We start from the raw sequence: 227,050 nt of genomic DNA on the forward strand, positions 1-227,050 counted from the left end.
CGGCAGGAACTCAAGGCCGTGGTCCGGGAACTCGCCAGCCAGTTCGGCACAGTGCCCAGCAACGCCGCGGCGCTTGTGGAGAATTCACCCTAGGCAGGTCCTGGCGCCGTCTGTTCCGGACCAGCGGGGCGTGGCTGCAGTTTCACTACGAAACTGCAGCCACGCCTTTTTTGTTGGCGTCGACCGTTCCGGTGACGATGGATGCGGCGTTGGTACTGCGCATCGTAGCGGAAAAACAAAACAGCCCCCGGCCCGCGTTTCCGCAAGCCAGAGGCTGTTTTCCCAGTGGTGCACCCCCCGGGACTTGAACCCGGAACCCATTGATTAAGAGTCAATTGCTCTGCCAATTGAGCTAGAGGTGCATCTTGTTTGTTTCAGTCATCCGGGCTTTTTCTTTCCCGTTGACCTCCGCAACGACATGAAACTCTACACGAACTTTTGATGCATGTGAAATCGGGCCCCGCTTCGAGGGGCGGGTCACACCTGGGGCAGGCAAACCCCCGGAAAATCAAGGTTTTCCGGGGGTTTGCCTGCCCCAATGCCTGTCCGGAAAGACGTCCTGATCCGCCTTGCCCGGCTGACGCCCTGCTGTGAGTTGGAGCACAGGCTGCATCGGCGGCTGCTAAAGGCGTTTCCGCCGGGGTGCCCGGAAGCCCGCAGCCTCCGCATGTGCCGCCGACTCGAACCAGACGTCAGCCCTGGTTTCCCCGAAGTCCGGGTGCCCTTCCTCGTAGTAGACCATCGCGCCGGCGTCGCCCTTGACCTCGAACCCGGCAGGTCCGCTGCCGTCCGGGCCCGCTGCGGCCGAGCCTGCACCATAGGGTTCGGCTGCGGCGAGGTGCCCTGCGGCTTCCGGCTGGTATCCCGTCCCGGTTTCTTCCCCGGGACGGCGGTCCTGCACGTCGTGGTCCGCCCCGGTTTCAACCAGGGCCGAGGACTGTGTCCTGTCCAGCGTCTCGGCTTCGGCGGCACCAGGCGGAACGGCCGGGCCGGTGGCCCTGGCGGTTGCACCTGGCCCCGCCGCCATCCCCTGGGTGGCAGGGGAGGTGGTTCCGGTGGCGCCTGTCCGGGCCGTTGCCGGCGTGCCGGCGTCGTCCGCTTCTTCCACCGCAGCGGTTTCGGCGCCCGGGAGGGTGGGCGCATGCGGTTCCGTGTACTCGGGGTGGTGGACGGGGCGGGCTGCATCCGTGGCGGACTGTTCCGCGGCGCCTTCAGGTACTGGCGGGGTTGCTGTTTCGGGGGAGGCGTGCGATGCCCGAGCGGAGCTGGCAGTGGCGGAGGAGGACCCGCCCGCTTCAGACCACTGGGTTTCCCATTCGGCCTGGTCCTGGTGACGCCGCTCAGCGCCGGACGTCTTACTCGCGGTGTCATGGGCCGCATCCGCTGTGGTGGCCGGCGTTGCCGCGCTGGAACCTGCTGCTGACCGTTCCTGCCGCGGCGCTTCACCTGCCGGTTCCGCAGCCGGTTCATCGGCGGTGGTGGGTGCTGCGGGCTCGGCAGGACGGCCGAACCCGGCGGCAGTGGCGATCCCTGTGGTGCCTGCCGCCTCCGCGGAAGGAGCGGCCCCGCCTGAGGACAGTGCGCCGTCGCTGCGCGGAGCATTCGTCACTGTCGGCTCCTGCCGCGACTTCGTCGTGTTGCTGCGGTTCAGCAACCACCACACAACGCCGACGGCCACCACAATCAGAATGACCCAGAAAAATGTATCCATGGCTAACCCTTCAGTCAGGAGGCAAGGTGTCCTGCCCCCGACGCTACGTCGGGCGCCTAACGCTGTCTAGGTTTTCGCAGGTGGGAAGCGGGGCGCGGCACAGGCGGACGTGAGGCGGACCACACCGCATGAGCACGGGCTGGACTCCCCGTCTCAGAATGCGAGATGCAAGTCCAGTATCTGGCAGAAATAATCGCTGTTTTGGGCTTTGACCGCCCCGTAGGGTCCTTTCGGCCTCCATCAGAGCCATAGACTTTCCCCTATGAGTGACACCACCATCGCATCCGATAACAAGCCCGACATCAAACCCCGGAGCCGGGTCGTAACCGACGGAATCCACGCTGCACCGGCACGTGGCATGTTCCGGGCGGTCGGCATGGGGGACGACGACTTCGCGAAGCCCCAGGTTGGTGTCGCGAGCTCGTGGAACGAAATCACTCCTTGCAACCTCTCCCTTAACCGCCTTGCCCAGGGCGCCAAGGAAGGCGTTCACGCCGGCGGCGGCTTCCCCATGCAGTTCGGCACCATCTCCGTCTCGGACGGCATCTCGATGGGCCATGAGGGCATGCACTTCTCCCTGGTGTCCCGCGAAGTCATCGCAGATTCCGTGGAAACCGTCATGCAGGCCGAGCGCATCGACGGATCCGTGCTGCTCGCAGGCTGCGACAAGTCGCTTCCCGGCATGCTCATGGCAGCTGCCCGCCTGGACCTGTCCAGCGTGTTCCTCTACGCCGGCTCCATCATGCCCGGCTGGGTCAAGCTCGAGGACGGCTCCGAAAAGGAAGTCACCCTCATCGATGCCTTCGAGGCTGTCGGCGCCTGCGCCGCCGGCAAGATGAGCATGGAGGACCTGACCCGGATCGAAAAGGCCATCTGCCCCGGCGAAGGTGCCTGCGGCGGCATGTACACCGCCAACACCATGGCCTGCATCGGCGAAGCCCTGGGCATGTCCCTGCCCGGCTCCGCAGCCCCGCCCTCGGCAGACCGCCGTCGCGACGAATTCGCCCGCAAGTCCGGCGAAGCCGTGGTCAACCTGCTGCGCCAGGGCATCACCGCCCGCGACATCATGACCAAGAAGGCGTTCGAGAACGCCATCGCCGTGACCATGGCGTTCGGCGGCTCCACCAACGCCGTCCTGCACCTGCTGGCGATCGCCCGCGAGGCGGAGGTCGAGCTGACCCTGGACGACTTCAACCGCATCGGCGACAAGATCCCGCACCTTGGCGACCTCAAGCCCTTCGGCCGCTACGTGATGACGGACGTCGACAAGATCGGCGGCGTGCCGGTCATCATGAAGGCACTGCTGGACGCCGGCCTGCTGCACGGGGACTGCCTCACCGTGACCGGCAAGACCGTCGCGGAGAACCTCGAAGCCATCAACCCGCCGGATGTTGACGGCAAGATCCTGCGGGCGCTGGACAACCCCATCCACAAGACCGGCGGCATCACCATCCTGCACGGCTCGCTGGCCCCGGAAGGAGCCGTCGTCAAAAGCGCCGGCTTCGACGCCGATGTCTTCGAAGGCACCGCCCGCGTGTTCGAGCGTGAGCAGGGTGCCCTGGATGCGCTGGACAACGGCCAGATCCAGAAGGGCGACGTGGTGGTCATCCGCTACGAAGGCCCCAAGGGCGGCCCGGGAATGCGCGAGATGCTCGCCATCACCGGTGCCATCAAGGGTGCGGGCCTGGGCAAGGACGTCCTGCTCCTGACCGACGGCCGGTTCTCCGGCGGCACCACCGGCCTGTGCATCGGCCACGTTGCCCCCGAAGCGGTCGACGGCGGCCCCATCGCCTTCGTCAAGGACGGTGACCGGATCCGCGTGGACATCGCCGCCCGCAGCTTCGACCTGCTGGTTGACGAAGCCGAGCTCGAAGCCCGCAAGGCGGGCTGGGAGCCACTGCCGGCCCGTTACACCAAGGGTGTCCTGGCCAAGTACGCAAAGCTGGTGCACAGCGCATCAACGGGTGCATACTGCGGGTGACGCCTTCCCCGTGCATGCGGCGCTGAGCGCCGCACGCACGGGGCCCCTCGGCGCCACCCTTATTAAGCCGTTCCCGGCTTGGGTGGGCCGCTGAAAGTTTCGGTCCTTTCACTGATCGGATCGTTTCGTGGACAATGCTGTCCACATGGTGAGATAGGGTGGCGCCTCGTTGACACCCATCCCACCAGAGGGAAAACTGAACGCATGACTTTCGTTACCGCCGGCACCGTCGTCGTCCTTACCAAGCGCGTGGCACTATAGCCTCCTCTGGTAACGAACCGTCACGCGCAAACCCCTCGAAGAGCCGCCAGGCTGAGGGGTTTTTTTATTTCCTGCAGTTTCCATGAACCACAGATGATCCACAAGGAAGAGTCCGATGAGCAAAGGATCGCCGATCAGCCCCTCGCTGTTGGCTACCAAGTCCACTGGAGCCACCAAGGCTCCGGAACGCGCCGACCGGACGGCTGACAATGCCGCCGTCGCCGCCGACCTTGCTGCCGCCTCTCCTGTCCTTGGGCCGAACAACGTTGTACCCCCAACGGTGATGACCGGCTCGCAAGCTATTGTCCGCTCGCTCGAAGAACTCGGCGTCGACGATATTTTCGGTTTGCCTGGTGGCGCGATCCTGCCCACCTACGACCCCTTGATGGCCTCCACCATGAATCACGTGCTGGTCCGTCACGAACAGGGAGCCGGCCACGCCGCGCAAGGCTACGCCATGGTCACCGGGCGGGTTGGCGTCTGCATCGCCACCTCGGGCCCGGGCGCCACAAACCTCGTTACCGCCATCATGGATGCCCACATGGACTCCGTGCCGCTGGTGGCCATCACCGGCCAGGTGTCCAGTGGTGTGATCGGCACCGATGCTTTCCAGGAAGCGGACATCGTGGGCATCACCATGCCCATCACCAAGCACTCCTTCCTGGTCACCGACCCCAATGACATCCCGCACGTCATGGCGGAGGCGTTCCACCTCGCCTCCACCGGCCGTCCCGGCCCGGTGCTGGTGGACGTTGCCAAGGACGCCCAGGTGGGCCAGATGACCTTCTCCTGGCCGCCGAAGATCGACCTGCCCGGGTACCGTCCCGTCACCCGGGGCCACAACAAGCAGGTGCGCGAAGCGGCGAAACTCATCGCGGCTTCCACCAAACCCGTCCTGTACGTGGGCGGCGGTGTGGTCAAGGCACACGCCAGCGCCGAACTGCTGGCCCTCGCCGAGGCCACGGGCGCCCCGGTGGTTACCACGCTGATGGCCAAGGGCGTGTTCCCCGACTCGCACCCCCAGCATGTTGGCATGCCCGGCATGCACGGCAGTGTTTCCGCGGTCACGGCGCTGCAGCAGGCCGACCTCCTGATCACCCTGGGCGCACGCTTCGACGACCGCGTCACCGGCGTCCTCAAGACGTTCGCGCCGATGGCCAAGGTCATCCACGCCGATATCGACCCCGCGGAAATCTCCAAGAACCGCACCGCCGATGTCCCCATCGTTGGTTCGGTCAAGGAGATCATTCCTGAACTGACGGACGCCGTGCGTGCGCAGTTCGGCACCACCGGAACTCCGGACCTCACAACCTGGTGGGCTTTCCTGAACAACCTCAAGGAAACCTACCCGCTGGGCTGGACCGAACCGGAAGACGGCCTCACCGCTCCGCAGAAGGTCATCGAACGCATCGGCGCCCTCACCGGCCCCGAGGGCGTTTACGTGGCAGGCGTGGGCCAGCACCAGATGTGGGCGGCGCAGTTCATCAAGTACGAGCGCCCGCACGCCTGGCTGAACTCCGGTGGTGCCGGAACCATGGGCTACGCCGTACCGGCTGCCATGGGCGCCAAGGTGGGGGAGCCGGACCGGGTGGTCTGGGCCATCGACGGCGACGGCTGCTTCCAGATGACCAACCAGGAATTGGCCACCTGCGCCATCAACAACATTCCCATCAAGGTTGCCGTCATCAACAACTCTTCGCTGGGCATGGTGCGCCAGTGGCAGACCCTCTTCTACGAAGGCCGCTACTCCAACACCGACCTCAACACCGGCCACGACACCGTCCGCATCCCGGACTTCGTCAAGCTGGGCGAGGCCTACGGCTGCGCGTCCTTCCGCTGCGAACGCGACGAGGACATCGACGCCACCATCCAGAAGGCCCTCGAGATCAATGACCGGCCAGTGGTCATCGACTTCGTGGTCAGCCCCAACTCGATGGTGTGGCCGATGGTGCCAGCCGGCGTGAGTAACGACCAGATCCAGGTTGCCCGCAACATGACCCCGGAATGGGAAGAAGAGGACTGAGCATGAGCCGCCACACCCTGTCCGTCCTTGTCGAAGACAAGCCGGGCGTCCTGACCCGCGTCGCGAGCCTCTTCGCCCGCCGCGCCTTCAACATCAACTCCCTGGCCGTCGGCCCCACCGAAGTACCGGGCATCTCCCGCATGACGGTGGTTGTCGACGCCGACGGCGACCTGATCGAACAGGTCACCAAGCAGCTCAACAAGCTGATCAACGTCATCAAGATCGTTGAGCTGACCTCCGAATCTTCCGTACAGCGCGACCACATCCTGGTCAAGGTACGTGCGGATGCCGCAACACGCCTGCAGGTAACCCAGGCTGCAGACCTGTTCCGTGCCTCCGTCGTCGACGTGTCCACAGACTCGTTGGTGATCGAGGCAACCGGTACCCCGGAGAAGCTTGCAGCGCTGCTTTCAGTGCTGGAGCCCTTCGGCATCCGCGAAATCGTGCAGTCCGGCACCCTGGCCGTTGGACGGGGATCCCGCTCCATGAGTGACCGGGCGCTGCGTTCCGCCTAGGCCTGCCCAGGCGGAACTCCGCCCGGAACCGCAAGCACCACACCACCTATCTACCAAAACACTCAAGAGGAGTTACGCAAGTGACTGAAATGTTCTACGACGACGACGCCGACCTGTCGATCATCCAGGGCCGCAAGGTTGCCATCGTTGGCTACGGCTCACAGGGCCACGCCCACGCGCTCAACCTGCGCGATTCCGGCGTCGACGTCGTCATCGCCCTTCAGGAAGGCTCCAGGTCCAAGGCCAAGGCCGAGGACGCAGGCTTCACGGTCAAGAACGTCGCCGACGCCGCCGAATGGGCCGACGTCATCATGATCCTGGCGCCGGACCAGCACCAGCGCTCGATCTACAACGAGTCCATCAAGGACAAGCTGGCCCCCGGCAAGGCCCTGGCCTTCGCCCACGGCTTCAACATCCGCTTCGGCTACATCCAGGCTCCGGAAGGCGTTGACGTCATCCTGGTCGCCCCGAAGGCACCCGGCCACACCGTGCGCCGCGAATTCGAAGCCGGCCGCGGCATCCCGGACATCATCGCCGTGGAGCAGGACGCCTCCGGTTCCGCCTGGGACCTGGCCAAGTCCTACGCCAAGGCCATCGGCGGCACCCGCGCCGGCGTCATCAAGACCACCTTCACCGAAGAGACCGAAACGGACCTCTTCGGCGAGCAGGCCGTCCTGTGCGGCGGTGTCTCCCAGCTGATCCAGTACGGCTTCGAGACCCTGACCGAAGCCGGCTACCAGCCGCAGATCGCCTACTTCGAGGTGCTTCACGAGCTCAAGCTCATCGTTGACCTCATGTGGGAAGGCGGCATCGCCAAGCAGCGCTGGAGCGTCTCCGACACCGCCGAGTACGGCGACTACGTCTCCGGCCCGCGCGTCATCACCCCCGAGGTGAAGGAAAACATGAAGGCCGTCCTGGCCGACATCCAGTCCGGTGCCTTCGCCAAGCGCTTCATCGAGGACCAGGACAACGGCGGCATCGAGTTCAAGGAGCTGCGCGCCAAGGCAGAGCAGCACCCCATCGAGGCCGTTGGCCGCGAGCTGCGCTCCCTGTTCTCCTGGCAGCAGCAGGACGTGGACTACGTGGAAGGCTCCGCAGCCCGCTAAGGCTGACGGAAACTTACCCTTCACCAGGGGCCACGGTGAGGCCGGGTTCACACTTAACAATGTGAGCCCGGCCTTTCCGTCGGCCTAGACTTGTTCCATCCCCAGGACTGCAACGCAGAGGATCAGCCGTGTCAAAACCCGTAGTACTGCTCGCCGAAGAACTTTCCCCCGCCACCGTCGAGGCCCTCGGCCCGGACTTCGAAATCCGCCAGACCGACGGCGCCGACCGTTCCCAGCTGCTCTCGGCCATCAGCGACGTTGACGCCATCCTGGTCCGCTCCGCGACCCAGGTGGATGCGGAAGCCATTGCCGCGGCAAAGAACCTGAAGGTCATCGCCCGCGCCGGCGTGGGACTGGACAACGTTGACATCAAGGCCGCCACCCAGGCCGGCGTCATGGTGGTCAACGCCCCCACGTCCAACATCGTCTCCGCGGCGGAACTCACTGTGGGCCACATCCTCAGCCTGGCCCGGCACATCCCGCAGGCCAGCGCCGCCCTCAAGGACGGCGAGTGGAAGCGTTCCAAGTACACGGGCATCGAACTGTTCGAGAAGAAGATCGGCATCATCGGCCTCGGCCGGATCGGCGCGCTCGTGGCCGCCCGGCTCAAAGGCTTCGATACCAAGATCCTTGCGTACGACCCCTACATCACTTCCGCCCGTGCAGCGCAGCTCGGCGTCCAGCTGGTCACCCTTGACGAGCTCCTGGCCCAGTCCGACTTCATCACCATCCACATGCCCAAGACCCCTGAAACCGTGGGCATGCTCGGCGCCGACGCCTTCAAGAAGATGAAGAACACGGCCTACGTGGTCAACGTGGCCCGCGGCGGCCTGGTGGACGAGGAAGCACTCTTCACCGCACTGCAGGACGGCGAAATCGCCGGCGCCGGCGTCGACGTGTTCGCCAAGGAGCCCAGCACGGACCTGCCGTTCTTCAAGCTGGACAACGTGGTGGTCACCCCGCACCTGGGCGCGTCCACTGACGAAGCCCAGGAAAAGGCTGGCGTCTCCGTGGCAAAGTCCGTCCGTCTCGCCCTCGCCGGTGAGCTGGTCCCGGATGCCGTCAACGTCGCCGGCGGCGTCATCGCCCCCGATGTCCGCCCCGGCATCCCGCTGATCGAAAAGCTCGGCCGGATCTTCACCGCCCTGACCCACGATTCCCTGACCCAGTTCGACGTCGAGGTTGCCGGCGAAATCTCCTCGCTCGACGTCAAGGTCCTGGAACTGGCGGCCCTGAAGGGCATTTTCGCGGACGTCGTGACCGAGCAGGTCTCCTACGTTAACGCCCCGGTCATCGCGGAACAGCGCGGCATCAACGTCCGCCTGATCACCACTCCGGAAACGGAGTCCTACCGCAACGTCCTGACCCTGCGCGGCGCGCTGAGCGACGGCAGCCAGATCTCCGTGGCTGGAACCTTGACCGGACCCAAGCAGATCCAGAAGCTCGTGGGCATCAACGGCTTCGAGGTGGAAATCCCCATCAGCGAGCACGTGGTGGTGGTGGGCTACACCGACCGCCCCGGCGTCATCGGCACCATCGGCCACATCCTGGGCATGAACAACATCAACATCGCCGGCATGCAGGTGGCCCGCCACGACCAGGGCGGCCAGGTCCTTGCGCTGCTCACCGTGGACAGCTCCGTGCCGCAGCAGGTGCTGGACGCCATCAAGGCCGGCATCGGCGCCGACATGGTCCGGGAAGTGGACCTGGAAGACTAAATACCCCGGGAGTGACCGGGAAACGCCGTACCAACGGCCGCCGCCGGGCGTGTCCCGGCGGGGCCACATATGATTGGCCGGTCTGCTTACAATGGCTTGGTCCTGGTTCAGGACCAAGCCGGCAGGCCGGCCATCACCTTTTGCACATCCGTCCGTAGTCGTCCATGTCCGCCGGGGGGCACGGTGTGCGCACGCAATCCAGGTTTCAGGGAGTTCCATGAACGCCGTCCAGAGGTTCATCAGAAGCAAAGTGCTGCTGTTGACCGCTGCCATCTTGATCGCAGCCATGTGCTTGTCGGTCCTCGTCCAAAGCCAGTCCCAGGCCGCACTCAACCGGACCGTGGATGAAAATTCCCGCGGCCTCTACGACGTCCTCGTCCACGCCAAAGCGCCCGCCGGTGCCCTGCTGCAGCCGGAAATCGCCAACGGTACCGGCGGCATCAGCTTCGAGCAGCTGGAGTCCATCAAGAAGCTGTCCGGCACGTCCGTGGCCGCACCCATCAGCCTGGTCTCCCGCGTGACCCAGAACCTCGAAGCGCCGCGCCTGGATGCCATGGATTACCTCGGCTACAACGCCGGGCTCGCCGGCACTGCGACGGCGGACCAGGCCGCCGGTGCCACTGCGCCGGACAAGTGGCCCGCCGCGGAGTCCGTCCTGAGTGACGAGACCAAAAAGTACCGGCTCACCGCCAGCGCGGTAAGTTCCGACGGCGTCTCCGAGCAGACCCTTTTCAAGTCCACGGCCGAGGGCACCCTGGGCAAGGCCAAACTCGTCGAGGAAAAGGCCGCCGGCGGCAGCAGCATCCGCATCGCGGCCCCCGAGGGCGAAACCGGCATCAAGTTCCCCGCCCCCGCCGGTGGATCCGAGCACAACCTGTTCAACCTGTCCGTGTCCCTGCCCCTGGCGCCCGAAGTCACGGAATCCGTGGTGGCAGTCGACCCCGCGGCCGAGCGCGCCCTGCTGGGCCCGGCCGGGGACTTCCTGGCACCGCTCGAAAAAGCCCCGCCCGCCGACGCCCGCAACGCCGGAGCCATCGGCCGCTATTTCGAAGGCCTGTTTACCAACGGAATCGGCCTGGACCAGCTGGAAGAAGGCCCCGACTTCCTGGGCGTCAAGCTCAAGTACTGGGCGCCGCTGATGACCCAGTACCAGCAGGCAAAGCGCAACGGCCAGCTCACCGCCGATTCCCAGGCGATCCCGCTGATCGTGCGCTCCGGCACTTCGCTGGACCTTAAGTACAACGTCAAGATCGAAGAGATCGACGACGCCGGCAAGGTGGTCAAGGACGTCGGAACCGTCTCCCGGTCGCTGGACAAGGACTACCTGCCGTTCGTCTCCAAGGACCCGTTCGTCCTGTCCTGGCCGGGCTCCACCGACCACTCGTCCCTGCTGGGCGCCACCGGCAACTTCAACCAGGGCCTTTACACACCAGCCACCTGGAGCACGGACTTTGCCGCCGCGCCGAAGTACACCGACGGCGAGGAGGCCGCCAACGGCGCCGTGGACAAGACCGCCGTCCCCGGCGAATGGGTGACCATCAACCGCCTGCCGGAAAAGAGCGCCAACGGCACGCCCGTGGACCAGACCCAGCGCGAACCGGTTGACGAGCGGTCCTACCGCGAGAACCTGGCAACGGGTGAGAAGCCGGCAGCCTCGCTGGCCATGGTCTACGGCACCTTCGACCCCGCCGCTGTGGCCGAGGCCGCCGGCGACGTCAACAAGCTTCCCCTGGGCGGCTACGACCCCACCCCCTTCACCCTGGTCAAGGATGCCGAGGGCAAGGACGTTCCTGCCACGGAGCTTGGGCCCTCGCTGAGCGCCACCGGACTCGCCAGCCAGTCGGCAGGCGCGATCACCGACTACTACGGGCTCGCCGCTGCCCGCGGCTACACGGACAACGCCGACGTGATCGACGCTGTCCGCGTCCGTGCCAAGGCGCCGGGGAGCTGGAAGGAAGCTCAGCCGGAGGTGGAGAAGCTCGCCGCCGAAATCCGGGACATGGGCCTGGAAGCCACCATCGTGGCCGGCTCCGCCCGCGAGGACGCCAGCATCTTCGTGCCCGGCTATTCCAAGGACGACGCCGGCAAGGAGTCCGCGCTGGGCACTGTCCAGCAGTCGTGGGTGCGGCAGAACGCGGCTGAAGCCGTGACCGGATCGCTCTCCGGAACCAACGTGACCCTGCTCTTCCTGACCTTGTGCGGTGCTGCCCTGCTGACCGGGGCGTCAACCGTGAGCTATATCCGCAAGCGGCGCAGCGAAGCCGGAACCCTCCGGGCCATGGGCTGGACCCAGCGGCGGATCCGCAGCTGGGTGCTGGAAGAGTTCGGCGTGGGTGCAGTGCTGCTGGCCGTGGCCGGCCTTGTCCTAAGCCTTGCCAGCTGGAGCCTTGCCACTGCCCTGGTGTGCGTTGCCGTCCTGCTGCTGTACATCGGTGCCGCGTTCTTTGCCGCACAGCAGCTCCGCCACCGCGACGTCATCGACCAGGAGCCGCAGCACGACGAGCGGCTTATTCCGGTGGATTCGCCGCTGACGTTCGCCAACCGCCAACTGGGCACCAACAAGTTCAACACACTGGCCCTGGCCGTGGCCGTCGGTGTTTTCGGTGCTGCCGTAGGCGGCCTCATCGCCCTGCTGATCGACATCCCCCGGGCGGCCGGAGCGAGCGCCCTGAGCGGGTTGGCTGCCGCCAGCGTGGCTTTGCCAAGCATCCTCCTGGCGCTGGCCGGCGTGGTGGTCGGCCTGGTGCTGACCCTGGTGACCGGAAGGTTCGAGCTGAACGCCAAGCGGCAGTACCTGGGCATCCTTGAGGCCATGGGCTGGAACCCGGACATGCTCCGCCAGGTCCGCCTGTTCGAAAACGCGCTGGTGGGAACCGTGGCCCTGCCCCTGGGCGTGCTGGGCGCCCTGGGCATCGGCCTCCTGCTGGCCCCCTATGCCGCACTGTGGGCAGGCGTCGCCGGCCTCGTGGCTGTACTTTGCTGGATACCGATTGCAACGAAAGTGGTCCAATGACAAACCCGACCAATGTCCAGCGGAGCCGCAGGAGCGGCTCCGGCGAGGTTCCCCTGCAGACCCGCGCCAACACCATCGTCAAGGCGCCGGACCACGCCACCCCGCTGGAACTGAGCGACATCACCATCCGCTACGGCGGCGGCAAGGGCGGTGCCGAGCCCGTCAGCGTGGTGGAGGGCTTCGACCTGACCCTGCACGCCGGTGAGATGCACTGCGTCGCCGGCCGAAGCGGCTCCGGCAAGACAAGCATCCTGACCGTCGGCGCGGGACTCACGCTGCCGACGTCGGGCCGCGTCTTTTGGGAAGGCGATTCCCTGGAGAGCATGGGCGACGACGAAATCGCCGACCGCCGTCGTGCCCTCATCGGCTACGTCGACCAGGGCGGCGCCCTGATCGATGGCATGAGCGCCCTGGAGAACGTCCTCCTGCCCGCCGTTCCCGACGGTGAAGTGGACCAGCGGCGGGACATGGCCAAGGACCTCCTGGACCTGGTGGGCCTTGGCCGGCGCATGCGCCACCGTCCGGCGCAGCTGTCCGGCGGTGAGCGCCAGCGCGTCGCGATCGCCCGTGCACTGATCCTGGGTACCCGGGTCCTGGTGGTGGACGAGCCCACCGCCAGCCTGGACCGTGCCTCGGCCAACCGCATCATCAGCATCCTGAAGGACACCACTAACGACGGCATTGCCGTGCTGGTTGCGTCACACGACCACGAACTGGTCCGGCTCAGCGATACCCTGACTGAACTGATCTAGCCTGTCCCTCCGCACCGAAGGTAACCGTCCGCACGTGACTGCTTCAGAGAAGACGCCGTTCTACATCACCACGGCCATCACCTACCCCAACGGCGTGCCGCACATCGGCCATGCCTACGAGTACATCGCCACCGACGCCATGGCCCGGTTCAAGCGGCTGGACGGCTATGACGTGATGTTCCTGACCGGCACGGACGAGCACGGCATGAAGATCGCCCAGACCGCCGAAAAGGAAGGCATCACGCCCAAGGAACTGGTGGACCGGAACGCCGAGGTGTACAAGGCGGCACACGCCGCCCTCGGCATCACCTACGACCGCTTCATCCGGACTACGGATGCCGACCACTACGCAGCCTCGCAGGCCATCTGGAAAAAGATGGAAGCCAAGGGCGACATCTACCTGTCCAAGTACGAGGGCTGGTACTCGGTGCGGGACGAGGCCTTCTACGGCGAAGATGACACCGTGGTCAAGGACGACGGCGTGCGCTACTCGAAGGAAACGGACACCGAGGTGACCTGGACGGCGGAGGAGAGCTACTTCTTCCGGCTGTCCGCCTACCAGGACAAACTGCTGGCACTTTACGAGTCCCACCCGGAGTTCGGTGCGCCGCAATACCGGTTCAACGAGGTCATCAGCTTCGTCAGGCGCGGGCTGGAGGACCTGTCGATCAGCCGCACCACCTTCGACTGGGGCGTACCGGTCCCCGGTAACGACAAGCATGTCATGTACGTCTGGGTGGATGCGCTGACGAACTACCTGACGGGCGTGGGCTATCCCGACGTCGAGTCGGAGAAGTTCCGCAAGTTCTGGCCTGCGGACGTCCATATCATCGGCAAGGACATCTCCCGTTTCCACGCCATCTACTGGCCTGCGTTCCTGATGAGCGCGGGCCTGGAGTTGCCCAAGCGGGTGATGATCCACGGCTTCCTGCACAACAACGGCGTGAAGATGTCCAAATCGCTGGGCAACGTAGTGGCCCCGGCCGACTTCGTGGCACAGTACGGCCTGGACCAGGTGCGGTTCTTCTTCCTCCGCGAGGTCCCCTTCGGCGCGGACGGAAGCTACAACCACGAAGCCATCGTGGGCAGGATGAACTCGGACCTCGCCAACAACTTCGGCAACCTGGCGCAGCGGTCGCTGTCCATGGTGGCCAAGAACTGTGGCGGCGCCGTTCCTGTGCCTGGGGAGTTCACTGCGGCGGACACCGCCATCCTCGAGCAGGCCGGGGGGCTTCTGGAGACTGCCCGGTCCGCGTTCGAAAAGCAGGAATTCAGCCGGGCCCTGGAGGCCATCTGGGCGGTCCTGGGTGACACCAACGCGTACTTCGCCGACCAGGCGCCGTGGGTCCTGCGGAAGACCGACGTCGAACGCATGAACACCGTGCTTTACGTGACGCTTGAGGTGCTCCGGATCGTGGCCGTCCTGGCCCAGCCGGTGATGCCCGCCGCCACGGGGAAGCTGCTGGAAAGCCTGGGCCAGCCTGACGGCGAAGCCCGGCAGTTCTCCGCCATCGCCACTCCGATCGCCGCCGGGACTGCCCTCCCGGCACCGTCCCCGGTATTTCCGAAGTACGAGGAACCTGCCGGGGCCTGACAGCTGCCCCGGGCCGGCCTGGCCGGCCCGGGGCAGCCCGCCACCAAGCAAGTAACCTACGAAAAATTCAGCCTGAAGGACGGCCCCGTTTGGGCCCTCTCGCCCAAGACTGTGGCGCTGATTTCCTGTTATACGGATGATCTGTGGGGGACGAACGTTTTGTCGTTGCAACGCCCGCATAATGAGACGGCTTGACCACCATATGGATCGCTTGGCTACCCTGAAACTATGAGCGCATCCTCCATCGATCTGGCAGTTATCCCCGGCGACGGCATTGGCCCCGAGGTCATTGCCGAGGCAGTCAAAGTCCTGGAAAAAGCTGTTGCTGCAGAAGGGGTGGAGCTCAAGCAGACGCACTACAAGCTCGGCGCTGAACACTGGCTGGCAACCGGGGAGACCCTCCCGGACGAGGTCCTCGCCGACCTGCGGACCAGGGACGCCATCCTCTTCGGCGCAGTAGGTGCGGCCCCCGGCGATACCCGCATCCCGTCAGGCATCATCGAGCGCGAGATGCTGCTGAAGCTCCGCTTCAGCCTGGACCACTACGTCAACCTGAGACCGTCGCGGCTGTACGGAACCGTGGGCAGCCCGCTGGCCAACCCGGGCGCCATCGACTTCATTGTTGTCCGTGAAGGAACCGAGGGCCCCTATGTGGGCAACGGCGGCAGCCTCCGGGCCGGCACCCCGCACGAGGTTGCCACCGAAGTGTCCCTGAACACCGCCCACGGCGTGGAGCGCGTGGTGCGGGACGCCTTCCGCCGCGCCAGTGCACGGGAGCGCAAGCACGTCACCCTGGTCCACAAGCACAATGTCCTGGTCTACGCAGGCCACCTCTGGAAGCGGACCGTGGAGACAGTCGCGGCGGAGTTCCCGGAGGTCACGCACGACTACCTGCACGTGGATGCAGCCACCATTTTCATGGTCACGGACCCGTCCCGCTTTGACGTGATCGTCACGGACAACCTCTTCGGCGACATCCTGACCGACCTTGCTGCCGCCGTCACCGGGGGCATCGGGCTGGCGGCATCCGGCAACATCAACATGGACCGTACCGCCCCGTCCATGTTCGAACCGGTCCACGGCTCCGCTCCGGACATCGCCGGCCAGGGCAAGGCAGACCCCACCGCCGCCATCCTGTCCGCCGCCCTCCTCCTGGACCACCTCGGCTACACCACGGCGGCCCGCAGGATCGAAGCGGCAGTGGTTGCCGACGTCGAAAAGCGCGACGGCGGCGCCCGCAGCACCAGTGCGATCGGCGACGCGATCGCGGCCGGGCTCTGACCCCGCGCCGAGGCCTCCGGCATCGGGCGTAAGCTTGTCTCGAATCACCAAATGCCGCCCCTCCGTTCAGCGCTGAACCCGGGCGGCCGATCGTGGAGGAACCATGACCCAGACTGCCCACGGCGTCGAATTCAGCCAGCAGCTTTCGGCCAACCCGAAGTCTGCTGAAGAGCGTGCAGCCATCCTGGCGAACCCGGGATTCGGCAACCACTTCACCGACCACACCGCCATCGTTGACTACAGCGTCGATGAGAACGGTAAAGGCGGCTGGCACAACCCCCGGGTGGAGGCCTACGGGCCGATTTCCCTGGACCCGTCCGCTGCCGTGCTGCATTACGGGCAGGAAATTTTCGAGGGGCTCAAGGCCTACCGCCACGCGGACGGCTCGGTGTGGACTTTCCGTCCGGAAGCCAACGCCGCCCGCCTCAACAAGTCGGCCCGGAGGCTTGCACTGCCCGAACTGCCTGCCGAATACTTCCTCGGCGCCATCCGCGAACTGGTGGCCGTGGACAAGGAATGGGTTCCTGACGGCGACGGGGAGTCCCTGTACCTGCGGCCGTTCATGATCGCAACCGAGGCATTCCTTGGCGTCCGGGCCGCGCGCGAAGTCTCCTTCCGTGTCATCGCCTCACCGGCAGGCAACTACTTCGGCGGCGAGCTCAAGCCGGTGTCCATCTGGATTTCCCGGGAGTACGCGCGGGCCGGCCGCGGCGGCACCGGCGCGGCCAAGTGCGGCGGCAACTACGCTGCTTCGCTCATCGCGCAGCAGGAAGCCGAAGCCAATGGCTGCAAGCAGGTCCTGTTCCTCGACCAGTTCAATGACAACGCGGTGGAAGAGCTGGGCGGCATGAACGTGTTCTTCGTCATGAAGGACGGCTCGCTGGCCACCCCGGCACTCACCGGCACCATCCTGGAAGGCGTCACCCGGATGTCCGTCATCCAGGTGGCCAAGGACATGGGCCGGGAAGTCGCCGAGCGCAAGATCACCCTGGATGAGTGGCGCGACGGCGTCGCCTCCGGTGACATCACAGAGGTCTTTGCCTGCGGCACTGCCGCCGTCATCACCCCCATCGGAGTCCTCAAGGACGCCACGGAATTCATCGGATCCGAGGACGCCAAGGCGGGGGAGTCCACCATGGCCATCCGTGAGCGGCTGCTCGGCATCCAGACCGGGACGTCCCCGGACACCCACGGCTGGCTGACCCGCCTGGCCTGAGCCGGGCCAGGTCGCGCCATTTGAAGGGTCCAGAGAACCACGACGGCGCCCGCGGGGCTTCTGCCCGGCAGGCGCCGTCGTCGCAGGGCCCCTCGAGCTGTGAGCCTGACGTGAGGTCCTCCCCGAAAGCATTCGACTTCCTTGCGCCAATCGGCGGTCTCACGGAACTTCCGCCACGTGGGAAACCAGACAATGCTGCCCGTTGCGTGGTTGTGGATGTGCAGGAGCCCGCTGTTCTTCTCTGTTGCGGCATGGTCGTGATCAACCCGCACCCGGCCGTTCTATTCCGGGTGTGCGGCGGCGATGGTCCGGCGGCGGATGCAAAGATGGGACGGTGACGTCCGCTTCCCGGCCCATCCTGCAGCGCAGCTCCGCCCTGACCCAGTACATCCTGGCTCCCAACCCCGGGCCGATGAGCCTCGAGGGGACCAACTCCTACGTGGTGCGTGCCACCGGCCATTCCCGTGCAGTCGTGGTGGACCCGGGCCCGCTCGACGAGGGCCATCTGCGCGCGCTGGCTGCCGGCCCGGTGGAACTCATCCTCGTTACCCACCGCCATGCGGACCATACGGCAGGATCTGCCCGCCTGCATGACCTGACGGGTGCCCCCGTCCGGGCCGCGGATCCGGTGCATTGCCACGGCGGCGGAGAACCCCTGCACGGAGGGGTGATCCACGCTGGCGGGCTGGAGATTCACGTGCTGCCCACGCCCGGCCATACGTCCGATTCTCTGTGTTTCCATCTTCCGGAGGACGGCCCCCATGGTTCCGTGCTGACCGGCGACACCATCCTGGGCAGGGGTACCACCATGCTGGACTTCCCGGACGGCACGCTGGGGGACTACCTCAGCACTTTGGACAGGCTTGAGGCGTTGGGGCCGGCCACGGTCCTCCCGGCACACGGGCCCATACTGCCTTCCGTGGAGTCGATTGCCCGGGATTACCGCCTGCACCGGCAGGAGCGGCTCGGCCAGATCCGTGCGGCGCTGGAACAACTCGGCCGGGATGCCACGGCAGGAGAAGTGGCTGACGTGGTTTATGCCGACGTCGTCCCCTCCATCCGGAAGGCTGCCGAAATGTCGGTCGCCGCCCAGTTGCACTACCTGCGCGGTGAAGGAAGCGGCCAGGCCCGAACGGTAGGGTAGGACCCATGCGTATTGCCAGGTTTGTTGTCGATTCTGATCCCCTTTACGGTGTTGTTGAAGGTGAACCAGGCAGTGAGGAAATCACTGTCATCCACGGTGACCCCTTCTTCAACGGTGTTGAGCGCACATCCGTCCGCCACAAGCTGGAGGACGTCCGGCTGCTGGCCCCCATCATCCCCCGCAGCAAGGTCATCGGCGTGGGGCGCAACTACGTGGAGCACGCGCGCGAACTCGGCAATGAAGTGCCTGCACAGCCGCTCCTTTTCCTCAAGCCCAACACGGCCGTTGTGGGGCCCAACGATCCCGTCGTGCTGCCGGAATTTTCGGAGGAAGTGTCCTTCGAGGCGGAACTCTGCGTGGTGGTCGGCCGGATCTGCAAGGACGTCCCGGAGGACCGCGTGGACGACGTCATCTTCGGCTACACCTGCGGGAACGACCTCACCGCCCGCGACGTCCAGAAGACCGACCTGCAATGGACCCGGGCCAAAGGATTTGACACCTCGGCGCCGCTGGGCCCGTGGATCGAGACTGACCTCGATACCGAGGACCTGCAGATCCAGGGGCGGCTGAACGGCGAGGTGCGCCAGGACGGCAGCACCAGCCAGATGATCCGGGGCGTGCAGGAACTGGTCTCCGTGGTCTCACAGGCCTTCACCCTCCTGCCCGGAGACGTCATCATGACCGGAACACCTGCCGGTGTGGGCCTGGTGAATCCTGGCGACCGCTTTGAGGTGGAGATTGAGGGAATCGGACGCCTGTCCAATCCGATCGTCCGCCGCTGACACCAGCGGACAGCCGCCGCCGGCATCTGCCGCCGCCCGCGCCGGGCGGCGGCAGCAGACGGTAAAGTTGGAGCCACTATGACTACTCCTTCTGCGTCCCCTGCTGCCTCCCTGCCATCCGTTTCAGCCGATACACCCGTGCGCGTCCGGTTTTGCCCCTCGCCCACCGGTACCCCGCACGTCGGCCTGATCCGGACTGCGCTCTTCAACTGGGCCCATGCCAAGCACACCAAGGGAACGTTCGTCTTCCGCATCGAGGACACCGATGCCGCACGCGACTCGGAGGAAAGCTACCAGCAGCTGCTGGAAGCGCTGAAGTGGCTGGGCATCACCTGGGAAGAAGGCGTGGAAGTCGGCGGCCCGCACGAACCGTACCGGCAGTCGCAGCGCCTTGACCTCTACAAGGACGTCGTAGCCAAGCTGATCGCGGGCGGCTACGCCTACGAGTGCTACTCGTCCCCCGAGGAAGTGGAGGCACGCCACCGGGCCGCGGGACGCGATCCCAAGCTCGGCTACGACAACTTTGACCGCGAGCTCACCGAGGAGCAGGTGGCAGCGTTCAAGGCGGAAGGCCGCCAGCCCGTGCTGCGGGTGCGGATGCCCGACGAGGACGTCACCTTCACCGACCTGGTGCGCGGCGAAATCACGTTCAAAGCCGGCAGCATCCCGGACTACGTCATCGTCCGCGCCGACGGTTCGCCCCTGTACACCCTGGTGAATCCGGTCGACGATGCACTCATGGGCATCACCCACGTGCTGCGCGGGGAGGACCTGCTCTCGTCCACCCCCCGGCAGGTAGTCCTCATCCGGGCCCTGATGGACATCGGCGTGGCCAGCTACATGCCGGAGTTCGGCCACCTGCCATACGTCATGGGTGAAGGCAACAAGAAGCTGTCCAAGCGGGACCCGCAGTCAAACCTTTTCCTCCTGCGCGACCGGGGCTTCATTCCCGAAGGCCTCCTCAACTACCTCTCGCTGCTGGGCTGGAGCCTGTCCGCAGACGAGGACATTTTCACGGTGGACCAGCTCATCGAGCACTTCGACGTGCACGACGTCCTTGCCAACCCGGCACGCTTCGACATCAAGAAGGCCGAAGCCATCAACGGCACCCATATCCGGATGCTGGCCCCTGAAGACTTCCGGGACCGGCTGGTGCCCTACCTGAGGAACGCAGGATACCTGGGGGAGCAGCTCACGGAGCGGCAGGAGGAAATCCTCACCGAAGCGGCGCCCCTGATCCAGGAACGCATTGCCCTGCTGGGCGAGGCGCCGGATATGCTCGGGTTCCTGTTCAAGGATGATGAGGCCATTGATATTGCGGATGACGCCCGCAAGGGACTGCCGCAGAACCTCGGGGAAGTACTGGACGCAGCCATCGCCGCGCTCGAGCCGGTGGAAGACTGGACGCCGGACCATATCCAGGCCGCGCTCAAGCAGGCGCTCGTGGAGGACCTCGGCATCAAGCCGCGCCTGGCCTTCGGCCCGGTCCGCACGGCCGTGTCCGGCCGCAGGATCTCGCCCCCATTGTTCGAATCCATGGTGATCCTGGGCAAGGAATCATCCCTGCGCCGGCTCCGGACCTTCCGCGGCTGATGACTGCTCCCGGCAAGGCGCGCAGCGGCGTCCTGAAGACACCCTTCGGGGCGGTCCGCGGTGTTCTCTTCGACATCGACGACACCCTGGTGGACCTTGAATACTCGATGACCACTGCCTTGCGGGAGGTCAGCGAACATCTCCTGCCCGGCCTGGACCAGGCCGGGTGGGAGCGGTTCGGGCGCATCTTCACGCACGAGACCACGCACTACTACGACCAGTACCTCGCCGGGGAAGTGACGTTCAACGAACAGCGCCTGCTCCGTGGCCGCGCGGCCCTGGGGCACTTCGGGGTTGAACTGGCCGACGGCGAGGAATCGCACCGGTGGCTCAACGCCTACATGGAGCGCCAGCCTGCCTACGTCAAGCCTTTCCCGGACGTCCTGCCGTTGCTGGAAGTCCTGGACGGCGCAGGCATCCCTTACGGCGCCGTCAGCAACAACGTCCACGACTACCAGCGGGCCAAGCTGGACAGCGCGGGACTGGAACGTGTTTCACGCCTGGTGGGTACGGACACGCTCGGCGTCGCCAAACCCAATCCGGCGATCTACCTCGAGGGCGTACGGCTGCTGGGCACTGCCGCCTCCGAAACGCTCTACGTGGGCGACAACCGGCTGCTGGATGCGGAAGGCTCGACGGCCGCCGGGCTGCTGGGCGTGTGGCTGAACCGGACGGGCGAGCCGGTGACAGGGTTCGACGGCCACATGGTTGCCTCCCTGGACGGGCTGGTAAGGCACGTCACACCCGGCCGATTTGTGCGAGCTGAAAGTCTCGGGTAGAGTATTTTCTCGTGCTGAGGCGCACGGAGCAGGGCAAAAGCCCTGAAGACCGGCCCGAAAGTGCCATTGGGATATGGTGTAATTGGCAACACTACGGTTTCTGGTACCGTCATTCTAGGTTCGAGTCCTGGTATCCCAGCTCTGGTTTGAGCGCCGGTTTTCCGGCCTCGGGACAGAACAGTTTCAAACGGTTCGCCGATTTGGAACGCGAGCGAAGTGTGTGAAACAATCACTGAGCTTGACCAGCGGAAACGCTGGCAGGAAGTACACGGCCCCATCGTATAGCGGCCTAGTACGCCGCCCTCTCACGGCGGTAACGCGGGTTCGAATCCCGCTGGGGTCACCATCGAAATGGTCCCGGGCAGAAGCCCGGGACCATTTTTCTTTGTCCGGCTTCGTCCCCGCCGGCCGGACAATTCCCCGGGCGATGCCAGGTGGACATGACCATCCACAGGGGAGTCCCGCCGTCGGGTCGCCGCCTATTGAACCGCGTGAGCTGGCATGATGTTGCTGTGACCTCCCGGAACGAGCACGATGATGCAGGCCAGCCGGCGCAGACCGCCGAGGCGGTGGCGCTGCTGGAAAATGTGCGGAGCGCGCTTGTGGAGGTCAGCCTGCCGCTGGCGCTTCCCGGTGCTGATCTGGCCCGGCGTGAGGCGGCCGGTGCCGCCAGCCAGTTGGATGACTACATCCTTCCCCGGTACCGCAGCCTGGATGCTCCGCTGCTGGCCGTCGTCGGCGGCTCCACGGGCGCCGGGAAGTCGACGCTGGTGAATGCGCTCGTGGGCCATCCGGTAACCCGTGCAGGCGCCATCCGGCCCACTACCCGCCAGCCCATCCTGCTGCACAACCCGGCGGAGGCGGACTGGTTCGAAGGTCAGCGTGTCCTTCCTGGCCTCAGCCGGATCCGCGGCGCCCTCGCCGGGCAGGTTCCCGCCGGCCAGGCAACGCAAAGCCCCGGGACCGCGCCGTCGTCGTCGCTCGTCCTGCTGGCGGATCCCGCCGTTCCTGCCGGGATCGCACTGCTGGACGCCCCGGACGTCGATTCCATCGCGGATGAGAACAGGAGGCTGGCAGGGCAGCTGCTGGCGGCGGCAGACCTCTGGATCTTCGTCACCACCGCCAACCGCTACGCCGACGCCGTTCCCTGGAAGCTGCTGCTGGACGCGGCCGCCAGGGACATCATGGTGGCCGTGGTGCTGGACAGGGTTCCGCCGGGGGCGGAGGCTGAAGTCAGCGGGGACCTCCGGTTGCTCCTGGACAGGGAGGGCCTGGGTGGTGCGCAGCTGTTCATCATTCCGGAGACCACACTGGATTCAAGAGGCATGCTGCCGGCAGCAGCTGTCCGTCCGTTAGCCATATGGCTGCAGAACCTCGCGGCGGATGCTGCCGGCCGCTCGGACGTCGCCCGGCGGACCCTCAACGGGGCGGTCCGGGCACTGGCCGGCAAGGTTTCCGCGATTGCCCTGGCGGCGGCAGAGCAGCGGCGCGCAGCCGGCTGCCTGGAGTCGGACGCCGTGTCGGCCTACCGGGACGCGGCGGAGCGAATTATGGACGCCACCCGGGACGGCGCGCTCCTGCGCGGTGAAGTACTCGCCCGGTGGCAGGACTTCGTTGGTACGGGCGAGTTCTTCCGGGCCCTGGAGCAGAACGTCGGACGCTTCCGGGACCGGCTCGGTGCCTTCTTCCGGGGCGAACCGCCCCCCGCCGTCCGGGTGGAGGCCGCCATCGAGACAGGACTGCAGGCCGTCATCCTGGACGAGGCAGCCAACGCCGCCGAGGAGACCGACCAGCGCTGGCGGTCCGATCCGGCCGGGCGCCAACTGCTGGGGACTGACGATCTGTCCGGTACTGCTCCGGGCTTCGCCGACCGGGCCGCTGCCGAAATCCGTGCGTGGCAGGAGGCGCTCATGGAGCTCATCCAGACAGAGGGCCAGGGCAAGCGGACCCAGGCACGCTGGTTGTCCTTCGGCATCAACGGCCTCGGCGCCGCGCTGATGATCGTGGTTTTCTCGATGACCGCTGGACTGACAGGCCTGGAAGTCGGTGTTGCCGGCGGGACTGCCGTGGTGGGCCAGCGGCTGCTGGAAGCGGTGTTCGGCGAGGATGCAGTCCGCCGGATGGCCGAAAAGGCGCGGGAGGACCTCGCCGTCCGGTGCCGGCGGCTGCTCGATGAAGAGCAGCAGAAATTCCTTGTCCGGCTGCCGGAAAGCGTTGAAGGCACTGAAGGCGTCCTTGCGGCACAGTCCAATGCCCTGGTCCGGCTGGCAGGCAGCGCGTGAGCCGCCACAGTGCGGCCAGGGAGGCTTCCCGGCTGGACGGCCGGCTCCAGGCGCTCGACGACGCCCGCGGCCTCGGCGAAGGTGTCCTTCCCGATCAGGCGCTGCAGGAAGTGGTGGCTGTCCTGGACAGGGCCAGTTCCCGCCGGTCACTGTCCGCAGACCACACCGTGGTGGGCTTCTTTGGTGCCACGGGCAGCGGCAAATCCTCCTTGTTCAACGCGGTCAGCGGCGCAGAAATTGCGACGGCGGCGGCCCGCCGACCCACAACATCGGAACCTTTGGCCGGGGTCTGGGGAGCGGACGGCAGCGGGCCGCTCCTTGACTGGCTCGAAGTCCGCAACCGGCACCACGCGGCCGCCGTGGACGGCTTCGCGGATGAGGAGACCGGGCTGATCCTTCTGGATCTGCCCGATTTCGACTCCACCCGGGAAGCCAACCGTGAGGTGGTACAGCGGATGGTAGGCCTGGTTGACGTCCTGGTGTGGGTCCTGGACCCGCAAAAGTATGCCGATGCGGCAGTCCATCACGGCTTCCTCGCGCCGCTCGCCTCCCACGGGGCGGTGACCCTCGTGGTGCTGAACCAGGTTGACCGGCTGCCAGTGCCGGACGTGGAACCGGTGCTCGAATCCCTCCGCGCCATCCTGGCACGCGAGGGCCTCGGCCAGGTGAAGGTGCTGTCCACGTCCGCGGTGACGGGTGCCGGCATCGATACCTTGCGGGCGGCCATCCGGTCCGTTGCCGTCCAGCGCAGGGCCCAGTCGCAGCGGTTGGCTGCAGATGTGTCCAAGGCAGGCCGGGAACTCAGGGCAACCTCAGGGGACGGGGAAGCCGCCGGGGTTGCCCCTGGGGCAAAAGCCAGGCTTGCCGATGAACTGGCAGTGGCCGCGAATGTGCCTGTTGTAGTAAGCGCCGTTTCCCGGTCCTACCGGCTGGAAGCGGCGCGGCGGACCGGCTGGCCCGTCACCCGGTGGCTTTCCAGGTTCCGTCCGGACCCCCTGCGCCGGCTCAATCTCCGCAGCAGCACGCCGGCCCAGCTGAACCGGACGTCACTGCCGTCCGCCGGTGCCCCGGAGCGCGCCCGGACGGACGCCGCCGTGCGGGCGTTCGCCGACGCCGCCAGTGCCGGCGCGCCCGGACCCTGGCGCGCCGCCATCAGGAGCGCAGCCCGGGAAGGCCGTGAAAGGCTGCCGGATGCCCTGGACCAGGCGATCGCCGGGACGGACATCGGCGCCAACCGCAAAGCATGGTGGTGGGGCCTCTTCAACGTGATGCAGTGGCTGGCGCTTCTGACGGTGCTGGGCGGGCTTGGCTGGCTCGGCGTGCTCGCCGGCCTGGGCTACTTCCAGATGCCCGTGCCGGAAGTGCCGCGCGTGGAAGGCTGGCCCATACCCACCCTGATGGCCACGTCCGGCGTGGTGCTGGGGGTCTTCCTTGCCGTCACCGGACGGATCGTTGCCGCCGGTGCCGCAAGCTCCCGGGCCAAAAGGGCGCGGAAGCGGCTGAACAAAGCCGTAGCAGCCGTGGCCCAAAAGCTGATCGTGGAGCCGGTGGAGGTGGAGGTGGCCAGGCTCGCCGCCTTCAACGCCGCCTTGAGGCGTGCCGGGGAAAGCTAGGAACGAGCCCGCAGACCGGCTCCTACCGCTGCCCGCCGGCCCCCTCCAGCGCGGCTGCGGCGTCACGGACCTTGATGAGCGTCCGCAGGTTGCGCGTTGTGGTGGCTGACTTGAACTTTGCCTTTGCCGAGAGCTTGCTGAAGGGGCTGTCCAGCGTTCCGCCGGCCGGTGCCAGCCAGGCCAGGGCTTCCGGGCCGAGCCGCTGCTGTTGGTTGCCCTCGAGGGCGGCACCGGCGGCGTCAAGGTCGTCCAGCACCCTGGGGTCCGACGACAGCGTGATGTAGGTATGGGTGGACTTGTCGTCCGCCGGCCAGGGGCAGGCTTCCACCAGCGCAGCCACCCGGGCTGCGTCCAGGACCACCACCCAGGCCTCGTAGCCGAAGGCGGTGCGGAGGCACTCTTCGCATTCGCGCTTGACGGCACCGGCATCACGGCTGCTGGTGAGCACCACGTTTCCGCTGGCCAGGAGGGTCTTTGCGTCGGCAAAGCCGCAGCCGTTCAGGGCCTCGCGCAGATCCGCCATCCTGATATTAATCCCGCCCACATTGATGCCGCGAAGGAACACCGCATAGCTGCCCATGGGCACAGCCTAACGCGCGGGCCTGGCGCCGGGCGGGACCTGTCAGTCGCTGTTCTTGCGCAGGGCCTCGGTGAGGATGCGCCCGGCGTTGCACACCACTTCCGCGTGCAGCCGGCCGGGCTGGCGGGTGAGCCGCTCGATGGGACCGGAGATGGACACGGCGGCGATCACGCGGCCGGACGGGCCGCGCACCGGTGCAGAGACGGAGGCGACCCCCGGCTCACGTTCGCCGAGGCTCTGGCCCCAGCCCCGGCGTCGTACGCCCGCCAGCACGGTGGGCGTGAAACGGGCGGACTGCAGGCCCTCCAGCAGGCGGTCGTGGTCCTCCCACGCAAGGAGCACCTGCGCAGCTGATCCTGCCTTCATGGACAGCTGGGTGCCGACCGGAATGGTGTCGCGCAGGCCGATGGGGCGTTCCGCCGAGGCCACGCATACGCGCCAGTCGCCCTGGCGGCGGAAGATCTGCGCGCTCTCGCCGGTGGCGTCCCGGAGCTGCATCAGGACAGGTCCAGCGGAGGCGATCAGGCGGTCCTCGCCCGCGGCGGACGCCAGCTCAACGAGCCTGCTGCCCAGGACGAAGCGTCCCTGGATGTCCCGGCTGACCAGGCGGTGGTGGACCAGCGCGAGGGCAAGGCGGTGGACAGTGGGCCGCGCCAGGCCGGTGGCAGCCACCAGCTGTGCGAGCGTGGTGGGGCCGGCCTCGAGTGCATCAAGCACCTGGGCAGCTTTATCAATGACACCGACTCCACTAGAATTGTCCATGTAATGATATTGCCGTCTCAATATCTGAGATGCAAATCTTTCGGCTGGCGCACGGTGAAGCCGTCCTGATTCAGTTGGAACAATCAATCACAACAGCAGTGAAGGGAGCTGGCCATGGCAAAGACATTGGCCGAGAAAGTCTGGGACGCGCACGTGGTGCGCAAAGGTGACGGCGACGGAGCCAACGCCCAGCCCGACCTTCTCTTCATCGACCTTCACCTGGTCCACGAGGTCACGTCGCCGCAGGCCTTCGAAGGCCTGCGCCTGGCCGGACGCAAGCTGCGACGTCCGGACCTGACCATCGCCACGGAGGACCACAACACTCCGACGCTGGACATCGACAAGCCTATCGCCGACCTCACCAGCCGCACCCAGATCCAGACCCTGCGCAACAACTGTGCCGAGTTCGGCGTCCGGCTGCACAGCCTGGGCGACGCCGAACAGGGCATCGTGCATGTGGTGGGCCCGCAGTTGGGGCTGACCCAGCCCGGCATGACCGTGGTCTGCGGCGACTCCCACACCTCCACCCATGGTGCCTTCGGTGCGCTGGCGATGGGCATCGGGACGTCCGAGGTGGAGCATGTGATGGCCACCCAGACACTCTCCCTGAAGCCGTTCAAGACCATGGCAATCAACGTTGAGGGCACCCTCCGTCCCGGCGTTACCGCCAAGGACATCATCCTCGCCGTGATCGCTAAGATCGGCACCGGCGGTGGCCAGGGCTACGTTCTGGAATACCGCGGATCAGCCATCCGCGCCCTGTCCATGGACGCCCGGATGACCATCTGCAACATGTCCATCGAGGCGGGCGCCCGCGCCGGTATGGTGGCACCGGATGAAACCACCTACGAATACATGAAGGGCCGCCCGCACGCGCCGGAGGGCGCCGACTGGGACGCCGCCGTCGAATACTGGAACACGCTGAAGACCGACGACGACGCCGTCTTCGACGCGCAGGTGGACCTGGACGCCAACACCCTGGAGCCCTTCGTTACCTGGGGCACCAACCCGGGCCAGGGCGTTTCGCTGTCCGAATCCGTGCCGTCGCCGGAGGACTTCGGCGACGAGAACGCCAAGGCGGCAGCGGAGCGCGCCCTGCAGTACATGGGGCTTGAGGCCGGCACGCGCATGAAGGACATCCGCGTCGACACCGTCTTCCTGGGTTCCTGCACCAACTCCCGGATCGAGGACCTCCGTGCAGCGGCTGACATCATCCGGGGCCGGGAAAAGGACCCGCAGGTCCGCATGCTGGTGGTTCCCGGGTCCGCGCGGGTCCGCCTGGAGGCCGAGGCCGAGGGCCTGGACCGCGTGTTCAAGGACTTCGGTGCCGAATGGCGCTTCGCCGGCTGTTCCATGTGCCTGGGCATGAACCCGGACCAGCTGGAGCCGGGGGAGCGCTGTGCCTCCACCTCCAACCGCAACTTCGAAGGACGCCAGGGCAAGGGCGGCCGCACCCACCTGGTGTCCCCGGTGGTGGCCGCGGCAACCGCCGTCCGCGGCACGCTCAGCTCGCCGTCGGACCTCGGCCCGGCTCCTCAACCGGCGGCCAAGCCCGCCGGATCCATCCGCACCGACGCAGCCTAGGAGCCAGCCATGGAAAAGTTCACCAAGCACACCGGCGTCGGCGTCCCGCTGCGCCAGAGCAACGTCGATACCGACCAGATCATCCCCGCGGTCTACCTCAAGAGGATCACCCGCACCGGCTTCGAGGACGCCCTGTTCTCCGCCTGGCGCAAGGATCCTTCGTTCATCCTGAACCAGGAGCCGTTCAAGGCCGGTTCTGTCCTGGTGGCCGGCCCGGACTTCGGCACCGGGTCCTCGCGTGAGCATGCGGTGTGGGCCCTGAAGGACTACGGCTTCAAGGCGGTCCTTTCATCGCGGTTCGCGGATATCTTCCGCGGCAATTCTGGCAAGCAGGGACTGCTCGCCGCGCAGGTGGCCCAGGATGATATCGAGCTGATCTGGAAAGAGCTGGAGAATGCTCCGGGCACCGAAGTTACAGTGGACCTGGAGTCCAAGACAGTGGTGTGCGGCAACATCGTGGCGCCGTTCGAGATCGACGACTATACCCGCTGGCGCCTGCTGGAAGGCCTGGACGATATTGGGCTGACCCTGCAGCACGAGGCAGACATCACGGCGTACGAGGCCACCCGCCCCGCCTTCAAGCCGAAAACCCTGCCGGCCAGGCTTTCCTGACCGCTCCAGAGCTTCCGTCCGCAGTACCCGGCCCCGCCACACCACGTCGGCGGGGCCCGCGTATTTCGGTTCGGTAACACGACCTCCTATGCTTGGGTGGAGCCTTTGCAAGGATTTGGGGGCGAGTAATCGTGAGGAAACCGGTATATGAGTAGTGTTCTGACAATCCGCGGCGGAGTCCCGCTTACAGGCCGCGTCAGCGTCCGGGGGGCAAAGAATCTGGTTCCCAAAGCCATGGTGGCCGCGCTGCTGGGCAATGAACCGTCGGTGTTGCGGAACGTCCCGGAAATCAAGGACGTGGAGGTGGTCACCTCCCTGCTGCAGCTGCACGGCGTCACGGTGGTCAAAGACCCTGTCAACGGAGATCTCACCCTTGATCCCAAGGATGCGAAGACGGCGCCGAGCACGGCGATCGACGCCCACGCCGGCGATTCCAGGATTCCCATCCTGCTCTGCGGACCCCTGATCCATGCGATCGGCGAAGCTTTCATCCCGGACCTGGGTGGCTGCAAAATCGGCGACCGCCCCATCGACTACCACCTGGATGTCCTGCGCCAGTTCGGTGCCGTGGTGGAGAAGCGTCCCGGCGGTATCCACATCTCCGCCCCCAAGGGACTCCACGGCGCCAAGATTTCCCTGCCGTACCCGTCGGTGGGCGCCACGGAGCAGGTGCTCTTGAGCGCCACCCGTGCCGAAGGCATCACCGAGTTGTCCGGTGCAGCAACCGAGCCCGAGATCATTGACCTCATCGCCGTGCTGCAAAAGATGGGCGCCATCATCAGCGTCCAGACCGACCGGACCATCCGCATCGAGGGTGTCCGCGACCTGGGCGGCTACAACCACCGTGCCCTGTCCGACCGCAACGAGTCCGCATCCTGGGCCTCCGCCGCCCTGGTCACCCGCGGCGACATCTTCGTTGAGGGTGCATCGCAGCGCGACATGATGACTTTCCTGAACACCTACCGCAAGGTGGGCGGCGGAATGGACATCGGCGAGGACGGGATCCGTTTCTACCACCCGGGTGGAAAGCTGAACCCGCTGGTCCTGGAAACCGACGTCCACCCCGGCTTCATGACCGACTGGCAGCAGCCGCTGGTGGTGGCCCTTACGCAGGCTGAGGGCGTGTCCATCGTCCACGAGACGGTCTACGAGAACCGGTTCGGCTTTACAGACGCCCTCATCAGGATGGGTGCCAGCATCCAAGTGCACCGCGAATGCCTGGGCAGCGTCCCCTGCCGGTTCGGGCAGCGGAACTTCCTGCACTCGGCAGTGATTTCCGGCCCCACCCAGCTCAAGGGAACAGACATCGACGTGCCGGACCTCCGCGGCGGCTTCAGCCACCTGATCGCCGCGCTGGCAGCTACCGGAACCTCACGGGTCACCGGCATCGACATCATCAACCGGGGCTACGAGCGCTTCACCGAAAAGCTCGCCGGACTCGGTGCCGATTTCGACATCACCACCAAGAAGTAGCGGGGGACGGTGAAGGAATCGGCCAAGAGCCGCGCGACCTTCGTGGCGGTCGCGGCGATAGTACGTCCCCTGTTCAACCTCATGATGGACAAGAAGTGGGAGGGCACCGAAAAGCTGCCCGCGGGAGGCTTCATTGCCGCGCCAAACCACTGCACCGAGATCGACCCCCTGATCATCGGCCACCTCCTCTACAACCACAAGCGCGCGCCGCACTTCCTTGCGAAGTCCGGACTGTTCAAGGTTCCGGTCCTGGGCTGGGTACTGCGGGCCACCAAGCAGATCCCGGTCGAACGTTCGACGGCGGGGGCGAACCGATCCCTGCAGGTCGCCCAGGAAGTGGTCGCCGAGGGCGGTGCCATCATCATCTACCCCGAGGGCACCCTCACCCGCGATCCCGACCTGTGGCCGATGAAGGGCCACACCGGTGCGGCACGTCTGGCCCTTGAGGGCGGCATCCCCGTGGTGCCGATTGCCCACTGGGGCGCGCACGAGGTCTTTCCGCGCTATGGCAAACGGTTCCATGTCTTCCCGCGGAAAAAGTCGCGGGTTGTTGTTGGCGAGCCGGTAGACCTCAGCGCGTTCTCCGGAAAGCCCCTGGACAAAGCCACCCTCACGGCGGCCACCGACGTCATCATGGACGCCATCACCGGCCTCCTGGCTGACCTGCGGGGTGAGCAGCCGCCGGCCGAGCGCTGGGATCCGGCGCGGAAGCAGCAGGCAAAGCACGGGAGGTTCGTTGAACGCGGACAGCAGCAGTCCGCCAACGGGACGGATGCCCAGTGACGCTTAACGCGGACCTGACCGGTTCTGCGCAGTCCGTGGCCGTGCTCGGCGCCGGATCATGGGGGACCACATTTGCGAAGATCCTGGCCGATGCCGCCATTGCCGCGGACTCGCCGCGGGCCATCAGGGTCTGGGGCCGGCGCGCCGAAGTGGTTGAACAGATCAACGGCAGCCATCGCAATGAGCAGTACTTGAAGGACATCGCCCTTCCCGCCAGCATCACAGCCTCCACCGACGTCCGTAAGGTGCTCCACGGGGCCGACCTCGTGGTCCTGGCGGTCCCGGCCCAGTCACTGCGGCCGCAACTGCGGGAATGGAAGGCCCTGATCTCGCCGGGGGCCATCGTTGTTTCCCTCATGAAAGGCCTTGAGCTCGGCACCGACGCACGCATGAGCCAGGTCATCCAGGAGGAGCTGGACCTGCCCAACGACCGGATCGCCGTCGTCTCCGGCCCCAACCTGGCCATGGAAATTGCCCGCGAGGAACCCACCGCCTCCGTGGTGGCCTGCACGGAACCGGCAGTCGCCGGATGGCTGGCAAGAAGCTGCACCGCGCCGTACTTCCGGCCCTACACCACCTCGGACGTGGTGGGTGTCGAGATCGGCGGCATCGTCAAGAACGTCATCGCTCTGGCCGTGGGCATCTGCGAGGGCAAGCAGATGGGGGACAACACCAAGGCCTCGGTCATCACCCGCGGACTTGCAGAAACCTCACGGCTGGCGCTGGCCCTGGGCGGTGATGCGAAAACCATGGCCGGGCTCGCCGGCCTGGGCGACCTGGTGGCCACCTGTTCCTCGCCGCTGTCCCGGAACCATACCGCCGGGCGGCTTCTCGGCCAGGGCCTCACCCTCGAGGAAGTGGGCCAGAAGATGACCCAAACTGCCGAGGGCATCAAGTCGGGCCAGGCCGTGCACGAACTGGCGGGCAAGCTTGGCGTGGACATGCCCATCACGGCCGCCGTCGTGGCAGTGCTTGCCGGCAAGCTGTCCGTTAACAAACTGGGGACTGTCCTGCTGTCCCGGGAACTGAAACCTGAAGGCGATTACTGACCATGTCCCATGACAACCTGACCGCAGGCAAACCGGCCAAACCCCGGGTCGCGGTACTTTTCGGCGGCCGCTCCAGTGAGCATGCCGTCAGCTGCGTCACCGCTGCCGGAGTTCTCGGCGCCATTAACAAGGACAAGTACGAGGTGATTCCGATCGGAATTGCCAAGTCCGGGCAGTGGGTGCTGGCCTCCGCCGACACCGCCCAATGGTCCCTTTCCTCATCGGCGCTGCCGGAGGTTGCGCCGTCGGCGGAGACTGTCACGCTCGCCGAGATCGGCGGCGAGCACCAGCTGATCGTGACGGCACCCAACGAAGTCCCGAAGGAGCTGGGGACCGTTGACGTGGTCTTCCCGCTGCTGCACGGCCCGTTCGGCGAGGACGGCACTATCCAGGGACTGCTGGAGCTTTCAGACACCCGCTACGTCGGCGCCGGGGTCCTGGCCTCCGCGGTGGGCATGGACAAGCACTTCATGAAGGTGGTCTTCGAGGCTGCCGGGCTGCAGGTGGGCCCATACATTGCTGTCACGGACCGGCAGTGGCGCAAGGATCCGGAAGCCGTCCGCAAGCAGGTGGATCGGCTCGGTTTCCCCGTTTTCGTCAAGCCGGCCCGCGCCGGTTCGTCCATGGGAATCTCCAAGGTGGACTCCCTGGAGCACCTGGACGCCGCCATCGAGGCGGCACGCCGGCACGATCTCAAGCTCGTCATTGAGGCAGGAATTACTGGGCGCGAGATCGAGTGCGCTGTACTGGAAGGCAGGGGCACCGACGCCCCGCGGACCTCGATGCCCGGCGAGATTTCCGTGGCCAGCGGCAGCCACGAGTTCTATGACTTCGAGGCAAAGTATGTGGAGGACAATGCCGCGGCACTGAGCTGTCCCGCCGACATGCCGGAGGAAGCCATCGCCCGGGTCCGTGACCTTGCCGCGGCAGCGTTCGACGCCGTCGGCGCCGAGGGGCTGAGCCGGGTGGATTTCTTCTACACGCCCGAAGGCGAACTGGTGATCAACGAGATCAACACTATGCCGGGCTTCACGCCCAAGAGCATGTACCCGCAGATGTGGGCCGCGTCGGGGCTGAGCTATTCCGACCTGATCGACGAGCTCATCCACCTGGCGCTGAACCGGAAGACGGGCCTGCGCTGACGTGCCCTGGAGGGCACCTCCGGAGCATTCCGGAGGTGTCTCCCTATTGGCTCTGCGGCAGGTCCTGCAGCTCTTCCTGGCCAACGCAGTTCCGGGTGGCAGGGATCTTTCCGGCCGATGTGGCAAGGTCAGCGAGGACCGTGGCCGAACTGATCTTGTCAGGATCCATGAGGATCTCGGTGGCCGGTTCACGGCCATAGGTTGTCAGTGTCCACACCGGGTCGCCCTCCTTGATGACCCAGTCAATGCCGTTCACGGTCACGCACCGGTCTGTCGTCGGCCCTGGCACATTGACACCGCAGCGCAGGATGACCAGGGACGGGTCGCCCCATGCCGCGGTTCCCTGGCTGTTGGTCTTCCGCAACTGCGCTTCTCCAATCGCATCCGGCAGTGACACCATCATGGGGGCGCAGGCCGGATTGGCAGCATCCTTGGCGGCTGTGACGTCCACGGCAGGGGAACACCCGGCCAGGGAGAAAGCGGCAAGTGCTCCAACCAGTGCAATCCTGGCGGCACGGACGGGCAGGGAAGGCGTGGGGCGGTGCATCTGTCCAGCCTATCGCCGCCGTTGCTTCGGCCAGACCGAGCTTTGCAGGCAGGCCAAGGATGTGGCTCGTTCAGCCATGGAGCGTTCCCCTTATATGCTGTTCCCATCATGAAAAAAAATTCGGATGCCGTGCTGTCACCGGTGCGGTACCGCGGTAAGCGGTCTTCAAGTCCCCTGCAGTCACGAATCCTTAAGTCCTGCGTATATGTGATGGCAATTGGCCTCATCACATTCGTCGCCTGGTTCCGGCTTCCCGAGATTTCGCGAGGGACTTTGTGGGCGGAGGACGCCTCGGTGTTCTTGCGGGAAACAATATCAATGGGTCCGTGGTTGAGTATAGGCGAGCCCTATGCCGGATATCTCCACACCATCCCCCGAATTGTCTCCGCAATTGCCTACTCTGTGGCTCCTATTGAATCCTATGCATGGCTGATGTCATTTATCAGTTGTGCCGTGGTGGCATCCATATCAGTTGCATGCTATGTGCTTTCTGGAGAGATGTTCCACCAACGCAGTTACCGTCTGATGGTCGCGCTGGTTCCCGTGCTTGTTCCCATCGGTCCCCTTGAAGTTCTCGGGAATGCCGCAAACCTTCACTGGTACGTGCTGTGGCTTTGCCCCTGGATTCTCATATTCGAGCCTCGGGGTTGGTTCGGCCGCTCAAGCCTGTTCCTGGCGGCGTTGTTTGCAGCCACCACTGAAATTATCTCCGGCATCTTCCTCCCGGTGGCAATCTGGGCAATTGTCCGGCGAAGAAACTATTGGGCTCCGGCAGGTTTTATAGTCGGGCTTGGATTTCAGTTCCTGGCCACTGTCCTTAACCCGCGTTACTCCGAGGCGCCCCGGCTTGATGCAATTGAGCCGCTGTCGGTAGTTTACGGTTTTCTGCTACAGGCTGTTGGATCACTGTGGGAGACGGATTCTGCGGCTATGGGAAAGAACGTAGTCAGTTATGGAGGGTTTGCTGTGGCAATCCCCACGCTCATTGTTTTTGCACTCCTCTCATTTGTGCTGGTTTTCGGAGATAAAAGATGGCGGGTAATCGCGCTGTATTCCTTTGGTGCGGCGGCGGCCTGCTGGACTTCCGCCGTATTGCTTAATCCAACACCTGAAGCGGATTTTGCAAATTTCACCGAAGAGAATTGGCTTACCACATTCACGTTCTTCCGGTACGCCGCTGCTCCCTCAATGTTTTTGCTCGCCCTTCTGCCTATTGCCTGTGCGGTGGCGGAGGGCCGGGGGCTGATAGCCGCGAATAGGACGAGGTACTGGGCACCTGTAGCCATGGCGCTGTTCATATCGACCAGCTACTTGCAGGCCTCCTCACACCGGCAGTCAGGTCCGGAATGGGCGCCAGGTGTACGAATCGCGAAGGAACACTGTCTGGGAGATCCCTCGATGCCTCAGACGGTCATACCGGTAGCTCCAGGGCCCTGGCAGGTTGCTGTTCCCTGCGCAGTGCTTGGGAGCAGGTGATTGATGGCTGCACCAGCGGTAATGTCAGGGCACAGTTGTAGCGTTGGCTTGTGTCCAAAACTCCCATGATGCGTCCAGATACTCCCGGCTCCGGCGGAACCCCACACAACCAAGTCTCGGTCGTGGCCGGACTGTCCGAGGCCGAACTGCTGGCCAGGATCTTTCCCAGGCTTGCCATGGACAATCGGCACACCGAGGCCACACTCCTTGGCCCGGGGGATGACGCCGCGGTGCTTGCCGTACCCGATGGACGAACCGTCATCAGCATCGATACCCAGGTCGAGGACCAGGATTTCCGCCTTGCCTGGGCCAACGGCTACCGCACCACCGGCTACGACGTCGGCTGGAAGGCAGCAGCGCAGAACCTCAGCGACATCAATGCCATGGGGGCAACCGCAACATCCATGGTGGTAAGCCTTACGCTGCCGCCGGACACCCCGGTCAGCTGGGTTGAGGACCTGGCGGACGGGCTCACCGCGGGGATCCGGGAACTCGGTGCAGGCCGCTGCTCGGTTGCCGGAGGCGACCTGGGCCGGGGGCGGGAAATCTCCGTTACGGTGGCCGTCCTGGGAACGCTCGACGGCGGCGCCGCGGTTCTGCGTTCCGGTGCGCGGCCCGGCGATGTCCTGGCGCTGGCAGGCACGGCAGGCCACGCTGCTGCGGGCCTGGCGCTGCTCGAATCGGAGGTACCCGTGGACCGTATCAGCCCGGAACAGCGGGTGTTCCTCGATTTGCAGTGCCGGCCGCGGCCTCCACTGTCGGCCGGTCCTGCCGCCAGGACTGCCGGGGCCAGCGCCATGCTGGACGTTTCGGACGGGCTGGTCCGCGATGGCAGCCGGCTGGCGGTTGCCAGCCATGTGGCCGTTGACCTCGACCCGGAGCAACTGGTGCGGCTGGCATCCGTCCTGCAGCCGGCCGCAGAGCTGCTCGGAGTCGATGCCAGGGAATGGATCCTCAGCGGCGGGGAGGACCACGGGCTGCTTGCCACATTCCCGTCCGGCATTCAGCTGCCTCCCGGATTCACTGCGATAGGCTCGGTACAAGCACTGGGAATCAACGAGGTTCCGGGCGTCAGGATTGCGGGCCGGTCCGCGGACACCGGGGGATGGGATCACTTTGCACACTAAGGTTGCCGCCAACGCGCAAGCGATGAAGAGGTGGCTGGGTAAGGCTGAAACTGCCCTGGGCAACCACAGCGACCGCCTGAACGCCATCAATATCTTCCCCGTGGCAGACGGGGACACCGGCACCAACCTGTACCTGACCGTCCGGGCAGCGGCGCACTCCCTCGCTGCCGGTGCGGACCAGCCGGCGCAGATGGACGTTGGTGCCGTCCTGTCCACCGCAGGGCAGGCTGCCCTTGAAGAGGCAAGGGGCAATTCCGGGACGCTGTTCTCCGTATTCCTTTGCGCCGCGGCAGAGCCGCTGGAGGGCCACACCCGGCTGACCTCCACCCTTCTGGCTGCGGCCCTGAACCGGGCCCAGATCCGCGCGTGGTCCGCCTTGAGCGACCCCGTGCCGGGCACCATGCTCTCTGTCATGGAAGCCGCAGCGCGCGCAGCAGCCGCAGTAGACGCCGGGCAGAACGGAGATGACAGCAACCATGCCCTGGGCCTGGCGCTGGATGCCGCCGTTGAGGGGGCGCTCACAGCGGTCATCCAGACGGAGGACCAGCTTGATGCCCTGACCACCGCGCACGTTGTGGATGCCGGGGGCGTCGGCATGCTCCTGATCCTTGACTGCCTCCGTTCCGCGGTCATGGGAGTGGAGCTGCAGAGCGAACTTCTGGACGGCCTTCACGGCTACGACGTCGCGGACCCCCACATCCATGCCGACATGCCGGACGACGACGGCGTGGAGGTCATGTGCACCATCAGCCTGTCCCCGCTGAACGCTGCCACCCTCCGGCAGCGCCTGGACGAAATCGGCGAATCCGTCATCATGAGCCAGGTGGGCAGCGGCGCCGACGCGGGCGGAAACTACCGGTGGCGCGTCCACGTCCACGTGCCGGATCCGGATCCTGCCGTCGCCATCATCCGGTCCCTCGGCGAACCCTCGCAGATCAGCATCAGTGAACTCGCGCTGCCGAGGGACCCCGACGCCAACGCAGTCAACACCGCCGGGCATGAACGCTGAGCTGGACCTGGCCCTGGAACGGCGCATCGGCAAACGTTCCGCCGCCGTCATCGAAAAGCACCTGGGCATCACCACGGTCGAGGAGCTGCTGAACTACTTTCCACGCCGCTACCTGACGCGCGGCGAACTGACGCCCATCAGCGACATTCCGCTTGATGAGGACGTCACCCTGATCGCACGGGTGCTCTCCAGCAGTACCCGGACCATGCGCGCCCGGAAGGGAACCATCACCGACGTCGTCATTTCCGACGACGACGGCCAGTCCGGGCTGCGCGTTGTGGGCGGCACCGACTACCGGGGGAAAGTCCCGGGTACGCTCAAGATCAGCTTTTTCAACGGTTACCGGGCCAAGGCTGAACTGCTGCCCGGCAGGCGGGCCCTGTTCTCGGGCAAGGTCACCAGCTTCAAGGGATCCCTGGGCCTGACTAACCCCGATTACCACGTCTTGGACGAGGAGCCGTTTTCCACCGGCGGGCAGGACGCCGGCAAGCTGGCCGCCATGCCCATCCCCGTCTATCCCGCAACGGCAAAGCTTCCGAGCTGGAAGATCCAGAAGGTGGTCGCCGCCTTGCTGGAGACAGCGAACCTCGCCTCACTGCCGGACCCCGTCCCACCGGCCGTGGCTGAAAGGGAGGGCTTCCTGCCCCTCCACCAGGCGTACCGGCTGATCCATGCACCCGAATCGGCCGCGGACTGGAAGCAGGCGCGGGAGCGGCTCCGGTACCAGGAAGCGCTGGTCCTGCAGGCGGCGCTGGCCCGGCGCAGGGCCCAGCTGGCGTCCGAGGAGGCCACCGCGCGGCGGCCCCGTCCGGACGGCGTACGGGCAGCGTTCGACCGCAGCCTCCCCTTCACCCTGACCGACGGCCAGGCCGCTGTGGGCAAGACGCTGGCCGGCGAGCTCGCCAGCGATGTCCCCATGAACCGGTTGCTTCAGGGTGAGGTGGGATCCGGCAAGACGGTGGTGGCGCTGCGTGCCATGCTGCAGGTGGTCGACGCCGGGGGACAGGCGGCCCTCCTGGCCCCCACCGAAGTGCTTGCCGCGCAGCATTATGATTCCATCCGCCGCACCCTTGGCCCGCTGTCCAGGGATGGCCTGCTGGGCGGCCTGGGCGGCGGGGACGACGCATCCGTACAGGTCACCCTGCTCACGGGGTCCATGCCGACGGCCGCCCGCAGGCAGGCAATGCTGGACGCCGCGTCCGGAACGGCCGGGATCGTCATCGGCACCCACGCCCTGCTCAGCGATAATGTGTCCTTCTACGACCTCGGCCTGATCGTGGTGGACGAGCAGCACCGGTTCGGCGTCGAGCAGCGCGACGCACTCCGCGCCAAAGCCCGGAAGCCGCCGCACCTGCTGGTCATGACTGCCACTCCGATTCCCCGCACGGTGGCCATGACGGTCTTCGGGGACCTCGAAACGTCCACCCTTGACGAACTGCCCAAGGGCCGGGCGCCCATCACCACGCACCTGGTGGGCCTCGCGGAAAACCCTGCGTGGGCCGGCCGGATCTGGGCCCGCGCGCGCGAGGAGGTCGACGCCGGCCACCAGGTCTACGTCGTCTGTCCCAAGATCGGCACCGACGACGACGGCGACTTCAGCCCCGGAGAGGCGGAGCCACCTGGCCTCGACACCGAGGAAAGCCAGCGGGAACTCGCCTCGGTGACAGCCGTCGTCGAACACCTGCAGGGTGAACCCTCCCTGTCAGGGGTGCCGTTGGCTCCGCTGCACGGCCGCCAGGACCCTGAGCTGAAATCGGGAACGATGGCCGGGTTCGTGGACAACACCATCAAACTGCTGGTCTCAACCACCGTGATTGAGGTGGGCGTGGACGTCCACAATGCAACGCTGATGGTCATCCTCGATGCCGACCGGTTCGGCATCTCCCAGCTGCACCAGCTCCGCGGCCGGGTGGGCCGCGGAGGCCTGCCCGGCACCTGCCTGCTGGTCACGGCACTCGAACCCGGCCATCCCAGCCGGCGGAGGCTGGAAGCGGTGGCCGCGACAACCGACGGCTTCGTCCTGTCGCAGGAGGACCTGAAGCTCCGCCGTGAAGGTGACATCCTGGGAGCTTCCCAGTCCGGCGGGCGTTCCACCCTGAAGCTGCTGCGTGTCCTGGAGCACGAGGACGTCATCGCCCGCGCCCGGGAGGACGCGCAGGACATTGTGGCCGCGGACCCCTTCCTGTCCCGCCACCCTGAACTGGCGGATGCCATCGAGAAGTACCTCAACCCGGAGAAGGAGGCGTTCCTTGAACGCGGATAACAGGGGAGCCGGATACGCCGGTGGAGCAAGGAGGCCAGAATGAGCCGGATCATAGCCGGTGCCGCCGGCGGCACCCCGCTGTCAGCGGTTCCCGGCTCCTTGACCCGCCCCACCACCGACCGCGTCAAGGAAGCACTGTTTTCCCGCCTTGACGCTTTCGACGTCATATCCGGCTCCCGGGTGCTGGACCTTTACGCAGGCTCCGGTTCGCTGGGAATCGAAAGCGGCAGCCGGGGCGCCCAGGCCGTGGACCTGGTGGAATCCGAGGCCAAGGCAAGCGCCGTCTGCCAGCGGAATGCGGACCTCCTCAACGGGGTCCTGGGGCGCAAAGCGGTAACGGTGCACCGGTCCAAGGTTGAGCCGTTCCTGGACCGTGCCGCGCCGTCCGCAAGCTGGGACCTGGTTTTCCTGGACCCGCCGTATCCCCTTGAGGAGGTGGCATTGTCCGCTGTGCTGGAGAAACTGGCCCCGCATCTCGCGCCGGCGGCGGTGGTGGTGGTGGAACGCTCATCCCGTTCCCCGGAGCCTGGATGGCCCGGCAGCCTGGCGCGGTTCGCGGAAAAGAAATACGGCGAAACCAGGCTGTGGTTTGCCGAGCCGTATGTGCCGGACGCGATTGCAGGCGAGGACATTCCGGAGGCGGCAGAGTCGGAGGGGCAAACCCAATAGGCGTTAGCCCGCCAGGGGGTCGAGGCCCACTCCGGCCAACACCCTGGCGGGGTGGGGGCCACGGGCCACAAGTTCCAAGGACCATTCCCTTGGCCATGGCATCTGCGTGCCTGCCAGGATGATGTTGCCCGGGTACCTGCCCTCGAACATGCCCGCTTCGGCGAAGGCAGCGACGTCGGCCATCGCCTGCCGCATTGCGGTTACCTGGCTGCGCACCAGCGTCAGTCCCGGCTCGTCACCGACGTTGACCACCAGCACACCCTCCGGGCCCAGCTTCTCCCGCGCTTCACGGTAAAAGCCCGCGCAGGCAAGATGGGCGGGGGCTTCGGGCCCGGAAAAAATGTCGAGGATGATGACGTCGAAAGTAAGCCCAGGGTCCAGTTCACCCAGTGCGTCCCTGGCATCCCCTGTGATGGTGTGAAGGTCCGTTCCGTCCGGAAGCGGAAGCTGACGCAGGACAAAATCGAGCAGTTCCCGCTCCAGTTCCACCGCATATTGCACTGACCCGGGCCGGGTGGCCTGGATGTAGCGGGCCAGCGTCAGCGCACCGGCGCCCAGGTGCAACGCCCGGATCGGCTCTCCCGGAGGGGCTGAAAGGTCCACCAGGTGCCCGATCCTGCGAAGGTACTCGTAGAAAATCTCTTCCGGGTGGCCAAGGTTGACGTGGGACTGCTCGGCGCCGCCAATGCTCAACACATAGCTGCCCTTTGTGAAACTGTCCGGATGAATGGCGGCGTGCTGGCCCGTGCTGCGCAGGAACCTGGTGGCATGGCCGGTGTTCTCGGCGGACATCAGAGCTTTTCGCCCAGGGTGGCCAGCCTTCCGGCTGCTTCCTCAAGCACGGTGGTCTTCTTGCAGAAGGCAAACCGGAGCAGGCCGCGCGTCCGTTCCGCTCCTTCCGGGTGGCAGAACACCGGGACCGGTATGGCCGCCACGCCCACCAGGGCAGGCAGCCGCCTGGCAAGGTCCACCGAGTCCGTGATGCCCAGCGGGGCTGTGTCCACGTTGACGAAGTAGGTGCCCTGCGGGGAGAAGACCTCGAAGCCGGCGGCGCGCAGCCCTGCACTAAGGATGTCCCGCTTGTGCTCCAGCTCAGCGGCGATGCCCGTGTAAAAGGCATCCGGCAGGGCCAGGCCGGCGGCAATGGCCGCCTGGAAGGGCGTCCCGGAACTGTACGTAAGGAACTGCTTCACGGTCCGCGCTGCCGCCACCAGATCTGCCGGCCCGGAAAGCCAGCCCACTTTCCAGCCGGTGAGCGAAAAGGTCTTTCCGGCCGAGGAGATGGTGATGGTCCGCTCTGCTGCGCCCGGAAGGCCGGCGACCGGGATGTGGCTGACGCCGAACGTCAGGTGCTCATAAACCTCGTCCGTGATGATGATGCTGTCGTACTTCCGGGCCAGCTCCACAATCCGCTGCAGGACGCTGCGTGGGAAGACGGCCCCGGTGGGATTGTGGGGATTGTTGAGCAGCACAACCCGGGTCCGTTCACTGAACGCTGCTTCGAGGGCGGCCATGTCCGGGAGGAAGTCCGGCGCCACGAGCGGTGCGGTCACATGGGTTGCACCCGCGAGGCCAATCACCGCGCCGTAAGAATCGTAAAAGGGTTCGAGGGTGAGCACTTCGTCACCGGGGCCGGCGAAGGCCAGGAGGGACGCCGCGATGCCTTCGGTGGCTCCGGTGGTGACAACCACTTCTGTTTCGGGGTCCGGCGCCAGGCCATAGAAGCGCTCCTGGTGGGCTGCCACAGCTTCCCGCAACAGCGGGATTCCCTTGCCCGGGGCGTACTGGTTTGCTCCCGAACTGATGGCGGCGCGTGCCGCCTCGCGGATTTCCAGCGGCCCGTCCTCGTCCGGAAAGCCCTGACCCAGGTTAATTGCGCCCGTCCGGACCGCCAAGCCGGTCATTTCCTCGAAGATCGTTACGCCCAGGCCGCCGTCGGGCGCCAGGAGATTGGCGCCGAGGGCCGTGCGCTGCCACGGGGCAGGAGCTGGGGAATGTTCCCGTCGAGGATGCATCCAGTCATGTTATCCCGGGCTTTTAATGGGGTAGGTTCGGAGCATGAGACGAGCTGTCTGCCCAGGATCCTTCGACCCCATCCACAACGGCCATCTTGAGGTTATTGCGCGGGCGGCCGGGCTCTTTGACGAAGTCATCGTGGCCATCTCCACGAATTACGCCAAGAAGTACAGGTTCACCCTGGACGAGAGGCTGGAGATGGCCCGGGAAACCCTGGCCTCGCTCAAAGGAATCGTTGTTGAGCCCGTGGGGGAGGGCCTGCTGGCCGAGTACTGCCGCCAGCGTGGTGTTTCCGCGATCGTGAAGGGGCTAAGGTCTTCCTCCGATTTCGACTACGAGCTGCCCATGGCCACCATGAACCGCCAGCTCAGCGGTGTGGAGACCGTGTTCCTGCCCGCCGAGGCCCACTATGTCCACCTGTCATCCACCCTTATCAAGGAAGTGGCGGGCCTGGGCGGCAACGTGTCCGATTATGTGCCCAGATCGGTGCAGCGGCGGATGCTTGCTGGCGAGCCTGCGCAGGATCAACAGCCCAGGCGGTAGGCTAGTCCGGTACTTCCAGCCCGCCGGCACCCCGGTTTGAGTCCCCGGGATTCTTCAGGCTAAAATGGTACGTCGGTCATATGTTCAACAGGAGTTCTCATTAAAAGAGATGCTGGTTCGCCCTTGGTGTTCGATGTCAAGGATCTCGGTCGCAGCCCGGGAAGCATGCGGACGCTGAAGGAACATGTACCCGCACCAAGTGATCTTGGTGTGCCGCTCATTGGTGTTCAGGAAGGCTCGGATGTCGAGCTGGATCTGAGGCTTGAGGCCGTACACGAAGGAATTCTGGTATCAGGAACCGCCCTCACCGAAGTAACCGGTGAATGCGGCCGATGCCTGGATCCCCTTGCGTATGACCTGGAGGTCAATGTGCAAGAACTATTCTTCTACGAAGGCGCTGAGCTTTCGGACGAAGAAGATGATGAAGAGCAACGTCGAGTCGAGCACGATCTAATCGATCTTGAACCGGTGTTGCGGGACGCGGTTGTTACCATGCTGCCGTTCCAGCCGGTGTGCCGGGAAGACTGCCAGGGCCTTTGCTCCGAATGCGGAGTTCGCCTGGAAGACGAGCCGGGGCACCACCACGAGGTCATTGATCCTCGCTGGGCTGCCCTAGCTGATATGGCTAAGCCTGACCGGCAAAATTGATTTGTACGTGTTTGTCTAGAGAGAAATGAGTTAGCCGTGGCTGTTCCCAAGCGGAAAATGTCTCGCTCGAATACCCGCGCCCGCCGCTCGCAGTGGAAGGCGACCGCCCCCCACCTGGTGAAGACCGTTGAGAACGGCCAGGTTACTTACAGCCTGCCGCACCAGGCGAAGGTCGTTACCGACTCTGCTGGCACTGCGCTGTTCCTTGAGTACAAGGGCCGCAAGGTCGCTGACGTCTAATCGGCCACTCAGGCTGACCAGATGTCTTCAACTGAAGAGCTTCTGAAGCGTCTCGGTGTCACTATTGACGCCGGGACGCTTCGTCTTGCGCTGACACACCGTTCCTACGCCTACGAGAACGGCGGCATTCCCACAAACGAACGGCTCGAATTCCTGGGTGACTCCATCCTGGGATTCTCGGTGACGGATGCCCTTTACCGGGACAACCCGGACCTTCCTGAAGGGGACCTGGCAAAGCGGCGGTCCGCAGTGGTGAGTACCCGCGCCCTGGCAAATATCGGGCGCAGCCTCGGCATTGGCGACTACATCTACCTTGGACAGGGCGAGAAGCTCACCGAAGGCAAGAACAAGGCGTCAATCCTGGCCGACACTATGGAAGCGCTGATCGGTGCCACGTACGTGTCCAACGACATCGAGACCGCCCGCCAGCTGGTCATGCGGCTGATCGGTCCGCTGCTGAAGGACGCTGCGGTACTGGGCGCCGGTACCGACTGGAAGACCAGCATCCAGGAGCTTGCGGCAAGCCGGCAGCTGGGCACTATCCACTACGCTGTGGACGGTGCCGGCCCGGACCATGCGCGCACCTTCACCGCTGTCCTGAACATTGGCGGGACGGCCTACGGCAAGGGCTCCGGCCACTCCAAGAAGGAAGCGGAGCAGGAAGCCGCCGCCGATGCCTGGCGTGTCCTCTCCGGAGCCAAATCCACCGACGCGTCCGGCACGTCAGCTGGTTCCGTAGCAGCGAAGTAGCGCATGCCCGAACTGCCCGAGGTGGAAGTGGTGCGCCGCGGCCTGGTGAGCTGGGTCCGCGGCCGCACCATCGAAGCCGTCGACGTCCTGGACCCGCGTTCCATCCGCCGCCATGCCCTGGGAACCGAAGATTTCATCGGCAATCTTGAGGGTGCCCTGGTGGCGGACGTCGTGCGCCGGGGCAAGTTCCTGTGGATGCCGCTGCTGGACAGCTCGCGTCTCAAAGGCGAGCAAACGCCTGGAAGTGGTGACGTCCCGGCGGTGGCGCTGATGGCGCATCTTGGCATGAGCGGCCAGCTCCTGATGCAGGACCGGGACGTGCCGGACGAAAAACACCTCAAGGTCCGCTTCCGGCTCAGCCGCAGTGACGGCATGCCGTCACAGCTGCGGTTCGTGGACCAGCGGATTTTCGGCGGACTGTTCGTCACGGCGATGGTCCCCACGGACGACGGCGGTCCAGGCGGCCTTGCCGAGTCCCCCCTTGCACTGATTGCGGAAGAGGCAGCGCACATTGCCAGGGATCCGCTGGACCCGGCCTTCTCCTTCGATCTTTTCTACCGCCGCCTGCGCAAGCGCAAAACCGGGCTCAAGCGGGCGCTGCTGGACCAGGGCCTGGTCTCCGGTATCGGCAATATCTACGCTGACGAAGCCCTGTGGGCTGCGCGGCTGCACTATGCCCGGCCCACGGACACCCTGCGGAGGGCCGAGGCCGAAAGAGTCGTGGAAAGTGCCCGCACGGTCATGCTCGAAGCCCTCGCTGCCGGCGGAACCAGCTTCGACTCCCTCTACGTCAACGTCAACGGTGCGTCCGGCTACTTCGACCGGTCATTGAACGCCTACGGCCGCGAAGGGGAGCCGTGCAAGCGGTGCGCCGCGGCAGGAATCCATGCCACCATCCGCCGGGAGCAGTTCATGAACCGCTCATCCCACACCTGCCCGGTCTGCCAGCCCCGCCCGCGCAACGGACGCTGGTAACTGAATGCACCCGGGACTGACTGCGGTATCCACAAGACAACCGCGGGAATCCGGGACTTTGGCCCCGAACCCAGTAAATTTGGGTGTGCCAAGCAGCAGCTGCAGCCACCGAGGAGATCCGAAACGCCTTGCACCTCAAAAGCCTCACCGTCCGGGGGTTCAAGTCCTTTGCGTCCGCAACCACCTTCGACTTCGAGCCGGGGGTCACTGCGGTAGTCGGCCCCAACGGTTCCGGCAAGTCCAACGTGGTGGACGCCCTGGCCTGGGTCATGGGGGAGCAGGGCGCCAAGACCCTTCGCGGCGGCAAGATGGAGGACGTCATCTTTGCCGGCACGGCAGGCCGGCCTCCCCTGGGCCGGGCGCACGTGTCCCTCACTATCGACAATTCCGACGGCGCCCTGCCCATCGAATACAGCGAAGTCACCATTTCCCGCACCCTCTTTAGGACCGGCGGGTCTGAGTACGCCATCAACGGGGCATCGTGCCGCCTGCTGGATATCCAGGAGTTGCTCTCCGATTCGGGGCTCGGCCGGGAAATGCATGTGATTGTGGGCCAGGGGCAGCTGGACCGGGTCCTGCACGCCACACCGGAGGACCGGCGTGGTTTCATCGAGGAGGCCGCCGGCATCCTCAAGCACCGGCGCCGCAAGGAGCGGACCGTCCGCAAGCTCGAAGCGATGCAGGCGAACCTCCAGCGCCTCACGGACCTGACCGCCGAACTCCGGCGCCAGCTCACACCGCTCGGCAAGCAGGCCGAGGTGGCCCGGCGCGCCCAGCGCGTCCAGTTCGACGTCCGCGACGCCCGGGCCCGCCTTCTGGCCGACGACCTGGTCCAACTGCAGCTCGCCCTGGAACAGGACGTCGCGGACGAAGCCGCCCTCAAGGCACGGCGGGGCGTCGTTGAACAGGAGCTGGAGGCCGGCCGGCGGCAGCAGGCAGCACTGGAGCAGCTGGCAGCAGAAGCCACGCCCAGGCTCAACGCAGCCAGGGACACCTGGTACCAGTTGTCCGCGGCCCGGGAGCGGCTCCGCTCGCTCGGGTCACTGGCCCGCGAACGCAGCCGCCTGCTCGGCTCAGCTGATGCCGCGCCCGCCTCCGGCCGGGACCCGGAACAGCTGGAACGGCAGGCTGCCCGGGTGCGGGAGGAACTGGCCGAACTCGAGCGGACGATTGTGGACCGGGGGAGTGCGCTGGAAGCGGCCACGTCGGCAAAAGCCGGGGCCGAGCAGGCCGCCGCCGCGGAAGACCAGCGGCTCACGGCCCAGCTGCGTGCCGCAGCTGACCGGCGGGAGGGCCTGGCCCGGCTGGCCGGGCAGGTGGCGGCAGCCAGGTCGCGGGTGGAATCCGCACAGGCCGAACTCGGCAGGTTGCGGGAATCGCTCGCGGCCGGGGTGGAACGCCGTGCCCGCGCCCAGGAAGAGTTCACCGCGCTGGAAAACCAGGTGGCGGGAGTTGAAGAGGGCGAGGAATCGCTCGACGCCGACTATGAGGACGCCAGTGCCGCGCTGGAGGCTGTCCTTGAAAACATTGCCCGCCTCAAGTCCGAGGTCAATGAGGGCATCCGCAAGCGTGATGCCCTTACGGCGCGCAGGGATGCGCTCAAGCTGGGCCTGGACCGCAAGGATGGTGCACGGCACATCCTGCAGTCCGGCGTCGCCGGCGTCGAAGGCAGTGTCGCCGGGGAACTGGCGGTGGAGCCGGGATACGAGACCGCCATCGCGGCGGCTCTCGGGGAGGCCTCCGATGCTGTGCTGGTGCGGGACGCCGAAACCGCGGCCACCGTCCTGCAGCTGCTCAAGGACGACGACGCCGGCCGCGCCTCCCTGCTGCTCCAGTCCGCTGCCGAAGCCGGGGAGGGCAGGAGCGCGGACAGCCTGCCTGCCGGAGCCCAGTGGGCCGGCGACCTGATTGACGGCAGTGGCCCCAGCCTAAGCGTGGCCAGGCATTTGCTGTCCGGGACCGCGATTGTCCAAGATGTCCCAGCGGCAATTGCACTGGCATCCCGCCGGCCGCAGATCACTGCCGTGACCCGGGCCGGTGACATCCTCACCTCCGTCTCTGCCACGGGAGGCTCAGCCAAGGCGCCGTCGCTGCTGGAGGTCCAGGCCGCCGTCGACGACGCCGCACAGCAGCTTTCGGCCGTGACGGCGGCCATCGAGCAGAACAGGTTCGCCCTGGCCCGCGCCGAAGCGCGGCGCGCCGAAGCACAGGAACGGGCCGACGCCGCCCTCGACCGGCTGCACGAGTCGGATGCCCGGCTTGCCGCCGTGGCGGAACGGCTGGGCCACCTCAACTCCGTCCTCCGCAGCGCCGCCGGCGAAAGTGACCGGCTTGCCGCGTCGCTCGCCAGGGCCGAAGCCAACGTTGCGGCGGAACAGGAAGCACTCACGGCCGTCGCCGCCCGCCTTGCCGCGGCCCAGGAGGCACCGGCGGAGCAGGAACCGTCCACCGAACACCGTGACGCCCTCGCCCGCGAGGCATCCGCCGCCCGGGCCGCCGAGGTGGAGGCGAGGCTGGCGTTGCGCAGCGCCGAAGAGCAACTGTCCGCCACCCGGAACCGCGTCGCATCGCTGGAACGCGCGGCTGCCACTGAGCGCCGGGCCCGGGAGGAAGCAGCCGAACGCGCCAGGCGCAGGCGTGTCCAGGCCCGGCGGGCAGCGGCAGTCGTGGCCGCAGTCGAGGCCGGGCTCCGCCACGTGGATGTTTCCGTCGCGATTGCCGCAACTGAACGGGACCGCGCCGAAGAGAACCGTGAGCTGCGCGAGCAGGGCCTGAAGGACGTCAGGAGTACCAATGATGCGCTGGCCCGGGAACTCGCCGAGCTTACTGACAACGTGCACCGCGACGAGCTGGCCCGCGCCCGGCAGCGTGCACAGATCGAGGCGCTGGAAACCCGCTCGGTGGATGAACTCGGCATCACTCCGGACGCCCTGGTCAGCGACTACGGGCCGCACGTGCCGGTGCCGGTTCCCGCAGAGGAGAGCGGGGACAAATGGGCTTCCCTGCGCGCCCCCGTGGACGCCGGTGGGGAAGAAATCCGGGAAGGAAAACCTTTCGACCGGCCAGAGCAGGAAAAGCGGCTCCGGAAAGCCGAACGCGACCTCGCCAGCCTGGGCAAGGTAAACCCGCTGGCACTCGAGGAGTTCGCGGCCCTGGAGGAACGCCACCAGTTCCTCAGCACCCAGCTTGAGGACCTGAAGGCAAGTCGCAAGGACCTGCTGGACATCATCAAGGAAGTGGACCTTCGCGTCCAGCGCGTCTTCACCGAGGCGTTCGAGGACACCTCGGCGCAGTTCGTCAGGGTCTTCGAACGGCTCTTTCCCGGCGGCGAGGGACGGCTGGTCCTCACCGACCCTTCGGACATGCTCACCACCGGCATCGACGTCGAGGCGCGCCCGGCAGGCAAGAAGATCAAGCGGCTGTCACTGCTCTCCGGCGGAGAACGGTCCCTCACCGCCGTTGCCCTGCTGGTGGCGATCTTCAAGGCCCGCCCCTCACCCTTCTACGTGATGGACGAAGTGGAGGCCGCCCTTGACGACACCAACCTGGGCAGGCTCATCACCATCTTCGAGGAACTCCGGGAGTCCAGCCAGCTCATTGTCATCACCCACCAGAAGCGCACCATGGAGGTCGCTGATGCCCTGTACGGCGTCACTATGCGGGGCGACGGCGTCTCCACCGTCATCAGCCAGCGGCTGGGGGCCGACGCGTAGCGCGGTCCGGGCCTCGTCGCAGCAGGCCAGTCGCCGCGGAGCCGCCAAGGGCGCCCGCTTCCTTGTGAGAAGCTAGGGGAGTGAATGACATCCTTCCCATTATTCTGTCCATTGTTGCTGCCCTGGCGGTTATCGGCGGGCTGATTCCTGTCCTGCTGAAGACTCGGAAGAACATCACCCAGTACCCGGGCACCCGTGATGCAAACGACCCCGAAGTGCAGTCCGGCGGCAGCACCCTCGTCGATGAACGCCCGGCGCCGGCGGTGGACCGGAAGGCGCCGGCCGGGGTCGAAGTCGAGGACCTGGACACCACCCCGGTTCCCGATGATGCGGCCGGGCTGGAAGTCATCCCGGTGGAAACCCCGCTGCCCGTCGCCGGCCGCCTGGTCCGCCTGCGGGAGCGGCTTGTCCGCTCCAACAACATCATGGGCAAAGGCCTGCTGGCCCTGCTCTCCAGCGACAAGATCGACGAGAACGTCTGGGACGAGGTCGAGGAAACGCTGCTGCTGGCAGACCTTGGCACCGAACCCACCATGCAACTGGTGGACGCCCTGCGCGAGCGGGTCAAGGTGCTGGGCACCCGGACACCTGAGCAGGTCAAGGCGCTGCTGCGGGAAGAACTCATCAAACTCGTGGATCCCACGATGGACCGCAGCCTCAACGTCCAGCGGCACGCCGACAAGCCGGCCGTCATGATGGTGGTGGGCGTCAACGGCGTGGGCAAGACCACCACGGTGGGCAAGCTCGCCCGCGTGCTGGTCGCCGAAGACAAGGACGTCCTGCTGGGAGCCGCGGACACCTTCCGCGCCGCTGCCGCCGAGCAGCTGGCAACCTGGGGCCAGCGGGTGGGGGTTCCCACGGTGAAGTCGGACATCGACGGCGCCGACCCGGCCTCCGTTGCCTACGAGGCTGTCAAGGCCGGCATCGACCAGGAAGTCGACGTGGTCATGATCGATACCGCGGGCCGCCTCCAGAACAAGGTGGGCCTCATGGACGAGCTCGGCAAGGTCAAGCGCGTGGTGGAAAAGCTTGCCGAGGTGGACGAGGTCCTGCTGGTCCTGGATGCAACCACCGGCCAGAACGGCCTGAACCAGGCGCGGGTCTTCTCGGAGGTGGTCAACATCACCGGCATCGTCCTGACCAAGCTGGACGGAACGGCCAAGGGCGGCATCGTCGTCGCCATCCAGAAGAGCCTTGGCGTTCCCGTGAAGTTGATCGGCCTGGGTGAAGGGGCGGACGACCTCGCCCCGTTCGAAGCCGAAGGCTTCGTTGACGCGCTTCTGAACTAGGGCATCCGGAGCCGGCACCCGGTCCTTTACCAGGCCGGGTGCCGGCTCCCGGCTTTTAAGGCTTCGCCTGCCGCAGCGTTTCGCGGGTTGCCAGCCAAGTGCAGGCCGCCACCAGCATGATGCCGCCGGTGGCGCCGAAAGCCCAGCCGAAGCCCAGCCGGTCAGCCAGCACTCCGGCCAGGACCGGCCCCACGATCGCACCGACGTCGGATGCCATCTGGTAGACCGCAAGCACCTTGCCGCCGGAGCGCCCGTTGCCGATCACGTCCGCAACGGCAGCCTGCTGTGCGGGGCCGAACAGACCCGACCCGATCCCGGCCAGCGCCGAGGCGGCCAGGAACCACCACAGGTCCTGGGTGAAGCCGATGCCCGCGGTGGCCAGGCCCGCCACGAGCAAGCCCCAGATCATCATCGGCTTGCGCCCTAGCGTGTCGGCCAGGCGCCCCGAGAAGGTCAGGGCCAGCGCATTTCCACCGGCGAAGACAGCCAGGGCCAGGCCCGCAGCTTCCGGTCCGGAACCAAAGGCAGCAGCCGCAAACAGCGGAACCGTGGCCATCCGCACCCCAAACGTCGCCCACCCGTTGGCAAAGCTGGAAAACAGCGCCGACCGGTAGGCCCCAGTAGCCAGGGCTTCGCCGAACTGCATGTCCGGGGCCTTCGTCCGCCCATCCGTTGACCCGCGGCGCTGGTGGCTCAGCTGGGTTTGGACCACGACGGCGGCCACCACCAGGGCGGCGGCATAGGCCAGGAACGGGATGCGGAGGCCGAACCCGGCCAGCAGGCCGCCCACGATGGGCCCGCAGACGTTGCCGACCAGGAACGCGGATGCGTAAGCCCCTGATACCCGGCCGCGGCTCTCCGGCGGGGCCAGGCGCACCACCAGCGCCATGGAGGCGACGGTGAACATGACCGATCCGGCACCGCCCAGGCCGCGGAAGAGCAGCAACTGCCAATAGTTCCCGGCGAAGGCGCATGCTGCCGTGGAGGCCGCCACGATCAGCAGCCCCGCCACGTAGACCGGCCGTTCACCCAGCCGGCCGATCAGCGTGCCCCCCGCCGGCGCAAAGACCAGCCGCATGAAGGCGAAGATGGCCACGATCACCGCAGCCTCGGTGTTTCCCACCCCGAAGGTTGTGGCGAACTGCGGCAATACGGGCGCAACAAGCCCGAATCCAAGCGCGATCAGGAACGCCGCAACCAGCATCACCTTGATATCGCGCGGGAGCTTGTCCCTCCCTGGCCGAAGCCGGGCCAAGATCCTTGATGTGGCACCGCTGACGCGGGGTGCTGCAGTCATGAAGCGAAGTTCCTTGCACAGTGGGTGGCCGGGATGCGGCTGGGGTGGTGAAACACAACCGTAACAACCCGGATATGCACCATTTACTTCCTAGAGGTTCTTGTAACAGACCGGCAATCTAAATCCTCTCCGGGCGAAACACGCCGCCGACACACTTTTTACAGGACGCAAACGGCGTTGGCAGGCGGAGAACTCCGCAACATTCGGATGAGAGAGGACGTGCACCATGGAACTTACCGCAGGTCACGTATGGCTCATGGTGGCGGCAGCGCTCGTGCTGCTCATGACACCGGGTCTGGCATTTTTCTACGGCGGCATGACCCGCGCCAAGGCAGCACTGAACATGATGATGATGAGCTTCATCTCCATCGGCATCGTGAGCGTTGTGTGGGTCCTGTGGGGCTACTCCATGACGGGCGGTGACGGCTTCCTCCAGATCGTCGGGAACCCGTTCGCGAACTTCGGCCTCGAGGGAGTCAACACGGCGGATTCGCCCGAAGGCCTCATCCTTGTCGGCTACGGGGCAACCTTCGCCATCATCACCGTGGCCCTGATCAGCGGCGCGATCGCCGACCGCGCCAAGTTCGGCGCCTGGAGCGTCTTCGTGCCGGTCTGGGTCACGCTGGTGTACTGCCCCCTTGCCTACATGGTGTGGGGTGGCGGCCTCTTCGGTGAGGAAGGCGCCATCGGCCAGGCGCTCGGCCCGGCCATCGACTTCGCAGGCGGAACCGTGGTCCACATCAACGCCGGCGTGGCGGCCCTGATCCTGGTCCTCATCATCGGCAACCGCAAGGGCTTCGGCAAGGACCCCAACCACCGCCCGCACAACATCCCGTTCGTCATGCTCGGCGCTGCCATCCTGTGGTTCGGCTGGTTCGGGTTCAACGGCGGCCTCGCCTCTTCCGCAGAACAGGGCGGCCTGATCTGGGTCAACACCCTCGCCGCTCCCGCCGCCGCAATGCTGGGCTGGCTCGTCACCGAACGCATCCGTGACGGACACCCCACTTCACTCGGTGCCGCCTCCGGCGTGGTTGCCGGCCTGGTTGCCATTACCCCGGCCTGCGCCAACGTCAGCCCCGTGGGTGCCCTCGGCCTCGGCGTCGTGGCCGGTGTGGCCTCCGCCCTCGCGGTCGGCCTGAAGTTCCGCTGGGGCTTCGATGACTCGCTCGACGTCGTCGGCGTGCACCTCGTGTCCGGCATCATCGGCACTGTGGCCCTGGGCTTCATCGCACTTCCCACCGACGGGGTGGGCGGCGGCCTCTTCTACGGCGGCGGCATGACCCAGATGTGGGCCCAGCTCGCAGCCGCCGGCATCGCCATCGCCTACTCGGCAATCCTGACGCTCATCATCGCCCTTGCCATCCACAAGACCATGGGCTTCCGGGTCTCGCAGGAACAGGAAACCGTGGGCGTGGACCTCAGCCTGCACGCCGAAACGGCTTACGAGTTCGGTGTGGGCGGCCACGGCGGATCCTTCCAGCCGCTGCATGACATGATCACGGGCAAGGGCCAGCAGGACTCCGCGGCCCAGCCGGCAAAGGCTGCACAGCAGAACGAATCAGCAACAGGTAAGGAAAGCGTGGGGGCATGAAACTGATCACTGCAATCGTCAGGCCGGAAAAGCTCGAAGCAATCCGGGAAGGACTGGAAGCCTACGGCGTACAGGGCCTGACGGTCAGCGCAGCCAGCGGTTACGGCCGGCAGCGCGGCTACACGGAGGTCTACCGCGGAGCGGAGTACAACGTGGACCTCCTGCCCAAGATCCGGGTGGAGGTGCTGGCCACGGACGAGCAGGCGGACGACATCCTGGACGTGATCATCGCCAGCTCCAACACCGGCCGCGCCGGGGACGGCAAGGTCTGGACAGTGGACGTCTTCGAAGCAGTCCGGGTCCGGACGGGCGAACGCGGAGTAGCCGCAATCTAGGGCAGGGCGGTCAGTAAGCAGCAGGCGGGCGGCATACCGGAAGGCATCCCGCCCGCCTTTGCTGTGCCGGGAAGCTGCTGTGCCGGGAAGCTGCTGTGCCGGGAGGCACGCAGGGGCAGGTCCCGGACGGCCTGCGGCCTACCCGCGGCGTCCGGTGGTGGGCCAGGCGGTTGGGCCGGCCGAACCGGCGTCGTACTCCTCCAGCAGCAACGCGTCCTGCTGCCACGCCGTGAGCACCGGTTCAACAATCCGCCAGCATTCCTCTGCCGTGTCGCCCCGGACCGAGAGCAGCGGATCACCGGCCAGGACCCCTTCGAGGACTTCCCCGTAGGGGAGCAGGTCCGAGGCGCTGAGTTCGGTTTCGAGGGTCGCCCGGCTGAGGCTGAAAATATCGCCCGGGCCGTTCACGTCCACGTCGAACTGCAGGGTGTCGGGGCCGAACCCAATCCGCAGCTGGTTGGGGGAGTCGACACCCGTGAAGCCCGCGGGAAGGTGCGGTACCGGCCGGAACGTGACAATTGCCTCCTTCCGTTTGGCACCCAGGGCCTTGCCCGAACGGAGGATGAAGGGAACATCCTTCCACCGCCAGTTGTCGATCCCGACCTCGATCTCGGCGAGCGTTTCGGTCCCGCGCTTCGGGTCCACGCCCTCTTCCCTGGCATAGTCGGGGACGTTCTTCCCCGCCACAGTTCCGGCCGTGTAGCGTGCCCGCCGGGTGCAGGCGGCCAAAGGGGTGTTGACGCTGCTGGCACGCAGGACCGCGGAGATGGCGTCCCGCAGGTCGCGCTCGCGGATGGTGGCGGGAGGTTCGATGGCCATCAGTGCCATGATCTGCAGGAGGTGGCTCTGGATCATGTCCCGGAGGGCGCCGGCGCCGTCGTAGTAGCGGGCGCGCCCCTCCAGGGCGAGGTCCTCATCGAAGATGATTTCCACCTTTTCGACGTGGTGCCGGTTCCAGACCGGCTCCAGGAAGTTGTTCGCGAAGCGCAGCCCCAGGATGTTCAGCACGGTGGCCTTGCCGAGGAAATGGTCCACGCGGTGGATATGGTCCTCGGGGACGAGCCGCACCAGGGTTTGGTTGAGGGAGCGTGCGGACTCCTCGCTTGAACCGAACGGCTTCTCCATCACCAGCCGGGTCCCGGTCGGAACGTCCTCCGGCCGCAGGGATTCGCAGGCAAGCTGGCTGATCTTCGGAGGGAGTGCGAAGTACACTGCCACCGGTCCCTCGAGGCTGTTCAGTAACGCCGCAAGGGCACCACCGGCGGTGACATCCAGCTGGTGGTAGACGGTCTCCTTTTCCAGCGACTTCAGAGCATCCCGGCCGTCGGCCCCGGCAGCCTCGGCCGCCGCAGTGGAGGATGACTGCACGCGTTCCCGCCACTGCTCCGGCGTCCAGGGGTCCGACCCTGCCCCGACAAGCCGGAGCCCGGCCCCGCGTCCCCTTGCCACCAGGCGCGCCAGGCCGGGAAGGAGCAGCCGGCCGGTCAGATCCCCCGAGGCGCCGAGGATGAGCAGGGTTTTTACAGTTGTTTGGCTCGTCATTTTGCCAGCATGCCATCTGCCGGGCCCGACTTGGTACCCTAGATAGTCGAGTCCCGATCATCTCCTGAAAGAAGTGCGCGGCGCGTGTTCAATTCTCTGTCTGACCGGTTGACAGCAACCTTCAAGAATCTCCGCGGCAAGGGCCGCCTCACTGAGGCGGACGTCGATGCCACAGTCCGTGAGATCCGCCGTGCCCTCCTGGACGCGGACGTTGCCGTTCCCGTGGTGCGTGAATTCACCGGCCGGGTCCGCGAACGCGCCCTCGGCGCCGAGGTGTCGGCAGCGCTGAACCCGAGCCAGCAGATCGTCAAGATCGTCAACGAGGAACTGCAGGAGATCCTGGGCGGCGAGACCCGGCGCATCCGCCTCGCCAAGAGCGGCCCCACCATCATCATGCTGGCCGGCCTCCAGGGCGCCGGTAAGACCACCCTCGCCGGCAAGCTCTCCAAGTGGCTCAAGGCCCAGGGCCACAGCCCCATCCTGGTGGCCTGCGACCTCCAGCGCCCCAACGCCGTCACCCAGTTGCAGGTGGTGGGCGAGCGGGCCAAGGTACCCGTCTTCGCTCCGCACCCGGGTGCCACCTCCACCGAACTCGACCGGCCCGCGGGCGATCCCGTGGAAGTGGCCCGCGCCGGCGTCGAGGAAGCCCGCCAGAAGCTGCACGACGTCGTCATCGTCGACACCGCCGGCCGGCTCGGCGTCGACGCCGACATGATGGAGCAGGCGCGCCAGATCCGCCGCGCCATCGTGCCGAACGAAGTGCTGTTCGTCATCGACTCCATGATCGGCCAGGACGCGGTGAACACGGCGCTCGCCTTCGACGAGGGCGTGAACTTCACCGGCATCGTCCTGTCCAAGCTCGACGGCGACGCCCGCGGCGGTGCCGCGCTTTCCGTCGCGTCGGTCACCGGCAAGCCGGTCATGTTCGCCTCCACGGGTGAAGGACTGGACGACTTCGAGCTGTTCCATCCGGACCGGATGGCCTCGCGCATCCTGGACATGGGCGATGTCCTCACGCTCATCGAGCAGGCCGAGAAGTCCTGGGACAAGGAAGAAGCTGCCCGGATGGCGAAGAAATTCGCCGACCAGGAAGACTTCACCCTGGAGGACTTCCTCGCCCAGATGCAGCAGATCCGCAACATGGGATCGATGAAGAAAATGCTCATGATGATGCCGGGTGCCCAGAACATCCGCCAGCAGCTGGAGCAGTTCGACGAGCGCGAGATCGACCGCGTGGAAGCGATCGTCCGCTCCATGACACCGCACGAGCGCCTGGCCCCCAAGATCATCAACGGCTCGCGCCGCGCCCGTATCGCCCGCGGTTCCGGTGTCCACGTTTCCGAGGTCAACGGCCTGCTGGAGCGCTTTGCCCAGGCCCAGAAGATGATGAAGAAGATGGCCCAGGGTGGCATGCCGGGGATGCCGGGCATGCCTGGTCTTCCCGGCGCCGGCGGCGGGGCGCGGAAGAACGCCAAGAGCGCGCCGAAGAAGAAGGCAAAGTCCGGCAATCCGGCCAAGGCCGCCCAGGAGCGGAAGGAAGCCGAGGCACGCCGGGCTAACGCCGCCAAGGCGCTCCCGACCGGCGCTGCCTTCGGCCAGCAGTCCGGCGACTTCGACCCGTCCCAGTTGAACCTGCCCAAGGGCTTCGACAAGTTCCTCGGCAAGTAGGGGCTTCCGCCGGGCTGACCAGCAGGGGATACTCCCGCAACGCCCTGCCGGGCGCCGAATGCTGGTCGCTGGGGCGGTTCCCGGGGAAGTCTGTGCCGTGGAATAGGGTTGGGACATGTTCAAGCAGAGGGTAGTGTTCGTGCACGGCGCCGGAAGTTACGGTGCCGCAGCATGGCCGCGCCAGCATGGCATGGCACTGTCCTACGACGCTCTGTTCCTGCGCCGCCACGGTTTCGATCCGGTCGCCGAACCGGTGGAGTCCTCGTTCGCCGCGGATACCGCCATCGTGTTGCGGTCGCTCGCTGATGATGGGCGCGGCGCCGCCGGCGGCCACGTCGTGGCCCACGCCCAGGGTGCCATCGCGGCCATGATGGCTGCCGTGGAACGGCCCGATCTCGTCTATTCGCTGACCCTCGTGGAACCGGCATGCCTGTCGCTGACGGCGGAACTGCCGGCCACGGCGGCCCACATCGGCCTCATGCAGCCCTTGTTCGAGGTCCGGCACCAGCTCAGCGACGAAGACTTCCAGCGCGAGTTCGTGCGGCGGGTCTATGCCACCGACCTGCAGGAACCGGCCACCGCGGAGGAGAAGCGGTCCGCCCGGCGACTGCGGCTGCAGGCGCCCTCCTGGGAGGCGCCGCTGCACATTGTTCCCGGGGTCCCCACCCTGGTCCTGACCGGCGGATGGGAACCCCTGTATGAGGAAATTGCCGGCTACCTCCGCGAAACCGGAGCCGTGCACCGCACCGCTGCCGGCGGGCACCGGCCGCATGATTCCCCCGACGGCGACCGGGCCGTCCGGTCCTTTATCAGCGACATCAGCAGGGCCCGGTCCGCCCGCGCGTCCTGACGGACCGCCCGGGCTTCCCCTCCGTCCGGCCGGCCCCCAATTGCCAGCCGGACGAAGGGGAAGGCTTCTACGTGGAAACCGTCTCGGGCAGCCGCGGTTCCGGCAGGTAGACCTTGCCGCCCGATGCCAGGAATTCCTGGCTCTTCTCCCGCATCCCCGTGGCCCGGTCGGCAAGGGCCGCCTGTGCTTCCGCGGTTCCGTATTCGTCCCGGATATCCTGGCTGATCCGCATGGAGCAGAACTTGGGCCCGCACATGGAGCAGAAATGGGCCGTCTTGGCCGGCTCCGCTGGCAGCGTCTCGTCATGGAAGGCCTCGGCGGTCACCGGATCCAGTGACAGGGCGAACTGGTCGCGCCAGCGGAATTCAAAGCGTGCCTTGGACAGGGCGTCATCGCGTTCGTGCGCGCCGGGGTGGCCCTTGGCCAGGTCCGCAGCGTGCGCTGCGATTTTGTAGGTGATGACCCCCGTCTTGACGTCGTCCTTGTTGGGCAGGCCGAGGTGTTCCTTCGGTGTCACGTAGCAGAGCATCGCCGTGCCGTAGCGGGCGATTTCCGTAGCGCCGATGGCTGAGGTGATGTGGTCGTAGCCGGGTGCCACGTCGGTAACCAGGGGACCCAGGGTGTAGAAGGGCGCACCCTTGCACAGCTCCTGCTGGCGCTCCACGTTTTCACGGACCAGGTGGAAGGGGATGTGCCCGGGACCTTCCACCATCACCTGGACGTCGTATTCCCAGGCCCGCAGGGTGAGTTCCGCGAGCGTGTCCAGCTCCGCGAACTGGGCGGCGTCGTTCGCGTCCGCCGTGGCGCCCGGCCGCAGCCCGTCCCCAAGGGAAAACGCGACGTCGTATTTGGCGAAGATTTCACACAGCTCGTCGAAGTGCGTGTAGAGGAAATTCTCCTGGTGGTGGGCCAGGCACCAGCCGGCCATGATGGAGCCGCCGCGCGACACGATGCCCGTGACCCGGTTTGCTGTCAGCGGCACGTAGCGCAGGAGGACGCCGGCGTGCACCGTCATGTAGTCCACGCCCTGCTCGCACTGCTCAATGACGGTGTCGCGGAAGATCTCCCAGGTCAGCTTGTGGGCTTCGCCATTGACCTTCTCCAGCGCCTGGTAGATGGGCACGGTACCGATCGGCACGGGGGAGTTCCGGATGATCCATTCCCGCGTGGTGTGGATGTCATCGCCGGTGGAGAGGTCCATCACGGTGTCCGCGCCCCACTGCGTGGCCCACTGCAGCTTGTCCACCTCTTCCGCGATGGAACTGGTGACAGCGGAGTTGCCGATGTTGGCGTTAATCTTCACCAGGAATGCCTTGCCGATGATCATCGGCTCCGACTCGGGGTGGTTGATGTTGCTGGGGATGATGGCGCGGCCCGCCGCCAGCTCGCTGCGGACCAGCTCCACGTCGCAGTTTTCGCGCAGGGCCACGAAGCGCATCTCAGGGGTGATGATGCCCTGCCTGGCATAGTGCATCTGGGTCACGGTCCGTCCCACGACGGCGCGGCGGGGCACCGGCTGCGCGCCCTTCCACTCGGCTGACGCGGCGCCGCGGCGGACAGCCGAGCGGCCGTCGTCGAGCAGGTTCCTGCCCCTGCCGCTGTACGCCTCGGTGTCTCCCCTCTCCGCGATCCATGCTGCCCGGAAAGGCGGCAGCCCCATTACCGGATCACTGCCCGGTCCGGCGGTCCGGTAGGTGCGGAAGGGCGGGTTCGCCTCTCCATTGGGGGACGGTTCCAGGGAGATTTCCGTCACCGGGACCCGGATGCCGGATTCGCCATCTTCGATGAAGGCCAGCGCATGCGATGCCAGTGACCGGGTGGCAGGTGCCCCTGGCTTTCCGTCCGGCAGTGCGCTCCCGGACTGGTTTTGGGCAGGGCTCCGCTGTTCATTTGGTGTACTCAAGGAATACTCACTTCCTTCGCCGGCATTACCCGGACAGGTTCGACGGTCGCAGGCTGCCTCAGCCCGATCTCAGCCCCTGCAGGGGCCCCCGTGTGGTCAGGAACGAAGCTACCACAGCCGCTTCGCAGATCCTTGCCACGACTGCCGGTGCTAGCATGACTGGCGGCGAAAAGGGAGTCCGATGCCGGAAATCATAGAATTCAGCGGCCCTGTGCTGACCGGGCCGGCCAGCGAACACCGGGGCCTGTGGTCCGTGGACGGGGTGCTGACGTTTATCCGCCCGCAGCAGGCTCCGGACCGGGTGCTGGACGGGTGGGTGCTGCCCGGCCTGGTGGATGCCCACTGCCATATCGGGCTGGGGCCGGAGGGTCCGGTGGATTCCGACGCCGCGGCGGGCCAGGCCCGGGCGGACCTGGCTGCCGGAACGCTGCTGGTGCGTGATGCCGGCTCACCGGCCGACACCCGGTGGATGCAGGGCGGCCGGGACTTCCCGGTGCTGATCCGGGCCGGACGCCATGTGGCCCGCACACGCCGGTACCTCCGCGGCTTCGCGGACGAGGTGGAACCGGAGGACCTGGTGGAGGCCGTGCGCAAACAGGCCCGCGACGGCGACGGCTGGGTCAAGCTCGTCGGGGACTGGATCGACCGCGGAGCCGGCGACCTGGCACCCTCGTTTCCGGCCGGCGTCGTCCGTGACGCCGTCCGGGCCGCCCATGACGAGGGCGCCCGCGTTACTGCGCACTGCTTCGCCGAAGACACCCTTGACCAGATGCTGGATGCGGGCATTGACTGCATCGAGCACGCCACCGGGCTCCTGCCGCGGCACCTTCCCCGTTTTGCGGAACAGGGCGTGCCCATCGTCCCTACCCTGGTCAACATCGCCACGTTCCCCGACATTGCTGCGCAGGCACAGCACAAATTCCCGCGCTACGCGGCGCACATGATGGCCCTGTGGGAGCGGCGCCTGGAGCGGGTGGGTGAGGCTTACGACGCCGGCGTGAGGATTTACGCAGGTACCGACGCCGGCAGCGTCATCAGGCACGGCAGGATCGCCGACGAGATCCTTGCCCTGCACCAGGCAGGCCTGCCCATGGCGGCTGCGCTGGACGCTGCCTGCTGGGCGGCGCGGGAGTGGCTCGGAGCCGACGGCGTGGCTGAGGGGGCGCGTGCCGACGTCGTTCTCTGCCGGGAGGATCCGCGCACCCGGCCGGAAGCTGTCCGGGATCTTTCCCACGTGGTGCTGGGAGGCCGCATCATCACCCGCGGACCATAGAAAAGTACTTGGAATAAATTGAAGGTTCAAGTAATTTTAACTGTGACAGGCCGTTCCCTCAGTTCGGCCCCAGCACAGGGAGCACTCAATGACCGCAGAAGCCACCAGCCAGGATCTTCTTCCCGCCGACCTCACCATGGGCACCGTGATGCTCAAGGTCGGTGACATGAAGGTCATGACCGACTACTACCAGCGCGCCCTCGGCCTCGACGTCGTCGCCGAGCAGGACGGCGGCCTCTACCTCGGCCGCCGCCAGAAGCCGCTTGTCCACCTGGCACCCGCTCCCGGACTGAACCTTCCGGGCAGGGGGGAGGCCGGCCTCTTCCATACCGCGCTGTTGTTCGAGGACCAGGCCTCCCTTGCTGCAACCATCGCCACCGCCGCCCGCTTCGACCCGCATTCGTTCACCGGCAGCGCCGACCACCTCGTCAGCGAGGCCTTCTATTTCAATGACCCGGAAGGCAACGGCATTGAGCTGTACTGGGACCGGCCGCGCAGCAACTGGTCCTGGAACGGGACGGACGTGGTGATGGACAGCCTGGCACTGCCGCCGCAGCGTTACCTCGAGCAGCACCTCACGGAGGAATCCCTGGAAGCGCAGCACTCCACCGCGGCCGGCGTCGGCCACGTCCACCTCCAGGTGGGCGACGTGCAGTCCGCCCGCAACTTCTACGTTGGCATCCTCGGCTTCGAGAAGACCGCGGGGTGGCACGGGCAGGCCCTCTTTGTCTCTGCAGGCCGGTACCACCACCACATGGCCATGAACGTCTGGAACAGCCGGGGCGCCGGGCCCCGGAAGGACACGCTGGGCCTGGGTGAGGTGCTCATCGAAGTGCCCAACGGTGACGACGTCGGCGCGCTGGCTGACCGCCTGAAAGTCGCCGGGGTTCCGTCCCGCCACACCGGGGCCGAGCTGCGGTTCGAGGACCCGTGGCGCAACAACATCCGGGTGGCAGTACGCTGACGCCGGTGCCCCCGTACTAGGCTGAAACCGAAAGGCCGGTGCGGGTGACCGCCCCGTCCGCCGCATTTTCGACGGAAGGTTACCCCAATGGGCTTCACCGAGATCTTTGTCGCCACCCATGATGCAGCGCTCAAGCGCGCCGGTCTTTTGGACGAAGGCGGGGGAGCCCCCGCCGGCCAGGGGGTCCGCATCCCGGACATCACCGACTACGAGGTGGAACAGCTCGGGGACCTGGCCGGTACGGCCGTACACGCCGGGGGAGCAGACTACGAGCTGACCATGGTCGATGTCACCAGCGATTCCCTTCTTGCCGTGCCCCCGGCCATGGTCCGGGCGCTGGCCGACCTGCTGACCTACGAAACCGAAGGCGAAGGCAACGTCCTGGACGACGTCGCCGAGCAGTGGGCGGCACAGGAGGACATGCCGTTCGGCGCTGACCAGGCCCGTGCGTATGTCCAGCAGCTGGCCGAACTTGCCGGCGGCGTCGACGATTCAGAACGGACGGGACTGTACGTCTGGTCCGCATAACCGTTGGCGCGGCCCGTCCTGGGGCGTCCTTCCTGCAACCCCCTTCCGCGGCCCGCGCCGCGCCAAGTCGAAATCGCGGCGCTCATCTGGCACAATAAACAGGTACTCGATCTGCGTGGCCCCTCTCTCCGCGTCCGGATCCTGTCCTTCGAACCCGCAAGTACGGCCCGCCCCACGGGTGCAGAAAACCGGGCTCACCCCCTTTTTCTGAAACAGGAGTGACCACAAAAGTGGCCGTAAAGATTCGCCTTAAGCGCCTCGGCAAGATGCGCGCCCCGTACTACCGCATCGTCGTCGCGGACTCACGCACCAAGCGTGACGGCCGCGCCATCGAGGAAATCGGCAAGTACCACCCCACCGAAGAGCCCTCGTACATCGAGGTCAACTCCGAGCGTGCCCAGTACTGGCTGTCCGTCGGCGCCCAGCCGTCCGAGCAGGTTGCCGCGATCCTGAAGATCACCGGTGACTGGCAGAAGTTCAAGGGCCTGCCGGGCCAGGAAGGCACCCTCAAGACCAAGTCTGAGAAGGAAGCCTTCGTTGCCCCGGAAAAGGGTTCCGTGATCATCCCGGAAGCCATCACCAAGAAGGCATCCAAGTCGGACGCCGCCGAGGCCCCGGCCGAAGCCGAAGCAGAGACCACCGAGGCTGAGTAAATTGCTGGCAGACGCGCTGGAGCACCTGGTCCGCGGGATCGTTGATTCCCCGGACGACGTCAAGGTCAGCTCGAAGAGCAACCGCCGCGGGGACACCCTCGAGGTGCGTGTTCATCAGGATGACCTCGGACGGGTGATCGGCCGCCAGGGCCGCACGGCACGCGCACTGCGCACCGTCGTCGCAGCACTGGCCGGCGGCGAACAGGTAAGGGTCGACGTCGTCGACACCGACCGCCGCCGCTGAGCGCACGGCAACACCAGTTTTTGCTCCGGCCCCTCCACCTGCAGGTGGAGGGGCCGGAGTCTTTTCCAGAACACCCGCTTTACCGACCCGAACAGAGGAAGACATGCAGCTTCAGGTGGCCCGCATCGGCAAACCCCACGGCATCCGCGGGGAAGTCACGGTCCAGGTCCTGACAGACGCTCCTGAGGACCGCTTTGTCCCCGGCACCGAATTCGTGGTTGAGCCGGCTTCCTCCGGCCCGCTGACGGTGACCAGCGCACGCTGGAACAAGGACATTCTCCTCCTGGCATTCGAAGAGGTGGCCGACCGTAACCACGCAGAGACGCTGCGCGGTGCCAAGCTCTTCATAGAAACCGCGGACCTGGACGAGGACGACGACGAAGGCTGGTACGAGCATGAACTCGTGGGCCTCGAAGCCCGCGTAGGAGACCAGGTGGTGGGCAAAGTCGCCGCCCTGAACACCGCTCCCGCCCAGGACCTGCTGATGGTCACCACCCCGGAAGGCGGGGAAATCCTGGTTCCGTTCGTGGAACAGATCGTCCCGGAAGTGAACATTGCGGAGGGATACATCCTCCTCACCCCGCCGGACGGCCTCTTCGAACTGAATTCCGAAGATGCCGCCGCCTCACCCGGTGAGGAAGGCAAGGCGTAGATGCGGATCGACGTCGTCACCATTTTCCCGGAGTACCTGGCACCGCTGGAACTCTCGCTGATCGGAAAGGCCCGGCAGGACGGCCTGCTGGATCTTCGGGTCCATGACCTGCGAACTTTCACCACCGACAGGCACCGGACGGTGGATGACACTCCCTACGGCGGCGGCGCCGGCATGGTGATGAAGCCCGAGCCTTGGGCACAGGCCCTTGCGTCCATCGCCGGAGACCGTCCGGAAGGGGCCGGCAAGCCGGTCCTGATCGTCCCGTCGCCGGCGGGGGAGCGTTTCACACAGGCGCTTGCCTACGAACTGGCCGAAGAAGATCACCTGGCCTTCGCGTGCGGGCGGTACGAGGGCATCGACGAACGCGTCATTGACTGGTCCCGTGAGCACTTCGATGTCCGGCCCGTCAGCCTTGGAGACTATGTCCTGAACGGCGGGGAGGTGGCTGTCCTGGCGATGGTCGAGGCCATCGGCCGGCTGCTTCCCGGCGTCGTGGGCAACCCCGAATCGCTGGTGGAGGAGTCCCATTCGGACGGTCTGCTGGAGTACCCCGTCTACACAAAGCCCTCCGTCTGGCGGGAGCGTGAAGTGCCTCCGGTGCTGCTGAGCGGCAACCACGGCAGGATTGCCCAGTGGCGGCGGCACGAACAGTTTCGCCGGACGGCCCAGCGCCGCCCGGACCTCCTCGAAGGGTTCGACGCCGGCAAGCTGCCGCGTGCCGACCGCACCGAACTGCAGGACCTGGGGTACGACGTCGTCGACGGGAAGCTTGTCCGCCGCGCAGGGGCGGCGGACGAAGCACGCGACTGACGGTGCCGTACCGTCTGTCGGGCGAGGATGCGGATTGGCTGTAACGGCGCTGCTGTGGCAAAATTAGTCCTTGTGTCTGCTGGGCCAGCGCCTGCCACAGGGGGAGCGAAGCCAACAGCCTGACAACCGGCCCCGTCAACAATTGGGGTGGCCGGACTACTTAGCTTTCGACAGCATTTCCGGCGCTATCTGCGCCAGGCTCTGCTGCCGTGACCCAAAGTGAATGACCTGTGGCGTTCACCAGGAGTGCAATCATGCATATTCTCGATTCCGTAGATGCAGCTTCGCTGCGCACCGATGTTCCCGAATTCCGCGCGGGTGACACCCTCAAGGTTCACGTGAACATCATCGAAGGCAAGAACTCCCGCGTCCAGGTATTCCAGGGCTTCGTCCTGGGCCGCCAGGGTGACGGCGTCCGCGAGACCTTCACGGTCCGCAAGGTCTCCTTCGGTGTCGGCGTTGAGCGTACCTTCCCGGTACACTCCCCGATCATCGAAAAGATCGAGGTTGTCACCAAGGGCGACGTCCGCCGCGCCAAGCTTTACTACATGCGTGCACTGCGCGGTAAGGCTGCAAAGATCAAGGAAAAGCGCGACTTCAGCGCCGCCAAGTAAGTCCTTTTCGGACATACGCAGGCTGGGCCGCAGCCGTATCCGGCCAGCGCCGGAGCCAATCAGCACCAGCGCCAGGATACGGACCATGGACCAGACAAAACGCCAGCCCACAAAAATGGGCTGGCGTTTTGTGTTCCTGGCACTGCTCCTTGCCGTCGCCGTCAGCGGCGTGGTGCGGTCACTCTGGATCGACGTCTACTTCATCCCGTCCGAATCCATGGAGCCGCTGCTGGAAGGCGGCGACCGGATCCTGGTGTCCCGGACTGACTTCGAGGCAGAACCCATCCGCCGGGGCGACGTCGTGGTGTTCGACGGCAGGGGTACGTTCGCGCCGCTCAGCAGCGGCAGGGGCCCAATCATGGATGCCGCAGCCGGCGTCACCCAGTGGCTTGGCCTCGCCGGCAGCGACACCACCTACGTCAAACGCGTCATCGGGCTCCCCGGCGACACCGTGGTCTGCTGCGACGCGGCAGGAAAAATCACGGTGAACGGCGAGGCGCTGGAAGAACCCTACGTTTTCAGCGGCGACGCCCCCAGCACGCAGAAGTTCACCGCGGTGATCCCCGAGGGGCGGCTGTGGCTGATGGGAGACCACCGCTCGCTGTCCGCCGATTCCCGGAGCCTGCTGGGTGCTCCCGGTGGCGGCATGGTGCCGATGGAACGCGTTATCGGGCGCCCGGTCCAGATCATCTGGCCCCTTGATAGATTTGCTCCAGTACCCCGCCCGTACGCGGCGGAACCAATAACAGAGAACGGACAGTAGATGCCCGAGAACCACGCGCGGACACCGGAACCGCGCCCCGACGGCGCCTCTGATACTTCGGCCGGCCAGGCCGCCGCCGGGGCCGTCCCCGGTGGGGAGACGCCGGCTCCGGCAACGGCGGAAAGCCGGTCCGCTGCAAAGGCAGCCGCAAAACCTGTGGGCAGCCCGGTCTTCGCATGGCTGAAGGAGGTCGCCACGGTGGTGGTGATCGCCGTCGTGCTGTCCTTCCTCATCAAGACCTTCCTTTTCCGGGCTTTTTTCATCCCGTCCGAGTCCATGGTGAACACCCTGGATATCGACGACCGCATCTTCGTCAACCTCCTGGTGCCGGAGCCTTTCTCGCTCAGCCGCGGAGACATTGTGGTCTTCCGCGACACCAAGGGCTGGCTCCCTCCGGTTGAGGAGAAGGAACAAGGGCCGTTCACCTGGGTGCAGGACGGGCTGACGTTCGTAGGGCTGCTGCCGGACGGTTCCGAGCAGCACCTCGTCAAAAGGGTCATAGGCCTGCCCGGCGACCACGTGGCCTGCTGCGACGCCGGCGGTAAACTGACCATTAACGGCACTGCCGTGGACGAGCCCTACGTCAACCCTGCCGAGGTCCCGCAGGTCCAGAACTTCGACGTGGTGGTTCCCGAAGGAAAGGTGTGGGTGATGGGTGACAACCGGAACCATTCCGCCGATTCGAGGGCGCATATGGATTCCGACGGCGGATTCATCGACCTTGACGATCTCGAGGGCAAGGCGGCCGTCATCGCGTGGCCGCTGAACCGGATAACCAGCCTTCACAACTATCCGGACGTGTTCCGGAACGTACCGGCCGCTCCCTGATATGTCCCCGGCAGTCAAAGCTGACCCGGCAAAGGCCGCTCCAGCCCGCAGCCGTTCCGGCTCCACGAAAGTGTCCGCCGGCCGTGCCAAGGCACCCACGCTACGGCACGAGCGGACCTTCAAGGCCCAGGGGGTTCGTTTCCTTGCGGGAATGGACGAGGTGGGCCGCGGGGCGCTGGCCGGGCCGGTCAGCGTTGGCATCGCCGTCGTCGACCTGGAACGCCAACGCAGCCTTGCAGGGGTGCGGGACAGCAAGCTCCTGCCGCCGGCGGAACGGGAACGCCTCGATCCCCTGGTCCGCCGCTGGAGCGTCGCCTCGGCGGTGGGCCATGCCAGCGCCCGGGAAATTGATGAGTTCGGCATCATGGCCGCGCTGCGCCTGGCGGGAACCCGGGCCTGGAATGCCGTCCTCGCGGCGGGGATCACACCCGACCTCGTGCTTTTGGACGGCAACCACAACTGGCTTTCCCCGGCGGAGCAGCCGTCCTTCTTTGAGCCTGTTGCCCTTGAAGCTGGCTGCCAGGCCCCGGTGCACACCAAAATCAAGGCCGACATGCAATGCCTGAGTGTCGCGGCGGCGAGTGTTATCGCCAAGGTGGAACGGGACAGGGCCATGCGGGAACTGCACGCCGAGTACCCGGACTTTGGCTGGGACATCAACAAGGGTTACGCCACGGCGCTGCACCGTGACAAGCTGCGCGCTGCCGGCCCAAGCCCCTACCACCGTGTGAGCTGGAACCTGCTCGGCGGGGAGCTCCGGGACGGGGAAGCCGCGGACGGTGATGTGACTGACGAGGAATGTGCCGTCGATGAACTCTCCGTCGATGAACTGTCCGGCCCGCAGGGATCCGCCGCGGGCTGATCCCTGCTCCGCCCGGGCGCCGCAACGGCGGACATGGTGCAAGATGGAAGCATGAGTGCTGAGGATCTTGAAAACTACGAAACCGACATGGAGCTCCAGCTCTACCGTGAATACCGCGACGTCGTCGGACTGTTCAGCTATGTAGTCGAGACCGAACGGCGCTTCTACCTGGCCAACCACGTGGATCTGCAGGCCCGCAGCGCAGACGGTGAGGTCTACTTCGACCTGACACTGCAGGACGCCTGGGTGTGGGACGTGTACCGCTCCGCCCGGTTCGTCAAGAGCGTCCGGGTCCTCACCTTCAAGGACGTCAACGTGGAAGAACTTCCGCGCAATGAAGAGCTGGCCATGCCGAAGGACGTGGACCTGGGCAACTAGTTCTCGGGCCGCCGCGCCACTTTCCCTTCACAGCCCGCCGTATGCACATACGGCGGGCTGTGCTGTCCGTCACTGCTTCCGCAGCCCCAGGCTGGTTAACGGAGGTAGAAACATGAGATCGAAAGACCTGCTGGGCCGGCGCGGCGAGGAACTCGCGGCCGGTTACCTGGAGTCGCTGGGCATGCTGGTGGTGGAACGCAACTGGCGCTGCCCCGAGGGTGAAATCGACATCGTTGCCCTGGACGGCGACGCCCTGGTGATCGCCGAAGTCAAAACACGGCGTTCCCTTGACTACGGCCATCCGTTCGAAGCGGTGGGGCCGGAAAAGCTTGCCCGGCTGCACCGCCTCGGCTCGGCATGGTGCCGCGACCGGGAATTGCGGATGCCGCTGCGGCGGGTCGACGTGATTGCCGTCGTTGATGACGGCGGAGGACAGCCCACGGTGGAGCACCTCAAGGGGGTGGGGTGATGGCACTGGGCCGTACATATTCCATCGCACTGCTGGGCCTGAATGGGTACATGGTTGAGGTCGAGGCCGACATTGGACAGACCCTGCCGGCCTTCATCATCCTTGGGCTGCCCGATGCTTCACTTAACGAAGCACGGGAGCGGATCAGGTCCGCGGCCAGGAACTCCGGAATCCCGCTCAGCCGCAGGAAGATCACTGCCAACCTGATTCCGGCGTCGCTGCCCAAGCGCGGTTCCGGCTTCGACCTGGCCGTGACCATGGCCGTGCTCCGCGCCGCCAACGACATCCGGCCCACTGGCCGGACGGTCTTTATTGCAGAGCTGGGACTTGACGGCCGGCTCCGGCCGGTCCGCGGAATCCTTCCTGCGGTCATGGCCTCGGTAAAGGCAGGATTCCCTGACATCGTGGTGGCGCAGGCGAACCTCGCCGAGGCCGCCCTGGTTCCGGGGGCACATGTGCGGGGCTACCGCACCCTTGCCCGGCTGGCACTGGACTTCGGGGCAGATCCCCAGGAACTCGCCCTCCACTTCGAACCCGAGGACCAGGACAGTGGCAATGACCCCTCCGCCACGGCCGGGCCCTGCCCTGACATGGCTGACGTGTCCGGACAGGGCGACGCCCGCCGTGCCCTGGAGGTAGCAGCAGCCGGTGCCCACCACCTGCTGCTGACCGGGCCGCCCGGCGCCGGTAAGACGATGCTGGCCGAACGGCTGCCCGGCCTGCTGCCGGACCTTGGCGACCATGAGTCCATGGAGGTCACCGCCATCCACTCCCTCTGTGGACTTCCCTCATCCACGGTCCAGCTGCTTCGGCGGCCGCCCTTCGAAAGCCCCCACCATTCAGCAACGGCTGCCGCCATCATCGGCGGAGGTTCCGGGCTGCCGCGGCCCGGGGCAGCCTCGCGGGCCCACCGCGGAGTGCTCTTCCTGGACGAGGCACCCGAATACGAGCGGCGGGTCCTGGACGCGCTGCGGCAGCCGCTGGAAAGCGGTGAACTGGTCATCCACAGATCGGCTGGGACCGCGGCTTATCCTGCGCGCTTCCAGCTGGTACTCGCAGCCAATCCCTGCCCCTGCGGCAAGGCCTCCGGGAAGGGGCTCGAGTGCACCTGCACACCCATGATGCGCCGCCGGTACCTGGCCAGGATGTCCGGGCCGCTGCTCGACCGGGTGGACATCCAGCTGCAGGTCGAACGCGTATCACTTGCCGAGTTCGGGCAGTCCGGGGCCGAGGAGGACTCGGCAGCCGTAGCCGGACGCGTGCGGGATGCCCGCTTCCGCCAGTCGGAGCGGCTGCAGCCCTTCGGGCTGGAGACCAACTCCCAGGTGCCGGGCCGCATCCTGCGCGGTGAACTGCGGCTTGCCCCGGCGGCAACCCGGATTTTGGACCATTCCCTGGAGCGGGGCATCCTGACCGCGCGTGGTTATGACCGCGTGTTGCGCCTGGCCTGGACGCTTGCGGATCTGGGCCACCGGGACAAGCCGGACACCGACGACGTCGGACAGGCGCTCGGTCTGCGGCAGGCCGCGGCGGTGGCGGCATGATGGAAGCAGCGCTGGATAAGGACCGCCTGGCCCGCGCCGCACTGTCACGGCTGATGGAGCCACAGGACGCCGCGGGGCTTGCGCTCGTCCAGGTGGCGGGAGCCGTGGATGCCCTTGGCATCGCTACCGGCGAGTTAAAGGCAGGGCCGGAACTGGAACGCGAAATTACGGCGCTCCTTGCGGACAGCGGAGCCGCCAGCAGCTGGGCCGGCATGGCGGCTGCGCTCAAGCGGTGGCAGCCGAGGATCCCGGACCTGGCTCCGGAGCGGGACCTCGCAACCATGGCCCGCCTGGGCGGACGGCTCATCATCCCGTCCGACGAGCTATGGCCGGGCCAGTTGGCAGACCTCGGGATTCAGGAGCCGCTCTGCCTCTGGTGGCGCGGCCAGGAGCAGCCCCTGCCAGCGGTGGACACCAGCGTCGCACTGGTAGGGTCCCGGGACAGCACCAGCTACGGGGCCTCGGTGACGGGGGACTTCGCCTACTCGCTGGCCCAGCGCGGATTTACCGTGGTGTCCGGCGGTGCCTACGGGATCGACGCCCATGCACACCGGGCAGCGCTCGCCGGTGGAGCCGGTGCTGTTCCCACCATCGCGGTCATGGCAGGAGGCGTGGACAGGTTCTATCCGTCCGGCAATGAGGACCTTCTGAGGGCTGTCTGCAACCAGGGTGCTGTCCTCGCGGAGGTGCCGCCGGGGTCAGCTCCCACGCGCTACCGGTTCCTGCAGCGCAACCGGCTGATTGCGGCACTGTCCGCCGTCACCGTCGTGGTTGAGGCGCGCTGGCGCTCCGGAGCGCTGAACACCGCGCATCACGCCGAAACCCTCGGCCGTGCGGTCGGCGCTGTACCCGGATCGGTGCACAGCGCGAATTCCGCAGGTTGCCACCGCCTGCTGCGGGATGGGGGAGCAGTTTGCGTTACCGACGCCGCAGAAGTTGCCGAACTGGCATCCCCGAGCGGCAGCGCGCTGCCCGAACAGCGGCAGGGCAGTGCCCAGGTCCAGGACGGGCTGACCCTTGAGGACCTGATCCTGCTCGATGCGCTGCCGCTGCGCTCCACCACCTCGGTCGAAAAGCTCTCGGCCGTGGCGGGGCTGGGGCAGGAGTCGGTGCGCGCGGGCCTGGGCCGGCTCGGACTGCTCGGCCTGGCCGTCTCTGAACGGGGCGGCTGGAAGAGAGGCAAGGCTTCCGTCTGATGCGCGGCCCTGATGGAGACAAAGTGGTGCCGGTTACCGTGTCAGCCTGCAGTACGGCACCAGGAACTGAGACAGTAAGGGAGTGGAAAATGAGGAACTGCCACCGGGACTCAGCGACGCCCTGGACGCGTTCGCCGGCTACCTGTCCGGAGAGCGTGCGGTGTCGGCCCACACGCGGCGCGCCTACCTGGGCGACGTCCGCAGTCTCCTGGCGCATGCCGCATCCGAAGGTGCCTCCGTGCTTCCGGATCTCGAACTGGGCATGCTCCGCCGCTGGCTGGGTGTCCAGAGCCAGTCCGGCGCCGCCCGCGCAACCCTGGCCCGGCGGTCGGCCACGGTAAGGTCTTTCACCGCGTGGGCTTTGCGAGAAGAACGGATCGCCGCGGATCCTGCCCTGCGGCTGAAGGCACCCAAGCGGGAACGGTCCCTGCCCGGTGTCCTGCAGAGTTCGCAGCTGACCCGGCTACTGGGTCAGCTGGAGCAAAGTGCGGCTGACGGCGCGCCCTTGGCCGTCCGCAACCGCGCCATTGTGGAACTCCTCTACGCCACCGGCGTGCGGGTGGGGGAACTTGCCGGGCTGGACATCGATGACCTGGACCCGGACCGGCGCACACTGCGGGTGCTGGGCAAAGGCAACAAGGAGCGGACCGTTCCCTACGGCGTTCCCGCCGCGATGGCGGTGGATGACTGGCTGCGCCGTGGACGGCCCCTGCTTGCCCGGGAGAACAGCGGCCCCGCCCTGTTCCTGGGCGCCCGCGGCGGCAGGGTGGACCAGCGGCAGGTGCGGGAGCTGGTCAACCGGCTCCTGGAGGCGCTGGGGGATACCTCGGCTTCGGGACCCCACGCCCTGCGCCACTCCGCCGCAACCCACCTGCTGGACGGCGGCGCCGACCTGCGGGCGGTGCAGGAGATCCTGGGCCACAGCAGCCTGGCCACGACGCAGATCTACACACATGTTTCGGTGGACCGGCTGCGCAAAAGCTACCAGCAGGCCCACCCGCGGGCCTGAGTTTCGGAAAGCTAATCGCACTGGCGTAATTCTGCAGGGTACGGCACAATAAGAGTCACGTCCGGCAACTTTCAAGTACCGCTTGAAGCCCTTGGGCTGAAGGCGGTGCGGCAAGTCCGGGCGCAGCATTCATATCTGAATAACCAGGCAGGAAGTCCCGCAGGCAGGGCACAGCGGTTCCATCCAGGCAGAGGTCGTTGGGGAAGACGTACCTAGAGCTATGGAGGATGGAATGTCTGTTGCAATGACCCGCGGTGTGCTTTTCGTTCACTCGGCCCCTACGGCCCTGTGCCCTCATGTTGAGTGGGCTATCGGTTCCGTCGTTGACAAGCGCACGGACCTTGAGTGGACCCCTCAGCCTGCCGCGCCCGGAATGTTCCGTGCCGAGCTGTCCTGGACCGGGACGCCCGGCACCGGGGCTAAATTGGCGTCCTCACTGCGCGGCTGGGCGCACCTCCGTTTCGAAGTGACGGAGGAGCCGAGCCAGGGAGTGGACGGCGGGCGGTGGTCGCATACGCCTGAGCTGGGGATTTTCCACGCCGTGACGGACGTGCACGGCAACATCATGGTGTCCGAGGACCGCATCCGCTACGCCTACGAGTCCGGAGCCGGGGACCCCGCTGCCGTCTACCATGAACTCTCCCTTGCCCTCGGTGAAGCCTGGGACGAGGAGCTCGAACCCTTCCGGCACGCCGCGGAAGGCGCTCCCGTGCGCTGGCTCCACCAGGTGGGCTGACCGCCGTCGTACCCCATTCCGGTTCCCCGGACCGGAATACCACTCCATAGCAAAAGAGGAGGCCCCGCCAACCGGCGGGGCCTCCTCTTGTTCCGGGCAAGACCGGGGTGGTGTCAGACGCTGCGGACGGCAACGACGGCGTTGTGGCCGCCGAAACCGAAGGAGTTGCTGAGCGCCACGATGTTCCCGGCAGGCAGCTCACGCGCGGAGGTCACAACGTCGAGCGGGATCTCCGGGTCCTGGTTCTCGAGGTTGATGGTCACCGGCGCCTTGCGATCGTAAACCGCCAGGACGGTGAGGACGGCTTCAACGGCACCGGAAGCGCCCAGCAGGTGGCCCATCTGCGACTTCGTGGCGGAGACCGCCACGTTGTCCACGTGGTTGCCCAGGGCGGCGCGCAGGGCGGTGTACTCGGGCTTGTCGCCAACTGGGGTGGAGGTGGCGTGGGCGTTGACGTGGACCACGTCCTCCGGCTGGATCCGGCCGTCGAACATCGCGGCCTTGAGTGCGCGGGTGGCGCCCAGGCCCTCGGGGTCCGGGGCGGTGATGTGGTAGGCATCGGCGGTGACGGACGTGCCGGCGAGCTCGCCGTAGATCCGTGCGCCGCGGGCCAGGGCGTGCTCCTCGGCTTCAAGGACCAGGGCGCCTGCGCCCTCGCCCATGACGAAGCCGTCACGGGCGGTGTCGTAGGGCCGTGACGCGCGCTCGGGCTCGTCGTTGCGCCGGGACAGCGCCTGCATGGAGGCGAACGCGGCCAGGGGCATCGGGTGGATGGCTGCCTCGGCGCCGCCGCACATCACCACGTCAGCCTTGCCGGAGCGGATCAGGTCCAGGCCCAGGTGCATGGCTTCGGTGCCGGAGGCGCAGGCGGACACCGGTGTGTGGGCGCCGGCCCGGGCACCGAGGTCCAGGCTGACGGCCGCGGCAACCCCGTTGGGCATCAACATGGGGACGGTCATGGGAAGGACCCGGCGGGGGCCTTTTTCCTTCAGGGTGTCCCAGGCGTCCAGCAGCGTCCATACGCCGCCGATGCCGGTAGCGAAGGCGACAGCCAGGCGGTCCTTGTCGAACTCGGTGATGCCGGAGTCTGCCCACGCCTCGCGGGCGGCGATGACGCCGAACTGGGTGGAGGGGTCCATCCGCTTGGCTTCGACGCGGCTGAGCACGTCAACGGCCGGGGTGCTGCAGCGTGCAGCAAAATGGACGGGAAGCTCATACTTGGCAACCCAGTCATCCTCCAGGGTGCGGGCACCGGAGACCCCCTTGAGCGCGTTGCTCCACATGGTGGGAACGTCGCCGCCGATGGGCGTGGTGGCGCCCAGACCGGTAATGACTACTTTGCGTGTCATGGGATCACTCTTTCCTCGGTGGGAATCCGTCTCCGTCTCCCGGAGGGTCCCGCGTGTTGATGGCCGGCACAGGCCGGGTGGAGAAAATGCAGCAGGGCTGCCGGTCCGGTCATCCGGACCGGCAGCCCTGCCAAGCCAGACGGCGAAGCCCTGGACTAGGCCTGGGCTCCGGCGATGAAGCTGACAGCGTCGCCAACGGTCTTGAGGTTCTTGACCTCTTCGTCCGGGATGCGCACGCCGAACTTCTCTTCGGCGTTCACCACGATGGTCATCATGGAGATGGAGTCGATGTCCAGGTCCTCGGTGAAGGACTTGTCCAGCTCCACAGCCTCAGTGGCCAGGCCGGTTTCCTCGTTGACGATTTCAGCCAGGCCGGCCAGGATCTCTTCGTTGCTAGCCATTGATGGCTCCTTTTCTTGTATTGCCGGCAGGGGCTGCCGGAAATGGTTCAGGCCGCGGGTGCGGCCCCTTGGGACGTTCCTAGGGAAGGACAACTACCTGTGCGCCGAAGACCAGCCCGGCGCCGAAGCCGATCTGCAGGGCCAGCCCGCCGCTGAGCTCCGGGTTTTCCTGCAGCAGCCGGTGCGTTGCCAGCGGGATGGATGCAGCGGACGTGTTGCCGGCATCGGCAATGTCCCGTGCCACTGTAACCGTCTCCGGCAGCTTCAGCTTCTTCACCATCTCATCGATGATGCGCATGTTGGCCTGGTGCGGGATGAAGGCCACCAGGTCTTCGGCTTCGACGCCTGCGGCTTCAAGGGCCTGCTGCGCCACCTTGGCCATTTCCCAGACGGCCCAGCGGAAGACGGTCTGGCCGTCCTGGCGCAGCGTGGGGTACAGTTCCTGGGCTTCCTCAAGGAGGGCCAGGTCACCGGTGGAATCTGACTGGCGGGCTGCCATGCCCAGGTCCCGGACATCCAGCATGGAGCGCGTCATACCGATCGCGTCCCACTTGCTGCCGTCCGAGCCCCAGACCGAGGGCGCGATGCCCGGCGTTTCGGAGGGGCCGATGACGACGGCGCCTGCTCCGTCGCCGAGCAGGAAGGAGATGGTGCGTTCACGGTTGTCGATGACGTCGGAAAGCTTCTCCGCGCCGACCACCAGGACGTACTTGGCCGTTCCGGACCGGACCAGGGCGTCACCCTGGGCAATGCCGTAGCAGTAGCCGGCGCATGCCGCGGAAATATCGAAGGCCGGTGCCGGCGTGGCTCCCAGGCGGTCAGCCAGGCTGGCTGCGGCGGAAGGAGTGGCGTAGGGGTGGGTCACCGTTGAAACGATGACGGCGCCGAGGTCCGAAGCCTGGATCCCGGCCTTCTCCATCGCCTCACGGGCAGCGCCCTCGGCCATGTCAATGACGCTCACATCCGCCTTGGCGCGGTGGCGCGTGACGATTCCCGTCCGCTGGCGGATCCACTCGTCAGATGAGTCAATCCACTGGCACACGTCCTCATTGGTCACGATGACGTCCGGCCGGTAGGCGCCCAGGCCGAGGATGCGGGTGTGTTCCTGGATGGGAGCCTGCTTCAGCGTGGGAGCGCTCATGCGTTGCCCTCCAGTTCTGCAAAGAGCGCCAGGGCGGCAGAGAGGTCGTCTGGGGTCTTCACCGCAACGGTCTTGACGCCGGGCATGCCGCGCTTAGCCAGGCCTGCAAGGGTGCCGGCGGGAGCCAGTTCGATAACTCCGGTCACGCCGCGCTGGACGAGGGCCTCCATGCACAGGTCCCAGCGCACCGGGCGTGAAACCTGCGCAATCAGGCTTTCGACGGCGGCGCGGCCGTCGGTAACTTCACCGCCGTCGTAGTTGGACAGCAGGGGAACGGCCGGCGCCTGCGGCTTCAGCTGCGGCTCAAGGGCCTTCAGGGTGCTGACCGCAGGGGACATGTGGCTGGTGTGGAAGGCGCCCGCAACCTTGAGCGGAATGACCCGGGCCTTGGCGGGCGGGTTGTCCACGAGGGCTTTCAGCTGCTCGAAGGTTCCTGCCGCCACGGTCTGGCCCGCGCCGTTGACGTTGGCGGGAGTGGCGCCGGACGCCTCGATGGCGGCCAGGACCTCTGCAGGGTCACCGCCCACCACGGCGCTCATGCCGGTGGGGGTGGCGGAGGCTGCGGCCGCCATGCTGTTGGCCCGTTCGCGGACGAACGTCATGGCTTCCTGTTCGGTCAGGACGCCGGCCAGGGCGGAGGCAGTGATTTCACCGACCGAGTGCCCGGCCAGGATGACGGGCAGCGAGTTGAGTTCGACGTCGAAGAGGGAGGCCGCAGCCACGAGGCCGGCGGCAACGATCAGGGGCTGCGCCACGGCAGTGTCCTTGATGGTTTCCTCGTCGGAGGTGGTTCCGTGAGCGATCAGGTCGATACCGGCGATGTCGCTCAGGGAGGCCAGTTGGCCTGCCACCGGGGGCAGTTCCAGCCAGGGGGCCAGAAAACCCGGGGTTTGTGAGCCCTGTCCAGGGCAGACTATTGCAAGCACGTAACCAGCTTTCCAAATTACTTCGTGATCCAGCGGTGTTTGTCCGCACCAAGCTCACGGGGTCAGGTTGTAGGAAGTCTACAACGGTTCAGGACTGGCTCCGTGACGGCTGACGTTCCGTGGCGGCCTTGGGAGGGGCCGAAAGGCGGCCCACCACCAGGGCTGCCTGCAGGACAAAAGCTTCCCGCGGAAGGAGCGGATCCCAGCCCGTGACGTCACAAACGCGCTTGAGCCTGTACCTGACCGTGTTGGCATGGACAAAGAGTTCCCGGGCCGTGGCTTCCAGCGAATGGCCCAGTTCCAGGTAGGTGCCAAGGGTTTCCACCAGGCCGTTGGATGCCGCCAGCAGGGGCCGGTAAATGTTCTTGACCAGGGAGCGGCGTGCGGCGTCGTCACCGGAGATGACGCGCTCGGGAAGCAGATCGTCTGCGGCCACGGGCCGCGGGGCGGAAGGCCATGCCTTCGCGGCGGTCAGGCCGGCAAAAGCGGACTGCGCTGAGCCGCTGGCCTCAAGCAGCGATCCCGCCTCGGGACCGTACACAACCGGGCCGGGGGCGAACATGTCGCTGAGTTTGACGTAGGCGGTTTCCCGGTCCTGGACGCCCCCCAGGATCAGGATCAGCCGGTCGCCCTGGATGCCCACCAGCGCATCCTCGGCATACCGGCCGGCCATGCGCCGCAGCTCGCTGACGTAGCTGGCGCTCGGCTCCGAGGGGGAATTGCCCACCATTACCGTGAAGCGTTCCTGCGCTTTCCAGCCCAGCGCAGCGATCCTCGACCGCAGCGCGTCGGTGTTCTCGCCCCGCAGGATGGCATCCACAATCAGGGCTTCAAGCCGGGTGTCCCACGAGCCGCGGGACTCGGCGGCGCGGGCGTAGACGTCCGCGGCGGCAAACGCCACCTCCCGCGAATAGCGCAGCACGGCTTCGCGAAGGGACGGCTGGTCAGCCTCCGGCGCGATGACGGGAACCTGGTCCTCCACCACCTCAACCACGATCCTGATCAGCTGCAGCGCTTTCTGCAGGCTGATGGAGCGCGTCAGCTCAGTGGGAGCGGTGCCGAAAACGTCGGTGAGGATCCACGACGGCGAGCTCGGCCGCTCGTACCAGGTGACGAATGCCGCAATGCCGTTTTGGGCCACCATCCCCAGCGCCGACCGTTCGTCCGAGCTCAGCCGGCTGTACCAGGGCAGCGACTTTTCCAGCTCGCGCATGGTGGTGGTGGACAGCTGCCCCACATTGGCGCGCAGCTTCTTGAGGGTTTCCGACTTCTCCGGAGTGACCGCCGGCTGGGCCGGTTTGCGCTTCGCGGACGGGGTGGCAGGTGCTGGCATGCTTTGAGCATACGGGCAGCCGGGGGCAACCTCCATTTGTGAGAAGGCTACAATCCGGTTTGTCATGTATCACACGTTCGGCGGCCCCCGCGCAACGGACGACGGCGGCCCCCGCCTTTCGGTGGGAGCCGCCGTCGCTGCTGCTGGCCGGGGGGAGGGGTTACGCCTCGCCTCCGGCGTTGCCGGTGGTTCCGGCATTCACGTTGTGCAGGCGGTACTTCTCGATGGCCTTGACCGGAGCCTGGGCATCCACTTCGCCGCGGCGCGCCAGCATCTCAAGGGCACGCACCACGATGGAGTGGGTGTCGTTCTTGAAGAAGCGGCGGGCTGCGGCGCGGGTGTCCGAGAAGCCGAAGCCGTCGGCGCCCAGGGTGGCGTACTCATTCGGAACGAACTGCCGGATCTGGTCCGGGACGGCCTTCATGTAGTCCGAGACTGCGACGACAGGGCCAGTGGCACCCTCAAGCTGCCGGGTGACGAACGGGACCCGGGCGGGCTGTTCGGGGTTGAGGAAGGCTTCCTCTTCGGCGGCGAGGCCGTCGCGGCGGAGTTCGTTCCAGGAGGTGACGGACCAGACGTCGGCGGAGACGGACCAGTCCTCGGCGAGGATCCGCTGGGCTTCGAGGGCCCAGGGGACGGAGACGCCGGAGGCCAGGAGCTGGGTCCGGGGGCCGTCGATCTTGGCGGGGGCGAGCAGGTAGATGCCCTTGATGACGCCCTCGACGTCCAGTTCCTCGGGTTCGGCGGGCTGGACGATGGGCTCGTTGTACACGGTGAGGTAGTACATGAGGTTCTTGTCCGTGCTGTCCGGGCCGTACATCCGTTCGAGGCCGTCGCGGATGATGTGGCCCATTTCGTAGCCGTAGGCGGGGTCGTAGGTGACTACTGCCGGGTTGGTGGAGGCGAGCAGGGGGGAGTGGCCGTCGGCGTGCTGGAGGCCTTCGCCGGTGAGGGTGGTCCGTCCTGCGGTCGCGCCGATGATGAAGCCGCGGGTCATCTGGTCCGCGGCTGCCCAGAAGGCGTCGCCGGTGCGCTGGAAGCCGAACATGGAGTAGAAGACGTAGACCGGGACCAGGGGCACGCCGTGGGTGGCGTAGGCGGTGCCTGCGGCGGTGAAGGCTGCCACGGCGCCGGCTTCGTTGATGCCGGGGTGGATCAGCTGGCCTGCGGGGGATTCCTTGTAGGCCAGGACCAGGTCACGGTCCACGGACAGGTAGTTCTGGCCCTTGGGGTTATAGATCTTCGCCGTCGGGAAGAACGCATCCATGCCGAAGGTACGTGCCTCGTCCGGGATGATCGGGGCGATGTGCTTGCCGAAGTTCTTGTCCCGCATCAGGTCCTTGAGCAGGCGGACGAATGCCATGGTGGTGGCTGCCTGCTGCTTGCCCGAGCCGCGCTTGGCCACCTCGTAGGACTTGGCCTCCGGCAACGTGATCTCGGCGTGCTTGGAGCGGCGCTCCGGCACGGACCCGCCCAGGGCGGCCCGGCGCTCCATCATGTACTGGATTTCCGGCGCATCGGTGCCCGGGTGGTAGTACGGCGGCCGGTACGGATCCTTCTCCAGCTGCTCGTCGGAGACCGGGATCCGCAGGTGGTCGCGGAACTTCTTCAGGTCATCCAGCGTGAGTTTTTTCATCTGGTGGGTGGCGTTGCGGCCTTCGAAGTGGGGTCCGAGTCCGTAGCCCTTGACGGTCTTGGCGAGGATGACGGTGGGTTTGCCCTTGAATTCGGTGGCTGCCTTGTACGCGGCGTAGACCTTGCGGTAGTCGTGGCCGCCGCGCTTGAGGTTCCAGATCTGGTCATCGGTGAGGTCCGCGACGAGGTCCTTGGTGCGGGGGTCCTTGCCGAAGAAGTGTTCGCGGACGAACCCGCCGGACTCGGCCTTGTAGGTCTGGTAGTCCCCGTCGGGGGTTTCGTTCATGATCTTCACCAGCGACCCGTCGGTGTCGCGGGTGAGCAGGTCATCCCATTCCCGGCCCCAGACGACCTTGATCACGTTCCAGCCCGCGCCGCGGAAGAACGCTTCGAGTTCCTGCATGATCTTGCCGTTGCCGCGCACCGGCCCGTCCAGGCGCTGGAGGTTGCAGTTGATCACGAAGTTCAGGTTGTCCAGGTTCTCGTTCGCGGCGAGCTGGAGCAGGCCGCGGGATTCGGGCTCGTCCATTTCGCCGTCGCCCAGGAACGCCCAGACCTGCTGGTCAGAGGTGTCTTTCAGGCCCCGGTTGTGCAGGTACCGGTTGGACTGGGCCTGGTAGATCGCGTTCATCGGCCCGATGCCCATGGAAACGGTGGGGAATTCCCAGAACTGCGGCATCAGCCGCGGGTGCGGGTAGGAGGACAGGGCATGGCCCTCGCGGGACTTTTCCTGCCGGAACCCGTCCAGGTCCTCCTCCGAGAGGCGGCCTTCCATGAACGCGCGGGCGTACATGCCCGGGGACGCGTGGCCCTGGAAGAACACCTGGTCCCCGCCGCCGGGGGCATCCTTGCCGCGGAAGAAATGGTTGAACCCGACCTCGTACAGGGTGGCCGCGCCGGCGTAGGTGGAAATGTGCCCGCCGACGGCGATGTCCGGCCGCTGCGCCCGGTGCACCATCACCGCGGCGTTCCAGCGCATGTATGCCCGGTAGCGGCGTTCGTATTCCTCGTTGCCCGGGAACGGTGCTTCCTGGTCCACGGGGATCGTGTTCACGTAATCGGTGGTGGTCACCATCGGCACCCCGACGCTCTGCGCGCCCGCGCGCTGCAGCAGGCTCCGCATGATGAATTGGGCACGCTCGGTACCCTGTTCCCTGATCAGCGCGTCCAGGGACTCAACCCACTCGGCAGTCTCTTCCGGATCACGATCAGGCAGCTGGTTAGTCAACCCGCTGAGGATATGGGAGGTATCTTCTCCTGCAGCCACGTCCAACCTCTCTTTGCGCGCATGAATCGGCGCACTCAGGCCAGGCAGGGTGACTGCCCGGCGTATATACGCCGTGTGCGACGTATCGGTTACAACAGCCCGGTCATGTGTGCCGGGCAGGGTCCTAGAGCTCCTATGTCTGCACGGAGTTACAAGGTTGTTGTCCCGCAGGCATAGTTGTCACCAGCCACTCTAGCCCTCACCGCAAGGCGATGCGTAGCCGCAGGGTGGGCACTTCAGTTGTATTTCGCCGTCATACTGGTTCTGTGACGAAAAGCCGCTGCAAAGCGGGCGGCCGCACCCATGTGACGCAGAATATGCCGCACGGCGGGGGCGGCAGCTTGAAGCGCAGGCACAAAGGGTGTTGGCTTGGGGAGTAATGGAAATCACTATGCGCACTGCATATCTAAGGCATTGGAGGAACACGTGAGCGAGGCCGACGCCGCCACTTCGGTAAATGTGGCGGAAAAATTGGGTTTCAAGAACGGGGATCTGATTCAGGAGTTCGGTTACGACGACGATGTCGATTTCGACTTGCGTGACGATATAGAGGACCTCACTGGTTCGGAGTTGCTGGACGAGGATGACCACGAGGTTGCGGACGCCGTCATCTTCTGGTGGCGCGATGGCGACGGCGACCTGGTGGACAGCCTCATGGATTCGCTGACGACGCTGAGCGAGAACGGCGTCGTCTGGCTGCTGACCCCCAAGTCCGGCCGCAACGGCTACGTCTCACCGGCGGACATCCAGGAAGCCGCGCCCACCGCCGGCCTGCACGTCACCACGTCCGCCGGTGTATCCAAGGACTGGAGCGCCAGCCGCCTGGTGAGCAGGAAGAACAAGTGACGGCAGCGCTTGCCGCTGCCTCTGTTGCTGTCCCTGCGGTCGGCGGGACAGCCCCTGACTTTGAGCTTTCGAACCAGTATGGCGAGCCGGTCCGGCTTTCGTCGTTCCGGGGCCAGAACGTGGTCCTGGTTTTCTATCCCTTCGCCTTTTCGGGCATTTGCACCGGTGAGCTGTGCGAGATCCGGGACAACCTGGCTGTGTTCGAGGACGCGGACGCCACGGTCCTGGCAGTATCGGTGGACAGCAAGTTCAGCCTCCGGGCCTACGCTGAGCAGGAAGGATACGGATTCGACCTGCTGGCGGACTTCTGGCCCCACGGCGGCGTCGCGTCCTCCTACGGTGTTTTCGACGAGGAGACCGGAATGGCCAGGCGCGGCACGTTCATCATCGATGCGGCAGGAACAATCCGGTATACCGTGGTGAACTCGAGGGGCCAGGCCAGGGACTTCGAGGAGTACCGCGCGGCACTTGCCGGCCTGGCGGAGGCCTGAGCTGCCATGGAAGGGCAGCGGCACGGGGTAGGCCTGACGGGCTTTGCCAGCATGCCGCCTGCACCCCATGCCAGCCCCTCCAGCGAAGACCTTGAGGTCCTGGGCAGGATCCGTGACCTCCTGGGCGGAATGCGCTTCGCGCTGCTGACGGGCGCCGGGCTCAGCACTGATTCGGGCATCCCCGACTACCGGGGCCCGGGCTCGCCGCCCCGGACCCCCATGACGTATCAGGAGTTCATTCGCGATGCAGCGGACCGGCAGCGGTACTGGGCGCGGAACCACATCGGCTGGTCGCATCTCCGGCATGCGGATCCGAACCCGGGGCACTTTGCGGCCGCCCACCTCGAACGGCGGGGTTACCTCACGGGCCTGATTACGCAGAACGTGGACCGCCTGCATGAGGATGCCGGCAGTGCGAATGTCATCGACCTTCACGGCAGGTTCGACCAAGTGGTCTGCCTTGACTGCGCCCGCACCTATTCGCGGAAGCTCCTGGCCGGAATGCTGGGGGAACTCAATCCGGACTTCCTGGAGCGCGCGGCGGCCACTGGGCTTGTGGAAATGGCGCCTGATGCCGACGCCACCGTCGAGGACAGGGCGTTGATCAGCAGTTTCGTGGTCGCTGCCTGCCCGGCATGCGGCGGAACCCTGAAGCCGGATTTCGTCTATTTTGGCGAGAACGTTCCGAAGGAGCGGGTGGAGAAGGCCTACGCGATGGTGGACGAGGCTGCCGCGCTGGTGGTTGCGGGTTCCTCGCTGACCGTGATGAGCGGTTTGCGGTTCGTGCGGCACGCGGCCAAGGACGGCAAACCTGTGGTGATCATCAACCGGGGCGAAACCCGCGGGGACGACAAAGCCACCATTAAGCTGGAAGCGGGCGTTTCGGAGTCGCTCACTTGGCTTGCCGGAAACCTGCCGCCGCTCTGACATGCGGGCTCGTGCTTGCGGCCCCTGTGCCGATTCGCGTTTGGGGCTCCGCGTCAGGTAGAGTCTATGTTCGTTGGTTGCGGCGGAAACGCCGGATTCAGCACCTTGGGTCTTTAGCTCAGCTGGTAGAGCGCCACGTTTACACCGTGGATGTCATCGGTTCGATCCCGGTAGGACCCACCAGAAAAACCCCGCGTCTCCGGCCCTTCCAGGCCTATGGAGATGCGGGGTTTTGTCGTCGGCGGCACAGCCGGAATGTCAGACCCCCACCATAGCTTTTCAGTCATGGAACACGTGATAGTCCGCAGGGGCGGGGATGGAATGCCGACGGCGGTGGTCTGCCGGGGGCGGGAATGGTCCGTGGGTGCCGAGCCGGTGAGATGGTTCGAGCGGATCAATTGGTGGGAAACCCATCGGAGGATGCCAAGGGGTAGAAGCCGGGTGGATGTGGAGGTCCTGCAGGTCCAGGTGCGCTTGGGAAGCAATAGGAACTCCGCCCTGACCACCATGGTGCTGGAACGTGACGGACTCGGGGGCGGCTGGCGCCTGCGGGAGTCCCTGGCCGGCGCGGCCTAGCACCGGTCCTAAGGGAAGGGCCTGCCTGCGGGGAATGGAAAACCCTCCACCGCGACTATTGGGGGATGCCGCGGTGGAGGGTCTGAAATGAATATACCGTGAACTCCAGGAAACAAAAAGTTACTACTGAATGTGTCTGGAGCGTTACCTAGGGCCGATTACCTGGCGTTCGGGGGCAGGGCCGTCAGCGGCGGACCGGGATGAAGACGCGCGGCTGCTCGGTCCAGGTGTCCGCCATTCGGGCCATGGTCCGGCGAAGGATCCGGTCGGATCCCTCCCTCGCGGCTGCGGCGTCGCCCCTTGCGATCGCTTCCGCCACGTCCACATGCCACTGCAGGGCAGCCTCGTTGGGGTGGTCGGGCATGAGGCCATGTACCGTTCGGCCGGTAAGCGTCTCCGCCACCTGGCCCATGAGGTTGGCGAACATCTCGTTGCCGGAGCCGGAGAGCAGCAGGGAATGGAACTGGATGTCCAGGTCCAGGAAGCGCGGCACTTCGCCGCTGTGACCGGCATCGCGCATGGCATAGGCCACGTCCACCAGCTCGAGCCTTAGCGGGGCGGGCGCGTTCTGGGCGGCGAGCTCCGCCGCGGCAGGTTCAACGGCCGCCCGCAGTTCGGCAAGGGAGCGAAGCTGCGCGCCGCGGGCATCACTGGCCAGCCGCCACCGGATGACCTGCGGGTCGAAGGGGTTCCAGCGGCTGGGCGGCAGGACCCTGATGCCCACCCGCTTTGTGGTTTCCACCAGCCCCAGTGATTGCAGCACGCGGACTGCTTCGCGGATGACGGACCGGGAAACCTTGAGTTCGTCTTCGAGCTGCTCGGCGAGCATGACATGGCCAGCAGGCAGCTCGCCTGCAATGATGCGGGTGCCGAGATTTTCGATGGCACGGTGGTGCAGGCTGCTGGTCATGCCGTTAAGCCTAGTGGGAACGGGCCGGGGGCCAGGCTCGAGGCGGCGGGCGGCGACACAAAGCGTTCCATTATCCGGTTGCCCCTTTCCTGATACCTCCGGAATATATATGCTTTATTCCGACCCTGGTCATGGCGGCCGGTTTCGACGAGGCTGCCGCCATTCGTCCTGAAGCAATGAATTGGAGTTTTGATGTCTGCACACATCGGTGTCACCGGCCTTGCGGTGATGGGTGCCAACCTGGCCCGTAACCTCGCGCGGAACGGCTTCACCGTCGCCCTGCACAACAGGTCCTTGGAAAAAACCGACGCCCTGCTGGAGCGGTACGGATCCGAAGGTGACTTCATCCGCACCGAAACCCTCCAGGAACTGGTCGACTCGCTGGAGAAGCCCCGGCGCGTGCTGATCATGGTCAAGGCCGGCAAGCCGGTGGACTCGGTCATCGAACAGCTCGAGCCGCTGCTGGAAGCGGGCGACATCATCATCGACGCCGGCAACTCCCACTATGAAGACACCCGCCGGCGGGAAGCAGCCCTCGCCAAGAAGGACCTTCACTTCGTGGGCGTGGGTGTCTCCGGCGGCGAGGAGGGCGCGCTCAACGGCCCGTCGATCATGCCCGGCGGCTCCAAGGAGTCCTACAAGGCCCTCGGCCCGCTGCTCGAAAAGATTTCCGCCAAGGTTGACGGCGAACCCTGCTGCGCATGGGTGGGCACCGACGGCGCCGGCCACTTCGTTAAGATGGTCCACAACGGCATCGAATACGCGGACATGCAGGTCATCGGCGAGGCGTTCGACCTGTTGCGCTCCGGAGCCGGGATCGAGCCCGCCGAGCAGGCGAAGATCTTCTCGGAATGGAACAAGGGCGAGCTCTCCTCCTTCCTGATCGAGATCTCCGCCGAAGTCCTGGGCCACGTTGACGCCAAGACCGGCAAGCCGTTCGTCGACGTCGTGGTGGACGCTGCGGGACAGAAGGGCACCGGCCGCTGGACCGTCATCTCCGCCCTCGAGCTCGGTTCCCCGGTGTCCGGCATCGCCGAGTCCGTCTTTGCCCGTGCACTCTCCTCGCAGGCCGGCCAGCGCAAGCTGGGCCAGGAACTGCTGGAAGGTGGGGAATCCGCCGTCGAGATCCCGGAAACCTTCGTCGAGGACGTCCGCCAGGCGCTCTACGCCTCCAAGCTGGTCTCCTACGCCCAGGGCTTGGACATGCTGACTTCGGCAGCCAAGGAATACGGCTGGGACTTGAAGCTGGACGAGATCGCGTCCCTGTGGCGTGCAGGCTGCATCATCCGTGCGGAACTGCTCAAGGACATCACCAAGGCCTACGCCGCGGACGAGAAGCCGGCCAACCTGCTGTTCGCCCCGGCCTTCACCAAGGCCATCGCCGATGCCCTGCCGGCGTGGCGGCGCGTGGTTGCCACCGCAGTCCAGCTCGGAATTCCCGTCCCGGTGTTCTCCTCCTCGCTGGCCTACTACGACGGTCTCCGCCGCAAGCGCGTTGCCGCCGCCCTGATCCAGGGACAGCGCGACCTGTTTGGTGCGCACACCTACGGCCGCGTTGACGCCGAAGGCACGTTCCACACCCTGTGGGGCGAGGACAAGTCTGAAATCGAAGCGGTGGACACCCACTAATCCCCGCCCGCTCCGGCCACGGCCGGTGGTTCGCAGATAATCTGGGAACCACCGGCCGTTGCCGTTTCCGGAGCGTGCCACCGCCCAGCACGGGGGAGTCCAGATGTCCCAGCCAATCGCGATCGTGACCGGAGCGTCCGCAGGGATCGGCTTCGAGGCCGCCCGGAAACTGGCCGGAAAAGGCTTTACCGTCTATGCGGGCGCCCGAAGGGTGGACATCATGGCGCCGTTGCGGGACGCTGGCGTCGGGGTGGTTGAACTGGACGTCACGGATGATCGGTCGATGCGTGCCGCCGTCGGGCGCGTGCTTGCGGAGCGGTGACGGGGCCGCATCATCAACGTCTCATCCATCGGCGGAAAGTTCTACGAGCCGCTGGGCGCCTGGTACCACGCAACAAAGTTCGCTGTGGAGGGCATGAGCGATTCGCTGCGCCTGGAACTGAAACCCCACGGCATCACTGTGTCCATTATCGAGCCCGCCAGCACCCGGACCGAATGGGGAGGCGTGGCCGCGGAGGGACTGAAGGCCAGCAGCGGTGCAGGGCCCTACGATGCGCAGGCGCGGGACATGGCGGCGGCACTGGCGTCCACCGACCGCCCGGCGATGTCCACTCCGCCGGCGGTCATTGCGGAAGCCATCCTGCACGCCGCCACGTCCGCGCATCCGAAAACCCGTTATCCGGTGGGCAGGGGAGCTGGCACCATTACCGCCTTGCGGCGGGTTCTGCCGGACCGCCTCTATGACGTGGTTGTCCTGGCGGTGCTGAAGAGGGTGGGCGGATAGTCAGATCCGGTATTCGATGTCGTACTCGGCCGGGTCCACCGCCGGCTTGGTTTCCCGCTGCGCGTCGCGGTGCCGCCATTTGGCGGGAACGCCCGTGACGATTGACTCAGGCGGCGCATCCTTGACCACGACGGCGTTGGCGCCCACGGCGCTGTCCCGTCCGATGGTGATGGGTCCAAGGATCTTCGCTCCGGCGCCGATGGTGACGCGGTCGCCAATAGTGGGATGCCGCTTGATCCGCGCCAGGGAGCGGCCGCCCAGGGTCACGCCGTGGTACATCATGACGTCCTCGCCAATTTCCGCGGTCTCACCAATGACCACGCCCATGCCGTGGTCTATGAAGAACCTGCGGCCGATGGTGGCGCCGGGGTGGATCTCGATGCCGGTCGCGAACCTGCCCAGCTGGGAGATCAGCCGGGCCGGGAACCGGAGGGCCGGATTCTGCCACAGCCGGTGCGTCAGCCGGTGGATCCAAATGGCATGCAGGCCGGAGTAAGCGAAAAAGTTCTCAAAAGAACCTCGAGCCGCCGGGTCATGGGACCGGGCGGCGTCGAGGTCTTCCTTCAGTCTTGCGAAAAAGCCCACAAAGTTCTTTCTACAGGAAACGGGCGGAAAGCGGCCTGATCAGCCCCGGATGTCGTCATAGAGCACGGTGGAGATGTAACGCTCGCCGAAGTCGCAGACGACGGCGACGATCAGCTTGCCCTTGTTCTCGGGCCGCTTGGCCAGCTCCAGCGCGCCCCAGACAATGGCGCCGGAGGAGATGCCGCCCAGGATGCCTTCCTTGACGCCAAGTTCACGGGCAACACGCACGGAGTCCTCAAGCGTGGCATCCAGGACCTCGTCGTAGACGTTGGTGTCGAGGATCTCGGGGACAAAGTTGGCGCCGATGCCCTGGATCTTGTGCGGGCCGGGCGCGCCGCCATTGAGGATGGCCGAGTCCTTGGGTTCGATGGCCACGATCTGGACGTCGGGCTTGCGCTCCTTCAGGACCTGTCCGACGCCGGTGACCGTTCCGCCGGTGCCGACGCCAGCAACGAAGATGTCCACCTTTCCGTCGGTGTCGGCCCAGATCTCTTCGGCGGTGGTGTTGCGGTGGATCTCCGGGTTGGCTTCGTTCGCGAACTGGCGTGCCCAGATGGCGTTCTCCGTGTTGGCCACGATCTCCTGTGCCTTCTCCACGGCGCCGCGCATGCCCTCGGAACCGGGGGTCAGGACGATCTCGGCACCGAAGGCGCGCAGCATGACCCGGCGCTCGGTGGACATGGTCTCGGGCATGGTGAGGACCACCTTGTAGCCGCGCGCAGCACCCACCATGGCCAGGGCGATGCCCGTGTTGCCGGAAGTACCTTCCACGATGGTGCCGCCCGGCTTCAGGGCCCCGGACTTCTCGGCGGCGTCGACGATGGCCACGCCGATGCGGTCCTTGACGCTGTTGGCAGGGTTGTAGAACTCCAGCTTCACGGCGACGGTGGCTTCCAGCCCCTCGCTGAGCCGGTTGAGCTTGACCAGCGGAGTGCCGCCAACCAGCTGCGTTACATCGTCATAGATCCGTGCCATGTACATACGCCTATCTCTGAAGGGTGGATACTGAGGCCAGCCTAACGAGGCACCCTAACCCTGGCTAAGCGTTAAGCCACGCAGAGTAATATTTCCTGGCCTTGGCCAGCTTGGGGTTGATGATCACCTGGCAGTACCCCTGCTCGGGATGCTTGGCGTAATAGTTCTGGTGGAACTCCTCTGCCACGTAAAAGCGCGGAAGCCGGCTGACCTCGGTGACGATCGGGTCCCGCCACAGCTCCTGGTTCCGTTCGATCGCCTCCTCGAACAGGATTTTTTCTTCCGTGGTCTCGTAGAACATCGACGAACGGTACTGCGTGCCGACGTCGTACCCCTGCCGGTTCAGCGTGGTGGGGTCATGGAGGGCGAAGAACATGTCAAGGATGACCTCGGCCGGAATGATGTCCTCGTCGAAGGTCACGGCCACGACCTCGGCATGGCCGGTTGTTCCGCTGCAGACGGAGTAATAGTCGGGGTGGGGGTCGTGCCCGCCGGTGTAGCCGGACACCACCGAGGTGACGCCCCTGGTCTTCTGGTAGACAGCGTCAAGGCACCAAAAGCAGCCTCCGCCCAGAACAAAAGTTTTCATGACCTCTTCAATGGTTGGCGCGCCCGGATGATTCCCCGGCCGGGCGCGGCACCCGTCACGGTACGGGGGTGGCCACGGCGGATGGGGTAAAACTAAGACTATGGAACCTGTGGACACCGACGTTACCGGCCCCGAAGACCACAACGACCGGAATCACGACGGCGACGCCCCCTCGGACACGCCGGCGGCGGCCGGTACGGAGGCTCCAAGCCTGGGCGACCTGCTGCTGGCGGTGGAGGAGCTCTGGCCCGAGTCCCTGGCCGAGGACTGGGACGAGGTGGGACTGGTGGCGGGCCACCCGTCCACTCCGGTCACCAAGGTGATGTTCGCGGTGGACCCCACGCTGGAGGTCATCGAGGAAGCCGTGGAGTGGGGCGCCGAACTCCTCATCGCGCACCATCCGCTCCTCCTCAAGGGTGTTACATCGGTTGCCGCCACGACCGCCAAGGGAAGGGCAGTCCACCGGCTCATCGAGTCGGGCACGGCACTCCTGACGGTGCACACCAACGGTGATTCCGCCGTCGGAGGCGTCTCGGACGTGCTCGCAGACGCCCTCGGCCTCCAGGACGTGGCACCCCTCACGGTTGCCGCCAACGGACTGCCGGAAGAGGGGATTGGCCGGGTGGGCGAACTGGCGGATGCCATGACCCTGGGTGAGTTTGCCGCCCGGGTCTTTGAGATCCTGCCGTCCGTGGCCGGCGGCGTTCGCGTGTCCGGCGATAAGGATGGCCTGGTGCGGCGCATTGCCGTCTGCGGCGGCGCCGGTGACTCGCTGTTCAACGAGGTCCGGGCCAGCAACGCCGATGTCTACGTCACGGCCGACCTCCGCCACCACCCGGCATCCGAAGCCCGGGAGTCGGCGCTGAACGGGCGCCCGTACCTCGTGGACGTCTCGCACTTCGCCAGCGAATGGCTTTGGCTGCCGGCGGCTGCGGCCGCCCTGGGCAATGTCCTCGCGGACCAGGGCCACGACGTCGAAATCCAGGTCAGTACCACCAACAGCGATCCCTGGGACTTTATACTCACTCCGGGCTAAGCCAGGGGAGCAGGCCACGCGCTAGAGTCGAGGAAGCGCCGGCAAGGTGCCCGGCTCCGGCCGGCAGGGAACAAGCGGAGGTAATAGTGGCGAAGGCAGCACCGGCGGAACAGTTGAAGTTGCTCGAACTGCAGGGGCTGGATGCCAGGCTTAAATCGCTCGCCAACCGTCGCCGCGAACTTGAAAACGATCCACGGATCAAGGACCTCGAAGCCGCCCTTTCGGTTGCCAACGGGGAACTTGGTGCAGCCAAGGTGGCCGTCCACGACGCAGAATCCGAATTGAAGCGTGCCGAGGCGGACGTGGAACAGGTGGCCACCCGCATCGAACGGGACGAGGCAAGGCTCAACAGCGGCACCGGCCTGTCCAAGGACCTTGTGGCCCTCCAGAAGGATATTGCCTCGCTGAACAAGCGCCGCTCCGACCTGGAGGATGTGGAACTGGAAGTCCTGGAAAGGCTGGATACCCTTAGGGCCCGCCAGGCAGCCCAGCAGGTCATCGTGGACGATATCCAGGGTTCTTTCGGCAGCATCCGGGCAGAACTGGACGAGGCCATCGCCGGAGTCGACGCGGAAGCCGCCGAGGTCCGGGCCAAGCGCGATAAATTCGCACAGGGACTCGACGCCCCTCTGCTTGCCGTCTACGAGAAGACGCTGGCGAAGCGGGGCGTGGGTGCGGCCCGGCTGTTCCACGGTATGTCGGAAGCCTCGGGCATGAAGCTCAGCCCCGGCGACCTCGCCGAGGTCAAGGCAGCTTCCGCCGACGACATCGTCTTCTGCCCCGATTCCGGCGCCATCCTGGTGCGTTCGGAGGAGTGGGCCTGACCTGCCGGGCTTTCAGCCCTGGAGGATGATGTTCAGCGCGTGCGGTTTCCGGGCAGAGCCAGTGACCAGCTCCGCATCCCACTTCTCCCGCGCGGCGCCAAGGAGCTGCTCGGGGGTCGCGGGGGTCTTTCCGCGGCGCACCAGCAGGTGGCGGGCAAGCTCACCGCGTGTGTGCTTGGCAAAGTGGCTGACCACCTTGCGCACGCCGCCGGTTTCCGTGAAGACATTGACCGTGACCGTCCGGGCGGGCGGCGGAGTCCACGCGGCGGCGTAGGTGCTTGACCTGCAGTCCACCAGGAGGTGGCCCTCCACCGCCGCGGCCAGTGCGTCCGCCAGGAGTGGTTTCCAGAATGGGGCAAGCCGGCCGACGTCGGGCAGTGCCGTCCCCATCGAGAGCCGGTAGGCGGGCACGCTGTCGCCGAAACGCAGCGCTCCCCAAAGCGCTGAGATGACCAGCACCGATTCGTCGGCCTTGCGGCGCTGGGCCGGGGTGAGGCTCCGGTAGCCGAGGGCGTCGTACAGGACCCCGGAATAGATGGTGTGTGCTGGTGCCGCCGGCTCCGCGCGGAGCCGGGTGTTGCGGCGGACGTCGTCGCTCAGCGACGGCCCCACGCCCAGCAGCGCAAGGGCGTCCTCGTGTGCGCTGACGGTCCCCAGCGCCTCGAGGACTTTGGCGCGGTAGGGGTTGAGGGCGGGAAAGCCCAGGGACTGCCAGTCGACGGCGGCACCGCGGACAGCCGGCGTCTTGCCTTCGGAAGGGGGAAGCAGAATAAGCACCGTCCGATACTACCGGCGGCGGAAAGGACGCCCCGCGCCGGTAGACTGGTTGAGGATGGGACAGCCAGACGGCCGCGCGCCACGCAAGTGGCTCGAGGAACGTCCGGGCTCCACAGGGCAGGGTGGTGGGTAACGCCCACTCGGGGTAACCCGCAGGCAAGTGCCACAGAGAACAGACCGCCCGCATCCCTTGTCCCTGGACGGGGGAGAGCGGGTAAGGGTGAAACGGTGGTGTAAGAGACCACCAGCTTCCCGGGTGACCGGGAAGGCTAGGTAAACCCCACCCGGAGCAAGGCCAGACAGGACACGTTCGAGGGCTGCCCGCCCGAGTGTCCGGGTAGGCCGCTGGAGGGTACCGGCAACGGTACTCGTAGATGGATGGCCGTCGCTCCGCTTTCGGCAACGGAAGCGGGGAACAGAACCCGGCGTATCGGCTGTCCCGTCCATCAAACCGGTTTGACCTTGGAAGTTTTGTTGGTGATCCTGAACCGTGCCCGCAAATACTGATCGCCACCCGGCCAGCCAACCGGCCCGGGGCGCCGCTCCCGGCCGCGCCAGGCAGGCGCTTGCCCTGATGGGCTTCCTTGCCCTTTCCCTGGCCGCGTGGGCGCTGGCCTCGATTCCCATCATCCTTCATTCGGCCGGCTGGTTCGCGGAGTCAGTCAAGGCGCCGTGGATGCCGCCTGGATGGATGTTCCGCTCCATGTGGATTTCGCTCTACATCGGCGTCGCCGTTGCCGCCTGGCTGGTCTGGCGCAAAGGTGCCCTGACCAGGGGGACGCTGGCCGGCTATATCGTCCAGCTGGTGCTTAACGCAGGGTGGCCGCTGACGTTCTTCGGACTGTATCCCGTCCTGGGGACCGCTGCCCTGTGGGTGGCGTTCGCCGTCATCGCCGGCCTGGCGGTGTCCCTGGTGTTCCTGATCCTGCGTTTCGGCCCGGTGAGCGCAGGTGCCGGCTTGCTGGTGCTGCCCTACTTCTCATGGGTGGTCTTTTCCGCCAGCCTCAACCTCTACTCGGCGCTGCACAACTAGCTGCCCCGTCGTGTGAGTGATTTCACGCGCCTGCAGCCTGTTGCGCACCGCGGGCCAACTTAGAATAGATACCGGACGTAGGGGTTCTTCCGCCGGGAGCTGCGTTCGCAGCCGGCGGTTTTTCTTTGCACACGATCCATGCGCCTGGGGGCCGAACCCTGCAGGCGTGGGTGCCCCTGGACATCATCCGGTGGCCGACATCCGCGTACGAGGACGTATGCGGCTGAACCGAGGAAGGTATTTCTGTGAGCCAGACGTCAGATTCTTGTCTTGATACATGGATGGGCCGGGAGGCCCTCGCCGAGGCCATGATTCCGGTGATCGGCCGGCTGTACCGCGAAAACAACGTGGTGACCAGCATCCATGGCCGGAGCCTGATCAACAAGTCCACCATGAACATCCTCAAGGCGCACCGCTTCGCGCGCCGGATGAGCAAGGACGAATTGCTCCTTGAAGAGACTGCCCCGCTGCTGAACACCCTGGCCGGGCTTGAGCTGGGCGCGGCCGCGATCGACATTGCCCGCCTGAACCAGAAGTTCAAGGAAGAGGGCGACGGCGCCACCCTGGAGGAGTTCCTCCGCGCCGAGCTCGCCGAGATCGTGGGCAAGCGCGGCGCTGACGAGCGCACCAGCACCGACGTTGTGCTGTACGGCTTTGGCCGCATCGGCCGGCTCCTGGCCCGCCTCCTGATCGAAAAGGCCGGTGGCGGCCACGGCCTGCGCCTACGCGCCATTGTGGTCCGCCGCGGTTCCGACAACGACCTGGCCAAGCGCGCCAGCCTGCTGCGCCGCGACTCCGTGCACGGCTCCTTCGAAGGCACCATCCGCGTCGACGAGGAAGCCAACACGATCACGGCCAACGGCGTCCGGATCCAGGTCATCTACTCCAATGATCCGGCCACCATCGACTACACCGCCTACGGCATCAGCAACGCCCTGGTAGTGGACAACACCGGCCGCTGGCGCGATGCCGAAGGCCTGTCCCAGCACCTGCAGAGCAAGGGTGTCGCCCGGGTGCTGCTGACCGCGCCGGGCAAGGGCGAGCTGAAGAACATCGTCCACGGCATCAACCACGGCACCATCGAAGACACGGACGCCATCGTCTCCGCGGCATCCTGCACCACCAACGCCATCACCCCGGTCCTGAAGGCCCTCAACGACAAGTTCGGCGTGGTCCACGGCCACGTGGAAACCGTGCACTCCTTCACCAACGACCAGAACCTGATCGACAACTTCCACAAGGGCGACCGGCGCGGCCGCTCCGCAGCGCTGAACATGGTGATCACCGAGACCGGTGCCGCCAAGGCCGTTGCCAAGGCACTGCCGGAACTGCTGGGCAAGCTCACCGGCAGCTCCATCCGCGTTCCCACCCCCGACGTATCGCTGGCCATCCTGAACCTCACCCTGGAGAACGGGACCACCAAGGATGAGGTGAACAACTACCTCCGCGAAATGTCGCTGCACTCGGACCTGCGCAAGCAGATCGACTACATCGATTCCCCCGAGGTGGTCTCCACCGACTTCGTCGGTTCCCGCCGCGCCGGGATCGTGGACGGCCTGGCCACCGTCTCCACCGACAAGAACCTCGTGGTCTACGTCTGGTACGACAACGAATTCGGCTACAGCTGCCAGGTGGTCCGCGTGATGGAGGAGATGGCCGGCGTCAACCCGCCGTCCTACCCCGCCAAGGAAAGCGCCAAGGCGCTGGCGGCCATCGCCGTCTAGCCATTTGCCGGTCACGCTAATTCCCGGCTGGTTCTCTGGAATCAGCCGGGAATCGGGACCACACTAATGGCATGGAAAAAGATTCGACACTCCAGCACGACACCACCCTGGAACACGCCCTTGATGTCGCCAAGGCCAACCACAAGGAAGCCCTCCGTCTCCTTGAGGGGGCACGCGCGGCATACAAGGCAGGCGATGTCGGCGAGGACAGGGTACGCCAACTCGAGGGCCTCCTGGCCATTGCCGAAGAGGATCTCCGGCGGGTGATGCGGGAGCAGTAACCGCCCCCGAATGATCCGTCACCCGCCCTCCACACTGTGGAAATCGGCGAGCGGGAGCAGACGTTGTCCTAGGTTGGTGGGATGGATGACGTCAGCTCCCGGCAGGGAAAGCCGTGACCTTGAGCTGGTCCGCCTACCGGCGGGCACGCCGCCGCTCCCGGCAGGCCTGGACCATATTGGCCTTGGCCGCTGTTTCCGTTGTTGCGGCCCTTGCCTGGTTCTTTGCCGCGGGTCAGTTCGCCCTCGCGGAACCGCCGCTGGCAGGCCCTTCCGAAGCGCCCGTCTTCGATCCCGCCTGGATGAAGCCGGTGGTACCCGTCAACCCGGTCCCCGGGGGACGCGCCCTTGATGCCCTGGAGGTGCTGCCCGTCAAGGGCCGGGCAGCCAAGGAGGGCTACAACCGGGAAGCCTTCGGCCAGGCCTGGTCTGATGTCGACCGGAACGGATGCGATACCCGCAACGACATCCTCCGCCGCGACCTGGCGGACGTTGTCTTCGCCGAAGGCTCAAGTTGCCGGGTGTCGGCCGGCCGCTTCCACGAACCCTACACCGCGCAGCACATCGATTTCCGCCGGGGCCAGGACAGCAGCCGGGCAGTCCAGATCGACCACGTCGTGGCCCTCGCGGACGCCTGGCAAAAGGGCGCCCAGCGGTTGACTCCGGGCCAGCGCCAAAGCCTTGCCAATGATCCCTTGAACCTCATCGCCGCGGACGGGCCGGCCAACCAGCAGAAAAGCGCCGGCGACGCCGCCACCTGGCTTCCCGCAAACAAGTCCATCAGGTGCCACTACGTAGCTCGCCAGATCTCCGTCAAGGCCGCGTACAGCCTCTGGGTGACCGACGCGGAGAAGGACGCGATGGAGCGCATCCTCGGCTCCTGCCCGGACCAGCAGACGGTGCGGGCCCGCTGACACGCGCCACCTCCCGGTACCCGCGGCCGGCTAGTGTCCGAACGGGTCCGGATCCACCCCCGGCATCCAGGTCAGGCCTGGCACACCCCAGCCGTTCTTCTTGGCCTGTTTCATAGCCTTGCGGGAGTAGCGGTCCATAAGCCGGTTGACGTAGAGCTTTCCGTCCAGGTGGTCGTATTCGTGCTGGATGACCCTGGCGAACCAGCCGGTGGCCTCGAACTTCACTGGATGCCCGAATTCGTCAAAACCCTCCACCCGGGCCCATTCGGCACGCTTGAGGGGATACACCTCCCCGGGGAAGGACAGGCAGCCCTCTTCTTCCTCGTCCGGGTCCGGAGCGGCACCGGAGATTTTGGACAGCGTCAGGACGGGGTTGACCAGCACGCCGGTAGGTGGAGCACCGTCGTCGTTTGCGTACTTGTAGACAAAAATCCGCTTAGCGACGCCGATCTGGGGGGCCGCGAGGCCCACGCCGTTAGCGGCATCGTTCGTTTCGAACATGTCGGCAATCAAGGCCCGCAGGTCGTCGTCGAACACCTCAACCTCGGAGGCCCGGCGGTGCAGCACGGGTTCTCCCCAGATGGTGATTGGCAAAACGGTCATGTCAGTGGTCCTTCGGCTTGCGGCCCTGGCCGAGGACCGGGGCGATGCTGCAATAACAAAGGAGGCCGTACCGGATATCCGGTACGGCCTCCTTCTCGGACGGCCACCTGCCGTCCCGTGAGGGTGAGCGACGGGGGTTGAACCCGCGACCTCCTGGACCACAACCAGGCGCTCTGCCAACTGAGCTACGCCCACCATGTTTCCTGCAAAATGGCCGGTTTCCCGGCCCCCTGGAAAGGCAACTCAAATAGCTTACCTGCTCTTCCGGGGTGCTTTGTCCACTTTTGGCCTTTTCGGGAAAAATTCCTGGAAACGTGGCGCAGATTACGCTTCCGGCAGCCCGGCCGTTTCCCCCGCCGTGATGCGGCGGGCAATCTGCTGTGCCGTTGCGCTGTCCGGTCCGGGGGCGGGGACGAACACCGCCTCGCGGTAGTAGCGGAGCTCATCGATGGAATCCTTGATGTCCCCCAGTGCCCGGTGGCCGCCCTTTTTCGCGGGGGACTGGAAGTAGGCACGCGCGTACCAGCGGCGGGAGAGTTCCTTGATGGTGCTGACGTCGATGACCCGGTAGTGCAGGTGTTCCACCACAGCGGGCATGTCCCGGGAAAGGAACACCCGGTCAGTACCCACCGAGTTCCCGCCCAGCGGAGCCTTCCGCGGGTCCGGCACCCATTCCGCGATGTACTCCATGACTGCGGCCTCTGCCTCGGCCATGGTCTTGCCGGACGGAAGCTCCTTAAGGAGGCCGGACTTGGTGTGCATATCCCGGACGAAGTCGTTCATCTGTGCAACAGCGGCATCATCGGGCTTAATGACCACGTCCACGCCGTCGCCAAGGATGTTCAGTTCGGAGTCGGTGACCAGGGCCGCCACCTCGATCAGGGCATCGTTCTTGATGTCCAGTCCGGTCATTTCACAGTCGATCCAGACGATTCGTTCGTTAGAGATAGGCACCGGACCAGCCTACCGTTACACCTCCCGCCAGCCGGCCGGTGCTAGGATTTCGGGTACGCGGCGGGTCGCCCTGCTGTCGGACGAAAAGCGCCCCGGACGGCTGTGCTGCCTGCCGGACACGAGCCGCGCACACGCAAAAAGATTGGACGATCCTGACATGACGGCGCCTTTGCCCGCGGCGGGGGAGCTGGCGGCCGGCGCCACTGCCGAAGCGGGCACTGCCGGCATGGACAATCCCCGCTCCCCGCTCCTTGCCGGCTTCATTGGCTCCATGTTCCTGCTGGTCGGCTCGCTCGGCGTGGGCTGGCTGGCCCCCGTCTCGGAACTGCGCCGGATGCTGCTGTTCATCTGGATGCGTGCCGAGGCAGCGGGAGTGGCCCTGTCCATCGTGCTGCTGGCCGTGGGTGCCATGCTGCTGGTGCGGGCCTGGCTGCGGCTTGGGCAGATAGTCCACGTCTGGGGAGCCGAGGCGCGCAGCGCCACCCTGAAGGCGGTGGCGGCCTGGGGGCTGCCCATGATGTTCTGCGTGCCGCTGTTCAGCCGTGACGTCTATGCGTACATCGGCCAGGGCCGGCTCATGGTGGAAGGCTTCAACCCGTACGAGAACGGCATCTCCGCCCTGTCCAACTACTTCCAGCTGGGCGCGGACAAGATGTGGACGGAAGCTCCCGTTCCCTATGGCCAGCTGTTCCTATGGATTGAGCAGCTGGTGGTGTGGTCCACGAACGTCCAGCCGGAAGCCAGTGTGATGCTGTTCCGGCTGGTGGCGCTGGCCGGTGTAATCCTCTGCGTCATCTACGTGCCCAAACTTGCCGAACTGCATGGGATCAACCCGCACCGTGCCCTGTGGCTCACTGCCGCAAACCCGCTCTTCCTGACCAACTTCATCGCAAGCGTCCACAATGATGCGCTGATGATTGGCCTGGCGCTGGCCGGCCTCTACTACTCAGCCACCCGGCGGGTGCTCCGGGGCGTCGTGCTGGTTACCCTGTCCATCGCGGTCAAGCCCATCACCATCGTGTTCCTCCCGTTCATCGGTTTGCTCTGGGCCGGCCGGGAGGCGGGCTGGGCGCGGAAGTTTGTGTTCTGGGCTCTGACTGGCGGGCTGAGCCTGGCCCTGCTGACCCTGATGGCCTTGGTCAACGGCTTCGGTTTCGGCTGGATCAACGGGCTCTCTGCCCCCGGCAGTATCTCCATCTGGTACGCGCCTGTCGGGCTCATTGGCATGGTAGTGGCGTCCCTGGCCAACTCCTTCGGCCTCGACGGGTCCGTGCCGGCAGGCTGGGTGTTCAACGCCGGAAAACTGCTGGCTGTGGCGATCGTCGGCTGGCAAATTTTCCGGGGCGACTATGACCGCCTGGTGCGGCGGCTGACACTGGCGCTCGCGGCCGTGGTCCTGCTGGCCCCCATCATCCAGGCCTGGTACGTGGTGTGGCTCATCCCGCTGTTTGCCGTCACCGGCATCCGGAACGACTGGCAGGTCAAGGCACTCTACTTTGTGGTGTCCTTCTTCATGATCTACGCCATCTCCGACCAGCTGGAGGTCTTCCCCTACCTGCAGACCGAGGACCTGGGCTTCGCGCTCGCCCTGGCACGGGTTGCCGCGGCCGTCACCGGGCTGCTGTTCGGGCTCTACCTGATCTTCTGGGATCCGCAAACCAGGCGGCTTTTCCGCAAAGCTGGCGGGCCCATCGTCGAGCGGCCCGTTATCTAGCGGAGCTGTCCTGGCCGATCCGCCGCAGGGCCTCCCTGCGTGACAGGGGACTCATCCGGGAGGAATGCTCCGCAACGAAGGCCGCTACCCACTCCGGCGCCGTCTTTGCATACTCCCGCAGCGCCCAGCCGATCGCCTTGCGGATGAAGAATTCGGGGTCCGAAAGGTTCGGTTCAATGACCTGCGTGAGCAAAGCAGCGTCGGTGGCTTCCTTTGCCTTGAGCTGGGCGGTAATGGAAGCCCGCCTGATCCAAAAATCGGTGTCCCTGCTCCAGCTTTGGAGCACGGCTGTCATCTCCGGCCGGTGCGCCTGCAGCAGGCCGCAGAGCCGACCGGACACCCCGTCCGCAAAATCCCACCACGCCCCGCTGCGGATGATTTCCTCGTACACCGGCAGCATCTGCAGGTCTCCGGCAACCAACCGGCCGGCGGTAAGGTCAATGGCTGCGTACCGTTCCTCACGGACGCCCGCGGTGCGCCACAGCTCCAGTACGGTGCCACGGAGCTGCTTCGCGGAGGCGAAGGGAGCGGCGGCAACAGCTGACGCCACCACCCGCCGGACTTCCGGCACCTGCACGCCCAGCGAGGGCTGGCTGGACTTCATGTACGCCTGCATGCCGGCTCCCCGGACAGGATCTGCCCGCTCCCGAAGGGCGTCCCGGATCAGGCGGAGGACAGCTCCGTTGATCCGTTCCGCGACGCCCATGCGGCCACTCTAGCCTGCAGGTCGCCGGGCCGGTGTGCTGTAGGCTGGTGAGCGCTAACAAACCACGTCCGGAGCTCACTATGGCCGCCACTGAATTCACCATCTCCTCGGGCCCCTACACAGCCCTGATCACCGCACGCGGCGGAGCCCTCCGCAGCCTCCGGCACGGCGGGCGGGACCTTGTGGTGGGCTTTGGCGCCGACGGCCCCATTCCGGACTACCGCGGCGTCATCTGCGCGCCCTGGCCCAACCGCCTCGCAGACGGCAGATACACCTACGCCGGGCAGGACTATATGGCGCCAGTCAATGAGCCGGTAAGGGGGTCGGCGCTCCATGGCCTCGCCACGGACCGGGTGTGGGAAGTCCTGGAGGCCACCGGACGTGCAGTGACCCTGGGTTTCCGTGTGGAACCTGGGCCGGCATTCCCTTCGCAACTGGACTTGACGGCTGTGTATGCCCTCTCGGCGGACGGGCTGCGCTGCAGCGTAGAGGCCGTCAACACGGGCAAGGTCGCCGCACCCTACGGTGTGTGCCCCCACCCCTACCTGGTGGCCGGGCCTTCACCCCTGGACGACTGGTCAATCGAAATTCCCGCGGCGGAGTTCCTTGAGGTGACACCGGACCGGTTGCTGCCCGTGGGGATGCGGAGTGTTGACCAGCATGAGTTCGACTTCCGGACGCTGCGCCGCGTGGGGCCGCTGAAAATAGACCACGCCTTCACCGGCATCGCCCGGGACAACGATGGGCTGGCGCGCGTGCGGGTGACGGACCTGGGAGGAACGGGAGTTGAACTGGCCTGGGGCCCCGAGTGGCCGTGGGTCCAGGTCCATACGGCGGATAAGCCCACAGGTCCGGACCGGCTGGGCCTCGCCGTGGAGCCGATGACCTGCCCGCCGGACGCCTTCAACTCAGGCCGGGACGTGGTGCACCTGGTGCCGGGCGGTTCCCACTCGGCATCGTGGACTATCCGTGCCACGGGTTGACCGCAGCTGCCCGGCGGGCGTAACCCGCTAGTCGTTCCCGACGGTGGCTGCTGCCAGTGGCGCCGCTCCGGCCGGCGCTGCCCAGCCTGCCCGTGCCAGCCAGTCCGCGCAGAGGGAGGGCCACTGGGCCGTCCCCGGTTCTCCGCCCGCCAGGCCCAGGCCATGGCGGCCCTGCGGGAAGACATGCAGTTCCGCCGGGACGCCGGCTGCCATCAGCGCGCCCGCATAGCGGAGGCTGTGGCTGACCGGCACCGCCGAGTCATCGGCCGTGTGCCATAGGAACGCCGGCGGCGTAACGCTGCTGACCTGCACGTCCGGGGACAGGGCCGCGAGGACGTCCGACGGCGGTGCACCGCCAAGGAGGTTGTCCACCGAGCCCTGGTGCACTTCGTGCGTCAGGGACACGACGGGGTAGCAGAGCACGCTCAGTTCCGGGACGGCGGCGGGGACGTCCAGCCGGGGGCTGCCGGTGGCAGTGGCCGTGGACAGGGTGGCGGCCAGGTGCCCGCCGGCAGAAAACCCGAGCACGCCCACCCGCTCCGGATCCACAGGCAGGCCGTGAGCGCCGCTGCGGATGTACAGCATGGCCTCCTTGGCGTCTTCAAGGGGTGCCGGGTGCCGGTCCGGGGCCACCCGGTACCGCAGCACGAAGGCGTGGATGTCCAGCGAAGCCAGCCACTCCGCCACAGGCTCCGCCTCATGGTCCGCCTGCCTGGCGTATCCGCCGCCCGGAAGTACCAGGAATGCCGGCCGGGCGCCGCCCCCGCTTCCTGCGGCAGGTACTTCCGTCAGATCGATCGCCATGCTCATGCCACCTCGGTGCTGCGGCGCAGCGTGACCTCGCCGGTGATGGGCTGCGGCAGCTCGTCGTCATCGCCTGCCAGGGGCGCCGTCGCCTGGGTGGCGAGCCGGCCGATCTCCTCCAGCGGCAGGCGCACGGTGGAGAGGGCCGGACGGAAATCCCGAAGGGTCTCGATATCGTCAAAGCCGGCGATGGTTGCGTCGCGGGGGATCCGCAGTCCCTCCGCACGCAGCGCCGCCGCCGCCCCAATGGCCATCACGTCGTTCACGGCGAAGATGCACATCTTCGGGCCGGCCGGTTCCCCCGTTCCGGTGCTGCCGCCCTTGATCCGCGCTGCCAGCTTCAGGCCCGCCTCGTAGCCGCCGGCCCGGTTGAATGAACTGCGCAGGATTTCCGCCGGTGCCTGTCCTGCCTTGGCCAGTCCCTCCTGGAAGCCGTGGATCCGGTCGTCAGAGGTCAACAGCCCCTCCGGTCCGCCGATGATGACGAAGTCCCCGCCCCAGTGGGCGGCGAGTTCGGCGGCCAGCGCGCCGGCGAGTTCCTGGTTTGGTACCGCCACCACGTGGTAGCCCTCCTGTGCCGACGCACCCACCACCGGATGCCCGACGACGGCCACGCGCCCGCCGTTGCGGCAGTACCTGTCCAGCTCCGCCGCCAGCTCCGCGTTGTCCTCCTGGTCCTCGGTCCGTGACGACCGTGAGCCGGCGATCACGATGGAGTCGGCGCGGCGGGCGGCAAAGGCCGCCACGGCTTCCTTCTCCTCGGCGGGTGCACCGCCGGTGGTGGCCAGCAGGACCATTTTGCGCTGCTCCCGGGCCGCCTCCTGGACCCCGCGGGCGATGGCGGCGAAGTAGGGGTCGGCAATGTCGTGGACGATCAGGCCGATGAGGCCGGAGCTGGACTTTGCCAGGCCCTGGGCCTGGGCGTTGGGGATGTAGCCGAGCGAATCGGCCGCCTGGCGGACGCGGTCCGCGATGTCCTTGCCGGGCTTGCGTGCCGAGCCGTTGAGGACGCGCGATGCGGTGGCGGGGGATACCCCGGCCAGCCGGGCCACCTCGGTGAGGGTACTTGCAGCCACAGCATCTCCTGGGTGTCGTGGACCAATAAAGCATTTACCACATTATGGCGCAGAAAGTTCCATGCGGAAAGCGCTTGCCAATGCGCGCATTGGCGTGCATCATTGAGGAAGTGGGAATGCGCTTTCCCGACAGGACTTGAGTAAAACGCTCACTCACCGTGGAGGACACATGGGCTTCGAAACGAAAACGATCCGCATCGCCATGAACGGCATCACCGGCCGGATGGGCTACCGCCAGCACCTGCTGCGGTCCATCCTTCCCATCCGTGACGCCGGCGGCTTCACACTGGAGGACGGTACCCGGGTCCAGGTGGAGCCCATCCTGGTGGGACGCAACGAGGCCAAGGTCCGCGAGCTTGCCGAGAAGCACAAGGTTGCCGAGTGGAGCACCGACCTCGACGCCGTCATCAACGACCCCACCGTGGATGTTGTCTTCGACGCGTCCATGACCAGCCTCCGCGCCGCCACCCTGAAGAAGGCAATGCAGGCGGGCAAGCACATCTTCACCGAAAAGCCCACCGCGGAAACCCTCGAGGAAGCCATCGAACTGGCCCGCATCGGCAAGGAAGCAGGCGTCACCGCCGGCGTCGTCCACGACAAGCTGTACCTGCCCGGCCTCGTCAAGCTCCGCCGCCTCGTGGACGAAGGCTTCTTCGGCCGTATCCTCTCCATCCGTGGCGAATTCGGCTACTGGGTCTTTGAAGGAGACATCCAGGCCGCCCAGCGCCCGTCCTGGAACTACCGCAAGGAAGACGGCGGCGGAATGACCACGGACATGTTCTGCCACTGGAACTACGTCCTGGAAGGCATCATCGGCAAGGTCAAGAGCGTCAACGCCAAGACCGCCACCCACATCCCTGCCCGCTGGGACGAGGCCGGCAAGGAATACAAGGCCACGGCGGACGACGCCTCCTACGGCATCTTCGAGCTGGAAACCCCGGGCGGCGACGAGGTCATCGGCCAGATCAACTCCTCCTGGGCCGTCCGGGTCTACCGTGACGAACTGGTGGAGTTCCAGGTGGACGGCACGCACGGTTCCGCCGTCGCCGGCCTGAACAAGTGCGTCGCCCAGCAGCGCGCCCACACCCCCAAGCCCGTCTGGAACCCGGACCTGCCCGTCACCGAATCCTTCCGTGACCAGTGGCAGGAAGTCCCGGCCAACGCCGAACTGGACAACGGCTTCAAGCTGCAGTGGGAAGAATTCCTCCGCGACGTCGTCGCCGGCCGCGAACACCGCTTCGGCCTGCTCTCCGCCGCCCGCGGCGTCCAGCTCGCCGAGCTCGGCCTGCAGTCCAATGAGGAACGCCGCACCCTCGACATCCCGGAGATCACCCTCTAATGACCTCGCTCATCCTTCCCTCCTCCGACGGCGGCACCCGCGAGTACCGCCTCCAGGCTGCCACCACGTGGGCCCGCCCCACCGCTCCGCTGACGGCCCGGCGCGCCTACGCCGCAGCGCACGTCATTCCCGAAGTCCTTGCCGACAACACCCCCGGGGCCCCGGCCCGGCTCGACTGGGATGCCACCATGGCCTACCGGCACGAGCTGTGGTCCTACGGCCTCGGCGTTGCCGATGCCATGGACACCGCCCAGCGCGGCATGGGCCTGGACTGGGCAGCCACCCAGCAGCTCATCAAGCGCACCGGCGTGGAAGCCGCCTCGGTGGTCTCGGCAGGCAACGCAGCAACCACCGGCAAGTCCGTGCGCGATCTCGTGGCGTGCGGCGCCGGCACGGACCAGCTGGACATTGACTCCCTGCCGGCCGGGGAGGCGGGCATCAAGGCTGTCCTCGATGCCTACCGCGAGCAGATAGCGGTGATCAGCGAAGCCGGACCCAAGGTCATCCTCATGGCATCGCGGGCGCTGGCCAAGGTGGCCGCCGGCCCCGAGGACTACGTGAACGTGTACTCCACCCTGCTGCAGGAAGTGGACCAGCCCGTCATCCTGCACTGGCTGGGCACCATGTTCGATCCGGCGCTGGCCGGCTACTGGGGCTCGAACGATGTGCCTGCCGCAACCGAAACGTTCCTGAACCTCATCAAGGACAACGCGGACAAGGTCGATGGCGTGAAGGTCTCGCTGCTGGACGCCAGCCACGAGGTGGCCCTGCGTGCGGCCCTGCCCGAAAGTGTCCGCCTCTACACGGGTGACGACTTCAACTACCCGGAGCTCATCGACGGCGACGGCAGCCACCACTCGGACGCGCTGCTGGGCATCTTCGCGGCCATCTATCCGGCGGCCTCGGTGGCCCTGCAGAACTACGACGCCGGAAACGCCGCCAGGGCGCGCCAAATCCTGGACTCCACCCGCGAGCTGGGCAAGCACATCTTCAGCGCCCCGACGTTCTACTACAAGACCGGCATCGCGTTCATGTCGTGGCTCAACGGCAAGCAGCCCGGCTTCCAGATGGTGGGCGGCCTGCACTCCGGACGGTCGGTCTGCCACCTGGCCAAGACCTTTGAACTGGCAGACCAGGCGGGCCTGCTGAAAGACCCCGCCTTGGCCGCCTTCCGGATGTCTGATTACCTGCGCATCAACGGGGTGGGAGTATGAGCGATTTCTCGCGCCTGTCCATCAACAGCGCCACCACCAAGAAGTGGACCCTCGCCCAGGTCGTTGAGGGCTGCGTCAACGCCGGCATTCCCGCCATCGGCCCCTGGCGGGACCGCGTGGAGGAGGCCGGCCTGGACAAGGCCGCACGCCTGATCAAGGACGCGGGCCTGCGGGTTTCCTCCCTGTGCCGGGGTGGCTTCCTCACCGCTGCCGACGCCGAAGGCCAGGCTGCCGCCCTCGCGGACAACCGGGCCGCCATCCTGGAAGCCGTTGCCCTGGACACTAGGGAACTGTTCCTCGTGGTGGGCGGGCTGGCACCGGGGGAGAAGGACGTGGTGGCCGCACGCCAGCGCGTGGCAGACCGCCTTGCCGACCTCGTCCCGTTCGCTGAGGAGAACGGTGTCCGCCTGGTGCTGGAGCCGCTGCACCCGATGTACGCCGCGGACCGTGCGCTGATCTCCACCCTCGGCCAGGCCCTGGACCTCGCCGTTCCCTTCGACTCCTCCACGGTGGGCGTCGCCGTCGACACCTTCCATGTCTGGTGGGATCCGGAACTGAAGGCGCAGATCGAACGCGCCGGCCGCGAGAACCGGATCGCCTCCTACCAGGTGTGCGATTTCAACATGCCCATCGCCGCCGATCCGCTGCTCTCCCGCGGATACATGGGCGACGGCGTGGTGGACTTCGCCACCATCGGCACCTGGGTGCGCGATGCCGGCTACACCGGAGACATCGAAGTGGAAATTTTCAACCAGGAAATCTGGGACACGGACGGCAACATCGTCCTGTCCACGGTGAAGGAGCGCTACGCGGAGCTTGTCCTTCCGTACGCCTGACACAGTCCGGATGCCTGGATAGACCGCGGGCTCCTGCTACGTCACGGCAGGAGCCTGCGCCCCACAGAAAAGACCCGGACCGCGCATACGGCGCGGTCCGGGTCTTCTTTTGGGTGGAGGTCAGGCGTACAGTGCCGCGCAACTGCGGTAACGGGCCAGCACACCGCCGTCGTCCTTGCCCGCGGGAAGGACGACGGCGTCTGCCGCCCATTCCGGGTAGCGTCCCGCCAGTGCCGCCGCGGCCTGGCGTGCGGCGCCGTCGGCAACATATTCGCCCGGCTGCGGCAGCACAACATCAAGTCCCAGCAGCTGCGGTGCAACCTCCTGCACCGCGCCAGACTGGGCGCCGCCGCCCACCAGCAGGACCCGCCGGGCCGAGACCCCCTGGCCCTGCAGTGCAGCAAGCCCGTCGGCCAGTGAGCAGACAACGCCCTCGACGGCGGCGCGTGCCATGTTCGCCGGCGTGTAGTTCGCGCGGGTGATGCCATGCAGCGATCCTGTTGCGTCCGGCAGGTTGGGTGTGCGCTCACCGTCGAAGTAGGGAACCAGGGTCAGGCCGCCCGCTCCGGGTGCCGCGGACAGTGCCAGCCGGTTGAACTCCGGCAGGTCCACTCCCAGCAGCGCAGCTGTGGCGTCGAAAACGCGCGTTGCGTTCAGGGTGCAGACCAGCGGCAGGTAGTGCCCTGCGGCGTCGGCGAAGCCGGCAACCAGCCCGGAGGGGTCCGATGCCGGTGTTTCCGAGACGGCAAAGACCGTGCCGGAGGTGCCCAGCGACATCACGGCGTCACCCAGCCGTGCCCCGGTGCCGAGGGCAGCCGCAGCGTTGTCCCCGGCGCCGGCTGCGACGAGGGCACCCTGTGGAGTCCGGCCTGCCGCTTCGAGCGGGCCGAGGACCCTGGGCAGCACCGGCACGCGGCCGAGCGAGGCTGCCAGGACCTCCGGCAGGTAGCGGCCCTCCGCCGTCGAGTAGTACCCCGTTCCCGAGGCGTCCGAACGGTCGGTGGCCAGGGCCTTCAGCCCTTCATCGCCGCTGCCGGGGCCGTAGCCCATCAGCCGCCAGGACAGCCAGTCGTGCGGAAGGCAGACGGCGGCCACCCTGGTGGCGTTTTCCGGTTCGTTCTCCGCCAGCCAGTGCAGCTTGGTCAGGGTCAGCGAGGCTACCGGCACCGTACCGGTGGTTTCTGCCCAGTAGCGGGCGCCGGCGGCAGTGTCGCCGTCGCCCGCCGTCTTGATCAGGTCAGCGGCGGCTCCGGCGCTGCGGGTGTCGTTCCAGAGCAGGGCGGGGCGGACCACCTCGCCACCGCTGTCCAGGCAGACCATGCCGTGCTGCTGGCCTCCCACGGAGACCGCGGCAACATCGTTAAGCCCGCCCGCCCGGGCGATGGCTTCCTCGAGTGCTGTCCACCAGTGCTCCGGGTGGACTTCGGAGCCGTCCGGATGGGCGGCACGTCCCTGCCGTACCAGCGCTCCGGTGTCCGCGTCGCGGATCACCACCTTGCAGGACTGGGTGGAGCTGTCGATGCCTGCTACGAGGGCCATGGCCTAGCGGGAGCCCAGGACGTGTTCGATGGCGAGCTGGTTCAGCCGGACGAAGGCGAAGGAACGCTCGGCGGCCTTGTCGGCGTCGAAATCCTCGAACGCGGCGGCGTCCTTGAGGAGGTCCGCGGCGGTTTCGCCCTGGGCAAGTGTGGCTTCGCCGAGTTCGAAGACACCGGAGGCCGCGAGGGCTTCCTGGACCTCGGAGTCTGCGCGGAAGGCGGTGGCACGTTCCTTGAGGAGCAGGTACGTGGCCATGTTGGCCTTGGCTGACTCCCAGACGCCGTCGTAGCCGTCAGTGCGGGACGGCTTGTAGTCGAAGTGGCGCGGGCCGTCGTACTTGGGTCCGCCGTTGGGGAAGCCGTTCTCGAGCAGGTCCACGGTGAAGAAGGCGCTGGTGAGGTCGCCATGGCCGAAGACAAGGTCCTGGTCGTACTTGATGCCGCGCTGGCCGTTGAGGTCGATGTGGAAGAGCTTGCCGGCCCAGAGGGCCTGCGCGATGCCGTGGGTGAAGTTCAGCCCGGCCATCTGTTCGTGCCCGGTCTCGGGGTTCAGGCCCACGATGTCGCCGTGCTCGAGCTGGGCGATGAACGCCAGTCCGTGCCCGACGGTGGGCAGGAAGATGTCGCCGCGGGGCTCGTTGGGCTTGGGCTCAAGCGCGATGCGCAGGTTGTAGCCCTTGTCCTTGATGTAGGCGGCGGCGGTGTCCACGCTTTCCTTCATGCGGTCCAGGGCGGCGGAAAGGTCCTTGGAGCCGTCATATTCGCTGCCCTCGCGGCCGCCCCACATGACGAACGTTTCGGCGCCGAATTCGGCGGCGAGGTCGATGTTGCGCAGGACTTTGGACAGGGCGAAGCGGCGGATGGAACGGTCGTTGGAGGTGAAGCCGCCGTCCTTGAAAACCGGGTGGCTGAACAGGTTGGTGGTGACCATGGGCACCTTCAGGCCGGTTTCTGCCAGTGCTGCCCGGAAGTTCTTCAGGATCAGGTCCCGCTCTGAAGCGGTGGCTTCGAAGGGAATCAGGTCATTGTCATGGAAGGTGATGCCGTAGGCGCCGAGCTCACTGAGGCGGTGGACGGCTTCCACCGGGTCAAGGGCGGCGCGGGTGGCGACGCCGAACGGGTCCGCACCGGTCCAGCCAACGGTCCAGAGGCCAAAGGTGAACTTGTCGGCGGGGGTGGGGGAGAGGGGCATTGATCCGTCCTTGCACTCGTGCCGCAGTAGCGCGGCAATTAGTTCATTGCCTAAACTATATGCAGCGCCGTAGGCTGGGGTCAAGAGGTCCGGCCCCCTGCCGGAGAAAAATTTTCGAGGAGGTTCCGTGGCAACGGCATCCGCTTTGCCTGCAACCGGGGCTGGCGCGCCCGGCAGCATGGGAGACGTGCGCCGGAGCAATACGGCGCTGGTGCTGGGGGCTATTGCCAAGGCGCCGGCCGGTGTCCGGCCCAGCCGGGCCCAGCTCGCCACTGCCACTGGGTTGACCAAGGCGTCGGTGTCAAGCCTCGTCCTGGACCTGTTGGACGCGGGGCTCCTCCACGAAGCAGGGCAAAGCCAGCAAGGACGTGGACGCCCCGGCGTCGGCCTTGAACTCAATCCCGCCCGCGCTGTCCTGGGCATGGAGATCAACGTCGACTACATTGCGGCGGGGCTGGTTGACCTGAGTGGAAACCTCCTGGTCCATGAAGTGCGGGAGCAGGACAACCGGTCCGCGGGTACAGGGCCTGTGCTGGCGGCGCTGGCGGACCTGGCCGGAACGGTTCGGGCGGCGGCGAAGCGCGGGGTCGAGGTTCTGGGTGGAGGGCTCGCGGTGCCCGGTCTCGTGGACCCCGCTGCGGCACACATCCTGACCGCACCAAACCTTGGGTGGACGAACGTGTCCCTGGACCCCGGCGTGGTGCTGCCGGACGCGCCCCTGGGCGTGGCGCTTTTCAACGAAGCCAACGCAGCAGCCCTGGCCGAGGTAAGGCACCGGCCAAAGGACGGCTCCGACTTCCTGTTTGTTTCCGGCGAAGTTGGTGTCGGTGGCGGGCTGGTCATCGGTTCCGAGCTGTTCACGGGCCCGGAGGGACATGCCGGGGAAGTGGGGCACGTGGTGGTGGAACCCGACGGTACCCGCTGCTCCTGCGGGGGAACCGGGTGCCTGGAAACGGTGGCCGGCCAGGACGCGATCCTTGCCGCCGCGGGTATCGCAGCCGATACCCGGACGCGGTCTGCGTCGATGGCCCTGCTGGTGCAGGCGCTGGAGGCGGACGAACCCGCGGCATCTACGGCCGTGGACCGTGCAGGCCTGTATCTCGGTGTGGCACTGGCTTCGACCACCCGGGTAGTGAACATTGGCTCCGTGGTGCTCGGCGGCCACTTCGCCTTGCTCGATCCGTGGCTGCGGGCACCGCTGCTGGCAAGCCTCGGCACGTACGCCCCCGGCAGGTTCTCCCCTGAGCAGGTGACCCTTTCGGTCGTTGGGGAGTCAGGGGCGCTCCTCGGCGCTGCCGGCAGCGTTGTCCGCTCACTGATCGAGGCGCCGCACCTGCTGCAATCCTGATTTGCTGCTTAACGCACGACGCCCCCGGTTCCGGGAACCGAAGGCGTCATCTGGCGTGCCCCAGGAGGGAATCGAACCCCCGACCGGCGGATTAGAAGGCCGCTGCTCTATCCCCTGAGCTACTGAGGCGGGTGCGTCCGGAGCTGAACTCTGGCGCCTCGAAAAGTTTACATTGCCGGGACTGCCCGTGGCGCCGGTCGGTCCCGGCGTGGCCGACTTCCCCTCTACAGGCTGTGCGAAGGCAGGGTTGTCCACATAGGAGCTGCCTGCCCTCGTCCTGTCCTCGCGCCGGCGGCAAGCTGGTCTTGCCTGCTAGGGCACCACCATTGACGACAGGACGAAGAGATGAGCGACACCATCACGATCCGGGGCTTTGTTGCCACCGAGATCACAAGCGGCACCACGCCGGGGGGAACAGCCACTGCTTCCTTCCGCATAGCTTCCACCACCCGTCGGCGTGACAGGGAAACCGGCGTCTGGTCTGACAGCCACACGAACTGGTTCCTGGTCCAGGGCTACCGGCACCTTGCGGGCAGCATCGGCTGCAGCATCAGGAAGGGCCAGCCCGTCATCGTGGTAGGAAAGCTCAAGATCCGCAGCTGGGAAAGGGACGGCAGGGTCTACTATTCACACACCATCGATGCCGATGCCGTGGGCCATGACCTGATGTGGGGCACGGCCAACTTCACCCGTTCTTCCACGAAGCCGGCGCTCTCGCTTGTAGAGCACGGGAACCCTCCCGGGCCGGCGCACAGCATTGACCCGGATGGCCCGCTCGACGAACCCGATGATGGGGACGAAGGCGTGGATGGCGGTGATCCTGCCGCCACCTACGTGGAGGACGGCGACGGCAACCTTGTACCACTCAATCTGGAAACGGGGGAGCTCGCCGAATCAGGAGTCTAGCTATCCCCATCAACGCGCCCACCAGGTTCCTGGGCGGGCAGGGTACCGGCACCCCCCGGCCGCGCCCTGTCCGCCCAGGCTGCAAACCCGGCCAGGCAGCCCGTGGCAGAATGACAGCATGCGGCTTATCCCTGACCACCGGCAGATCAACTGGGCCGGCGGCTCACCAGCTGCTCCCTCAGCCTCCTTCCGCTTCAGCTCGCTGCCGCTTCGCATCGTTGCAGGCGCGGCGGTCCTGGTCCTGATGTCTGCCTGCACGCCGGGCTCCGCCACTGAATCTGCCCGGCCCGCCACCGGCAATGAAGAGTCAACTGTGCAAACTGCTCCCGCCGGAGACAGCGGAGCAGGCGGCCAGGCGCTTGCGGACACCTCGGCAACGCCCTCAGCCAACCCCGAAGTTGTGGCCACCGAAACAGTCAAGCAGACCGTCACCACCGTACTGACCCAGCTCGCGGCGGCGGCGCCCAAGCCGGCCACCGCCCAGGTGACCGACGCCCTGACCGGCGCCGGCATCGCACCCGCGGTCCTTCAGGTCTCCCAGAGCCGTACCCCCACCGGCCTGGAGGCGGATGCCATCGAAGCGGCGGTGCTGCAAGGCAAGGACTGTGTCATCGGCCAGGTCAGGGAAGGGACAGTGACGGTCACCGTCCTGCCCGTGCTGGCGAACGGCAAGTGCTTCGTCGGCTCCTGAGTCTGCCGCAAATATGAGTTAAGCCCGCCAACCCACTAGATTTGGAACCATGGCGGAATTTATCTACACAATGACCAAGGCCCGAAAAGCCGTTGGCGAAAAGCTCATTCTTGACGACGTAAGCATGTCGTTCTTCCCTGGCGCCAAGATAGGCGTTGTAGGCCCGAACGGTGCCGGTAAGTCCACCATCCTCAAGATCATGGCCGGACTGGACACCCCCTCGAACGGCGAGGCCCGGCTCAGCCCCGGCTACACTGTGGGCATCCTGCTGCAGGAACCCCCGCTGAACGAAGAGAAGACCGTCCTGGGCAACGTCCAGGAAGGCGTGGGCGAGATCTACGGCAAGATCCAGCGCTTCAACGAGATCTCCGAGGAAATGGCCAGCCCGGACGCTGACTATGACACCCTCCTCGAGGAGATGGGCAAGCTCCAGGAAGCCATCGATGCCGCCGACGCCTGGGACCTGGATTCCCAGCTCGAACAGGCCATGGACGCCCTCCGCTGCCCGCCCGCCGACGCTGACGTCACCAACCTCTCCGGTGGTGAACGCCGCCGCGTCGCCCTGTGCAAGCTTCTCCTCCAGAAGCCGGACCTGCTGCTCCTCGACGAGCCCACCAACCACCTGGACGCCGAAAGCGTGCTGTGGCTCGAACAGCACCTTTCCAGCTACCCGGGCGCCGTCCTGGCCGTGACCCACGACCGTTACTTCCTCGACCACGTGGCGGAATGGATCGCCGAGGTGGACCGCGGCCACTTGTACCCCTACGAGGGCAACTACTCCACGTACCTGGAGAAGAAGCGCGCCCGCCTGGAAATCCAGGGCAAGAAGGACGCCAAGCAGGCCAAGCGCCTGGCCGAGGAACTCGAGTGGGTCCGCTCCAACGCGAAGGGCCGGCAGACCAAGTCGAAGGCCCGCCTCGCCCGCTACGAGGAAATGGCTGCCGAGGCCGACCGTACCCGCAAGCTTGACTTCGAAGAGATCCAGATTCCGCCGGGACCCCGCCTGGGCGGCCTGGTGCTGGAGGCCAAGAACCTCCAGAAGGGCTTCGAGGACCGGGTGCTCATCGACGGACTGTCGTTCAGCCTGCCGCGCAACGGCATTGTCGGCGTCATTGGACCCAACGGCGTGGGCAAGACCACCCTGTTCAAGACCATCGTGGGCCTGGAGCCGCTCGACGGCGGCGACCTCAAGATCGGTGACTCCGTCAAGATCTCCTACGCGGACCAGAGCCGCGGCGGCATCGACCCCAACAAGACGCTGTGGGAGGTGGTGTCCGATGGCCTCGACTTCATCCAGGTGGGCCAGGTGGAAATGCCGTCCCGCGCCTACGTGGCCGCCTTCGGCTTCAAGGGCCCGGACCAGCAGAAGAAGGCCGGCGTGCTCTCCGGCGGTGAGCGCAACCGCCTGAACCTCGCGCTGACCCTCAAGCAGGGCGGTAATTTGCTGCTCCTCGACGAGCCCACAAACGACCTCGACGTCGAAACCCTCAGTAGCCTTGAGAACGCGCTGCTCGAGTTCCCGGGCTGCGCCGTCGTCGTGTCCCACGACCGCTGGTTCCTGGACCGGGTGGCCACGCACATCCTGGCCTACGAAGGCGACGACGAAAACCCCTCCAAGTGGTACTGGTTCGAGGGCAACTTCGAATCCTACGAGGAGAACAAAGTGGAACGCCTGGGCCCCGATGCTGCCAAGCCGCACCGAGTGACCCACCGCCGCCTGACCCGCGACTAAGAGTCAAGCGCCAAGGAGGCCGGCACCCGTTGGGTGCTGGCCTCCTGCGTGTCGTCGTGCCTGCTAGTCCCGGCCGGCTTTGCGGATCTGGTGCTCCAGGACCTTGGACTGGAAAGCCCCCACCACCTTGCTCTTCACATCCGTGGGAACCCGGACCATGCCCTCCTGCGCCACCGAGGCCACGTGCTGCCCGGCCTGGTTGAAGATCTTGCCGGTGGCCAGCCCGCGGGCGCCCTGTGCACTGGGCGACTCCTGGACGTAGAGCAGCCATTCGTCAACGGGGGCGGGCCGGTGCCACCACATCGCGTGGTCGAGGCTGGCAACGTTCATTCCCGGCGTCATCCAGCTCAGGCCGTGCCGGCGCAGGATGGACTCCAGGAGCGTGTAGTCGCTGGCGTAGGCGAGGGCCGCGCGGTGCAGGTTTGCGTTGTCCGGCATGGGCCCGAACGTCTTCATCCATACGGCGTTGCGGGCTTCCCGGTTGCCTTTGGCCGAGATGTACAGCGGCGGATCCACGTGCCGGATATCGAAAGGCCGTTCGTAGGCGTAGTGCCGCGCCACAGGGTTGTCGAACTTGCCCAGCAGGTCCGCGGTGGAGGGCAGGGACTCGGGGTCCGGGATCCCGGCGGGCATAACCGACTCGTGCTCGACGCCCTCGTCATGGCCCTGGAAGGACGCGATCATCGACAGGATGGGTACGCCGTCCTGGTATGCGTGGACCCGGCGGGCGGAGAAGGAACGGCCGTCCCGGAGGCGCTGCACCCCGAAGGTGATGGGCTTGTTGGCATCGCCGGGCCGCAGGAAGTACCCGTGCATGGAATGGACGAACCGTTCCGGGTCTACGGTGCGGATGGATGCGATCAGTGACTGTGCCAGGACCTGGCCCCCGAACACCCGGTGGTGGGGCTGCTGCTGTGATGGCCCAAGGAAGATGTCCTCGTCCGTCCGGGCTCCCTCCAGCTGTCCAAGGTCAAGCAGTTTGATCAGCGACAACGTGGGGTCACCGTTCGGCGGCGCCAGGAGTCCGGCTTCGGCTTCAGTCATGGTTTGACTCTAGACGGCGCCCCGGCACTGCTCAACCGCGGCCCAGCCGGTAGTGTTCTTGGTGTGTCTGATCTCCTCACCTCGTCCTTCCGCTTCGCTGATCCCCGCGATCTTGCCGACCTGAAGACCTACGCCACGCGCGCCAAAGCGATCGACGACGGCGCCATCCGGCTGCAGGCCGCGGGCACCGTCCTAGCTGCGTACGTGTGCGTGCTGCGGCCCCGCCTGCTGGGTGAATCCACCCCCACCATCCTGGGGCTGCGCACCATGGCGCTGGCAGCGCCGTCGGAAACGGACGTCACAGTGACGTTGTCGGCTGTGCTGGACCGCCTGGCCAGGGCCGGGGAGGACGACGTCGAGCTGCCGGTTCCGCCCACCACCGTCACCGAGTCCTGGACGGGCGTGGGCGCGCCCCGCGGCGGCTGGGAGTTGCTGGGCTCGCTGAGCGATGCATCCCTGCGGGAAGCAGCCGAGGCGGGGATCACCGAGGTGGCCGGGATCGTGCCGGACAAGCCGGGCGCGATGATCGTGAACAACGCGAGGGCCGCCGTCTGGGGCCGGGAGCTGGACGAGTCCGGGCTGCCGGCGGGGGCCGCCTTCGCAGCCCTCGCCCTGGGTTTCCTCGCGGACGGCGACCAGAAGCTGTACCGCGCCGGCCGGTGGTTCCGGCTCTCCGGCAGCCGCGGACATGTCCTTGCCCGGACCGGAAGCGGACTGCTGTAGCGGCAGGTGCGGCAGGAACCGCCTACTGGCCGGACGGGCTGTTGATCATGGACAGCGCTGCCCGCTCCATGTAGTCCCAGAGGGTGCCCTCATAGAGGGGCGGCAGGTCCAGGGCGTCCACGGCCTTGCGCATGTGGAACAGCCAGCGGTCCTTGGCTTCAGGGGTCACCTGGAAGGGCATGTGGCGCATCCGGAGGCGGGGGTGGCCGCGCTCCTCCCCGTAGGTGGTGGGACCTCCCCAGTACTGCTCCAGGAACATCAGGAACCGGCGCTTTGCCGGCCCCAGGTCCTCTTCCGGGTACATCGGGCGCAGCAGCGGATCGGTCGCCACGCCGTCGTAGAAGACGTCGATGAGCTTGACGAACGTGTCGTGTCCGCCCACGGCGTCATAGAAGTTGTCCGTGTAGCCGGGCTGGCTGAAGGGATCGTTCTGCATCAGCTGGCGCGGCCGCTGGGGCTCCACAGGAATCGTCATGGCTATTCTCCGGCTTTCTGGTTGGTCTTCGTGTTCTCGGCTCCGTGGTCCGAACCCTGGTCGGTGGTGCCGTCCGGCCCCTCGTGCAGCGGAACGTAATTCCCCTGGGACCGGTTGCCCACCCGCAGGATCTCACCGTTGCGCAGGTACCAGATGGCGCCGTCGTCGGAGCGGACACGCGTGATGCGCAGGCCCATCGACTCAACCACGCCCACTACCTCGCTGGTCTCGATGACGTCGCCGATCCCGTACTGGTCCTCGATGGTGATGAAGATGCCCGCCAGGAAGTCGCGGATCAGCTGCTGGGCGCCGAAGCCGATGGCCACACCCAGGATGCCCACGCTGGTGAGCAGCGGGGCGATGTTGATGTCCAGGTTCTGCAGTACGTACATGCCGGTGATGACCACCACCAGCACGCCCACCACGCTGTTGAGCAGGGAACCGATGGTCTCGGCGCGCTGCACGCGCCGTTCATGGTCCAGCGCACGAAGGGCGGGGGCCACCCACTTGAACGTGCGGTTCTTGAAGAAGTTGCTTCCGGACGCCACCCGCCCGGTGATGCGGGAAATAATGAACGTCGCCACCAGCCAGACGGCAACGCCCACGCCGAGGCTGATCACGATCCCCGTGATACTGATGCCGCCCGGATCGGACGCAGCGGACGGCAGGACTGACAACATACTGACCATAGGTGGAAAAAACTCCTTGAAGCGTGGCTCTGTTCTCCTTTAACCCTAGCCCCGTAGCGTGGAGCAATGTGCATCCTTGTCCTCGGCGGAACCGCCTTCCTGTCAGCAGAAATCGTCCGCCAGGCTGTCGCCGCAGGCCACCGGGTTGCCTGCCTGGCGCGCGGAGCGGCGGGTGCGCCGCCGCGGGGTGCCGAATGGATCAGGGCGGACCGTTCACTGGGCGCGAAAGCCTACGACGGCGTGTCGGGGGATTGGGACGCCGTCATCGACGTCGCACGGAACCCGGCCTTCGCCCGGGACGCGCTGGCGTGCCTCGCGGACCGGGCGGCCCACTTGACCTTTGTCTCCAGCTGCTCCGCCTATGCGGACCACTCGGTGCCCGGGGCAACGGAGGATGCGGCACTCCTGCCGGCGCTGGATCCCGGGGTGGAGCCGACTGCTGAAAACTACGGCGAATCGAAGGTGGCCATCGAGGACGCCACCCTTGCCGCCGCCGTCGGCAGGGTCCACCTCTGCCGTGCCGGCCTGATCGGCGGCCCGGGCGACGGCTCGGACCGCTAAGGCTACTGGCCGGCCAGCCTGGCCAGGGACAACACGCCGGTCCTCGTCCCGGACATCGGCGGGCACCCCACGCAGGTCATCGACGTCCGCGATCTTGCCGGCTGGATTCTGCTGGCCGCAGAACAGGGCATCACCGGTGCATTAAACGCCGTGGGGGACACGGTGCCGTTCGACGGGTACCTCGAGGCAGCGCGGGAAGCTGCCGGCCACCGTGGGCACGTTGCCAGGGCCGGCGGAGAGTGGCTGGCGCAGCAGGGCGTGGAGTACTGGTCCGGCCCGGACTCGCTGCCGCTCTGGCTCCCGCCCGGCCATGACGGCTTCATGGCCCGCAGCAACCAGGCCGCCAAGGCCGCAGGACTGCTCCTGCGGCCTTGGCGGGAAACCCTTGAGGACACGCTGCTCGATGAACGCAGCCGGAGCCTGGACCGGCCACGCAAAGCCGGACTTGCACCGGCTACCGAGGCCCGCCTGCTGGGCAGCCTCGCAGGCTAGCCGGCCAGCGTGACCGGTTCGTGCTCCACGGGGAAGTTCACGCTCCGGGCAATGAAGCACACCTGGTTGGCCTCATGGTGGAGTCGGGCAGCCAGCTCCGCCTGGCCGCCGTCGGGAAGCGTGACCCGGGGACGCAGTGTCACCCGTTCGAACTGGCCGCTGCCGTCCCGGTTCAGCCGCAGCATTCCCGTAGCCTCGTCGCGGTAGTCCGTCACCACCACGCCGTGCTTGACGGCCACATGCAGGTAGGAAAGCATGTGGCACTGCGCCAGCGCGGCAAGGAGCAGCTGTTCGGGGTTGTACCGTTCCCGGTCACCGTGGAACGTCGGGTCGGCGGAACCCTTGAGGACAGGCAGCCCGGGGATGATGATGTCGTGGTCCCGCGAATATCCGCGGTAGGACGTTGTCCCGTCACCCAGGTTGCCGGTCCATTGCACCGCCAGTTCGTAGTGGTGTTCGGAAAGGCCCATCATTCACCTCCGGCCGGTGTGCTGCTATACATCCGCGGCCCTCGCTCGAAGGGCGCGCGCGACGCCGTCGCGGTTTTCCAGCATCATCCGCCGCAGCGCCGCGCTTCCGGGCGGCAGGGCTGCGAGGAAGCCGTCCGTGCGGTCGATGGTGGCCTGCCTGGTCAGCAGCGCCGGGTAGAGTCCGACGACGATCTGCTGGGCCAGTGCGTGCGTCCGGCTCTCGACGATGCCCGGCACTGCCTCGAAGTACTTCTCGGCGTACGGTTCCAGAAGCGCCCGGTCATGGACGCGCATGAAGCCGGTCACCGCAGACCCCTGCAGCGCGTTGGAAAGCTCGCCCTTGACCACGATCGACTCCCACGCCGCCGCCTTCGCTTCGGGGGTGGGGATGGCCGCCTTGGCCAGGGCTGCGGCGTTCTGCCCGCTGGATGTGTTGTCGCGCTGCAGTTCGGCGTCGATCCCGTCCTGCCCCATCCGGCCGCCGGCCACCAGTGAAGCCACCAGCTCCCAGCGCAGGTCCTGGTCCACGGCCAGTCCCTCCAGTACCACCGAGCCGTCCAGCAGCCCGGCCACCTTGTCCAGCTGCCCTTCGCTGCTGGCGAGCAGTGCAAAGGACTTCACGAACTGCAGCTGCGCGTCGGAACCGCCGGGGACCTCGGACGCCAGCCCCCACAGCCGGTCGGCCGCTGCCACGGTTGCTGCTGCCCGGTGTTCTTCCGCAACGTAGAAGTTCAGCGTGGTGGCCAGCTGGCGGAGCTGCACCAGGATCACCGAGGAATCGGACTCGGCCGCCACGTTGGCCAGGATCAGCTCGACGTACTTGCGCGCCGGGGTTTCGCCGTCGCGGGCTGCGTCCCACGCGGAATTCCAGACCAGGGTCCGCGGCAGGCTCGAGGCGAAGTCCTTCAGATGCGCTGTCGCCGTGGCGAGGGACTTCGGGTCCAGCCGCACCTTGGCGTAGGCGAGGTCGTCGTCGTTGACCAGGATCAGGTCCGGCTGGGCCAGGCCCACCAGGCCGGGGACTTCCGTGCGTTCGCCGTCGACGTCAAGCTCCTCGCGGTGCACCCGCTCAAGCTTTCCGGCGCCGTTCAGGTTGTAGAGGCCTACGGCGAGCCGGTGGGGACGGATGGTGGGCCATTCCTCCACTGCGGACTGCACGATCGCGAAGGACCGCAGGGTGCCATCGCGGTCCGTTTCCAGTTCCGGCCGGAGGGTGTTCACGCCTGCGGTTTCCAGCCATTGCCGCCCCCAGTCGTCCAGGTCGCGGCCGCTGGCCTTCTCCAGTTCCACCATCAGGTCGCTCAGTTCGGTGTTCTGCCAGGAATGCTTGGCGAAGTACTCCCGCACGCCCGCCATGAACTGCTCCGGCCCCACCCAGGCCACCAGCTGGCGGAGGACGGACGCGCCCTTGGCATAGGTGATGCCGTCGAAGTTCACCTCGACGTCCTGCAGGTCGTTGATCTCGGCAAAGATCGGGTGGGTGGTGGGTAGCTGGTCCTGCCGGTACGCCCAGGATTTCTCGACTGAGGCGAACGTGGTCCAGGCGCTCGTGAAGGACGTTGCTTCCACTGCGGCGAGGTGCGACATGTACTCCGCGAAGGATTCGTTGAGCCACAGGTCGTTCCACCAGCGCATGGTCACCAGGTCGCCGAACCACATGTGGGCCAGCTCGTGCAGGACGGTAATGGCGCGGCGCTCAACCTGTGCCTCCGTGACCTTGCTGCGGAAGACGTAGCCCTCCAGGATGGTCACGGCACCGGCGTTCTCCATGGCACCGGCGTTGAATTCAGGCACGAACAGCTGGTCGTACTTTTCGAAGGGGTAGGGGCAGCCGAATTGTTCTTCGAAGAAAGCGAACCCCTGCCGGGTCAGCTCGAAGATGTTGTCCGCATCCAGGTACTGCATGAGCGACTTCCGGGCACAGACGCCCAGCGGGATGACCCGGCCGTCGGAACTGGATACTTCGCCGCGGACCGACTGGTAGGGGCCGGCGATCAAGGCTGTGACATAGGAGGACAGCCGGGGCGTGGGGGCGAACGCCCAGACCGAGCGGGCCCCGCCGTCGTCGCCGGGCGCTGCGGGGGACGGCTGGGGAGTGGGGGAGTTGGAGATGACGTCCCAGTCCGACGGCGCGGTGACGGTGAACGCAAAAGTTGCCTTGAGGTCCGGCTGCTCAAAGACGGCGAACATCCTGCGGGAATCGGGAACCTCGAACTGGGTGTACAGGTAGACCTCGTTGTCCACGGGATCCACGAACCGGTGCAGGCCCTCGCCGGTGTTCATGTAGGGCGCATCCGCCACGACCGTGAGCTCGTTGTGCTCCTGGAGGTCCGGCAACTGGATGCGCACCCCGTCGGCCACGGCGGCAGGGTCGAGGGCGTGCCCGTTCAGGGTGACACTGTGCACAGTGCGGGTCACGGCGTCGATGAAGGTGGATGATCCCGGCCTTGCGGAGAACTTAACGGTGGTGGTGCTGCCGAAGACCTCCCCGCCCTTGGTCAGGTCCAGGTGGATGTCGTAGGAGTCGACCGTGATCAGATCAGCGCGCTCACGGGCTTCGGCGCGGGTCAGGTTCATGCCTGGCAAGTGGACCTCCAGAGAAGTTGCGGCTGCGGAGGTGGGGGTACCCAGCTCCGGCACTGATCATTCTTGCATTGCCCGGCCCGGTAGGTTGCCCGGGTCACACCCGCGTGCTGCGCAGGCACGGCGGCGGCCGGTGCGGAGTAGCGTTAAGGCATGGGAAAGTTCCTGGATTCGGTGGATGCCAAGGCCCTTCGCTTTGCCGTCGGGTTTCCGGTTGTCCTGGCCGGTGCGTTCATTCTCTGCGCGTTGCTGCTGCGGCGAGACCTTCCCGAGCCGCTCGCCATCCGCTGGACGGACGCCGGCGGCGCGGCCTTCGCCCCGTTCGGCGCCTACGTTGGTGCGGGCGCCCTGATGATCGTGGTGTTCGGCTGGCTCGTCCTCTGCCAGGCCGTGCCGCTGGGGCGCCCGGTGGTGATGCGGCGGATCATGATGGGCGCCGGGCTTTTCCTCACGCTGTTCATCACCAGTGCCCTCGCTGCCGGCCTGGTTGGCCAGGCCGGCCTGGCGGACGCCCGCGAATCGCGGGTGGACCTGACCGTCCTTGCCCTCGGCAGCGGCGCCGCGGTGTCCCTCGGCGTGATCATGGGTTTCGTCTACAAGGCGGACCAGCAATGGTCCCCGGACGACGACCGGGCGCTCCAGGCCGCCATCGCCACGGAGCTCGACCCGGACCTGACCCGGGACAGCATGCGCCTGTGGGTCCATGCCAGGAGCTCCGTCTTCGTCATGATCGGCATCGCCTCGCTGTTCCCGGCGGCGCTGATCGCCATCGCCGTGCCGTGGCTTGGGGTCCTGCTCGTGGTCCTGGCCTTCTTCGGGGCAGCGTTCCTGTTTGCCCGGGTCAAGGCGGACCGCGGCGGCCTGAAAGTTTTGCTGGCCGGCGTGGTGCCGGTGATGGACATCCCGGCAGGCTCCATAACTGCCGCCAGCGCGGCGGATGTCCGGGCGGCTGACTATGGCGGCTGGGGCTACCGGAAGCACGGCGAAACCGCCGCGATGCTGGTCAGCAGCGGACCCGCCGTCGTCGTGCGCAAGGCGGACGGCCAGCGCCTCGCCGTCAGCAGCGGCAGCCAGGCTTCCGCGGCCCGGCTCGCAGAGGTCCTGACCCGGGTGGCCGCCAGGGCGCGCAGGGGCGGCGGGCCCCAGCAGCCCGGCCCTGCGGAGTCCTAGTATCCTTGTCCGTGTCATTCCACCGGCCGGTGCCTCCCGGCCCGGCCGCCAGCGCCGCCAACTGAACGGATTCTGCTCGTGACCTCTACCCCTGCCTTCCCGCGGGTCCACATCGCCACCGACCACGCGGGCATGGAGCTCAGTGCCCACCTGGTTTCCCACCTGACCGCCAAGGGCTATGAAGTGGTGGACCACGGGCCCAAGGTCTACGACGCACAGGACGACTACCCGTCCTTCTGCATCAACGCGGCCCTCGCGGTGGTGGCGGACCAGCAGGCAGGTGTCCACGCCCTCGGCATCGTGCTGGGCGGATCCGGCAACGGCGAGCAGATCGCAGCCAACAAGGTCAAGGGCGTCCGCGCAGCCCTGGCCTGGAACCACTCCACGGCCACCCTGGCCCGCGAGCACAACGACGCCAACGTGGTAGCCGTGGGCGGCCGCCAGCACACGGTGGAGGAAGCCACGGAGCTCATCGAGGCCTTCCTGTCCGAGCCTTTCAGCAACGACGAACGGCACGTCCGCAGGATCGGCAAGATCGCTGCCTACGAGGCCACCGGCGAGGTCATCGAGTAGTGCCGGAGGGGCATTCCGTACGGCGCCTGGCCCGCCAGTTCGGCGACGTTTTCGCGGGCCGGCGGCTTGCCGTGTCCAGCCCGCAGGGCAGGTTCAGCGGGGGAGCGGCGCTCCTGGACGGGCATACGCTGCACACCGCCGAAGCCCACGGGAAGCACCTGTTCCTGCACTTCGACAACTCCCTGGTGCTGCACGTCCACCTTGGCCTGTACGGCGCCTGGAGCTTCGGCGGCGACCGCACCTTCACCGGGGCCTCCAGCATTGGGGCGCCCCGCAGGGTGGGGGAGCAGGAAACCTTTCCGGACCGGGATGACGACGCCGATGCCGCCTATGCCGGCCCACCCGCCCCGGTGGGTGCGGTCCGGGTCCGGCTCGCCAGCAGCCACGGCTGGGCGGACCTGCGCGGCGCAACAACCTGTGAAACCATCACCGCTGCGGAAGCAGACGCGGTGCTGGCCAGGCTGGGGCCGGACCCACTCCGCAACCGCCGCGGCGACGCCGGACGGTTTGCCGCCAACCTGCAGCGCAGCAAGACACCCGTGGCTGCGCTGCTGATGGACCAGAAAATCATTGCCGGCATCGGCAATGTCTACCGGGCCGAGGTTCTGTTCCGCCTGCGCCTGCACCCGTGGCTGCCAGGCTCCGCCGTAACGGACACCGCCGCGCGCAAGCTGTGGCGCGACGTCGTCGCCCTCATGAACGACGGCGTGGCCGACGGCCGCATCATCACCACGCCGCCAAAGTACTGGACCCTCGATGGAACGACGGCCGCCAAAGCGGCCGCGGCCGGTTTGCCGGTCCCGCCCAGGAGCAGCAGTTTCCCCTCCCGCGAGGACGCCCATTTCGTGTACAAGAGGCACGGCCTGCCCTGCCGGGTATGCCGCACCATCGTGCTGATGGCCGAACTGGCCGGACGCAACCTCTACTGGTGCCCCAACTGCCAGCAGGAGTAGCAAGGGCCTGCTGGCGCCCTTCCGGGGCACTTCGACACGGACACTCCGGCCACCGCCGGGAATTTATGCCACCCTGCCGCCGAAGTGCCCCAGGACGGCGCGGGGGTTATGGCTTAACACAAAAGGACCCCCGGTTGGGGGTCCTTTTGATGTGGAGGGGACGACGGGAATCGAACCCGCGTAATCAGTTTGGAAGACTGAGGCTTTACCATTAAGCTACGTCCCCGAAGGAAGATCCATCTGCAACATTAGCAGTTGGAAACTCCGGGCTGGCTGTCCAAGCCGGATATAACTAAACCTAATCCATGGGCTACGTGTCAAATGTGCAAACACGGCGCGTATCACCGTAGACTTGCCTGTGCACTAACGGGGTGTAGCTCAGCTTGGCTAGAGCGCCTGCTTTGGGAGCAGGAAGTCGCAGGTTCAAATCCTGTCACCCCGACTCTGCGGCCCGGACCACACGGCCTGGACAAGAACATTGCGTTTGCAGAAACCCATCCCACAAACCCAGGAGTACTTAGACCGTGAAGAGCGCTGTCGAGAACCTCACCCCCACGCGGGTCAAGCTCAACGTTGAGGTTCCCTTTGAGGAACTGAAGCCCAGCATCGACTCGGCTTACAAGACTGTTGCTTCGCAGATCCAGGTCCCTGGCTTCCGTAAGGGCAAGGTTCCCGCCAAGCTCATCGACCAGCGCGTCGGACGCGGCTACGTCCTCGAGACCGCCATCAATGAAGGCCTCAACGGCTGGTACCAGGCTGCCGTGCAGGAATCCGGCATCCGCCCGCTGAGCCGTCCCGAGGTTGAAATCACCGAGGTTCCGGACCCCTCCGCCACCGACGGCGGCCTGAAGTTCGCTGCCGAGGTCGATGTCCGTCCTGAGATCGAGCTCCCGGACTACGCCGGCATCAAGGTTGAGGTTGCCGCTGCCGAGTCCTCCGAAGAAGACGTGGACAAGGCCCTGGACGAACTGCGCGGCCGCTTCGGCACGCTGAAGTCCGTTGACCGCCCGGCTGCCGACGGTGACTTCCTCACCATCGACATCACCGCCACCATCGACGGCGAAGAGGTTGACTCCGCGTCCGGCCTGTCCTACCAGGTTGGCTCCGGCACCATGCTCGAAGGCCTGGACGAGGCCGTCACCGGCCTCAGCGCCGACGAGGACGCCATCTTCAACACCACCCTGGTTGGCGGCGACCACGCCGGCGAAGAGTCCCAGGTCAAGGTTGTGGTCAAGGCCGTCAAGGAGCGCGAGCTGCCTGAGGCCAACGACGACTTCGCCCAGCTGGCCTCCGAGTTCGACACCCTGGCCGAACTCCGCGAGGACCTGGCCAAGCAGGCCGCCGACTCCAAGATCGTGGAGCAGGGCGTCGAAGCCCGCGACAAGGTCCTGGACAAGCTCGTCGAACTCGTCGAGGTGCCGGTTCCGGACTCCGTCGTCGAAGAGCAGCTCGAAGCCCACTTCAAGGAGGGCAACGGCCACGGTGAAGGCGAGCACGACACCGAGGAGCACCGCGAGGAGGTCCGCGCCAACACCGCGCGCGCCTTCCAGAACGAGATCATCCTCGACGCCATCGCCGAGAAGGAAGAAGTCAACGTCAGCCAGAACGAGCTGATCGACTACATCGTCTCCACCGCCAGCCAGTACGGCATGGACCCCAACCAGTTCGCCCAGATCATCGATCAGAGCGGCCAGGTCCCCATGATGGTTTCCGAGGTCCGCCGCCGCAAGGCGCTGGCCGTGGTCCTGGGCCAGGCCGAGGTGACCGATACCGACGGCAAGGCCGTTGACCTCAGCGACTTCGTCCGCCCGGGCGGCGAAGAGGCTCCCGCGGCCGAGGCCGCAGACGCCGAGGCTGTGGAGGCGGAGTCCGCCGAGACCGCCTCCGAGGACGACAAGGCCGAGGCAAAGGCCTAGTCTCTCACGACGCAATAACGGCCCCTGGATCGCTCGATCCGGGGGCCGTTCGCGTCCCGCCCGGGTCCGGGCGCATCCCGTTCGCCCAGCGTGCGCCGTCAGCGAACAGCCGTCGGGGCGCGAACAAATTGTCGGTGAAACCGGTTAGTGTCCAAGTAGTGATTTTCAGTGATGTCACCGTCACCAGCGAGAGGTAAGTAAACATGTCACAGCACCCAGAGGCCCCCCGGATGGCGACCGTCGATCCCGCGGCCCAGGACAACTACATTTACAACCGCCTGCTGAAGGAGCGGATCATCTGGCTTGGCTCGGAGGTGCGCGATGACAACGCCAACGCAATCTGCTCCCAGCTGCTCCTCCTGTCCGCCGAAAACCCGGACAAGGACATCTACCTGTACATCAACTCCCCGGGCGGCTCGGTGACGGCCGGCATGGCCATCTACGACACCATGCAGTTCATCCCCAACGACGTCGTCACCGTCGCCACCGGCCTGGCCGCCTCCATGGGACAGTTCCTGCTGTCCTCGGGCACCAAGGGCAAGCGCTACGCCACCCCCAACGCCCGCGTCCTGATGCATCAGCCTTCCGGCGGCATCGGCGGCACCGCGTCGGACATCAAGATCCAGGCCGAACTGATCCTCCACATGAAGAAGGTCATGGCGGAACTGACCGCCGAGCAGACCGGCCAGACCGTGGAAACCATCCTCAAGGACAACGACCGCGACAAGTGGTTCACGGCCACGGAAGCCCTCGAGTACGGCTTCTTCGACAAGATCGCCGCCCACGCCGGCTCTGTGTCCGGGGGCGGCGGAACGTCGAACGGCTCGGGCAGCCATTCAGCATCCGAGAACTAAACCGGCACCACGAACACTCAGATCAGGAGCAACAGAAAATGAACTACAACTTCGGGTGGTCCGCCGGTAATCTTCCGTCCAGCCGCTACGTCCTGCCCCAGTTCGAGGAGCGCACCCCTTACGGCTTCAAGCGCCAGGACCCTTACACCAAGCTCTTCGAGGACCGCATCATCTTCCTCGGCGTGCAGGTGGACGACGCATCGGCGGACGACGTCATGGCCCAGCTGCTGGTCCTCGAGTCCACCGACCCGGACCGCGATATCACCCTCTACATCAACTCGCCCGGCGGTTCCTTCACCGCCATGACGGCCATCTACGACACCATGCAGTACATCCGCCCGGAGATCCAGACTGTCTGCCTGGGGCAGGCTGCCAGTGCCGCAGCGGTCCTCCTCGCGGCCGGAACGCCGGGCAAGCGCCTGGCCCTTCCCAACGCCCGCGTACTGATCCACCAGCCCGCCCTTTCCGGCGGCCAGGGCGGACAGGCCTCGGACCTTGAGATCCAGGCCGCGGAAGTCATGCGCATGCGGTCCTGGCTCGAGGACACCCTGGCCCGCCACTCGGGCCGGACGTCCGAGCAGGTCAACAACGATATTGAGCGTGACAAGATCCTCACCGCGGACGAGGCCCAGGCCTACGGCCTGATCGACCAGGTCCTGGACTCACGCAAGATCAAGCCTCAGGCAATTACGAGGTAGCAGTACGTAAAGCGCCGGTGCGGGCCAGTTCATTTGGCCCCACCGGCCTTTTCCTTCCACCCTTGGGAGCCAATGTGACCTAGAGTGGATGTTGTCACAAACCGGTCCTCGCAGGCTGGTGATGATTCCAGCGACCGTGCAAGGCTGCTCGGCAGCAAGATACTAAGGGGTTCACATATGGCTCGGATTGGCGAGAGCACGGATCTGCTGAAGTGCTCTTTCTGCGGAAAGAGCCAGAAGCAGGTGCGCAAGCTCATTGCCGGGCCCGGGGTGTACATCTGCGATGAGTGCATTGAATTGTGCAACGAAATCATCGAAGAGGAACTCGCGGAGGTCGCCGACCTCGGCAGCTTCGAACTGCCCAAGCCCCGCGAAATCTTCGACTTCCTACAGGAATATGTGATTGGCCAGGAGCCTGCCAAGCGTTCCCTGGCCGTCGCCGTGTACAACCATTACAAGCGCATCCAGGCCGGGCACGCACCCAAGTCCGGAAGCCTGGCTGACGGCGGACACCACGACGACGTCGAAATCGCCAAGTCCAACATCCTCCTTATCGGCCCCACCGGCTGCGGCAAGACCTACCTCGCCCAGACCCTCGCCCGGCGGCTGAACGTGCCGTTCGCGGTTGCCGACGCCACCGCCCTGACGGAGGCCGGCTACGTGGGCGAGGACGTGGAGAACATCCTCCTGAAGCTCATCCAGGCCGCGGACTACGACGTCAAGAAGGCCGAACAGGGCATCATCTACATCGACGAGATCGACAAAATCTCCCGCAAGAGCGAAAACCCGTCCATCACCCGCGACGTCTCGGGTGAGGGCGTGCAGCAGGCGCTCCTGAAGATCCTGGAGGGCACCGTCGCCTCGGTACCGCCGCAGGGCGGCCGGAAGCATCCGCACCAGGAATTCATCCAGATCGACACCACCAACGTGCTGTTCATTGTGGCCGGCGCGTTTGCCGGCCTGGAGGAGATCATCGGCTCCCGGTCCGGACGCAAGGGGATCGGGTTCGGTGCACCGCTCAACGAAGCCAGCAAGAAGGTGGACTCCTACGGCGAGGTCATGCCCGAGGACCTGCTCAAGTTCGGCCTCATTCCTGAATTCATCGGCCGCCTCCCCGTGATCACCACGGTGTCCAACCTGGACCGCGAGGCGCTGATCCAGATCCTCTCCACGCCGAAGAACGCCCTGGTCAAGCAGTACCAGAAGATGTTCCAGATCGATGGCGTGGAACTCGTCTTTGACGACGCCGCCCTGGACGCCATCGCGGACCAGGCGCTGGAACGCGGCACCGGCGCCCGCGGCCTGCGGGCCATCCTGGAGGAAGTCCTGCTGCCGGTCATGTTCGACCTCCCCAGCCGGGAGGACGTGGCCAGCGTGGTCATCACCGCGGACGTTGTGCTGAAGGGCGCGGAACCCACCATGATTCCGCATGCGGCCAAGCGGCGTAAGTCCGCCTGACGCCACGCATAATTCCTAACACCCCTGCCAGCCGTGGTTGCCCCGCGGGCAGCGGCCAACACCTGAAGGATCCGCTATGTCTGAAACCGTAAAGAACAGGGCCGACTTCTGGTTCGATCCTCTGTGCCCCTTCGCCTGGATCACTTCCCGGTGGATCGGGGAAGTCGAGGGCGTCCGCGACATCGAAACGGTGTGGCACGTCATGAGCCTCGCCGTGCTCAATGAGGGGCGGGACCTGGAGCCCTCCTACCGGGAATCCATGGACAACGCCTGGGGCATGGTCCGCGTCATCATCGCCGCCCAGCAGGAGCACGGGCAGGAGACCGTCAAGGCCCTGTACGACGCCATGGGCACCCTGATCCACGACGGCGGCGAAAAGGACCGCAGCCTCGTCATCACCAAGGCGCTGGCGGAATGCGGGCTGCCCGCCTCCCTGGCGGAAGCCGCCACCACCGACGCTTACGACACCCAGCTCCGTGCAAGCCACGAGGAAGGCATTTCACTGGTGGGCCAGGACGTGGGCACCCCCGTCGTGTCCTTCAACGGCACGGCATTCTTTGGCCCTGTCCTTACCCGCATTCCGCGCGGCGAGGAGGCCGGCAGCCTCTGGGACGCCACCACCGTCCTGGCCGGCTACCCGCACTTCTTCGAGCTCAAGCGCAGCCGGACGGAGCGCCCGGAATTCGACTGAACCGCCCCCTGCGGCAGCGGAAAGGGCCCCGGGAAAACTACTCGTTTGTAGTTCTCCCGGGGCCCTTGCGCATGCCCCCGGCCGGGACAACAATGGTTCTTACCCACTTCGAAAGAAGTGGGACGCAGGAACCAAAGATTCAGTGACATGTATCTGACGCAGCCTTTGGCAAAGCCAGATACAAGCTACCAGTGACGAGGTAGGAAGACCTGAAAGTCCAAGGATCCTGCCAGACCATCAAGTCGTCACCAGATGGCCGAAAAGTCGAAGCCCCACCAACGGCAAAACGCTGATGGGGCTTCCCCTTTGCCCGAAATCCGGTGCTAGGCCTTGGCGGGCTCGTCGGTGACGGCGAGGTCCACGTCGCTGACCGTCAGCTCGCCGTCGGCCGCCACCAGGGTGATCTCCCGGGCATTGGACGCCGCTTTCAGGTCGGACAGGCCGGCCTGCAGCTGCGCGGTCAATGCCTCAGGCGCCGTGATGGTCGCGGACAGCACCTCCGTGCGCTGCTTGACCTTCGCCTCGGACTTGGCCTTGCGGACACCGCTCAGTGCGAGTCCCACGGTGGCCAGCATGGTGGTGTCCCCGCCGGGAACCTCCAGCCCCGTGGGCCACTCGGCGCGGTGGACTGAACCATTGCGCCACCAGCTCCACACCTCTTCGGTGGCGAAAGGCAGGAACGGCGCGAACAGCCGCAGCAGGGTGTCCAGGGTGGTGGCCAGGGCCGCCAGCACCGAAGCCTGCTCGGCCTCGCCGGCCGCGCCGTATGCACGGTCCTTGATAAGTTCAACGTAATCGTCCGTGAACTGCCAGAAGAAGCTCTCGGTGATCTGAAGCGCCCGGGCGTAGTCGTAGTTGTCGAACGCCTTGGTGGACTCCCGCACAACGTCGCCGAGCTGGGCCAGCAGCGCCCGGTCCAGGGGATTGGTGAGCACGGACAGGTCCGCACGAACCACCGAGTTTTCCGTGGCCCCCAGGTTGAGGACGAATTTGGAGGCGTTGAGCAGCTTGATGGCCAGGCGGCGGCCGATCTTCATCTGGGCGATCTCGTACGCAGTGTCGGCGCCGAGGCGGGCGGAGGCTGCCCAGTACCGGACGGCGTCGGAACCATACTCGTCCAGGACGTCGGTGGGAACCACCACGTTGCCCTTGGACTTGGACATCTTCTTGCGGTCCGGGTCCAGGATCCAGCCGGAGATAGCAGCGTGCTTCCACGGCGCGTTCTTCTGCAGTGCATCGGCACGCACCACAGAGGAGAAGAGCCAGGTCCGGATGATGTCATGGCCCTGCGGGCGCAGGTCGAACGGGTAGACCTTGGCGAAGAGGTCCTCGTCGCGGCTCCAGCCGCCCACAATCTGGGGAGTCAGCGAGGACGTGGCCCAGGTGTCGAAGATGTCGGCGTCGCCGGTGAAGCCGCCCGGCACATCGCGCTGGGATTCCTCGTAGCCCGGTGCGGCGTCGGCCATCGGGTCCACGGGAAGCTGCGCGTCCGAGGGAACGATGGGTGCGTCGTAGTCCGGGTTGCCGTCATTGTCCAGCGGGTACCAGACGGGGATGGGCACGCCGAAGAAGCGCTGCCGGGAGACCAGCCAGTCGCCGTTGAGCCCCGAAATCCAGTTCTCGTAGCGTGAGCGCATAAAGGAGGGGTGGAAGTCGATCTCGTGGCCGCGCCCAATCAGCCGCTCGCGGCGGTCCTCGTCGCGGCCGCCGTTGCGGATGTACCACTGCCGGGAGGTAACAACCTCGAGCGGTTTGTCGCCCTTCTCGTAGAAGTTCACCGGGTGCATGATCTTCTTCGGCTCACCCTCCAGGAGGTCCGCGGCGGCCAGGAGTTCCACCACGCCTTCCTTGGCGCTGAAGACCGTCTTGCCGGCGATCTTCGCGAAGGCCTCACGGCCGGCGTCGGTGGTGATCCACTCCGGGGTTTCCCCGACTATCCGGCCGTCGCGGCCCACGATCGCGCGGGTGGGCAGCTGGAGTTCGCGCCACCAGGTAACGTCCGTCAGGTCGCCGAAGGTGCACACCATGGCGATGCCGGAGCCCTTGTCCGCCTTCGCGAGCGGGTGGGCCTTGACCTCGACCTCGACGCCGAATAGGGGGGAAGTGACCTTCTTGCCGAACAGCGGCTGGTACCGTTCGTCGTCAGGGTTGGCCACGAGCGCCGCGCAGGCGGCCAGGAGCTCGGGGCGGGTGGTCTCGATGTAGATTCTTTCCCCGTCCTCGGTGAAGAAGGGGTAGCGGTAGTAGGCGCCTGGCACTTCGCGGTCTTCGAGTTCGGCCTGCGCCACGGCGGTGCGGAAGGTGATGTCCCACAGGGTGGGGGCCTCGGCCATGTAGGCGTCGCCGGCAGCGAGGTTGGCCAGGAAGGCACGCTGGGAGGCAGCGCGCGAATTGTCGTCGATGGTCCGGTACGTCAGTTTCCAGTCGACAGACAGGCCCAGTGTCTGGAACAGGTTCTCAAAGACCTTCTCGTCCTCGACTGCCAGTTCTTCACACAGTTCAATGAAGTTCCGGCGGGAGACCACGTCGAAGTCCCGCTGGTTCTTGGCCGGCTGGGCCGGCGGGCGGTAGTCCGGGTTGTAGGGGATGGCAGGGTCGCAGCGGACGCCGTAGTAGTTCTGCACCCGGCGTTCGGTGGGCAGGCCGTTGTCGTCCCAGCCCATGGGGTAGAAGACGTTCTTGCCGGTCATGCGCTGGTAGCGGGCCAGCACGTCGGTCTGGGTGTAGGAGAACATGTGCCCCACATGCAGCGACCCCGAAGCGGTGGGCGGGGGAGTGTCGATCGAGTAGACCTGCTCCCGGGTGGTGTCGGGGTTGAACCTGTAGGTTCCCTCTGCCAGCCAGCGCTGCGTCAGAGCAGCTTCGAGGCCCTCGAGGGCCGGCTTGTCCGGAACGTTGATGGGGGCGGTGGTGGGCGTGTCTGTACCCTGCGTGTCTTCAGCCATTGGGCAATTCTTTCATGCTCCGTTGCATCGCACAGAACCGCGGCGGACCAGCATGCCGCCCGTGGGTGCCAAAGGAGCCGGCTTCGTAGAAAAACGGATCTACGATCCGCCGGCGGACGACGACGGCTGCCGGGTCCTGACGGACAGGCTTCGGGGCAGCGGGCGGCTAGGGTGGTGCCATGACTGACGATGTGCACAAGAAAGCAGCTTTGGTGACCGGCGCGAGCAGCGGGATCGGGGAAGCCGCCGTGCGCGCCCTGGCATCCGGCGGATGGACAGTCTTTGCCGTCGCCCGCCGGGCGGACCGCCTTGAGGCACTGGCGGCCGAAACCGGAGCAATCGCTATTCCTGCTGATATTTCCGCGGACGACGACGTGTCCCGGCTGCTCAGCCGGGTCACCGAAGCAGGCGGCATCGACACCCTCATCAATATCGCCGGTGGCGCCAGGGGCGCAGACAGGATCGCGGAGGCCAGCACGGAGGACTGGGACTGGATGTACCGGGTGAATGTCCTGGGCACCATGAAGCTGACCCGCGCCTTCCTGCCCATGCTGCGTGCAAACGGGGAGGGAACGGTGCTGAACCTCACCTCCACCGCCGGCCTTGCAGCGTACGAAGGCGGCGGGGGCTACAACGCCGCAAAATACGCCCAGCGTGCCATGACCGAGGCGCTGCGGCTCGAAGAAGCCGAACACAACGTCCGCGTCATCGAAGTTGCGCCGGGACTGGTCCACACCGAGGAATTCGCCCTCAACCGGCTCGGAAACCGGCAGGCTGCGGACAAGGTCTATCAGGGAGTGGAGAAACCCCTGACGGCCGGGGACGTGGCGGACGTGGTCCGGTACGCCGTCAGCGCCCCGCACCACGTCAACCTGGACCAGATCGTCATCCGGCCGGTGGCCCAGGCCTCCAACTACAAGCTCATCCGAAAGGGCTAGCCCGGGCGGGCAGGACCGGCCTACTTCACCCGGACCGCCAACGTGGCCAGGACGGCGGCGTGGTCCGTGCCCGCCACCCGGCGGACAGAGTAGTCCGAACCCGTGATGTCCGGGCTCGTGACCAGATGGTCCAGCGTCACTCCGGGAAGGTAGAAGCCGCGCATCGGCCAGGTGGGGACCAGGCGGCTGCCCGCGGCTGCGGAGACGTCCACCAGTGGCCTTGTCCCGCCGCCCCCTGCCAGCAGTTCCCGGAACTCCCGGTGGTCGAGGGTGGCGTTGAAATCGCCCGCCAGCAGGAGCGGTCCCGCCCCGGCGTCGATCCGGTCCAGTGCCGCCAGGTCGCTGCGCCATTGGGCCAGGCCGTCATCCACCGGTGCGAGGGTATGGACGGCCACCACCCGCAGGGCCTCTTCCTGCCCGGCAGCCGACAGGTCGACGCTGACCACGGGCATCGTGAACGGGCTGTCGGGCACAACCCCCACCTCCCGGAGCGGAAACGAGGAAAAGACGGCAGCGCCGCCGGCCCTGCGCCCGGGATGCTCTACCTGGTAGGGGAGCAGGCCTGGCAAGCCTGCCGCGGACAGCCTGTCCGCCAGTTCCCGGGTGAATTCCGCGACCACCAGCAGGTCCACCTGGTGTTCCTCCACCAGGCCCACGATGCCGGCCGCGTCCGCCCTGCCCAACTCCGCATTGATGGCCATGGCCTTCACCTCCACCACCGGCTGGCCGGCGTGGGCAGTTTCAGGCACAGCCGCCGCCGGGGGAAACAGCCACAGCACCTGGACACCGAGAAGCGCCGCGGTCACCAGTTGCAGCGGCCTGCTGCGCGCAGGAAATGACAGCAGGAAGGCCACGGCGGCCGGCACCGTGAACCAGGGAACAAAGGCCAGCAACTGCACGGCCAGCACAGGCCAGTCAGCGGGAATGGCGCGCAGCAAGCCAATCAGGGCAACGGGAGCGGCGGCGGCTGCCGAGGCCCAGCGGAATGCCCGGGCGCCACGAAGCCGGGCGGGCGGGACCGGGGCCGCGTCAGTCATGCCTCCGATTGTAGGGACTGCCGGCGGGAAGCGGGCGGGGCTGAATGGAAACCTTCGCCTGATGGATAGTAGAATCGAAACCGGCTATGACCCGGCAATCACCGGTGAGCTTCCGGAAGAACACGCGGACGGGCTTGTCGAACCTGACATCCCCGGTACGCGCCAGTAGAACCGGACGGGTAAGCCCGTCACAGCAGTAATGAGTGGCCGTCGTAGCGTACGTTCCTTCCGGAACGCGCAACGCGGTAAGTGAGGTGGTACCGCGGTGAGCGTGGAGTCCGGCGGACAACACGGAAACCGTCCTCGCATCCTGAACGGAACAGAAGGCGCAAGCCGGCAGTTCGCCAAGCTCAACCCAGGATGTCGACATGACGTATTACCCCAAGGACTCAGCCAGTACTTCCACCAGCGGCAATGCCGGCGTGTCCGCCTCCGTGAGGTTCCCGGAGATCGAAGAGCGCATCCTGAAGTACTGGGACCAGGACGGCACCTTCCAGGCCAGCATCGACCAGCGCAGCGCCGACGCCCCCGGCGGTGAACCCGGCAGCAACGAGTTCGTGTTCTACGACGGCCCGCCCTTCGCCAACGGACTGCCGCACTACGGCCACCTCCTCACCGGCTACGCCAAGGACCTGGTGGGCCGGTACCAGACCCAGCGCGGCAAGCGCGTCGAGCGCCGCTTCGGCTGGGACACCCACGGGCTCCCCGCCGAACTGGAAGCCATGAAGCAGCTGGGCATGACGGACAAGACCCAGATCGAAGCCATGGGCATCGACAAGTTCAATGACGCCTGCCGGGCATCCGTCATGAAGTACGCCGACGAATGGCGCAGCTACGTCACCCGCCAGGCACGCTGGGTGGACTTCGACAACGACTACAAGACGCTCAACGTCGAGTACATGGAGTCGGTCCTCTGGGCTTTCAAGCAGCTGCATGAGAAGGGCCTGACCTACAACGGCTACCGCGTGCTTCCATACTGCTGGAAGGACGAGACGCCGCTGTCCAACCACGAGCTCCGCATGGACGACGACGTCTACAAGAACCGGCAGGACCAGACCGTCACGGTCACGTTCCCCATCACCGCCGGGCAGTCGGACCTGTCGAAGCAGCTCGCAGGCGTCCAGGCGCTCGCCTGGACCACCACGCCCTGGACCCTGCCCACCAACGCCGCGCTCGCCGTCGGCCCTTCCATCACCTACGCCGTACTGCCGGCCGGTCCGAACGGCATCAAGGCTGCGTCCGCGGACGCGCCCGTCACCGGCAGCTTCCTGCTGGCCGCCGACCTGGTGGGCAGCTACGCAAAGGACCTGGGCTATGACGGCTTCGAAGCCGCGCAGGCCGCCGTGGTGTCCACCCACACCGGCGCCGAGCTGGAGGGCCTGGCCTACGAGCCGCTGTGGCATGACTTTGCCGACAACGAAAAGTACGGCATGGAGAACGCCTGGCGCTTCCTGGCGGCCGATTACGTCACCACCACCGACGGCACGGGCATCGTGCACCAGGCCCCCGCCTACGGCGAGGACGACCAGAAGGTCTGCGAGGAAGCCGGGATCCCGGTGATCCTGTCCGTGGATGAAGGCGCCAAGTTCCTGCCCCTGTTCAAGCACGGCGACCTCCACGACATCGTGGGCCTGCAGGTCTTCGAGGCCAACAAACCCATCACCCAGGTCCTGCGCGCCCAGGGCCGGCTGGTCAAGCAGGCAAGCTACGAGCACAGCTACCCGCACTGCTGGCGGTGCCGCAACCCGCTGATCTACCGCGCCGTCTCCTCCTGGTACGTGGAGGTCACCAAGTTCAAGGACCGGATGTCCGAACTGAACCAGGAGATCAACTGGATCCCCGGCAACGTCAAGGACGGGCAGTTCGGCAAGTGGCTGGAAAACGCCCGTGACTGGTCCATCAGCCGCAACCGCTACTGGGGCAGCCCCATCCCGGTGTGGCAGTCCAGCGACCCCGAATACCCCCGCACCGACGTCTACGGCTCACTGGCGGAAATCGAGGCCGACTTCGGCCGGCTGCCCCTGAACAAGGACGGCCAGGTGGACCTGCACCGCCCCTTCATTGACGAACTCACCCGTCCCAACCCGGATGATCCGCGCACGCCCGAAGAAGGCCAGTCCGTCATGCGCCGGGTGGAGGACGTCCTGGACGTCTGGTTCGACTCCGGCTCCATGCCCTACGGCCAGGTGCACTACCCGTTCCAGAACGAAGCCTGGTTCGACACCCACAACCCGGCAGACTTCATCGTCGAATATATCGGTCAGACCCGCGGCTGGTTCTACATGCTGCACATCCTCTCAACGGCCCTGTTCGACCGGCCTGCGTTCCGGAACGTGATCAGCCACGGCATCGTGCTCGGCTCCGACGGGCAGAAGATGTCCAAGAGCCTGCGCAACTACCCGGACGTGTCCGAAGTGCTGGACCGCGACGGATCGGACGCCATGCGCTGGTTCCTGATGTCCAGCCCCATCCTGCGTGGCGGCAACCTGATCGTCACCGAGCAGGGCATCCGCGATGGCGTCCGGCAGGTCATCCTGCCGCTGTGGAACGTGTACAGCTTCTTCACGCTCTATACCAATGCCGCCAGCGGCGGCGCCGGCTATGACGCCCAGCTGCGGTACGACGGGTACACGGACACCCTGGACCAGTATTTGCTCGCCAACACCGGCGAACTGGTGCGGAACATGACCGGGCAGCTGGACACCTACGACATCTCCGGCGCGTGCGACGAGCTCCGCAGCTACCTGGACATGCTCACCAACTGGTACGTCCGCCGCAGCCGCCAGCGCTTCTTCGACGAGGACCGGGACGCCTTCGACGCCCTGTACACCGCCCTGGAGGCTGTCTCCCGTGCCGCCGCATCGCTGCTGCCGCTGGTCACCGAGGAAATCTGGCGCGGGCTCACCGGCGGCCGCTCCGTGCACTTGGCGGACTGGCCCGACGCCGCACTGTTCCCGGCCAACCCGGACCTGGTCCAGGCCATGGACCGGGTGCAGCAGATCTGCTCCACCGGTTCGTCCCTGCGCAAGGCAGCGAACCTGCGTGTCCGCCTGCCGCTCCAGGAACTCACCGTGGTGGCACCCGGTGCCGCTGCGCTGGAGGGCTTCGCCGCCGTCGTCGCGGACGAACTCAACATCCGCTCGGTCCGGCTGCTGGACGCCGCCACTGCTTCCCCCGAGGAGTTCGGCATCCAGCAGAAGCTGGTGGTCAACGCCCGCGCTGCCGGACCCCGCCTGGGCAAGAACGTCCAGGTGGCCATCAAGGGCTCCAAGTCCGGTGACTGGTCCGTGGATGATGCCGGCGTGGTGACCGCGGGCGGGCTCCAGCTGGAACCCCAGGAGTACACGCTGGAGACCGTCGTGGCAGAATCCGACGGCGGTTCGGCCTCCGTCGCAGTGCTTCCGGGCGGCGGCTTCGTGGTCCTCAACACCGAGGTCACACCGGAGCTCGAGGCCGAAGGCCTGGCACGCGACATGGTCCGCGCCATCCAGCAGGCCCGCAAGGACGCCGGACTCAACGTCAGCGACCGGATCCGTACCACGGTGACGGCACCGCAGAACGTGGTGGACGCCCTGCTGGCGAACGCGGGCCTGGTCAAGGGTGAAACGCTGACCGTGGACCTTGCTGCGGAACCTGCCGACCTGGCCGAACCCGCCGTCGCCGTCGAAAAAGTGGAGGCTTAGGACATGACCGATCATTTCTCAGTGGAAAGTGTCTACGCCGAACTGCTCGGCCGGGCACCGGAAAACAAGATGGAACCCCGGCTGGCTCCGCTCTTCCGGGCCATGGAGGTGCTGGGCGAACCCAACAAGGCGTACCCGATCATCCACGTGACGGGCACCAACGGCAAGACCTCCACCTCCCGCATGATCGAAGCCGTGCTCCGCGCACACGGGCTGAGCACGGGCCGCTACACCAGCCCGCACCTGTCCAAGGTCACCGAGCGCATCAGCATTGACGGGCATCCGGTCCCTGACGAGACGTTCGTCCGGATCTGGGACGAGATCCGCCCCTACCTGCAGATCGTGGACGCCGAACTGGAAGCGGAGGGGCAGCCGCGCCTCACGTACTTCGAGTGCCTTACCATCCTGGGCTTCGCTGTCTTCGCGGACCAGCCGGTCAACGTGGCCATCATCGAGGTGGGCCTGGGCGGCATCACCGACGCCACGAACGTAGGTGACGGCCAGGTCTCGGTCGTCACCCCGATTTCGCTGGACCACACCGACCTGCTGGGGGACACCCCCGGCGACATCGCACTGGAGAAAGCCGGAATCATCAAGCCGGGCGGCTACCTGGTGAGCGCAGCGCAGCCGCTGGACGCCGCGCAGGTGCTCCTCGAGAAAGCCAAGGACGTGGGCGTGCCGTTCCGCTTCGAGGGCGTGGAGTTCGGCGTGGAGTCCCGGAGCGTGGCGGTCGGCGGCCAGATGGTCACCATCCAGGGCATCGCCGGCCGGTACCCGGACCTGCTGGTGCCCCTGCACGGCGCCCACCAGGCCCAGAACGCTGCCGTGGCGGTGGCCGCGCTGGAGGCATTCTTCGGCGGGGAAAAGGAACTCAACTTCGAGGTGCTGCAGGAGGGCTTCGCCGCGGTGACGTCCCCCGGCCGGCTGGAAGTGGTGCGCACTGCGCCCACCATCATTGTGGACGCCGCCCACAACCCGGACGGCATCAAGGCGTCATCCGCCGCACTCCAGGAGGCCTTCACGTTCACCCGCCTGGTTCCCGTGGTGGGCGTGCTCAAGGAAAAGGACGCCGAGGAGATCCTGCGCCAGCTCAAGGAATCCCTGGGTGGCGTTGCCGAGGAATACTGCTTCACGCAGTCGAACTCTCCGCGCGCCGTTCCGGCCGCCGAACTCGCCGAACTGGCCGTTGACCTCGGCTTCGGCGAGGACAACGTGCACATCGCCGAGAAGCTGGACGACGCCCTTGAATGGGCGGTGGAGCGGGCCGAAGCCAATGACGACCTCTCCGGCGGCGTCCTGGTGACCGGCTCCATCACGCTGGTGGCGGAAGCCCGCATCCTGCTCGGAAAGACGGAGGCGTAAGGATGGCCCGGCTCACCAAGGCACAGCGGGAGTGGCATCCCGGCATGCCCAAGAAGCGCCGCTCCACCAAGGTCATGTTCGCCTCCACGGTGCTGCTCCTGGAAGCATTCGTGATGTTCTTCGCCACCCTGGCAGTATTCGGCCTGCGACGCGGCGAGTTTCCGCCGGCGCTGATCCTGGGCGTCGGCATCGGCCTGAGCGTGGTCATGGTCCTGGCGTGCGCAGTCCTGTCAAAGCCCTGGGGTATCGGCCTCGGCTGGATCCTGCAGATCGTGCTGGTCCTGACCGGTATCTTCGAGCCCGCCATGTTCCTCGTGGGGGCCTTGTTCGCACTTGCCTGGTGGTACGGAATCAGGACCGGCATCCGGCTGGACCGCGAAGCCGCCCAGCGGGAGCGCGAGCAGGCCGAGTGGGAAGCAGCCCACCCGGACCAGGCCGCCGGGCCCGGCCAGCCGCAGACCCCCTGAACCGGACTGAACCGACCGGACCCTGCCAGCGGGTCCCCGTAGACTTGTCCCGAAACCCCACCAACGCATTGGAGCAGTTGTGACCACTGAGCGCACCCTCGTCCTGATCAAGCCCGACGGCGTCGCCCGTAACCTCACCGGTGCCATCCTGGCCCGCGTCGAAGCCAAGGGATACACCCTTGCTGAATTGAAGAAGGTGGATGCCACCCGCGAACTGCTCGAGCAGCACTACGAGGAGCACGTTGGCAAGCCGTTCTACGAGCCGCTGGTTGAATTCATGCTCAGCGGGCCCGTGGTGGCGGCCGTCTTCGAGGGCCACCGCGTCATCGAAGGCTTCCGCTCGCTGGCCGGCACTACCGATCCCACGACGGCGGCCCCGGGCACCATCCGCGGCGACTTCGGCCGGGACTGGGGCCTGAAGGTCCAGCAGAACCTGGTGCACGGCTCCGACTCCACCGATTCAGCCGAGCGCGAGATCAAGATCTGGTTCTAAAGGACCTGAACGAAGCAAAGGAAAGGCCGGTGTTCATTAGAACACCGGCCTTCCCTTTGCTGTCGTTGCGGCTAGAAACCTGACGTCCCGGCGAACACCTGGATGAACGCGAAGAAGATGCTGGCGGCCACGGCCACGTAGAGCAGGGCCACGATGATCCAGCCGGAATCAGCCACCAGGCGCGCAGCGCCGGTGCGGATGGGGATGATGCCGGCGCTGATGTTCCGGATGGTCACCCAGATGAAGAGGGGGATCATGGCGGCCCACACGATCATGCAGAAGGGACACAGGATGTGGATGTCGTAGAGGGCCTGCGACCACAGCCACACCACGAAGGCGAATCCGAGCGTGACGCCCGTCTGCAGGCCCACCCAGAACCAGCGGGCAAAGGTGGCGCCGGACAGCAGTGCCATGCCCACGGTGATGATGACGGCGAACGCCACGATCCCGATAAACATGTTGGGGAAGCCGAACAGGGAGCTCTGCCAGGTCTTCATCACATCCCCGCAGGAAATCCAGGGATTGACGTCGCATACTGTGGTGTGGTTCGGGTCCTGGAGCACGGCAAGCTTTTCCAGGACCAGCGTTCCCGAGGCCAGCCAGCCGACGGCGCCGGTGATCACCAGCAGCCAGCCGAAAGGCCGGTTGCGGGCCATGAAGGGCACGGCTGCGGAACTGCTGTCCGGGCCGGTGGTCCGGTCCGCGGCTTCGGTGCCGCTGGCGGGGGAGATGCTGGGCATTGGTATGGCGTCCTTTTCGTCCGGTGCTCCTTGCCCGATTGTAACGCCGCGGGCTGGAAGCCATTCCCAGGAAATAGGGCAGCAGCCTCCGCCTCCGCCGTGATTTAGTCCGGATGTGAGAGAATGAACCTGGCTGGAAGCCGATCCACATTCGGACTCCGGTCCGGTGGACTGTTCTCAAGACCGCCAATGATGAGCAGGGCAGGCTTCGAAGGCTGACGGCACTCCCGCGACTCCATTGGACGGCACCTGGTTGTGGCATGTAGAACAACGGGTTTCAGGACATCCCCCGGCTCCCACGGGCTGCCGCACCCCAATGCCGGTGCGAACCTGGGAGTATCCACTTGACTTCTGTCAACGCCTGCGGGTTTTGACAATATGTGCCCCAGTGGGTGCCGGATGTGGCGGTACGTCAGGGGCAGGAGTGTAGCTGCATATGGAAAACGAGCAAGACCTGGCCGTTAACGGCGATGCGGCGGCCACGGAGGCCCCCGTCGCACCCAAGCGGACCCGCCGCAAGGCGGCGCCGAAAACCGACGACGCCGGTACCGCCGGCGAAGGCACCGTTCCGGCCGACGCCGCCACCGCGGAGAACGTTGAGGCTGCGGCCGAGGAAACCAAGGCGCCGGCCCGCCGCACCCGCGCCCGTAAAAAGGTTGACGCGGCGGAGCCCCTCCCGGCCTTCGCCGGGGATGCCGCAGAGACTGCAGCCGCAGAGACTGCAGCTGCTGGGACTGACACGGTGGAGGGCGCGCCTGCTGCTTCGGAAGCGGAAGCAGCAGAGAAACCCGTCCGCCGCCGTCGGGTTGCCACCCGGAAGGCCGCTGCCCCGGCAGCCGAAGCTGCAGCAGCGCCCGCTGCGGAAGCTGCCCCGGCGGAAGCTGCTCCGGCGCAACGGGAGCCGGCAACTGCCGGCGAGGCGGTAGAAACCGGTGCCTCCGCCGCAGCGTCTGCCGAGGAGCAATCACCTGAGGCAGCGCCGGAAGAGGCACCCGCAGCCCAGGACGCCGGCCAGGCGCCGTCGGACGCGGCCGCTGCAGGCGATGCGCCGCAACACGCCGCTGCAGGGGAACCCGCCGAAACGGAGGAGCCTGCGAAGGAAGCTGCCAGCCCCTTTGCCTCTCTGTTCCTGGAACCGGCTTCCCCCACTTCCGTACTGTTCCAGGCCCCGGACCTGAGCACTGTGGTGCGCCCGGCTCCGGCCGTCCCGGAGGATGTGGAAGAGGACGACGCCGAGGACGGAGACGCCGACGATTCCGCCGGCCGCCGCAGGCGCCGCAGCCGAGGCCGCCGCAGCCGCAGCCGCCTCGAAGATCGTGACGCGGAGGCTGCCACTGACGGCGAAGCCGGCGACGACGCCGAAGCGGAGGGCGACGAAGCGTCCGCGCTCCTGGAAGAGGGCGTCACATCCCGCCGGCGGCGCCGGCGGCGCCGCGGTGACCAGGACCTCGAACTGACCGGCGGCGGGGATGACGATCCCCCCAACACCGTCACCCGTGTCCGCGCCCCGCGCGCGGTGACCGAGCAGGCCGCCAGTAACCGCGTGACCAGCGTCAAGGGTTCCACCCGGCTGGAAGCGAAGAAGCAGCGCCGGCGTGAGTCCCGCGATACCGGCCGCCGCCGCACGGTGATCACCGAGGCCGAGTTCCTGGCGCGCAGGGAATCCGTGGACCGCCAGATGATCGTCCGCCAGCGCGACGACAGAATCCAGATCGCGGTCCTCGAGGACGGTGTCCTCGCCGAGCACTTCGTCTCCAAGACCCAGCAGGACTCGCTGATCGGCAACGTCTACCTGGGCAAGGTCCAGAACGTGCTGCCCTCCATGGAGGCAGCATTCGTTGACATCGGGCGCGGTCGCAACGCCGTCCTGTATGCCGGCGAGGTCAACTGGGAGGCCGTCAACCTCGAAGGCAAGCAGCGCCGCATCGAAAACGCCCTTAAGTCAGGCGACACCGTCCTGGTCCAGGTCACCAAGGACCCGGTCGGCCACAAGGGCGCACGCCTGACCAGCCAGATCTCGCTGCCCGGCCGTTACCTTGTGTACGTTCCCGGCGGGTCCATGACTGGCATCTCACGCAAGCTGCCCGACGTCGAACGCAACCGGCTTAAGCGCATCCTCAAGGACCGCCTCCCGGAGCAGGCCGGCGTCATTGTGCGCACCGCGGCCGAAGGGGCGTCCGAGGAAGAGCTGACGCACGACATCAACCGGCTCCGCGCCCAGTGGGAAGGCATCGAAAGCCAGTCCACCTCTACCAAGGTCCTGGCTCCCGAACTGCTGTACGGCGAACCGGACCTCACCATCAAGGTTGTGCGCGACGTCTTCAACGAGGACTTCTCCAAGCTGATTGTGTCCGGTGAAGAGGCTTGGGACACCATCGAGGCCTACGTCACCTACGTTGCCCCGGACCTGGTGGGCCGCCTTGAGAAGTGGATCAAGGACCAGGACATCTTCGCCGCCTGGCGAATCGACGAGCAAATCCACAAGGCCCTGGAACGGAAGGTCTTCCTGCCGTCCGGCGGTTCCCTGGTGATCGACCGCACCGAAGCCATGACCGTGGTGGACGTCAATACGGGCAAGTTCACGGGCAGCGGCGGCAACCTTGAGGAAACCGTCACCAAGAACAACCTCGAAGCAGCCGAGGAAGTGGTGCGCCAGCTCCGCCTCCGGGACATCGGCGGCATCATCGTCATCGACTTCATCGACATGGTCCTGGAATCGAACCGGGACCTGGTCTTGCGCCGCCTGGTGGAATGCCTGGGCCGCGACCGCACCAAGCACCAGGTTGCCGAAGTCACGTCCCTGGGCCTGGTCCAGATGACCCGGAAGCGCATGGGCACCGGGCTCCTGGAGGTCTTTGGCGAGCAGTGCGAGGCCTGCGCCGGACGCGGCGTCGTCACCCACGACGACCCCGTGGAGCACCGCCGCGCCAACATCGTTGCTGCCGAGCACCACGTGCAGCGCACCGACAGCCGGCCTGACGCCCGTGCCGAAAGCCACCGGAACGAGGGCCAGCGGACCGACAGCAGCCAGCCCGGGGGACGCCCGGACCGCAAGCGGCGGCGCGGACGCGGCGGCCAGCAGCCCGATGTTGCGCCGGCGCCCGCTGTGCATGTCCACACCGTCCACCCGGACCCGGCCGACGCCGAGCGCCACGCCAAGGCTGAAGCCACCAGGCTGGCCCTTGCCAACATCGCGGCGGCTGCGCATGCGGCGCACCTGCATGACGACGAGGTCGCGGCGGCGAGGCAGGCCCAGTCGGCCCAGCCCGCGGCGCCTGCCGTGGAAGAGAAGCACGACGCCGGTACCCCGCCACGGCCTGCGGCTGTCCTGACCTTCGGCGGCGAGAAGGTTGCCCTGCCCTTCGTGGAGCACGCGGAAGAGCAGCCGCCCCGCCCTGCCCTCACCCTGGACAGGCTCGCGGAAGCCTTCGCCCACCTGGGCGAAACGGCGCCTGCCGCCGAAACCCCCGCGGAAGAACCGGAAGCCAGGCAACCCGAGGCCAGCCCTGGCGAGGCGGAGCAGCCGGTTCCTGCAGAAGCGGAGAAGGACTGGTCTGACCACACGGTGGACCAGTCCCGCCAGCGCCGGCCGCGGCGCAACCGCAGCGCCAGCCGCGCCCAGGGTGCAGCCAACGAAACCAGCGTGCAGCAGCACGAGAACGTTCCGGCACCCAGCGCCGGACACAGCCATGCTGCCAAGGCCCCGGAAACCGGATCGGCCTCACAGGAACGCAAGGAAGGCGCGCCCAAGCCCGCCGAGGCGCCCATCATCCTGGGCGTCGGGGTTCCTGCCTCTGAGCTCTAAGCCCAGGCAGGGCCACTGTGTGACCCGGGAAGTCCCCGCCTTATGGGCCGTTCCCCTCCGTATTCCGGGGGGAACGGCCCATAAGGCGGGGACTTCCTGCGTGCGGTGGCTGTCACTTTTCCCGGCTCCCAGGTCAGCGGCTAGGCTGGGTAACCGACACGGGGTGCCGCGCGAAGGGCCGGCTGAGATCCAGACCCGTTGAACCTGTCCGGCTAGTACCGGCGAAGGGATGTCCTTTGTCTTCGACCCTCTTTATGCCCGCGGAAACTTCCCAGCCCGGCGCCGTCCCGGATGCAACCGTCCAGGCCGCGCCCGGCCAGCCAGCGCTGCGCCGGGACGTGCCGCGCGTCCTGTCCATTGCCGGTTCGGACCCGTCCGGCGGCGCCGGCATCCAGGCGGACCTGAAAAGCATTGCGGCGCACGGCGGCTACGGCATGGCTGCCATCGCCGCCCTCACCGCGCAGAACACCCGCGGCGTGGCTGCCGTCCACCTGCCGCCCGCGTCATTCCTCGCCTGCCAGCTGGATGCCATCAGTGACGACATCAGCATCGATGCCGTCAAAATCGGCATGCTGGGCGACGCCGGAGTAATCGCCACAGTCCGGACCTGGCTGGAGAAGGTGCGTCCCGCCGTCGTGGTCCTCGACCCGGTAATGGTGGCCACCAGCGGTGACCGGTTGCTTCAGGAATCCGCCGAGGCGGCGCTCCGCGATCTGCTGCCGCTGGCCCACCTCATCACCCCGAACCTGGCCGAACTTGCCATGCTCGTGGGCGAAGAACCCCGGGATTCCTGGGCCGGGGCCCTGGAGCAAGGGCGGAAGCTGGCCGATGCCACCGGAGCAACCGTGCTGGTGAAGGGCGGCCACCTGCCAGATGCGCAATGCCCGGACGCACTGGTGAACACCACCGGCCTGCTGCGGGCGGAGGTCATCGAGGTACCGGGGGAGCGGGTGGCCACCAGGAACAGCCACGGAACGGGGTGCTCGCTGTCCTCTGCAATGGCCACGGTGCAGGCGCGGCGGGGGGACTGGGAGGCGTCGCTGCGGGAAGTGAAGCCCTGGCTGGCGGGGGCGCTCGCGGACTCCGCCCGGCTTGAGGTAGGGGCCGGCAACGGGCCCGTGCACCACTTCCACCACCTGCGGGCCGTTCCGCAGCCGGGGTCATTCGAAGCCCTGCTCCGGACTGAAGCTGAAGCGGACCTGGACGCCATCTACAGCCTGGACTTCATCCGCGGCCTGGTCTCGGGCAGCCTGCCGGAAAAGGAGTTTGCCTATTACCTGGCCCAGGATGCCATCTACCTGAACGGCTACTCCCGCGTGCTGGCACGGGCAAGCGCCCTGGCCCCCACGGAGGCGGAGCAGCTGTTCTGGGCCGGATCCGCGCAGCAGTGCCTGGAGGTTGAGTCCGAGCTGCACCGGTCCTGGCTCAGCTCGCGTCCCGTCCAGGCCGAACTTGGCTCCGTAACAAAGTCCTACGTCGACCACCTCATGGCGGCCTCGGCGTCGGGCAGTTATGCGGTGCTTGCCGCGGCTGTCCTGCCGTGCTTCTGGCTGTATGCAGAGGTGGGCAGGACCCTCCACGCCCAGTTCCTCGCCGCGGGCGAACCGGCAGGCCACCCCTACGCGGAGTGGCTCCGGACGTACGCTGACGAGGACTTCGCCGAAGCGACCCGGAAGGCCATTGCCATTGTGGATGCGGCCGGGCGGAGCGGCTCGGACGCCGAGCGGGCAGCCATGGTCACGGCCTTCAAGCAGTCCTGCCGCCTGGAAGTGGACTTTTTCGACGCGCCGCGGCTGCACGCCTGAGCCTGTGGCGCCCGTCCCGCCGGTACCATGGTTGGTGCGCGGCCCCGCCGTCCGGCCGGCCTGTGGTTCCTATCACAGCCGGCGCGCAGGAGCCAGCCTCATTTGCGGCCGAAGACAAAATTAGCGTAGTCTAGTTCTTCGGTGCTTACGCCAACACTTGGGTTATGACCCCACGGCGTTGAGGCACAGCGAGAAGCCAGCCTGTTAGAGCCGGTTCCGCACGCAAATTTAGTTAGAAACGTCGAGAGAAGTGAGTTCCCAAGTGGTGTACGCGATTGTCCGCGCAGGCGGCCGCCAAGAGAAGGTTTCCGTCGGAGACTTCGTTACCCTGAACCGCGTCGCCGGTGGGGCTGGCAGCACCATTCAGCTGCCCGCACTGCTCCTGGTTGACGGTGACAAGGTCACCTCTGCCGCTGCTGACCTGGCCAAGGTAACTGTTACGGCTGAGATCCTGAACGACCTCCGTGGTCCGAAGATTGTGATCCAGAAGTTCAAGAACAAGACCGGTTACAAGAAGCGCCAGGGTCACCGCCAGGAACTGACCAAGGTCAAGATCACTGGTATCCAGTAACCTTCGTTACTGTTCAGGTTTTTAGCAGATCCCCAGAACTTAGAGGCAGGCATTTCAAATGGCACATAAAAAGGGCGCGAGCTCCACTCGCAACGGTCGTGATTCCAACGCTCAGTACCTCGGCGTAAAGCGCTTCGGCGGCCAGGTTGTTTCCGCCGGCGAGATCATCGTCCGCCAGCGCGGCACCCACTTCCACCCGGGCGCCGGCGTGGGCCGTGGCGGCGACGACACCCTGTTCGCACTGACCCCGGGCGCCGTTGAATTCGGTACCCGCCGCGGTCGCCGCGTCGTCAACATCGTTGCTGCTGCAGCTGCAGAGTAACAACCAGCATTAAAGCGGTGGAGCGGGCCTGATGGCCCGCTCCACTGTTCTTTTAACCGCATTACAATCGTGATGGCGCTTTCGGCGCCGCGAAAACAGCACTGAGGAGATTTACGTGGCCAGCTTTGTAGACCGGGTAGTACTGCACGTATCCGGCGGTAGCGGCGGCCACGGGTGCGTCTCCGTCCACCGCGAGAAGTTCAAGCCCCTCGGCGGGCCCGACGGCGGCAACGGCGGCAATGGCGGCGACGTCATCCTGCGCGTGGACCACCAGACCACCACCCTCCTGGACTACCACCACGCACCGCACCGCCACGCCACCAACGGCGGCCCCGGCATGGGCGACTGGCGCGGCGGCAAGAACGGGGAAACCCTCGTCCTGCCTGTTCCCGACGGCACCGTGGTCAAGTCCAAGGACGGCGCCGTCCTTGCCGACCTCGTGGGCGAAGGCGCCGAGTATGTGGCCGCGGCCGGCGGCATCGGCGGCCTGGGCAACGCTGCCCTCGCATCCCAGAAGCGCCGTGCGCCGGGCTTCGCGCTGCTCGGCATCGAGGGCGAGTCCCGGGACGTCGTCCTGGAACTGAAGTCCATCGCTGACATCGCGCTTGTCGGGTTCCCGTCAGCGGGCAAATCAAGCCTCATCGCCGCCATGTCAGCCGCCCGCCCCAAAATCGCCGACTACCCGTTTACCACCCTGGTGCCCAACCTGGGTGTGGTGCAGGCAGGGGACGTCCGCTTCACCATTGCCGACGTTCCCGGGCTGATCGAGGGTGCCAGCGAAGGCAAGGGCCTCGGCCACAACTTCCTGCGCCACGTGGAGCGCTGCGCCGCGCTGGTCCACGTCCTTGACTGCGGCACCCTGGAATCGGACCGCGACCCCCTCAGCGACCTCGCCATCATCGAGGCCGAGCTCGAAAAGTACGCCGTGGACATGAGCTACGCCGGCCAGGACGGCGAGGTGGTTCCGCTGAACCACCGGCCCCGCCTGGTTGCCCTCAACAAGGTGGACCTGCCGGACGGCAAGGACATGGCGGAATTTGTCCGGCCGGAGCTGGAATCCCGCGGATACCGGGTGTTCGAGGTGTCCGCCACCAGCCATGAAGGCCTCCGCCAGCTCGGTTTTGCCATGGCAGAAATCGTCAAGGCTGCCCGGGACGCAGTGGCAGCTGCGCCGCCCAAGGTGCAGCCTGCCGTGCTGCGGCCCCGCGCCGTCAACGAAACCGGCTTCCGGATCCGCCGCGAGGAAAAGAACCTCGAGCCGCTGTTCCGCGTCCTGGGCGAAAAGCCCGTGCGCTGGGTCAAGCAGACCGATTTCACCAACGAGGAAGCCATCGGCTACCTCGCCGACCGCCTGGCGAAGCTCGGCGTGGAAACGGAACTGTTCAAGCAGGGCGCCAAGCCCGGCGACACCGTGGTGATCGGCGAGGATGACGGCGTCGTCTTCGACTGGGAGCCCACCATGATGGCGGGCGCCGAACTCCTGGCCTCGCCACGCGGCACGGATGTCCGTTTTGCCGATATCGGCGACCGGCCCACCCGCAACCAGAAGCGTGAGGAACAGCAGGAACGCAAGGATGCCAAGGCCGCCGCGCGCGCTGAACTCGAAGCTGAGCGTAAGGCCGGCATCTGGACTGAGTCCGTGAGCAGCCGCCGCGTTGCCAAGCCGCTCAAGGAGAGTGGACTGGACGCAGACAATGAGTTCTAGGGCTGCGGCCACGGAACCGGTCACCGGTTCCGTGGACAGGAGCGTGCTGGCCAACGCCCGGCGGGTGGTGGTGAAAGTCGGTTCGTCGTCGCTGACCAGCATCAAGGGCGGCATCTCGGAGGAGTCGCTCACCGCCCTCGCCGACGCCCTGGCCGCCAAGCGCAACGCGGGCACGGAACTGATCCTGGTGTCCTCCGGTGCCATTGCCGCCGGGCTGGCCCCGCTGGGCCTTGCCAAGCGGCCGCGGGACCTTGCAACCCAGCAGGCCGCGGCCAGCGTGGGGCAGGGACTGCTGATGGCCCGCTACACGCAGGCCTTCGGCGCGCACGGCGTGACGGTCAGCCAGGTGCTGCTCACCGCTGAAGACCTGATGCGCCGCAGCCAGCACACCAACGCCTTCCGGGCCCTTGACCGGCTCCTGAACCTGGGCGTGGTTCCGGTCGTGAATGAAAATGACACCGTGGCCACGCACGAAATCCGGTTTGGCGACAACGACCGCCTCGCGGCCCTGGTGGCCCACCTGGTCCGGGCCGACGCACTGGTGCTGCTGTCCGACGTCGACTCGCTCTACGATGGCCCGCCGTCGCTCGGGGCAAAGCGGATTCCCCTGGTCGAAGGCCCCCATGACCTCGAAGGCGTCACCATCGGCAAGGCCGGCAAAGCCGGCGTCGGCACCGGCGGCATGATGACCAAGGTGGAGGCCGCTACCATGGCCGCCGGTTCCGGCATCCACGCCCTGGTCACCTCCACGCCCAACGCGGCCGCCGCCCTGAACGGCGAGGATGTGGGCACCTGGTTCACGGTCAACGGGGCACGCAAGCCTGTGCGTCTCCTCTGGCTGGCGCACGTGGCGTCTGTGCAGGGCCGCCTGGTCCTGGACGACGGCGCGGTGCGGGCCGTCCGGCACCACCGCACCTCCCTGCTGCCGGCGGGCATTTCAGCTGTGCACGGGGATTTTGAAGCGGGCGACGCCGTTGAGATCGCAGGTGCCGACGGCACCGTGGTGGCGCGCGGGCTGGTGAATTACTCGTCCGTGGAATTGCCCCGCATGCTCGGCCGGTCCACCCGGGACCTTGGGGAGGAACTGGGCACCGGCTACGACCGCGAAGTTGTTCATGTTGACGACCTGGTTCTGGTCTGAGCCGCGGGCTCGCCTAAACTGGGAACATGACTGAGGCCCTGATTTCCAACACTGCTGACAATTCCGTAGACGCTGCCGCTGCCGGTGCGCAGCCGGTCACGCCTGCAGCAGCGCCGGAATCCGCTTCGGTTCCGCTCTCCGATGCGGACGTCCAGGCCGCAGTCCACGCCATCGCGGATCGCTCACGCACCGCCGCCCGCCGGATGGCCATGGCCAACCGTGCCTGGAAGGACCGGGCGCTGCGGGCAGTGGGCGCCGCCCTGGAGGAGAACGCCCAGGCAATCCTGGCCGCCAACGCCAGGGACGTCGCCGCCGGCAAGGCCAACGGCACCTCTGCTGCCATGCTTGACCGCTTGACCCTGACCGAGGCCCGTATCGCCGGGCTGGTGGCAGCACTGGAAAACCTGGCCAACCTGCCGGACCCCGTCGGCAACGTGGTCCGCGGCCAGACCCTGCCCAACGGCCTGCGCCTGCGCCAGGTGAATGTCCCCATGGGCGTGGTGGCCGCCATCTACGAAGCCCGCCCCAACGTCACCGTTGACATCGCCGGCCTGGCCCTCAAGAGCGGCAACGCCGTGATCCTGCGCGGCGGCAGCGCTGCGGAGGCCACCAACGAGGTGCTGGTGCGGGTGCTGCGCGAGGCCCTCGAATCCGTGGGCCTGCCTGCCGACGCCGTGCAGACCGTGGACCCGTACGGACGCGCCGGCGCCAACGTCCTCATGCGGGCCCGCGGCAGGGTGGACGTCCTGATTCCCCGCGGCGGCCGCGACCTCATCCAGACAGTGGTCAATAACTCCGCCGTCCCCGTCATCGAGACGGGGGAGGGCAACGTGCATATCTTCATTGACGAATCAGCCGGCGAAGAGATGGCCGTGGAGATCCTGCTCAACGCCAAGACCCAGCGGCCCAGCGTCTGCAACACTGTTGAAACGCTCCTGGTCCACTCCGGGTCCACCGTGCTGCCCGCCGTCGCTGCCGCCTTGAGCAAGGCCGGGGTACGGCTGCACGCGGACGACCGCATCCGCGCCGCCCTGCCTGACTCCATCGAGTCGGAACCGGCGACGGATGAGGACTGGGGCACGGAGTACATGAACCTCGACCTGGCGGTGGCCATGGTGGACAGCCTCGATGAGGCCGTCAGCCACATCCGTGCCTGGTCCACCGGCCACACCGAGGCCATCCTCACCAACAACCTGGCCAACGCTGAACGGTTCATCGCCGAAGTTGATTCGGCAGCCGTCATCGTCAACGCGTCCACGCGGTTCACCGACGGCGGGGAACTGGGGCTGGGTGCCGAGGTGGGCATTTCCACGCAGAAACTGCATGCCCGCGGTCCGATGGGCCTGACCGAACTCACCACCACCAAGTGGATCGTGCAGGGCGAGGGCCAAGTCCGCGGGTAGCAACGCGGTAACATAGACCAGACGCCAGAAAGCAGCGGACTTTTCCGCTGCCACCAACCTTTGAAACTCTAGGGGAGAACATGCTGCTCCAGCAGATCGCCATGACCGTCGCCGAAGGCGAAGAACACGAACTCGCTCCGTTGTGGGCTGAGCCGTGGGTCTTCGGCGTGGTTATCTTCGCCATCTTCCTGGTGCTGATGTTCGTCACACTCTCCTATAAGAACCTGGGCAACCGCCACTCTGCCACCGAAGAGCACGCGGATCCGCACCGCCAGCACCCGAACAAGCACGATCACGGGCAGGGCCACTAACATCTCCCGCGTTTTGCGCCACAGCGGCCCCCACCGCAGGCTGCGCCTGGGCGTGATGGGTGGGACATTCGATCCCATCCATCACGGCCACCTGGTTGCAGCCAGCGAAGTTGCCGCCGAGTTCGACCTGGACGAGGTGGTTTTCGTCCCCACCGGCCAGCCGTGGCAGAAGTCCCACAAGCAGGTCAGCGAGCCCGAACACCGGTACCTCATGACGGTCATCGCCACGGCCTCGAATCCGCGGTTTACCGTGAGCCGGGTGGACATCGAGCGCCCCGGCCCCACCTACACCATTGACACCCTTCGTGACCTGCGCGCGCAGCGTCCGGACGCGGATCTCTTCTTCATCACCGGGGCGGACGCCCTGGCCCAGATCCTGTCCTGGAAGGACATCGATGAACTGTGGTCGCTGGCCCATTTCGTCGGCGTCACCCGGCCCGGCCATGTGCTGGACGGCATGGGACGGGACGACGTGAGCCTGCTCGAAGTGCCCGCCATGGCCATCTCGTCCACGGACTGCCGGGCCCGGGTAGCGGCACACGATCCCGTCTGGTACCTGGTGCCGGACGGCGTGGTGCAGTACATCGCCAAGTACGGTCTCTATGCCCAGGTGCCGGCGGGCGGAAACCAGCCATCCGTCGAAGCACGTGAACCAGCCAGTACTGAATGAGTTCTCAATGAGTCAGGAACAGCCCCCCATCCGCAGCCGCCGGGAACTCCGGAAGGCAAGGGATGCCCAGCAGGCGACCGTGTCCACAGGCCCGGAGCCGCTGGCCCCTGCCACTGACCGGCAGCCTGCCATGCTGCCCGACACCAAGCGCCCGGCCGGCCCGGGCCCTGATGCGAGCCTTCCTGCCGCCGGCGGGCAGGCGGCCTCCGCCAAGACTGCCGAACCGGCCTCCACGCAGCGGTCATCCCAGATCCGGGCTCGGGACCGCGCAGCATTGCGCACCATCAAGGAGCTCGAAGAAAAAGAAGGCCAGCTCGCCGCAGGTGGTCCGCCCACCCGCCGCCAGCTCCGCCTGCAGCAGCTCAAGGAACAGGCGCTGACCGCCGCCAACCCCATCGTGCCGCCTGCCGCGGGTCCTTCGGCCGGTGCCTCCGGACCCGCCGCCGTGCCTGGCCGCAAAGAGGATGCAGCACAAGGCTCCGCTTTGCCCGCCGCAAAGACCCCGCCTGCCGCCACGACACCGCCCGACCGGGCAGGAGGGCCGGCCGCTCCTGCCCGGTCGGGCGGCCCTGAGGGAATGACGGTCGAGCAGGCCCTTGCCGCCAGGGCACTGATCGCGGAGCAGGCCAGGAACCAGATTGCCAAAATGGAGCACATTGCCTCCATGGATCCGGAAGCGGTGGACCCCGATATCCTGGCGGAGCAGATTGCCCTCGCCGAACGCGCCGCCGTCATGAACCGCCGTGCCCTGGCCAAGCAAAAACTCGCCGAACAGGCCGGCACGCCACCGGTCCCGGGGAAGGATCCGGCCTCCAAAGACACCGCTTCCCAGGTGCGGCCCGGCCCGTCAACAGCCAGTAACCTGGCCATGGTCACTCCGCTTGAGTTCGTGCAGGTGCCCGGCGTTGACCGCCCCGTGATGAAGCCCCCGGCCACTTCCCACGTTCCCGTTGCAACCCGCCCCGGTACGAAGGTCCAGCCTGCCGGCACCGGGAAGCAGCGGCGTCCGGCCAGCCGTTCCAACCAGGCTGCGGCGGACAGCGCATCCGGCCGATCGCAGGTCATCGCCCGTGCCGAGGCTGCCGCCCGCGCGGCCACCCGTCCCAAGGCTGTTGTCTTCCCGGAAGACCAGTCCGAGGGACTCGTCGAGGAACTGCCCAGGGTCCCAGCCAGCTCGGCCTACGGGCTGGACCCCCTGGACGCTGCCACCGCCGGGCTGGCCAGGGCAAAGCGGAACCGGGTACTGCAGCTCTGCATCCTGCTTTTCGGCATCGTGGCCCTCGTCTCCGGCATTTTCCTGATCGTCAGCGGCATGTCCAGCTGACCGGCGAGCCCCCCACACTTTTAATCAACAAGGAGTCCCGTGACTGCATCGAATTCATCCATCACCATAGCCCGCACCGCCGCAAAGGCAGCCGCGGACAAGATTGCCCAGGACATCGTGGCCCTTGACGTCAGTGAGCGGCTGGCGCTGGCAGACGTGTTCCTCATCGCCTCCGCGCCGAGCGAACGCCAGGTCAACGCCATTGTTGACGGCATCGAGGAAGAGCTGGCCAAGCAGGACCTGCGGCCGGTGCGCCGTGAAGGCCGCTCGGGTGGCCGCTGGGTCCTGCTGGACTACTCCGACATTGTGATCCATGTCCAACATGAAGAGGATCGGGTGTTCTACGCACTAGAGCGTCTCTGGAAGGACTGCCCCGTGGTGGACCTCCAGCTCGGTGATGACGCCTCCGCGAAGGCAGCGGCAGCTTCCGAAGGCGAGTAGCCGCCGCACCAGCACGGCGAATATTCCGGATTTGGAATTTTCGGAATTGCTGTTCTAAGATATTTGAGTTGCTTCGGGGGACACCCGGAAAAGCTTGCAAGAGCAGCAACAATCCGGGGCTGTGGCGCAGCTGGTAGCGCACCTGCATGGCATGCAGGGGGTCAGGGGTTCGAGTCCCCTCAGCTCCACCGGGCAAATCCGCCGGAATCGTATGATTCCGGCGGATTTTTTGTTTTTTACCAGGGTGTACGCGGACTCCGGATGCGGTCCCCAGGACGGGTTTCATACCCCCTCAGCAGCCCCCGTACCCCCAAGATTTCCCCGATTTGGCGCAGCCGCAAAAGTGCATTAAGCTGGTCAGGTTGCTCCGGGGAATTCGACCGGAACGGCAAGAGTTCGGGGCTGTGGCGCAGCTGGTAGCGCACCTGCATGGCATGCAGGGGGTCAGGGGTTCGAGTCCCCTCAGCTCCACGCAATCCTCCATCAGGAGAAAAAGAAGAGGAACCATCCGTCAAGGATGGTTCCTCTTCTGCTTTAAGGACAGAGTGGGTGTCAGAGCCAGGCTGTCCGGCGCAGTGGAGGTTCCTCCCCGCCCGGCCGCTGCACCAGGACCTGGTTCACTCCGGTCAGGTTGTTCTCAAAACCCAGAGCACTGGAAGCCATGTACAGCCGCCACACCCGGGCGCGGCCCAGCCCGGCGAGCGCGGCTGCCTGGTCCCAGTTCTCTTCCAGCCGCCGGACCCATGCGCGCAGCGTCAAGGCATAGTGCCGGCGCAGCGCCTCCACGTCCAGGACCTCGAAACCGGCGGACTCCAGGGCTGTGACCATCTCGCCGAGGCTGATCATTTCACCGTCAGGAAAGACATACCGGGGGATGAACGAATCCGGGTCCGGGTTTGTGGGACCGGCGTTCCAGGAAATGGCGTGATTGAGCAGGCGGCCGCCGGGCCGCAGCAGCTCAAACAGTGCCGCCGCGTAGCCGGGGGTCTGTTCACGCCCCACATGCTCAGACATGCCGATGGAACTGATTGCGTCGAACGGCCCGTCCGGAATGTCCCGGTAGTCCTGGACCCGGATGTCCACCTTCTCCGTCAGCCCGGCGTCGGCTGCGCGCTTCCGGGCCAGCACGGCCTGTTCCGCCGAAAGCGTTACGCCCACCACGGTGGCACCGTACTTTCCCGCCGCCTGCAGTGCGAAACTGCCCCAGCCGCAGCCCACGTCCAGCACGCGCATTCCGGGTTTCAGCGCCAGTTTCCGGCAGACAAGGTCCAGCTTCGCTTCCTGGGCGGCGTCCAGCCCCTCCACGAGGCGGGCACCTGTGGCCGGGCCCCCCGTAGCACCGGTATCCCCGGGCCAGACGGCGCATGAGTAAACCATTGATGGTCCCAGCACCAGGGCGTAGAAGTCGTTGCCGACGTCATAGTGGTGTGAGATGGCGGCCGAATCCCGGCGGCGCGAGTGCAGCCTGCCTTTGCGCTGGATCCGTGCCTCCTCGGGCGGAGGCGCCGGATTGGGGCCCACGGCCCCCAGCCGGATGGCGGTGCGGACCAGGGACCAGAGTTCGGCGGGGGTGGGCGGCCGGAACGGGCCGGGTTCGGCGAACTTTCCGGCCGAACTCAACGCCGAGAACGCCTCAAAGACGTCCCCGGGCGCATCGATCTCGCCGGCAACGTAAGCCCTGCTGAGCCCCAGCTGCCCTGGTGACCAGAGCATCCGGCGCAGGGCCCGGCGGGAACGGAATTCCAGGACGGGTGCCCCCTCCGGGCCGGCTTCGGAGCCGTCCCAGGCCTTCAGGCGCAGTGGTATCTGGTCCGTTCCCAGCACGATGCCCATTGCCCTGGCCAGTTTTGCTGCCGCACCGTGGTCTCTTGTCATGGTGGCTGCCTTCCTGTACAGCCCGGGCCGCCCCGGGTGACCTTGCCGTGCCCTTCCGGGCCGGTCCCTTGGGCCTACCCTAAAGCCGGAACCCCCCGCCGGACTATCATGGGGGAGTGAATTCTGCCCGGGTCGACGTCGTCGTGATCGGAGCGGGCCAGGCGGGGCTCTCAGCCGCCTACCATCTGCAGCGCCGCGGGCTCCACTACGTGGTGCTCGACGCCGAAGAAGGACCGGGAGGTGCCTGGCGGCACCGGTGGAGGAGCCTTCGGATGGCCACCGTCAACGGGATCAGCGACCTTCCCGGCATCGCGAAGCCCGCCGTTGACCCCTCCGAACCGAGTTCCGAATTCCTGACCCGCTACTTCCGGGATTACGAGGAAGAACTGGGCCTTGCCGTCCGGCGCCCCGTGAAGGTCCGCTCGGTCAGCCGTGAAGACGATGACCCGGCGGGCAGGCTGGAGATTTCCACTTCCGACGGCGAGTGGGCGGCAAAGGCGGTCATCAACGCCACGGGCACCTGGACCCGGCCGTTCTGGCCCATCTACCCGGGGCAGTCCACCTTCCGCGGCACGCAGCTCCACGTGGCGGACTACGTGGCCGCCGAGCAGTTCGCGGGCCTGCACGTCATCGTCGTGGGCGGCGGGATCTCCGCCGTCGGACTTTTGGACGAAATTTCGCGGGTGACCTCCACCAGCTGGTTCACCAGGCGGGAACCGGTGTGGCGGGATGCGGAGTTTGACTCCCGGGCGGGACACGACGCGGTGGCGCTTGTGGAGGAGCGGGTCCGCAAGGGGCTGCCGCCGCAGAGCGTGGTGTCGGTGACGGGGCTGATCTGGACGCCCGCCCTCCGGGCTGCGGCGGCACGCGGCGCGCTGGAGCGGCAACCCATGTTCACGGCGATCGAGCCGGACGGCGTGCGCCTGGCAGACGGGAGTCTCCTGAGAGCCGACGTCATCCTCTGGGCCACGGGATTCCGCGCGGAGCTTGAGCATCTGGCGCCGCTGCACCTGCGCGGTCCCGGCGGCGGAATCGTCATGGACGGGACACAGGTGGCCGCCGAACCGCGCGTCCACCTGGTGGGTTACGGGCCGTCGTCGTCCACCATTGGTGCCAACCGGGCAGGCCGTGCGGCCGTGGCCGCCATCCTGAAACTGCCCGGAATAGCTCCCGCAGCGGAGACGGTAACGTGGGGCTGACCCCGCTCGCAGGCACAAAAGAGCGCAGGCCGGGGCCCCAGGACCAGCAGAAAGCAGCATCAGTGGCAACCAACCGTCTCGAGGATGTCTTCCAATTGCTCCGGCGGCGGCCCGACGTCGAGGCCCCCAACCTCCAGGCGTGGGACGCCACGGACCGGCTGCTGCTGGACACTGCCCGGGAGCATGTTGTCCCGGGCAGCCAGGTGGCTGTCATCGGTGACCGCTACGGCGCACTGACCCTCGGCGCGCTTGCGGTGCTGGAGCCGGCAGCCGTCCGCGTGCACCAGGACCTGATCACGGGGGAGCGGGCGCTGCGCCTCAACGCGGCGGAGTGGCTGGCTTCTGGGCACGACGGCGGCACCGCCACGGTGCCGGCCTTTGAGCAGGTGCCACTTGGCCCCGGGCTCCTGGCAGACGCGCACGCCGTGCTCCTGCAGCTGCCGAAGACCCTGGCGGAGCTGGAGGAGATTGTGGCTGCGGTGGCCCGGCATGCGCCCGCAGGAGTGACCCTGCTGGCCGGGGGCCGGGTGAAACACATGTCCCTCGGTATGAATGCTGTCCTGGAAAGATACTTCGATTTGGTCCAGCCGCAGCTCGCCCGGCAAAAGTCCCGTGTCATCCTTGCCACCGGTGTGAAGGCAACCGAAGAACCGGAGCGCTTTCCCGTTGTCGGGCATATTGCCGAACTGGACCTGGAGGTCGCCGCGCACGGGGCCGTCTTTGCCGGCCCGAAACTGGACATCGGCACCCGGTTCCTGCTGACCTTCCTGCCGGCCATGAAACCGGCCCGCCACGCTGTTGACCTCGGCTGCGGAACGGGCATCCTCGCCGCCATGTACGCCAGGAATTCACCCGGATCCACCGTGACCGCCACGGACCAGTCGGCCGCTGCCGTGGCCTCCGCCCTGGCCACTGCCCGCGCTAACGGCCTGCAGGAGCGCATCCGCGTCCTGCAGGATGACGCGCTCAGCACCATGGAGGCAGGCAGCGCCGACCTGGTGCTGCTCAATCCGCCGTTCCACGTCGGGGCCGGCGTGCATGCCGGTGCCGGGCTGAAAATGATTGAAGCCGCAGGGCGGGTGCTGGCTCCGGAAGGCGAATTGTGGACCGTGTATAACCGGCATCTGCCCTACCTGCCGGCGCTGGAGCGCCAGGTGGGACCCACTGAGGTCAAAGGGCAGAACCCGAAGTTCCTGGTGACCCGGAGCATCAAGCACAAGTTCCGGTAAAGGTACGCAAGGTCCGGTAAATGTATGCGCAAAGTAGGCCGCACCGCCGTCGCGCCCTATGGGTCTGCGTCCACGCGTAACGTACGATTCAAGCAGCACCACAACCACGTGGCCGAAGAAGTTTAGGGGACACCGTGACCGAGATCCGCCAATCCTCACCGAGGCGCGGAACCAACCTGCCCCGGATGGGCGACTTCAACCTCACGGTGATCCTCGACGCCATCCGCAGGTCCTCGGGCGGACTCAGCCGGGTTGAACTCGCGCAGATCGTGGGCCTGTCTCCGCAGACCATTTCCAACATTTCCCGCCGGCTGCTTGACCAGAACCTCATCGTGGAGGCCGGCAAGGAAGGCACCGGGCCCGGAAAACCGCGCACCATCCTCCGCCTCAACCCCCGCGGCATGTACGCCGTGGGCGTCCACCTTGATCCGGCCGTGACAACCTTCGTGGTCCTTGACCTGGTGGGGGCCGTCGTCCGGCACTCCCGGATCCGGACGCCGGGAGGAAATGATCCGTCCGCTGTGATCAGCACCATCGCGGCCGAGATCACCCAGCTTGTGGAGGACTCCGGGGTAGACCGGGACCGGATCGCCGGCCTCGGGGTCGCGGCGCCGGGTCCCATCGACCTGGACAACGGGAATGTGGTGGACCCGCCGCTCCTGCCGGGCTGGGACCGCGTGGAGCTGCGCAACGCGCTGTCGGACGCCACGGGCTACTCGGTCCTGATGGACAAGGACGTCACCAGCGCGGCTGTCGCTGAAACATGGGCCGGCGGGCCCAGCGGGGCCGGCAGCTTTGTCTTCATGTACATGGGTACCGGCATCGGCTGCGGCATCGTACTCAATGACGAAGTGGTGCGGGGAACGTCCGGCAATGCCGGCGAAATCGGCCACATCGTGGTGGACCCGGACGGGCCCCAGTGCGACTGCGGGTTGCGCGGCTGCGTGAAATCCTCCTGCATCCCCCAGGTCCTCGTGGCGGAAGCCGAGGCTGCAGGGATCCTGGACAGCTCCCGTTCCGGGAACAGCGGCGCCGAAATCCAGCAAAGCTTCGCCAGGCTCTGCGAACTGGCCGACGCCGGTGACCAGCGCGCCGCAGCCATCATCGACAAGTCCGCCGTGCTGGTTGCCCGGGCGGTATCGGTGGTCACCAACACCCTTGACGTGGAGCGGGTGGTCTTCGGCGGCCCCTTCTGGAGCGGCATGGCAGAACGTTTCCTGGCGAAGGTCCCGCCGGTGCTGGACGCCAACAGCGCGGCCCGGCTGATCCACCCCATCGAGGTGGTGGGCACCGGGGTGGGGGAGGACGTGGGTGCCATTGGCGCCGCCTCGCTGGTGCTTGAACACACCCTTGCCCCCCGCGCCCAGCGGCTGCTCCTGGAGAGCTGATCCGACGCATTGGACCGATGCCTTGATTGCGGCATCCGACCCATCTAGCATGTGCTTATTGCCGCGGCTGGGGCCCGCTGACAACGGGGTCCGCAGCATTAACTGAATGGAGCACCATGCGTCGCCGGGCCCTGAAAAACGTGTCATTATTCGCTGCGGCACTGGTTGCTTTGGCGGCCTGCAGTCCGGGTACTCCGGATGAGGGGTCCAAGACCCTGAAAGTCGCCTACCAGAAGACGGATTCCTTCACCGCGCTGGACACGATGTTCCAGGCAGCCAAGGAGGAGTTCGAAGCGGCGAACCAGGGCGTCACGGTTGAGCTTCAGCCCATCCAGGGCAACGACGATGATTACGGCACCAAACTGGCCCTCGCCCTGCGCTCGCCGTCCACCGCGCCCGACGTGTTCTACGAGGACACGTTCAAGGTCCGCTCGGACGTCGACGCCGGCTACCTCCTGAAGCTTGACTCCCACCTTGAGGGGTGGGAGGACTGGGACAAATACGACGACGCCGCCAAGGCAGCGGGCCGCGCGGACGACGGCGGCACGTACGCGGTGCCGCTCGGCACCGATACCCGGGCCATCTGGTACAACAAGAAAGTCCTCGCGGCCGCAGGCATCAGTGAGCCCTGGCAGCCGCGCAGCTGGCAGGACATCCTCGACGCCGCCAGGAAGATCAAAGCCAACGATCCCTCGGCCATCCCGTTCAACATGTACGCGGGCAAGGGAACCGGCGAGGGCACCGTCATGCAGGGGTTCTACGAGCTGCTCTACGGCACCGGATCCAGCCTCTACGACGAGGAATCCAAGAAGTGGGTAGTCGGTTCGGCCGGGTTCAAGGACTCGCTGGGCTTCCTCAAGACGCTCTATGACGAACAGCTGGCCGTCACGCCCGCGGAGGCACTGGACGCGAACGTCTGGAAGAAGGTGTTCGGCGAATGGTTCCCCAACGGAAAGCTGGGCGCCACTGTGGAAGGCTCCTACGCGCCGTCGTTCTGGCAGGAGGGCGGCAGCTACGCCTGGCCCGGCTACGAAGAGGAAATGGGAGTGGCCCCGTTCCCCACCCAGAACGGTGACGCTCCCGGCTCGGTCAGCATGTCCGGCGGCTGGACCCTGGCAGTGGGCGCCGAAACCAAGGAGCCGGACCTGGCGTTCAAGTTCCTGTCCACGGCGCTGAACCAGAAGAACTCCCTGGCTTTCACCGTGGAGAGCTCGCAGATCGCCGTCCGGACGGACGTGGCCGCGGACCCCGGCTACCAGGGTGCCAACCCCTTCGTGAAGGACGTCTCTGAGCTTGTGAAGGTCACCCGCTACCGGCCGGCCACGGCCGACTACCCCCGGATCTCCGCTGCGGTCCAGGAGGCAACCGAGGCGGTCATCACCGGCAGCCGGACGCCCGAGCAGGCCGCCGCCGACTACGATGCAGCAGTCACGGATATAGTGGGCGGCGACAAGACCGTCCGGAAGTAGCCTGTGCTGCTGAGCCACCGGGCACGGCAGCTGGTCCGCTACCTGCCGGTCCTTCCTGCCGTCCTGCTCCTGCTGGTGTTCCTCGCCGGCCCCGTGCTCTGGGCCTTCCATGCCTCGCTGACCAACGCCGGACTGACCGGCCGCAGCGCGAGGAATCCGGAATGGGTGGGCCCGGAAAACTACCAGCGGCTGCTCACGGACCCTGTCTTCCCGCTCTCCCTGTGGCTCACGGTCCTGTTCGTGGGAGGATCTGCGGTGCTTGGCCAGAACCTGCTGGGCCTGGCCATCGCCGTGCTGATGCGCCGGGCGCGCCCTGCGGTCTCGTCCGTCGTTGGAACCGCCGTGGTGGCCGCATGGGTGCTGCCCGAAATCGTGGCCGCCTTCGCCGCCTACGCGTACTTCAGCAAGGACGGGACGCTGAACCAGCTGCTCGGGAGCCTGGGTTTCGGCAGGCCGGAATGGCTGTATGCGTTCCCCATGGTGGCCGTGATGCTGGCCAATGTGTGGCGCGGCACGGCCTTCTCCATGCTCGTGTACAAGGCCGCACTCAACGACGTTCCCACCGAGGTGACGGAGGCCGCCCAGATGGACGGCGCCCGGGGCTGGCAGCGGCTGGTCTTCATCACGCTGCCCATGATCCGGGGCAGCATCGCCACCAACCTGATGCTGATCACGCTGCAGACCCTGGCGGTGTTCACCCTTGTCTGGGTGATGACGGCCGGCGGACCGGCCAACGCCAGCACCACGCTGCCCATCCTGGCGTACCAGGAGGCCTTCAAGTTCGGTGATATCGGGTACGGGACGGCAGTGGCCTCCGTGCTCATCCTGATCGGCGCTGTGTTCGGCGTGGTGTACATCCGGCTGCTGAAGGAGCCGCGGGTATGACCGCCCCGGCCAGGACGCTGCCGCCCCGCGGGGTGCAGGCGCCGCCACCCCGCCGCAGGAGCGGCACCACCCCGGCGGACCTGGTCCTGCTGCTGGTGGGCGCGTGCTTCCTGCTGCCACTCCTGTGGCTTGTCCTGGGTTCCCTGGACCCGCAGGCCGGACACGAAACCAGGGTTCCGCGGCAGCCCGGGCTGGAGAACTTCGCCGCCGTCCTGACCCCAGAACTGCTGCTGCAGCCACTGTGGAACAGCATGGTGCTGTCCGCCGGGACCGGGGCCGTCACGCTGGTGGCCGCCGTGCTTGCGGCCTATCCGCTGTCCCGTTACCGCTCCCGGTTCAACGCGCCGTTCCTGTACGCGGTCCTGTTCGGCACATGCCTGCCCATCACGGCCATCATGGTTCCGGTGTACGGACTGTTCGTCCAGCTGGAACTGCTGGACTCCATGCCAGCCACCATATTCTTCATGGCCACCACCACGCTGCCCATGGCCATCTGGATGACCAGGAACTTCATGGACGGCGTACCGGTGTCACTGGAGGAGGCCGCCTGGGTGGATGGTGCCTCGAGGATGACGGCGCTGCGCACCATCGTGCTGCCGCTCATGCGCCAGGGCCTGGGCGTCGTCTTTATCTTCGTGTTCATTCAGGCATGGGGGAACTTCTTCGTCCCGTTCGTGCTGCTCCTGTCCGAGACGCGGCAGCCCGCCGCGGTGTCCATCTACAGCTTCTTCGGACAGCACGGGGCAGTCGCGTACGGCCAACTGGCCGCATTCTCGATCCTCTATTCACTGCCGGTCCTGGCCTTGTACATCATTGTGGCAAGGTGGTCCGGCAGTTCCTTCGCCCTCTCCGGAGCGGTGCGGGGCTAGGGCCTGCTTAGTCGATATCCTCGACCACAACCCCGAAGGGAATACTGTCATCGAGGTGGGCCTGGTGGCCGGTGGAGCCGGGGTTGTAGACAACCCGGACCCCGTGGAGCTTGTCCGCCGCAGACTGCTGCAGGACAGGCTTGACCGTGCTGATGAACATCTCGCTTTTGCCGGCGAGAAACTCCTTGTAACTGGCTGGAAGCTCGCTCATGGCAAAAGGATAGACCTGCCTGCCCCTGATGGGGAGGGGTCCCCATTGCCGGAACCCCGGCCTGGGACTTGGATAGGATGGCGGCGGAGTGCAGCCGTCAGGCAGGCACGGCCACGAACAGCCACCAGGGGGATTGACAGTGCTTCAAACCAGTGCGTCCGCGAGGATCGAACCGGCGGAACTGGCACGGGCACAACAGGTGGCCGCCAGTATCTCCCGGAGCTTTGAGGCCAAGGTCGTGGGCCAGTCCCGGCTGCGGGAGTCACTGCTGGTGGGGCTGCTGACTGGTGGCCACATCCTGCTGGAAAGCGTCCCGGGCCTTGCCAAGACCACCGCGGCGCAAACGGTGGCTGAAGCGGTCAGCGCGGACTTCCGCAGGATCCAGTGCACCCCGGACCTGCTGCCCAGCGACATCGTGGGAACGCAGATCTACGACGCCGCCAAGGGGACCTTCATCACGCAGCTGGGTCCGGTCCACGCCAACATCGTCCTGCTGGACGAGATCAACCGCTCCAGCGCCAAGACCCAGAGCGCCATGCTGGAGGCAATGCAGGAGCGGCAAACCTCTATCGGCGGCCAGGACTACAGGCTGCCGTCACCGTTCCTGGTGCTCGCCACCCAGAACCCGATCGAGCAGGAAGGCACCTACCAGCTCCCCGAAGCCCAGATGGACCGGTTCATGCTCAAGGACGTGCTGGACTACCCGTCCCCGGCAGAGGAAGCGGAAATCATCCGGCGGATCGACGCCGGCGTCTACACTCCGGAGCAGGCACCCGCGGCAGCAGCATCGCTGGATTCGGTGGCCGAAGTGCAGGAGATTGTCCGCCGCATCTACATCGACCCCGCCATCGTCAACTACATCGTGGGGCTGGTCTTCGTCACCCGCAACGCCCACCAGTACATCGACCAGCGGCTCGCCGGCTTCATCGAATTCGGCGCCAGCCCGCGTGCCAGCATCGCCTTCAGCCAGGCAGCCCGGGCCGTCGCCCTGCTGAACGGCAGGGACCATGTCATACCGGAGGACGTCAAGGCGCTGGCCCACCGGGTGCTACGCCACCGGCTGATCCTCAACTTCGATGCGGTGGCCGAGCAGGTGCCCGTGGAATCGGTGATCGACGCCGTCGTCGCTGCCGTCCAGACCCCCTAAGGCCGGCATGGGCAGCCTCCTCCTGCGGGTGAAATCCAAGATGGCGATCTTCGCCCACCGCAAAGCACGCGGCCTGCTCGACGGCGAGTACGGGTCAGTGTTCCGCGGCCGCAGCCTGGACTTTGACGATCTCCGCGCCTACGTGCCCGGAGACGAGGTCCGGGACATTGACTGGAAGGCGTCAGCGCGCCACGGCTCGCCGCTGATCAAACGCTACGTTGCGGTCCGCCGCCAGACGCTCCTGCTGCTCACCGATACCGGACGCAACATGGCGGCCGTCTCCCGGACGGGCGAGGCGAAGAAGGACATCGCCGTCATGGCACTCGGGGTGATGGGTTACCTGGCCCACCGGCATGGCGACGTGGTGGGGCTGGTCAGCGGCGACTCCTCCCGCACCCGTTCCATCCCCGCCAAGGCGGGCGAGACCCATCTGGAGCGGCTTCTCCGGCAGGTGCACGGGGACACCGGTATTGGGGCGGCACCCAGCAGGATCGAAGACCAGTTAGACCAGGTGGCCAGGACTGTGAAGGGGCGGAACCTGCTGTTCGTCGTCGCGGACGAGGTGGCCGCCACGCCTGCCCTGGCCGGGTTGCTGCGCCGCCTTCGCGCGCAGCACGAAATCCTATGGCTCACGGTGCGTGACGCGGAACTGGCGCCAAGGCAACCCGGCCCGGGCGGCGACGTCTCGGACTTCTACAGCGTTGCCAACTCCACCCTTCTACCCGCGCACCTGGCACAGTCCGCCACCGTGGTGGCCGCGTATGGGAAGGCGCTCGCCGAGCGGGACGCGGCACGCAGGGAGATGCTGCGGCAGTCGGGCATCACGGAAGGCGAAGTGGGCGGCAGCCAGGACGTGGTCACCGCGCTGTTCGCACTCCTGGAGAGGCACCGCCGTGCCGGCTGAACCCGACTTCTACGGGCCGCTCCAGTACAGCCCGGTATGGATGTGGGCCGGCGTGGCACTCCTGGCAGTGGTGGCAGGCTGGTACGTCTCCGTCTTTGCCGCGACCCGGCATCCGCGGACGGCAGTACACAGCCCGCCCCCGGTACCCCTCACCGAGCTTCCCGCGCTCAAGGCGGCCTACCTGCAACGCATCGACGACGTGGAACGGGAGGCCGCGGCCGGCCACCGCGGCGTGCGTGCCAGCCATCAGGAGATCAGCCGCCTGCTGCGCAGCTTCATCCGGGACGCCTCAGGTGTGGACGCACTCCGGATGACCCGGCAGGACCTGGAGCGGCACCCGCTGCCTGCCGCCGCGTCCGCCGTCGGCGCCTTATACCCGGGCGAATTCGGCCAGGAGCCGTTGCCCCCGGTGGCCAACGCCGCCGCTAGGGCGCGGGAGACGGTGAGCACATGGGGCTGATGTTCTGGTGGCTGTTGCCGCTGGCGGTGGTTGCCGCCGCTGCCGTCGGCATAGCCGCCTTCCGGGCCGGTACCAAGGGCAGCGCCCGACGCCGGCCCGCAGCGCACGCTGACCGGCTCACCCTGCTGCCGGAATACCAGGCCGCGCTGCGCCGCCACCGGCGGTGGCTGGCCGTTGCTGCGCTCGCCTGCACGTCACTGCTGGTGTCGGCAGCGGTGGCGGCGGCCCGTCCGGTTGACCTCACAACAATCCGGCCCGAACAGCACAACCGGGACATCATGCTGTGCCTGGACGCGTCAGGTTCCATGAGCAGCGCCGACGCGGCGGTGGTGGACACATACGCGGGGCTGGCCCGCGGGTTCGACGGCGAACGGCTCGGACTGACCATTTTCGACAGCACGGCCATCCAGGTCTTTCCCCTGACTGATGACTATGGCTACATCCAGGAACAGTTGCAGCTGGCCAAAGACGCGTTCGAGGGAAAGCCCGGAAGCTCCGGTTTTCTCGACGGCACCTGGAGCGGCCGCGGCTCGTCCCTGATCGGTGACGGGCTGGCATCCTGCCTGAACAGTTTCCCGCAGCCGGACAACGGCGCCGGCGGTGCACCAGGCACTTCCCAACGCTCGCGGTCGGTGGTCCTTGCCACGGACAACCTCCTGTCCGGCGAACCCATCATGACGTTGGCGGAAGCTGCGCAGCTGGCGGCGGGCCGGGCCGTACGGGTGTACGCGCTGAACCCGGCTGACCTCGACTACGGCGCCGGTTCCGGCCAGCCCGGCGCCCAGCTCCGGACGGCTGCAGAATCCACCGGCGGAGACTATTACGCGCTGGACAATCCGGATGCCATCCCGGGCATAGTGTCGGCTGTGGAGGAGACGGAGACAGCAGCAATTAAGGGTGCTCCGCGTGCCGTTGTCTCGGATGAGCCGGCGGTCCCGCTGGCGGCTGCGCTCCTGTCGGGGCTGGTCCTGTGCATTGCCCTATGGCGGTTGCGGCTATGAGCGGGCTGCGGATTCCCCTGAGGATGCCCACGCGTGCCTGGCTGCGACGCGGCCTGCTGGCAGCGCTCCTGCTCCTGGCCCTGGTCCGTCCGGGCCTGCCCGGCGGTACAGCCCAGGCGGCGACGTCTGACCTCAACGTGTTCTTCGTGGTGGACACCACCACCAGCATGGTGGCCGAAGACCACGGGCGCGGGACCCGGATGGACGGCGTGCGGCAGGACATCATGGCCATCGCGGCAGAGCTGCCGGGTGCACGCTTCTCCGTGCTTACGTTTGACACCAAAGGACACGTCCGGATGCCGCTGACCACCGACACCCTTGCCCTGGAAACGATCACGTCCGTCCTCGAGCCCCAGGTCACCGCCTACGCCAAGGGGAGCAGCATCAGCGCGGCCAGGCAGGTGCTCACCGAACGCCTTGCCGCAGCACGCGACAGCCACCCTGAACGGCCGCGGCTCGTCTTCTACCTGGGCGATGGCGAGCAGACCAGCTCCGCTGCACCCCAACCGCTGGGCCTGGGCAACGGCCTGGTGTCCGGGGGAGCGGTGCTCGGTTACGGTACCGCGGCCGGCGGACGGATGAAGGAGAACACAGGCATGGCGTCCGACGGCGGCGCCCGGGACTCCCGGTACGTCCGGGACGCGGAGGGGCGGGACGCAGTATCGGTCATCGACGAAGGCAGACTGCGGGAGATTGCGTCGCAGCTGCAGGTGCCGTATGTGCACCGGGCTGCCGGTGATCAAGCTGCACCCATGCTGCAGCAGGCCCGCCCCGGCACCCCCGGGTCTTCCTCGAATGATTCCTCGCTGCCGGGAAAGACAGAACTGTACTGGGTCTTCGCGGCCTGCGCGTTTGCCCTGGCGCTGGTGGAATTCAGCGTGGTCATTCGCAGGTTCCGCGCCCTGCAACCCGCCAAGGCACCCGGAGCCGCGGCAGGGAGCCGCATGGACCGCCGCCCCGGCGAAGCCAGGGAGGACGTTCAATGATTCCTTCCATTCCGGCACATGCCGCGTCGGAGAACAGCAGGAACCGGCTGCGCCGCCGGCGGCTTCTGCTGTGGTCCGCCGTACCGGTGCTGGTTCTGCTCGGCATCGCCGCAAAGTTCCTTAGCCTTGGGCTTCTTGCCGGCCAGGCCGGCGAAGCATATGCCGCCAAAGACGCCGCAGCTGTCAAGGCGGCAGCTGACGGGTTGAACCTGGCCAACGTCGTCGAACGGCACAAGGCCCCGTTCGCAGCCGGCGACGCCAAAGTCCTGGCCGGAGACCACCCTGCCGCCCGGATCCTCTTCCAGGACGCACTGGCAGGGGTGCCCGTGGGCTCTGCTGATGACTGCATCGTCCGGGTCAATCTCAGCCTCGCTACTGAAATGATCGGTGACGGCAGGCTGCGGGCGGAGGACCCGTCGTCGGCCGCTGCCCTGTATGCGGAAGCCCTGGACGTGGCGGAGGCTGCGCCGGCGGGATGCTTTTCCGGGGCCAATGCCCGGGACGCCGGCAAGCAGCTGACCGAGGCTGAGCGGCGCCTGACCGGGAAACTTGCCGCCGCAGCCGAGCCCGCAGAGGCGCCGGGAGACCCGCAACAGGAGGACAGCTCCGAGGAGCAGCCTTCTCCTCGGCAAAGCCAACTGCAACAGCTTGAGGAGAATGCCCGGCAGGCGGAGCGCGAACGCCACGCGGCCCGCGAGCGGGATGACTACCTGCGCGATACCGGCGGGGAGACGAGGCCTGACCAGCCCTGGTAGCGCTGCAGCAGGCGACAAACACTATCTAGGTGGGGCAGGTCCCGCGGGACAGCTGCAGCCGGAGGCGGCAACGAAAGCAGCCATCCAGCGAAGAAAATTCCGTTTCAGCAATGAAACAAGGCGTAAGACTGCGTCTTAATTCGGAGGCCAACTTGAATGCTCGGGCGCCCGCTCCTAGAGTCTTATACAAGTTACCGCGGTAACGTGTCAGCGATCCTCCGTGCCGGAGGGTGTGGGTGCCCCCATGTGGGCCTGACATTTGCTCACGGACAACTTCATTTCAGGCGTAACAGTCGCGGCTGCGTCCTGTGAAGTTCTCCCGTGTGTTCCCCAAACTCAATTCATTGCCGACTGCCGTCACGTTTGTGGCTGCAGACCTCAATGGCCCAAAGCCAAGGACGCAAATGTCACCACCTAGCCTTATTGAGACACATCCCAATCTAACCGACGCCGCTCCGGTGGCGCTCTCCTACGAGCTGTTTCCGCCCCGTTCGCCGGCAGCCGCAGAGACGCTCTGGACCACCATCCGGGAACTCGAAACCACCGAGCCGGACTATGTCTCCGTCACGTATGGTGCCAGCGGATCCAACCGGGACACCGCCGTCGAGCTCATCAACCGGCTCCTGCTCGAAACCACGCTTCGGCCACTGGCCCACCTGACCTGCGTCGGAAACACGCCGCAGGAACTGGCGGGCATCATCGGCCAGCTGCTGGACACCGGGGTGCGCGGCATCCTGGCCTTGCGCGGCGACCTGCCGAGCGACGGCCAGCATACGGACGGCTCGCTCCGCTATGCCCAGGACCTGATCGAGCTCATCCGCCGGGTGGAGCAGCGCCGTTCGGCATTGCTTTGTGCCGGGAAGATCGCGGTTGGCGTCGCCGCCTACCCTGCGCGCCATCCGGAATCGCCGAGCGAGGAGCACGACGTCGAGGTGCTGCTCGCCAAGCAGCGTTCCGGTGCCGACTTCGCCATCACCCAGGTGTTCTTCCACGCGGATCAGTACGCCGACCTCCTCACCAGGGCTCGCCGGGCCGGGGTCACCATCCCGATCATCCCGGGTGTCATGCCTCTGACCAGCCTCCGACGGCTCAACCGCCTGGGTGAACTGACCGGCGTGGAACCGGCTCCCACACTGATGGCCAGGCTGGCCGCGGCCGACAGCGACCTGGAACGACTCCACATAGGCGTCGACGCCACCGTCGACCTTTCCAACGCAGCCCTCGATGCCGGGGCGCCGGGTATCCACATCTACACCTTCAACGAGCACCAAAGCGCGCTGGAGGTGTTGGACAAGCTCGCCCTTCCGCGACGCGGCCGTGCCGGCGTCAGCGCGGCCTCAACGGTCCGCAGCCAGCTCGCCAGCTAACGCAGCACGCTTGCCGGCCTGACAGCTGAACGCTGTCCGCGTCCGGCAGCTCCGCGCTGCCCTCTTTCTCCCCTGTGCCTTCGATGCACAGCACTACGAACTTTAGGACTTAGCCATGACTGAAAAGAACACTCCTTTCCCGTCCGCCTCACTCCTCGGCTACCCCCGCATTGGCCGCCGCCGCGAGCTCAAGAAGGCCATCGAAGCCTACTGGGCCGGCAAGATTGACGCTGCCGCCCTGAACGCCGCAGCCAAGGACATCCAGCTGACCATCGCAAAGCGTCTGCAGGAACTCGGCCTGACCGAGGCCGCAGCCGTCCCCGGCACCTTCTCCTACTACGACCAGGTCCTGGACGCCACCGCACACCTCGGTGCCGTGCCCGCCCGCTTCGGCCAGCTCCTCAACGCCGAGGGCCAGCTCGATATCGACGGCTACTTCACCCTGGCCCGCGGCAACAAGGAGCAGCAGCCGCTGGAAATGACCAAGTGGTTCGACACCAACTACCACTACCTGGTTCCCGAAATCGGTCCGGAGACCAAGTTCACGCTGGCTTCCACCGCCAAGGTGGACGAGTTTGCCCACGCCCTGGCCAACGGCATCGAGACCCGGCCCTACATCGTTGGCCCGGTCACCTACCTGCTGCTGTCCAAGGCCTCCGACGACGCCCCGGCCGGGTTCGCGCCGCTGTCCCGCCTCGAGGACATCCTGCCCGTTTATGTCCAGCTGCTGGAGAAGCTCGCTGCCGCCGGAGCCAGCTGGATCCAGCTGGATGAGCCGGCACTGGTCGTCGACCAGGACACCCCGGCCGCTGAAGTTGAAGCAGCCGTGGCACGGGCCTATGAGGTCCTCACCGCTGCCGCCAACCGCCCCCAGATCCTCGTTTCCACGCCGTACGGTTCCCTGGACAACCAGCTCGGTATCCTCGCGGCCGCCAACATCGAGGCCCTGCACATCGACGTCTTCAAGGGCGCCGTTCCGTCCGAGGCAGCCCTGGCGGGCCTGGGCAACAAGACCCTGGTTGCCGGTGTGGTTGATGGCCACAACATCTGGCGCAACGACCTCGCCGCCTCGGCCGCGAAGCTGGACGCACTGACGGCCGCCGCCGGCAGGATCGCCGTCTCCACGTCCACCTCCACCCAGCACGTCCCGCACGACGTCGCCGAGGAAACCCAGCTGTCCGAACAGCTCCGCAGCTGGCTGGCGTTCTCGGACCAGAAGGCCATCGAGGTGAAGACCCTGGCGTCCTACCTGGCGGATCCCGCCTCCGCGAAGGCCGCGATCGACGAGGCAACCGCTGTCATCGCTTCCCGCGCCACCGCCGACGGCGTGCGCCGAGCCGATGTCCGGGCCCGCACCGAAGCCCTGACCGCCGCCGACTTCACCCGCGCCGAGTACGAGGTCCGGGCAGCAGCCCAGGAGGAAGCGCTGCACCTGCCGCCGCTGCCCACCACCACCATCGGCTCCTTCCCGCAGACGTCCGAAATCCGCTCGGCCCGTGCCCGCAACACCAAGGGTGAGCTGAGCGACGAGCAGTACCAGCAGCTCATGAAGGATGAAATCAAGCGCGTCGTGGACCTGCAGGAAGAACTGGGCTACGACGTCCTGGTTCACGGCGAGCCCGAGCGTAACGACATGGTGCAGTACTTCGCGGAAAACCTCGAAGGCTTCGACGTGACGGTGCACGGCTGGGTCCAGTCCTACGGCTCACGCTGCACCCGTCCCTCCATTCTCTGGGGAGACGTCACGCGCTCCGCCCCCATCACGGTGGAATGGGCGAAGTACGCACAGTCCCTGACCAGCAAGCCGATGAAGGGCATGCTCACTGGTCCGGTCACCATCCTGGCCTGGTCCTTCGTCCGCGATGACCAGCCGCTGGCGGAGACCGCCAACCAGGTTGGGCTGGCGCTGCGTGACGAGATCGCCGACCTCGAAGCAGCGGGCATCAAGGTCATCCAGGTGGACGAGCCTGCGCTGCGCGAACTCCTTCCGCTGCGCAAGGCCGACCACGCCGACTACCTGAAGTGGTCCGTGGACTCTTTCCGGCTCGCGACCGCGGGCGCCAAAGACGCCACCCAGATCCACACCCACCTCTGCTACTCGGAGTTCGGGGTGATCATTGACGCGATCGACGGCCTCGACGCCGACGTGACGTCCATCGAGGCGGCCCGCTCCCGCATGGAGGTTGTCCACGACCTGGAGTCGCACGGCTTCGGCCGCGGCGTCGGCCCCGGTGTTTACGACATCCACTCGCCGCGCGTACCGGGGGAGCAGGAAGTCACCGAACTGCTCAGCACCGCCGTGAAGCACGTCCCGTCCCGCCAGCTGTGGGTCAACCCGGACTGCGGCCTGAAGACCCGCGGCTACGCCGAGACCGAAGAGTCACTGCGCAACCTGGTCAAGGCAACCCAGACGGTCCGCGCGGAACTGCTGGAAGCGGCCAAATAGGGAACTAAGAGAGCCCGCAGAGACTCAAGGTCCGGTGCGCCCAGCGCGCCGGACCTTGAGAGGCGGGCGAACGGCCGGCTGGTCACCGAAAGGTGGCCGGCCGGCGTCGTGCTTTAAGAAGCAGGTGTTTCAGGACTCCCAGAGGATCTCGTCGTCAACAACACCGTCCTCATCGGCGGAGGCCACCAGGACTTCGTCCGTGAAGTGCTCGCCGAGGGTGAAATCCAAAACGAAGTAGCGTTCGGGTTGGCCGGGGTAGATGCCCACATGGCCCAGTTTCAATGCTTTGAGGAACACGGCGTTGGTGAGCTGGCTGCGTTCCTCCACGCCGAAGACCTTCTGCAGGTGCTCGTCCTTGAGGGCATTGCAGTGGAAATGCAGGTACTCCTGCGGGCTGGTGCCTTCCTGCTCCAGTTCCTCGGCGATCATGTCCCGGACTTCGTCCACCAGTTCCGGCAGGAACCGCAGCCGGTAGTCCACCTTGCGCAGTGCGGCTTCGTCGAAGTGGTCGTGGGCGGTGATGTTCAGGTCGAGTTCCAGCGGATGGCCGCGCAGCTCATGCTTCGCGGCGATGGAGTGGTCCCTGCCGTGGTTGAGCTCTATCTCTCCAAAGTGCTGGCTCGCTACCTTGCTCATAGTCTCAACATAGACCCGAAGAGCAGCGCATTCCAGCATTCAGGCCTAATTCACCGACGTCCGCATCCCGGCCAGGGTCTCGGCCAGCAGGTCGACGAAGAGCTGCACCCGGGCGGTTTTCCTGTCGTTAATCAGCAGCGCGAAGACGTTGCGGGCCAGCCGGATCTCGGGAACGTCCAGGACCACCACGCCGGCAGGCTTGTTGCGCAGCGCGAGCTCGGGCACCAGTGCCGCGCCCAGCCCCGCGGCAGCCATTTCGAGGCTGGCGTGGAAGTCGTCGCTGTGCGCCACCACCCGGGGATGGAGGTTGCAGCCGGCGAAGAGCCGCTCGATCACCATGGCGTCGCTGGTCCCGGGATGGTGCATGATCCACGGCATCTCGGAGAGATGGTCCGCCGCCACCTTCGCGTCCGGCCGGAAACCCCAGCCGGCGGGCAGGACCACCCGGAAATCGTCGTCGCCGATCCATTGCCGGTTGATGGTGGCCGGCCAGGCCACGCCGGTCTGGCCAACCTGGAACACCACGGCAAGGTCCAGGTCACCGCCGGTGCGCAGCCCCTGAATGGTCTGGCCTGGTTCGGCGACGGACACCCTGAGGTCGATGCCCAGGTTCTTCCACGCCGGATTCTTCAGGATCCGCGGCAGGACATACGTGGCAAGGCTGGGGAAGATTCCCAACCGGAGCTCCTGGCTGGTGCTGTCCTGGGTCTTGGCGGCGGCGGCCATAAGCGCTTCGATGTCCGTCAGCACCTTGGCTGCGTGCCGGGTCATGACGACGGCGGCTTCCGTGGGAACCACGCTCCGCGCCGAACGCTGGAACAGGACCACCCCGGTGTCCCGTTCCAGGGCGGACATCTGCTGCGATACGGCCGAAGCCGTGTAGCCAAGGGTTGATGCGGCGGCCGCGAACGAGCCCAGCCGCGTGACCTCCATCAGGGTCTTCAGGTGTACCGGATTTACCACCAGCCCACACTACTCCGGGAGCAGCTGGCGAAGAAGCCGCCTCCCCTCTACAGGCAACTGTGCGGCTGCAGCTACTAGGGGTGGTGATGGGGTCGGGTGCCTCCAGGCGTCAGTACAAGTGGCCACCATGGCGAGTGCGGTTGGTCACCTAAAGGGGTTCCGCAGGTCACTTCGGAGCCCGTTTTTGGCGCTTTCAAGGTCCGGCACGGAGGCCGCGACACGCCGTCTTTCGCGCGACACGCTGGGCGTTAATTGTGCCTAACTACTCCACAGGGTGTGGATTCCGTCCGTGAAAAAGCCGTGATTCCGGACATTTTGAAGGGGCCTGCCTGTGGATTAACGGTGCATTAAATGACATACTTGTAATACATCATCTTGGGGTTCCAAAGAGGCGTCTGCACTACATGTAGTATCGACATACAGCTTGGACGGGGACACCGGGCCAGCGACGATTTCGACAAAAGGGGACAGCGACCATGACCGTAACGGTTTACACCAAGCCTGCTTGTGTTCAGTGCAACGCCACCTACCGTGCGCTCGACAAGAAGGGCATCACCTACCAGAGCGTTGACATCTCCCAGGACGCCGAGGCCCTCGAGCGCCTGAAGGCCCTGGGCTACATGCAGGCACCCGTTGTGGTCACCGACCAGGACCACTGGTCAGGCTTCCGCCCGGACAAGATCGAAGAACTGGCCCTCTCGGCCGTTTCCTCCGTGGCCTAGGAGCCCTGCTTTTCCTGCCGGCAACAATCAACCAGCTGAGGTGACTCCCACGGCAGCACCAACAGCACAGCAAGGCTACACGGCTTCCCAGTTCCACGCGGCTCAGCGCGTGGAAGTGTCCCCGCCGGCCCGGCTCCTGGATAGCCCGGAACCGGTCCGCACAGACAGCCAGCTCATCTATTTTTCCTCGGCATCCGAGAACACCAGCCGCTTCGTCTTGAAGCTCGGCCGCGAGGTGGCCCGGATTCCGCTCTACTCCAGGGACGCACCCCTGCTTGCCACCCGGCCGTTCGTGCTGGTGGTGCCCACCTATGGCGGCACCGGGGGAGAGGGGTCCGTCCCAAAGCAGGTCATCCGGTTTTTGAACAACCCGCAGAACAGGCAACTGCTCCGCGGCGTGATCGGGGCCGGCAACACAAACTTCGGGGACAACTACTGCCTGGCAGCGGACATCATCGCCGCCAAATGCCAGGTACCCCACCTTTATCGATTCGAACTCATGGGAACGCCGGAAGACGTTGCCAGGGTCAACCAGGGATTGGACACGTTTTGGACACGACTGTCGCAGACACAGAAGTAACCAGGGCCAAGAAGCCGGAGTTGCCGGCCGCCTACAAGGGCCTGGGCTATCACGAGCTGAACGCCATGCTGAACCTCTACGGTCCCAGCGGCGAAATCCAGTTCGAGGCGGACCGTGAGGCCGCCCACCAGTACTTCCTGCAGCACGTTAACAACAACACCGTGTTCTTCCATGACCTGGAGGAGAAGCTCGACTACCTGGTGAAGAACCAGTACTACGAGCGCGAAACACTGGACCAGTACACGATGAACTTCATCCGTGAACTGTTCAACCGTGCCTACAAAAAGAAGTTCCGCTTCGAGACCTTCCTGGGCGCGTTCAAGTTCTACACCTCCTACACGCTGAAGACGTTCGACGGCAAGCGCTACCTGGAGCGCTACGAGGACCGCGTCTGCATGGTGGCCATGCACCTGGCCCGCGGCAATGAGGAACTGGCCACCCGCCTGGTGGACGAAATCATTGACGGCCGCTTCCAGCCGGCAACGCCCACCTTCCTCAACGCCGGCAAGGCGCAGCGCGGCGAACTCGTCTCCTGCTTCCTGCTGCGCATCGAGGACAACATGGAGTCCATCGCCCGCGGCATCAACTCCGCGCTGCAGCTGTCCAAGCGCGGCGGCGGCGTGGCCCTGTCGCTGACCAACATCCGCGAGCACGGCGCGCCGATCAAGCAGATCGAAAACCAGTCCTCCGGTGTCATTCCGGTGATGAAGCTCCTCGAAGACAGCTTCTCCTACGCCAACCAGCTTGGTGCCCGCCAGGGCGCCGGTGCCGTGTACCTGCACGCGCACCACCCGGACATCTACCGGTTCCTGGACACCAAGCGGGAGAACGCGGACGAGAAGATCCGCATCAAGACCCTTTCGCTGGGCGTCGTCATTCCGGACATCACGTTCGAGCTGGCCAAGAAGAACGAGGACATGTACCTGTTCTCGCCGTACGACGTCGAACGCGTCTACGGTGTCCCGTTCTCGGACGTCTCGGTCACCGAGAAGTACTACGAGATGGTGGACGATTCCCGGATCAAGAAGACCAAGATCAGCGCCCGCGAGTTCTTCCAGACCCTCGCCGAGATCCAGTTCGAGTCCGGCTACCCGTACATCATGTTCGAGGACACCGTGAACCGGGCCAACCCGATCGCCGGCAAGATCACCATGAGCAACCTCTGCTCGGAGATCCTGCAGGTCTCCACGCCGTCCCTGTACAACGAGGACCTCACGTACCAGACCGTCGGCAAGGACATCTCCTGCAACCTGGGTTCGATGAACATCGCCAAGACCATGGACTCGCCGGACTTCGGTGCGTCCATCGAAACGGCCATCCGTGCACTCAGCGCGGTGTCGGACATGTCCTACATCAACTCGGTGCCGTCCGTGGCCGAGGGCAATGCGAAGTCCCACGCCATCGGCCTGGGCCAGATGAACCTGCACGGCTACCTGGCGCGGGAGCGGGTCCACTACGGCTCCGAAGAAGGCCTGGACTTCACCAACATCTACTTCTACACGGTGCTGTTCCACGCCCTGCGTGCATCCAACCGGCTCGCCATCGAAACCGGCCAGAAGTTCGGCGGTTTCGAGAACTCCAAGTACGCGAGCGGCGAGTTCTTCGACAAGTACACCGAGCAGGAATGGCTCCCGGAGACTGAGCGCGTCCGCGATCTGTTCGCCGGCCACCACATCCCCACACAGGATGACTGGCGCGAGCTGAAGGCCTCCGTCATGGAGCACGGCATCTACAACCAGAACCTGCAGGCCGTGCCGCCGACGGGCTCCATCAGCTACATCAACAACTCCACGTCCTCCATCCACCCGGTGGCCGCCAAGATCGAGATCCGCAAGGAAGGGAAGATCGGCCGCGTCTACTACCCGGCGCCGTACCTCACCAACGACAACCTGGATTACTACCAGGATGCGTACGAGATCGGCTACGAGAAGATCATCGACACCTACGCCGCTGCCACACAGCATGTTGACCAGGGCCTGTCCCTGACGCTGTTCTTCAAGGACACCGCCACCACCCGCGACATCAACAAGGCTCAAATCTACGCATGGCGCAAGGGCATCAAGACGCTTTACTACATCCGCCTCCGCCAGCTCGCGCTGGAAGGGACCGAGGTAGAGGGCTGCGTCAGCTGCGCCCTGTAACAGCCTTTTCAGGTTGATTACGACGGCGGGCAACCGCCCGCCGTCGTACGCTTTAACTTAGAGAACCACCCAACAATGAGGGGATGACATGACCGAGAAGGTCAAGCTTCTGAGCCACGTCGAGGCCATCAACTGGAACCGCATCCAGGACGACAAGGACGTGGAGGTCTGGAACCGGCTCGTCAACAACTTCTGGCTGCCGGAAAAGGTGCCGCTGTCCAACGACGTCCAGTCCTGGAACACCCTGACGCCGGCTGAGCAGCAGCTCACCATGCGCGTCTTCACCGGCCTGACCCTGCTGGACACCATCCAGGGCACCGTCGGCGCCGTCTCCCTCATCCCCGATGCGCTGACCCCGCACGAGGAAGCCGTCTACACGAACATCGCGTTCATGGAGTCGGTGCACGCCAAGAGCTACTCCTCCATCTTCTCCACGCTGGCCTCCACCAAGGAGATCGACGAGGCGTTCCGCTGGTCCACCGAGAACGAGAACCTTCAGAAGAAGGCCCAGATCGTCATGGACTACTACCAGGGCGATGACCCCCTGAAGCGCAAGGTGGCCTCCACGCTGCTGGAGAGCTTCTTGTTCTACTCGGGCTTCTACCTGCCCATGTACTGGTCCTCGCGCGCCAAGCTCACGAACACGGCCGACCTGATCCGCCTGATCATCCGCGACGAGGCCGTGCATGGCTACTACATCGGCTACAAGTTCCAGCGCGGACTGGAGACGCTTTCCGAGGAGCGCCGCCAGGAGATCAAGGACTACACGTTCGAGCTGCTCTTCGAGCTGTACGAGAACGAGGTGCAGTACACGCACGATCTCTACGACGGCGTTGGCCTGGCCGAGGACGTCAAGAAGTTCCTGCACTACAACGCCAACAAGGCGCTCATGAACCTGGGCTACGAGGCGATGTTCCCGTCCTCGGTCACCGACGTGAACCCGGCCATCCTCTCGGCCCTGTCCCCGAACGCCGACGAGAACCACGACTTCTTCTCCGGGTCCGGTTCCTCGTACGTGATCGGCAAGGCCGTCAACACCGAGGACGAGGACTGGGACTTCTAGTTTCTGAGTCTCGTGAGTGTCAGATGAATGGAGGCCCCGCGCTACTACTTTAGTGCGGGGCCTTCACTTATCACGGAGCGTGCACGATGCGGATGCCTGGTGGCCCTAAGGCGATCAAGCCTGTCACGGGAAGCGGTCCTGAGCGACCCCGCTCAGTCGCCTCCTGGATACCTGGCTGTCACCGGGCGCTGGTAGGGTCCGGGCATGGATGACGAATTGCTGCTTGCCCCAACCGCCACCGTCGAAGACCTCGCTGACAGGGTCGGCTACGAAGAGGACTTCCTGGGCGTCCCTGTACCTCTCCCGGCCCGGAGTGGAGACAGTCCTCCTGCCTTACACCCACTTCTCAGTGCTGATGCGCCCGGACAGGCGTCTTGCGGCGGTGACAGCGCTTGGCATTGACGGCGGCAAACTCATGGACCTGGACCGTTCGGGTATCAAATGGCGGCTGGATCCGCGGCTGCGTGAGGGCCAGCAGACAGGGGAGCGGGTTTACGCCCGCAACGACATCGACCGCGGACATTTGGTCCGGCGGGCGTCCGCTGTCTGGGGCGCCAGCCGGGCCGAGGCGGCACAGGCCAACGAGGACACGTTCCACTACACCAACGCAGCGCCGCAGGCTGCCAAGTTTAACCAGGGCATGGAACTGTGGCTCGGCATGGAGTCGTACCTGCTGGACCACGCGGCCGACCATAGCCGAAGAATCGTGGTGTTCACCGGGCCGATCTTCAGCGACGAGGACCCTGTCTACCGGGGAGTCGGGATCCCGCTGCGCTACTTCAAGGTCGCAGCCTTCATCCATGAGGGCGAACTGGCAGCCACCGGGTACGTGGTGGACCAAACACCCCAGCTGGCTGAACTGCCGGACGTGCCGCGGCCCGGCGCCGTCGAGGACGTTCCGCCGCTTGGCCCGTTCCGTACGTTCCAGGCACCTATTCGCGACATTGCGACCCTCACCGGCCTGAACCTGGACCAGCTCGTTGCGGCGGACCGGATGCCGATCGCCGCAACCCTCGGCACCGCCCGGGTCGGATCCACATGGCGGCAGCTGGGCAGCCTTGAAGATCTTGACCTGGACTTCGACCTGGAGGCCGGCTGATCCTGCAGCAACGACCGGTTCACGCATGCTCTAGCCTTTCAGGGTGACTGATGAGCAACCCCTATCCGGCGGCAACGCATGTGACTTTGTAGTCCGCAGCAGAGACACGGTCCGGAAGCCCTGGACTGAAACCACCGGGAAAGTGCATCGGTTCCTTCACCACCTGGCCTCCGCGGGCATGGATGTTCCCCGCGCCGGCGGCCCTGACAACGAGGGCCGACAGGTTCTTGAATACGTCCACGGGACACTGGCGCTCGACAGTGGACAGCTGGACCTCGAAGAGCTTCAAAGGGTCGGGGGCATCATCCGTGCGATCCATGACAGCAGCCCCTCGTGCACTCCTGCGGATCTGGAATCCTGGCCAGTGTTGATACCGGCGCCGGAGCAGGAACTGATCTGCCACAACGACCTCGCCCCCTGGAACCTAATCATCGGGGACCGGTGGGTGTTCCTTGACTGGGACGGGGCCGGGCCCAGCTCACGGATGTGGGATCTGGCGTACGCTGCCCAGTCATTCGCGGGCTTATGGGAAGGGGAAGACCCGGAGACCGCCGGTGTTCGCTTGCGTGCGTTCGTTGACGGTTACGGCGCCAGCCAGGAACAGCGCCAGCACTTGCCGGAGATGATCGTCCGGCGTGTGCAGGCCATGAATGCGCTGCTTCGGGACGCAAATGCAACAGGATTCCAGCCTTGGGCACGGATGTATGACGAGGGGCACGGGGCCCACTGGAAGGCAACCAGTGACTATGTCGGCCGACACATCGGTACCTGGCGGGAGGCCGTGGCACGCTAACGCGCCCGCAACTGTGTCTGGACATGACAGGTTCTGCAGGCCTTTTGTTCAGAACAGCGGCCAGGGCACCGCGGGCATCTCAGCTCTTGGCGCCGGGAACCGCCCTGCCGAGTGCAACCGGGCGCAGCGCGCTGCGAGCGCGGCGACTTCTTCGGCGTTGAGCAGGTCCGCCAGGTTTCGGCCCAGCTCACCGCGCAGTTCTTCCAAGACACGCTCGACGCCGTCGCGCTCCTCAGAGGTCAACTTTTCTCCCAGCCACCCCCACAGCACCGTGCGCAGCTTGTAGTCCCGGTGAAAGGTGAGCCCGTGGTCCACGCCGTGCCGGTGTCCGTCTGCCATGGCAAGGATATGGTCGCCTTTGCGGTCCGCGTTGTTCACGACGACGTCGAACACCGCCATGCGACGAAGCGCCGGCGTGTCCTCGTGGACGAGGGCGACTCTCCGTCCGCTCTCATCCTGGCCCTCAAGGACGTGTTTCCACCCGTTCCCGTGTACGTCGTAGTCCGCCGCAACGAGATCCACCGCAGTCTGGTCGGGGTCTGACTCCTGCCACAGCTGCACCATTCCTTCGCCCAAAGGACCGTCGCGGAGCCAAGTGAGTGGCACCACGTTCCAGCCGAGGACCTTGGAAACCAGGTACGCTGCGACCTCCCGGTGGGCAAGGAAGCCGTTGGGAAAATCCCACAGCGGTTTCTCCCCGGCTATCGGCTTGTAAACGACCGTGGTGTCGCCGATGCTGCCCAGGAAGGTGGCGTTCGACGCCGTCGCGATGCGACCGGTGAGGGTCAGCTCGGCAGTCAACAGGTCGGGCGCCGGCATCAGACCTCGGGCAGTGTGCAGACGTGCCCGTCGGGGTCCACGGGGTAACCGCAGAGCGGGCATGCGGGACGCCCGGCGCCCACCACCTCCCGGGTCCGCTTGGCAAAGGCGCGGGCGGTGCCAACGGGCATCCGCACGAGCAGCATCTCGGGTACCTCGCTGCCGTTCCCAGCAACCGGTTCGTCGTCGTCTTCAGGATCGGCATCCATGATGGGGTATGCCTCGATGACCACCTGCGCCGTCGTCGGGTCCCAGCCCAGGGTCATAGCCCCGGTGCGGAACTGCTCCTCGACGGGCTCGAGCTGGTCATTGTCCACGAGTTCGATGGGGGTACCCGTGGGAACGCTGAAGGGGTTGCCCTCCAGCGTAATGAGCTGATCGAGGATTTCGTCAATCTTCTCGGCGAGCTGGGCCGACTGCTGCTTTTCGAGGGCGATGCTCACAATTTGCTTACCTGTCCGTACCTGCAGGTAGAACGTGCGCGCCCCCGGAACGCCGATGGTGCCGATGACGACCCGGTCAGGCCAAGCAAACTCGTGAACAAGTGTGGGCATGTCAGTATCTTAGGCACATCAGAACTACTGCGCCGTTTGCCCACTGCCGCCGCCCACCGGCGCATCACCGGAGTTGATGCCGTTCGACAGCCACGACAGATCCCCGGCGTCGGTGTTCGTCGCATAGACGCTTGGCCGAAGTGCACCGTAGTGGACGATGGACACGGAGGAAGGGCCCACATTAATCCGCTGGAACAGATCGAGGTGCATACCGAGCGCGTCGGCCAGGATCGATTTGATGATGTCACCGTGACTCACGGCCGCCCACACGGCTCCTGGCCCGTATTCGGCTTCGAAGGCTGCATCGTGGCGTCGGATTGCTGCCACCGACCGGGCCTGCATCGCTGCCATGGATTCACCGCCGGGAAAAACGACGGCGGACGGCTGCGACTGCACGGCCGCCCACAGGTCTTCGGTCGCGAGATCACTGAGCATCCGCCCCTGCCACTGGCCGTAATCGCACTCGGTGAGATCGGGCTCGGCCGGCGCATAAGGATTACCAGCCTGCCGTTCCAGGATGAGCTGTGCGGTTTGCTGGCAACGCTCGAGGGGGCTCGATACCACCCCTGCCAGGGGCACCACGGCGAGTCGGTCTCCGGTCAGAGCTGCCTGCTCGCGCCCAACCTGGTCCAAGCAGACGCCAGCCGCCCGGCCCGCCAGCATTCCAGCGGCATTGGCTGTGGTGCGGCCGTGCCGCACGAGGATAACTGTCGCCATCCATCCAGCCTACCCAGCATCCCCACCGAAGCCCGCCGGCGCAGTTGATGCCCGGTCCGCGGTTACCGGTGGATGTGCTCTTGCCAGTCTGCCGGTACCTTGTCAGCCGGTCCGGGCGACGGTTGCTCCGGCGGCCTGGACTGGGGATCGGGAAGCCGCGGGCCGCGGAAAAACTTCTTCGTGGGAAGTTCGTAGAACCAGTCCTCCCCGGGTTCAAAGGACCTCATGACTGGATGGCCGTCGGTGCGTGCGTGGGCACTGGCATGCTGCGAGGGGGATGAATCACAGCATCCGATATGGCCGCATTGGGCGCAGCGCCGCAGATGCAGCCACCATCCCGGGCCGTCCCCGCCGAGGCACTCCACGCATCCTGTTCCGCTGGGCGTGGCGGCGGGGCTGATTCCGGGAATAGGGCGGTCTTCCATGACGTCCTCATTCTGGCAGAATCTCCGTACCTTGTCCCCACTGTCCCAGCGGGAGTATCGTGATCGCCACCGAACCATTGATCCGGAAAGACGGCGGCCATGGACGACTCGGTTCCGATCATGCTGATTGCCACCCCGGACCCGGCCTCCCGGCGCATTCTCGAAGATGAGTTACGCCGACGGTACGGTGCCGACTACGAAGTGGTGGCCTGCGCCGGCCACGCCCACGGACGGGCAGTGCTTGAGGGGCTCCGGCGCTGGAACCGACAGGTGGCCCTCATCCTCGGATGCTACGGACCGGATGACCGTGGCGGACTCGATTTCCTGCGGCGGGCCTATGGCTTCCACCCGGCCGCCAAGCGCGGTGTGGTGGTGACATGGGGCGACTTCGCCAGCGCCCCCACTGTATTCCGGGCTATCGGGCAGGGATACGCCGAATTGCTGATCATACGTCCCGAACGACCGCGCGACGAGGAATTCCACGGGGCCATTACGGATGCCCTCGATGACTGGCACCTGGCCCAGGGGGTCGGGTTCGAGGCGGTCCGGCTGATCGGGCAGGTCGGCGACGAAAGGACCCACGTGCTGCGCGACTCCCTGAGCCGAAACCACATCCCCGTGGGCTTCCACCCTGTGGGGTCCGAGACGGGGCAACGGACGCTGGAGAGCCTGGGCCTGCGGGATCCTGTGCTGCCGGTCATGGTGCTGCAGTTTACCGCTGCCCCCATTGTCCTCGAGAACCCCAGCGACCTTGAGATCGCCGAAGCGATCGGGGTAACGCGGCCCCCGCCGGCGGACAAGGTCTTTGATGTGGTGGTTGTGGGAGCCGGTCCGTCCGGTCTTGCCACCGCCGTCTACGCCTCCTCCGAGGGCCTCTCCACCATGGTGGTGGAGGGGGAAGCCGTGGGAGGCCAGGCCGGCACCAGTTCCTTGATCCGCAACTACCCCGGCTTCTCCCGCGGTGTCAGCGGAGCCCACCTGGCCTACCGTTCATTCCACCAGGCCTGGACTTTGGGCACGGACTTCCTCTTCATGCGGAAAGTGGAGAAGCTCAGCGTGGAGGGACCGCTGTACAGGGTGGTGATTTCCGATGGCACCATCGTGCAATGCCGCACAGTGGTGGTGGCCACCGGCGTGGACTACCGCCGCCTCGGGATACCGCAGCTTGAGAACCTGGTGGGCAGAGGCGTCTTCTATGGGGCAACGGTCTCCGAGGCGCCGTCGATGGCCGGAAAACAGGTCTGCGTTGTGGGCGGCGGCAACTCGGCCGGACAGGCCGTCCTGCACCTTGCGAGATACGCGAAAAAGGTGACGCTGCTGGTGCGCGGACCCACCCTGTCGGCCAGTATGTCGGAGTACCTCATCTCCCAACTTGAGGCCACCCGGAACGTGGCGGTCCGCTATGGCACGGCGGTCGTGGGGGCCCGCGATCAGGACGGGTTCCTTGCCAGCCTTAAAGTGGCCGCGACCGGGGCCGGCGGTGCAACCTCGAATGAGGAGATCGAAGCGGGCGGCTTGTTTGTGCTGATCGGTTCGGTACCACGGACCTCCTGGCTGCCCGACACCGTTGAGCGTGACCAGGCCGGTTTTCTCCGCACGGGTACCAGCCGCGCTGACAGTAAGGATGGGACCAGGCCGGACAGGCAGCCCCTGGCGCTGGAAACCAGCATGCCCGGCATTTTCGCGATCGGCGACGTGCGGGCCGGTTCCATCAAGAGAGTCGCTACGGCGGTGGGGGACGGCGCCACCGTGGTCTCGATGCTCCATACCTACCTGGCGGAGCACCCCCTGCCTGCTCCGGCCCCTGCCCCCGGTGAGGCGGCCGCGCCCAAGGAGCTCCCAGGTGACGTCCGCTTCAACTGATGCCGCACCAGTGATTGCGCCGATGCGGCGGCTGCTCTACATCGCCGCGTTCCTGGTGTTTCTTGCCGGCCTGGTGCTGTTCGTGTTTCCGCTCAGGACTGCCGAATGGTTCGCATGGACAGTCAATCCGCCCATGACGGCTGTCTTCCTCGGTGCCGCATACTGGTCTGCGGTCGGCCTGGAGGTGACGGGCGCCCGCTCGGAAAGCTGGGAGTCAGCGAGGCTCGCAGTCTGGCCCGTGTTCGTCTTCACCACGCTGACTCTTGGAGTCACCCTGATACATCTCGACCGCTTCCACCTGTCGCCAGCCGCCGGGCCCCTTGCGCAGATAGCGACCTGGGCGTGGCTGGCAATCTATGCCATCGTGCCCGTGGCGATGCTCGTGATCGGCTGGATGCAGGTCCGGTCCGGGCGTCCCGCCCCGAAGTCCGTGCCGGTGCGACGGCCCGTGCTGCCGCCCGCGCTGCGGTTGCTCCTGCTGGGAATCGCCGGGGTGCTGGTGTTGTATGGCGGGGCGCTCCTGGCAGTACCCGCTGCTGCCGCGGCGTGGTGGCCGTGGCCATTGTCCGAGCTCACTGCGAGGGCCGTCGGAGCGTGGCTGGTGGGCCTGGGGTGGTCCGCCGCGCAGGGCCAGTTCAGCGGTGACCTCCGCACCGTCCGCCCCGTTGCCCTGACCTCCGTTGCGTTCGTCATTCTGCAGGCACTTGCCCTGCTGCGGTATGGCGACGCCCTGGCATGGACGGGTCCGCCGGCGATCGGCTTTGTCACCGTACTGATTGCCATCGGAGTGGCCGGCGCGTGGGCACTCGCATTATCCCGTTCGCGGGCAGCCCGTGCCGGACATGTGCGAGGACCGGCGGCCTAAAAACTGGTCACCAGTTCGCCAAGCACCTCTTCGAGCCGGTTCGGATCGGTGGCGTCGTAGTAGTGGGCGCCGCTTGCCTTGGCGATTTCCAGCAGGGTGGGTACGTCTGCCTCGGGGCCGTAGGCGAGGGTAAAAACGAGCACCGGCGTCGAATGGTTCTGATGGTTCAGCTGTTCGGAGAGCCCGCCCAGGTCTCCGGGGTGCGTGGTGTCGTTCTTGCCGTCACTCAGTAGCACGATGGTGTTGATGAAATCTTCCTTGTATTCCTTGGCCTGCTCGCCCGCGAAGCGGCTGACGGCTTCAAAAAGGGGTGTTGCGTCCACAGCCTGAAGCTCGCGGAGCTTGGCCGTGATGTCTTCCTTGTTGGTTTCGAGCGGCGCTACCGGGCTGACGATGCCCGGCGTCAAGGGCCCGTCACCCTCATGGGAGAAAGCGGCCAGCCCGATTTCGTCCTCACCGGTGAAATGGTCCAGGGCCTTGAGAACGGCATCCTTGGCCCGCTGCAGCTTGTTTGCTGCGGGATCCTGCACCATGGACTCGGAGACGTCCACCAGGAACAGGGCCCTGGCCCGTTTGCGGACCTCGGGAAAGCTGTCCTGCATGGCAAGAAGGGCCTCTGCTTTGGGAAGCGGCAGCGGCTGGAGGGTTTCAGCGTATCGTCCGGTCCCTGCCACCCCGGGGTCCAGGTCGCCCTGAAGGGTCCGGTATCCGGAAGTCTTTACGATCTGCTGGCCTTGCTCTGTCACAGCGAACCGGAGGAAATCCTCGGCCGCCAAGCGCTGCCGGCCCTCAACCCAATCGCCGTTAAGGATTACGGCCGGGTTATCCGCCACCTGCACGCCATCGTTGGGGTAGATGGCGCGGAGGGGCTCCTGGGGCGGGGGACCGGACTGCTTGGTAATCCCGTCTTCGCTCACTACCCCCCGGTTGTAGTCCCAGACAAACTTCTCGTCCACGATGACGGCGGAGAGAAATTCCGCGACGTTCCCGGCGTCGTCGGCCTCCCGCACGTGCCACAGGAAATGCTCGGGGGTGGCCATATAGTGGCTGGTACGCAGCTCCACGGCACGCACTTTGTCCACCAGGGACGCCGCTTCCAGGTCCATGCCGTCCAGACCTCCCACGTTCCCACCGGCGGTACCGTAAGAAGCGGCAAGGGCCATGAGGCCCGACGTCGAGACCAGCGGACTGGCCTTGCCGAACTTGAACTTCCCCCAGTCGGCATGGCCAAGGCGCTCCCAGACGCCCTGGTCCTCAGCGGTTTTGAAGACATCGGACCACGAGGGCGCTTTGCTGTCCCAGCCAAGTGCAGCAGCCATGCTCTCCGGCATAGCCACCACGACGGCACTCCGCGCAACACTCCTTCCTTCCTGCGGGACCTGGCTGCCCCCGGCACCTGCTCCTGCGATGCGCAGCCAGGCTGAAGAGTCCGGCAGCCAGACTGCGGGCCGGTCACTGGCTGCGACGCCGGGGAACTGCGCAGCAACCTTCCCGGCGGACGCGCCGGATTTTTCCTGGCTGACTTCGGGTGCCACGCACTTCCCGTCCACGCTGCGGGGTTTCGCGGTGTACCCGGCAGCCAAGGCACGGACCATGTCAGCGTTCTCGAGCGAGGTGAGGATTTTCAAGGCGATGCACGGAGATCCTCCGGCGGTGGCAGCAGGACTGTCCTGCGCCAGGGGTTCACCTGGGGCAGGGGTGCTGCCATTCCCTGCTGATGAACCGCCGCCGTCTCCTGAATCGGCGGGGAAGATCAGCACCCGCAACACGAACGCGCCGCCAACAACGAGAAGCGCGACCGTGGCCGCCGCGGCGATCCACACCCAGCGCGGATAGCTCGGGTCAGTTGCTGCGCGTCGACGGCCCATGCTCGTTTCCTTTGAAATCCCCCGGGTTCCCCCGGCGTGAATGCAAATGATGAAACTGGCCCGCGGCAGTCACACCGCGGTGCGCCTAGCCCCCGGCACCTGGATACGCCCTTTGAGGATAACCCCGGCTGCCACAAAGTGAGTGTCCGGATCACATTTTTGAACCAATCCTGCGGGTTCCGCACCGGCTCAGGGGCCCCGCGGCATTCAGTGTCCGACGACGTCGAGCGCCACGAGCTGCGCGCCCTCACCTTCCGCGAAGACCGCCATCCCGGTGCATTCCTCCGCGGGGAACACAAGGTCAGTGATGGTGGCGAGCCCGTCCTGGGCGAAAATCTCCACCGAGCACCGGTCAAGGTACACCCGCAGGCGCAGGCGGCCTTCCCGCAGCGGCACGGCCACTTCCTCCACTGACGGGAAGGCTTCGTGGAAACCGGTATTTCCTGACTCCCTCCGGTCCAGGCGCAGCACGCCTTGCCCGGTGTCATAGGTGAGAAGCGTCCGCCCGGCATTACCTGCGTGAAGGACAAGGCCCACGGCGGTAGCGCTGCCCGGACGGAATTCGGCATCGATGCGCGCTACCGCCACGGCGACGGGAAGCTCCACCACTCCGGGCGGCAGAGGCCCGGGACCGTGCCGGAAGCCCCGGCCATCCGGCTCGCCGGAGAAACCGATGGCTTCCTGCCGAAGCACCACCCTGCCGTCCACCCGGGTGAGCGTGACCTCCCGCGGCAGTGACATGGCACTGCGCCAGTCTCCGGTGGGCGTGGAACCGGCGTAGTCCCAGTTGTTCATCCAGCCGATCATGATCCGGCGGCCGTCAGGCAGGTTGCTGAACGAGACTGCGGCGTAGTAGTCCCGGCCCCAGTCCAGCCAGCCGTACTCGCGCATGCGCGAGTCGTCCTGCTGGAGCCCCTCGGTGACGGTGGATCCTGACTGGAAGGCCACGCCGTCGAACTCTCCCACGAAGTACTGTCCTGCCGAACCGCCGGCGATGCCTCCCGGGTTGATGTTCACGACGAGGACCCACCGGGTGTCCCGCGGGTTTCCGTCCACCGGCAGCTCGAACAGGTCCGGGCATTCCCAGACCCCGCCGGTGGCGTTGGCGGGGCCGAACGTGCTCAGGTACTCCCAGGACTTGAGGTCGGCGGATTTGTACAGCACCACCTGCCGCTGCACCGCTTCGACGGCAACCATCACCCAGTAACATTCGCCGCCGCCGTCGTACCAAAAGACCTTGGGGTCACGGAAGTCCGCCGAGGCGCGGTCCAGGACGGGATTGCCCTGGTGCTTCGTCCAGGTCCGGCCCTCGTCCAGGCTGTAGGCGAGGGACTGGGCCTGCCGCCCGGCCAGCGGGGAGGCCTCACTGTACGCGCTCGTGTAGATGGCAACCAGCGGAGGTGTGTCCGTCGTGCCGAAGCCGCTGGTGTTGTGCTCGTCGAACACGGCCGAGCCGGAGAAGATGGCTTCCTGGTCATCGCAGGGGATGGCCACCGGTTGTTCGTCCCAGTGGAGCAGGTCCCGGGACGTGGCATGGCCCCAGGACATGTTGCCCCAGTCCGTGCCGAAGGGGTTGTGCTGGTAGAAGAGGTGGTAGGAGCCGTTGAGGTACACCAGCCCGTTTGGATCGTTGAGCCAGTTCCGCCGTGCGGAGTAATGCCACTGGGGGCGGAACCGGTCAATGAGGGACGCTGCCGGCGCGCCGGCAGCCGTCGAAAGTGAAGCCATGGTTCAGCCCTTCACGCCGCTGGAGGCGATGCTGTTGACGAATGAACGCTGGAAGGCGATGAAGAGCACGACCACCGGAACGGTGATCAGGGAGGCGTATGCCATCACCTCGCCCCAGGAAACGTTCAGCTGGAAGAAGTACTGGATGCCGATCATCACGGGCCGCAGCTCCTCGGACTGGACCACCATGAGCGGCCAGAGGTAGGAGTTCCACGCCGGCAGGAAGGTCAGGATCGCCACCGTGGCGGTGGCGGGGCCTGCCAGCGGCATGACCACCTGGCGGTAGATCTTGAACCAGCCGGCCCCGTCGATCCGTGCGGCTTCGTCCAGTTCCTTTGGGATGGACTCGAAGTACTGGTGGAACAGGTAGATGGAGAAGGCGTTGGCGATGAACGGAATGATCTGGACCTGGTAGGTGTCCAGCCAGCCCTTGGAGAACTCAAGGCTGAAGCCGTTCAGCTCGAAGTAGGGTAGCTGGTTGACCCACCACACCAGCGGCAGGGCCAGGGTCTGGAAGGGGACGATCAGGGTAGCCAGGATCGCGGTGAACACGATCTTCTTGCCCCTGACCTGCATGCGGGACAGGGCGAAGGCGCAGAGGCTGTTAACGAAGATGCCCAGGATCACGGTGACGGCGGAGACGCCCACCGAGTTGAGCAGGAAGCGCGCTGCGGGGACACGGTCGAAGACCGCCGAATAGTTGTCGAAGGAGATGTTGCCAACCGGGAGGAATGCGGCCAGTGAGGACATGTCACCGAAGATCTGCTGGTCCGGCTTGAGCGAGGACACCAGCATGAAGACGATGGGGAACGCGGCCACGACGGCAAAGAGGATGCGCACCAGCATGGTGCCGGCGTTTTTCAGGAGCAGTTGGTTTTTCATGTCAGTCTTTCTCCCGGGTGAGGTGGCGCTGCACCGCGGAGACGATCAGGACGAGGACAAAGAACACCAGCGAAATGGCGGAGGCGTAGGACGTCTCCTGCTGCCGGTAGCCGGACTGGACGGCCTCGTAAATGATGGTGGTGGTCGAATCCATGGGTCCGCCCTGGGTCATCACGCTGATCTGGTCGAAGAGGCCGAGGGCCTGGATGGTGATGGTGACGAGGACCAGGCTGCGCGTGTGGAAGAGGCCCGGCCAGGTGACGTAGCGGAACTGCTGCCACCGGCTGGTTCCGTCCAGCTGCGACGCCTCGTACAGCTCCCCGGAGATGCCCTGCAGCCCCGCAAGCCAGATGATCATATGGAACCCGGCGGCCTGCCAGATGGACAGGATGATGATGGCAGGCATCGCTGTATTCGGATCCCCGAGCCAGTCCGGCCCGTCGATCAGGCCGAAGCTGACGGCGGAGAGGATCTCGTTGACCAGGCCGTCCTTGCGGTACATGAAGAGCCACAGCAGTGAGACCACCACCATGGAGGTGACCACGGGCAGGAAGTACACGGTGCGGAAGAAATTCACGCCGCGGAACTTCTTGTTGATCAGCAGCGCCATCACCAGCGCCAGGCCGGACTGCACCGGAACGATGACCACGGTGAAGTAGGCGACGTTGAGCAGGGCGCGGTAGAACGTGGGGTCCGAGAAGAGCCTGGCGAAATTGTCCAGGCCCACGAATTCGACCGGACGCGGCGAGATGAGCCGGGCGTTGGTGAAGGCCAGCCCGAAGCCGAGGATGGCCGGGATGAAGATGAAGGCCAGGAGCAGCAGCGCCGCCGGGGCGATCATGCCCCAGCCGCTGAGCTGCTCGCGGCGGAAGCCGGGCCGGCGGTGGGCCCTGCGGTCCTTTCCGTCAGTGCTCGACGGCGGCAGCGCGGTTTCGGGGGCGGCAGGGCGCGGGCGGGTGGGAAGGTCAGTTGCCATGAGGGATCTTTCGTAGGTCGGGCTGCGGGAGGACTGCGGCGTTGTCTCGCCGGAAGTCCTCCCGCGGCTCCGCTAGTTCTTGTAGCCGCCGTTGGACTTGATGTTGGCGTCGATCGCCTTCACGGCGTTATCCAGCGTGGACTTGGCGTCCGCCCCGTTCAGGATGTCCTGGACGGCCTTGCCGTACTCGGTGGCAATGAAGGGGTAGGCGGGCGTTTCGGGACGCATCACGGCGTACTCCCGGGAGAAGTCCATGAAGATCCGGTTTGCACCGCCCTCGGCGAAGCTGGGGATCTGCGCGGCGGCCTCTTCGCTGGCCGGAATGGCGCCGGTGGCCTTCGCCACCGCGGCGATGTTCTCCGGCTTCAGCGAGTAGGAGAGGTAGTCCATGGCGGCCTCGGCGTTGCTGCAGCCGCTGGTCACGCCCCACTGCCAGGAAGCGCCGCCGATCTTGGGGCCCTCGCCCAGGTCCACCGGCGGCATGACCACCAGGTCGTCGCCGAGTGCGGCCCTGGCTTTGTCCCCGGCCCACGAGCCCGTGTAGACGATGGCACTCTTGTTGTTCAGGAAGTCCTGGGTGGAATCCTTGCCGCTCTTCTTTGCCATGAAGCCCTGGTCGGCCAGGCCCCGGAACCACTCGGCCCACTGCACGGCCTTGTCGCCGTTGAGCTCGCCCTCGGCGCTTTGGAAGCCGTCCCTGTTCACGAGGTCGCCGCCGAAGGACTGCAGGAAGGGGGAGTAGGCGTAGGGGAGCCATTCACCGGTGCCGGCGGTGCCGAGGTCCAGCGGGTGTTCCCACTTGCCCAGCGCCTTGAGCTTGGTCAGGGCTTCCTGGAACTCCTCCTTGGTCCAGGGCTGCTCCATGGTGGCAACGCGGACGCCGGCAGCCTCCAGGTCCGAGGCCCGGGCCATCATGGCCAGGGCAACGTCGTAGTAGCCCACGGCGTAGGGCTTTCCGTCCCACTCGGCCACGGTGCTGGGAAGCTGGCTTGAGAGGTCCGCCTCCAGCTCCAGGGGCGCCAGGTAACCGGCCCAGGCCCAGTTGGGCACGTTGGGGCCGTCGATATCCACGATGCAGGGCAGGTTCCCGGCAGCTGCCGCCGAAACCACGGAATCGTTGTAGGAGTCCTGCGGGAAGGCCTGGACCTTGATCTTTACCTTGTCCTGGCTGCTGTTGTAGGAGTCAACGATTTTCTGGACCGCGGCCAGTTCGTCGGGATTGCCGGCATTGTGGGTCCACAGGGCAATCTCGCCGGAGCCTTCGGATGAGGAGGAGGCGCTGCCTTTGCCGCAGCCTGAGAGGGTGGCGGTGAGGGCTGCGGCAGCTATGCTGGTCGCCAGGATCTTGGTGAACTTCGTGTTCATGGGTCAGTCTTTCTGCTTGGACAGCGGGGATTGATGAGGGTCCTGCAGGGAACGCGGCCGCTGCAACGGCTGCGTTCCCGTTTTGTTGGGGCAAGGTTGGTGTTATCGGGGTGCGGCCGCCGCTTTGGCAGCCGCTGGCAGGGTCAGCCCCGGGGAGGGGCGACAGAATCCCGCACCACGAGCGGGCAGCTGCTGGACTCGTGCGCGCGGGGAGTTTCGGGATTCTCGAGTTCGGCAAGCAGCTGGAGGATGGCCCACCGGCCCATTTCGTAGTGGGGGAGCGCCACGGTGGACAGCCCCGGCCACAGGCCGTCGGCGATGAGTTCAAGGTTGTCGACGCCGACCACCGACAGGTCGGCAGGGATTTTCAGGCCAAGGTGGCCGGCCGCCTGGTAGGCGCCCATCGCCATCTGGTCGTTGAAGCAGAACAGCGCTGTAGGCCGTTCCGCTCCGGACAGCAGGCGGAGTGCAGCCTCCCTGCCTCCTGCTGTACTGGGATGCGCGGACACCAGTTGGCCGGGTCCCAGTCCAAGTCCATGGCGTTCCAACCCCGCCCGGAAGCCTGCCAGGCGTCCGTGGGCGGCGGGGATATCGTCCTCGTTGTTGATCATGGCGATCCTGCGGTGGCCTGCCTCCGCCAGGAGACCGGCGGCCGATTCACCGGCCCCGAACTCGTCCGGCACCACCGAGGACAGCGCGGGGTTGTCCGTGGTGGCATCCAGGACGATGGTGGGCATGCCCTGGAGCTCTTCGGGGACGGACACCAGCTGGTTGTACATGCGGGCGTAGATGATCCCGTCCACCTGGTGCTGTTTCAGGGCCCGGATCTCGTGCCTTTCAAGTTCATTGTCGAGTCCGGAGTTCACCACCATCAGAAGGTGCCCATGCTCCGAGGCGGCATCCTGCGCGCCCTGGATCATGGCGCCCGCGAAAGGGGTGGTGGTGATCTCGTCGCTGACCAGGCCCAGGATCTGGGAACGCTGGTTCCGCAGCCCGCTGGCCAGACGGTTGGGGGCGTAGCCGAGATCGCCGGCTACAGTCTTGATGTGCTCCACCGTGCGGGCATTGACCCGGGAGCTGTGCGTTTCGCTCAGGGCATGCGACACCGTGGTAACAGAGACGCCGGCAGCCTTTGCCACGTCCCGTATGTTCACCTTCGTCGCCATTGACTCTTCCTTTGCAAAACGTTTTGTATGTTGCCTGCATCACTATATGCAAAACGTTTTGCACCCGTCAAGGGCCCTGCATCCGGATTAAGGCTTCCGGTGGCGGCAAGACTTTTGATCAGCACGCCGGGCTGAAGCTCTGGATCAGGATGGCCGCCGGGTCTACATTGGTTCTTATGCAGCAGGCCCCGACACCTATGCAGGAGTGACCATGAGCCCCGCACCAAAACAACCAATCACCGATGACAGCATCCAGGTCCGCCAGGTTAACCACTACCAATTCAGCTGGGTGGCCGGAGATGCGGGAAAGCCTGGCACCTGGACCCTCCAGTTGGTCCTTGACCAAGGGGCGTGGGAGGAAGTGCTCACCCTTGACGCCGAGGATGCCGAGGTCCTCCAGAACCTCTTGAAACGCTCCGGAACGGTTTACTACGACGTCCGCCGGCGGACCCTGATGTTCGGGACAACGCCGGCCGGGCAGTAGCGGGGGCAGTAGGCTCTTAGTCCGCCTGCCCGTCCAGGAGGCGCCGGGCGTTCTCCTGCGCCTCCAGCGCCTGCTCGGTCACCACTTCGCCCCGCAGGTGGCCTGCTGCGGAGAGGATGTTCCGCAGTTCCTGGACCGTGCGCGGCGTACGAACGCCGCGGTGCACCATGGCGTGGCAGTTGGCGCAGAGCGGCACAAGGTCTGTAATGGGATCCAGCTCATAGCCGGCCCGCAGCTGGGACGCCGGCACTGTGTGGTGCACGTGGATGAACCCATTGCCCACGTCCCCGTAGGAGGCTTCAAAGGAGAAGCCGCAGGCGGCGCAAGCCGTTCCGTGGAAGGCCAGGGACACGCGGCGTGCGTCGTCGTCGCGCTCGTATCGGTTGACGCCCACGGTGGCGGCTGCCTCTGGCGGATAGGCGCCGGGAACGACGTCGAAGGGGTCCACTGCCTCTGGTCCCTGCTCCCGCCAGAGCCGTCGAAGGCTGTGGTCCGCCGGCGTGGGGACGGCCAGGAGGGCGGAGTTTGCTGCGTTGGCCCAGTGGATGTCAGGAATTTCCGCAGTCAAGGTGGCCAAGGAAATCTGGTCGCCCAACGGCAACAGGGCATCGAAGGCTACGCCCACGGCAGCGCCCTCCGTGCCACCGCCCGCCTCCGCGGTTCCGGAGACCACAACGCCGTGCCCGATCAGGCCGCTGCCCGCGCCGCTGCTTCCGTGGAAGAGCAGCCACGCCTCGGTACCCGGCCGGATGCTCCGGCTGGAACCAACTTCCCAGCGGTCAAGGATGCGTCCCGACCGAAGTACCTGTTCGACGGCGGCAGGGTAGTTCCAGCGGTTCCAGTGCGTGGCGCTCCAGACCAGGATTACCCCGGCCAGGTCCACTCCGTGCTCGATTCCTGCCATGCGCAGTCACTCCGCCGGTCCGCGGCGGGAGATGAGGACCGGGCCCCGTGCGTGGTGAAGGACCGCGTGCGCCGTTGAACCGATCGTCTCCCGAAGGAACCCGCGTCCCTGCGTTCCCACCACCAGCATCCTCGCCTGGGCAGAGGCTTTGAGGATAGCGTGCGGTATTGACGTATCAGCCAGGACCGCGCCGTCAACAGGGATACCGGGTGCCAGGGTCCGGGCGCGGGTCAGGGCGGCGCCTAGGACTTTTTCGGCTGCCTCATCCGCGGCAAGTGCGTTATACGGATCCACCTGCCGGTGCCCGGCAGGCGCGTGCCGGACGTGGACCACCATGAGTCCTGCCCGTGACACTGACGCCATGGCACAGGCATCTTCAAGCGCCGTCGGGGACCCTGATGCGTCGACGGCCACGACGACGGGCCCGGCAGGGTGGATATCGGAGCGGATGACGGCAACCGGGCAGCCGGCTGTGGCGGCCAGTTCGAGGCTCACCGATCCCACCAGCAGGCCGAGGAACCCGCCCAGGCCCCGGCTGCCTACGGCAACCATCAGCTGGCCGGCAGAAATCTGGGCCAGGTGGGATGCGGGCAGCCCGTGCAGCAGCGTCCCCTCAACGTCCAGCCCGGGTACGGCCGCCCTGGCTTTGTCTATTCCTTCCTCAAGGATTGCCTCTGAGGAGCGCTCGAGTCCGCTGTCAGCAATGCCGGGGACCGGGCCCAGGTTCTTGGTCAACAGGGGCCAAATGGAGCAATGCACCACGTGCAGGGGGCAGCCCCGCAGGTCCGCCTGGTGCGCTGCCCAGTGGACTGCTGCCACAGCTTCAGCCGACCCGTCATAGCCGGCAACGATGGCGCCGTTCTCCTGCATCGCTCCCTCATTCCTGGTCCGGGGGACCTTTGGCACTGGAAGGGCCTCCGGGGAAGTTCCATCCTGATGTGGTGGGGCACTGCCTACCCCGCTTCGCTTATCTAAGCAGGCACGGCAAGCCGGGGGAAGCAAGCATGTAGTCCTTCCACCACGGACACCAGGACGTTGGTTGCGGGTCTGGACGAGTCCCTGTCGGTGACGCCTCGGCCGTGGCCAGGCCTTGGACGCGGAGGACCTGGGCCTTCTGGGGGTGGACTTCTGCCGTCATGGCCGCCGGGCCTTCAGGCTGCACCGAGGGAACCCGGGGCGCCCACCGCTGGCGGGCGGACCTGCAGGCCCGGGCGTGCTGCGCCGGCGAGGACAAGGGTAGGAGCAAGATCGCGGATCAAACCGGTGCCGGCGCACTCACCGGACATCCTTGATGGCAGCCGCAGCGCGGTACTTGTCCGCGTACTGTCCGGATACGGCCAGGACGCTGCCGTCCGGCGCCACAAGCCTGAACCTGATCCGCGAGTCCTCATCGGCAAACAGTTCGAACCTTCCAGCCATAAGTTTGCTCTCCCTCAAGCATCCTGTCTCCGGCCACTCCGGAGTACGTGGGCACACCGGCATCCGGTGCAGCTGCCCGGACACAACACCCCAGCCATGGTGCATCTTCGGGCTTCCCTCAACCGTGCCAGAGGACGGGACCCCCTATTACGGACTAAAGTCCCGCAGTGCCCATTCCCGGTGCCATTTACTCTGGGCGCATGAGTGAGCGAAAAGCACATGGCACGTCCGGCACAAGGAGGACGTGCAATCCAAAGCTGAAATCGAACGACTGATGGCAGTCAGCGACGAGCAAATGGAGCTGCTCAACGAGCTACTTACCATGCTGTTGCGGGCCGAAGCGCTCGCGGACACGGACGAATGCGGCCACGCCCGTGACACGAGCGCGGTACCTACCTAGGACAGGGGGTTCTGCCATTGGGCCCGGCTTGCGGCGGTCTTACCGGCTCAGACAGCCGCAAAATAAGCCTCGCGCATCCACTGCTGCACCTCGGTGTCGAGTGCCCTGCTGTCCCTGAGCTCCAGGTGGTGCATCCAGACGCCGGGGGAAGGGTGGGCCACTTCCTTGAAGCGTGGGGATACGTCATGCCGCGGAAGGGAAATCGAAAGGACCAGTGGAATATTCGACGTGACATACATGCCCGGCCGCCATAGGTAGGCGAAGCCGCGGCGCCGGCGGGATGAAATCTGGCTCTTGCTGACCCTCACATCCATCGGCCCGAGGCTGGACGCCATGCGTTCCGCCGCCTCATAGATTGCCTTGGCAGAGGGGGAGCCTTCCAGGAAGCGGGCAAGCGTCCAGATGTCGTCGCGGGGTTCCATTGCCTCACCCCCTGCTGCTTTGGCCGTTAAGCGGTTTATTTCTTGTGTTGGGATTTCCGCAGGTGCGTGATGATGGTGGCGCAGGGCGGCCGGGTCAGCACGGCATGGGCGGTGGATCCCAGAAGGAGCCGTCCGAAGCTGCCCCTGCCCCGGCTGCCCAGCACCAGGAGCCTGGCGTTTGAGCCGGCCTGAATCAGGGCATCCGCCGGTTCCAGAACGGTTTCCAGAACGCCATGCACCACGATGTCCGGGTACTGCTGCCTGAGCCCCGCAACAGTTTCGGACAGGACAACCTGTTCCTCCTCAAGGACATGGGCGGCGAACCTGCTGGACGGGAGGCCTGCCTTGATCCAGCGGTTCGGGCCGGTGAAAGCGTAGAGGACTGTAAGTTCCTCGCCCAGCGCGTCCGCCTCGGCCGCAGCGAAAGCCACCGCCTGGGTGGACTCCTGGGACCCGTCGACGCCGACCACGACGCCGCGTCCGTTGTCCTGCCCGGGACCAATTACCGCGACCGGCGACTCCGCCACGGCCGCGGCCTGCAGCGCCCTGTCCGTCACTGCGCCGTGTACGTGCCCGCTGGAACCCAGGACCAGCATCGACGCGTTTTTTGAGTAGTCGCCCAGGGATGCACCAATGGCCCCTTCGAGCAGTTCGAGTGAAACCTGCAGCCCCGGCTCCATTTCCTGGACGCGCTCCCCGACTTCCTTGAGCTGGTCAAGGCCCGACTGGCGCAGGACGTCGACGTAGGGGAGGGCTTCCCCCACCATCCAACGGTCATCCAGGACATGCAGGAGAACCAAGGGAACTTTGTGCTTTTTCGCCCGAGCAGCCGCCCAGGCCACGGCAGCGTTGGAGGCCGAAGATTCAGTAATGCCGACGGCGATGGGCTTGGCTGTTTCCATGAGGGATCACTTTCTGGTGCTGGTCCTGGCGGCGGATCGTTGTTGCGTCGAGCGGCGGCCACCAGTGGGTGGGCGGCGCGATGGCAAACCACCGGCCGTTGATGACCTCCAGCAGTCGCGGACTCCCAGGCTTTCGATTTCCGGTTTGGCTGCAGCTGTATCCATGGCCGTAGCCTAGGTCCCGGAACCGTTCCGGGATAGGGAAGAAAGTCCCGCGGAATAAACCCGTCTATCAGCGCCTTCGGGCAGTGGTCCGACGGCCTGTTTCCGGCCGTTACCTGATCTTCTACACTGGTGCCATATTTCCCTTCCTGCCACGGGAGGGACAATTCTTCCCGGCGGTGCCGCACGGCTCAACCGGTCTTTTGATGGCACGATCTGCAACGAGGCAGGCTGTTGCCGCAGGAGGTGTGGACATGAGCAATGACCGGCCCTGGCAGTCCCCGATCAAGGAAAGAGCGGAAGACCTTCTCCGCGAGTTCCTCGCCCGCGCGGATGAGCTGCTGGACACCCAGGAACGGATCAATAGCCTGCTCGGGGCGGTGGTGGCGCTCGCGGAGGACCTCAGCCTGGAAGCTGTGCTGGATCGCGTGGTCCAGTCCGCCTGTGTGCTGGTCGGCGCCAGGTACGGTGCACTGGGAGTCATCGGGGAAGACCGCAAGCTGAGCCACTTCATCACGGTGGGGATTGACGAGGAGGGCACCAGGTCCATCGGGGACCTGCCCACGGGCCACGGTGTCCTGGGGCTCCTGATCCGCGAGCCAACGCCGCTGCGGCTGCACGACCTGGGCCAGCATCCGATAGCATCCGGCTTTCCCCCGAACCACCCTCCAATGAAGACTTTCCTGGGGGTCCCTGTACGGGTCAGGGACGAAGTTTTTGGAAACCTCTACCTCACGGAGAAGAACGGTGGCCAGGATTTCACACCTGAGGATGAAGACCTTGCGGTCGCTTTGGCAGCGGCCGCCGGCGTAGCGATCCAGAACGCACGTCTCTTCGAAGACAGCAAGCGCCGCCAGAAGTGGCTTGAAGCAGGAATGGAGCTCAGCACCCGCCTCATCATGACTTCCCACACGGCGGACGACGCAGCCCTGGAGCATGTCCTGGAAACCGCTTTGGAAGTTTCCGGTTCCTGCCTTGCGGTAGTCGCCGGCCCGGCCGGTGACGGTGTTCTAAGGTGCCGCGCTTCGCTTGGCACCCAGAGCCTCCAGGCGGGCCAGGAACTCAAGGTTTCCGAGATGGTTGCGAAAGTCCTCGAAACAGGTGAGTCGGCGGTGGCCCGGGACCCCCAGGAGTTCTTTGATGAGGAGGTCACGGAAAAGCTGGGGCCCGTCCTCGTCTGCGCGCTTGGCCACAGAGGCAGCGCTAACGGCGCCCTGTTGCTTGCCCGTCCGAAGGGATCATCGGTGTACGCGCAGTCAGACATCGACTCGAGCGCCCTGTTCGGGAGCAGGATTGGCTTGGCACTCGACCTGGCACGGGTCAATGCCCTCCGGGAACAGAACCTGCTGTTCACTGACAGGGAACGCATCGCCCGGGACTTGCACGACCTCGTGATCCAGCGCCTTTTTGCGGCCGGCCTGAGCATCCAGAGCCTGCGACGCTACACCCTCGATCCGGTGGCCAACGACCGCATTGCAGCGGTCACCTCCGAACTGGACGACACTATCCGGAAGTTGCGGGACACCATTTACTCCCTCCGGACAGGCGAGGAGGAACGGGAGCCCCTGACCGGCCGGATCCTGCGGGTCGTTCGGGACAACTCACGCAGCTACCCTGTAGACCCCGCCGTGTCCCTCAACGGGCCGGTGGATTCGGTGCGGGAGGATCTGGCGGCGCATCTGCTGCCCGTCCTCACGGAGGGCCTGAGCAACGCGTTGAGGCACTCCGGGGCCGGCGCGATTAACGTTGCAGTTACCGTGACGGCGGACCAGGTCCAGCTTGTCATCAGCGACAACGGCCAGGGCTTCGAGGAGCCGGGAAATACAAGCGGCCTGGCGAATATGCGGCACCGGGCCGAGCTGCTGGGCGGCACCTGTTCCATTGACAGTGCACCCGGCGAGGGCACCCGGGTGACGTGGTGTGTCTCCCGCAAATGACTGCACGTATGCCGCGGGATTAACGCTCAGGACGCGTCCGGTACGTTCCGGATGACATAGACGGCCGCCTGGGTCCGCCGTTCAAAGCCCAGCTTCGCGAGGATCGAGGAGACGTAGTTCTTCACGGTCTTTTCCGCCAGGAACAGGTCATCGCCTATCTGCCGGTTCGTCAGGCCCTGGCCGATCAGGGCCAGGACTTTCTTCTCCTGCGCGCTGAGGGCCTCCAGCCGCGGGTCTGTCGGGGCATGGGACAGTCCTGCCATCACCCGCTGCTCCACCCCCGGTTCAAAGAGGAACTCACCTGCCGCAGCCCTGCGGATTCCGTTAAGGAGGTCATCGCTCCTGATTTGCTTGAGGATGTAGCCCGATGCCCCGGCGAGGACTGCGCCCCGGAGTGCCTGCTCGTCGTCGTAGCTTGTCAGGATGAGGCAGCGCAGGCGGGGGTCGAGGGAACGCACGTCGCGGCATACCTCGATGCCGGTGCCGTCCGGGAGGCGTCCGTCCAGGATTGCGATGTCCGGGTGCAGCGCGGGTATCCGGCGCGTGGCCTCGGCAGCCGAACCGCTTTCGCCGACCACAAGGAAACCCTCGCCTTCGAGCAGGTCCTTGAGTCCCTGCCTGACGAGTTCGTGGTCATCGAGGATGAACACCCGGAGCGGTCCTTGGGGCTCCGGACTGTTTCCCGGTCCTGTCTCTTCCCTTTGCACGCTGCACTCCCAAATTGTTCCGGCCCCCAGCCTGCACCTTTCGTGTGGGGCAGCCCTCCGGAAGGGGGCTGATCCCATTCTTTCCTGCTCCGTCATCCTCTGGAAGGGACCAAAGTCCGGTCTCATTCAGCGGCCGGACGCATGGGCCACGTGGCCCGCGGTGACCTTCGGCCCTACCCCCGCAAGCCTGTCGTCGGCCACTCTGGGGGAGAGGCGTCACAAAGGATGGGAAGCTGATGACTGCAACCGTGGGGACTCCCAGGATTATTGCCGGAGTGGACGGATCCGAGGCGTCCGTGGAGGGGCTGCGCGTTGCGGCAACGCTGGCGGAACCGCTTGGTGCCACGGTGGAAGCGTGGGCATGCTGGGATGTCCCGGCCGGCTACGGGGTGTATCTGGCGGTAGGGATTGAAGGTTTCAAATACGCCGCCGAACAGGTGTTGCAGCAGGCCCTCACGGATGCCTTTGGTGACAAGCGGCCGGCCCCTGTCCGGCCACGGCTGGTGTGTGGCAAACCCGGCCCCTTGCTGATTGACGGGAGCCGGAGCGCCTTGCTCCTCGTTGTCGGACGGCGCGGGCACGGCGGCTTCGTGCCTGGGTCGGTAAGCTCCGCGTGTGTGAGCCATGCGCACTGTCCCGTCCTGGTTGTCCACGCCCCGGAGGCGGCGAGGGCTCAGGGGGCGGCAAAGCAAGCCGCGGCCGATGCCTCTCAGTGACGGCCGGCGTCGTGCCCGTGTCCGTGGCGGCCGGCCTCTGTCCAGATGGAGGGCGAAGATCCTACTGCGCAAGCAACGCGTCGAGGGTGGCAAAGCCGTAACCTGCAGCGCTGATCCGGTCGATCACCTGCGGTAGGGCGTCAGCATCAAGGGTGCTGCCGTCGTCCGGGTTGGAGCCGATGTGCATGAGGACAATTTCGCCCGGCTGCAGCGCAGCCATGACCCGGTCGGAAACCGTCTGGGCGCTGATGCCCCCGCTGGTCCCCTTCCAGCCGAGTGTGTCCACCGACCATCGGACGGCGGCGTAGCCAAGGCCGTTGACCACGGCGATGGTCCGCGCATCCCGTTCCCCGAAAGGAAAGCGGAACAACGGCCTCGGGTCGGCGCCGGCGGCCAGGATGGCTTCCTCAGCCCCGCGGACCTGCTCCACGATCTGGGCGTCGCTGAGCCCGGTAAAACCGGGATGGGTCATGGAATGGTTGCCCAGGCGGTGCCCTGCTGAGACGATCTGCCGGACTCCGTCGGGATTGTTCGCGGCCCAGTTGCCGGTGAGGAAGAATGTTCCGGCCACTCCTTTGGCAGACAGCGTCGACAGGATCTTCGGCAGGCCTGCCGCGTTGGCTCCGGCGTCAAAGGTCAGCGCCACGGCGCGCCCGGCGCCGGGAATAGCTGTCAGGTCCTGGTTGCGCAGCCCGGCAGGGAACGGGTCCTGCGGCGGAACGGTGTCCGGGGCGGGTGGCGTAGTAGCGGGTACGGGAGGCACGGTGACCGGCGGCTGCACCGGAGTCTGTCCTGCATCCGGGGTCTCGGTCCCGGTTGGCCCGGGGGGCGACGGCGTGGCAGACGGGCTGGACGGCGTGGGCGAGGCGGTGCCGCTGGCGGCCGCGCCCGTCGGCGACGGTCCGGCCGGGGGCTGGGGGCTCCCCGCGGGGCGCTGGAGCAGGACGGCCAGGACGACGGCGACGAGCACCAAGACGGCCGCGATCCCGATGGCGGCCGCCCGCCGTCGTCCAGTGCTTGGCTGCGGACCTGCCGACGGTCCGCCGGTATCCGACCCGCTCATTCGGTTTCTCCCTTAGTGCCCGCCCTGGCCGGATTCGGGCGTGTGGACCACCAGCACCGGGCAATGGGCATGGGACACGAGGGCCGAACTGACGGATCCGAGCAGCATGCCCCCGAAACCTCCACGGCCCCGCCGTCCGACCACCACCATGTCCGCCTCCCTGCTGGCTTCGATCAGGGACTCACGGGGGTGCCCCCGGACCAGGCTCACAACGACGTTCGACGGCGTCTCCGGGCCGAAGGCTGTTGTCACCGCCTCGTCAAGGATCTGCCCGGCGCGTTCTTGGAAGCCTTCGATGCCCATCATGACGTAGCCGGCGTACACCTGGGGATAGTCCCAGTAGGCAGTGGCGAGGACCTTGGCGCCCAGGGGCAGCGCCAGGCGCTGGGCCTGCCGGAGCGCCTCGACGGACGGCTCTGACCCGTCGACGCCCACGAGAATCCGGGCAAATGGTGTTTCGGCTGTGCTCATTTCAGCTCCTCAGGTGGCGGCGGTGGTCCCTTGTATCTTGTCGCGGCTGTTGCCGGAGGGGTAGGGCCGAAGGTCCGCATGGCGTCCACGGGTCCCTGGTCGAGCCGGAAGGGAGGGTATTCATCACGCATCAGGGCCGTGTAGGCCATGACGCGGTAGATCCAGCGGTGGATGCCGAGTATCAGGTCGAACAGCGGGCGCTGGTAGCGGCCGGTGAAGAGCAAGGCCACCACTGCCGCCAGGACCAGGATTCCCAGCAGGGACAAGCCGGTACCCCGTTCATAGGTGGTTCCGAGGTCTTCGCTTTCTGCCTGCCAGGTCCAGGTGGTGCCGGCGAGGGCGGCAACGATCAGCAGGTGCGGAATGGACAGGAGCCACCACTTGACGAGCAGGAGGCCGCGGGGAGAGCCCTTCAGGGTAGTCCACCTCGAAGTCCGCCGGATAGGCGGTGCGTGCCAGGGTAAAGGGCGGGTAGAGGTCGGTGCCTGCTGCGGCGTAGGCGTAGAACGCCACCCTCCAGTTCCAGCGCATGACCCGACGTTGAAGTCGAACAGGGCCCGCGGGTAGCGGCCAGTTAACAGGATGGCGAACCCTGCCACGATGGGCACGAGGAACGCGAACCACAGGAAGACCAGGACGATGAAGTGCGGAATGGCCAGGAACCACTTCACCAGCCACATGGCGCGTGACAAGGCGGGATCCAGCTCCCCTACCAGCCTCGCCGGGTACGGAGCCCGTCGTCCGGTTCGCCATGGTGCACTGGCAGCTGCGGTCCGCGGAACTGCGCGCCGGCATGGCGCCCCAGTCCCACCGCTCCCAAAACCAGCAGGGGGAGGCCGACGGCGAACGCGACAGCGCCTGCCACCAGCAGGCCGCTGGCGGCAGGCCTGAACAGGTCGGAGCGGAAACCTGCCTGCACGCGGGCATCGACGCCGTGGCCGGCGTCGGCATTCATGATGACTATCCCCAGCTCCCGGCAGCCAGGTCCCAGGTCAGCTCCTGTTCACCGGAGCCTGCAACGGACGCGTTCCAGAACTGTTGCTCCCGGGGAGGTGCCGGCGTTCCCGTGCCGGGAATGTCCCGGTACTCCGCCCGGAAAGGCCGGCTGTCCACCTCAAGCAGCTCGGAATGGTGCACGCCGGACAGGTAGCGCTCTACATCTGCCTGGGGAGCAATCCCAATGAAGATCTCCTTGCCTGGATCAACGGATGTTGCACGCAGCCTAAGCGTGCCGACGTCGAAAGGCAGCCGGGGTGGAACGTCCTCGCCCACGGCATCAAGCCTGGGCGAGGTGAGGGCATGGGAACCGACGGAGAGCCGTGCGGTGCCGGACGTGAGGTATCCGTCGCCTTGGACGGACCCCACCACCGGGGCCACTGCTCCTGCGGCCAAAATGATGGCGCCGACGATCGAGACAAGGATGCCGAAAACGAGAAGGATGACTGCGCCGGTCTTCTTCATGGTGCTGTCCCCGCCACGGCAACCGGAACTTTGGCAGTAGCCGCAACCTGGAGTGCCCTGTCGGCCAGGACGCAACCAAGGTGTGTGCTTCCCGATCCCATAACCATCATGGATGCCTTGCCCGAATACTTGGCGAGCGGGGCCACCCGGCGGTCATCAACGACGTGGAGGACCACCACCGGGACATCCGCCGCTTGGGCACGTCGGGCTGCCCACAGGAAGGCTGCCTGGCTTTGCACGGAGTCGGTGGTGCCGACGGCGATTGATTTGTGGATTGTCATGGCCGTGCTTCCTCGTGTTTTGCCGCGCTGGATACGGTTAACCCTCCCGCCCGATGGTGGCGTTTTATAGGGCCAAAGGTCACAGGGAACAGAGGCTGCCAGCCGGGGGCATGGAAGGTACCGGTGAGTACTTCCACCCCGGGAGGCCGCCGGGTACTCTGGGATGACCGTTAGGAAGTATGCGGCCCGGATGCATTGGGTGAATTACCCCAGCCCCTCGGAGGGATGCCTGGCAGGCGCTCGAACCCGCACCACCTCTCGGATCCACGTTCACGCTTAGGGCGCTGTAAGTGCCCGGGACCGGCAGTTCCGGCCCCAGGAATCAAAGTGCACCCTTCCCGTCCGGCGTCTTCCCGTCCCAACGGCTCGCGCCTCCCTCAATTTTTCGACAACTCAAGAGGAGTCCCCATGGACCCTGGGGCAGTTATGGCGCTTGTGGGCGGCTATATCGCTGCCGCAATCGGCGTATTCCTGCTGTACTCGCCGGTCCTCGTCCTGGTGGTAGGCCTGCTGTTGGTCGCAGGGCTGCTGCAGCTGCTGGCGTGGCCTTTCCTTGTCCTGTTCCGCAAATTGCGCAGGAAGCCGGAACCGCCCTCGGACGGATCCTGGCTGCTGCACTGATCCAGCAGAAGGAGCATCCATGACGGCCGGCCCATCCGGAAGTTGAAGCTTTCTTCGACCGGTATGCCGCGTCACTGGTGGCCCGTGACGAAACCGCGATGTCCCGGCTTTACGCCGTTCCCTCGCTCATCGTCTTTCCCGGCCAGCTGCTCGCCGTGACCGACGCGCGCCAGACTGAGCAGTTTTTCGCCTCTGCCTGGCCGCAGTACGAAGGCGTCAACCACATCGAGAAGCATGTGGCTGTGCTGGCCCAGGCGCCAGGGAGTGTCTGGGCCGATGTCACATGGTTCTCCGGCGGCAGGGCCCGCGAGCGGTTCTGCTACCAGCTCGTGGAGGGGGCCGGCGGCTACCAGGTGGCTGTGCTGACGCCCATGGCGGTGGACGACGGCCAGGCGGAACCTGCAGCTCCGAAAGCATAGGCCGGCAGTACAAGTGGCGGGAGCGGGCAGTGCGTGGTTCACATCCCTGCCCTTTCGTCAGTATGCTTACTATTGTTCGCCGGAGTTCAAGAGAAAGGCATCACCATGACTGAACAGAACCTCCCCGATGACAACCTTGAGGTGGTCGAGGAGAACGATGTGCTCCTTGATGAGACTCCCGGCGCCGGCGCGTCCCTGGAACTGGATCCCGTCAAGGGTCCGGACAGCTACCCCGGCGCGGCGGAGGACAACCCGGACCGCTGGCAGGAGGATCCGCTTCTCCAGGGAGAGGCTGTTTCGGGTGAAGAGGAGGATTTCCTGAGTGATCAGACACTGCGCGACGAGACGGCGGAAGCCAGGTACAACGCGGGCGATGAGCAGGTGCCGCCGGATGCGCCCACCCTCGGTGAAGCCGTGGCGGACGTGGACTTCGGTGAGAACCCGACGGGCCTCGAAGCTGAAGCAAGTGACGACACCGAGAACTTCGGCGGGTCGCCGCTCAGCGAATTCGACCCCGAGGACCTGGAGCGCTGATATCAAGGATGGGGCATTGCACCCTAGCCGAAAACGGGATCACGACTAGACTAATAAGTAGGCTGATGAATATCAGTTGGTAGATCAGGACTAAGGGAGTTTCACATGAACTTGGGAAGCATGATCAGGAATGCCGCTGGACGATTCTCAGGCAGGACCGGAACCAGCGGAACAGTCCGCGGTACCGGGATGAATGCCGCCAGGCGGACGCCCCATGCAACGGGCGGCAGGACCGGCGGCATGGCCCACAAGATTATGGGAATGCTCAGGCGGCACTAAAACCACCAAACCAGGAAGCAGGTCCCGGATACGTCCGGAACCTGCTTTTTGGTCCTTTCAGACATGCGTGAACTCGTCATCCTCGGCACCGCATCCCAGGTCCCCACCCGCACCAGGAACCACAATGGATACCTGCTGCGCTGGGACGGCGAGGGACTGCTCTTCGATCCGGGCGAAGGAACGCAGCGGCAAATGATCCACGCGGGTGTCCCGGCTACCCAGATCACCAGGATCTGCCTCACTCACGTCCATGGCGACCACTGCTACGGTCTTCCCGGCGTACTGTCCCGAATGGCCCTCGACGGCCTGGGGCACCCCGTTCACCTTCACTATCCGCTTGCCGGCGAGGACGTGGTCCGTGCCCTGGTCTCCGTGAGTTCGCCCGGCATCGACCTGCGCCTGCACCCCCATGGGGGAGCGGGGATCATCGCTGACGGACTGGAGATCCGGCCGCTGAAGCACCGCATCGATACCTACGGTTACAGGCTGGTGGAGCCGGACGGCAGGACCCTGCTGCCCGACCGCCTGGCCGCAGCGGGCATCGCGGGCCCCGACGTCGGGCGCCTCCAGCGTGAAGGAACCCTCAACGGCGTCAGTCTCGAGGCCGTCAGCATCCATCGGCCCGGCCAGCGCTTCGCCTTCGTCATGGACACCGCGCCCTGCGAAGGCGCTGAGGAACTGGCCGACGGAGCCGACCTCCTGGTTGCCGAGTCCACCTTCAGTGATGACGACGCCGGCCTGGCGCAGCAATACCGCCACCTCACCGCCGGGCAGGCAGGGGAGCTGGCGTCGCGCGCCGGTGTCCGCACTCTGGTACTGACGCATTTCTCGTCCCGCTACGGCGACGACGCCACCGTGCTTGCCGCGCAGGCATCCGCACGCGCGGGCACGGCTGCCGTCACGGCCGCCTCAGACCTGCAGCGGATTCCCTTTCCGCAGCGGCGCAGCCCCGTGCCGACCTGGCACGCATCTTCCAGTCCCACCACCTGATCCGGCAAGGAGGCCGACAATGAGCGCCACATCCGAGGAAGTCCAGGGCGTTACTCCGCAGGGCAGGGAGCCCGAGCTGAAACGGGTCCTTGGCCCCAAGCTCCTCCTGCTCTTCATCGTGGGGGACATCCTTGGCGCCGGCGTCTACGCTGTGACGGGCACCATGGCCGGGACGGTGGGCGGGATTGTCTGGCTGCCGTTCCTCCTGGCTTTCGTGGTGGCGACGCTGACGGCCTTTTCCTATCTGGAGCTGGTCACGCAGTATCCCCAGGCGGCAGGCGCCGCCTTGTACACGCACAAGGCGTTCGGCATCCACTTCGTCACGTTCCTGGTGGCTTTCGCCGTGGTGTGCTCCGGAATCACCAGCGCCTCAACCTCGGCCAATGTCCTCGCCCAAAATTTCTTCGGCGGGCTGGAAATCAATGGGGTGATGGGTGACCCGGGGCGGGGCGTCATCACCGCTGTGGCTCTCGGGTTCATGGTCCTCCTTGCGGCCATCAACCTTCGGGGCGTGGGCGAGAGCGTCAAGTTCAATGTGGTGCTCACGCTGGTGGAGATGATCGCGCTCTGCATCGTGATCGGCGTCGGCTTCTTCGTGATGGCCCAAGGGACAGGCAACCCCGGGGAGATCTTCGTCTTCAATGATTACCAGGACAAGGGGCTGTTCCTGGCCGTTACCGCCGCCACGTCCATCGCCTTTTTTGCGATGGTCGGCTTTGAAGACTCAGTAAACATGGTGGAGGAGACCAAGGATCCGGAAAAAATTTTCCCCCGGACCATGCTCACCGGCCTGGGTATCGCCGTTCTCCTGTACATGCTGGTGGCCATTTCCGTGGTCAGCGTGCTCTCGCCGACTGAGCTTGAGAACATCAGGGAGGCCGAGGGGGCCGCACTCCTGGAAGTGGTGCACAAGGGCTCACCAGACTTTCCCATTGACCTGGTCTTCCCGTTCCTTGCCGTCTTCGCCGTTGCCAACACGGCCTTGATCAACATGCTCATGGCCAGCCGCCTGATCTATGGAATGGCAAGGCAGCAGGTCCTGCCGCGTCCCCTGGGCAAGGTCCTGCCCGTGCGCCGTACCCCGTGGGCGGGGATCGCCTTCTCGACCATCCTCGCGCTGGGACTCATCCTGTACGTGACCAGCGATCCCGCAAGCAACATCGTTGCGAACCTCTCGGGCACCACGGCCTTCCTGCTGCTGTGCGTCTTCACCGTGGTCAACGTGGCCTGCGTGGTGCTGCGGCGGAAGCGGGACCCGAACCGTAAGGTCTTCTTCACCTCGCCGGGGCAACTACCGCTGGTGGCAGCCCTGCTGTGTGCATTCCTCGCAGGACCATGGGTAGGCCGCAATATCATCCAGTACCAGGTAGCCGGCGGGCTGATGGCAATCGGCGTGATCCTATGGCTTGTCACCTGGCTGATCAACCGACGGACCAACCGCGGGGATAGGGTTAACCCATGACTACCGCTGCAGAATCAACGGTCATCCTCGAAAGCCGCTTCGCCAGCGAACTGCCAGACATGGCTGTTCCCTGGCAGGCGGAGGAAGCTCCGGAGCCCCGGCTCCTGGTCTTCAACGACGCCCTCGCGGAAGAGCTCGGGCTTGATGCCCCCTACCTTCGCAGCGCGGAGGGTGTGCGGTTGCTGCTGGGCAACCACGTGCCGGAGGGGGCGGCGCCGGTGGCCCAGGCCTACGCCGGGCACCAGTTCGGCGGATACTCACCCCTCCTGGGGGACGGGCGGGCCCTCCTGCTTGGCGAGATCCTGGACGCCAACGGCCGCCTGCGCGATATCCACCTCAAAGGCTCGGGCCGCACACCTTTTGCGCGTGCAGGTGACGGGCGTGCCGTCGTCGGGCCCATGCTCCGGGAATACCTCGTCAGTGAGGCAATGCACGCGCTGGGGATTCCCACCACCAGGTCTCTCGCCGTCGTCGGCACCGGACGCCTGGTGCGCCGGGACGAGATGCTGCCCGGGGCAGTCCTGGCCCGGGTGGCCAGCAGCCACCTGCGGGTGGGGAGTTTCCAGTATGCGCGGGCCACGGACAACCTCGAGCTGCTGCGCCGCCTGGCGGACCACGCCATCAGCCGGCATTACCCCGCCGCCGCTAAAGCTGAGAATCCGTATCTTGCGCTTTTCCGGGCGGTGGTGTCGGCCCAGGCCGCGCTGGTGGCGCAATGGATGCTGGTGGGCTTCGTCCACGGCGTGATGAACACGGACAACATGACCATTTCCGGCGAGACCATCGACTACGGGCCCTGTGCGTTCATGGACGATTTCAATCCCGCCGCCGTCTACAGCTCCATTGACGTGGGCGGGCGGTACGCCTACGCCAACCAGCCTGTTATTGCCGAATGGAACCTGGCGCGCCTCGCCGAGTCGATCCTTCCGCTGATCAACGAGGATCAGGAGCAGGCCGTCGCTCCCGCCGTGGAGGCGCTGGGCGAATTCCGCAGGCAGTACAGCGATGCTTGGTTCGACGGGATGAGGACCAAGCTGGGCCTGCCCGGCAGCCCCGCGGGAAGCCCTGAGGCCGAAGCGGCATCCGAACTGGTGGACGGGGTGGTTGCGATCCTGAAGGACGGCCCGGTGGACTACACGCGGTTCTTCCGCAACCTGGGCGAAGCAGCGCGTGGAAATGACAGGCCTGTCCGGGGCATGGTCATGGACCTGGCAGCATTCGACGCCTGGGCCGGGCGCTGGCGGTCCATGAAGCCGGATGCGGACCGGATGGACCGGGTGAATCCTGTGTACATTCCGCGCAACCATCTGGTGGAAGAGGCTCTCGCTGCGGCCACCGGCGGCGACCTGGAGCCGCTTACCAGGCTCCTTGAAGCAGTGGGCGCCCCTTACGAAGAGCGACCCGGGCTGGAACGTTACGCCGAAGGCGCGCCGGAAGACTTCGGCAAGTACATGACGTTCTGCGGCACGTGACAGGCTGAGCCGCAAAGTGGCGGCGGGGCCCCGGTGGCAACACGTTAAATACGACAAGGGCGGCAGCCGGGTCTTCCCGGCTGCCGCCCTTCTGTGCGCAGCTCTTGGTGCGGCTGCTTCAGTTGCGCGGGGTAACTACGCTACCCGGACGAAGGAAGCTCCGCCGAGCCAGCTGATGGAGTGGACTTCGGTCTTGTAGCCGTCCACGCCGCCGCTGACAACCTGGCCGTCGCCGGCGTAGACGCCCACGTGGCCTGCAGTGATCACCAGGTCGCCGGGGGCGGGGGTGCCCACGGTGGTGCCGTACTGGTAGAACTGGCCGGGAGCCAGGTCACCGACGGACTTGCCGACGGAGCGGAGGGCCTTCTCCACCATGGCGGTGCAGTCCTGCTGCACGCCCAGCTGGCCGTAGGCGGAAGCCAGGATGGCTGCACCGGTGCCGGTGCCGGTCGCGGCAGGTGCGGGAGCCGGGGCCGGAGCCGGGGCAACGGCCGCGGAGGCATAGTTCACGGTGGAGCCGGTGTTCGCCAGGGCAGGTGCGGCCGGGGCAGGAGCAGCGGCAGGTGCCACGTAGCCGGCGCCCGGAATGGTGATCTGGTCACCGGGGTAGATGATGGTGGAGATGTCCAGGCCGTTGGCGGCCAGCACATCGTTCAGGCTGACGCCGTGAGCGGCCGAGATGGCGCCCAGGGTGTCTCCGGAAACCACGGTGTAGACGTTGCCGGCGGCAGGGACTGCGGCAGCGGGGGCAGCCACTGCGGCTGCCGGAGCGCTGTACGCCTGGACGCTAGCGGTTTCGGTGGTATCCGGGCCGGTCACGCCTGCATGGGCGGGAGCTCCAACACCGAACGCAATGCCGGACGCAGCGGCAACTGCGAGCACCGGACGGCTGAGCGTCCGTGCCTGGGACTTTGCGGAAGCAGCCAAGCCCTGGAGCGCGATTGAGCGGGCCGGAGTCGCGCGGTGACGGGCGGTAGGGAAATTTTTTGACACGTGTGATCGCCTCTCCCATGCCTGCGGGGTGAGCTGTCGGGTTCGGGTTGGAGATACCCGGCCGAAGGCAACCGCCCACAATGGACGGAGGCGCTATCGACTTAACCCCAAGGCCGTAACGGCCGTGGAAACTTGGTTCCCCCGTCCCTGCCAGCTGGAAAGCGGTTGAATCCCGGGTCAGTGGCAGGGCTCGGCATACTGATGGGAATGTCCCGTTTGGGAGGGACACCTGAAGACCATAACCCGACCGCGGAGCAATTGTCACGTTTGGGTAACATACGAGGCGCTTCTATCGTATTAAGCAATCGTATGGAGGTACTAGCACACCTTTCTGACCTCGCGTGATATTTGGCAGCTGGCGTGGCTTGTTATTCATGTCACAAATCTATAAAGGTAGCGGGGGGAGGCTGTCCAACCCTCAACCTCGTGTTGAAACCCGCTAAGCTTCGGAGCTATGCGCCTGACCGGAAGCATGTTCAAGCCCCCGTTGCTGGCAGGGCTGCTGGCACTTGCCCTCGCCGGCCCCGCTGCCGTGCTTCCGGCGGCCGCGGATGAGCCTCCGCCGGGCGGGTACCCATCGTGGGAAGACGTTCAGAAGGCGCAGCAGTCTGAAGCCCGGAAGGCGGCCGAGATCGAGAACATCACGGGCCTGCTTCAAGGCCTGCGGTCCGAGTCCGAAGCGCTCGGGACGGCCGCCGTGGCCTCCGCAGCCGACTATGCACTGGCGGATGCCGCCCTGCAGGCCGCAACGGCCAGGGTGGATGCCCTCGCAGGCCGGGCTGCCCAGGCGGACGCGGAGTTGCAGCGGCATCAACAGGCCGTTGGTGCGCTGGCCGCCAGATCGTACAAGACCGGCGGAACCACCATGGGATTCTTTGTGGCACTGGAAGCTCTGGAGAACAACAGCATCCACGGGCTCAACGTCGTTGAGGTGGTGGGAGCCAAGACCGCGGATTTGGTCAGCCGGGCGGAGGCCGCCGGCAAAGCCACCGCTGCGCTGGGGGAGCAGGAAAAGACCGCCAGGGCGGAGCGCGAACGCCTGTCCGGAGAGGCGAAGGCCAAGCTGGACACTGCCCGTTCCGCCCAGGACGCGGTGGCCCGCCAGGTCGCCGAAGAGCAGCGGCGCAGCGGAGAGCTGACCGCGCAGCTGGCGTCCCTCAAGGGCACGACGGCGGCGCTCGAGGGCGAATACCGGCAAGGCCAGGCGGCGCTTGCAGCCTATGAGGCGGCCCAGGCTGCTAAACGAGCCGCTGCCGAGGAGCAGGCCCGCCGGCAGGCAGCTGCAGATGCTGCTCCTGCCGGTGCTCAAAGACCTCCCGCTCCGGCAAACCCGGTCCCGGCAGCGCCGGTGCCAGCGAATCCCGCGCCGCTAAATCCGGCCCCGGTAAATCCTGCTCCCGTGAACCCGGCGCCGGCGAACCCCGCCCCTCTTGCCCCGGCGCCTGCGATCCCCGGCCCGCCCGCCGTCGTCGTGCCCTCCGTTCCAGGCGGCTCCGTCAACGATCCCGCTGCGGCCAAGAGCTACGCCTCCGGCCGCCTTGCAGCCTACGGCTGGGGCCAGGACCAGTTCCTGTGCCTCGCCCAGCTCTGGACCAAGGAATCAAACTGGCTGACCACCGCCACCAACCCCTACTCCGGGGCCTATGGGATTCCGCAGGCCCTGCCGCCCGGCAAGCTGGGAAGCGCCGGCAGCGACTGGCTTACCAGCTACCGTACGCAGATCGAGTGGGGGCTCGGGTATATCCGGGACCGCTACCGTACACCCTGCGCGGCGTGGGACCATTCCGTAGCCAGGAACTGGTACTGAGAGGCGCGCTAGGCTTTCTCCATGCCAGATTTTGAGCGGTTCCGGGTGCTGCTCGAGGAGGAGCGGAAGCGGAAGGCTGCGCTGCTTCCGGACCTTCGCGCGGACATCGCCTCGGCCAGTTCGGCCCGGCTCAATTCAAACGTCGACGACGAACACGATCCCGAGGGCGCCACGATCGCTTTCGAGCTGTCCCAGGCGGCCGCACTCCTGAAGCAGAGCGCCGCCGGCCTGGACCAGGTGGAGGCCGCCCTCGCCCGGCTGGACGCCGGAACCTATGGCACCTGCGCCGTCTGCGGCGAAGCCATTGCCGAGGGCAGGCTGGAAGCCCGGCCATGGACCGCGTTCTGCATCAACCACGCCGCGGCAGGCCGGCAGTGACGGCGGGGCCGGACATTGTTGCCGCGGCGGCGGAATTCATCGACCGTACACTGCAGAACGAGGGCTCCTGGTACCGCGCGGACGACGTCGCCACCCGGCTGGGCGGGGTCCTCGCCTCTTACGGAGCCTCCATAGGCGCTGTCCGGGGAACCGTCCGTGATGCGCGGCGGAAATTCAAAGCCCTGGACCACGATGCCGCCGTCCAGCTGGCCTCAGTCCTCTGGGGCCGGCCTAAACCTGGCGCAAGGCCGGTCTTCGAGCGGCGGCTGGCTGCCGTGGTGCTGCTCCAAGCCAAGTCCGGATGGCTGCGCCACTCGGACCTGACCCGGATCGAAGGGTTCCTCCGCTCCGCCTCCACAGCGGAACTGGAGGGCCCCCTCGTGGCCGATGTGGTGGCGCCGCTGCTTGCCGGGCTGCCGGAGCGCGATAGGCAGCGCGCCGATGTGGTGCTGGCGCGGTGGGCCCAGGACCCGCACACCAGCCTGCGCCAGGCTGCAGCAGTACTTGGGCAGCCGCCAGGCGCCGGCTTCCCGCCCGGTCCCAACACCCCCCGACAAGGAGACACCCATGAACGATCCCTATGACCTTGAACGCTTCGTCGCTGCACAGGACAGCGGCGGGACATATGAGCAGGCCTTGTCCGAACTGCAGCTGGGCAGCAAGAGCGGCCACTGGATGTGGTTCATCTTTCCGCAGATCGCCGGGCTGGGGCAGAGCGCCACCTCGCGGAAGTATGCCATCAGGTCACTGGACGAGGCCCGGGGATACCTCGAGCACGACGTGCTGGGCCCGCGCCTGCTGGAGTGCGCACAGGCGCTGACCAACCACGCCGGGCGCACGGCCGAGGATATTCTGGGCGGCATTGACGCCCGCAAGCTGCAGTCGTCCATGACGCTGTTCCTCCGCGCGGCGCCCGGCGAAACTGTGCTCAAGACCGTTCTTGCACAGTTCTTCGACGGCCAGCCCGACGAAGCCACCGATGAGCTGCTCGCCGGGCAGGACCAGGCATAAGAACTATGGGGTGGGGCTGCCGCCGTTGACGTTCAGCGTCTCGCCCAGCACGAAACTGGACTCGGGCGAGGCCAGGAAAACGTAGGCCGGCGCGAGTTCTGCGGGCTGGCCGGCGCGGCCCAAGGGAGTGGACTGCCCGAACTCCGGCAGGTCCTCCTTGGGCTGGCCGCTGCTGACCTGCAACGGAGTCCAGATGGGTCCCGGCGCAACGGCATTGACACGGATCCCCTTGGGAGCGAGCTGCTGGGCCAGGCCTTTGGTGAAGTTGTTGATGCTGGCCTTGGTGGTGGCGTAGTCCACCAGCGTCGGGGAGGGGTTGTAGGCCTGCACCGAGGTGGTGTTGATGATGGTGGACCCCGCGGGCATGTGCGGAAGGGCTGCCTTGGTCAGCCAGAACATGGCGTAGACATTGGTCTTCAGGGTGTGGTCGAACTGCTCGTCCGTGATGTCCGTGAGGTCCTCCTGGGCCACCTGCTTTCCGGCGTTGTTGACCAGGATGTCCACACCGCCCAGGACGGCCACGGCGGTATCCACCACGTCCCGGCACACAGAAGGGTCCTTGAGGTCCCCGGGAACCTTCACGGCTTTGCGTCCCGCGGCTTCGATAATGCCCGCAATCCTGGCAGCGTCCTCCTCCTCCTGCGGCAGATAGGACATGACGACGTCGGCCCCCTCCCTGGCGAACGCGATGGCCGCGGCGGCACCGATGCCCGAATCCGCACCGGTGACGATTGCCTTCCGGCCTTCCAGCCGCCCCGTTCCGCGGTAGGTTTCCTCCCCCAGGTCCGCTTTGGGCATCAGCTCCGCGTCCAGCCCGGGCTCTGGCTGGTGCTGCTCTGGCGGGGAAATGTGCTCGTAGGCGGTGACCGGATTCCGGAAAGTGTACTGGTCTGTCATGGCGGTCCTCCTGCTGGGTGGATTCCAAGAAGCTAAGTATGCTTACCGTCCCAGCCTAGGCAACCGGCGGCCACCTGCCAACCCGGAACTACTCCCGCGCCACCTCCACCAGGCGCACCTCCGCCAGCCGGCCGCCGTCGACCTTTGCCGTCATGTACGTGCAGGCGGGCTGGCGCCGGCGGTCCGTGGGTGAGCCGGGGTTGAGCAGCCGCAGGCCAGCCGGGGACGTGGTGTCCCAGGGGATGTGGCTGTGCCCGAAGACCAGGACGTCCGTGTCCGGATAGAGCGCCTCGCACCGCAGCTCCCGGCCCTTGGCTTGCCCGGTCTCATGGACCATGGCAAAACGGATGCCGTCCAGGGTGATGTGCGCGGTTTCAGGGAGGCGGGCGCGCAGGTCCGGCCCATCATTGTTCCCGTAGACGCCCACCAGGGACCGGCTGCGTTCCTGGAATTTATCCAGGACCCCGGCCTGCACCCAGTCACCGGCGTGGAAGACCACGTCTGCGCTTTCGACGGCGGCCCACACCGGGGCGGGCAGGTCTCTGGCCCGCTTGGGGATGTGGGTATCGGCAACCAGGACGATGTTCAGCGGCATAGGGAAATCCTGCCACGCGGGGCCTGTTCCGGTTCCCGCGAGAGTCGTAATCTGGGGGCTGGGAGGTGATTGCCATGGAGGCAGCGCAGGGCGACCGCATTATCGTCCACGGCCGGCATGTTGGATCCACGGACCGCCACGGGGTGATCCTGGAAGTGCGGGGACAGGACGGAACCCCGCCTTACCTGGTCCGCTTTGATGACGGGCACGAAACCATCATGTATCCCGGCGGTGATTTCGCCGTCGAACGCCCGCACGGCAACTGAGTCCCGGCCTGTGCTGGGCCCGGGCATGATGTACCTGTCAGACTGGGCTGATGGATCATTCTCTGGCTTCCGCAGCGTCCGCCACCCCGCCCCTCCGCACCGGTCCCCGGGATCCGGGCGACGCCTGGGTGGAGGGGGACCGCGGACGCTTTTGGGGGCGTTTCGGTGCGGCCGGCGTTCTGGCGTTCGATCCGCCCAGGGGGGTGCTGCTGCAGCACCGCGCGGTCTGGAGCCATAACGGCGGAACGTGGGGGTTACCGGGTGGAGCGCTCCACCAGGGCGAGGAGCCCGTGGCCGGCGCGCTGCGGGAAGCCCAGGAGGAGGCAGCGGTTCCGCCGGAGGGTGTGGACGTGCTGTTCACTTCCCTCCTGGACCTGGGCTACTGGTCCTACACCACGGTGGTGGTGCTGGTGCGGGAGCCGTTCGACCCGGTCATCAGCGATCCCGAGAGCATCGAACTGCTGTGGGTCCCCCTTGATGAGGTGGAGCGGAAGGAACTGCACCCCGGCTTCGCTGCCGCCTGGCCGGACCTGAGGCGGCGGCTTGCTGCCGCCGGCCCGTATCCCGGCGGCGCTTCCTAGTAGTCCGGACCGTATTCCGCCGTGACCAGGATGGGCAGGTGGTCGGAGTTGCCGCGCGGCAGCGTCTCTACATTCTGGATGTCCAGGCCCAGGGACGTGGCAAAGTCGAAGTGGCCCTTGAATACCTTGTACCTGGTGTAGGTGCGCCGGTTGCTGAGGGAGAGGGCATACCCGGAGTTCTTCATGTGGATGTCCAGGTTCTTGGTGAAGAACGGGTAGTTGAAATCGCCCACCATCAGCGTCATCAGGCCTTTTCCCATGCTGAGCAGTTCGGCATGGGCAGCGTGGATCTGCTTGCGCCGGAGCGAATTGGAGGCGGTCAGCGGCGCCGCGTGGAACGAGCCGATCACCAGTTCATGCTGGGTGTCGTTGTCCATCACGCGCACCCCAATCAGCCGTTCGTGCGCCGGAGCCAGGACCCTGTCATGCATCGACTTCTTCAGGGCGAAGGATTGGGTGTCCAGTGCGGTGAAGCGGCTGGTGCGGTAGTAGACGGCGAGGCCCAGGCGGTTTCCCTTGGTGACATGCGCCAGATGCAGCGGCCCCAGGGTTTCGGGGAGGTCGGTCGCATCCACCTCCTGGAGGCAGAGGGCATCGACGTCATGGTTCCTGGCCAGGGCAAGAAGCTCGCCGCTGGCCTTGTGTTTGCGGAGGTTGTAGCTGATGACGCGCATGGAATACCTCTTTTCGAGGTCGCTGACAGGACCAGTTCCTGAGTCTAGTCCGCTGGCATCATCCAGTCTCAAACATTTCGCTGGCCCAGCATTTCGCGCCGGACCGCTGCTGCCGTTCCCGAGCGAGCGGTTAGAGTTAGTGGCAATTCACTGAAGTTCTCTGCGAAAGGCCAGCGTTGACTGAAGAGTTCCAAGAGCTTGCTGAAGGCAACGCCTACTACCAGGTCCTGGGCGGCGGCCACTTCCGCTCCACCATCCATGCGCAGGGGGCTTGGAACGCCCACGAACAACACATGGCGCCCGCCTCCGGTCTCCTGGCCGAAGCCCTTGAACGCCACCAGCCGCGGGCGGACATGCGGATGGCCCGGCTCAGCTACGAGATCCTGGGACTGATCCCGGGCGGGGAATTCCAGATCGAGACCTCCACGCTGAGGCCAGGGAAGACCATCGAACTGCTGCAGGCAGAGTTGGTGGCTGCGGGCCGGACAGCAATCCGGGCAACCGCCTGGCGGATGATCACCAGCGACACTGGTGCCGTCGCCGCCGTCGAGGATGCGGCCATTCCGGGCCCGGACGACTGCAAGCCCTACGACGGTTCGGCTGTCTGGCCCGGCGGCTACATCCGGTCCCTCGAGATGCGGGTTGCGGAAGGGCACCGGCCGGGCGCCGGCAAGGTGTGGCTCCGCACCGACCACCCGCTAACGGACCGGGAGGACAGCACCGATCTGGCCCGCTTGATGGGCCTGGTGGACACCGCCAACGGGATCGCCGCCCGGGTGCCGCCCGGCAAGGACAGCTACGCCTTCCCCAACCTGGACCTGCAGATTCACATGTACCGGCGGCCCGAAGGGGAGTGGCTGGGGCTGGACAACGCGGTGTCCTTCGGCCGGGACGGGATCGGCCTGACATCCACCGTCCTGCATGACCGGCAGGGCCCGTTCGGGCGGGCCGAACAGATTTTGACACTGCGCCGAACCTGACCGGCTGCTGATCCGTGGGACTTGGTGGTGGCCGGATTGCTGCCCGGATTGCTGTCGGGCCTGTGTGTGTGTGGGGGGGGGCCGCCGCGGGCTGTGAATGATGTGGAAGGCGACGGCGTAACCTAGGGTTGGCCTGTCCGCCGGCAGTTCAACAAGGAACTGCGAGATGACCATAAGGGAGCCCGGCACCATGCACCACCCCGTTCAGGAAACGCGCACGCTGACTGTGGTGCGGCAGGAAGTTTCGCTGGGAGCGGGGCGGGACCTGGAATTCGGGCTGGAGCTCCTGGCAAAGGCCAGGTCGGGACAGCTCGGCCCCACCCTTCGGCTCTACCGTCCCGCCCCCACCGTGGCGTTCGGACAGCGGGACACCCGCCTGCCGGGGTTTGAAGCAGCGGCCCGTGCCTGCCGTGACAACGGCTTTGAACCGCTGGTCCGCAGGGCCGGCGGACGCGCCGCTGCCTATCACCAGGGGACCCTGGTGGTGGACCACATCGAGCCGGACGCGGATGCGATCGCCGGCTCCAAAACCCGCTTCGGGTACTTCGGGGAGTTGTTCGCCCAGGCACTGCAGGTGGTCGGCGTCCACGCCGCCGTGGGGGAAATACCGGGGGAGTACTGCCCGGGCGAGTTCAGCGTCCACGGAACACACCCGGACGATTCCTCACACCGGATCAAGCTCGTGGGCACGGCCCAGCGGGTCGTGGCGGGCGGCTGGCTGTTCAGCTCCGTCATCGTGGTGGAAAACTCCGCCCCGATCCGGAAAGTCCTGACGGACAGCTACGCCGCCCTGGGGCTTGAATGGGATCCTGCCACTGCGGGCGCCGTCGAAGACCTGGTGCCCGGTGCCACCGTCCAGGCCGTGGAGGACGCGCTGCTGCAAACGTATGCGGGCCATGCCGCCCTGGAGTCTGCTTCCTTCAGCAGCCTGGGGGCATGACCCGCATCGCGAAAGTGTGTGCGGCCGGCCGTGCTTATGCCGCCAGGCGCGCCTTGACCTCGGCTGCTGACGGGTTGGTCGCTGCCGAACCGTCCGGGAACAGGACGGTGGGAACGGTGCGGTTGCCGCCGTTCAGCTGCTCCACGAGTTCGGCGGTGCCATCCACTTCCTCGATGTTGATCTCCGTGTAGCCGATGCCCTGCGCATCCAGCTGCTTCTTCAGCCGGTTGCAGTAGCCGCACCAGGTGGTGGAGAACATGGTGATGGTGCCGGATTCGGGAGTGAAATCCACAGGGGTCTCCTCTGTGTCGATGTAAGGTTCCGTTCCTGTCAACGGTAGCGTGCCTCCCCCTATTCCCGTGCGCCCGCGGCTTCCCGGACGGCCGGATGACAGCAGATGTCGCCGATGGCATGCTGGAGCCATGTGTGGACGCTATGTAATGGCACGTGCTGTGGGGGACCTCCTGGCGGAATTCGACGCCGAGCTGGAGGACGAGGTGAGCATTCCGCCGTCGTGGAATGTGGCACCCACTGACGACGTCCCCATCGTCCTGGGACGGCTGGTGGATGACGGGCCGGAGCGCAGGCAGGTCCGGCAGCTGCATGTGGCCCGTTGGGGGCTCGTCCCTTCCTGGGCGAAGGATCCGGGCATCGGTTCCCGGATGATCAATGCCAGAAGCGAATCCGTGCTGGAGAAGCCGGCGTTCCGTAAGGCTGTCCAGTCGCGGCGCTGTGCAGTCCCGGCGGACGGTTACTACGAATGGAAGCAGGGCCCGGGGAAGACCAAGCAGCCCTACTACGTGCATCCCGGGGAAAACGGGGGCCTGGTCTTTGCCGGCCTCTACGAATGGTGGAGGGACCCCTCCGTGCCGGCCGGCGAGCCCGGGCAGTGGATGCTTTCCACCTCCATCCTGACAACGGACACACCGCCCCCGGGATCAGAATCGACAGTGTTCGGGAAGCTCACTGCCCTGCATGACCGGGTTCCGCTGCCCATGGCCAAGGCCACCATGCAGGCCTGGCTGGACCCGGAAGCTGATGATGCCGCCGGCCTGGTGGACCTCGTGCGGTCCGGCGTCAAGGACGTTGCTGCGGACTGGCGCGTGGAGTCGGTGGGCAAGGAAGTGGGCAACGTGCGCAACAACGGTCCGGAACTGATCAGGCCCGTGGAGGCGCTGTTCTAGGAGTCCCGCCCCGGCGGCGTTGACTTAGACGGTGACTGAACCGTCGTCGTCCACGGCCCAGGTGGGGTTGTACGCCACTTCCCAGCGGAAACCGTCCGGGTCCGCGAAGTACCCTGTATAGCCGCCCCACGGCTGGGTGACCGGCTCGGCCACAATGGCGGCACCCGCGGCCGCCGCCTCCGCCATTACCTGGTCCACCTCCTCAACGCTCGCCAGGTTTTGGCTGAGGGTGATGCAGGGGACCGGCCCCGGGGCGCTGACGCCTGCTTCCGCCTGCATCTGCCCCGCGTCCCAGAGTGAAAGCACCAGGCCATGGTTGACCTGGATGAACACCACGTCCCCGGCAACCTCCTTGTGGACCGGCCAGCCCAGGCCATCCACGTAGAACGCCCTGGACGCTGGAACGCTGCGGACGCCCAGTGAAATGAAGTCGACTCTTGGCTGCATGCTTCGATACTGTCAGACGATGGCAACTATTCAAGGAAACGATCGGGACGCTTTGGCCGACAAAGAACAGCTCGCTGCCGTCCGGGTTGCTGTGGATGAGGTGGATGAACAGATCGTCACCCTCATCGCCCGCCGCGAACGGCTGATTCGCATCGCCGGCACCCTGAAGGGCGACGACGCGGAGGTCCGTGCGCCCGACCGCGTGGAACGGATTATCGAACACGTCCGTTCGGCCGCTGAGAAGAAGGACATTGACCCGGACATCGTGGAATCCACGTACCGGGCCATGATCTCGGGCTTCATTGAACTCGAGATGCGGGTCCACAAAGAATCCAGCTGAACCCCGCGCCAGGGCAAGAAAAAAGAGGAAGCCTTACAGGGCTTCCTCTACCGGGACGCCGGACTGGAATTCCCGGCCGTCCGCCTCACTGAAGGCGGAGATGACATGCCCCTGCCCCAGCCCGTTGATGGCTGCCTTGGGAAACTGCCCGGTAATGGTGTTTTCGGAGTGCGATACACCTGACAGGTCGTAGTTCTCCTCAATGCCCTGTTCGCGGTTGAACGAGTAGAAGGCAATGGCCTGCCCGTTCATGAACTCAATGCACAGCCGCCGTTGCGACGAATAATCCGGGGTGGCCCCGACCAGTCCCACGACATATGCGCCGGACCCTGGAATGGTGCCGTCGATGTCGAAGGTGGCCACGAGGGTGGAGTCCTGTGCCTTGAGGCTTGCCTGCTTGAGGAGTGCGTCTTGGGTTTCCATGGCTCCATCCTGCTCCCTGCTTTCCGCTCCGTCCACCCCCTTGTCCGGTAACGGCGGAGAAGCCCTGCGGCCCCTTTCTATGCATTGGGCTGAACCGGGCGTAGACTTGAACTGTTCGAACACATATTCGAATAGGGTTAGGTTATTCCGGGAGGCGCCATGGGCATGTTCAGCGAATCCGTTGATGTCCTGTGCTCTCCTGAGGGCCAGCCTGTAAGCCTTGTCTGGGCCGGCAGGTCCTACGATGTCTGTGCCGAACCACTGCGCTGGTATGAGCGCCGGCAGTGGTGGGCGGAAGACAGCAGGGCGCCTTTGGGGAGCGGTCCCGGGGTGGTGGACCATGAAATCTGGCGGGTGCAGGTATTGCCGTCCCCGGGGGGAGCCGCCGGAAGCACGGCGCACGGTGAACCACTGACCCTTGACCTTTCCCGCCATATCCGCAGTGGCCGCTGGCGGCTCGTGCGGATCCATGATGCCCTCCGGCCCAGAACAGCATGAGCTTCACGCACCTTCACGTCTCCACCGCATTCAGCGCCCACTATGGGGTTTCCTGGCCGGATGAACTGGCACAGGCTGCCGCCGCGGACGGCGCCACCGCCCTTGCCTGCACGGACCGCGACGGCCTGTATGGAACCATCAAGCACCTTAAGGCCTGCATGGCTGCCGGTTTGGATCCCATCGTGGGAGTTGACCTTGCGGTCCTTGACGACGACGGCGACCACCGTACCCAGGTGGCAGGCAGGGTGGTTGTCCTTGCCCGCGGGCACAACAACGGTGCCGGCTATCGGGCCTTGTGCCGCCTGATCTCCGATGCCCACGCACGGACAACGGGAAAAGCCGGGGGAGCGGTGCCGGTTGCCGTGACTCGTGCCGAACTTGCCTCCCGGACGCTTGATCCCCAGACCCTCAAGCCGGTACTGACTGTCCTGATCGGCCCTGATTCGGATGTTGGCCGGGCAATGGGAGGCCGGCGCTATCTCCGCCCGCGTACCCTTTTTAAGCAATGGCTGGATGCCATGCCAGGCGGGACGGTGGTGGCAGAGATTGTCTCCCAGCTCAGCGCCCCGGGGTCACCATTGAGCACTGCCCACGCAGTCCGCATGCTCCGGCTTGCCGAGGAACACCACGTACCGGCGATCCTGACCAACGCAGTCCGGTACTGTGCTGCGGACGGCGCACCCACAGCTGACGTTCTTGATTCGGCAAGGACCCTGAAATCGCTTCCGGAGCTCGCCACCGAACCGCTGCTTCAACCCACCGGCCAGGGCTGGCTAAAGTCTGCTGACCAGATGCTCCTGCTCGGCAAGGAAATCATCGCCGCCGCAGGTTACGGTGCCGCTGACCTTAAGCAGCTGATGACGCAGACCGAGGCGCTCGCCAACCTGTGCCGGATTGATCCCGCTGCCGACATGGGGTGGAAGCAGCCTGTTGTGCCGGAGACAGCCGTGCTGGGAATCAGCCAGGACCCGCACCAGGAGCTGGTGGAGCGTTGCAATGCAGGGATCGGCAGGCGGTTTCCAGGCATCAGCGGGGCGGCGGAAAGCACCATGGTGTCCCGGCTTGAGCATGAACTGGGCATCATCCGGAACCTCGGTTTTTCCTCCTACTTCCTGACAGTGGCAGAGGTTTCCCGGATGATCCAGGACATGGGCGTCCGGGCTGCGGCCCGCGGATCCGGCGCTTCCAGCCTTGTGAACTACCTCATCGATGTCAGCCACGTGAACCCCCTCCAGCATGACCTGATCTTCGAGCGTTTCCTCTCCCAGGACCGGGCAACCCTGCCGGACATCGACATCGACGTCGAAAGTGCCGAGCGCCACAACGTCTACCGGCGGATCTTCGAGCGGTTCGGTGCCGAGCGGGTCACGCTGATGAGCATGCAGAACGGTTACCGGGCCAGGGGAGCGGTACGCGATGCCGGTATGGCACTCGGCATGGATGACGGCGAAGTGGGGGAGATCGCCAAGCAGCTGTGGCGCTTCTCAGCCCGCAAGTTCCGTGAAGCGCTGCAGGAAAAGCCCGAACTCAAGGAGCTTGCCGGAAGGGTTGAGCAGCGCGATGTCGACGGCAACCAACAGCTCGATCTGCTGGTGGACCTGACCGAACGCCTTGACCGGCTGCCACGCCACATCTCCATGCATCCCTGTGGGGTGATCCTCGGCGACGCCACGCTCCTGGACCGCACCCCGGTACAGCCCAGCGGACTGGGGCTGCCCATGAGCCAGTTCGACAAGCACGACATGGACCCCATGGGCATGCTGAAGCTCGACGTCCTGGGTGTGCGGATGCAAAGCGCCATGGCATTCGCGGTCCGGGAAATCATCCGGATCCATCCTTCAAAGAATGAAGTTGTTGCTGCCGGCCGGCACCCTGCCGGGGCGGATGGTTCGGGGCCGGCCTATATTGCTGACAACGGCCACATCGACCTCAACGCCGTGCCGCTCGATGATGAGCCCACCTACGAACTGATCCGCAGCACGCACACTTTAGGCTGCTTCCAGATCGAATCACCGGGCCAGCGCGAGCTGATCGGCAAGATGGCCCCGCGTGAATTCAACGACCTCATCATCGATATTTCGCTGTTCCGGCCCGGGCCCATGAAGTCGGATATGGTGCGGCCCTTCCTTGAACACCGGCACGGGTTTGCCCCGGAGGTCTACCCCCACCCTGACCTGAAACCGGTGCTGGCGGAAACCCACGGCGTGACCGTGTTCCACGAGCAGATCCTGAGGACGTTCGACGTCATGACCGGGTGCGGCCTGGCCAAAGCGGACGAGTTCCGCAGGGCCCTGAGCAGCGAAGAGGGCGAAGCCGGCGTCGAAGATTATTTCCGTAGGAAGGCAAAAGTGAAGGGGTATTCAGCGGACGTCGTTGACAAGGTTTGGGACACCCTCAAATCCTTTGCCAGCTTCGGTTTCTGCAAAGCCCACGGTGCGGCCTTCGCTGTGCCCACCTACCAGTCAGCCTGGCTGAAAACCCACCATCCCGAGGCATTCCTTGCCGGGCTGTGGGAGCACGATCCGGGCATGTACCCCAAACGGCTGCTGGTTGCCGAGGCGAGAAGGCTGGGCATCCCGATCCTTCCTCTTGATATCAACCTCAGCAAGGCCGAGTACCGGGTGGAGCGGGTCCAGTCCGGCCCTGACGCAGGAAAACTCGGTATCCGGCTGAGCCTCAACGGTATTTACGGGCTCTCCAGGACAGAGTTGAAGAGAATCGTTGCCGGACAGCCCTACGGTTCGCTGGCCGACCTCCGGGCAAGGTCGAAAATCAGCAAGCCAAACATCAAAAGGCTCGCGCAGCTGGGTGCCTTCGATTCGCTGCACCGGGAGGCGGGAGGTACTGCCAACCGGGCTGACCTGGTGCAGCATCTGCAGAAGCTCCAGGCCTCCGGCAGCAGCAGGAAAGGCGTCGAGGTCCTGGAGGGACAGTTACCGCTGCCCCTTGGGGATGTTGAACTGCGGAATGTCGCCCCGGGACTGCCGGAACCAACCCTGGTGGAAAACGTCCGGGCAGAGCTTGACCTGATGGCGGTGGACGTCAGTACCCACCTGATGGACAGCCACCGGCCCCTGCTGGACAGGCTGGGCGTCACCACCGCAGACAAACTGCTGGGCCTGCGCAACGGTACGGAGGTCCTGGTGGCCGGGGTGCGTGTGGCCACCCAGACGCCTCCCATGCGGGGCGGCAGGCGGGTGGTGTTCATCAGCATCGACGACGGCACCGGCTGTGTTGATTCTGTCTTCTTCCACGAGGCCCAGGAAAAAGCTGGGATGCTCCTGTTCGGCACCCGGCTGCTCCTGATCAGGGGTACCACCCGGCGGACCGGTCCCCGGGGAATCAGTTTGAGTGCCAGCATGGCCTGGGACCTGGGCCGGACCGAAACCCTGCCGTTCCCGGATCCCGCAGCCCAGGCGCCGGACGTGCCACATCCGCTGGAAGGGATCAGCAGAAGCCTCGCCATTACCGGATTCAACGGCTGACACTGCCGTGCGCCGCGTTGGTCGGCCTATCACCGAACAGATAGCATTGACGATGGCTGGCTGTGGTCCCCGTACGCCACAAGCTATGAAGCCTGAACTTTGAATAGGAGACACCCGTGTCAGATGCCCAGCAGATCACCCTCGTCGTCGATGGCGAAGAGACCAAGGTGACTACCGGGACAACCGGTGCGGAACTCTTCTTTGAGCGCCGCGATGTAGTTGTGGCCCGCGTCAACGGCGAACTGAAGGACCTGGACCAGGAACTTCCCGAGGGCGCCGACGTCGAAGGCGTCACCATCGATTCCCCTGACGGGCTGAACGTGCTCCGCCACTCCACCGCCCACGTCATGGCCCAGGCAGTCCAGCAGTTGCGGCCGGACGCCAAGCTGGGAATCGGCCCCTACATCACCGACGGCTTCTACTTCGACTTCGATGTCGCAGAGCCATTCACCCCCGAGGACCTCAAGACCCTCGAGAAGATGATGCAGAAGATCATCAACCAGAACCAGAAGTTCGTCCGCCGCGTGGTCAACGAGGACGAAGCCCGTGAGGCCATGAAGAACGAGCCTTACAAGCTGGAGCTGCTGGGCAAGAAGAACGATGC

The 227,050-nt window shown here is 66.1% G+C and carries 215 protein-coding genes, 10 tRNA genes, 1 other RNA gene, 2 pseudogenes and 3 riboswitches (2 of these 231 cut by a window edge); of the genes and pseudogenes, 156 read left to right on the forward strand and 72 right to left on the reverse strand.

Annotation, left to right across the window (positions count from 1 at the left end; genetic code table 11):
- Positions 1-93, forward strand: the 3' end of a protein-coding gene (locus AC5RUO_RS06970) for a MarR family winged helix-turn-helix transcriptional regulator (protein WP_494008985.1). It extends 363 nt beyond the left edge of the window; only the last 93 of its 456 coding nucleotides appear in the window; its start codon lies off the left edge, out of view; it ends in the stop codon at positions 91-93.
- A gap of 193 nt (positions 94-286) precedes the next feature.
- Here AC5RUO_RS06970 and AC5RUO_RS06975 read toward each other — a convergent pair.
- Positions 287-362, reverse strand: a tRNA-Lys gene (locus AC5RUO_RS06975).
- Between the two features lie 260 nt (positions 363-622).
- Complete coding sequence (locus AC5RUO_RS06980; RefSeq protein WP_494008590.1) at positions 623-1,711, reverse strand: sunset domain-containing protein; 1,089 nt, start codon at positions 1,709-1,711, stop codon at positions 623-625.
- Between the two features lie 262 nt (positions 1,712-1,973).
- Between AC5RUO_RS06980 and ilvD the strand changes: the two genes are divergently transcribed.
- The 18 genes from ilvD to AC5RUO_RS07070 all read left to right on the forward strand — a co-directional run bounded on the left by ilvD (position 1,974) and on the right by AC5RUO_RS07070 (position 25,364).
- Positions 1,974-3,692 carry a dihydroxy-acid dehydratase gene (gene ilvD, locus AC5RUO_RS06985; protein ID WP_494050711.1) on the forward strand — a complete coding sequence of 573 codons (1,719 nt, stop codon included), beginning with the start codon at positions 1,974-1,976 and terminating at the stop codon, positions 3,690-3,692.
- Positions 3,693-4,068: 376 nt separating this feature from the next.
- Complete coding sequence (locus tag AC5RUO_RS06990) at positions 4,069-5,976, forward strand: acetolactate synthase large subunit (protein ID WP_494103136.1); 1,908 nt, start codon at positions 4,069-4,071, stop codon at positions 5,974-5,976.
- A gap of 2 nt (positions 5,977-5,978) precedes the next feature.
- Positions 5,979-6,491, forward strand: a complete 513-nt coding sequence (ilvN, locus tag AC5RUO_RS06995) for an acetolactate synthase small subunit (RefSeq protein ID WP_494008587.1) — start codon at positions 5,979-5,981, stop codon at positions 6,489-6,491.
- A gap of 80 nt (positions 6,492-6,571) precedes the next feature.
- On the forward strand, positions 6,572-7,597 hold the full coding sequence (gene ilvC / locus AC5RUO_RS07000) for a ketol-acid reductoisomerase (RefSeq protein WP_494008586.1): 1,026 nt from the start codon (positions 6,572-6,574) through the stop codon (positions 7,595-7,597).
- 128 nt (positions 7,598-7,725) lie between these two features.
- A complete protein-coding gene (serA, locus tag AC5RUO_RS07005) occupies positions 7,726-9,315 on the forward strand; it encodes a phosphoglycerate dehydrogenase (RefSeq protein WP_494008585.1) in 1,590 nt (529 codons plus the stop codon).
- A gap of 217 nt (positions 9,316-9,532) precedes the next feature.
- Positions 9,533-12,328: an ABC transporter permease gene (locus AC5RUO_RS07010; protein WP_494103137.1), complete on the forward strand. Its 2,796-nt coding sequence runs from the start codon at positions 9,533-9,535 to the stop codon at positions 12,326-12,328.
- A complete protein-coding gene (locus tag AC5RUO_RS07015) occupies positions 12,325-13,080 on the forward strand; it encodes an ABC transporter ATP-binding protein (RefSeq protein WP_494008583.1) in 756 nt (251 codons plus the stop codon). The genes AC5RUO_RS07010 and AC5RUO_RS07015 overlap by 4 nt, the downstream gene beginning before the upstream one ends.
- Before the next feature lie 34 nt (positions 13,081-13,114).
- A complete protein-coding gene (gene metG / locus AC5RUO_RS07020; protein WP_494050706.1) occupies positions 13,115-14,674 on the forward strand; it encodes a methionine--tRNA ligase in 1,560 nt (519 codons plus the stop codon).
- A gap of 228 nt (positions 14,675-14,902) precedes the next feature.
- A complete protein-coding gene (locus AC5RUO_RS07025) occupies positions 14,903-15,955 on the forward strand; it encodes a 3-isopropylmalate dehydrogenase (protein ID WP_494103138.1) in 1,053 nt (350 codons plus the stop codon).
- 103 nt (positions 15,956-16,058) lie between these two features.
- Entirely contained in the window at positions 16,059-17,171 is a 1,113-nt protein-coding gene (locus tag AC5RUO_RS07030; protein ID WP_494008580.1) for a branched-chain amino acid aminotransferase, read from the forward strand.
- Positions 17,172-17,505: 334 nt separating this feature from the next.
- A complete protein-coding gene (locus tag AC5RUO_RS07035; RefSeq protein ID WP_494103139.1) occupies positions 17,506-18,315 on the forward strand; it encodes an MBL fold metallo-hydrolase in 810 nt (269 codons plus the stop codon).
- Positions 18,316-18,320: 5 nt separating this feature from the next.
- Positions 18,321-19,097 (forward strand): fumarylacetoacetate hydrolase family protein, encoded by a 777-nt coding sequence (locus AC5RUO_RS07040; protein WP_494103140.1) that lies wholly within the window; start codon positions 18,321-18,323, stop codon positions 19,095-19,097.
- 78 nt (positions 19,098-19,175) lie between these two features.
- The gene (gltX, locus tag AC5RUO_RS07045; RefSeq protein ID WP_494008577.1) at positions 19,176-20,690 is read left to right on the forward strand and encodes a glutamate--tRNA ligase; all 1,515 of its coding nucleotides are present in this window, start codon (positions 19,176-19,178) and stop codon (positions 20,688-20,690) included.
- Positions 20,690-21,469: an HAD family hydrolase gene (locus AC5RUO_RS07050; protein WP_494103141.1), complete on the forward strand. Its 780-nt coding sequence runs from the start codon at positions 20,690-20,692 to the stop codon at positions 21,467-21,469. The genes gltX and AC5RUO_RS07050 overlap by 1 nt, the downstream gene beginning before the upstream one ends.
- Positions 21,470-21,536: 67 nt before the next feature.
- A tRNA-Gln gene (locus AC5RUO_RS07055) sits at positions 21,537-21,608 on the forward strand.
- Between the two features lie 131 nt (positions 21,609-21,739).
- Positions 21,740-21,815 (forward strand) — tRNA-Glu (locus AC5RUO_RS07060).
- Positions 21,816-21,909: 94 nt separating this feature from the next.
- On the forward strand, positions 21,910-23,751 hold the full coding sequence (locus tag AC5RUO_RS07065) for a dynamin family protein (RefSeq protein ID WP_494103142.1): 1,842 nt from the start codon (positions 21,910-21,912) through the stop codon (positions 23,749-23,751).
- Positions 23,748-25,364 (forward strand): GTPase, encoded by a 1,617-nt coding sequence (locus AC5RUO_RS07070; RefSeq protein WP_494103143.1) that lies wholly within the window; start codon positions 23,748-23,750, stop codon positions 25,362-25,364. Before AC5RUO_RS07065 ends, AC5RUO_RS07070 begins: the two co-directional genes overlap by 4 nt.
- 22 nt (positions 25,365-25,386) lie before the next feature.
- Here AC5RUO_RS07070 and AC5RUO_RS07075 read toward each other — a convergent pair whose 3' ends face one another.
- Both AC5RUO_RS07075 and AC5RUO_RS07080 read right to left on the reverse strand, forming a co-directional pair.
- Entirely contained in the window at positions 25,387-25,944 is a 558-nt protein-coding gene (locus tag AC5RUO_RS07075) for a DUF1697 domain-containing protein (protein WP_494103144.1), read from the reverse strand.
- 42 nt (positions 25,945-25,986) lie between these two features.
- Positions 25,987-26,706 (reverse strand): IclR family transcriptional regulator, encoded by a 720-nt coding sequence (locus tag AC5RUO_RS07080; protein WP_494008572.1) that lies wholly within the window; start codon positions 26,704-26,706, stop codon positions 25,987-25,989.
- A 114-nt stretch (positions 26,707-26,820) separates the two neighbouring features.
- Here AC5RUO_RS07080 and leuC point away from each other — a divergent pair, with 114 nt between their 5' ends.
- From leuC to AC5RUO_RS07110, 6 genes are all read left to right on the forward strand, one after another.
- Positions 26,821-28,290, forward strand: coding sequence for a 3-isopropylmalate dehydratase large subunit (leuC, locus tag AC5RUO_RS07085; RefSeq protein ID WP_494008571.1), 1,470 nt, complete (start codon positions 26,821-26,823; stop codon positions 28,288-28,290).
- Between the two features lie 9 nt (positions 28,291-28,299).
- The gene (leuD, locus tag AC5RUO_RS07090; RefSeq protein WP_494050697.1) at positions 28,300-28,902 is read left to right on the forward strand and encodes a 3-isopropylmalate dehydratase small subunit; all 603 of its coding nucleotides are present in this window, start codon (positions 28,300-28,302) and stop codon (positions 28,900-28,902) included.
- A 147-nt stretch (positions 28,903-29,049) separates the two neighbouring features.
- Positions 29,050-30,375 carry a UDP-N-acetylglucosamine 1-carboxyvinyltransferase gene (gene murA / locus AC5RUO_RS07095; protein WP_133346377.1) on the forward strand — a complete coding sequence of 442 codons (1,326 nt, stop codon included), beginning with the start codon at positions 29,050-29,052 and terminating at the stop codon, positions 30,373-30,375.
- Between the two features lie 9 nt (positions 30,376-30,384).
- Positions 30,385-31,158 carry a lysophospholipid acyltransferase family protein gene (locus AC5RUO_RS07100; RefSeq protein WP_494103145.1) on the forward strand — a complete coding sequence of 258 codons (774 nt, stop codon included), beginning with the start codon at positions 30,385-30,387 and terminating at the stop codon, positions 31,156-31,158.
- Positions 31,155-32,207 carry an NAD(P)H-dependent glycerol-3-phosphate dehydrogenase gene (locus AC5RUO_RS07105; protein ID WP_494103146.1) on the forward strand — a complete coding sequence of 351 codons (1,053 nt, stop codon included), beginning with the start codon at positions 31,155-31,157 and terminating at the stop codon, positions 32,205-32,207. The genes AC5RUO_RS07100 and AC5RUO_RS07105 overlap by 4 nt, the downstream gene beginning before the upstream one ends.
- 2 nt (positions 32,208-32,209) lie before the next feature.
- Positions 32,210-33,349, forward strand: a complete 1,140-nt coding sequence (locus AC5RUO_RS07110) for a D-alanine--D-alanine ligase family protein (RefSeq protein WP_494103147.1) — start codon at positions 32,210-32,212, stop codon at positions 33,347-33,349.
- 43 nt (positions 33,350-33,392) lie between these two features.
- Here AC5RUO_RS07110 and AC5RUO_RS07115 read toward each other — a convergent pair whose 3' ends face one another.
- Entirely contained in the window at positions 33,393-33,896 is a 504-nt protein-coding gene (locus AC5RUO_RS07115) for a DUF3515 domain-containing protein (protein ID WP_494050693.1), read from the reverse strand.
- A gap of 108 nt (positions 33,897-34,004) precedes the next feature.
- Here AC5RUO_RS07115 and AC5RUO_RS07120 point away from each other — a divergent pair, with 108 nt between their 5' ends.
- The 5 genes from AC5RUO_RS07120 to rsmD all read left to right on the forward strand — a co-directional run bounded on the left by AC5RUO_RS07120 (position 34,005) and on the right by rsmD (position 40,440).
- On the forward strand, positions 34,005-35,372 hold the full coding sequence (locus tag AC5RUO_RS07120; protein WP_494103148.1) for a hypothetical protein: 1,368 nt from the start codon (positions 34,005-34,007) through the stop codon (positions 35,370-35,372).
- 65 nt (positions 35,373-35,437) lie between these two features.
- Positions 35,438-36,499: a thiamine-phosphate kinase gene (gene thiL, locus AC5RUO_RS07125; protein WP_494103149.1), complete on the forward strand. Its 1,062-nt coding sequence runs from the start codon at positions 35,438-35,440 to the stop codon at positions 36,497-36,499.
- A 22-nt stretch (positions 36,500-36,521) separates the two neighbouring features.
- Positions 36,522-37,508, forward strand: a complete 987-nt coding sequence (locus AC5RUO_RS07130; protein ID WP_494103150.1) for a DAK2 domain-containing protein — start codon at positions 36,522-36,524, stop codon at positions 37,506-37,508.
- The gene (locus AC5RUO_RS07135; protein WP_494103151.1) at positions 37,498-39,771 is read left to right on the forward strand and encodes an ATP-dependent DNA helicase RecG; all 2,274 of its coding nucleotides are present in this window, start codon (positions 37,498-37,500) and stop codon (positions 39,769-39,771) included. The genes AC5RUO_RS07130 and AC5RUO_RS07135 overlap by 11 nt, the downstream gene beginning before the upstream one ends.
- A 12-nt stretch (positions 39,772-39,783) precedes the next feature.
- Positions 39,784-40,440, forward strand: coding sequence for a 16S rRNA (guanine(966)-N(2))-methyltransferase RsmD (gene rsmD / locus AC5RUO_RS07140; RefSeq protein ID WP_494008983.1), 657 nt, complete (start codon positions 39,784-39,786; stop codon positions 40,438-40,440).
- Positions 40,441-40,443: 3 nt separating this feature from the next.
- On the opposite strand, the gene AC5RUO_RS07145 is transcribed toward rsmD, so the two are convergent.
- Positions 40,444-41,232 (reverse strand): spermidine synthase, encoded by a 789-nt coding sequence (locus AC5RUO_RS07145; protein ID WP_494103152.1) that lies wholly within the window; start codon positions 41,230-41,232, stop codon positions 40,444-40,446.
- A complete protein-coding gene (locus AC5RUO_RS07150; protein ID WP_494103153.1) occupies positions 41,232-42,455 on the reverse strand; it encodes an aminotransferase class I/II-fold pyridoxal phosphate-dependent enzyme in 1,224 nt (407 codons plus the stop codon). Before AC5RUO_RS07150 ends, AC5RUO_RS07145 begins: the two co-directional genes overlap by 1 nt.
- Before the next feature lie 43 nt (positions 42,456-42,498).
- Between AC5RUO_RS07150 and coaD the strand changes: the two genes are divergently transcribed.
- The 7 genes from coaD (at position 42,499) to ftsY (ending at position 50,614) form a co-directional block, all read left to right on the forward strand.
- Positions 42,499-42,999: a pantetheine-phosphate adenylyltransferase gene (coaD, locus tag AC5RUO_RS07155; protein ID WP_494008560.1), complete on the forward strand. Its 501-nt coding sequence runs from the start codon at positions 42,499-42,501 to the stop codon at positions 42,997-42,999.
- 123 nt (positions 43,000-43,122) lie between these two features.
- The gene (locus AC5RUO_RS07160; RefSeq protein ID WP_494008559.1) at positions 43,123-43,647 is read left to right on the forward strand and encodes a YceD family protein; all 525 of its coding nucleotides are present in this window, start codon (positions 43,123-43,125) and stop codon (positions 43,645-43,647) included.
- A gap of 36 nt (positions 43,648-43,683) precedes the next feature.
- The gene (gene rpmF / locus AC5RUO_RS07165; RefSeq protein WP_009356569.1) at positions 43,684-43,887 is read left to right on the forward strand and encodes a 50S ribosomal protein L32; all 204 of its coding nucleotides are present in this window, start codon (positions 43,684-43,686) and stop codon (positions 43,885-43,887) included.
- A gap of 21 nt (positions 43,888-43,908) precedes the next feature.
- Entirely contained in the window at positions 43,909-44,637 is a 729-nt protein-coding gene (gene rnc / locus AC5RUO_RS07170; RefSeq protein WP_494008558.1) for a ribonuclease III, read from the forward strand.
- A gap of 3 nt (positions 44,638-44,640) precedes the next feature.
- Positions 44,641-45,612, forward strand: a complete 972-nt coding sequence (mutM, locus tag AC5RUO_RS07175) for a bifunctional DNA-formamidopyrimidine glycosylase/DNA-(apurinic or apyrimidinic site) lyase (RefSeq protein WP_494103154.1) — start codon at positions 44,641-44,643, stop codon at positions 45,610-45,612.
- Positions 45,613-45,740: 128 nt separating this feature from the next.
- Positions 45,741-49,325, forward strand: a complete 3,585-nt coding sequence (gene smc, locus AC5RUO_RS07180; RefSeq protein WP_494103388.1) for a chromosome segregation protein SMC — start codon at positions 45,741-45,743, stop codon at positions 49,323-49,325.
- A gap of 80 nt (positions 49,326-49,405) precedes the next feature.
- A complete protein-coding gene (ftsY, locus tag AC5RUO_RS07185) occupies positions 49,406-50,614 on the forward strand; it encodes a signal recognition particle-docking protein FtsY (RefSeq protein WP_494008556.1) in 1,209 nt (402 codons plus the stop codon).
- A 55-nt stretch (positions 50,615-50,669) separates the two neighbouring features.
- Here the strand turns inward: ftsY and AC5RUO_RS07190 are convergent, their stop codons facing one another.
- Positions 50,670-51,911, reverse strand: a complete 1,242-nt coding sequence (locus tag AC5RUO_RS07190; protein ID WP_494008555.1) for an MFS transporter — start codon at positions 51,909-51,911, stop codon at positions 50,670-50,672.
- Between the two features lie 226 nt (positions 51,912-52,137).
- On the opposite strand from AC5RUO_RS07190, the gene AC5RUO_RS07195 reads away from it, so the two are divergent.
- Both AC5RUO_RS07195 and AC5RUO_RS07200 read left to right on the forward strand, forming a co-directional pair.
- Positions 52,138-53,502 (forward strand): ammonium transporter, encoded by a 1,365-nt coding sequence (locus AC5RUO_RS07195; RefSeq protein WP_494008554.1) that lies wholly within the window; start codon positions 52,138-52,140, stop codon positions 53,500-53,502.
- Entirely contained in the window at positions 53,499-53,837 is a 339-nt protein-coding gene (locus tag AC5RUO_RS07200) for a P-II family nitrogen regulator (RefSeq protein WP_255768384.1), read from the forward strand. The genes AC5RUO_RS07195 and AC5RUO_RS07200 overlap by 4 nt, the downstream gene beginning before the upstream one ends.
- A gap of 138 nt (positions 53,838-53,975) precedes the next feature.
- On the opposite strand, the gene AC5RUO_RS07205 is transcribed toward AC5RUO_RS07200, so the two are convergent.
- On the reverse strand, positions 53,976-55,379 hold the full coding sequence (locus AC5RUO_RS07205; RefSeq protein WP_494008553.1) for a glucose-6-phosphate dehydrogenase: 1,404 nt from the start codon (positions 55,377-55,379) through the stop codon (positions 53,976-53,978).
- 84 nt (positions 55,380-55,463) lie between these two features.
- Between AC5RUO_RS07205 and ffh the strand changes: the two genes are divergently transcribed.
- Both ffh and AC5RUO_RS07215 read left to right on the forward strand, forming a co-directional pair.
- Entirely contained in the window at positions 55,464-57,047 is a 1,584-nt protein-coding gene (gene ffh, locus AC5RUO_RS07210; RefSeq protein WP_494008552.1) for a signal recognition particle protein, read from the forward strand.
- Between the two features lie 115 nt (positions 57,048-57,162).
- Positions 57,163-57,897 (forward strand): alpha/beta hydrolase, encoded by a 735-nt coding sequence (locus tag AC5RUO_RS07215; RefSeq protein ID WP_494008551.1) that lies wholly within the window; start codon positions 57,163-57,165, stop codon positions 57,895-57,897.
- A gap of 67 nt (positions 57,898-57,964) precedes the next feature.
- On the opposite strand, the gene thiC is transcribed toward AC5RUO_RS07215, so the two are convergent.
- Entirely contained in the window at positions 57,965-59,800 is a 1,836-nt protein-coding gene (gene thiC / locus AC5RUO_RS07220) for a phosphomethylpyrimidine synthase ThiC (RefSeq protein ID WP_494103155.1), read from the reverse strand.
- Positions 59,795-59,902: riboswitch (TPP riboswitch) on the reverse strand. Its footprint overlaps the gene before it by 6 nt.
- A 79-nt stretch (positions 59,903-59,981) precedes the next feature.
- Between thiC and AC5RUO_RS07225 the strand changes: the two genes are divergently transcribed.
- From AC5RUO_RS07225 to AC5RUO_RS07305, 17 genes are all read left to right on the forward strand, one after another.
- Positions 59,982-61,073, forward strand: coding sequence for an amidohydrolase family protein (locus AC5RUO_RS07225; protein ID WP_494008549.1), 1,092 nt, complete (start codon positions 59,982-59,984; stop codon positions 61,071-61,073).
- 88 nt (positions 61,074-61,161) lie between these two features.
- On the forward strand, positions 61,162-62,037 hold the full coding sequence (locus tag AC5RUO_RS07230; protein WP_494008548.1) for a VOC family protein: 876 nt from the start codon (positions 61,162-61,164) through the stop codon (positions 62,035-62,037).
- An 87-nt stretch (positions 62,038-62,124) separates the two neighbouring features.
- The gene (locus tag AC5RUO_RS07235) at positions 62,125-62,565 is read left to right on the forward strand and encodes a hypothetical protein (protein ID WP_494008547.1); all 441 of its coding nucleotides are present in this window, start codon (positions 62,125-62,127) and stop codon (positions 62,563-62,565) included.
- A gap of 230 nt (positions 62,566-62,795) precedes the next feature.
- Complete coding sequence (rpsP, locus tag AC5RUO_RS07240) at positions 62,796-63,218, forward strand: 30S ribosomal protein S16 (protein WP_009359301.1); 423 nt, start codon at positions 62,796-62,798, stop codon at positions 63,216-63,218.
- A 1-nt stretch (position 63,219) separates the two neighbouring features.
- Positions 63,220-63,462, forward strand: coding sequence for an RNA-binding protein (locus AC5RUO_RS07245; RefSeq protein ID WP_494008546.1), 243 nt, complete (start codon positions 63,220-63,222; stop codon positions 63,460-63,462).
- Positions 63,463-63,565: 103 nt separating this feature from the next.
- On the forward strand, positions 63,566-64,114 hold the full coding sequence (gene rimM / locus AC5RUO_RS07250; protein ID WP_494103156.1) for a ribosome maturation factor RimM: 549 nt from the start codon (positions 63,566-63,568) through the stop codon (positions 64,112-64,114).
- The gene (trmD, locus tag AC5RUO_RS07255) at positions 64,115-64,927 is read left to right on the forward strand and encodes a tRNA (guanosine(37)-N1)-methyltransferase TrmD (RefSeq protein ID WP_494008544.1); all 813 of its coding nucleotides are present in this window, start codon (positions 64,115-64,117) and stop codon (positions 64,925-64,927) included.
- Between the two features lie 254 nt (positions 64,928-65,181).
- Positions 65,182-65,541, forward strand: coding sequence for a 50S ribosomal protein L19 (gene rplS / locus AC5RUO_RS07260; RefSeq protein WP_133346430.1), 360 nt, complete (start codon positions 65,182-65,184; stop codon positions 65,539-65,541).
- Between the two features lie 85 nt (positions 65,542-65,626).
- Positions 65,627-66,304, forward strand: a complete 678-nt coding sequence (gene lepB, locus AC5RUO_RS07265) for a signal peptidase I (protein WP_494103157.1) — start codon at positions 65,627-65,629, stop codon at positions 66,302-66,304.
- The gene (lepB, locus tag AC5RUO_RS07270) at positions 66,305-67,132 is read left to right on the forward strand and encodes a signal peptidase I (protein WP_494008542.1); all 828 of its coding nucleotides are present in this window, start codon (positions 66,305-66,307) and stop codon (positions 67,130-67,132) included.
- 1 nt (position 67,133) lies between these two features.
- A complete protein-coding gene (gene rnhB / locus AC5RUO_RS07275; RefSeq protein ID WP_494008541.1) occupies positions 67,134-67,994 on the forward strand; it encodes a ribonuclease HII in 861 nt (286 codons plus the stop codon).
- Positions 67,995-68,045: 51 nt separating this feature from the next.
- Complete coding sequence (locus tag AC5RUO_RS07280; protein WP_009359307.1) at positions 68,046-68,372, forward strand: DUF2469 domain-containing protein; 327 nt, start codon at positions 68,046-68,048, stop codon at positions 68,370-68,372.
- 112 nt (positions 68,373-68,484) lie between these two features.
- Positions 68,485-68,841 (forward strand): YraN family protein, encoded by a 357-nt coding sequence (locus AC5RUO_RS07285; protein WP_494008540.1) that lies wholly within the window; start codon positions 68,485-68,487, stop codon positions 68,839-68,841.
- Positions 68,841-70,385, forward strand: a complete 1,545-nt coding sequence (locus AC5RUO_RS07290; RefSeq protein ID WP_494008539.1) for a YifB family Mg chelatase-like AAA ATPase — start codon at positions 68,841-68,843, stop codon at positions 70,383-70,385. Before AC5RUO_RS07285 ends, AC5RUO_RS07290 begins: the two co-directional genes overlap by 1 nt.
- On the forward strand, positions 70,382-71,581 hold the full coding sequence (gene dprA, locus AC5RUO_RS07295; protein ID WP_494008538.1) for a DNA-processing protein DprA: 1,200 nt from the start codon (positions 70,382-70,384) through the stop codon (positions 71,579-71,581). Before AC5RUO_RS07290 ends, dprA begins: the two co-directional genes overlap by 4 nt.
- Positions 71,582-71,663: 82 nt before the next feature.
- The gene (locus AC5RUO_RS07300; RefSeq protein WP_494103158.1) at positions 71,664-72,590 is read left to right on the forward strand and encodes a tyrosine recombinase XerC; all 927 of its coding nucleotides are present in this window, start codon (positions 71,664-71,666) and stop codon (positions 72,588-72,590) included.
- Positions 72,591-72,822: 232 nt separating this feature from the next.
- Positions 72,823-73,326 carry a DUF3145 domain-containing protein gene (locus AC5RUO_RS07305; RefSeq protein WP_009359312.1) on the forward strand — a complete coding sequence of 168 codons (504 nt, stop codon included), beginning with the start codon at positions 72,823-72,825 and terminating at the stop codon, positions 73,324-73,326.
- Positions 73,327-73,439: 113 nt separating this feature from the next.
- Here AC5RUO_RS07305 and fabF read toward each other — a convergent pair whose 3' ends face one another.
- The 6 genes from fabF to aceE form a co-directional block, all read right to left on the reverse strand.
- Positions 73,440-74,675 (reverse strand): beta-ketoacyl-ACP synthase II, encoded by a 1,236-nt coding sequence (gene fabF, locus AC5RUO_RS07310; protein ID WP_494050671.1) that lies wholly within the window; start codon positions 74,673-74,675, stop codon positions 73,440-73,442.
- Between the two features lie 155 nt (positions 74,676-74,830).
- Positions 74,831-75,076 carry an acyl carrier protein gene (locus AC5RUO_RS07315; protein WP_426996092.1) on the reverse strand — a complete coding sequence of 82 codons (246 nt, stop codon included), beginning with the start codon at positions 75,074-75,076 and terminating at the stop codon, positions 74,831-74,833.
- Between the two features lie 79 nt (positions 75,077-75,155).
- Positions 75,156-76,217, reverse strand: coding sequence for a beta-ketoacyl-ACP synthase III (locus AC5RUO_RS07320; RefSeq protein WP_494008535.1), 1,062 nt, complete (start codon positions 76,215-76,217; stop codon positions 75,156-75,158).
- On the reverse strand, positions 76,214-77,143 hold the full coding sequence (locus AC5RUO_RS07325) for an ACP S-malonyltransferase (RefSeq protein ID WP_494008534.1): 930 nt from the start codon (positions 77,141-77,143) through the stop codon (positions 76,214-76,216). Before AC5RUO_RS07325 ends, AC5RUO_RS07320 begins: the two co-directional genes overlap by 4 nt.
- An 88-nt stretch (positions 77,144-77,231) precedes the next feature.
- Complete coding sequence (locus tag AC5RUO_RS07330; protein WP_494008533.1) at positions 77,232-78,476, reverse strand: PucR family transcriptional regulator; 1,245 nt, start codon at positions 78,474-78,476, stop codon at positions 77,232-77,234.
- A 160-nt stretch (positions 78,477-78,636) separates the two neighbouring features.
- Entirely contained in the window at positions 78,637-81,378 is a 2,742-nt protein-coding gene (gene aceE / locus AC5RUO_RS07335) for a pyruvate dehydrogenase (acetyl-transferring), homodimeric type (protein WP_494103159.1), read from the reverse strand.
- Positions 81,379-81,804: 426 nt separating this feature from the next.
- Between aceE and AC5RUO_RS07340 the strand changes: the two genes are divergently transcribed.
- From AC5RUO_RS07340 to AC5RUO_RS07360, 5 genes are all read left to right on the forward strand, one after another.
- Entirely contained in the window at positions 81,805-82,224 is a 420-nt protein-coding gene (locus AC5RUO_RS07340; RefSeq protein WP_494009440.1) for a DUF3052 domain-containing protein, read from the forward strand.
- Entirely contained in the window at positions 82,221-82,715 is a 495-nt protein-coding gene (locus tag AC5RUO_RS07345) for a peroxiredoxin (protein WP_494103160.1), read from the forward strand. The genes AC5RUO_RS07340 and AC5RUO_RS07345 overlap by 4 nt, the downstream gene beginning before the upstream one ends.
- A 6-nt stretch (positions 82,716-82,721) precedes the next feature.
- A complete protein-coding gene (locus AC5RUO_RS07350; RefSeq protein WP_494009438.1) occupies positions 82,722-83,642 on the forward strand; it encodes an NAD-dependent protein deacetylase in 921 nt (306 codons plus the stop codon).
- A 107-nt stretch (positions 83,643-83,749) separates the two neighbouring features.
- A tRNA-Val gene (locus AC5RUO_RS07355) sits at positions 83,750-83,825 on the forward strand.
- Positions 83,826-83,927: 102 nt separating this feature from the next.
- The gene (locus AC5RUO_RS07360; RefSeq protein ID WP_494009437.1) at positions 83,928-84,218 is read left to right on the forward strand and encodes a hypothetical protein; all 291 of its coding nucleotides are present in this window, start codon (positions 83,928-83,930) and stop codon (positions 84,216-84,218) included.
- Positions 84,219-84,402: 184 nt separating this feature from the next.
- Here AC5RUO_RS07360 and AC5RUO_RS07365 read toward each other — a convergent pair whose 3' ends face one another.
- A complete protein-coding gene (locus AC5RUO_RS07365) occupies positions 84,403-85,128 on the reverse strand; it encodes a FadR/GntR family transcriptional regulator (protein WP_494009436.1) in 726 nt (241 codons plus the stop codon).
- A 192-nt stretch (positions 85,129-85,320) separates the two neighbouring features.
- Here AC5RUO_RS07365 and gnd point away from each other — a divergent pair, with 192 nt between their 5' ends.
- The 3 genes from gnd (at position 85,321) to AC5RUO_RS07380 (ending at position 87,541) form a co-directional block, all read left to right on the forward strand.
- A complete protein-coding gene (gnd, locus tag AC5RUO_RS07370) occupies positions 85,321-86,757 on the forward strand; it encodes an NADP-dependent phosphogluconate dehydrogenase (RefSeq protein WP_494103161.1) in 1,437 nt (478 codons plus the stop codon).
- A 103-nt stretch (positions 86,758-86,860) separates the two neighbouring features.
- Positions 86,861-87,079, forward strand: a complete 219-nt coding sequence (locus tag AC5RUO_RS07375) for an SDR family NAD(P)-dependent oxidoreductase (RefSeq protein ID WP_494103162.1) — start codon at positions 86,861-86,863, stop codon at positions 87,077-87,079.
- A 12-nt stretch (positions 87,080-87,091) separates the two neighbouring features.
- The gene (locus AC5RUO_RS07380; protein WP_494103389.1) at positions 87,092-87,541 is read left to right on the forward strand and encodes an SDR family NAD(P)-dependent oxidoreductase; all 450 of its coding nucleotides are present in this window, start codon (positions 87,092-87,094) and stop codon (positions 87,539-87,541) included.
- Here AC5RUO_RS07380 and epsC read toward each other — a convergent pair whose 3' ends face one another.
- From epsC to msrA, 3 genes are all read right to left on the reverse strand, one after another.
- Complete coding sequence (gene epsC / locus AC5RUO_RS07385) at positions 87,542-88,126, reverse strand: serine O-acetyltransferase EpsC (protein WP_009372911.1); 585 nt, start codon at positions 88,124-88,126, stop codon at positions 87,542-87,544. It abuts the gene before it with no gap.
- Between the two features lie 39 nt (positions 88,127-88,165).
- The gene (gene cysK, locus AC5RUO_RS07390) at positions 88,166-89,101 is read right to left on the reverse strand and encodes a cysteine synthase A (protein ID WP_494009433.1); all 936 of its coding nucleotides are present in this window, start codon (positions 89,099-89,101) and stop codon (positions 88,166-88,168) included.
- Between the two features lie 64 nt (positions 89,102-89,165).
- Positions 89,166-89,690 (reverse strand): peptide-methionine (S)-S-oxide reductase MsrA, encoded by a 525-nt coding sequence (gene msrA / locus AC5RUO_RS07395; protein WP_494009432.1) that lies wholly within the window; start codon positions 89,688-89,690, stop codon positions 89,166-89,168.
- A 100-nt stretch (positions 89,691-89,790) separates the two neighbouring features.
- Here msrA and AC5RUO_RS07400 point away from each other — a divergent pair, with 100 nt between their 5' ends.
- Both AC5RUO_RS07400 and AC5RUO_RS07405 read left to right on the forward strand, forming a co-directional pair.
- Positions 89,791-90,726: a Nif3-like dinuclear metal center hexameric protein gene (locus AC5RUO_RS07400; RefSeq protein ID WP_494009431.1), complete on the forward strand. Its 936-nt coding sequence runs from the start codon at positions 89,791-89,793 to the stop codon at positions 90,724-90,726.
- A gap of 86 nt (positions 90,727-90,812) precedes the next feature.
- The gene (locus tag AC5RUO_RS07405) at positions 90,813-91,550 is read left to right on the forward strand and encodes a zinc ribbon domain-containing protein (RefSeq protein WP_494009430.1); all 738 of its coding nucleotides are present in this window, start codon (positions 90,813-90,815) and stop codon (positions 91,548-91,550) included.
- Between the two features lie 12 nt (positions 91,551-91,562).
- On the opposite strand, the gene AC5RUO_RS07410 is transcribed toward AC5RUO_RS07405, so the two are convergent.
- Positions 91,563-92,327 carry a YaaA family protein gene (locus AC5RUO_RS07410; RefSeq protein WP_494103163.1) on the reverse strand — a complete coding sequence of 255 codons (765 nt, stop codon included), beginning with the start codon at positions 92,325-92,327 and terminating at the stop codon, positions 91,563-91,565.
- 56 nt (positions 92,328-92,383) lie between these two features.
- On the opposite strand from AC5RUO_RS07410, the gene rnpB reads away from it, so the two are divergent.
- The 5 genes from rnpB (at position 92,384) to AC5RUO_RS07435 (ending at position 96,276) form a co-directional block, all read left to right on the forward strand.
- An RNA gene (gene rnpB / locus AC5RUO_RS07415) (RNase P RNA component class A) lies at positions 92,384-92,773 on the forward strand.
- 44 nt (positions 92,774-92,817) lie between these two features.
- Positions 92,818-93,360, forward strand: a complete 543-nt coding sequence (locus tag AC5RUO_RS07420) for a TspO/MBR family protein (protein ID WP_494009428.1) — start codon at positions 92,818-92,820, stop codon at positions 93,358-93,360.
- 245 nt (positions 93,361-93,605) lie between these two features.
- Positions 93,606-95,084, forward strand: a complete 1,479-nt coding sequence (locus AC5RUO_RS07425; protein WP_494103164.1) for a glyceraldehyde-3-phosphate dehydrogenase — start codon at positions 93,606-93,608, stop codon at positions 95,082-95,084.
- Between the two features lie 71 nt (positions 95,085-95,155).
- Positions 95,156-95,365 carry a hypothetical protein gene (locus tag AC5RUO_RS07430; protein ID WP_494009426.1) on the forward strand — a complete coding sequence of 70 codons (210 nt, stop codon included), beginning with the start codon at positions 95,156-95,158 and terminating at the stop codon, positions 95,363-95,365.
- Between the two features lie 113 nt (positions 95,366-95,478).
- The gene (locus AC5RUO_RS07435; RefSeq protein ID WP_494009425.1) at positions 95,479-96,276 is read left to right on the forward strand and encodes an HNH endonuclease family protein; all 798 of its coding nucleotides are present in this window, start codon (positions 95,479-95,481) and stop codon (positions 96,274-96,276) included.
- Positions 96,277-96,306: 30 nt separating this feature from the next.
- On the opposite strand, the gene def is transcribed toward AC5RUO_RS07435, so the two are convergent.
- The 3 genes from def to orn all read right to left on the reverse strand — a co-directional run bounded on the left by def (position 96,307) and on the right by orn (position 97,833).
- Positions 96,307-96,879, reverse strand: a complete 573-nt coding sequence (gene def / locus AC5RUO_RS07440; RefSeq protein ID WP_494009424.1) for a peptide deformylase — start codon at positions 96,877-96,879, stop codon at positions 96,307-96,309.
- A gap of 122 nt (positions 96,880-97,001) precedes the next feature.
- Positions 97,002-97,074 (reverse strand) — tRNA-His (locus AC5RUO_RS07445).
- Positions 97,075-97,203: 129 nt separating this feature from the next.
- Positions 97,204-97,833, reverse strand: a complete 630-nt coding sequence (gene orn / locus AC5RUO_RS07450) for an oligoribonuclease (protein WP_494009423.1) — start codon at positions 97,831-97,833, stop codon at positions 97,204-97,206.
- Positions 97,834-97,990: 157 nt separating this feature from the next.
- On the opposite strand from orn, the gene mptB reads away from it, so the two are divergent.
- Positions 97,991-99,547: a polyprenol phosphomannose-dependent alpha 1,6 mannosyltransferase MptB gene (gene mptB, locus AC5RUO_RS07455; protein ID WP_494103165.1), complete on the forward strand. Its 1,557-nt coding sequence runs from the start codon at positions 97,991-97,993 to the stop codon at positions 99,545-99,547.
- Here mptB and AC5RUO_RS07460 read toward each other — a convergent pair.
- Entirely contained in the window at positions 99,540-100,253 is a 714-nt protein-coding gene (locus AC5RUO_RS07460; protein WP_494103166.1) for a DNA alkylation repair protein, read from the reverse strand. The two genes, mptB and AC5RUO_RS07460, sit on opposite strands and share 8 nt — an antisense overlap.
- An 80-nt stretch (positions 100,254-100,333) precedes the next feature.
- On the opposite strand from AC5RUO_RS07460, the gene AC5RUO_RS07465 reads away from it, so the two are divergent.
- Positions 100,334-101,236: an aldose 1-epimerase family protein gene (locus AC5RUO_RS07465; protein WP_494103167.1), complete on the forward strand. Its 903-nt coding sequence runs from the start codon at positions 100,334-100,336 to the stop codon at positions 101,234-101,236.
- Between the two features lie 27 nt (positions 101,237-101,263).
- On the opposite strand, the gene AC5RUO_RS07470 is transcribed toward AC5RUO_RS07465, so the two are convergent.
- On the reverse strand, positions 101,264-102,046 hold the full coding sequence (locus tag AC5RUO_RS07470) for an alpha/beta hydrolase (RefSeq protein ID WP_494050648.1): 783 nt from the start codon (positions 102,044-102,046) through the stop codon (positions 101,264-101,266).
- Complete coding sequence (locus AC5RUO_RS07475; RefSeq protein WP_494050647.1) at positions 102,043-103,116, reverse strand: LacI family DNA-binding transcriptional regulator; 1,074 nt, start codon at positions 103,114-103,116, stop codon at positions 102,043-102,045. The genes AC5RUO_RS07470 and AC5RUO_RS07475 overlap by 4 nt, the downstream gene beginning before the upstream one ends.
- Before the next feature lie 169 nt (positions 103,117-103,285).
- Here AC5RUO_RS07475 and AC5RUO_RS07480 point away from each other — a divergent pair, with 169 nt between their 5' ends.
- Genes AC5RUO_RS07480 through AC5RUO_RS07490 form a run of 3 tightly spaced genes read left to right on the forward strand, consistent with a single transcriptional unit; the run spans position 103,286 to position 106,505 of the window.
- On the forward strand, positions 103,286-104,455 hold the full coding sequence (locus AC5RUO_RS07480) for a Gfo/Idh/MocA family protein (protein WP_494103168.1): 1,170 nt from the start codon (positions 103,286-103,288) through the stop codon (positions 104,453-104,455).
- Positions 104,455-105,669, forward strand: a complete 1,215-nt coding sequence (locus AC5RUO_RS07485) for a dihydrodipicolinate synthase family protein (RefSeq protein WP_494009416.1) — start codon at positions 104,455-104,457, stop codon at positions 105,667-105,669. The genes AC5RUO_RS07480 and AC5RUO_RS07485 overlap by 1 nt, the downstream gene beginning before the upstream one ends.
- Positions 105,666-106,505, forward strand: a complete 840-nt coding sequence (locus AC5RUO_RS07490; protein WP_494103169.1) for a sugar phosphate isomerase/epimerase family protein — start codon at positions 105,666-105,668, stop codon at positions 106,503-106,505. The genes AC5RUO_RS07485 and AC5RUO_RS07490 overlap by 4 nt, the downstream gene beginning before the upstream one ends.
- A gap of 120 nt (positions 106,506-106,625) precedes the next feature.
- On the opposite strand, the gene xylB is transcribed toward AC5RUO_RS07490, so the two are convergent.
- A complete protein-coding gene (gene xylB / locus AC5RUO_RS07495; protein ID WP_494103170.1) occupies positions 106,626-108,044 on the reverse strand; it encodes a xylulokinase in 1,419 nt (472 codons plus the stop codon).
- Positions 108,045-108,047: 3 nt separating this feature from the next.
- Positions 108,048-109,235: a xylose isomerase gene (gene xylA / locus AC5RUO_RS07500; RefSeq protein ID WP_494103171.1), complete on the reverse strand. Its 1,188-nt coding sequence runs from the start codon at positions 109,233-109,235 to the stop codon at positions 108,048-108,050.
- Between the two features lie 178 nt (positions 109,236-109,413).
- On the opposite strand from xylA, the gene AC5RUO_RS07505 reads away from it, so the two are divergent.
- Complete coding sequence (locus AC5RUO_RS07505) at positions 109,414-110,583, forward strand: ROK family protein (RefSeq protein WP_494103390.1); 1,170 nt, start codon at positions 109,414-109,416, stop codon at positions 110,581-110,583.
- Positions 110,584-110,639: 56 nt separating this feature from the next.
- Here the strand turns inward: AC5RUO_RS07505 and AC5RUO_RS07510 are convergent.
- Positions 110,640-110,712: transfer RNA gene (locus tag AC5RUO_RS07510), tRNA-Arg, on the reverse strand.
- A gap of 216 nt (positions 110,713-110,928) precedes the next feature.
- Here AC5RUO_RS07510 and AC5RUO_RS07515 point away from each other — a divergent pair.
- The 3 genes from AC5RUO_RS07515 to ettA all read left to right on the forward strand — a co-directional run bounded on the left by AC5RUO_RS07515 (position 110,929) and on the right by ettA (position 113,912).
- The gene (locus AC5RUO_RS07515; RefSeq protein ID WP_494009412.1) at positions 110,929-111,489 is read left to right on the forward strand and encodes a single-stranded DNA-binding protein; all 561 of its coding nucleotides are present in this window, start codon (positions 110,929-110,931) and stop codon (positions 111,487-111,489) included.
- A gap of 118 nt (positions 111,490-111,607) precedes the next feature.
- Complete coding sequence (locus AC5RUO_RS07520; protein ID WP_494009411.1) at positions 111,608-112,180, forward strand: DUF6993 domain-containing protein; 573 nt, start codon at positions 111,608-111,610, stop codon at positions 112,178-112,180.
- Between the two features lie 49 nt (positions 112,181-112,229).
- Positions 112,230-113,912: an energy-dependent translational throttle protein EttA gene (ettA, locus tag AC5RUO_RS07525; protein WP_009372887.1), complete on the forward strand. Its 1,683-nt coding sequence runs from the start codon at positions 112,230-112,232 to the stop codon at positions 113,910-113,912.
- Positions 113,913-113,975: 63 nt separating this feature from the next.
- On the opposite strand, the gene AC5RUO_RS07530 is transcribed toward ettA, so the two are convergent.
- A complete protein-coding gene (locus tag AC5RUO_RS07530) occupies positions 113,976-114,956 on the reverse strand; it encodes an acyl-CoA thioesterase (RefSeq protein WP_494103172.1) in 981 nt (326 codons plus the stop codon).
- 63 nt (positions 114,957-115,019) lie between these two features.
- Here AC5RUO_RS07530 and AC5RUO_RS07535 point away from each other — a divergent pair, with 63 nt between their 5' ends.
- Positions 115,020-115,679, forward strand: coding sequence for a DUF8185 domain-containing protein (locus AC5RUO_RS07535; protein WP_494103173.1), 660 nt, complete (start codon positions 115,020-115,022; stop codon positions 115,677-115,679).
- 22 nt (positions 115,680-115,701) lie between these two features.
- Here AC5RUO_RS07535 and AC5RUO_RS07540 read toward each other — a convergent pair whose 3' ends face one another.
- Both AC5RUO_RS07540 and AC5RUO_RS07545 read right to left on the reverse strand, forming a co-directional pair.
- A complete protein-coding gene (locus AC5RUO_RS07540; protein ID WP_494009408.1) occupies positions 115,702-116,154 on the reverse strand; it encodes a globin in 453 nt (150 codons plus the stop codon).
- A 2-nt stretch (positions 116,155-116,156) separates the two neighbouring features.
- The gene (locus AC5RUO_RS07545) at positions 116,157-116,843 is read right to left on the reverse strand and encodes a mechanosensitive ion channel family protein (protein WP_494103174.1); all 687 of its coding nucleotides are present in this window, start codon (positions 116,841-116,843) and stop codon (positions 116,157-116,159) included.
- A gap of 66 nt (positions 116,844-116,909) precedes the next feature.
- Here AC5RUO_RS07545 and AC5RUO_RS07550 point away from each other — a divergent pair.
- Positions 116,910-117,896 (forward strand): annotated as a pseudogene (locus AC5RUO_RS07550) (NAD-dependent epimerase/dehydratase family protein).
- On the opposite strand, the gene AC5RUO_RS07555 reads toward AC5RUO_RS07550, so the two are convergent.
- On the reverse strand, positions 117,893-118,366 hold the full coding sequence (locus tag AC5RUO_RS07555; RefSeq protein WP_494103391.1) for an OsmC family protein: 474 nt from the start codon (positions 118,364-118,366) through the stop codon (positions 117,893-117,895). The pseudogene AC5RUO_RS07550 and the gene AC5RUO_RS07555 sit on opposite strands and share 4 nt — an antisense overlap.
- Positions 118,367-118,390: 24 nt before the next feature.
- A complete protein-coding gene (gene pepN, locus AC5RUO_RS07560; protein ID WP_494103392.1) occupies positions 118,391-120,943 on the reverse strand; it encodes an aminopeptidase N in 2,553 nt (850 codons plus the stop codon).
- A gap of 159 nt (positions 120,944-121,102) precedes the next feature.
- On the opposite strand from pepN, the gene AC5RUO_RS07565 reads away from it, so the two are divergent.
- From AC5RUO_RS07565 to AC5RUO_RS07575, 3 genes are all read left to right on the forward strand, one after another.
- Positions 121,103-122,119, forward strand: coding sequence for a hypothetical protein (locus AC5RUO_RS07565; RefSeq protein ID WP_494009405.1), 1,017 nt, complete (start codon positions 121,103-121,105; stop codon positions 122,117-122,119).
- 78 nt (positions 122,120-122,197) lie between these two features.
- The gene (locus AC5RUO_RS07570) at positions 122,198-122,692 is read left to right on the forward strand and encodes a ribose-5-phosphate isomerase (protein ID WP_494050632.1); all 495 of its coding nucleotides are present in this window, start codon (positions 122,198-122,200) and stop codon (positions 122,690-122,692) included.
- Positions 122,692-123,645, forward strand: coding sequence for an Fpg/Nei family DNA glycosylase (locus AC5RUO_RS07575; protein WP_494009403.1), 954 nt, complete (start codon positions 122,692-122,694; stop codon positions 123,643-123,645). Before AC5RUO_RS07570 ends, AC5RUO_RS07575 begins: the two co-directional genes overlap by 1 nt.
- Positions 123,646-123,797: 152 nt before the next feature.
- Here the strand turns inward: AC5RUO_RS07575 and AC5RUO_RS07580 are convergent.
- Positions 123,798-123,871, reverse strand: a tRNA-Gly gene (locus AC5RUO_RS07580).
- A gap of 141 nt (positions 123,872-124,012) precedes the next feature.
- Between AC5RUO_RS07580 and AC5RUO_RS07585 the strand changes: the two genes are divergently transcribed.
- The 6 genes from AC5RUO_RS07585 to AC5RUO_RS07610 all read left to right on the forward strand — a co-directional run bounded on the left by AC5RUO_RS07585 (position 124,013) and on the right by AC5RUO_RS07610 (position 129,262).
- Positions 124,013-124,087, forward strand: a tRNA-Pro gene (locus tag AC5RUO_RS07585).
- Between the two features lie 82 nt (positions 124,088-124,169).
- The gene (gene tig, locus AC5RUO_RS07590) at positions 124,170-125,561 is read left to right on the forward strand and encodes a trigger factor (RefSeq protein ID WP_494103175.1); all 1,392 of its coding nucleotides are present in this window, start codon (positions 124,170-124,172) and stop codon (positions 125,559-125,561) included.
- Between the two features lie 230 nt (positions 125,562-125,791).
- Positions 125,792-126,415: an ATP-dependent Clp protease proteolytic subunit gene (locus AC5RUO_RS07595; RefSeq protein WP_494009452.1), complete on the forward strand. Its 624-nt coding sequence runs from the start codon at positions 125,792-125,794 to the stop codon at positions 126,413-126,415.
- 38 nt (positions 126,416-126,453) lie between these two features.
- A complete protein-coding gene (locus AC5RUO_RS07600) occupies positions 126,454-127,113 on the forward strand; it encodes an ATP-dependent Clp protease proteolytic subunit (RefSeq protein ID WP_494009401.1) in 660 nt (219 codons plus the stop codon).
- Between the two features lie 177 nt (positions 127,114-127,290).
- The gene (gene clpX, locus AC5RUO_RS07605) at positions 127,291-128,571 is read left to right on the forward strand and encodes an ATP-dependent Clp protease ATP-binding subunit ClpX (RefSeq protein WP_009372875.1); all 1,281 of its coding nucleotides are present in this window, start codon (positions 127,291-127,293) and stop codon (positions 128,569-128,571) included.
- 76 nt (positions 128,572-128,647) lie between these two features.
- A complete protein-coding gene (locus AC5RUO_RS07610; RefSeq protein ID WP_494009400.1) occupies positions 128,648-129,262 on the forward strand; it encodes a mycothiol-dependent nitroreductase Rv2466c family protein in 615 nt (204 codons plus the stop codon).
- Positions 129,263-129,585: 323 nt separating this feature from the next.
- On the opposite strand, the gene valS is transcribed toward AC5RUO_RS07610, so the two are convergent.
- Positions 129,586-132,207: a valine--tRNA ligase gene (gene valS / locus AC5RUO_RS07615; protein WP_494103176.1), complete on the reverse strand. Its 2,622-nt coding sequence runs from the start codon at positions 132,205-132,207 to the stop codon at positions 129,586-129,588.
- Positions 132,208-132,386: 179 nt separating this feature from the next.
- Between valS and AC5RUO_RS07620 the strand changes: the two genes are divergently transcribed.
- Entirely contained in the window at positions 132,387-133,145 is a 759-nt protein-coding gene (locus AC5RUO_RS07620) for an SDR family oxidoreductase (RefSeq protein WP_494009398.1), read from the forward strand.
- A gap of 20 nt (positions 133,146-133,165) precedes the next feature.
- Here the strand turns inward: AC5RUO_RS07620 and AC5RUO_RS07625 are convergent, their stop codons facing one another.
- Positions 133,166-134,182: an endonuclease/exonuclease/phosphatase family protein gene (locus AC5RUO_RS07625; RefSeq protein WP_494103177.1), complete on the reverse strand. Its 1,017-nt coding sequence runs from the start codon at positions 134,180-134,182 to the stop codon at positions 133,166-133,168.
- Positions 134,183-134,550: 368 nt separating this feature from the next.
- Between AC5RUO_RS07625 and ileS the strand changes: the two genes are divergently transcribed.
- The 4 genes from ileS (at position 134,551) to ndk (ending at position 140,187) form a co-directional block, all read left to right on the forward strand.
- Positions 134,551-137,865 carry an isoleucine--tRNA ligase gene (gene ileS / locus AC5RUO_RS07630; protein WP_494103178.1) on the forward strand — a complete coding sequence of 1,105 codons (3,315 nt, stop codon included), beginning with the start codon at positions 134,551-134,553 and terminating at the stop codon, positions 137,863-137,865.
- A 3-nt stretch (positions 137,866-137,868) separates the two neighbouring features.
- Positions 137,869-139,227 carry a bifunctional folylpolyglutamate synthase/dihydrofolate synthase gene (locus AC5RUO_RS07635; protein WP_494103179.1) on the forward strand — a complete coding sequence of 453 codons (1,359 nt, stop codon included), beginning with the start codon at positions 137,869-137,871 and terminating at the stop codon, positions 139,225-139,227.
- A 2-nt stretch (positions 139,228-139,229) separates the two neighbouring features.
- Complete coding sequence (locus AC5RUO_RS07640; RefSeq protein WP_494103180.1) at positions 139,230-139,694, forward strand: DUF4233 domain-containing protein; 465 nt, start codon at positions 139,230-139,232, stop codon at positions 139,692-139,694.
- A 79-nt stretch (positions 139,695-139,773) separates the two neighbouring features.
- On the forward strand, positions 139,774-140,187 hold the full coding sequence (ndk, locus tag AC5RUO_RS07645; RefSeq protein ID WP_494009393.1) for a nucleoside-diphosphate kinase: 414 nt from the start codon (positions 139,774-139,776) through the stop codon (positions 140,185-140,187).
- 71 nt (positions 140,188-140,258) lie between these two features.
- Here the strand turns inward: ndk and AC5RUO_RS07650 are convergent, their stop codons facing one another.
- Positions 140,259-140,927: a vitamin K epoxide reductase family protein gene (locus AC5RUO_RS07650; protein WP_494103181.1), complete on the reverse strand. Its 669-nt coding sequence runs from the start codon at positions 140,925-140,927 to the stop codon at positions 140,259-140,261.
- Positions 140,928-141,363: 436 nt separating this feature from the next.
- Between AC5RUO_RS07650 and AC5RUO_RS07655 the strand changes: the two genes are divergently transcribed.
- From AC5RUO_RS07655 to AC5RUO_RS07715, 13 genes are all read left to right on the forward strand, one after another.
- Entirely contained in the window at positions 141,364-144,732 is a 3,369-nt protein-coding gene (locus AC5RUO_RS07655; RefSeq protein WP_494103182.1) for an Rne/Rng family ribonuclease, read from the forward strand.
- A 149-nt stretch (positions 144,733-144,881) separates the two neighbouring features.
- Positions 144,882-144,979: riboswitch (TPP riboswitch) on the forward strand.
- Positions 144,980-144,986: 7 nt separating this feature from the next.
- Positions 144,987-146,537: a bifunctional hydroxymethylpyrimidine kinase/phosphomethylpyrimidine kinase gene (gene thiD, locus AC5RUO_RS07660; protein ID WP_494103183.1), complete on the forward strand. Its 1,551-nt coding sequence runs from the start codon at positions 144,987-144,989 to the stop codon at positions 146,535-146,537.
- A 262-nt stretch (positions 146,538-146,799) separates the two neighbouring features.
- Positions 146,800-147,108, forward strand: coding sequence for a 50S ribosomal protein L21 (rplU, locus tag AC5RUO_RS07665; protein WP_142045052.1), 309 nt, complete (start codon positions 146,800-146,802; stop codon positions 147,106-147,108).
- 58 nt (positions 147,109-147,166) lie between these two features.
- Complete coding sequence (rpmA, locus tag AC5RUO_RS07670) at positions 147,167-147,430, forward strand: 50S ribosomal protein L27 (protein ID WP_009372867.1); 264 nt, start codon at positions 147,167-147,169, stop codon at positions 147,428-147,430.
- Positions 147,431-147,545: 115 nt separating this feature from the next.
- Positions 147,546-149,135, forward strand: a complete 1,590-nt coding sequence (obgE, locus tag AC5RUO_RS07675; RefSeq protein WP_494009389.1) for a GTPase ObgE — start codon at positions 147,546-147,548, stop codon at positions 149,133-149,135.
- On the forward strand, positions 149,125-150,276 hold the full coding sequence (gene proB, locus AC5RUO_RS07680; RefSeq protein ID WP_494009388.1) for a glutamate 5-kinase: 1,152 nt from the start codon (positions 149,125-149,127) through the stop codon (positions 150,274-150,276). Before obgE ends, proB begins: the two co-directional genes overlap by 11 nt.
- 26 nt (positions 150,277-150,302) lie before the next feature.
- The gene (locus AC5RUO_RS07685; protein ID WP_494050617.1) at positions 150,303-151,679 is read left to right on the forward strand and encodes a glutamate-5-semialdehyde dehydrogenase; all 1,377 of its coding nucleotides are present in this window, start codon (positions 150,303-150,305) and stop codon (positions 151,677-151,679) included.
- Positions 151,680-151,759: 80 nt separating this feature from the next.
- Positions 151,760-151,990, forward strand: a complete 231-nt coding sequence (locus AC5RUO_RS07690) for a hypothetical protein (RefSeq protein WP_494009386.1) — start codon at positions 151,760-151,762, stop codon at positions 151,988-151,990.
- 13 nt (positions 151,991-152,003) lie between these two features.
- Positions 152,004-152,660: a nicotinate-nucleotide adenylyltransferase gene (nadD, locus tag AC5RUO_RS07695; protein ID WP_494009385.1), complete on the forward strand. Its 657-nt coding sequence runs from the start codon at positions 152,004-152,006 to the stop codon at positions 152,658-152,660.
- Positions 152,661-152,667: 7 nt separating this feature from the next.
- Positions 152,668-153,984 (forward strand): hypothetical protein, encoded by a 1,317-nt coding sequence (locus AC5RUO_RS07700; protein ID WP_494103184.1) that lies wholly within the window; start codon positions 152,668-152,670, stop codon positions 153,982-153,984.
- Between the two features lie 39 nt (positions 153,985-154,023).
- A complete protein-coding gene (gene rsfS, locus AC5RUO_RS07705) occupies positions 154,024-154,425 on the forward strand; it encodes a ribosome silencing factor (RefSeq protein ID WP_479771346.1) in 402 nt (133 codons plus the stop codon).
- A 115-nt stretch (positions 154,426-154,540) separates the two neighbouring features.
- Positions 154,541-154,613: transfer RNA gene (locus tag AC5RUO_RS07710), tRNA-Ala, on the forward strand.
- 210 nt (positions 154,614-154,823) lie between these two features.
- Positions 154,824-154,896, forward strand: a tRNA-Ala gene (locus AC5RUO_RS07715).
- Positions 154,897-154,977: 81 nt separating this feature from the next.
- Here AC5RUO_RS07715 and AC5RUO_RS07720 read toward each other — a convergent pair.
- On the reverse strand, positions 154,978-156,300 hold the full coding sequence (locus AC5RUO_RS07720) for a class I SAM-dependent methyltransferase (RefSeq protein WP_494103185.1): 1,323 nt from the start codon (positions 156,298-156,300) through the stop codon (positions 154,978-154,980).
- 116 nt (positions 156,301-156,416) lie between these two features.
- On the opposite strand from AC5RUO_RS07720, the gene AC5RUO_RS07725 reads away from it, so the two are divergent.
- From AC5RUO_RS07725 to AC5RUO_RS07750, 6 genes are all read left to right on the forward strand, one after another.
- Positions 156,417-157,499 (forward strand): FAD-dependent oxidoreductase, encoded by a 1,083-nt coding sequence (locus AC5RUO_RS07725; protein WP_494103186.1) that lies wholly within the window; start codon positions 156,417-156,419, stop codon positions 157,497-157,499.
- Positions 157,500-157,561: 62 nt separating this feature from the next.
- Positions 157,562-158,728, forward strand: coding sequence for a class I SAM-dependent methyltransferase (locus tag AC5RUO_RS07730; RefSeq protein ID WP_494103187.1), 1,167 nt, complete (start codon positions 157,562-157,564; stop codon positions 158,726-158,728).
- A gap of 185 nt (positions 158,729-158,913) precedes the next feature.
- Positions 158,914-160,116, forward strand: a complete 1,203-nt coding sequence (locus AC5RUO_RS07735) for an ROK family transcriptional regulator (protein WP_494103393.1) — start codon at positions 158,914-158,916, stop codon at positions 160,114-160,116.
- A 116-nt stretch (positions 160,117-160,232) separates the two neighbouring features.
- Positions 160,233-161,585, forward strand: coding sequence for an extracellular solute-binding protein (locus AC5RUO_RS07740; protein WP_494103188.1), 1,353 nt, complete (start codon positions 160,233-160,235; stop codon positions 161,583-161,585).
- A gap of 3 nt (positions 161,586-161,588) precedes the next feature.
- Positions 161,589-162,470 (forward strand): carbohydrate ABC transporter permease, encoded by an 882-nt coding sequence (locus AC5RUO_RS07745; RefSeq protein WP_494103189.1) that lies wholly within the window; start codon positions 161,589-161,591, stop codon positions 162,468-162,470.
- Positions 162,467-163,339, forward strand: a complete 873-nt coding sequence (locus AC5RUO_RS07750; protein WP_494103190.1) for a carbohydrate ABC transporter permease — start codon at positions 162,467-162,469, stop codon at positions 163,337-163,339. The genes AC5RUO_RS07745 and AC5RUO_RS07750 overlap by 4 nt, the downstream gene beginning before the upstream one ends.
- A gap of 7 nt (positions 163,340-163,346) precedes the next feature.
- Here AC5RUO_RS07750 and AC5RUO_RS07755 read toward each other — a convergent pair whose 3' ends face one another.
- A complete protein-coding gene (locus AC5RUO_RS07755; RefSeq protein ID WP_240721360.1) occupies positions 163,347-163,550 on the reverse strand; it encodes a hypothetical protein in 204 nt (67 codons plus the stop codon).
- Positions 163,551-163,689: 139 nt separating this feature from the next.
- Here AC5RUO_RS07755 and AC5RUO_RS07760 point away from each other — a divergent pair, with 139 nt between their 5' ends.
- The 8 genes from AC5RUO_RS07760 to metE all read left to right on the forward strand — a co-directional run bounded on the left by AC5RUO_RS07760 (position 163,690) and on the right by metE (position 172,616).
- Positions 163,690-164,697 (forward strand): AAA family ATPase, encoded by a 1,008-nt coding sequence (locus AC5RUO_RS07760; RefSeq protein ID WP_494009376.1) that lies wholly within the window; start codon positions 163,690-163,692, stop codon positions 164,695-164,697.
- A gap of 7 nt (positions 164,698-164,704) precedes the next feature.
- Positions 164,705-165,601 (forward strand): DUF58 domain-containing protein, encoded by an 897-nt coding sequence (locus tag AC5RUO_RS07765; protein WP_494009375.1) that lies wholly within the window; start codon positions 164,705-164,707, stop codon positions 165,599-165,601.
- A complete protein-coding gene (locus AC5RUO_RS07770; protein WP_494103191.1) occupies positions 165,591-166,061 on the forward strand; it encodes a hypothetical protein in 471 nt (156 codons plus the stop codon). The genes AC5RUO_RS07765 and AC5RUO_RS07770 overlap by 11 nt, the downstream gene beginning before the upstream one ends.
- Positions 166,052-167,062: a vWA domain-containing protein gene (locus AC5RUO_RS07775; protein WP_494103192.1), complete on the forward strand. Its 1,011-nt coding sequence runs from the start codon at positions 166,052-166,054 to the stop codon at positions 167,060-167,062. Before AC5RUO_RS07770 ends, AC5RUO_RS07775 begins: the two co-directional genes overlap by 10 nt.
- Positions 167,044-168,048 (forward strand): VWA domain-containing protein, encoded by a 1,005-nt coding sequence (locus AC5RUO_RS07780; RefSeq protein WP_494103193.1) that lies wholly within the window; start codon positions 167,044-167,046, stop codon positions 168,046-168,048. The genes AC5RUO_RS07775 and AC5RUO_RS07780 overlap by 19 nt, the downstream gene beginning before the upstream one ends.
- A complete protein-coding gene (locus AC5RUO_RS07785) occupies positions 168,045-168,803 on the forward strand; it encodes a hypothetical protein (protein WP_494103194.1) in 759 nt (252 codons plus the stop codon). The genes AC5RUO_RS07780 and AC5RUO_RS07785 overlap by 4 nt, the downstream gene beginning before the upstream one ends.
- A gap of 404 nt (positions 168,804-169,207) precedes the next feature.
- Positions 169,208-170,170 carry a methylenetetrahydrofolate reductase gene (locus tag AC5RUO_RS07790; RefSeq protein ID WP_494103195.1) on the forward strand — a complete coding sequence of 321 codons (963 nt, stop codon included), beginning with the start codon at positions 169,208-169,210 and terminating at the stop codon, positions 170,168-170,170.
- A gap of 115 nt (positions 170,171-170,285) precedes the next feature.
- Entirely contained in the window at positions 170,286-172,616 is a 2,331-nt protein-coding gene (metE, locus tag AC5RUO_RS07795; RefSeq protein ID WP_494103196.1) for a 5-methyltetrahydropteroyltriglutamate--homocysteine S-methyltransferase, read from the forward strand.
- 129 nt (positions 172,617-172,745) lie between these two features.
- Here metE and AC5RUO_RS07800 read toward each other — a convergent pair whose 3' ends face one another.
- Both AC5RUO_RS07800 and AC5RUO_RS07805 read right to left on the reverse strand, forming a co-directional pair.
- On the reverse strand, positions 172,746-173,252 hold the full coding sequence (locus tag AC5RUO_RS07800) for a DUF2004 domain-containing protein (RefSeq protein WP_494009368.1): 507 nt from the start codon (positions 173,250-173,252) through the stop codon (positions 172,746-172,748).
- A gap of 45 nt (positions 173,253-173,297) precedes the next feature.
- The gene (locus AC5RUO_RS07805; RefSeq protein ID WP_494009367.1) at positions 173,298-174,215 is read right to left on the reverse strand and encodes a LysR family transcriptional regulator; all 918 of its coding nucleotides are present in this window, start codon (positions 174,213-174,215) and stop codon (positions 173,298-173,300) included.
- A 476-nt stretch (positions 174,216-174,691) separates the two neighbouring features.
- On the opposite strand from AC5RUO_RS07805, the gene nrdH reads away from it, so the two are divergent.
- The 6 genes from nrdH to AC5RUO_RS07835 all read left to right on the forward strand — a co-directional run bounded on the left by nrdH (position 174,692) and on the right by AC5RUO_RS07835 (position 180,613).
- Positions 174,692-174,937 carry a glutaredoxin-like protein NrdH gene (gene nrdH, locus AC5RUO_RS07810; protein ID WP_013601222.1) on the forward strand — a complete coding sequence of 82 codons (246 nt, stop codon included), beginning with the start codon at positions 174,692-174,694 and terminating at the stop codon, positions 174,935-174,937.
- A gap of 109 nt (positions 174,938-175,046) precedes the next feature.
- Positions 175,047-175,517 carry a class Ib ribonucleoside-diphosphate reductase assembly flavoprotein NrdI gene (gene nrdI / locus AC5RUO_RS07815; protein WP_494009450.1) on the forward strand — a complete coding sequence of 157 codons (471 nt, stop codon included), beginning with the start codon at positions 175,047-175,049 and terminating at the stop codon, positions 175,515-175,517.
- 20 nt (positions 175,518-175,537) lie between these two features.
- Positions 175,538-177,658 carry a class 1b ribonucleoside-diphosphate reductase subunit alpha gene (gene nrdE, locus AC5RUO_RS07820; protein ID WP_494009449.1) on the forward strand — a complete coding sequence of 707 codons (2,121 nt, stop codon included), beginning with the start codon at positions 175,538-175,540 and terminating at the stop codon, positions 177,656-177,658.
- Between the two features lie 88 nt (positions 177,659-177,746).
- Positions 177,747-178,721: a class 1b ribonucleoside-diphosphate reductase subunit beta gene (nrdF, locus tag AC5RUO_RS07825; protein WP_494050598.1), complete on the forward strand. Its 975-nt coding sequence runs from the start codon at positions 177,747-177,749 to the stop codon at positions 178,719-178,721.
- Between the two features lie 223 nt (positions 178,722-178,944).
- Positions 178,945-179,820 (forward strand): DNA/RNA non-specific endonuclease, encoded by an 876-nt coding sequence (locus AC5RUO_RS07830; protein ID WP_494103197.1) that lies wholly within the window; start codon positions 178,945-178,947, stop codon positions 179,818-179,820.
- Positions 179,821-179,962: 142 nt separating this feature from the next.
- Positions 179,963-180,613 (forward strand): phosphotransferase, encoded by a 651-nt coding sequence (locus tag AC5RUO_RS07835; protein WP_494103198.1) that lies wholly within the window; start codon positions 179,963-179,965, stop codon positions 180,611-180,613.
- Positions 180,614-180,661: 48 nt separating this feature from the next.
- Here the strand turns inward: AC5RUO_RS07835 and AC5RUO_RS07840 are convergent, their stop codons facing one another.
- The 4 genes from AC5RUO_RS07840 to AC5RUO_RS07855 form a co-directional block, all read right to left on the reverse strand.
- Positions 180,662-181,432, reverse strand: coding sequence for an SCO1664 family protein (locus AC5RUO_RS07840; protein WP_494103199.1), 771 nt, complete (start codon positions 181,430-181,432; stop codon positions 180,662-180,664).
- On the reverse strand, positions 181,432-181,986 hold the full coding sequence (locus tag AC5RUO_RS07845; RefSeq protein WP_494103200.1) for a DUF3090 domain-containing protein: 555 nt from the start codon (positions 181,984-181,986) through the stop codon (positions 181,432-181,434). Before AC5RUO_RS07845 ends, AC5RUO_RS07840 begins: the two co-directional genes overlap by 1 nt.
- A gap of 24 nt (positions 181,987-182,010) precedes the next feature.
- Positions 182,011-182,703: a histidine phosphatase family protein gene (locus AC5RUO_RS07850; RefSeq protein WP_494009336.1), complete on the reverse strand. Its 693-nt coding sequence runs from the start codon at positions 182,701-182,703 to the stop codon at positions 182,011-182,013.
- A gap of 62 nt (positions 182,704-182,765) precedes the next feature.
- Positions 182,766-183,128: a UBP-type zinc finger domain-containing protein gene (locus AC5RUO_RS07855; RefSeq protein WP_494009335.1), complete on the reverse strand. Its 363-nt coding sequence runs from the start codon at positions 183,126-183,128 to the stop codon at positions 182,766-182,768.
- 99 nt (positions 183,129-183,227) lie between these two features.
- Here AC5RUO_RS07855 and AC5RUO_RS07860 point away from each other — a divergent pair, with 99 nt between their 5' ends.
- Together AC5RUO_RS07860 and AC5RUO_RS07865 are read left to right on the forward strand one after the other, a co-directional pair.
- Positions 183,228-184,991 carry an NAD(P)/FAD-dependent oxidoreductase gene (locus AC5RUO_RS07860; protein WP_494103201.1) on the forward strand — a complete coding sequence of 588 codons (1,764 nt, stop codon included), beginning with the start codon at positions 183,228-183,230 and terminating at the stop codon, positions 184,989-184,991.
- On the forward strand, positions 184,972-185,856 hold the full coding sequence (locus AC5RUO_RS07865; RefSeq protein WP_494103202.1) for a hypothetical protein: 885 nt from the start codon (positions 184,972-184,974) through the stop codon (positions 185,854-185,856). The genes AC5RUO_RS07860 and AC5RUO_RS07865 overlap by 20 nt, the downstream gene beginning before the upstream one ends.
- Here the strand turns inward: AC5RUO_RS07865 and AC5RUO_RS07870 are convergent.
- The 6 genes from AC5RUO_RS07870 to AC5RUO_RS07895 form a co-directional block, all read right to left on the reverse strand.
- Positions 185,853-187,724 (reverse strand): vWA domain-containing protein, encoded by a 1,872-nt coding sequence (locus AC5RUO_RS07870; protein ID WP_494103203.1) that lies wholly within the window; start codon positions 187,722-187,724, stop codon positions 185,853-185,855. The genes AC5RUO_RS07865 and AC5RUO_RS07870 overlap by 4 nt on opposite strands.
- A gap of 207 nt (positions 187,725-187,931) precedes the next feature.
- Positions 187,932-189,452 (reverse strand): glycoside hydrolase family 32 protein, encoded by a 1,521-nt coding sequence (locus AC5RUO_RS07875; RefSeq protein ID WP_494103204.1) that lies wholly within the window; start codon positions 189,450-189,452, stop codon positions 187,932-187,934.
- 3 nt (positions 189,453-189,455) lie between these two features.
- A complete protein-coding gene (locus AC5RUO_RS07880) occupies positions 189,456-190,334 on the reverse strand; it encodes a carbohydrate ABC transporter permease (protein WP_494103205.1) in 879 nt (292 codons plus the stop codon).
- 1 nt (position 190,335) lies between these two features.
- A complete protein-coding gene (locus AC5RUO_RS07885) occupies positions 190,336-191,310 on the reverse strand; it encodes a carbohydrate ABC transporter permease (RefSeq protein ID WP_494103206.1) in 975 nt (324 codons plus the stop codon).
- Between the two features lie 72 nt (positions 191,311-191,382).
- On the reverse strand, positions 191,383-192,675 hold the full coding sequence (locus AC5RUO_RS07890) for an ABC transporter substrate-binding protein (RefSeq protein ID WP_494009328.1): 1,293 nt from the start codon (positions 192,673-192,675) through the stop codon (positions 191,383-191,385).
- 143 nt (positions 192,676-192,818) lie between these two features.
- Positions 192,819-193,841, reverse strand: a complete 1,023-nt coding sequence (locus tag AC5RUO_RS07895; protein WP_494103207.1) for a LacI family DNA-binding transcriptional regulator — start codon at positions 193,839-193,841, stop codon at positions 192,819-192,821.
- A gap of 211 nt (positions 193,842-194,052) precedes the next feature.
- Between AC5RUO_RS07895 and AC5RUO_RS07900 the strand changes: the two genes are divergently transcribed.
- Complete coding sequence (locus AC5RUO_RS07900; protein WP_494009326.1) at positions 194,053-194,325, forward strand: hypothetical protein; 273 nt, start codon at positions 194,053-194,055, stop codon at positions 194,323-194,325.
- 16 nt (positions 194,326-194,341) lie between these two features.
- Here AC5RUO_RS07900 and AC5RUO_RS07905 read toward each other — a convergent pair whose 3' ends face one another.
- From AC5RUO_RS07905 to AC5RUO_RS07915, 3 genes are all read right to left on the reverse strand, one after another.
- Complete coding sequence (locus tag AC5RUO_RS07905) at positions 194,342-195,229, reverse strand: HNH endonuclease (protein WP_494103208.1); 888 nt, start codon at positions 195,227-195,229, stop codon at positions 194,342-194,344.
- A gap of 6 nt (positions 195,230-195,235) precedes the next feature.
- Positions 195,236-196,099 carry a universal stress protein gene (locus tag AC5RUO_RS07910; protein ID WP_494009324.1) on the reverse strand — a complete coding sequence of 288 codons (864 nt, stop codon included), beginning with the start codon at positions 196,097-196,099 and terminating at the stop codon, positions 195,236-195,238.
- 405 nt (positions 196,100-196,504) lie between these two features.
- Entirely contained in the window at positions 196,505-196,648 is a 144-nt protein-coding gene (locus AC5RUO_RS07915) for a YegP family protein (RefSeq protein ID WP_494103209.1), read from the reverse strand.
- Positions 196,649-196,892: 244 nt separating this feature from the next.
- On the opposite strand from AC5RUO_RS07915, the gene AC5RUO_RS07920 reads away from it, so the two are divergent.
- Entirely contained in the window at positions 196,893-197,048 is a 156-nt protein-coding gene (locus tag AC5RUO_RS07920) for a hypothetical protein (RefSeq protein WP_494103210.1), read from the forward strand.
- A gap of 47 nt (positions 197,049-197,095) precedes the next feature.
- On the opposite strand, the gene AC5RUO_RS07925 is transcribed toward AC5RUO_RS07920, so the two are convergent.
- The gene (locus AC5RUO_RS07925) at positions 197,096-197,470 is read right to left on the reverse strand and encodes a DUF5655 domain-containing protein (RefSeq protein ID WP_494103211.1); all 375 of its coding nucleotides are present in this window, start codon (positions 197,468-197,470) and stop codon (positions 197,096-197,098) included.
- A 35-nt stretch (positions 197,471-197,505) separates the two neighbouring features.
- The gene (locus tag AC5RUO_RS07930) at positions 197,506-198,372 is read right to left on the reverse strand and encodes a universal stress protein (RefSeq protein ID WP_494009321.1); all 867 of its coding nucleotides are present in this window, start codon (positions 198,370-198,372) and stop codon (positions 197,506-197,508) included.
- A gap of 416 nt (positions 198,373-198,788) precedes the next feature.
- Here AC5RUO_RS07930 and AC5RUO_RS07935 point away from each other — a divergent pair, with 416 nt between their 5' ends.
- On the forward strand, positions 198,789-200,471 hold the full coding sequence (locus AC5RUO_RS07935; RefSeq protein ID WP_494103212.1) for a GAF domain-containing sensor histidine kinase: 1,683 nt from the start codon (positions 198,789-198,791) through the stop codon (positions 200,469-200,471).
- A 26-nt stretch (positions 200,472-200,497) separates the two neighbouring features.
- On the opposite strand, the gene AC5RUO_RS07940 is transcribed toward AC5RUO_RS07935, so the two are convergent.
- Positions 200,498-201,121 carry a response regulator gene (locus tag AC5RUO_RS07940; RefSeq protein WP_494103213.1) on the reverse strand — a complete coding sequence of 208 codons (624 nt, stop codon included), beginning with the start codon at positions 201,119-201,121 and terminating at the stop codon, positions 200,498-200,500.
- Positions 201,122-201,414: 293 nt separating this feature from the next.
- Here AC5RUO_RS07940 and AC5RUO_RS07945 point away from each other — a divergent pair, with 293 nt between their 5' ends.
- The gene (locus AC5RUO_RS07945; RefSeq protein ID WP_494103214.1) at positions 201,415-201,894 is read left to right on the forward strand and encodes a universal stress protein; all 480 of its coding nucleotides are present in this window, start codon (positions 201,415-201,417) and stop codon (positions 201,892-201,894) included.
- A gap of 61 nt (positions 201,895-201,955) precedes the next feature.
- On the opposite strand, the gene AC5RUO_RS07950 is transcribed toward AC5RUO_RS07945, so the two are convergent.
- From AC5RUO_RS07950 to AC5RUO_RS07975, 6 genes are read right to left on the reverse strand one after another with little or no spacing between them, the layout of a single operon-like run.
- Positions 201,956-202,957, reverse strand: coding sequence for a polysaccharide deacetylase family protein (locus AC5RUO_RS07950; RefSeq protein ID WP_494103215.1), 1,002 nt, complete (start codon positions 202,955-202,957; stop codon positions 201,956-201,958).
- 12 nt (positions 202,958-202,969) lie between these two features.
- A complete protein-coding gene (locus AC5RUO_RS07955) occupies positions 202,970-203,428 on the reverse strand; it encodes a universal stress protein (RefSeq protein WP_494009316.1) in 459 nt (152 codons plus the stop codon).
- The gene (locus tag AC5RUO_RS07960; protein ID WP_494009315.1) at positions 203,425-204,120 is read right to left on the reverse strand and encodes a DUF4389 domain-containing protein; all 696 of its coding nucleotides are present in this window, start codon (positions 204,118-204,120) and stop codon (positions 203,425-203,427) included. Before AC5RUO_RS07960 ends, AC5RUO_RS07955 begins: the two co-directional genes overlap by 4 nt.
- Positions 204,121-204,137: 17 nt before the next feature.
- Positions 204,138-204,383 carry a hypothetical protein gene (locus AC5RUO_RS07965; RefSeq protein ID WP_494009314.1) on the reverse strand — a complete coding sequence of 82 codons (246 nt, stop codon included), beginning with the start codon at positions 204,381-204,383 and terminating at the stop codon, positions 204,138-204,140.
- Positions 204,384-204,388: 5 nt separating this feature from the next.
- Positions 204,389-204,889: a hypothetical protein gene (locus AC5RUO_RS07970; protein WP_494009313.1), complete on the reverse strand. Its 501-nt coding sequence runs from the start codon at positions 204,887-204,889 to the stop codon at positions 204,389-204,391.
- Positions 204,886-205,170, reverse strand: a complete 285-nt coding sequence (locus AC5RUO_RS07975; RefSeq protein ID WP_494009312.1) for a universal stress protein — start codon at positions 205,168-205,170, stop codon at positions 204,886-204,888. The genes AC5RUO_RS07970 and AC5RUO_RS07975 overlap by 4 nt, the downstream gene beginning before the upstream one ends.
- Before the next feature lie 408 nt (positions 205,171-205,578).
- Between AC5RUO_RS07975 and AC5RUO_RS07980 the strand changes: the two genes are divergently transcribed.
- From AC5RUO_RS07980 to AC5RUO_RS08005, 6 genes and pseudogenes are all read left to right on the forward strand, one after another.
- On the forward strand, positions 205,579-205,791 hold the full coding sequence (locus AC5RUO_RS07980; protein WP_494009311.1) for a hypothetical protein: 213 nt from the start codon (positions 205,579-205,581) through the stop codon (positions 205,789-205,791).
- A gap of 50 nt (positions 205,792-205,841) precedes the next feature.
- Positions 205,842-206,210, forward strand: a pseudogene (locus AC5RUO_RS07985) (hypothetical protein); the annotation flags it as partial.
- A 105-nt stretch (positions 206,211-206,315) separates the two neighbouring features.
- Positions 206,316-206,744, forward strand: coding sequence for a hypothetical protein (locus AC5RUO_RS07990; RefSeq protein WP_494009310.1), 429 nt, complete (start codon positions 206,316-206,318; stop codon positions 206,742-206,744).
- 342 nt (positions 206,745-207,086) lie between these two features.
- Positions 207,087-208,013 (forward strand): ribonuclease Z, encoded by a 927-nt coding sequence (locus tag AC5RUO_RS07995; protein WP_494009309.1) that lies wholly within the window; start codon positions 207,087-207,089, stop codon positions 208,011-208,013.
- A gap of 19 nt (positions 208,014-208,032) precedes the next feature.
- The gene (locus AC5RUO_RS08000; RefSeq protein ID WP_494009308.1) at positions 208,033-209,475 is read left to right on the forward strand and encodes an APC family permease; all 1,443 of its coding nucleotides are present in this window, start codon (positions 208,033-208,035) and stop codon (positions 209,473-209,475) included.
- Complete coding sequence (locus tag AC5RUO_RS08005) at positions 209,472-210,947, forward strand: protein adenylyltransferase SelO (RefSeq protein WP_494103216.1); 1,476 nt, start codon at positions 209,472-209,474, stop codon at positions 210,945-210,947. The genes AC5RUO_RS08000 and AC5RUO_RS08005 overlap by 4 nt, the downstream gene beginning before the upstream one ends.
- Before the next feature lie 135 nt (positions 210,948-211,082).
- Here AC5RUO_RS08005 and AC5RUO_RS08010 read toward each other — a convergent pair whose 3' ends face one another.
- Positions 211,083-211,940, reverse strand: a complete 858-nt coding sequence (locus AC5RUO_RS08010) for a LysM peptidoglycan-binding domain-containing protein (RefSeq protein WP_494103217.1) — start codon at positions 211,938-211,940, stop codon at positions 211,083-211,085.
- 3 nt (positions 211,941-211,943) lie between these two features.
- Positions 211,944-212,114: riboswitch (cyclic di-AMP (ydaO/yuaA leader) on the reverse strand.
- Between the two features lie 280 nt (positions 212,115-212,394).
- Between AC5RUO_RS08010 and AC5RUO_RS08015 the strand changes: the two genes are divergently transcribed.
- The 4 genes from AC5RUO_RS08015 to AC5RUO_RS08030 are packed head-to-tail and all read left to right on the forward strand — an operon-like array spanning position 212,395 to position 215,136.
- Positions 212,395-213,747, forward strand: coding sequence for an aggregation-promoting factor C-terminal-like domain-containing protein (locus AC5RUO_RS08015; protein WP_494103218.1), 1,353 nt, complete (start codon positions 212,395-212,397; stop codon positions 213,745-213,747).
- Positions 213,748-213,768: 21 nt separating this feature from the next.
- A complete protein-coding gene (locus AC5RUO_RS08020; protein WP_494009304.1) occupies positions 213,769-214,125 on the forward strand; it encodes a TraR/DksA family transcriptional regulator in 357 nt (118 codons plus the stop codon).
- A complete protein-coding gene (locus tag AC5RUO_RS08025) occupies positions 214,122-214,709 on the forward strand; it encodes a DNA alkylation repair protein (protein ID WP_494009447.1) in 588 nt (195 codons plus the stop codon). Before AC5RUO_RS08020 ends, AC5RUO_RS08025 begins: the two co-directional genes overlap by 4 nt.
- Positions 214,693-215,136 carry a DUF1810 domain-containing protein gene (locus AC5RUO_RS08030; RefSeq protein ID WP_494009303.1) on the forward strand — a complete coding sequence of 148 codons (444 nt, stop codon included), beginning with the start codon at positions 214,693-214,695 and terminating at the stop codon, positions 215,134-215,136. Before AC5RUO_RS08025 ends, AC5RUO_RS08030 begins: the two co-directional genes overlap by 17 nt.
- 3 nt (positions 215,137-215,139) lie before the next feature.
- Here AC5RUO_RS08030 and AC5RUO_RS08035 read toward each other — a convergent pair whose 3' ends face one another.
- On the reverse strand, positions 215,140-216,033 hold the full coding sequence (locus AC5RUO_RS08035) for a glucose 1-dehydrogenase (protein ID WP_494103219.1): 894 nt from the start codon (positions 216,031-216,033) through the stop codon (positions 215,140-215,142).
- 88 nt (positions 216,034-216,121) lie between these two features.
- Complete coding sequence (locus AC5RUO_RS08040; protein WP_494103220.1) at positions 216,122-216,628, reverse strand: metallophosphoesterase family protein; 507 nt, start codon at positions 216,626-216,628, stop codon at positions 216,122-216,124.
- Positions 216,629-216,702: 74 nt separating this feature from the next.
- On the opposite strand from AC5RUO_RS08040, the gene AC5RUO_RS08045 reads away from it, so the two are divergent.
- Both AC5RUO_RS08045 and AC5RUO_RS08050 read left to right on the forward strand, forming a co-directional pair.
- On the forward strand, positions 216,703-216,894 hold the full coding sequence (locus AC5RUO_RS08045) for a DUF1918 domain-containing protein (protein ID WP_494009300.1): 192 nt from the start codon (positions 216,703-216,705) through the stop codon (positions 216,892-216,894).
- A 50-nt stretch (positions 216,895-216,944) separates the two neighbouring features.
- Positions 216,945-217,475: an NUDIX domain-containing protein gene (locus tag AC5RUO_RS08050; RefSeq protein ID WP_494009299.1), complete on the forward strand. Its 531-nt coding sequence runs from the start codon at positions 216,945-216,947 to the stop codon at positions 217,473-217,475.
- Here AC5RUO_RS08050 and AC5RUO_RS08055 read toward each other — a convergent pair.
- A complete protein-coding gene (locus AC5RUO_RS08055) occupies positions 217,472-218,149 on the reverse strand; it encodes an endonuclease/exonuclease/phosphatase family protein (RefSeq protein ID WP_494009298.1) in 678 nt (225 codons plus the stop codon). The genes AC5RUO_RS08050 and AC5RUO_RS08055 overlap by 4 nt on opposite strands.
- A 176-nt stretch (positions 218,150-218,325) precedes the next feature.
- Between AC5RUO_RS08055 and AC5RUO_RS08060 the strand changes: the two genes are divergently transcribed.
- Positions 218,326-219,129, forward strand: a complete 804-nt coding sequence (locus tag AC5RUO_RS08060) for a thioesterase family protein (protein WP_494103221.1) — start codon at positions 218,326-218,328, stop codon at positions 219,127-219,129.
- 166 nt (positions 219,130-219,295) lie between these two features.
- Positions 219,296-220,069, forward strand: a complete 774-nt coding sequence (locus AC5RUO_RS08065; protein ID WP_494103222.1) for a lipoate--protein ligase family protein — start codon at positions 219,296-219,298, stop codon at positions 220,067-220,069.
- Positions 220,070-220,103: 34 nt separating this feature from the next.
- Here the strand turns inward: AC5RUO_RS08065 and AC5RUO_RS08070 are convergent, their stop codons facing one another.
- Positions 220,104-220,361: a mycoredoxin gene (locus AC5RUO_RS08070; RefSeq protein ID WP_009357459.1), complete on the reverse strand. Its 258-nt coding sequence runs from the start codon at positions 220,359-220,361 to the stop codon at positions 220,104-220,106.
- 130 nt (positions 220,362-220,491) lie between these two features.
- Between AC5RUO_RS08070 and AC5RUO_RS08075 the strand changes: the two genes are divergently transcribed.
- Positions 220,492-221,253 carry an SOS response-associated peptidase gene (locus tag AC5RUO_RS08075; protein ID WP_494103223.1) on the forward strand — a complete coding sequence of 254 codons (762 nt, stop codon included), beginning with the start codon at positions 220,492-220,494 and terminating at the stop codon, positions 221,251-221,253.
- Positions 221,254-221,277: 24 nt separating this feature from the next.
- Here the strand turns inward: AC5RUO_RS08075 and AC5RUO_RS08080 are convergent, their stop codons facing one another.
- Positions 221,278-221,700 (reverse strand): VOC family protein, encoded by a 423-nt coding sequence (locus tag AC5RUO_RS08080; protein ID WP_494053141.1) that lies wholly within the window; start codon positions 221,698-221,700, stop codon positions 221,278-221,280.
- 19 nt (positions 221,701-221,719) lie between these two features.
- On the opposite strand from AC5RUO_RS08080, the gene AC5RUO_RS08085 reads away from it, so the two are divergent.
- The gene (locus AC5RUO_RS08085; RefSeq protein WP_494009292.1) at positions 221,720-222,040 is read left to right on the forward strand and encodes a chorismate mutase; all 321 of its coding nucleotides are present in this window, start codon (positions 221,720-221,722) and stop codon (positions 222,038-222,040) included.
- A 33-nt stretch (positions 222,041-222,073) separates the two neighbouring features.
- Here the strand turns inward: AC5RUO_RS08085 and AC5RUO_RS08090 are convergent, their stop codons facing one another.
- On the reverse strand, positions 222,074-222,463 hold the full coding sequence (locus AC5RUO_RS08090) for a hypothetical protein (protein ID WP_494009291.1): 390 nt from the start codon (positions 222,461-222,463) through the stop codon (positions 222,074-222,076).
- 159 nt (positions 222,464-222,622) lie between these two features.
- On the opposite strand from AC5RUO_RS08090, the gene AC5RUO_RS08095 reads away from it, so the two are divergent.
- The 3 genes from AC5RUO_RS08095 to thrS form a co-directional block, all read left to right on the forward strand.
- Positions 222,623-222,961 (forward strand): DUF6504 family protein, encoded by a 339-nt coding sequence (locus AC5RUO_RS08095; protein ID WP_494009290.1) that lies wholly within the window; start codon positions 222,623-222,625, stop codon positions 222,959-222,961.
- Positions 222,958-226,446 carry a DNA polymerase III subunit alpha gene (locus AC5RUO_RS08100; RefSeq protein ID WP_494103224.1) on the forward strand — a complete coding sequence of 1,163 codons (3,489 nt, stop codon included), beginning with the start codon at positions 222,958-222,960 and terminating at the stop codon, positions 226,444-226,446. The genes AC5RUO_RS08095 and AC5RUO_RS08100 overlap by 4 nt, the downstream gene beginning before the upstream one ends.
- Positions 226,447-226,562: 116 nt before the next feature.
- Positions 226,563-227,050, forward strand: partial view of a threonine--tRNA ligase gene (thrS, locus tag AC5RUO_RS08105; protein ID WP_494009288.1) — the start only. It continues 1,522 nt past the right edge of the window; 488 of the gene's 2,010 nt are visible here — the first part of the coding sequence; the start codon lies at positions 226,563-226,565; its stop codon lies off the right edge, out of view.

Source organism: Arthrobacter sp. Y3221087, from assembly GCF_059089905.1.

Coding starts and splice junctions, on each gene's coding strand:
- AC5RUO_RS06980 (WP_494008590.1), bottom strand. CDS start 1,711: ATGGATACATTTTTCTGGGTCATTCTGATTGTGGTGGCCGTCGGCGTT.
- ilvD (WP_494050711.1), top strand. CDS start 1,974: ATGAGTGACACCACCATCGCATCCGATAACAAGCCCGACATCAAACCC.
- AC5RUO_RS06990 (WP_494103136.1), top strand. CDS start 4,069: ATGAGCAAAGGATCGCCGATCAGCCCCTCGCTGTTGGCTACCAAGTCC.
- ilvN (WP_494008587.1), top strand. CDS start 5,979: ATGAGCCGCCACACCCTGTCCGTCCTTGTCGAAGACAAGCCGGGCGTC.
- AC5RUO_RS07010 (WP_494103137.1), top strand. CDS start 9,533: ATGAACGCCGTCCAGAGGTTCATCAGAAGCAAAGTGCTGCTGTTGACC.
- AC5RUO_RS07015 (WP_494008583.1), top strand. CDS start 12,325: ATGACAAACCCGACCAATGTCCAGCGGAGCCGCAGGAGCGGCTCCGGC.
- AC5RUO_RS07025 (WP_494103138.1), top strand. CDS start 14,903: ATGAGCGCATCCTCCATCGATCTGGCAGTTATCCCCGGCGACGGCATT.
- AC5RUO_RS07030 (WP_494008580.1), top strand. CDS start 16,059: ATGACCCAGACTGCCCACGGCGTCGAATTCAGCCAGCAGCTTTCGGCC.
- AC5RUO_RS07040 (WP_494103140.1), top strand. CDS start 18,321: ATGCGTATTGCCAGGTTTGTTGTCGATTCTGATCCCCTTTACGGTGTT.
- gltX (WP_494008577.1), top strand. CDS start 19,176: ATGACTACTCCTTCTGCGTCCCCTGCTGCCTCCCTGCCATCCGTTTCA.
- AC5RUO_RS07050 (WP_494103141.1), top strand. CDS start 20,690: ATGACTGCTCCCGGCAAGGCGCGCAGCGGCGTCCTGAAGACACCCTTC.
- AC5RUO_RS07065 (WP_494103142.1), top strand. CDS start 21,910: ATGACCATCCACAGGGGAGTCCCGCCGTCGGGTCGCCGCCTATTGAAC.
- AC5RUO_RS07075 (WP_494103144.1), bottom strand. CDS start 25,944: ATGGGCAGCTATGCGGTGTTCCTTCGCGGCATCAATGTGGGCGGGATT.
- AC5RUO_RS07080 (WP_494008572.1), bottom strand. CDS start 26,706: ATGGACAATTCTAGTGGAGTCGGTGTCATTGATAAAGCTGCCCAGGTG.
- leuC (WP_494008571.1), top strand. CDS start 26,821: ATGGCAAAGACATTGGCCGAGAAAGTCTGGGACGCGCACGTGGTGCGC.
- leuD (WP_494050697.1), top strand. CDS start 28,300: ATGGAAAAGTTCACCAAGCACACCGGCGTCGGCGTCCCGCTGCGCCAG.
- murA (WP_133346377.1), top strand. CDS start 29,050: ATGAGTAGTGTTCTGACAATCCGCGGCGGAGTCCCGCTTACAGGCCGC.
- AC5RUO_RS07110 (WP_494103147.1), top strand. CDS start 32,210: ATGTCCCATGACAACCTGACCGCAGGCAAACCGGCCAAACCCCGGGTC.
- AC5RUO_RS07115 (WP_494050693.1), bottom strand. CDS start 33,896: ATGCACCGCCCCACGCCTTCCCTGCCCGTCCGTGCCGCCAGGATTGCA.
- AC5RUO_RS07120 (WP_494103148.1), top strand. CDS start 34,005: ATGAAAAAAAATTCGGATGCCGTGCTGTCACCGGTGCGGTACCGCGGT.
- thiL (WP_494103149.1), top strand. CDS start 35,438: ATGATGCGTCCAGATACTCCCGGCTCCGGCGGAACCCCACACAACCAA.
- AC5RUO_RS07130 (WP_494103150.1), top strand. CDS start 36,522: ATGAAGAGGTGGCTGGGTAAGGCTGAAACTGCCCTGGGCAACCACAGC.
- AC5RUO_RS07135 (WP_494103151.1), top strand. CDS start 37,498: ATGAACGCTGAGCTGGACCTGGCCCTGGAACGGCGCATCGGCAAACGT.
- AC5RUO_RS07145 (WP_494103152.1), bottom strand. CDS start 41,232: ATGTCCGCCGAGAACACCGGCCATGCCACCAGGTTCCTGCGCAGCACG.
- AC5RUO_RS07150 (WP_494103153.1), bottom strand. CDS start 42,455: ATGCATCCTCGACGGGAACATTCCCCAGCTCCTGCCCCGTGGCAGCGC.
- coaD (WP_494008560.1), top strand. CDS start 42,499: ATGAGACGAGCTGTCTGCCCAGGATCCTTCGACCCCATCCACAACGGC.
- rnc (WP_494008558.1), top strand. CDS start 43,909: ATGTCTTCAACTGAAGAGCTTCTGAAGCGTCTCGGTGTCACTATTGAC.
- mutM (WP_494103154.1), top strand. CDS start 44,641: ATGCCCGAACTGCCCGAGGTGGAAGTGGTGCGCCGCGGCCTGGTGAGC.
- AC5RUO_RS07190 (WP_494008555.1), bottom strand. CDS start 51,911: ATGACTGCAGCACCCCGCGTCAGCGGTGCCACATCAAGGATCTTGGCC.
- AC5RUO_RS07195 (WP_494008554.1), top strand. CDS start 52,138: ATGGAACTTACCGCAGGTCACGTATGGCTCATGGTGGCGGCAGCGCTC.
- AC5RUO_RS07200 (WP_255768384.1), top strand. CDS start 53,499: ATGAAACTGATCACTGCAATCGTCAGGCCGGAAAAGCTCGAAGCAATC.
- AC5RUO_RS07205 (WP_494008553.1), bottom strand. CDS start 55,379: ATGACGAGCCAAACAACTGTAAAAACCCTGCTCATCCTCGGCGCCTCG.
- AC5RUO_RS07215 (WP_494008551.1), top strand. CDS start 57,163: ATGTTCAAGCAGAGGGTAGTGTTCGTGCACGGCGCCGGAAGTTACGGT.
- AC5RUO_RS07225 (WP_494008549.1), top strand. CDS start 59,982: ATGCCGGAAATCATAGAATTCAGCGGCCCTGTGCTGACCGGGCCGGCC.
- AC5RUO_RS07230 (WP_494008548.1), top strand. CDS start 61,162: ATGACCGCAGAAGCCACCAGCCAGGATCTTCTTCCCGCCGACCTCACC.
- AC5RUO_RS07235 (WP_494008547.1), top strand. CDS start 62,125: ATGGGCTTCACCGAGATCTTTGTCGCCACCCATGATGCAGCGCTCAAG.
- rimM (WP_494103156.1), top strand. CDS start 63,566: ATGCAGCTTCAGGTGGCCCGCATCGGCAAACCCCACGGCATCCGCGGG.
- trmD (WP_494008544.1), top strand. CDS start 64,115: ATGCGGATCGACGTCGTCACCATTTTCCCGGAGTACCTGGCACCGCTG.
- rplS (WP_133346430.1), top strand. CDS start 65,182: ATGCATATTCTCGATTCCGTAGATGCAGCTTCGCTGCGCACCGATGTT.
- lepB (WP_494103157.1), top strand. CDS start 65,627: ATGGACCAGACAAAACGCCAGCCCACAAAAATGGGCTGGCGTTTTGTG.
- lepB (WP_494008542.1), top strand. CDS start 66,305: ATGCCCGAGAACCACGCGCGGACACCGGAACCGCGCCCCGACGGCGCC.
- rnhB (WP_494008541.1), top strand. CDS start 67,134: ATGTCCCCGGCAGTCAAAGCTGACCCGGCAAAGGCCGCTCCAGCCCGC.
- AC5RUO_RS07280 (WP_009359307.1), top strand. CDS start 68,046: ATGAGTGCTGAGGATCTTGAAAACTACGAAACCGACATGGAGCTCCAG.
- AC5RUO_RS07285 (WP_494008540.1), top strand. CDS start 68,485: ATGAGATCGAAAGACCTGCTGGGCCGGCGCGGCGAGGAACTCGCGGCC.
- AC5RUO_RS07290 (WP_494008539.1), top strand. CDS start 68,841: ATGGCACTGGGCCGTACATATTCCATCGCACTGCTGGGCCTGAATGGG.
- dprA (WP_494008538.1), top strand. CDS start 70,382: ATGATGGAAGCAGCGCTGGATAAGGACCGCCTGGCCCGCGCCGCACTG.
- AC5RUO_RS07305 (WP_009359312.1), top strand. CDS start 72,823: ATGTCTGTTGCAATGACCCGCGGTGTGCTTTTCGTTCACTCGGCCCCT.
- fabF (WP_494050671.1), bottom strand. CDS start 74,675: ATGACACGCAAAGTAGTCATTACCGGTCTGGGCGCCACCACGCCCATC.
- AC5RUO_RS07315 (WP_426996092.1), bottom strand. CDS start 75,076: ATGGCTAGCAACGAAGAGATCCTGGCCGGCCTGGCTGAAATCGTCAAC.
- AC5RUO_RS07320 (WP_494008535.1), bottom strand. CDS start 76,217: ATGAGCGCTCCCACGCTGAAGCAGGCTCCCATCCAGGAACACACCCGC.
- AC5RUO_RS07330 (WP_494008533.1), bottom strand. CDS start 78,476: ATGCCAGCACCTGCCACCCCGTCCGCGAAGCGCAAACCGGCCCAGCCG.
- AC5RUO_RS07350 (WP_494009438.1), top strand. CDS start 82,722: ATGGAAGGGCAGCGGCACGGGGTAGGCCTGACGGGCTTTGCCAGCATG.
- AC5RUO_RS07360 (WP_494009437.1), top strand. CDS start 83,928: ATGGAACACGTGATAGTCCGCAGGGGCGGGGATGGAATGCCGACGGCG.
- AC5RUO_RS07365 (WP_494009436.1), bottom strand. CDS start 85,128: ATGACCAGCAGCCTGCACCACCGTGCCATCGAAAATCTCGGCACCCGC.
- gnd (WP_494103161.1), top strand. CDS start 85,321: ATGTCTGCACACATCGGTGTCACCGGCCTTGCGGTGATGGGTGCCAAC.
- AC5RUO_RS07375 (WP_494103162.1), top strand. CDS start 86,861: ATGTCCCAGCCAATCGCGATCGTGACCGGAGCGTCCGCAGGGATCGGC.
- cysK (WP_494009433.1), bottom strand. CDS start 89,101: ATGGCACGGATCTATGACGATGTAACGCAGCTGGTTGGCGGCACTCCG.
- msrA (WP_494009432.1), bottom strand. CDS start 89,690: ATGAAAACTTTTGTTCTGGGCGGAGGCTGCTTTTGGTGCCTTGACGCT.
- AC5RUO_RS07400 (WP_494009431.1), top strand. CDS start 89,791: ATGGAACCTGTGGACACCGACGTTACCGGCCCCGAAGACCACAACGAC.
- AC5RUO_RS07430 (WP_494009426.1), top strand. CDS start 95,156: ATGGAAAAAGATTCGACACTCCAGCACGACACCACCCTGGAACACGCC.
- def (WP_494009424.1), bottom strand. CDS start 96,879: ATGACCGTTTTGCCAATCACCATCTGGGGAGAACCCGTGCTGCACCGC.
- mptB (WP_494103165.1), top strand. CDS start 97,991: ATGACGGCGCCTTTGCCCGCGGCGGGGGAGCTGGCGGCCGGCGCCACT.
- AC5RUO_RS07460 (WP_494103166.1), bottom strand. CDS start 100,253: ATGGGCGTCGCGGAACGGATCAACGGAGCTGTCCTCCGCCTGATCCGG.
- AC5RUO_RS07465 (WP_494103167.1), top strand. CDS start 100,334: ATGGCCGCCACTGAATTCACCATCTCCTCGGGCCCCTACACAGCCCTG.
- AC5RUO_RS07470 (WP_494050648.1), bottom strand. CDS start 102,046: ATGAGCATGGCGATCGATCTGACGGAAGTACCTGCCGCAGGAAGCGGG.
- AC5RUO_RS07480 (WP_494103168.1), top strand. CDS start 103,286: ATGGGCTTCGAAACGAAAACGATCCGCATCGCCATGAACGGCATCACC.
- AC5RUO_RS07485 (WP_494009416.1), top strand. CDS start 104,455: ATGACCTCGCTCATCCTTCCCTCCTCCGACGGCGGCACCCGCGAGTAC.
- AC5RUO_RS07490 (WP_494103169.1), top strand. CDS start 105,666: ATGAGCGATTTCTCGCGCCTGTCCATCAACAGCGCCACCACCAAGAAG.
- xylB (WP_494103170.1), bottom strand. CDS start 108,044: ATGGCCCTCGTAGCAGGCATCGACAGCTCCACCCAGTCCTGCAAGGTG.
- xylA (WP_494103171.1), bottom strand. CDS start 109,235: ATGCCCCTCTCCCCCACCCCCGCCGACAAGTTCACCTTTGGCCTCTGG.
- AC5RUO_RS07505 (WP_494103390.1), top strand. CDS start 109,414: ATGGGAGACGTGCGCCGGAGCAATACGGCGCTGGTGCTGGGGGCTATT.
- AC5RUO_RS07515 (WP_494009412.1), top strand. CDS start 110,929: ATGAGCGACACCATCACGATCCGGGGCTTTGTTGCCACCGAGATCACA.
- AC5RUO_RS07520 (WP_494009411.1), top strand. CDS start 111,608: ATGCGGCTTATCCCTGACCACCGGCAGATCAACTGGGCCGGCGGCTCA.
- ettA (WP_009372887.1), top strand. CDS start 112,230: ATGGCGGAATTTATCTACACAATGACCAAGGCCCGAAAAGCCGTTGGC.
- AC5RUO_RS07530 (WP_494103172.1), bottom strand. CDS start 114,956: ATGACTGAAGCCGAAGCCGGACTCCTGGCGCCGCCGAACGGTGACCCC.
- AC5RUO_RS07540 (WP_494009408.1), bottom strand. CDS start 116,154: ATGACGATTCCTGTGGAGCCCCAGCGGCCGCGCCAGCTGATGCAGAAC.
- AC5RUO_RS07545 (WP_494103174.1), bottom strand. CDS start 116,843: ATGGTCAGTATGTTGTCAGTCCTGCCGTCCGCTGCGTCCGATCCGGGC.
- AC5RUO_RS07555 (WP_494103391.1), bottom strand. CDS start 118,366: ATGGGCCTTTCCGAACACCACTACGAACTGGCGGTGCAATGGACCGGC.
- pepN (WP_494103392.1), bottom strand. CDS start 120,943: ATGAACCTGACCCGCGCCGAAGCCCGTGAGCGCGCTGATCTGATCACG.
- AC5RUO_RS07565 (WP_494009405.1), top strand. CDS start 121,103: ATGGGAAAGTTCCTGGATTCGGTGGATGCCAAGGCCCTTCGCTTTGCC.
- AC5RUO_RS07595 (WP_494009452.1), top strand. CDS start 125,792: ATGGCGACCGTCGATCCCGCGGCCCAGGACAACTACATTTACAACCGC.
- AC5RUO_RS07600 (WP_494009401.1), top strand. CDS start 126,454: ATGAACTACAACTTCGGGTGGTCCGCCGGTAATCTTCCGTCCAGCCGC.
- clpX (WP_009372875.1), top strand. CDS start 127,291: ATGGCTCGGATTGGCGAGAGCACGGATCTGCTGAAGTGCTCTTTCTGC.
- AC5RUO_RS07610 (WP_494009400.1), top strand. CDS start 128,648: ATGTCTGAAACCGTAAAGAACAGGGCCGACTTCTGGTTCGATCCTCTG.
- valS (WP_494103176.1), bottom strand. CDS start 132,207: ATGGCTGAAGACACGCAGGGTACAGACACGCCCACCACCGCCCCCATC.
- AC5RUO_RS07620 (WP_494009398.1), top strand. CDS start 132,387: ATGACTGACGATGTGCACAAGAAAGCAGCTTTGGTGACCGGCGCGAGC.
- AC5RUO_RS07625 (WP_494103177.1), bottom strand. CDS start 134,182: ATGACTGACGCGGCCCCGGTCCCGCCCGCCCGGCTTCGTGGCGCCCGG.
- ileS (WP_494103178.1), top strand. CDS start 134,551: ATGACGTATTACCCCAAGGACTCAGCCAGTACTTCCACCAGCGGCAAT.
- AC5RUO_RS07635 (WP_494103179.1), top strand. CDS start 137,869: ATGACCGATCATTTCTCAGTGGAAAGTGTCTACGCCGAACTGCTCGGC.
- AC5RUO_RS07640 (WP_494103180.1), top strand. CDS start 139,230: ATGGCCCGGCTCACCAAGGCACAGCGGGAGTGGCATCCCGGCATGCCC.
- AC5RUO_RS07650 (WP_494103181.1), bottom strand. CDS start 140,927: ATGCCCAGCATCTCCCCCGCCAGCGGCACCGAAGCCGCGGACCGGACC.
- AC5RUO_RS07655 (WP_494103182.1), top strand. CDS start 141,364: ATGGAAAACGAGCAAGACCTGGCCGTTAACGGCGATGCGGCGGCCACG.
- thiD (WP_494103183.1), top strand. CDS start 144,987: ATGCCCGCGGAAACTTCCCAGCCCGGCGCCGTCCCGGATGCAACCGTC.
- rpmA (WP_009372867.1), top strand. CDS start 147,167: ATGGCACATAAAAAGGGCGCGAGCTCCACTCGCAACGGTCGTGATTCC.
- proB (WP_494009388.1), top strand. CDS start 149,125: ATGAGTTCTAGGGCTGCGGCCACGGAACCGGTCACCGGTTCCGTGGAC.
- AC5RUO_RS07685 (WP_494050617.1), top strand. CDS start 150,303: ATGACTGAGGCCCTGATTTCCAACACTGCTGACAATTCCGTAGACGCT.
- AC5RUO_RS07690 (WP_494009386.1), top strand. CDS start 151,760: ATGCTGCTCCAGCAGATCGCCATGACCGTCGCCGAAGGCGAAGAACAC.
- AC5RUO_RS07700 (WP_494103184.1), top strand. CDS start 152,668: ATGAGTCAGGAACAGCCCCCCATCCGCAGCCGCCGGGAACTCCGGAAG.
- AC5RUO_RS07720 (WP_494103185.1), bottom strand. CDS start 156,300: ATGACAAGAGACCACGGTGCGGCAGCAAAACTGGCCAGGGCAATGGGC.
- AC5RUO_RS07735 (WP_494103393.1), top strand. CDS start 158,914: ATGGGCGACTTCAACCTCACGGTGATCCTCGACGCCATCCGCAGGTCC.
- AC5RUO_RS07740 (WP_494103188.1), top strand. CDS start 160,233: ATGCGTCGCCGGGCCCTGAAAAACGTGTCATTATTCGCTGCGGCACTG.
- AC5RUO_RS07750 (WP_494103190.1), top strand. CDS start 162,467: ATGACCGCCCCGGCCAGGACGCTGCCGCCCCGCGGGGTGCAGGCGCCG.
- AC5RUO_RS07755 (WP_240721360.1), bottom strand. CDS start 163,550: ATGAGCGAGCTTCCAGCCAGTTACAAGGAGTTTCTCGCCGGCAAAAGC.
- AC5RUO_RS07765 (WP_494009375.1), top strand. CDS start 164,705: ATGGGCAGCCTCCTCCTGCGGGTGAAATCCAAGATGGCGATCTTCGCC.
- AC5RUO_RS07775 (WP_494103192.1), top strand. CDS start 166,052: ATGGGGCTGATGTTCTGGTGGCTGTTGCCGCTGGCGGTGGTTGCCGCC.
- AC5RUO_RS07780 (WP_494103193.1), top strand. CDS start 167,044: ATGGCGGTTGCGGCTATGAGCGGGCTGCGGATTCCCCTGAGGATGCCC.
- AC5RUO_RS07785 (WP_494103194.1), top strand. CDS start 168,045: ATGATTCCTTCCATTCCGGCACATGCCGCGTCGGAGAACAGCAGGAAC.
- AC5RUO_RS07790 (WP_494103195.1), top strand. CDS start 169,208: ATGTCACCACCTAGCCTTATTGAGACACATCCCAATCTAACCGACGCC.
- metE (WP_494103196.1), top strand. CDS start 170,286: ATGACTGAAAAGAACACTCCTTTCCCGTCCGCCTCACTCCTCGGCTAC.
- AC5RUO_RS07800 (WP_494009368.1), bottom strand. CDS start 173,252: ATGAGCAAGGTAGCGAGCCAGCACTTTGGAGAGATAGAGCTCAACCAC.
- nrdH (WP_013601222.1), top strand. CDS start 174,692: ATGACCGTAACGGTTTACACCAAGCCTGCTTGTGTTCAGTGCAACGCC.
- nrdF (WP_494050598.1), top strand. CDS start 177,747: ATGACCGAGAAGGTCAAGCTTCTGAGCCACGTCGAGGCCATCAACTGG.
- AC5RUO_RS07840 (WP_494103199.1), bottom strand. CDS start 181,432: ATGCCGGCGCCCGACCTGTTGACTGCCGAGCTGACCCTCACCGGTCGC.
- AC5RUO_RS07845 (WP_494103200.1), bottom strand. CDS start 181,986: ATGCCCACACTTGTTCACGAGTTTGCTTGGCCTGACCGGGTCGTCATC.
- AC5RUO_RS07850 (WP_494009336.1), bottom strand. CDS start 182,703: ATGGCGACAGTTATCCTCGTGCGGCACGGCCGCACCACAGCCAATGCC.
- AC5RUO_RS07855 (WP_494009335.1), bottom strand. CDS start 183,128: ATGGAAGACCGCCCTATTCCCGGAATCAGCCCCGCCGCCACGCCCAGC.
- AC5RUO_RS07860 (WP_494103201.1), top strand. CDS start 183,228: ATGGACGACTCGGTTCCGATCATGCTGATTGCCACCCCGGACCCGGCC.
- AC5RUO_RS07870 (WP_494103203.1), bottom strand. CDS start 187,724: ATGGGCCGTCGACGCGCAGCAACTGACCCGAGCTATCCGCGCTGGGTG.
- AC5RUO_RS07875 (WP_494103204.1), bottom strand. CDS start 189,452: ATGGCTTCACTTTCGACGGCTGCCGGCGCGCCGGCAGCGTCCCTCATT.
- AC5RUO_RS07880 (WP_494103205.1), bottom strand. CDS start 190,334: ATGAAAAACCAACTGCTCCTGAAAAACGCCGGCACCATGCTGGTGCGC.
- AC5RUO_RS07885 (WP_494103206.1), bottom strand. CDS start 191,310: ATGGCAACTGACCTTCCCACCCGCCCGCGCCCTGCCGCCCCCGAAACC.
- AC5RUO_RS07890 (WP_494009328.1), bottom strand. CDS start 192,675: ATGAACACGAAGTTCACCAAGATCCTGGCGACCAGCATAGCTGCCGCA.
- AC5RUO_RS07895 (WP_494103207.1), bottom strand. CDS start 193,841: ATGGCGACGAAGGTGAACATACGGGACGTGGCAAAGGCTGCCGGCGTC.
- AC5RUO_RS07900 (WP_494009326.1), top strand. CDS start 194,053: ATGAGCCCCGCACCAAAACAACCAATCACCGATGACAGCATCCAGGTC.
- AC5RUO_RS07905 (WP_494103208.1), bottom strand. CDS start 195,229: ATGGCAGGAATCGAGCACGGAGTGGACCTGGCCGGGGTAATCCTGGTC.
- AC5RUO_RS07910 (WP_494009324.1), bottom strand. CDS start 196,099: ATGCAGGAGAACGGCGCCATCGTTGCCGGCTATGACGGGTCGGCTGAA.
- AC5RUO_RS07915 (WP_494103209.1), bottom strand. CDS start 196,648: ATGGCTGGAAGGTTCGAACTGTTTGCCGATGAGGACTCGCGGATCAGG.
- AC5RUO_RS07925 (WP_494103211.1), bottom strand. CDS start 197,470: ATGGAACCCCGCGACGACATCTGGACGCTTGCCCGCTTCCTGGAAGGC.
- AC5RUO_RS07930 (WP_494009321.1), bottom strand. CDS start 198,372: ATGGAAACAGCCAAGCCCATCGCCGTCGGCATTACTGAATCTTCGGCC.
- AC5RUO_RS07935 (WP_494103212.1), top strand. CDS start 198,789: ATGAGCAATGACCGGCCCTGGCAGTCCCCGATCAAGGAAAGAGCGGAA.
- AC5RUO_RS07945 (WP_494103214.1), top strand. CDS start 201,415: ATGACTGCAACCGTGGGGACTCCCAGGATTATTGCCGGAGTGGACGGA.
- AC5RUO_RS07950 (WP_494103215.1), bottom strand. CDS start 202,957: ATGAGCGGGTCGGATACCGGCGGACCGTCGGCAGGTCCGCAGCCAAGC.
- AC5RUO_RS07955 (WP_494009316.1), bottom strand. CDS start 203,428: ATGAGCACAGCCGAAACACCATTTGCCCGGATTCTCGTGGGCGTCGAC.
- AC5RUO_RS07965 (WP_494009314.1), bottom strand. CDS start 204,383: ATGAATGCCGACGCCGGCCACGGCGTCGATGCCCGCGTGCAGGCAGGT.
- AC5RUO_RS07970 (WP_494009313.1), bottom strand. CDS start 204,889: ATGAAGAAGACCGGCGCAGTCATCCTTCTCGTTTTCGGCATCCTTGTC.
- AC5RUO_RS07975 (WP_494009312.1), bottom strand. CDS start 205,170: ATGACAATCCACAAATCAATCGCCGTCGGCACCACCGACTCCGTGCAA.
- AC5RUO_RS07980 (WP_494009311.1), top strand. CDS start 205,579: ATGGACCCTGGGGCAGTTATGGCGCTTGTGGGCGGCTATATCGCTGCC.
- AC5RUO_RS07990 (WP_494009310.1), top strand. CDS start 206,316: ATGACTGAACAGAACCTCCCCGATGACAACCTTGAGGTGGTCGAGGAG.
- AC5RUO_RS07995 (WP_494009309.1), top strand. CDS start 207,087: ATGCGTGAACTCGTCATCCTCGGCACCGCATCCCAGGTCCCCACCCGC.
- AC5RUO_RS08000 (WP_494009308.1), top strand. CDS start 208,033: ATGAGCGCCACATCCGAGGAAGTCCAGGGCGTTACTCCGCAGGGCAGG.
- AC5RUO_RS08005 (WP_494103216.1), top strand. CDS start 209,472: ATGACTACCGCTGCAGAATCAACGGTCATCCTCGAAAGCCGCTTCGCC.
- AC5RUO_RS08015 (WP_494103218.1), top strand. CDS start 212,395: ATGCGCCTGACCGGAAGCATGTTCAAGCCCCCGTTGCTGGCAGGGCTG.
- AC5RUO_RS08020 (WP_494009304.1), top strand. CDS start 213,769: ATGCCAGATTTTGAGCGGTTCCGGGTGCTGCTCGAGGAGGAGCGGAAG.
- AC5RUO_RS08030 (WP_494009303.1), top strand. CDS start 214,693: ATGAACGATCCCTATGACCTTGAACGCTTCGTCGCTGCACAGGACAGC.
- AC5RUO_RS08035 (WP_494103219.1), bottom strand. CDS start 216,033: ATGACAGACCAGTACACTTTCCGGAATCCGGTCACCGCCTACGAGCAC.
- AC5RUO_RS08040 (WP_494103220.1), bottom strand. CDS start 216,628: ATGCCGCTGAACATCGTCCTGGTTGCCGATACCCACATCCCCAAGCGG.
- AC5RUO_RS08045 (WP_494009300.1), top strand. CDS start 216,703: ATGGAGGCAGCGCAGGGCGACCGCATTATCGTCCACGGCCGGCATGTT.
- AC5RUO_RS08050 (WP_494009299.1), top strand. CDS start 216,945: ATGGATCATTCTCTGGCTTCCGCAGCGTCCGCCACCCCGCCCCTCCGC.
- AC5RUO_RS08055 (WP_494009298.1), bottom strand. CDS start 218,149: ATGCGCGTCATCAGCTACAACCTCCGCAAACACAAGGCCAGCGGCGAG.
- AC5RUO_RS08065 (WP_494103222.1), top strand. CDS start 219,296: ATGACCATAAGGGAGCCCGGCACCATGCACCACCCCGTTCAGGAAACG.
- AC5RUO_RS08075 (WP_494103223.1), top strand. CDS start 220,492: ATGTGTGGACGCTATGTAATGGCACGTGCTGTGGGGGACCTCCTGGCG.
- AC5RUO_RS08080 (WP_494053141.1), bottom strand. CDS start 221,700: ATGCAGCCAAGAGTCGACTTCATTTCACTGGGCGTCCGCAGCGTTCCA.
- AC5RUO_RS08085 (WP_494009292.1), top strand. CDS start 221,720: ATGGCAACTATTCAAGGAAACGATCGGGACGCTTTGGCCGACAAAGAA.
- AC5RUO_RS08090 (WP_494009291.1), bottom strand. CDS start 222,463: ATGGAAACCCAAGACGCACTCCTCAAGCAGGCAAGCCTCAAGGCACAG.
- AC5RUO_RS08095 (WP_494009290.1), top strand. CDS start 222,623: ATGGGCATGTTCAGCGAATCCGTTGATGTCCTGTGCTCTCCTGAGGGC.
- AC5RUO_RS08100 (WP_494103224.1), top strand. CDS start 222,958: ATGAGCTTCACGCACCTTCACGTCTCCACCGCATTCAGCGCCCACTAT.